Annotated in this window: 196 protein-coding genes, 2 tRNA genes and 1 riboswitch (2 of these 199 cut by a window edge); of the genes, 79 read left to right on the top strand and 119 right to left on the bottom strand. The window is 48.7% G+C overall.

Going from position 1 to position 230,686, the window contains the following annotated elements; genetic code table 11:
- The 4 genes from E5354_RS00540 to E5354_RS00555 all read left to right on the top strand — a co-directional run.
- Positions 1 to 819: the 3' portion of a glycoside hydrolase family 43 protein gene (locus E5354_RS00540; protein ID WP_370455923.1), read on the top strand. Its footprint begins 132 nt before the window's first position; the window shows 819 of its 951 coding nt (coding positions 133–951); its start codon lies beyond the left edge, outside the window; it ends in the stop codon at positions 817 to 819.
- 114 nt (positions 820 to 933) lie between these two features.
- The gene (locus tag E5354_RS00545) at positions 934 to 1,707 is read left to right on the top strand and encodes a patatin-like phospholipase family protein (protein ID WP_168353786.1); all 774 of its coding nucleotides are present in this window, start codon (positions 934 to 936) and stop codon (positions 1,705 to 1,707) included.
- Positions 1,708 to 1,749: 42 nt separating this feature from the next.
- The gene (locus tag E5354_RS00550; RefSeq protein WP_135946053.1) at positions 1,750 to 3,498 is read left to right on the top strand and encodes an alpha-amylase family glycosyl hydrolase; all 1,749 of its coding nucleotides are present in this window, start codon (positions 1,750 to 1,752) and stop codon (positions 3,496 to 3,498) included.
- Positions 3,499 to 3,537: 39 nt separating this feature from the next.
- Positions 3,538 to 4,470 (top strand): ribose-phosphate pyrophosphokinase, encoded by a 933-nt coding sequence (locus tag E5354_RS00555; RefSeq protein WP_123395947.1) that lies wholly within the window; start codon positions 3,538 to 3,540, stop codon positions 4,468 to 4,470.
- An 83-nt stretch (positions 4,471 to 4,553) separates the two neighbouring features.
- On the opposite strand, the gene E5354_RS00560 is transcribed toward E5354_RS00555, so the two are convergent.
- Complete coding sequence (locus tag E5354_RS00560; RefSeq protein WP_135946054.1) at positions 4,554 to 5,498, bottom strand: DUF362 domain-containing protein; 945 nt, start codon at positions 5,496 to 5,498, stop codon at positions 4,554 to 4,556.
- 374 nt (positions 5,499 to 5,872) lie between these two features.
- Between E5354_RS00560 and E5354_RS00565 the strand changes: the two genes are divergently transcribed.
- Both E5354_RS00565 and E5354_RS00570 read left to right on the top strand, forming a co-directional pair.
- Positions 5,873 to 7,387, top strand: a complete 1,515-nt coding sequence (locus tag E5354_RS00565; RefSeq protein WP_246863701.1) for a Do family serine endopeptidase — start codon at positions 5,873 to 5,875, stop codon at positions 7,385 to 7,387.
- Between the two features lie 239 nt (positions 7,388 to 7,626).
- Positions 7,627 to 8,487, top strand: a complete 861-nt coding sequence (locus E5354_RS00570) for an RNA polymerase sigma factor RpoD/SigA (RefSeq protein WP_123395945.1) — start codon at positions 7,627 to 7,629, stop codon at positions 8,485 to 8,487.
- A 105-nt stretch (positions 8,488 to 8,592) separates the two neighbouring features.
- On the opposite strand, the gene nhaA is transcribed toward E5354_RS00570, so the two are convergent.
- From nhaA to dnaB, 4 genes are all read right to left on the bottom strand, one after another.
- Positions 8,593 to 9,993 carry a Na+/H+ antiporter NhaA gene (gene nhaA, locus E5354_RS00575; protein WP_135946056.1) on the bottom strand — a complete coding sequence of 467 codons (1,401 nt, stop codon included), beginning with the start codon at positions 9,991 to 9,993 and terminating at the stop codon, positions 8,593 to 8,595.
- A gap of 55 nt (positions 9,994 to 10,048) precedes the next feature.
- Positions 10,049 to 11,836, bottom strand: a complete 1,788-nt coding sequence (gene lepA, locus E5354_RS00580; RefSeq protein ID WP_135946057.1) for a translation elongation factor 4 — start codon at positions 11,834 to 11,836, stop codon at positions 10,049 to 10,051.
- 124 nt (positions 11,837 to 11,960) lie between these two features.
- The gene (locus tag E5354_RS00585) at positions 11,961 to 13,013 is read right to left on the bottom strand and encodes a leucine-rich repeat domain-containing protein (protein ID WP_123395942.1); all 1,053 of its coding nucleotides are present in this window, start codon (positions 13,011 to 13,013) and stop codon (positions 11,961 to 11,963) included.
- Between the two features lie 103 nt (positions 13,014 to 13,116).
- A complete protein-coding gene (gene dnaB, locus E5354_RS00590) occupies positions 13,117 to 14,673 on the bottom strand; it encodes a replicative DNA helicase (protein WP_135946058.1) in 1,557 nt (518 codons plus the stop codon).
- A 203-nt stretch (positions 14,674 to 14,876) separates the two neighbouring features.
- Between dnaB and E5354_RS00595 the strand changes: the two genes are divergently transcribed.
- The 3 genes from E5354_RS00595 to E5354_RS00605 all read left to right on the top strand — a co-directional run bounded on the left by E5354_RS00595 (position 14,877) and on the right by E5354_RS00605 (position 19,575).
- The gene (locus E5354_RS00595) at positions 14,877 to 16,964 is read left to right on the top strand and encodes a S9 family peptidase (RefSeq protein ID WP_135946059.1); all 2,088 of its coding nucleotides are present in this window, start codon (positions 14,877 to 14,879) and stop codon (positions 16,962 to 16,964) included.
- Positions 16,965 to 17,131: 167 nt separating this feature from the next.
- Positions 17,132 to 18,613 carry a proline--tRNA ligase gene (gene proS / locus E5354_RS00600; protein ID WP_135946060.1) on the top strand — a complete coding sequence of 494 codons (1,482 nt, stop codon included), beginning with the start codon at positions 17,132 to 17,134 and terminating at the stop codon, positions 18,611 to 18,613.
- Positions 18,614 to 18,624: 11 nt separating this feature from the next.
- Complete coding sequence (locus tag E5354_RS00605; RefSeq protein ID WP_123395938.1) at positions 18,625 to 19,575, top strand: glycosyltransferase family 2 protein; 951 nt, start codon at positions 18,625 to 18,627, stop codon at positions 19,573 to 19,575.
- A 24-nt stretch (positions 19,576 to 19,599) separates the two neighbouring features.
- Here the strand turns inward: E5354_RS00605 and rimM are convergent, their stop codons facing one another.
- The 7 genes from rimM to E5354_RS00640 form a co-directional block, all read right to left on the bottom strand.
- Positions 19,600 to 20,130: a ribosome maturation factor RimM gene (rimM, locus tag E5354_RS00610; RefSeq protein WP_135946061.1), complete on the bottom strand. Its 531-nt coding sequence runs from the start codon at positions 20,128 to 20,130 to the stop codon at positions 19,600 to 19,602.
- An 8-nt stretch (positions 20,131 to 20,138) separates the two neighbouring features.
- Positions 20,139 to 21,449, bottom strand: coding sequence for a UDP-N-acetylglucosamine 1-carboxyvinyltransferase (murA, locus tag E5354_RS00615; RefSeq protein ID WP_123395936.1), 1,311 nt, complete (start codon positions 21,447 to 21,449; stop codon positions 20,139 to 20,141).
- Between the two features lie 14 nt (positions 21,450 to 21,463).
- The gene (locus E5354_RS00620) at positions 21,464 to 22,054 is read right to left on the bottom strand and encodes a DUF4290 domain-containing protein (RefSeq protein WP_135946062.1); all 591 of its coding nucleotides are present in this window, start codon (positions 22,052 to 22,054) and stop codon (positions 21,464 to 21,466) included.
- 146 nt (positions 22,055 to 22,200) lie between these two features.
- Positions 22,201 to 22,947: a 3-oxoacyl-[acyl-carrier-protein] reductase gene (gene fabG, locus E5354_RS00625; protein WP_135946063.1), complete on the bottom strand. Its 747-nt coding sequence runs from the start codon at positions 22,945 to 22,947 to the stop codon at positions 22,201 to 22,203.
- Between the two features lie 78 nt (positions 22,948 to 23,025).
- Positions 23,026 to 23,208: a hypothetical protein gene (locus E5354_RS00630; RefSeq protein ID WP_135946064.1), complete on the bottom strand. Its 183-nt coding sequence runs from the start codon at positions 23,206 to 23,208 to the stop codon at positions 23,026 to 23,028.
- A gap of 183 nt (positions 23,209 to 23,391) precedes the next feature.
- Positions 23,392 to 24,336, bottom strand: a complete 945-nt coding sequence (locus E5354_RS00635; RefSeq protein ID WP_135946065.1) for a 3-oxoacyl-ACP synthase III family protein — start codon at positions 24,334 to 24,336, stop codon at positions 23,392 to 23,394.
- A gap of 12 nt (positions 24,337 to 24,348) precedes the next feature.
- Positions 24,349 to 24,939 carry a TetR/AcrR family transcriptional regulator gene (locus tag E5354_RS00640; protein ID WP_168184294.1) on the bottom strand — a complete coding sequence of 197 codons (591 nt, stop codon included), beginning with the start codon at positions 24,937 to 24,939 and terminating at the stop codon, positions 24,349 to 24,351.
- Positions 24,940 to 25,165: 226 nt separating this feature from the next.
- On the opposite strand from E5354_RS00640, the gene dacB reads away from it, so the two are divergent.
- The 5 genes from dacB (at position 25,166) to E5354_RS00665 (ending at position 32,370) form a co-directional block, all read left to right on the top strand.
- Positions 25,166 to 26,518 carry a D-alanyl-D-alanine carboxypeptidase/D-alanyl-D-alanine-endopeptidase gene (gene dacB, locus E5354_RS00645; RefSeq protein WP_135946066.1) on the top strand — a complete coding sequence of 451 codons (1,353 nt, stop codon included), beginning with the start codon at positions 25,166 to 25,168 and terminating at the stop codon, positions 26,516 to 26,518.
- Positions 26,519 to 26,674: 156 nt separating this feature from the next.
- Positions 26,675 to 28,153, top strand: a complete 1,479-nt coding sequence (gene guaB / locus E5354_RS00650; RefSeq protein ID WP_123395930.1) for an IMP dehydrogenase — start codon at positions 26,675 to 26,677, stop codon at positions 28,151 to 28,153.
- A gap of 185 nt (positions 28,154 to 28,338) precedes the next feature.
- Positions 28,339 to 29,223, top strand: a complete 885-nt coding sequence (locus tag E5354_RS00655) for a peptidylprolyl isomerase (RefSeq protein ID WP_135946067.1) — start codon at positions 28,339 to 28,341, stop codon at positions 29,221 to 29,223.
- 43 nt (positions 29,224 to 29,266) lie between these two features.
- Positions 29,267 to 30,640 (top strand): peptidylprolyl isomerase, encoded by a 1,374-nt coding sequence (locus E5354_RS00660; RefSeq protein ID WP_246863702.1) that lies wholly within the window; start codon positions 29,267 to 29,269, stop codon positions 30,638 to 30,640.
- Between the two features lie 5 nt (positions 30,641 to 30,645).
- On the top strand, positions 30,646 to 32,370 hold the full coding sequence (locus E5354_RS00665; RefSeq protein WP_135946068.1) for an OstA-like protein: 1,725 nt from the start codon (positions 30,646 to 30,648) through the stop codon (positions 32,368 to 32,370).
- On the opposite strand, the gene E5354_RS00670 is transcribed toward E5354_RS00665, so the two are convergent.
- Positions 32,367 to 32,738 carry a YraN family protein gene (locus E5354_RS00670; RefSeq protein ID WP_135946069.1) on the bottom strand — a complete coding sequence of 124 codons (372 nt, stop codon included), beginning with the start codon at positions 32,736 to 32,738 and terminating at the stop codon, positions 32,367 to 32,369. The genes E5354_RS00665 and E5354_RS00670 overlap by 4 nt on opposite strands.
- A gap of 150 nt (positions 32,739 to 32,888) precedes the next feature.
- On the opposite strand from E5354_RS00670, the gene E5354_RS00675 reads away from it, so the two are divergent.
- The 4 genes from E5354_RS00675 to E5354_RS00690 all read left to right on the top strand — a co-directional run bounded on the left by E5354_RS00675 (position 32,889) and on the right by E5354_RS00690 (position 37,304).
- On the top strand, positions 32,889 to 33,824 hold the full coding sequence (locus E5354_RS00675; RefSeq protein ID WP_135946070.1) for a glycosyltransferase family 2 protein: 936 nt from the start codon (positions 32,889 to 32,891) through the stop codon (positions 33,822 to 33,824).
- Complete coding sequence (locus E5354_RS00680) at positions 33,821 to 34,618, top strand: glycosyltransferase family 2 protein (RefSeq protein WP_238337326.1); 798 nt, start codon at positions 33,821 to 33,823, stop codon at positions 34,616 to 34,618. Before E5354_RS00675 ends, E5354_RS00680 begins: the two co-directional genes overlap by 4 nt.
- Before the next feature lie 68 nt (positions 34,619 to 34,686).
- Entirely contained in the window at positions 34,687 to 36,591 is a 1,905-nt protein-coding gene (gene mutL / locus E5354_RS00685) for a DNA mismatch repair endonuclease MutL (RefSeq protein ID WP_135946071.1), read from the top strand.
- Between the two features lie 95 nt (positions 36,592 to 36,686).
- The gene (locus E5354_RS00690) at positions 36,687 to 37,304 is read left to right on the top strand and encodes a porin family protein (protein WP_123395923.1); all 618 of its coding nucleotides are present in this window, start codon (positions 36,687 to 36,689) and stop codon (positions 37,302 to 37,304) included.
- 17 nt (positions 37,305 to 37,321) lie between these two features.
- Here the strand turns inward: E5354_RS00690 and E5354_RS00695 are convergent, their stop codons facing one another.
- Positions 37,322 to 37,783 (bottom strand): type I restriction enzyme HsdR N-terminal domain-containing protein, encoded by a 462-nt coding sequence (locus E5354_RS00695; RefSeq protein WP_123395922.1) that lies wholly within the window; start codon positions 37,781 to 37,783, stop codon positions 37,322 to 37,324.
- Between the two features lie 68 nt (positions 37,784 to 37,851).
- On the opposite strand from E5354_RS00695, the gene holA reads away from it, so the two are divergent.
- On the top strand, positions 37,852 to 38,889 hold the full coding sequence (gene holA, locus E5354_RS00700) for a DNA polymerase III subunit delta (protein ID WP_123395921.1): 1,038 nt from the start codon (positions 37,852 to 37,854) through the stop codon (positions 38,887 to 38,889).
- A 42-nt stretch (positions 38,890 to 38,931) separates the two neighbouring features.
- On the opposite strand, the gene E5354_RS00705 is transcribed toward holA, so the two are convergent.
- From E5354_RS00705 to E5354_RS00720, 4 genes are all read right to left on the bottom strand, one after another.
- Positions 38,932 to 39,618, bottom strand: coding sequence for a porin family protein (locus tag E5354_RS00705; protein WP_123395920.1), 687 nt, complete (start codon positions 39,616 to 39,618; stop codon positions 38,932 to 38,934).
- Positions 39,619 to 41,472: a LysM peptidoglycan-binding domain-containing protein gene (locus tag E5354_RS00710; protein ID WP_135946072.1), complete on the bottom strand. Its 1,854-nt coding sequence runs from the start codon at positions 41,470 to 41,472 to the stop codon at positions 39,619 to 39,621.
- Positions 41,473 to 41,613: 141 nt separating this feature from the next.
- Positions 41,614 to 42,126, bottom strand: a complete 513-nt coding sequence (locus tag E5354_RS00715) for an ECF transporter S component (RefSeq protein WP_135946073.1) — start codon at positions 42,124 to 42,126, stop codon at positions 41,614 to 41,616.
- A gap of 144 nt (positions 42,127 to 42,270) precedes the next feature.
- Positions 42,271 to 42,969, bottom strand: coding sequence for an OmpA family protein (locus E5354_RS00720; RefSeq protein ID WP_123395917.1), 699 nt, complete (start codon positions 42,967 to 42,969; stop codon positions 42,271 to 42,273).
- A 179-nt stretch (positions 42,970 to 43,148) separates the two neighbouring features.
- Between E5354_RS00720 and E5354_RS00725 the strand changes: the two genes are divergently transcribed.
- Positions 43,149 to 44,057, top strand: a complete 909-nt coding sequence (locus E5354_RS00725) for a DMT family transporter (protein ID WP_123395916.1) — start codon at positions 43,149 to 43,151, stop codon at positions 44,055 to 44,057.
- Here E5354_RS00725 and E5354_RS00730 read toward each other — a convergent pair whose 3' ends face one another.
- From E5354_RS00730 to E5354_RS00785, 12 genes are all read right to left on the bottom strand, one after another.
- Positions 44,058 to 44,606, bottom strand: coding sequence for a DNA alkylation repair protein (locus E5354_RS00730; protein WP_123395915.1), 549 nt, complete (start codon positions 44,604 to 44,606; stop codon positions 44,058 to 44,060).
- 69 nt (positions 44,607 to 44,675) lie between these two features.
- Positions 44,676 to 45,785 (bottom strand): 2-iminoacetate synthase ThiH, encoded by a 1,110-nt coding sequence (gene thiH / locus E5354_RS00735; RefSeq protein WP_123395914.1) that lies wholly within the window; start codon positions 45,783 to 45,785, stop codon positions 44,676 to 44,678.
- A gap of 13 nt (positions 45,786 to 45,798) precedes the next feature.
- A complete protein-coding gene (thiC, locus tag E5354_RS00740; protein ID WP_135946074.1) occupies positions 45,799 to 47,499 on the bottom strand; it encodes a phosphomethylpyrimidine synthase ThiC in 1,701 nt (566 codons plus the stop codon).
- A gap of 33 nt (positions 47,500 to 47,532) precedes the next feature.
- Positions 47,533 to 48,303 carry a thiazole synthase gene (locus E5354_RS00745; protein WP_135946075.1) on the bottom strand — a complete coding sequence of 257 codons (771 nt, stop codon included), beginning with the start codon at positions 48,301 to 48,303 and terminating at the stop codon, positions 47,533 to 47,535.
- 27 nt (positions 48,304 to 48,330) lie between these two features.
- A complete protein-coding gene (locus E5354_RS00750; RefSeq protein ID WP_123395911.1) occupies positions 48,331 to 48,960 on the bottom strand; it encodes a thiamine phosphate synthase in 630 nt (209 codons plus the stop codon).
- Positions 48,961 to 48,981: 21 nt separating this feature from the next.
- On the bottom strand, positions 48,982 to 49,557 hold the full coding sequence (locus E5354_RS00755; protein ID WP_135946076.1) for a thiamine phosphate synthase: 576 nt from the start codon (positions 49,555 to 49,557) through the stop codon (positions 48,982 to 48,984).
- Positions 49,547 to 49,747: a sulfur carrier protein ThiS gene (gene thiS / locus E5354_RS00760; protein WP_123395909.1), complete on the bottom strand. Its 201-nt coding sequence runs from the start codon at positions 49,745 to 49,747 to the stop codon at positions 49,547 to 49,549. The genes E5354_RS00755 and thiS overlap by 11 nt, the downstream gene beginning before the upstream one ends.
- Before the next feature lie 2 nt (positions 49,748 to 49,749).
- The gene (gene thiD / locus E5354_RS00765) at positions 49,750 to 50,571 is read right to left on the bottom strand and encodes a bifunctional hydroxymethylpyrimidine kinase/phosphomethylpyrimidine kinase (protein WP_135946309.1); all 822 of its coding nucleotides are present in this window, start codon (positions 50,569 to 50,571) and stop codon (positions 49,750 to 49,752) included.
- A 47-nt stretch (positions 50,572 to 50,618) separates the two neighbouring features.
- Positions 50,619 to 50,716: riboswitch (TPP riboswitch) on the bottom strand.
- A 70-nt stretch (positions 50,717 to 50,786) separates the two neighbouring features.
- Entirely contained in the window at positions 50,787 to 51,575 is a 789-nt protein-coding gene (locus tag E5354_RS00770) for a nitrilase-related carbon-nitrogen hydrolase (protein WP_246863703.1), read from the bottom strand.
- Positions 51,568 to 52,119, bottom strand: a complete 552-nt coding sequence (locus E5354_RS00775) for a 1-acyl-sn-glycerol-3-phosphate acyltransferase (RefSeq protein ID WP_135946077.1) — start codon at positions 52,117 to 52,119, stop codon at positions 51,568 to 51,570. Before E5354_RS00775 ends, E5354_RS00770 begins: the two co-directional genes overlap by 8 nt.
- 33 nt (positions 52,120 to 52,152) lie before the next feature.
- The gene (locus E5354_RS00780; RefSeq protein ID WP_123395907.1) at positions 52,153 to 52,515 is read right to left on the bottom strand and encodes a hypothetical protein; all 363 of its coding nucleotides are present in this window, start codon (positions 52,513 to 52,515) and stop codon (positions 52,153 to 52,155) included.
- 105 nt (positions 52,516 to 52,620) lie between these two features.
- Entirely contained in the window at positions 52,621 to 53,097 is a 477-nt protein-coding gene (locus tag E5354_RS00785) for an energy transducer TonB (protein ID WP_168353787.1), read from the bottom strand.
- Between the two features lie 161 nt (positions 53,098 to 53,258).
- On the opposite strand from E5354_RS00785, the gene porQ reads away from it, so the two are divergent.
- From porQ to E5354_RS00820, 7 genes are all read left to right on the top strand, one after another.
- Complete coding sequence (gene porQ, locus E5354_RS00790; protein ID WP_135946078.1) at positions 53,259 to 54,263, top strand: type IX secretion system protein PorQ; 1,005 nt, start codon at positions 53,259 to 53,261, stop codon at positions 54,261 to 54,263.
- Between the two features lie 82 nt (positions 54,264 to 54,345).
- Positions 54,346 to 55,044 carry a (d)CMP kinase gene (gene cmk, locus E5354_RS00795; protein WP_123395905.1) on the top strand — a complete coding sequence of 233 codons (699 nt, stop codon included), beginning with the start codon at positions 54,346 to 54,348 and terminating at the stop codon, positions 55,042 to 55,044.
- A gap of 4 nt (positions 55,045 to 55,048) precedes the next feature.
- On the top strand, positions 55,049 to 55,915 hold the full coding sequence (locus E5354_RS00800) for a 4-hydroxy-3-methylbut-2-enyl diphosphate reductase (protein WP_135946079.1): 867 nt from the start codon (positions 55,049 to 55,051) through the stop codon (positions 55,913 to 55,915).
- On the top strand, positions 55,908 to 56,426 hold the full coding sequence (locus E5354_RS00805) for a 3'-5' exonuclease (RefSeq protein ID WP_135946080.1): 519 nt from the start codon (positions 55,908 to 55,910) through the stop codon (positions 56,424 to 56,426). The genes E5354_RS00800 and E5354_RS00805 overlap by 8 nt, the downstream gene beginning before the upstream one ends.
- Positions 56,423 to 56,728 (top strand): hypothetical protein, encoded by a 306-nt coding sequence (locus E5354_RS00810; protein WP_135946081.1) that lies wholly within the window; start codon positions 56,423 to 56,425, stop codon positions 56,726 to 56,728. Before E5354_RS00805 ends, E5354_RS00810 begins: the two co-directional genes overlap by 4 nt.
- A 22-nt stretch (positions 56,729 to 56,750) precedes the next feature.
- Positions 56,751 to 57,716, top strand: coding sequence for a polyprenyl synthetase family protein (locus E5354_RS00815; RefSeq protein WP_246863704.1), 966 nt, complete (start codon positions 56,751 to 56,753; stop codon positions 57,714 to 57,716).
- Positions 57,713 to 58,483 (top strand): TatD family hydrolase, encoded by a 771-nt coding sequence (locus tag E5354_RS00820; protein WP_246863705.1) that lies wholly within the window; start codon positions 57,713 to 57,715, stop codon positions 58,481 to 58,483. The genes E5354_RS00815 and E5354_RS00820 overlap by 4 nt, the downstream gene beginning before the upstream one ends.
- 75 nt (positions 58,484 to 58,558) lie before the next feature.
- On the opposite strand, the gene dnaJ is transcribed toward E5354_RS00820, so the two are convergent.
- The 5 genes from dnaJ to E5354_RS00845 all read right to left on the bottom strand — a co-directional run bounded on the left by dnaJ (position 58,559) and on the right by E5354_RS00845 (position 64,333).
- The gene (dnaJ, locus tag E5354_RS00825; protein WP_135946083.1) at positions 58,559 to 59,725 is read right to left on the bottom strand and encodes a molecular chaperone DnaJ; all 1,167 of its coding nucleotides are present in this window, start codon (positions 59,723 to 59,725) and stop codon (positions 58,559 to 58,561) included.
- Positions 59,726 to 59,744: 19 nt separating this feature from the next.
- Positions 59,745 to 60,350 carry a nucleotide exchange factor GrpE gene (gene grpE / locus E5354_RS00830; RefSeq protein ID WP_135946084.1) on the bottom strand — a complete coding sequence of 202 codons (606 nt, stop codon included), beginning with the start codon at positions 60,348 to 60,350 and terminating at the stop codon, positions 59,745 to 59,747.
- 133 nt (positions 60,351 to 60,483) lie between these two features.
- Positions 60,484 to 61,317 carry a 4-(cytidine 5'-diphospho)-2-C-methyl-D-erythritol kinase gene (gene ispE / locus E5354_RS00835; protein ID WP_135946085.1) on the bottom strand — a complete coding sequence of 278 codons (834 nt, stop codon included), beginning with the start codon at positions 61,315 to 61,317 and terminating at the stop codon, positions 60,484 to 60,486.
- Positions 61,318 to 61,328: 11 nt separating this feature from the next.
- Entirely contained in the window at positions 61,329 to 61,898 is a 570-nt protein-coding gene (locus E5354_RS00840) for a hypothetical protein (RefSeq protein WP_135946086.1), read from the bottom strand.
- A complete protein-coding gene (locus tag E5354_RS00845; RefSeq protein ID WP_135946087.1) occupies positions 61,895 to 64,333 on the bottom strand; it encodes a thiol protease/hemagglutinin PrtT in 2,439 nt (812 codons plus the stop codon). The genes E5354_RS00840 and E5354_RS00845 overlap by 4 nt, the downstream gene beginning before the upstream one ends.
- 206 nt (positions 64,334 to 64,539) lie before the next feature.
- Between E5354_RS00845 and E5354_RS00850 the strand changes: the two genes are divergently transcribed.
- Both E5354_RS00850 and E5354_RS00855 read left to right on the top strand, forming a co-directional pair.
- Positions 64,540 to 66,615, top strand: coding sequence for a glycoside hydrolase 43 family protein (locus tag E5354_RS00850; RefSeq protein WP_135946088.1), 2,076 nt, complete (start codon positions 64,540 to 64,542; stop codon positions 66,613 to 66,615).
- Between the two features lie 964 nt (positions 66,616 to 67,579).
- Positions 67,580 to 69,763, top strand: coding sequence for an outer membrane beta-barrel protein (locus E5354_RS00855; RefSeq protein ID WP_135946089.1), 2,184 nt, complete (start codon positions 67,580 to 67,582; stop codon positions 69,761 to 69,763).
- Positions 69,764 to 69,923: 160 nt separating this feature from the next.
- On the opposite strand, the gene E5354_RS00860 is transcribed toward E5354_RS00855, so the two are convergent.
- The 3 genes from E5354_RS00860 to tsaD form a co-directional block, all read right to left on the bottom strand.
- Positions 69,924 to 69,994 (bottom strand) — tRNA-Cys (locus tag E5354_RS00860).
- An 85-nt stretch (positions 69,995 to 70,079) separates the two neighbouring features.
- Positions 70,080 to 71,360, bottom strand: a complete 1,281-nt coding sequence (locus E5354_RS00865; protein WP_246863706.1) for a CinA family nicotinamide mononucleotide deamidase-related protein — start codon at positions 71,358 to 71,360, stop codon at positions 70,080 to 70,082.
- Positions 71,361 to 71,376: 16 nt separating this feature from the next.
- Positions 71,377 to 72,393 (bottom strand): tRNA (adenosine(37)-N6)-threonylcarbamoyltransferase complex transferase subunit TsaD, encoded by a 1,017-nt coding sequence (tsaD, locus tag E5354_RS00870; protein WP_135946090.1) that lies wholly within the window; start codon positions 72,391 to 72,393, stop codon positions 71,377 to 71,379.
- 180 nt (positions 72,394 to 72,573) lie between these two features.
- Here tsaD and E5354_RS00875 point away from each other — a divergent pair, with 180 nt between their 5' ends.
- Both E5354_RS00875 and E5354_RS00880 read left to right on the top strand, forming a co-directional pair.
- Positions 72,574 to 77,211, top strand: a complete 4,638-nt coding sequence (locus E5354_RS00875; RefSeq protein WP_135946091.1) for a translocation/assembly module TamB — start codon at positions 72,574 to 72,576, stop codon at positions 77,209 to 77,211.
- A gap of 43 nt (positions 77,212 to 77,254) precedes the next feature.
- Positions 77,255 to 78,658 carry an alanine/glycine:cation symporter family protein gene (locus E5354_RS00880; RefSeq protein ID WP_123395892.1) on the top strand — a complete coding sequence of 468 codons (1,404 nt, stop codon included), beginning with the start codon at positions 77,255 to 77,257 and terminating at the stop codon, positions 78,656 to 78,658.
- A gap of 10 nt (positions 78,659 to 78,668) precedes the next feature.
- On the opposite strand, the gene E5354_RS00885 is transcribed toward E5354_RS00880, so the two are convergent.
- Positions 78,669 to 80,609: an NAD(+) synthase gene (locus tag E5354_RS00885; RefSeq protein ID WP_288316925.1), complete on the bottom strand. Its 1,941-nt coding sequence runs from the start codon at positions 80,607 to 80,609 to the stop codon at positions 78,669 to 78,671.
- A gap of 118 nt (positions 80,610 to 80,727) precedes the next feature.
- Between E5354_RS00885 and menD the strand changes: the two genes are divergently transcribed.
- The 7 genes from menD to E5354_RS00920 all read left to right on the top strand — a co-directional run bounded on the left by menD (position 80,728) and on the right by E5354_RS00920 (position 86,508).
- Complete coding sequence (menD, locus tag E5354_RS00890; protein WP_123395890.1) at positions 80,728 to 82,425, top strand: 2-succinyl-5-enolpyruvyl-6-hydroxy-3-cyclohexene-1-carboxylic-acid synthase; 1,698 nt, start codon at positions 80,728 to 80,730, stop codon at positions 82,423 to 82,425.
- A gap of 186 nt (positions 82,426 to 82,611) precedes the next feature.
- Positions 82,612 to 82,875 carry a 50S ribosomal protein L28 gene (rpmB, locus tag E5354_RS00895; RefSeq protein WP_123395889.1) on the top strand — a complete coding sequence of 88 codons (264 nt, stop codon included), beginning with the start codon at positions 82,612 to 82,614 and terminating at the stop codon, positions 82,873 to 82,875.
- A 6-nt stretch (positions 82,876 to 82,881) separates the two neighbouring features.
- Positions 82,882 to 83,070, top strand: coding sequence for a 50S ribosomal protein L33 (gene rpmG, locus E5354_RS00900; protein ID WP_123395888.1), 189 nt, complete (start codon positions 82,882 to 82,884; stop codon positions 83,068 to 83,070).
- Between the two features lie 16 nt (positions 83,071 to 83,086).
- Positions 83,087 to 83,236: a DUF4295 domain-containing protein gene (locus E5354_RS00905; RefSeq protein ID WP_123395887.1), complete on the top strand. Its 150-nt coding sequence runs from the start codon at positions 83,087 to 83,089 to the stop codon at positions 83,234 to 83,236.
- A 112-nt stretch (positions 83,237 to 83,348) separates the two neighbouring features.
- On the top strand, positions 83,349 to 84,563 hold the full coding sequence (locus tag E5354_RS00910) for an MFS transporter (RefSeq protein WP_123395886.1): 1,215 nt from the start codon (positions 83,349 to 83,351) through the stop codon (positions 84,561 to 84,563).
- A 73-nt stretch (positions 84,564 to 84,636) separates the two neighbouring features.
- Positions 84,637 to 85,062 (top strand): hypothetical protein, encoded by a 426-nt coding sequence (locus E5354_RS00915; RefSeq protein WP_135946093.1) that lies wholly within the window; start codon positions 84,637 to 84,639, stop codon positions 85,060 to 85,062.
- Positions 85,063 to 85,323: 261 nt separating this feature from the next.
- On the top strand, positions 85,324 to 86,508 hold the full coding sequence (locus tag E5354_RS00920; RefSeq protein ID WP_246863707.1) for a site-specific integrase: 1,185 nt from the start codon (positions 85,324 to 85,326) through the stop codon (positions 86,506 to 86,508).
- Between the two features lie 98 nt (positions 86,509 to 86,606).
- On the opposite strand, the gene E5354_RS00925 is transcribed toward E5354_RS00920, so the two are convergent.
- The 26 genes from E5354_RS00925 to E5354_RS01050 all read right to left on the bottom strand — a co-directional run bounded on the left by E5354_RS00925 (position 86,607) and on the right by E5354_RS01050 (position 112,215).
- On the bottom strand, positions 86,607 to 87,083 hold the full coding sequence (locus tag E5354_RS00925; protein ID WP_135946095.1) for a PH domain-containing protein: 477 nt from the start codon (positions 87,081 to 87,083) through the stop codon (positions 86,607 to 86,609).
- Between the two features lie 20 nt (positions 87,084 to 87,103).
- On the bottom strand, positions 87,104 to 87,304 hold the full coding sequence (locus tag E5354_RS00930; protein ID WP_123395882.1) for a helix-turn-helix transcriptional regulator: 201 nt from the start codon (positions 87,302 to 87,304) through the stop codon (positions 87,104 to 87,106).
- Positions 87,288 to 87,701, bottom strand: a complete 414-nt coding sequence (locus E5354_RS00935; protein WP_135946096.1) for a hypothetical protein — start codon at positions 87,699 to 87,701, stop codon at positions 87,288 to 87,290. Before E5354_RS00935 ends, E5354_RS00930 begins: the two co-directional genes overlap by 17 nt.
- 178 nt (positions 87,702 to 87,879) lie before the next feature.
- Positions 87,880 to 88,434 (bottom strand): DUF6291 domain-containing protein, encoded by a 555-nt coding sequence (locus E5354_RS00940; protein ID WP_135946097.1) that lies wholly within the window; start codon positions 88,432 to 88,434, stop codon positions 87,880 to 87,882.
- A 160-nt stretch (positions 88,435 to 88,594) separates the two neighbouring features.
- On the bottom strand, positions 88,595 to 90,904 hold the full coding sequence (locus E5354_RS00945; RefSeq protein ID WP_135946098.1) for a S9 family peptidase: 2,310 nt from the start codon (positions 90,902 to 90,904) through the stop codon (positions 88,595 to 88,597).
- Positions 90,905 to 90,970: 66 nt separating this feature from the next.
- A complete protein-coding gene (locus E5354_RS00950; protein ID WP_123395878.1) occupies positions 90,971 to 92,431 on the bottom strand; it encodes a DUF1846 domain-containing protein in 1,461 nt (486 codons plus the stop codon).
- Positions 92,432 to 92,598: 167 nt separating this feature from the next.
- Positions 92,599 to 92,997: a WbuC family cupin fold metalloprotein gene (locus E5354_RS00955; RefSeq protein ID WP_123395877.1), complete on the bottom strand. Its 399-nt coding sequence runs from the start codon at positions 92,995 to 92,997 to the stop codon at positions 92,599 to 92,601.
- On the bottom strand, positions 92,994 to 93,965 hold the full coding sequence (locus E5354_RS00960) for an MraY family glycosyltransferase (RefSeq protein ID WP_135946099.1): 972 nt from the start codon (positions 93,963 to 93,965) through the stop codon (positions 92,994 to 92,996). Before E5354_RS00960 ends, E5354_RS00955 begins: the two co-directional genes overlap by 4 nt.
- Before the next feature lie 16 nt (positions 93,966 to 93,981).
- Positions 93,982 to 94,941 carry an NAD-dependent epimerase/dehydratase family protein gene (locus E5354_RS00965; RefSeq protein WP_135946100.1) on the bottom strand — a complete coding sequence of 320 codons (960 nt, stop codon included), beginning with the start codon at positions 94,939 to 94,941 and terminating at the stop codon, positions 93,982 to 93,984.
- Positions 94,938 to 96,143, bottom strand: coding sequence for a glycosyltransferase family 4 protein (locus E5354_RS00970; RefSeq protein WP_135946101.1), 1,206 nt, complete (start codon positions 96,141 to 96,143; stop codon positions 94,938 to 94,940). The genes E5354_RS00965 and E5354_RS00970 overlap by 4 nt, the downstream gene beginning before the upstream one ends.
- 5 nt (positions 96,144 to 96,148) lie before the next feature.
- Positions 96,149 to 97,273 carry a non-hydrolyzing UDP-N-acetylglucosamine 2-epimerase gene (gene wecB, locus E5354_RS00975; protein WP_123395873.1) on the bottom strand — a complete coding sequence of 375 codons (1,125 nt, stop codon included), beginning with the start codon at positions 97,271 to 97,273 and terminating at the stop codon, positions 96,149 to 96,151.
- 1 nt (position 97,274) lies between these two features.
- Positions 97,275 to 98,132: an SDR family oxidoreductase gene (locus E5354_RS00980; RefSeq protein WP_123395872.1), complete on the bottom strand. Its 858-nt coding sequence runs from the start codon at positions 98,130 to 98,132 to the stop codon at positions 97,275 to 97,277.
- A gap of 3 nt (positions 98,133 to 98,135) precedes the next feature.
- Positions 98,136 to 99,209, bottom strand: coding sequence for a polysaccharide biosynthesis protein (locus tag E5354_RS00985; RefSeq protein WP_123395871.1), 1,074 nt, complete (start codon positions 99,207 to 99,209; stop codon positions 98,136 to 98,138).
- 12 nt (positions 99,210 to 99,221) lie between these two features.
- Positions 99,222 to 100,409: a CDP-glycerol glycerophosphotransferase family protein gene (locus E5354_RS00990; protein ID WP_135946102.1), complete on the bottom strand. Its 1,188-nt coding sequence runs from the start codon at positions 100,407 to 100,409 to the stop codon at positions 99,222 to 99,224.
- On the bottom strand, positions 100,409 to 101,461 hold the full coding sequence (locus tag E5354_RS00995; RefSeq protein ID WP_135946103.1) for an NAD-dependent epimerase/dehydratase family protein: 1,053 nt from the start codon (positions 101,459 to 101,461) through the stop codon (positions 100,409 to 100,411). The genes E5354_RS00990 and E5354_RS00995 overlap by 1 nt, the downstream gene beginning before the upstream one ends.
- 1 nt (position 101,462) lies before the next feature.
- Entirely contained in the window at positions 101,463 to 102,212 is a 750-nt protein-coding gene (locus E5354_RS01000) for a 2-C-methyl-D-erythritol 4-phosphate cytidylyltransferase (RefSeq protein WP_135946104.1), read from the bottom strand.
- A 28-nt stretch (positions 102,213 to 102,240) separates the two neighbouring features.
- The gene (locus tag E5354_RS01005; protein ID WP_135946105.1) at positions 102,241 to 103,125 is read right to left on the bottom strand and encodes a glycosyltransferase family 2 protein; all 885 of its coding nucleotides are present in this window, start codon (positions 103,123 to 103,125) and stop codon (positions 102,241 to 102,243) included.
- A 3-nt stretch (positions 103,126 to 103,128) separates the two neighbouring features.
- A complete protein-coding gene (locus tag E5354_RS01010) occupies positions 103,129 to 104,229 on the bottom strand; it encodes an EpsG family protein (protein ID WP_123395867.1) in 1,101 nt (366 codons plus the stop codon).
- Positions 104,230 to 104,252: 23 nt separating this feature from the next.
- Entirely contained in the window at positions 104,253 to 104,927 is a 675-nt protein-coding gene (locus E5354_RS01015) for an acyltransferase (protein WP_123395866.1), read from the bottom strand.
- Positions 104,928 to 104,939: 12 nt separating this feature from the next.
- A complete protein-coding gene (locus E5354_RS01020; RefSeq protein ID WP_123395865.1) occupies positions 104,940 to 105,905 on the bottom strand; it encodes a glycosyltransferase family 2 protein in 966 nt (321 codons plus the stop codon).
- A 6-nt stretch (positions 105,906 to 105,911) separates the two neighbouring features.
- Entirely contained in the window at positions 105,912 to 106,922 is a 1,011-nt protein-coding gene (locus tag E5354_RS01025; RefSeq protein WP_123395864.1) for an NAD-dependent epimerase/dehydratase family protein, read from the bottom strand.
- Positions 106,922 to 108,136 (bottom strand): ATP-grasp domain-containing protein, encoded by a 1,215-nt coding sequence (locus E5354_RS01030; protein ID WP_123395863.1) that lies wholly within the window; start codon positions 108,134 to 108,136, stop codon positions 106,922 to 106,924. The genes E5354_RS01025 and E5354_RS01030 overlap by 1 nt, the downstream gene beginning before the upstream one ends.
- Positions 108,133 to 109,245 (bottom strand): DegT/DnrJ/EryC1/StrS family aminotransferase, encoded by a 1,113-nt coding sequence (locus E5354_RS01035; RefSeq protein WP_135946106.1) that lies wholly within the window; start codon positions 109,243 to 109,245, stop codon positions 108,133 to 108,135. Before E5354_RS01035 ends, E5354_RS01030 begins: the two co-directional genes overlap by 4 nt.
- A 27-nt stretch (positions 109,246 to 109,272) precedes the next feature.
- Complete coding sequence (locus tag E5354_RS01040; protein WP_135946107.1) at positions 109,273 to 110,709, bottom strand: lipopolysaccharide biosynthesis protein; 1,437 nt, start codon at positions 110,707 to 110,709, stop codon at positions 109,273 to 109,275.
- 65 nt (positions 110,710 to 110,774) lie between these two features.
- The gene (locus E5354_RS01045; protein ID WP_135946108.1) at positions 110,775 to 111,605 is read right to left on the bottom strand and encodes a hypothetical protein; all 831 of its coding nucleotides are present in this window, start codon (positions 111,603 to 111,605) and stop codon (positions 110,775 to 110,777) included.
- Entirely contained in the window at positions 111,598 to 112,215 is a 618-nt protein-coding gene (locus tag E5354_RS01050) for a UpxY family transcription antiterminator (protein WP_135946109.1), read from the bottom strand. The genes E5354_RS01045 and E5354_RS01050 overlap by 8 nt, the downstream gene beginning before the upstream one ends.
- A 423-nt stretch (positions 112,216 to 112,638) precedes the next feature.
- On the opposite strand from E5354_RS01050, the gene E5354_RS01055 reads away from it, so the two are divergent.
- From E5354_RS01055 to lpdA, 6 genes are read left to right on the top strand one after another with little or no spacing between them, the layout of a single operon-like run.
- Positions 112,639 to 113,610 carry a lipoate--protein ligase gene (locus tag E5354_RS01055; RefSeq protein WP_135946110.1) on the top strand — a complete coding sequence of 324 codons (972 nt, stop codon included), beginning with the start codon at positions 112,639 to 112,641 and terminating at the stop codon, positions 113,608 to 113,610.
- 1 nt (position 113,611) lies between these two features.
- Complete coding sequence (gene gcvT, locus E5354_RS01060) at positions 113,612 to 114,709, top strand: glycine cleavage system aminomethyltransferase GcvT (protein WP_135946111.1); 1,098 nt, start codon at positions 113,612 to 113,614, stop codon at positions 114,707 to 114,709.
- 12 nt (positions 114,710 to 114,721) lie between these two features.
- Positions 114,722 to 115,087 carry a glycine cleavage system protein GcvH gene (gcvH, locus tag E5354_RS01065; RefSeq protein WP_135946112.1) on the top strand — a complete coding sequence of 122 codons (366 nt, stop codon included), beginning with the start codon at positions 114,722 to 114,724 and terminating at the stop codon, positions 115,085 to 115,087.
- 14 nt (positions 115,088 to 115,101) lie between these two features.
- Complete coding sequence (gcvPA, locus tag E5354_RS01070) at positions 115,102 to 116,427, top strand: aminomethyl-transferring glycine dehydrogenase subunit GcvPA (RefSeq protein WP_135946113.1); 1,326 nt, start codon at positions 115,102 to 115,104, stop codon at positions 116,425 to 116,427.
- Positions 116,428 to 116,442: 15 nt separating this feature from the next.
- Positions 116,443 to 117,909, top strand: a complete 1,467-nt coding sequence (gcvPB, locus tag E5354_RS01075; RefSeq protein WP_135946114.1) for an aminomethyl-transferring glycine dehydrogenase subunit GcvPB — start codon at positions 116,443 to 116,445, stop codon at positions 117,907 to 117,909.
- Positions 117,906 to 119,216 carry a dihydrolipoyl dehydrogenase gene (lpdA, locus tag E5354_RS01080; RefSeq protein WP_135946115.1) on the top strand — a complete coding sequence of 437 codons (1,311 nt, stop codon included), beginning with the start codon at positions 117,906 to 117,908 and terminating at the stop codon, positions 119,214 to 119,216. The genes gcvPB and lpdA overlap by 4 nt, the downstream gene beginning before the upstream one ends.
- A 115-nt stretch (positions 119,217 to 119,331) precedes the next feature.
- On the opposite strand, the gene E5354_RS01085 is transcribed toward lpdA, so the two are convergent.
- From E5354_RS01085 to E5354_RS01135, 11 genes are all read right to left on the bottom strand, one after another.
- Entirely contained in the window at positions 119,332 to 121,353 is a 2,022-nt protein-coding gene (locus E5354_RS01085) for an alpha-glucuronidase (RefSeq protein WP_135946116.1), read from the bottom strand.
- Positions 121,346 to 122,329: a glycoside hydrolase family 43 protein gene (locus E5354_RS01090; protein ID WP_370455922.1), complete on the bottom strand. Its 984-nt coding sequence runs from the start codon at positions 122,327 to 122,329 to the stop codon at positions 121,346 to 121,348. Before E5354_RS01090 ends, E5354_RS01085 begins: the two co-directional genes overlap by 8 nt.
- Positions 122,330 to 122,358: 29 nt before the next feature.
- The gene (locus E5354_RS01095) at positions 122,359 to 123,519 is read right to left on the bottom strand and encodes an endo-1,4-beta-xylanase (RefSeq protein ID WP_135946118.1); all 1,161 of its coding nucleotides are present in this window, start codon (positions 123,517 to 123,519) and stop codon (positions 122,359 to 122,361) included.
- 29 nt (positions 123,520 to 123,548) lie between these two features.
- Positions 123,549 to 124,973 (bottom strand): MFS transporter, encoded by a 1,425-nt coding sequence (locus tag E5354_RS01100; RefSeq protein ID WP_135946119.1) that lies wholly within the window; start codon positions 124,971 to 124,973, stop codon positions 123,549 to 123,551.
- Positions 124,974 to 124,995: 22 nt separating this feature from the next.
- The gene (locus E5354_RS01105) at positions 124,996 to 126,711 is read right to left on the bottom strand and encodes a sialate O-acetylesterase (protein ID WP_135946120.1); all 1,716 of its coding nucleotides are present in this window, start codon (positions 126,709 to 126,711) and stop codon (positions 124,996 to 124,998) included.
- A gap of 3 nt (positions 126,712 to 126,714) precedes the next feature.
- The gene (locus tag E5354_RS01110; protein ID WP_135946121.1) at positions 126,715 to 128,412 is read right to left on the bottom strand and encodes a DUF5597 domain-containing protein; all 1,698 of its coding nucleotides are present in this window, start codon (positions 128,410 to 128,412) and stop codon (positions 126,715 to 126,717) included.
- A 168-nt stretch (positions 128,413 to 128,580) separates the two neighbouring features.
- The gene (locus tag E5354_RS01115) at positions 128,581 to 129,330 is read right to left on the bottom strand and encodes a YaaA family protein (protein WP_135946122.1); all 750 of its coding nucleotides are present in this window, start codon (positions 129,328 to 129,330) and stop codon (positions 128,581 to 128,583) included.
- Between the two features lie 88 nt (positions 129,331 to 129,418).
- The gene (locus E5354_RS01120) at positions 129,419 to 132,043 is read right to left on the bottom strand and encodes a valine--tRNA ligase (protein ID WP_135946123.1); all 2,625 of its coding nucleotides are present in this window, start codon (positions 132,041 to 132,043) and stop codon (positions 129,419 to 129,421) included.
- A gap of 73 nt (positions 132,044 to 132,116) precedes the next feature.
- Positions 132,117 to 133,997: a YgiQ family radical SAM protein gene (locus tag E5354_RS01125; protein WP_135946124.1), complete on the bottom strand. Its 1,881-nt coding sequence runs from the start codon at positions 133,995 to 133,997 to the stop codon at positions 132,117 to 132,119.
- The gene (gene uvrB, locus E5354_RS01130; RefSeq protein WP_135946125.1) at positions 133,997 to 136,075 is read right to left on the bottom strand and encodes an excinuclease ABC subunit UvrB; all 2,079 of its coding nucleotides are present in this window, start codon (positions 136,073 to 136,075) and stop codon (positions 133,997 to 133,999) included. Before uvrB ends, E5354_RS01125 begins: the two co-directional genes overlap by 1 nt.
- A gap of 62 nt (positions 136,076 to 136,137) precedes the next feature.
- On the bottom strand, positions 136,138 to 138,585 hold the full coding sequence (locus E5354_RS01135) for an endonuclease MutS2 (RefSeq protein ID WP_135946126.1): 2,448 nt from the start codon (positions 138,583 to 138,585) through the stop codon (positions 136,138 to 136,140).
- Between the two features lie 184 nt (positions 138,586 to 138,769).
- On the opposite strand from E5354_RS01135, the gene E5354_RS01140 reads away from it, so the two are divergent.
- The 9 genes from E5354_RS01140 to E5354_RS01180 all read left to right on the top strand — a co-directional run bounded on the left by E5354_RS01140 (position 138,770) and on the right by E5354_RS01180 (position 149,084).
- Complete coding sequence (locus E5354_RS01140) at positions 138,770 to 139,534, top strand: alpha/beta fold hydrolase (RefSeq protein ID WP_135946311.1); 765 nt, start codon at positions 138,770 to 138,772, stop codon at positions 139,532 to 139,534.
- 7 nt (positions 139,535 to 139,541) lie between these two features.
- Positions 139,542 to 141,125: a UDP-N-acetylmuramoyl-tripeptide--D-alanyl-D-alanine ligase gene (locus tag E5354_RS01145; RefSeq protein WP_135946127.1), complete on the top strand. Its 1,584-nt coding sequence runs from the start codon at positions 139,542 to 139,544 to the stop codon at positions 141,123 to 141,125.
- Positions 141,126 to 141,157: 32 nt separating this feature from the next.
- Complete coding sequence (locus tag E5354_RS01150) at positions 141,158 to 142,345, top strand: D-alanine--D-alanine ligase family protein (RefSeq protein ID WP_123395840.1); 1,188 nt, start codon at positions 141,158 to 141,160, stop codon at positions 142,343 to 142,345.
- A 112-nt stretch (positions 142,346 to 142,457) separates the two neighbouring features.
- A complete protein-coding gene (rpmH, locus tag E5354_RS01155) occupies positions 142,458 to 142,613 on the top strand; it encodes a 50S ribosomal protein L34 (RefSeq protein ID WP_121698333.1) in 156 nt (51 codons plus the stop codon).
- Between the two features lie 122 nt (positions 142,614 to 142,735).
- Complete coding sequence (locus tag E5354_RS01160; protein ID WP_123395839.1) at positions 142,736 to 143,935, top strand: pyridoxal phosphate-dependent aminotransferase; 1,200 nt, start codon at positions 142,736 to 142,738, stop codon at positions 143,933 to 143,935.
- Positions 143,932 to 145,185: an ABC transporter permease gene (locus tag E5354_RS01165; protein WP_135946128.1), complete on the top strand. Its 1,254-nt coding sequence runs from the start codon at positions 143,932 to 143,934 to the stop codon at positions 145,183 to 145,185. Before E5354_RS01160 ends, E5354_RS01165 begins: the two co-directional genes overlap by 4 nt.
- A 108-nt stretch (positions 145,186 to 145,293) precedes the next feature.
- Entirely contained in the window at positions 145,294 to 145,653 is a 360-nt protein-coding gene (gene rsfS, locus E5354_RS01170; protein WP_135946129.1) for a ribosome silencing factor, read from the top strand.
- A gap of 46 nt (positions 145,654 to 145,699) precedes the next feature.
- Positions 145,700 to 147,778, top strand: a complete 2,079-nt coding sequence (gene ftsH, locus E5354_RS01175) for an ATP-dependent zinc metalloprotease FtsH (protein ID WP_123395836.1) — start codon at positions 145,700 to 145,702, stop codon at positions 147,776 to 147,778.
- A 97-nt stretch (positions 147,779 to 147,875) separates the two neighbouring features.
- Positions 147,876 to 149,084, top strand: a complete 1,209-nt coding sequence (locus tag E5354_RS01180; RefSeq protein WP_123395835.1) for a BamA/TamA family outer membrane protein — start codon at positions 147,876 to 147,878, stop codon at positions 149,082 to 149,084.
- A 40-nt stretch (positions 149,085 to 149,124) separates the two neighbouring features.
- On the opposite strand, the gene E5354_RS01185 is transcribed toward E5354_RS01180, so the two are convergent.
- From E5354_RS01185 to rmuC, 5 genes are all read right to left on the bottom strand, one after another.
- Positions 149,125 to 149,661 (bottom strand): TlpA family protein disulfide reductase, encoded by a 537-nt coding sequence (locus E5354_RS01185; protein ID WP_123395834.1) that lies wholly within the window; start codon positions 149,659 to 149,661, stop codon positions 149,125 to 149,127.
- Complete coding sequence (locus E5354_RS01190) at positions 149,592 to 149,903, bottom strand: hypothetical protein (protein ID WP_135946130.1); 312 nt, start codon at positions 149,901 to 149,903, stop codon at positions 149,592 to 149,594. Before E5354_RS01190 ends, E5354_RS01185 begins: the two co-directional genes overlap by 70 nt.
- A gap of 103 nt (positions 149,904 to 150,006) precedes the next feature.
- Entirely contained in the window at positions 150,007 to 152,565 is a 2,559-nt protein-coding gene (glgP, locus tag E5354_RS01195; protein WP_135946131.1) for an alpha-glucan family phosphorylase, read from the bottom strand.
- Between the two features lie 42 nt (positions 152,566 to 152,607).
- A complete protein-coding gene (locus E5354_RS01200) occupies positions 152,608 to 154,260 on the bottom strand; it encodes a glycosyltransferase (protein WP_135946132.1) in 1,653 nt (550 codons plus the stop codon).
- Positions 154,261 to 154,452: 192 nt separating this feature from the next.
- Entirely contained in the window at positions 154,453 to 155,811 is a 1,359-nt protein-coding gene (rmuC, locus tag E5354_RS01205; RefSeq protein WP_135946133.1) for a DNA recombination protein RmuC, read from the bottom strand.
- A 419-nt stretch (positions 155,812 to 156,230) separates the two neighbouring features.
- Between rmuC and E5354_RS01210 the strand changes: the two genes are divergently transcribed.
- Complete coding sequence (locus E5354_RS01210) at positions 156,231 to 158,438, top strand: anaerobic ribonucleoside triphosphate reductase (protein ID WP_135946134.1); 2,208 nt, start codon at positions 156,231 to 156,233, stop codon at positions 158,436 to 158,438.
- A 6-nt stretch (positions 158,439 to 158,444) separates the two neighbouring features.
- Positions 158,445 to 158,930 carry an anaerobic ribonucleoside-triphosphate reductase activating protein gene (gene nrdG, locus E5354_RS01215; protein WP_135946135.1) on the top strand — a complete coding sequence of 162 codons (486 nt, stop codon included), beginning with the start codon at positions 158,445 to 158,447 and terminating at the stop codon, positions 158,928 to 158,930.
- 1 nt (position 158,931) lies between these two features.
- Here the strand turns inward: nrdG and E5354_RS01220 are convergent, their stop codons facing one another.
- The 10 genes from E5354_RS01220 to E5354_RS01265 all read right to left on the bottom strand — a co-directional run bounded on the left by E5354_RS01220 (position 158,932) and on the right by E5354_RS01265 (position 170,437).
- Positions 158,932 to 160,503, bottom strand: a complete 1,572-nt coding sequence (locus E5354_RS01220; protein ID WP_135946136.1) for an MBOAT family O-acyltransferase — start codon at positions 160,501 to 160,503, stop codon at positions 158,932 to 158,934.
- Positions 160,500 to 161,798 carry a GDSL-type esterase/lipase family protein gene (locus E5354_RS01225; protein ID WP_135946137.1) on the bottom strand — a complete coding sequence of 433 codons (1,299 nt, stop codon included), beginning with the start codon at positions 161,796 to 161,798 and terminating at the stop codon, positions 160,500 to 160,502. The genes E5354_RS01220 and E5354_RS01225 overlap by 4 nt, the downstream gene beginning before the upstream one ends.
- A complete protein-coding gene (locus E5354_RS01230; RefSeq protein WP_135946138.1) occupies positions 161,782 to 163,287 on the bottom strand; it encodes a hypothetical protein in 1,506 nt (501 codons plus the stop codon). The genes E5354_RS01225 and E5354_RS01230 overlap by 17 nt, the downstream gene beginning before the upstream one ends.
- A complete protein-coding gene (locus E5354_RS01235) occupies positions 163,284 to 164,330 on the bottom strand; it encodes a chorismate-binding protein (RefSeq protein WP_168353788.1) in 1,047 nt (348 codons plus the stop codon). The genes E5354_RS01230 and E5354_RS01235 overlap by 4 nt, the downstream gene beginning before the upstream one ends.
- Positions 164,331 to 164,339: 9 nt before the next feature.
- A complete protein-coding gene (gene rimO / locus E5354_RS01240) occupies positions 164,340 to 165,641 on the bottom strand; it encodes a 30S ribosomal protein S12 methylthiotransferase RimO (RefSeq protein WP_135946140.1) in 1,302 nt (433 codons plus the stop codon).
- Between the two features lie 5 nt (positions 165,642 to 165,646).
- Positions 165,647 to 166,606, bottom strand: coding sequence for a signal recognition particle-docking protein FtsY (ftsY, locus tag E5354_RS01245; RefSeq protein ID WP_123395822.1), 960 nt, complete (start codon positions 166,604 to 166,606; stop codon positions 165,647 to 165,649).
- Positions 166,607 to 166,771: 165 nt separating this feature from the next.
- On the bottom strand, positions 166,772 to 167,629 hold the full coding sequence (locus E5354_RS01250) for a hypothetical protein (RefSeq protein ID WP_135946141.1): 858 nt from the start codon (positions 167,627 to 167,629) through the stop codon (positions 166,772 to 166,774).
- Positions 167,630 to 167,664: 35 nt separating this feature from the next.
- A complete protein-coding gene (rsmI, locus tag E5354_RS01255; protein WP_135946142.1) occupies positions 167,665 to 168,402 on the bottom strand; it encodes a 16S rRNA (cytidine(1402)-2'-O)-methyltransferase in 738 nt (245 codons plus the stop codon).
- The gene (locus tag E5354_RS01260; RefSeq protein ID WP_135946143.1) at positions 168,399 to 169,337 is read right to left on the bottom strand and encodes a hypothetical protein; all 939 of its coding nucleotides are present in this window, start codon (positions 169,335 to 169,337) and stop codon (positions 168,399 to 168,401) included. Before E5354_RS01260 ends, rsmI begins: the two co-directional genes overlap by 4 nt.
- Positions 169,338 to 169,465: 128 nt before the next feature.
- Positions 169,466 to 170,437: a calcium/sodium antiporter gene (locus tag E5354_RS01265; RefSeq protein ID WP_286525812.1), complete on the bottom strand. Its 972-nt coding sequence runs from the start codon at positions 170,435 to 170,437 to the stop codon at positions 169,466 to 169,468.
- A 311-nt stretch (positions 170,438 to 170,748) separates the two neighbouring features.
- Between E5354_RS01265 and E5354_RS01270 the strand changes: the two genes are divergently transcribed.
- The 3 genes from E5354_RS01270 to E5354_RS01280 all read left to right on the top strand — a co-directional run bounded on the left by E5354_RS01270 (position 170,749) and on the right by E5354_RS01280 (position 174,134).
- Entirely contained in the window at positions 170,749 to 172,254 is a 1,506-nt protein-coding gene (locus E5354_RS01270) for a catalase (RefSeq protein ID WP_135946145.1), read from the top strand.
- A gap of 285 nt (positions 172,255 to 172,539) precedes the next feature.
- Positions 172,540 to 173,343 (top strand): type IV toxin-antitoxin system AbiEi family antitoxin, encoded by an 804-nt coding sequence (locus E5354_RS01275; RefSeq protein WP_123395816.1) that lies wholly within the window; start codon positions 172,540 to 172,542, stop codon positions 173,341 to 173,343.
- Entirely contained in the window at positions 173,340 to 174,134 is a 795-nt protein-coding gene (locus tag E5354_RS01280; RefSeq protein WP_135946146.1) for a nucleotidyl transferase AbiEii/AbiGii toxin family protein, read from the top strand. Before E5354_RS01275 ends, E5354_RS01280 begins: the two co-directional genes overlap by 4 nt.
- 219 nt (positions 174,135 to 174,353) lie before the next feature.
- Here E5354_RS01280 and E5354_RS01285 read toward each other — a convergent pair.
- Positions 174,354 to 174,426: transfer RNA gene (locus E5354_RS01285), tRNA-Glu, on the bottom strand.
- Positions 174,427 to 174,569: 143 nt separating this feature from the next.
- Between E5354_RS01285 and E5354_RS01290 the strand changes: the two genes are divergently transcribed.
- Positions 174,570 to 175,769: a DUF418 domain-containing protein gene (locus E5354_RS01290; RefSeq protein ID WP_123396535.1), complete on the top strand. Its 1,200-nt coding sequence runs from the start codon at positions 174,570 to 174,572 to the stop codon at positions 175,767 to 175,769.
- On the opposite strand, the gene coaE is transcribed toward E5354_RS01290, so the two are convergent.
- The 9 genes from coaE to E5354_RS01335 form a co-directional block, all read right to left on the bottom strand.
- The gene (coaE, locus tag E5354_RS01295) at positions 175,764 to 176,339 is read right to left on the bottom strand and encodes a dephospho-CoA kinase (protein WP_123396536.1); all 576 of its coding nucleotides are present in this window, start codon (positions 176,337 to 176,339) and stop codon (positions 175,764 to 175,766) included. The genes E5354_RS01290 and coaE overlap by 6 nt on opposite strands.
- Before the next feature lie 13 nt (positions 176,340 to 176,352).
- On the bottom strand, positions 176,353 to 177,351 hold the full coding sequence (locus E5354_RS01300; RefSeq protein WP_123396537.1) for a hypothetical protein: 999 nt from the start codon (positions 177,349 to 177,351) through the stop codon (positions 176,353 to 176,355).
- A gap of 94 nt (positions 177,352 to 177,445) precedes the next feature.
- Positions 177,446 to 177,781 carry a preprotein translocase subunit YajC gene (yajC, locus tag E5354_RS01305; RefSeq protein WP_123396538.1) on the bottom strand — a complete coding sequence of 112 codons (336 nt, stop codon included), beginning with the start codon at positions 177,779 to 177,781 and terminating at the stop codon, positions 177,446 to 177,448.
- A gap of 65 nt (positions 177,782 to 177,846) precedes the next feature.
- Positions 177,847 to 179,256: a transcription antitermination protein NusB gene (locus E5354_RS01310; RefSeq protein WP_168353789.1), complete on the bottom strand. Its 1,410-nt coding sequence runs from the start codon at positions 179,254 to 179,256 to the stop codon at positions 177,847 to 177,849.
- A 166-nt stretch (positions 179,257 to 179,422) separates the two neighbouring features.
- A complete protein-coding gene (gene thiL / locus E5354_RS01315) occupies positions 179,423 to 180,463 on the bottom strand; it encodes a thiamine-phosphate kinase (protein ID WP_123396540.1) in 1,041 nt (346 codons plus the stop codon).
- Entirely contained in the window at positions 180,460 to 181,278 is an 819-nt protein-coding gene (locus E5354_RS01320) for a purine-nucleoside phosphorylase (protein ID WP_123396541.1), read from the bottom strand. Before E5354_RS01320 ends, thiL begins: the two co-directional genes overlap by 4 nt.
- Before the next feature lie 77 nt (positions 181,279 to 181,355).
- A complete protein-coding gene (gene lpxK, locus E5354_RS01325) occupies positions 181,356 to 182,456 on the bottom strand; it encodes a tetraacyldisaccharide 4'-kinase (protein ID WP_123396542.1) in 1,101 nt (366 codons plus the stop codon).
- Positions 182,457 to 182,476: 20 nt separating this feature from the next.
- Entirely contained in the window at positions 182,477 to 184,228 is a 1,752-nt protein-coding gene (gene sppA / locus E5354_RS01330) for a signal peptide peptidase SppA (RefSeq protein ID WP_135946147.1), read from the bottom strand.
- A 315-nt stretch (positions 184,229 to 184,543) separates the two neighbouring features.
- Positions 184,544 to 186,142 (bottom strand): DUF4925 domain-containing protein, encoded by a 1,599-nt coding sequence (locus tag E5354_RS01335; protein ID WP_135946148.1) that lies wholly within the window; start codon positions 186,140 to 186,142, stop codon positions 184,544 to 184,546.
- Positions 186,143 to 186,321: 179 nt separating this feature from the next.
- On the opposite strand from E5354_RS01335, the gene E5354_RS01340 reads away from it, so the two are divergent.
- The 3 genes from E5354_RS01340 (at position 186,322) to E5354_RS01350 (ending at position 189,250) form a co-directional block, all read left to right on the top strand.
- Positions 186,322 to 187,233 (top strand): alpha/beta hydrolase, encoded by a 912-nt coding sequence (locus tag E5354_RS01340; RefSeq protein ID WP_135946149.1) that lies wholly within the window; start codon positions 186,322 to 186,324, stop codon positions 187,231 to 187,233.
- An 87-nt stretch (positions 187,234 to 187,320) separates the two neighbouring features.
- On the top strand, positions 187,321 to 188,448 hold the full coding sequence (locus tag E5354_RS01345; RefSeq protein WP_135946150.1) for a PCMD domain-containing protein: 1,128 nt from the start codon (positions 187,321 to 187,323) through the stop codon (positions 188,446 to 188,448).
- A 22-nt stretch (positions 188,449 to 188,470) separates the two neighbouring features.
- The gene (locus tag E5354_RS01350) at positions 188,471 to 189,250 is read left to right on the top strand and encodes a porin family protein (protein WP_135946151.1); all 780 of its coding nucleotides are present in this window, start codon (positions 188,471 to 188,473) and stop codon (positions 189,248 to 189,250) included.
- Between the two features lie 36 nt (positions 189,251 to 189,286).
- Here the strand turns inward: E5354_RS01350 and radC are convergent, their stop codons facing one another.
- From radC to E5354_RS01370, 4 genes are read right to left on the bottom strand one after another with little or no spacing between them, the layout of a single operon-like run.
- Positions 189,287 to 190,006 carry a RadC family protein gene (radC, locus tag E5354_RS01355; protein WP_135946152.1) on the bottom strand — a complete coding sequence of 240 codons (720 nt, stop codon included), beginning with the start codon at positions 190,004 to 190,006 and terminating at the stop codon, positions 189,287 to 189,289.
- A gap of 24 nt (positions 190,007 to 190,030) precedes the next feature.
- Complete coding sequence (locus E5354_RS01360; RefSeq protein WP_135946153.1) at positions 190,031 to 191,029, bottom strand: glycosyltransferase; 999 nt, start codon at positions 191,027 to 191,029, stop codon at positions 190,031 to 190,033.
- Between the two features lie 11 nt (positions 191,030 to 191,040).
- Positions 191,041 to 192,192 (bottom strand): carboxynorspermidine decarboxylase, encoded by a 1,152-nt coding sequence (nspC, locus tag E5354_RS01365; RefSeq protein ID WP_135946154.1) that lies wholly within the window; start codon positions 192,190 to 192,192, stop codon positions 191,041 to 191,043.
- A complete protein-coding gene (locus E5354_RS01370; protein ID WP_135946155.1) occupies positions 192,189 to 194,498 on the bottom strand; it encodes an ATP-dependent helicase in 2,310 nt (769 codons plus the stop codon). Before E5354_RS01370 ends, nspC begins: the two co-directional genes overlap by 4 nt.
- A gap of 91 nt (positions 194,499 to 194,589) precedes the next feature.
- On the opposite strand from E5354_RS01370, the gene E5354_RS01375 reads away from it, so the two are divergent.
- The 5 genes from E5354_RS01375 to E5354_RS01395 all read left to right on the top strand — a co-directional run bounded on the left by E5354_RS01375 (position 194,590) and on the right by E5354_RS01395 (position 201,303).
- Positions 194,590 to 195,855 (top strand): putative DNA modification/repair radical SAM protein, encoded by a 1,266-nt coding sequence (locus E5354_RS01375; RefSeq protein ID WP_135946156.1) that lies wholly within the window; start codon positions 194,590 to 194,592, stop codon positions 195,853 to 195,855.
- A 4-nt stretch (positions 195,856 to 195,859) separates the two neighbouring features.
- Positions 195,860 to 196,627 (top strand): TIGR03915 family putative DNA repair protein, encoded by a 768-nt coding sequence (locus tag E5354_RS01380; RefSeq protein ID WP_135946157.1) that lies wholly within the window; start codon positions 195,860 to 195,862, stop codon positions 196,625 to 196,627.
- A gap of 111 nt (positions 196,628 to 196,738) precedes the next feature.
- Positions 196,739 to 199,150: a ferrous iron transport protein B gene (gene feoB, locus E5354_RS01385; protein WP_135946158.1), complete on the top strand. Its 2,412-nt coding sequence runs from the start codon at positions 196,739 to 196,741 to the stop codon at positions 199,148 to 199,150.
- A gap of 82 nt (positions 199,151 to 199,232) precedes the next feature.
- Positions 199,233 to 200,321 (top strand): GDP-mannose 4,6-dehydratase, encoded by a 1,089-nt coding sequence (gene gmd, locus E5354_RS01390; protein WP_135946159.1) that lies wholly within the window; start codon positions 199,233 to 199,235, stop codon positions 200,319 to 200,321.
- A 37-nt stretch (positions 200,322 to 200,358) separates the two neighbouring features.
- Positions 200,359 to 201,303, top strand: a complete 945-nt coding sequence (locus E5354_RS01395; protein WP_289860137.1) for a GDP-L-fucose synthase family protein — start codon at positions 200,359 to 200,361, stop codon at positions 201,301 to 201,303.
- Positions 201,304 to 201,378: 75 nt separating this feature from the next.
- On the opposite strand, the gene E5354_RS01400 is transcribed toward E5354_RS01395, so the two are convergent.
- The 5 genes from E5354_RS01400 to E5354_RS01420 form a co-directional block, all read right to left on the bottom strand.
- Entirely contained in the window at positions 201,379 to 203,535 is a 2,157-nt protein-coding gene (locus tag E5354_RS01400) for an elongation factor G (RefSeq protein ID WP_123396557.1), read from the bottom strand.
- Between the two features lie 165 nt (positions 203,536 to 203,700).
- The gene (locus E5354_RS01405) at positions 203,701 to 204,048 is read right to left on the bottom strand and encodes a hypothetical protein (RefSeq protein ID WP_135946160.1); all 348 of its coding nucleotides are present in this window, start codon (positions 204,046 to 204,048) and stop codon (positions 203,701 to 203,703) included.
- 23 nt (positions 204,049 to 204,071) lie between these two features.
- Positions 204,072 to 204,593 (bottom strand): RNA polymerase sigma factor, encoded by a 522-nt coding sequence (locus tag E5354_RS01410; RefSeq protein ID WP_238337335.1) that lies wholly within the window; start codon positions 204,591 to 204,593, stop codon positions 204,072 to 204,074.
- Positions 204,583 to 205,257, bottom strand: a complete 675-nt coding sequence (locus E5354_RS01415; RefSeq protein ID WP_135946161.1) for a DUF6249 domain-containing protein — start codon at positions 205,255 to 205,257, stop codon at positions 204,583 to 204,585. The genes E5354_RS01410 and E5354_RS01415 overlap by 11 nt, the downstream gene beginning before the upstream one ends.
- A gap of 143 nt (positions 205,258 to 205,400) precedes the next feature.
- A complete protein-coding gene (locus E5354_RS01420) occupies positions 205,401 to 205,901 on the bottom strand; it encodes a hypothetical protein (protein WP_135946162.1) in 501 nt (166 codons plus the stop codon).
- Between the two features lie 281 nt (positions 205,902 to 206,182).
- On the opposite strand from E5354_RS01420, the gene E5354_RS01425 reads away from it, so the two are divergent.
- From E5354_RS01425 to E5354_RS01455, 7 genes are all read left to right on the top strand, one after another.
- Positions 206,183 to 207,643: a capsule assembly Wzi family protein gene (locus E5354_RS01425; RefSeq protein ID WP_135946163.1), complete on the top strand. Its 1,461-nt coding sequence runs from the start codon at positions 206,183 to 206,185 to the stop codon at positions 207,641 to 207,643.
- The gene (locus tag E5354_RS01430; RefSeq protein WP_135946164.1) at positions 207,640 to 208,032 is read left to right on the top strand and encodes a lipocalin-like domain-containing protein; all 393 of its coding nucleotides are present in this window, start codon (positions 207,640 to 207,642) and stop codon (positions 208,030 to 208,032) included. The genes E5354_RS01425 and E5354_RS01430 overlap by 4 nt, the downstream gene beginning before the upstream one ends.
- Positions 208,033 to 208,183: 151 nt before the next feature.
- A complete protein-coding gene (thrA, locus tag E5354_RS01435) occupies positions 208,184 to 210,619 on the top strand; it encodes a bifunctional aspartate kinase/homoserine dehydrogenase I (RefSeq protein ID WP_123396561.1) in 2,436 nt (811 codons plus the stop codon).
- Positions 210,620 to 210,643: 24 nt separating this feature from the next.
- Positions 210,644 to 211,852: a cofactor-independent phosphoglycerate mutase gene (locus E5354_RS01440; protein WP_135946165.1), complete on the top strand. Its 1,209-nt coding sequence runs from the start codon at positions 210,644 to 210,646 to the stop codon at positions 211,850 to 211,852.
- Between the two features lie 26 nt (positions 211,853 to 211,878).
- Positions 211,879 to 213,183 carry a threonine synthase gene (gene thrC / locus E5354_RS01445; protein WP_135946166.1) on the top strand — a complete coding sequence of 435 codons (1,305 nt, stop codon included), beginning with the start codon at positions 211,879 to 211,881 and terminating at the stop codon, positions 213,181 to 213,183.
- A gap of 131 nt (positions 213,184 to 213,314) precedes the next feature.
- Entirely contained in the window at positions 213,315 to 215,744 is a 2,430-nt protein-coding gene (gene lon / locus E5354_RS01450) for an endopeptidase La (protein WP_123396564.1), read from the top strand.
- Between the two features lie 64 nt (positions 215,745 to 215,808).
- Positions 215,809 to 216,015, top strand: a complete 207-nt coding sequence (locus E5354_RS01455; RefSeq protein ID WP_123396565.1) for a hypothetical protein — start codon at positions 215,809 to 215,811, stop codon at positions 216,013 to 216,015.
- Between the two features lie 68 nt (positions 216,016 to 216,083).
- Here the strand turns inward: E5354_RS01455 and E5354_RS01460 are convergent, their stop codons facing one another.
- The gene (locus tag E5354_RS01460) at positions 216,084 to 216,512 is read right to left on the bottom strand and encodes a DUF5606 domain-containing protein (protein WP_123396566.1); all 429 of its coding nucleotides are present in this window, start codon (positions 216,510 to 216,512) and stop codon (positions 216,084 to 216,086) included.
- A gap of 122 nt (positions 216,513 to 216,634) precedes the next feature.
- Between E5354_RS01460 and E5354_RS01465 the strand changes: the two genes are divergently transcribed.
- Both E5354_RS01465 and smpB read left to right on the top strand, forming a co-directional pair.
- Entirely contained in the window at positions 216,635 to 217,174 is a 540-nt protein-coding gene (locus tag E5354_RS01465) for a hypothetical protein (protein ID WP_135946167.1), read from the top strand.
- The gene (gene smpB, locus E5354_RS01470; protein WP_123396568.1) at positions 217,171 to 217,635 is read left to right on the top strand and encodes an SsrA-binding protein SmpB; all 465 of its coding nucleotides are present in this window, start codon (positions 217,171 to 217,173) and stop codon (positions 217,633 to 217,635) included. The genes E5354_RS01465 and smpB overlap by 4 nt, the downstream gene beginning before the upstream one ends.
- Positions 217,636 to 217,654: 19 nt before the next feature.
- Here smpB and E5354_RS01475 read toward each other — a convergent pair whose 3' ends face one another.
- On the bottom strand, positions 217,655 to 218,839 hold the full coding sequence (locus E5354_RS01475; RefSeq protein ID WP_135946168.1) for a THUMP-like domain-containing protein: 1,185 nt from the start codon (positions 218,837 to 218,839) through the stop codon (positions 217,655 to 217,657).
- 111 nt (positions 218,840 to 218,950) lie between these two features.
- On the opposite strand from E5354_RS01475, the gene E5354_RS01480 reads away from it, so the two are divergent.
- Entirely contained in the window at positions 218,951 to 219,874 is a 924-nt protein-coding gene (locus tag E5354_RS01480; RefSeq protein ID WP_168353791.1) for a tyrosine-type recombinase/integrase, read from the top strand.
- A 74-nt stretch (positions 219,875 to 219,948) separates the two neighbouring features.
- Here the strand turns inward: E5354_RS01480 and E5354_RS01485 are convergent, their stop codons facing one another.
- Genes E5354_RS01485 through E5354_RS01515 form a run of 7 tightly spaced genes read right to left on the bottom strand, consistent with a single transcriptional unit; the run spans position 219,949 to position 227,483 of the window.
- Positions 219,949 to 221,442 (bottom strand): UxaA family hydrolase, encoded by a 1,494-nt coding sequence (locus E5354_RS01485; protein ID WP_135946170.1) that lies wholly within the window; start codon positions 221,440 to 221,442, stop codon positions 219,949 to 219,951.
- A complete protein-coding gene (locus E5354_RS01490) occupies positions 221,435 to 222,892 on the bottom strand; it encodes a tagaturonate reductase (protein ID WP_123396571.1) in 1,458 nt (485 codons plus the stop codon). Before E5354_RS01490 ends, E5354_RS01485 begins: the two co-directional genes overlap by 8 nt.
- 15 nt (positions 222,893 to 222,907) lie before the next feature.
- Complete coding sequence (locus E5354_RS01495; RefSeq protein ID WP_123396572.1) at positions 222,908 to 223,294, bottom strand: L-rhamnose mutarotase; 387 nt, start codon at positions 223,292 to 223,294, stop codon at positions 222,908 to 222,910.
- A 9-nt stretch (positions 223,295 to 223,303) separates the two neighbouring features.
- Positions 223,304 to 224,323 carry a zinc-binding alcohol dehydrogenase family protein gene (locus E5354_RS01500; RefSeq protein WP_123396573.1) on the bottom strand — a complete coding sequence of 340 codons (1,020 nt, stop codon included), beginning with the start codon at positions 224,321 to 224,323 and terminating at the stop codon, positions 223,304 to 223,306.
- Positions 224,324 to 224,368: 45 nt separating this feature from the next.
- Positions 224,369 to 225,619, bottom strand: a complete 1,251-nt coding sequence (fucP, locus tag E5354_RS01505; protein ID WP_123396574.1) for an L-fucose:H+ symporter permease — start codon at positions 225,617 to 225,619, stop codon at positions 224,369 to 224,371.
- Positions 225,616 to 226,539: an amidohydrolase family protein gene (locus E5354_RS01510; RefSeq protein ID WP_135946171.1), complete on the bottom strand. Its 924-nt coding sequence runs from the start codon at positions 226,537 to 226,539 to the stop codon at positions 225,616 to 225,618. The genes fucP and E5354_RS01510 overlap by 4 nt, the downstream gene beginning before the upstream one ends.
- Positions 226,540 to 226,550: 11 nt before the next feature.
- The gene (locus tag E5354_RS01515) at positions 226,551 to 227,483 is read right to left on the bottom strand and encodes an aldo/keto reductase (RefSeq protein WP_123396575.1); all 933 of its coding nucleotides are present in this window, start codon (positions 227,481 to 227,483) and stop codon (positions 226,551 to 226,553) included.
- A gap of 255 nt (positions 227,484 to 227,738) precedes the next feature.
- Here E5354_RS01515 and E5354_RS01520 point away from each other — a divergent pair, with 255 nt between their 5' ends.
- Positions 227,739 to 230,174 (top strand): glycoside hydrolase family 2 TIM barrel-domain containing protein, encoded by a 2,436-nt coding sequence (locus tag E5354_RS01520; protein ID WP_135946172.1) that lies wholly within the window; start codon positions 227,739 to 227,741, stop codon positions 230,172 to 230,174.
- 21 nt (positions 230,175 to 230,195) lie between these two features.
- Positions 230,196 to 230,686 carry the 5' portion of an aldo/keto reductase gene (locus E5354_RS01525; protein WP_135946173.1) on the top strand. Its footprint extends 466 nt past the window's final position, so 491 of the gene's 957 nt are visible here — the first part of the coding sequence; the start codon lies at positions 230,196 to 230,198; the stop codon falls past the right edge of the window.

Consider the following 230,686-nt stretch of genomic DNA (forward strand, 5'->3'; position numbering starts at 1 on the left):
CTGTTATGGAAAAGTCGCGACTTGAAGCTTTGGGACGGTCCATACAATGTAGCCGAAACCGACGATGAGTCGTGGATGGGGCCCAACCCCATGATTTGGGCTGCCGAGCTTCACAAGTACAAAGGAAAATATTACTACTTCGCGACATTTACCAACAGCAAGAACATACTCGGAGAATATCGTGGCAACAAGCTTGAACGTCGTGCGAGCCACGTATTGGTAAGCGACAAAGCCGAAGGCCCTTATCGTCCGATGGCCGATGACACATATCTGCCTGCTGACAAACTGACTCTCGACGGCACATTCTGGGTCGACACCGACGGCAAGCCTTACATGGTCTATTGCTGGGAGTGGCTGCAGAATTGGGACGGTACGGTAGAAAGTATTGAGTTGAAGCCCGATCTTAGCGGAAGTGTGGGAGATGGACGGATACTGTTCCGTGCAAGTGATTCGCCTTGGAGCCGCGAGAAAATCGACGGCAAGGAGCGTCCAAATCGAGTGACCGACGGGCCTTACCTGTTTCGCACCGCTACCGGACGGCTCGGCATGATATGGACAAGCTGGATATATGATGTCTACACTCAAGGCGTGGCTTATTCCAAGTCGGGAACTCTTGAGGGACCGTGGATTCAGGAGAAGGAGCCGATTACGCCTCCCGATTTCGGTCATGGAATGCTCTTCCGCACATTTGACGGCCGGTTGCTTATGTCGGTTCACAGCCATAAGTCGATCAATGGTCACTATCATCGTGTCCCGCATCTTTTCAATGTGGACGACAGTGGCGACAAGCTCGTGATTGGCGATGAATATCGCCCATGACCCGGGGCGCGGGGTGCGATGAATTGGGCTGTCGTGTTAAATTCTTACAACAAATCGATGGTTGAATGATATAAAACCATTAATTTTGTGTTTAGATAAGAAAGTATTTACATTTTGTCTGAAAAGAAACCATATAAGATAGGTCTGGCACTTAGTGGTGGAGGAGCACGTGGGTTTGCCCATGTGGGTGCTTTATACGCCATGGATGAATTGGGCATCAAGCCTGATATAATTGCAGGGGTGAGCGCGGGTTCGATTGCCGGCTCGATGTATAGCGCAGGTCTTAAGCCGCTTGAGATCATGAAGCTGTTCATGAAGGCCAAGTTCACCGATTTCTGTGAAATAAGCGTCCCCAAGGACGGCTTTTTCCGCATGAACGGATTTCGGTCGTTCTTAACCAAGTCACTTGGAGTGGAGCTGATTGAGCAATGCAGTACTCCGCTTGTAGTGTGTGCCACCGATCTTGACAACTGCTGCCCCGTGCAGTGGCGTGAAGGTGCTATAGCTGAGCGTGTGATGGCGTCGTGTTCGATTCCCATCGTGTTTCAGCCGGTAAAAATCGACGGATTAAACTATGTTGACGGTGGTGTGCTTCACAACCTTCCGGCGTGGGCGATACGTGATGACTGCGACTATCTGATAGGCATAAACTGCAGCCCCATGGTGAAGAAAAATACCTATAAGGGTACTTTGCTTGATGTGGCTCAACGCTCCTACATGCTGATGGCCAAGACAAACGCCATTGCCGACATGCACCTATGTGACCTTGTCATCGAAACAAAGTCCATAGCCGACATGCATGTGTTCAATATGCATCAGAAGGAACTTGTTTTCCGAAGCGGCTACAAAGCGGCTCGCGATGCCATAAAGAAGGCCGGCCTCGCTTAACCGTGATTGCATTTAGTTGACTAAATCTATATAACAGAAGAAATGAGTAAGGAAAAACCGGTAATTTATCAAATGCTTCCTCGTTTGTTTGCCAATTGCAATGAGCATTGCATACCTAACGGTACGATTGAGCAAAACGGCTCAGGCAAGATGAACGACATCACCACCAAGGTGCTAAGAAGCATTAAGGATTTGGGAATCACGCATGTGTGGTATACAGGGATTATCGAACACTCCAATCAGACCGACTATTCGCGCTATGGAATAAGTAGAGATAATCCACACGTAGTCAAAGGCAAAGCCGGATCGCCCTATGCGATAAAGGACTACTACGATGTGGATCCTGACATAGCTGTGGATGTGAACAATCGAATAGGGGAGTTTGAGGCGTTGTTGATGCGCACTCATGATACCGGTATGGGCGTGATCATTGACTTCGTTCCCAATCATGTGTCGCGACAATATGTTTCTGACGCTAAGCCAGCCGAGGTTGTGGATTTCGGTGTGGGCGACGACAAGAATCGATTCTTTGAGCGCAACAATAATTTCTATTACATACCTCATCAGCTCTTTGCTCCGAGCATCGACCTTGGTGACGGAGATGATGCTTACGTGGAGTTTCCGGCAAAAGCGTCGGGCAACGACTGCTTCACGGCCTTTCCGTCGCAGTTTGACTGGTATGAAACGGTAAAGCTGAATTACGGTATCGATTACGGTGACGGTTCCCATCACTTCTATCCGATTCCGCGCACATGGTTCCAAATGCTTGACATCCTGCGCTATTGGGCGTCAAAGGGTGTCGACGGATTCAGGTGTGACATGGCTCACATGGTGCCTATTGAGTTCTGGCAATGGGCTATCGCCAATGTCAAGGAGCGTTATCCCCATGTCATATTCATTGCCGAGATATATGATGTGTCGCTTTACCGTGACTTCATAAAGTACGGCGGATTTGACTACCTCTATGACAAGGTTAACCTCTACGACACGCTTCGCGGCATACAATGTTCCAACATCTCGGCTGCACAGATAACCAATTGCTGGCAGACGGTTGACGGAATCTCCGACAATATGCTGAACTTCCTCGAGAATCACGATGAACAGCGATTCGGCTCAAAATACTATGCCGGCGACCCGTCGCTGGTCATCCCCTCGATGATTGTAAGCGCCATGATGGGACGCGGCCCGTTTATGATATATGCCGGTCAGGAGCTTGGCGAGCAGGCTCTGGATGCCGAAGGTTTCAGCGGCTACGACGGTCGTACAACAATATTTGACTACTGGAGCATTCCCACGGTGCGTCGTTGGCTCAACGGAGGAAAGTGCAACAATGACCGATTGACAGGTCAGGAGCGATGGCTGCGTGACAAATATCGCACCATACTGCGCCTTTGCAATAGCGAGAAGGCTATTTCAAGCGGCCGTTTCTTTGACTTGATGTATGTAAACTACGACAATCCCACATTGAATCCTCATCGCCAATATGCGTTCTTGCGCAGCTGTGATGATGAAACGTTGTTGATTGCCGTTAACTTTGGTGGCTATCCCTGCAACTTGAAGATAAACATTCCGCAGCATGCATTTGAGGTGTTGAGCATGCCTCAGGGCGATTGCGTTGCCAAGGAACTCCTGTCAAAGGACATGATGCGTAAATCCATGTCGTCAGACAAGCCCTTTGAAACTGAAATAGGTCCCTACGATGCCGTCATTTGGAAGATAAAGCATAAAAATGTACTCCCTGATGATAAAAAAAGAGCTGACGATAGGCGAAATAATATCAAAAAACAATAAATTTGCACAAAAATTCCAACATACTAAATATATTGTGTAATGTTACCACCATTTAAGATTTTTGCCGGAACCAAGTCCGAGTACATGGCCAAAGAGATATGTGCCTCACTCGGTGTCGAGCTTGGCAAGATGAACATCCAGCATTTTGCTGACGGTGAATTTGAAGTTTCTTTTGAAGAATCAATTCGCGGATGCGAAGTTTATCTTGTGCAGTCGACATTTCCCAACAGCGACAATCTCATGGAATTGTTACTGATGATTGACGCTGCCAAGAGAGCTTCGGCACAATCAATTATAGCTGTGATGCCTTACTTCGGCTGGGCTCGTCAGGACCGTAAGGACAAGCCTCGTGTGTCGATTGCCGCAAAGCTTGTAGCCGACTTGCTGAGCACGGCCGGCGTCGATAGAGTAATCTGTATGGACTTGCACGCCGACCAGATTCAGGGATTCTTCAACGTTCCTGTCGACCACCTCTATGCATCATCGGTGTTTATACCTTATATAGAGTCGCTTCATCTTGATAACATGGCTATTGCCACTCCCGATGTGGGTGGTGCCAAGCGTGCCAATAATTACGCCAAATATTTCAATGTGCCTCTTATCCTGTGTCATAAGCAGCGTGCCAAGGCCAATGTTGTGGCAACGATGACCGTTATCGGCGATGTTCAGGACAAGAACATCATTCTGATTGATGACATGGTCGACACTGCCGGTACTATCACCAAAGCTGCCGACCTCATGATGGAGAAGGGAGCCAAGAGTGTGCGTGCATTGTGCTCTCACGCTATCATGAGCGATCCTGCGAGCGATCGTGTAAACGAAAGCGGCATAACCGAGATGATCTTCACCAACAGTATTCCCTATAAGGGCAACTGCCACAAGTGTACGATATTGTCGGTGGCACACCTGATTGCCGACACTATTCGTCGCGTGCATGAAAATCAGTCAATTTCATCGCAATATCTGATTTAGTAAAAATTGAATGGACATAAAATAGTGAAGGCCGGTAACTCGAAAGAGAAGCCGGCCTTCACTATTTTGTGTTGACTGGAATGTCAGTCAATCATCACAATCTTGTACTCCTTTGAGCCAAGGCCGATTTTCTCGGCATGGTCTATGGTGTGGTTGCCGTGACGGCTTTGGATGCGTTCTATCAACGGACGGTTGTCGTTGCCTTCGGTGGGCTTTACGCCATACACCAGTTCAAGGTAGGCTTCATCGAGAGCCACCGGATCGGTTGAAGCGAGGATACCTATGTCCTTCATCTCGGGATCATGGGGATGTGAATCGCAGTCACAGTCGACCGAAAGATTATTCATTACATCGATATAGAGGATGTTGTCGCCGAAGTGTTCGGCCACGCTTTGGGCTGCGGCAGCCATCGATTCAAGGAATCCGTCCTGATCGCCGGTGTGCGACCACATGCCTTTGAGCTTGTCGGTGTATCCTGCTGTGTGTATGTAGGCTTTTCCGTTGGCCGATGCTATGCCTATCGACTGATTTTTCAGTACTCCGCCCAGTCCTGCCATGGCATGACCCTTGAAGTGTGCGAGGTTGATCAGGAAGTCATAGTTGGCGAGGTTGGCGCCTACGAGATTATACTTTATGTGGGTGGTGTCGCGCACGGGCAATTTTATCTCTCCGGCTCCGTCCATTATGTCGACATCGGCAATATCGAAAAATCCGTGTTCGCGAGCCGCTTTTAGATGCTCTTCGGTATTTGAGCGGCGGCCTCCGTAGGCAGTGTTGCACTCAACGATTGTGCCGTTGACTTTCTGTACGAGGCCCTTGATTAGTTCGGGTTTCAGGTAGTTGTGGCCTCCGGGTTCGCCCGTGCTGATTTTTACCGCTACCTTTCCGTGAGCTTTGCGTCCTACTGCCTCGTATATTTTCACGAGTGATTCGGGCGTTATGTCACGTGTCATGTATACGGTCGACTGTGCCACTCCCGTGCAGCTTATTGCTGCTATGGCAATTGCTGTAATTAATTGTTTAATCATAATGTGTATTGTGATTTGGTTGTTATTGCAAAGATAGATAAATGAGCCGACAATACGGGTATATGTCATTGCATTATTTCATGACAAATATTAAATTTCAGGTGGTATATTGCCATAACTGTGTGTATTATTGCATAAATCACATAGTTATTCAATCAATTTCACATTTTTATAGTCAATATAGTTTAAAATGAGATGCGCCTTTATTAAATAGGTTTAAGTATACATTTTTTAATATACTACAATTAAAATAATGCGTTATTTTTGCGTCTAAATCACAAGAGTTAAAATTTAACACTGGAAAATTTAAAAATTAACATACCAATCTAAGAGTTATGAATTTGTATAGTAAAATTGCATTATTGGCTTGTGGAGTGGCTATTGCCAGTTCGGCTGTTACGGTATTTGCCGTAGATGTACTCAACGGTAATGACATGCCGTCGTCATCATCCTATACTTTTACCGAGTCGGGATATGACGGAGGCGGTATCTACAAGGTGTCGCAGAATGGTGTAACACCTCCTACCGACTTCACTCATGCCGCCGAAAGCACAATCAACGGCGTTGTGAGCATAAAGAGTTATGCGACTCCTCGCGGATATAACGCTTACGGCAACGGTGGAGGTGCATCGCCTTTCAATGATCCGTTCCTGGAGTTCTTCTTCGGTTCGCCCAATGGAGGAAATCGCCGTCAGCAGCCTCAGCAGAAGCAGGATAAGCCTGAGCAGCAGCTCGGACTCGGTTCGGGTGTCATCATAAGCCCCGACGGATATATCGTTACAAACAATCATGTCATTGACGGTGCCGAGCGACTTGAAATAACGCTTAACGACAACCGCACCTTTAACGCTAAGGTCATAGGCTCGGATGCATCGACCGACATCGCTTTGCTGAAGATAGAGGCCGAGGGGCTTCCCGTAATTCCTATCGGTGACAGTGATGCGCTGAAGGTGGGTGAGTGGGTGCTTGCCGTGGGTAATCCTTTCGGATTCACCTCGACAGTGACTACCGGTATCGTCAGCGCCAAGGCCCGCAGTATAGGTAGCGCCACACAGGGTCGTCCTATGGGTATCGAGAGCTACATACAGACTGATGCCGCTGTCAATCCCGGAAACTCGGGAGGCGCTCTTGTCAACATCAATGGTGAACTTGTGGGAATCAACACCGCAATATATTCACAGACAGGTAACTATGCCGGATATTCATTTGCTGTGCCCACATCGATTGTAAAGAAGATCATCACCGACATCAAGCAGTATGGAACCGTTCAGCGTGCCGTGCTCGGAGTCGCTTACAGGGAGCTTACCCCCCAGCTTGTAAAGGACATGGAGATTACTGCCGTAAATGACGGTATACTCATCGACGAAGTGGTTGAACGTAGTGCCGCAATGGAGGCCGGATTGCAGAAGAACGATATAATAATAGGTATAAACGGAGTTGGAATTCACAATAGCGCACAGCTTCAGGAGCAGCTCAACAAGTATCGTCCCGGCGACAAGATTGTAGTGAAATACATTCGCGACAACAAGGAGAAGTCGACCAACGTTACATTGCGTAACAATCAGGGTAATGTCAACATCACGGTTGCCAACGACTACACCGCACTCGGTTGCGCCTTCAAGAAGTTGTCGGCCGAGCAGCTCCGCCAGTATCAGCTTACCTCCGGATTGCAGGTTGTAGGCCTTAAGGACGGCAAGTTCAAGAGTGCCGGTATAAAGGACGGATTCATTATCCTTGACATAAACAACATGCGTGTCAAGAGTCAGGATGATGTAGAGAAAATCTATGATGCCATAATGAAGAGCGACGAGGCAGATAAGGTTATGTTCATAACCGGAATCTATCCAACCGGTCGTAAGGTTTATTATGCAGTTGATTTAGCCGATTAATTTGAGCGTAACATAATTGGATGAGCGTGCCATGCCGGGCAAATCGGCGTGGCACGTTTTTTATGTGTTAAAATACTTAAGTTTACCTATTAAATCTTGAAAATAGCTAATTGGGATGACTTAACATGACTTGAAAATGTTATAATACTAAATCCTTTATCCATAAATCTTACATTTAACGTGCGAAATTTGGATAGAATTTTGTATCTTTGTACGTTTAATATCTTGTGTATATACAGATGAGACAATTAAAAATTACTAAGTCAATCACCAATCGAGAGAGCGCATCACTCGATAAGTATCTGCAAGAAATTGGCCGTGAGGATCTTATAACTGTAGAAGAGGAGGTTGAACTTGCTCAAAAAATCAGGCAGGGTGATCAGGCCGCTCTTGAAAAGCTGACCCGTGCCAATTTGCGTTTCGTCGTTTCTGTAGCAAAACAGTATCAGAATCAGGGATTATCGCTTCCTGACTTGATTAATGAAGGTAACCTTGGCCTAATCAAGGCAGCACAGAAATTTGATGAAACACGAGGATTCAAGTTCATTTCCTATGCGGTTTGGTGGATTCGTCAGTCCATTTTGCAAGCATTGGCCGAACAATCAAGAATCGTGCGTCTGCCCTTGAATCAGGTGGGCTCGCTCAACAAAATCAGTAAGGCACTGTCAAAGTTTGAGCAGGAAAATGAACGCCGTCCTTCAGCCGAAGAGCTTGCCGAGGCACTTGATGTGCCCGTGGAGAAGATTGCCGACACGCTTAAGGTTCAGGGCCGTCACATTTCGGTTGACGCACCGTTTGTTGAAGGTGAGGACAACAGCCTTCTTGATGTGCTGACCAATGACGATTCGCCCATGGCTGATGCCACCTTGACCCAGGAGTCGCTTTCCAAGGAGGTGGAGCGAGCACTTCGCCAATTGCATGAGCGTGAGCGCGAAATTCTGAAGATGTTCTTCGGTATAGGATGCCAGGAGATGACTCTTGAAGAGATTGGTGCTAAGTTTGACTTGACCCGTGAGCGTGTACGCCAGATAAAGGAGAAAGCGATACGACGCTTGAAGGGGCAGAAGAGCAAGCTGCTCAAGACATATCTGGGACAATAATTGCCGTGTTTTTTAGATAGCGATTAATCGTTCCTTATAGTAAATGCGGGATGTCCGATACCGGGCATCCCGCATTTGCTTATTTGTTGATGATTGTTTGTGCTGTTAACATTCGCCCGAGTCTTCACACGGTGTCTTGGGCAGGAAGTGATGCAGCATCATGAAGCCGAGCACTCCGGCGAGAAGCGAACCCACTACGATGCCGAGCTTGGCGTTGTTGAGAAGTTCAAGCCCGTGTGCGCCCATCGAGCCAAACGACAGGTTGGCGATGAACAGTGAAACGGTGAATCCGATACCTCCGAGCATTGAGATCGATGCCATCATCTTCCAGTTGCAATATTGAGGCATTGGTGCGAGATGCAGCTTCACGGTAAGCCATGAGAACACGAATATTCCGAGGAATTTTCCCAATACGAGTCCGCATATAATGGCAAGGCCGATGCCCCCTACGAGGGCCGATGCGTCCATGTGCCATAATGTAATGCCCGCATTGGCAAATGCGAAGATGGGTATTATAAGGTAGTTGACCACCGGATGGAGTGAGTCCTCAAGCTCCTGAAGAGGAGAGATCACCTTATCCGATGCCGACTCTATCTGTTTAAGCCAGTCCATCTGGTCTTTGTTCAATATCGAGCGGCGATTGAGCAGTTCGTCGTCTTCGGCGTTGAAATAGGCTATAGAACGACGTATTGTCTGGATATATTTCTTTGGCGGGAACACGGGTGTTGCCGGGATACAGAATGCCACAAGCACGCCGGCGATGGTGGGATGAATTCCTGAGTTTAGGAAGAGGTACCACACGATTGTTCCTATCAACAGGTAGAAAATCTTACTTTGTATCTTGAACACCGAGCCGAGAAACAACACTCCGAGAAGTATGAGAGCATATACAATAAGCATAGCTTCGATGTGGGTCGAGTAAAATGCCGCAATGACTATGATGCCGCCTATATCGTCGACTACGGCGAGGGTTGTAAGGAATATCTTAAGCGATATGGGCACTCGGCTTCCGAGCATTGCAAGCACTCCGAGCGAAAAGGCTATATCGGTTGCCATGGGGATGGCTGCGCCGCTGCTGAAATCGGTTCCCGCGCTTAACATCAGGTATATTCCCACGGGCACCACCATGCCGCCTATTGCAGCGATGATAGGCAGAAGCGCTTGTTTGAATGAGCTCAATTCGCCCACAAGTACTTCACGCTTTATTTCCAGTCCTATTGTGAAGAAAAATATCGCCATGAGAGCATCGTTTATGAACTGAAGCATGCTCATCGGATGGCCTGCGTGACTGAAAATGTTGAACGAGCCTACCTGAAGGCGTATCTCTTGCTCCCAGAAATCATTGTACATCTGGTTGATTCCCGGAATATTGGCAACAACAAGGGCGAGAATGGTAGCTACAATGAGCACATTTCCTCCCGAAGCATGACTCTTTACCGCACGTTTGGCCGAGTAATAGACCCTGTGGGTGAAGGTGTCGTGCTCTTCAATATGTGTCGAATCCATAATAAAAAATGTAAATTGAAAAAAATATGATGCTGTAAATATGACAACTTATGTCCTAATCGAGTTTCAGTACTGCAAGGAAAGCTTTTTGTGGAACTTCAACCGAGCCTATCTGTTTCATTCTTTTCTTTCCTTTCTTTTGCTTTTCAAGCAATTTGCGTTTACGTGAAATGTCGCCGCCGTAGCACTTTGCCGTTACATCCTTTCGCACGGCCTTTATGGTTTCGCGGGCTATTATCTTCGCTCCTATTGCTGCTTGGATGGCTATGTCAAATTGTTGACGCGGAATGAGCTCTTTCAGCTTTTCACACATCCGTCGGCCGAATGTCACGGCGTTGTCGGCGTGGGTTAAGGTGCTTAGGGCGTCGACGCTCTCGCCGTTGAGCAGGATGTCGAGCTTTACGAGTTTTGACTCACGGAAATCGTGGATGTGGTAGTCAAATGATGCGTATCCTTTGGATATCGACTTCAGCTTGTCGTAGAAGTCGATTACTATTTCACCAAGGGGCATGTCGAATGTAAGTTCTATGCGGTTGCCCGAAATGTACTCTTGCTTTACAAGCTCACCTCGCTTGCCGAGGCAAAGGGTCATTATGGGGCCTATATAGTCGGCTGCGGTTATGACCGACGACCTTATGTAGGGCTCTTCGATGTGGTCGATGAGCGTGATGTCGGGTAGGCCGGAGGGGTTGTGCACCTCGGTCATGACACCTTTTTTGTCATATACGCGGTAGGACACATTGGGCACGGTTGTGATGACATCCATGTCAAACTCTCGACCGAGGCGTTCCTGAATGATTTCCATGTGAAGTAATCCCAGGAAGCCGCAACGGAATCCGAATCCGAGAGCGGCCGATGACTCGGGTGTGAAGGTGAGCGATGCGTCATTGAGCTGCAGCTTTTCGAGCGATGAGCGCAGGTTTTCGAAATCTTCGGTTTCAATTGGGTAAACTCCGGCAAACACCATCGGCTTGACCTCTTCAAATCCGTCGATGGCCTCTTTGCACGGGCGGTCGACATGGGTTATGGTGTCGCCGACCCTGACCTCCTTGGAGGTCTTGATACCTGAGATTATGTATCCCACATTGCCGGCCGACAGCTCCTCGCGAGGTGACATGTCGAGCTTCAGCACGCCTATTTCGTCGGCATGGTACTCCTTGCCTGTCGATACGAATTTCACGAAGTCGTTTTTGCGTATTGTGCCGTTGACTATCTTGTAGTAGGCGATAATGCCTCGGAACGGATTGAACACCGAGTCAAATATCAATGCCTGCAACGGAGCTTCGGGGTCGCCGGTGGGAGCGGGTATGCGCTCGATTATGGCTTTAAGTATTTCGGGTATTCCTATACCTGTCTTTCCTGATGCACGTATTATTTCTTCGCGTTTACATCCGAGAAGTTCTACAATCTGGTCTTCTACTTCGTCGGGCTTTGCACTGTCAAGGTCGACCTTGTTGATAACCGGGATTATTTCGAGGTCATTGTCGATGGCCATGTAGAGGTTGGATATTGTCTGGGCCTGGATGCCCTGCGATGCGTCGACAATGAGTAGTGCGCCTTCACAGGCGGCTATTGAGCGTGACACTTCGTAGGAGAAGTCAACGTGTCCCGGAGTGTCGATGAGATTGATCGTGTACTCTTCGCTGTCGAGAGTGTAGTTCATCTGTATGGCATGGCTCTTGATGGTTATTCCACGTTCTCGCTCAAGATCCATGTCGTCGAGCACCTGTGCCTGTAGGTCCTTTGCGGCAATAGTGTTGGTGTACTCAAGAAGTCGATCGGCAAGAGTGCTCTTGCCGTGGTCGATATGGGCTATTATGCAGAAATTTCTAATACGTTTCATAGGACTGCAAAATTAGTGAAAAAAACCAACATGGGCAAATAAAGGAAAGGAGCGTAAGACCTTTCGATCTTACGCTCCCATCTAATGTTTAGTCATCGGTCAAGCCGACTTGAAAAAGCTGTCATTAATAGTTCCACTGGCATGCAACCATTGATAGGCTGCTACATCCGATTGTACGGAAGTCGGTAATGTAGTTGTAACGGCAGTTGATGTAGGTAAGAGCCTGGTCAAATGATACATCAAGCAATGTCAACTGGTTGTTGTTACAGATAAGACGCTGCAGGAATGTCTGGTTGCTCAATGTCAAGCTGGTAAGGTCGTTGTAAGAGCAGTCAACATATTGGAGGTTGGGGCAGTTGTCAACGGTGAAGCTTGTCAAGTCGTTGTAAGAGCAAACTACATCGATAAGTGCGCTACAGTCGCGGAGTGCGAGAGTTGCCATGCGGTTGTCACTGCAGATGAAGGTGCTCAACGAGGGCAGACCTGAAATAATCATGTTGGAGATTTCGTTGTCGTCGATGTTGAAGTTGGTAAGGTTTTCAACGCCGAAGAGGTTGATTGAGGTCAGCTTGTTGTAACCGCAGTAGAGATTCTTAAGAGCGGTACAGCCTTGTACGTTCAATGCCTCGATGTGGCAACCCTGACAGTTGAGAGTCTTAAGGTTGGTGGCGTTGGCTACACTTAATTCGACAAACAAGTTGTTAGAGCAGTTCAGGTTCTCAAGAAGCGGAGTTCCTGCAATATCAAGGTCGGTCAGACGATTGCGGTAAACTGTAAGCTTTGTAAGGGCGGCATTACCGTCAAGCGTAAGAGTCGAGAGCTTATTGCGTGAAGCGTTGAGTTCTACGAGAGCTGCGTCACCTGCTACTGAGATTGAAGTAATGGCGTTACGCGATACATCCACCTTAGTAAGAGCTGTGAAGCCCGACAGGTCAAGAGTTCCGGCAAGGTGCTTGTCTTTCCATTCGATAGCGGTTACTCGTCCGTTAGCTACGGTGACACCTTCCCATGTTGCCGGTGATTTAATGTCAGTGATCTTTAATGCAGTTGCATTTGTTCCACCTTTTTCAGCTGGCTGAGATAAGAAAGCCTGAAGCTGTTTCACCTCGTTCTTGTTCTGAGCGAAAGCGGTCACGCTACCTAGCATGAGGGCAATCATTAATAAAGCTTTTTTCATAAACATTGAAATAGTTGAGTTATAAAATGTTCTTTTTATACCTCTAAAACAATGCCTGTGAGAAAAAGTTTAAAATGCTCCGACTTATTGTGAAAAAAATGTTTTAAAACGGAGGTGGGGTATCTTCGGGTCCTCTCATGATGTCGGCGTCGCCGCCGCTTAGAGCGCTCGTCGAGGCTATGGGGTCGTTGTCAAATGTATTTAGCCTTGAACCAACGGTGCTTGTTGACGAAAGTGCATCGTTGTCCTCCTCGTCCCAGTTCTCAAAACGGGCGAATCGGGCCTTGAACCTAAGCTTTATGTCGTCGACCGAACCCGAACGGTGTTTTGCCACGATGAACTCGGCAAGTCCGCGAATGTCATTTCCTGCCGCATCCTGGTCGGAGCGGGTGTAATACTCGGGACGGTGAATGAAGCACACAATGTCGGCATCCTGCTCGATCGCTCCCGATTCACGGAGGTCGCTGAGCTGAGGACGCTTTCCTTCATTGCCGGGGCGTGATTCAACCGAGCGGTTGAGCTGCGACAAGGCGACGATGGGAATGTTCAACTCCTTGGCAAGCTGCTTCAAGGAGCGTGATATCATACTCACCTCCTGCTCGCGGCTGCCAAACTTCATTCCCGAGGCGTTCATCAGCTGCAGGTAGTCGATGATTATGAATTTCACCTGATGCTCTCTTACGAGTCGGCGAGCTTTGGTACGTAACTCGAATATCGACAGTGACGGCGTGTCATCGATGTACATCGGTGCGCTGTAGAGGTGCTTTACGCGTGACATCAGCTGATCCCATTCGATGGGGGTAAGCTGTCCCGACTTTATCTTTTGGCTCTCCAGCTCGCACACATTGCTTATCAGACGGTTTACCAACTGGAGATTGGACATTTCAAGTGAGAATATGGCCACCGGAATGTTGAAGTTGACCGCCATGTTCTTGGCCATCGAGAGCACGAATGCGGTCTTACCCATGGCCGGTCGTGCGGCTATGATTATAAGGTCGGAGTTCTGCCATCCCGAAGTCAACTGGTCGAGCTTGTGATAGCCCGATTCAAGTCCGCTGAGTCCCGATGTACGGTTGGCCGCCGACTGTATCTGCTCGATGGCCTGTCCTATCACGGGGTCGATTTGCGTGACATCCTTCTTTACATTGCGTTGCGAAATCTCAAAGAGCTTTCCTTCGGCTTCCTGAAGCAGGTCGTCGACATCGTTGCTCTCGTCAAATGCTTTTCCCTCGATTGATGAAGCAAAGGTTATGAGCTCGCGTGCAAGGTATTTCTGCGCCACGATTCGGGCGTGAAATTCAACGTGGGCTCCCGAGGCCACTCGTGAAGTAAGCTCCGATATGACTACGGGGCCGCCAACTTCGTCGAGAGTGTTGTTGAGGCGAAGCTGCTCTACCACAGTGAGCATGTCGATGGGTTTCTGCGCCGCGCCGAGGCTCTGGATGGCTTCGTAGATGCGCTGGTGGGCCGGTTCGTAAAAACTTTCGGGTTTCAGGATGTCACACACCGTTGTGTAGGCATCCTTTTCCAGCATGAGGGCTCCGAGTACTGCCTCTTCCACCTCCTTGTCGCGTGGCATCATGCGCCCTCCGGTGTCGTAGAGCGATGGGTGCTGAGGCTTTTGGCGTCGTGAGCTATTTGATTGATTGTTTTCGGGCATATCAATTGATTATATGTTGCAAAGGTACGATTTTTAAATGTTCAAATTAGCTTATCGAATGTTGTTATATGTTAAATGACTGACGGGCCTTATCATTGCTAAATCAGGATTAAAATAATTTTGTACCTTTGTATATTGTGTTAAAAATTGCAATACATCATTAATTATCTTACAATATGTACAATTATTTTAAACCAGTCATTATGTCAACAGCTTTACTCATTGCTGCCGCATCGTGTGCGACTCAACAAGCCGATGATAAAGTTATCGACAAGCCCGACTTGAAAATAACCGACGGTATTTTTTCAGTAGAGGCTCTTGAGGCGATAGGTCGAGTAACCGAGCCGGTTGTGTCGCCCGATGAAACCAAAATCCTTTATGGTGTTTCCTACGAAAGCATTGAAGAAAATGCCTCAAACCGCGACCTCTATGTAATGAATGTCGACGGCAGCGATGTCAAGCGCCTGACACGTACACCTAAGTCGGAAAACAATGCCGTGTGGATTAACGGCGGTGCTCAGATTGCATTCCTCTATCCTGATAACGGTATCAACCAGGTGTGGGTTATGGATGCCGACGGCAACAATCGTAAGTGTGTCAGCAATGTCGAGAACGGAGTCAACGGCTTCCTAATCTCTCCCGATGAAAAGCACGTAGTGATGATTGCCAATGTTAAATATACGAAGACAGCCCAGGATGTATATCCCGACCTCCCCAAGGCTTCGGGTCGAATAATTGACGACCTGATGTACAAGCATTGGGACGAGTGGGTGACCGAGATTCCTCATCCCTTCCTCGGCGACTTTGACGGAAACAGCGTCACCAATGTCTACGACATAATGCAGGACGAACCTTACGAGGCTCCCATGAAGCCGTTTGGCGGCGTTGAGTCGTTTGCCTGGTCGCCCGACAGCAAGCAGCTTATATATGTGTCACGCAAGAAGGTCGGAATGGAGTATGCATTGTCGACCAATTCCGACTTGTATCTCTATGACCTCGACTCGAAGACTACCAAGAACATCACCGAGGGCATGATGGGTTACGATACCAATCCTGTGTACTCGCCCGACGGAAAGTATGTGGCATGGCTGAGCATGGAGCATGACGGATATGAGAGCGACAAAAACCGCATTTTTGTCATGGATTGCGCTACCGGTGAAAAGACCGACCTTACAGCTAATTGGGATTACACTGTCGATGCCATATCGTGGGCTCCCGATAGCCGCTTCCTATATTTCCTCGCTTGCCGTGACGGCGTTAAGCCCATGTTCTCTATAGGACTTGACGGCACAGTGAGCGTGGTAGCTCAAGGTACTTGCGACTATGACTGCATAGCACCTCTATCCGACGGCCGTGTCATCACAATGCATCACTCAATGATAGCTCCCAATGAAATCTATTCGGTTAAGGACGGTGAAGTGACCCAGCTTACCGAAGTCAACAAGGAGCTCCTCGATCAAGTGACCATGCCTACAGTTAAACAGGAAATGGTGCCCACGACCGATGGCAAGGAGATGCTCACATGGGTTATCCTGCCTCCCAACTTCGATGAGAGCAAGAAGTATCCCGCAGTGCTTTATTGCCAGGGCGGTCCCCAGCAGGCCGTAAGCCAGTTCTGGAGCTATCGTTGGAACTTTGCAGTGATGGCGTCGCACGGTTATGTCATCATCGCTCCCAACCGTCGCGGACTTCCCGGCTTCGGTACTGAGTGGAACGCACAAATATCGGGCGATTACGGCGGCCAGAATATGCGTGACTACTTGAGCGCAGTCGACTACATGAAGGAGAAGCCCTATATCGATGGTGAACACATCGGTGCCGCCGGTGCAAGTTATGGCGGATTCTCGGTATATTGGCTTGCCGGAAATCATGACAAGCGATTTGCCTGTCTTATCGCTCATGCCGGTATATTCAACACCGAATCACAGTATCTCGAAACTGAGGAGATGTGGTTTGCCAACTGGGACCTCGGCGGCCCGTTCTGGGATAAGTCAAATGCCGTTGCACAGCGCAGCTTTGCCAATTCGCCCCATAAATTTGTCGACAAGTGGGATACTCCTATTCTCATAACTCACGGAGAGTATGACTTCCGCATCCTTGCATCACAGGGCATGATGGCATTCAATGCGGCTCGCCTGCGTGGTGTTCCGGCTGAAATGCTCATATTCCCCGATGAGAACCACTGGATTTTGAAACCCCAGAATGCAGTGCTTTGGCAGCGTGTATTCTTCCGTTGGCTCGACCATTGGCTGAAGCCTGAAGCTGCAGTTGAAGTTGAAGAGGTTAAGTAAATAGCTGAAAACCGACATATATGGCGGGACATATCGCAACGGCGGTGTGTCCCGTTTTTTATTGCTCAAAAAACTTGGCTCTATATGCCTAAAATATGGGCGTTTTTAGCTAATTTTGCACATTAAATAAAAGTAATCAACCCAATAAGTAAAAATTTCATTTTACGATGGCAAAAGAATTAAAGGACCTCACCAAACGCAGTGAAGATTATTCAAAATGGTATAACGAACTTGTCACCAAGGCCGATCTCGCCGAGCAGAGCGCAGTGCGCGGATGTATGGTAATCAAGCCTTATGGTTACGCGATATGGGAAAAAATGCAGCAGACACTCGACCGCATGTTTAAGGAAACCGGTGTGCAGAATGCCTATTTCCCTCTATTGATTCCCAAATCATTCCTATGCCGTGAGGCTGAGCACGTTGAAGGTTTCGCCAAGGAGTGTGCTGTTGTCACTCACTATCGACTGAAGAACGACCCTAACGGCAACGGCGTGGTAGTGGATCCTGATGCCCGTCTTGAGGAGGAGCTTATCGTGCGTCCCACTTCCGAAACCATTATATGGGGAACTTATAAGAACTGGATTCACAGCTACCGTGATCTGCCCGTGCTGTGCAACCAGTGGGCCAACGTTATGCGCTGGGAAATGCGTACACGCATGTTCCTTCGCACTGCCGAGTTCCTGTGGCAGGAAGGCCACTGTGCCCATGCTACAGCCGAGGAATCGGAAGCTCGCACCGTACAGATGATTAATCTCTATGCCGATTTTGCTGAAAAGTATATGGCAATGCCCGTTATCAAGGGTGTCAAATCGGCTAACGAACGTTTCGCCGGAGCACTCAACACCTATACAATCGAGGCGATGATGCAGGATGGCAAGGCTTTGCAGTCGGGAACATCGCATAACCTCGGTCAGAATTTCGCAAAGGCATTCGATGTGACATTCATCAATAAGGACAATCAGCCCGAATATGTATGGGCTAACTCATGGGGAGTTTCCACCCGACTTATGGGTGCGCTGATCATGACCCACTCCGACGATAACGGTCTTGTGCTTCCTCCTCATTTGGCTCCTATTCAGGTTGTCATAATCCCCATCTACAAGAACTCCGAGCAGCTTGCCGAGATAAGCAAGACTGTAGAGCCTATTGTCGAGCAACTTCGCGCTCTCGGCATCAGTGTCAAGTATGATGACGCTGAAAATCGCCGTCCCGGATTCAAGTTTGCCGACTATGAGCTGAAGGGTGTTCCCGTGCGTCTTGCAATAGGTGCGCGTGACATTGAGAACGGAACTGTTGAGGTGATGCGTCGTGACACCCTCGAGAAGCAGGTTGAGCCGCTGGAAGGCATAGCAGCCCGCGTGCAGGCATTGCTTGAGGAGATACAGACCAACATTTACCAAAAGGCTCTCAAGCATCGTGAGGAGATGACTCGCGAGGTCGACACTTACGAAGAGTTCAAGAAGGAGATCGAGAAGGGCGGATTTATTCTCGCTCACTGGGACGGTACGGTTGAAACCGAGGAGAAAATCAAGGCCGAAACAAAGGCTACGATACGTTGCATACCCTTGGAAGGCGACAAGACTCCAGGTGTGTGCATGGTTACCGGAAAGCCCTCGGCACAGCGCGTAATCTTTGCTCGTAACTATTAATAGATTTTAGTATGTCACTTCCCGTAATCGCAATTGTCATTCCTTGTTACAACGAGGAGGAGGCGCTGCCCATTTCGGTGGCACGACTCACCGAGTTGCTTGACCGTATGGCCACCGACGAGCTCGCATCGCCTGAGAGCTATATAATGTGCAGCAATGACGGCAGCCGTGACCGCACTTGGAATGTTATTACCGAGCTGCATGCAGCCGACAAGCGAGTAAAGGGAATTTCGCTTGCTCACAATCGCGGTCATCAGTACGCGCTGCTTGCCGGACTGATGGCTGTGCGTGACCGCTGCGATGCTGCTATATCGATCGATGCCGATTTGCAGGACGATCCCGAGGCTATCGTAAAGATGGTGCAGGAATTCCGCAAAGGGAAGGAGATTGTCTACGGTGTGCGTTCAAGTCGTGCGTCCGACACGTGGTTCAAGCGCACTACGGCACACGGATTCTACAGCTTTCAGAAGATGATGGGGCTGAACACGATCTACGACCATGCCGACTATAGGCTTATGAGCAACCGGGCGCTCGACATGCTTAGCGATTACGGCGAGAGCAACTTGTTTCTTCGCGGCATAATACCGCAGATAGGGCTCGACACCGCCGTTGTCACCTACGAGCGTCACGAGCGAGTGGCAGGTGAGTCAAAGTACCCGCTTGCAAAAATGCTTAGCTTCTCCATCGACGGCATAACCTCGTTCTCGTCAAAGCCTATACGCATCATATTCATGGTGGGACTGATACTGCTCCTTATAGACATAGGTGTGGCCGTGTACGTGTTGTCGGCTTACTTTGCGCATAAGACAATATCGGGCTGGACCTCTATAATGATGTCGGTGTGGTTCCTGGGCAGCATCATATTGATGAGCATAGGAATCGTGGGTGAATATATAGGCAAGATATTCATCGAAGTCAAGCATAGACCTCGATTTGCAGTGCGTGACGCTCTTTGGGATTGACCGGGAGCGGGCGAAACAGGAATTTTATAGATCAAGTATACCCTCGGGGAGCGTCATTACGATGTATCGCTCCTCGGGGTTTATTTCATCTATAAGCTCATCGGCTATGGGGATGTATGCAGGCTGTCCGTCGGGGCGGTTGATGACAAACAGTGCATTTTCGGTCGAGTCCTCTATGTCGGTTATCGTTCCCACGGGCTCACCGTTGGCATGTACGATTGTATAGCCTATCAGGTCCGATGCATAGAAGCCGTCGTCGTCATGGTCGGGAGCAACCTTCACATCATCCTTTTTCAGCGCATATATAATGCGGTTGGTGAGTCGGGCTGCATGGCGCTCGTCGTCTATTCCGTCAATTTTAATCAGCACCGTTTCAGTGCGTTTCGGGCGTAGTGAGTCGATGAAAAACGGCACGTATATACCGTCGACATCCATCACTATTCGGTTTATGGCCTCAATGTCGACATCGTCGTCAATGAATGCCGATATCTCCCCGTTTATGCCGTGGGGCTTGCCAAACTTGCCTATTTCGATGATTTGCTCCGAAGTTATCATTCTGTCGATTAGTTGGAAACTCTCATGATGTTTGCGCCTATGGCATTCAATCGCTTGTCGATGTTTTCATAGCCGCGGTCAATCTGGTCGATGTTATGTATGTGGCTTGTGCCTCGTGCGCTCATTGCCGCGATAAGCATTGCTATACCGGCGCGAATGTCGGGCGAAACCATGTTGGTGGCTCTTAGTGAGTTCAATCGTCCCGAGCCTATGACTGCGGCACGGTGAGGATCACACAATATAATCTGTGCTCCCATGTCGATGAGCTTGTCTACGAAGAAGAGTCGGCTTTCAAACATTTTCTGGTGTATAAGCACACTGCCTCGAGCCTGGGTGGCCACTACGAGAAACACGCTGAGAAGGTCGGGGGAGAGTCCGGGCCACGGGGCGTCGGCAAATGTCATTATCGAGCCGTCCATGAAGGTGTCGATTTCATATCCGTCATGTTGAGGTATTACGATGTCGTCGCCTTTGACCTGAAGTTCTATGCCGATGCGCTTGAAGCTGTCGGGCATTATTCCGAGATCGTTGTAGCTTACGTTCTTCAGTGTGATGTGACTTCCCGTCATTGCGGCCATGCCTATGAAGCTGCCTATCTCAATCATGTCGGGGAGTATGCGGTGGGTTGTGCCGTGAAGCGATTCCACGCCGTGAATTGTCAGCAGATTGGAGCCGATGCCCTCTATTTTTGCTCCCATTCGGCACAACATTCGGCACAGCTGCTGTATATAGGGCTCACAAGCCGCATTGTATATGGTCGTGGTGCCTTTGGCAAGAATTGCGGCCATGATTATGTTGGCTGTTCCGGTCACCGAAGCCTCGTCGAGAAGCATGTAGGTGCCGCGCAGTTCGTTGGCTCTGATTTCGTAGGCGTGTTGCTCGGTGTTGTATTCAAATTCGGCTCCGAGTTTGTTTATACCGATGAAGTGGGTGTCGAGGCGTCGGCGGCCTATCTTGTCGCCTCCGGGCTTAGGGAGTACGGCATAGCCGAAACGTGCCACCATGGGGCCCACAAACATTACCGAACCGCGCAGCGATGCCGATTTCTTGATGTATTCGGGCGTGGTGATGTAATCGAGGTTTATGTCGGAGGCCTGAAACGAGTAGGTGTTGGGCGAAATTTTCTCGACTTTCACTCCCATCTCGCAAAGCATTGATATGAGATTGTTTATGTCGAGAATATCGGGAATGTTCTCGACTGTTACCTTGTCGGGGGTCAACAAGGTGGCACAAAGTATCTGCAACGCTTCGTTCTTGGCTCCTTGCGGGGTGATTTCTCCATCAAGGCGGTGTCCGCCTTCGACAATGAATGTACTCATGGTATAAAGGAATTTTATTTTTTCTTTTTCTTCTTGGAAGTTGTAGGAGCGGGAGCTGCCTTGAATTCATGTAGATGATAGGTTGCCGGATCAAGGCGTATGGCTCCGTGACTGTACATGGCCAGATCCTTGAATATCTTTGCGTCGTCGACTCCGTCGGGATTCACGGCGAGCATGAGTTTCTTCATGTGGTTGGCGATAAGCCTTATCAGTGCGTCACGCTCCTCGTTGTCCTCCATCGTAGCCGCCTTGGCTATCATCAGTTCGATGCTTTTGCCGTAATGGCGCATCTTTATCGGTGACAGTTGATAGTCTATTCGATCGGGACGAGTTCCCAGATTCTCAGGGCGTATAATGTCGCACGGATAGTCTATGTCAAGTTTGAAGTCGCTCATTATTGCGAGATGATCCCACAGCTTGTGCTTGAAATCGTCGACATCGCGCAGCTGCGGAAACAGATTGCCCATCGAGTTGATAATCGAGTAGGCACAGGCGGTGCGTTCTTCCCTGTCCTCGATTGTGAGGCAATGGTCTACCATCTGCTGTATGTTGCGTCCGTATTCGGGCAATATGAGTTTTTTTAGTTGTGTATTGTATGTAAGCATTTCTATCGATTTTGCTAATGTGTCCAAAGTTACCATAAAATAAGCAAATTGGCAACTATTTTTGTTCACTACGTTAAAAAATGGACATCCGCACTGTCGTTAACGGGCAGCGCGGATGTCCTGTATAGCGTTTGTGTAAATGTGTGTTACATGTTCATTCCGCCGTCAACCTGAATTACCTGACCGGTAACATAGCTTGACATGTCGGAAGCGAGGAATACGGCTACATCGGCGATGTCGCCAACCTGGCCGCCACGGCGCAAGGGGATTTTCTTAACCCATTCGGCACGAATGTCATCGGGTAGGGCGGCAGTCATGGCGGTTTCGATAAATCCGGGAGCTATGGCGTTGGCGCGTATGCCGCGTGAGCCTACTTCCTGAGCTATCGACTTGGCGAGGGCAATAAGTCCTGCCTTTGAAGCAGCATAGTTGGCCTGTCCGGCGTTTCCGTGTACACCTACTACCGATGCCATGTTGATTATTGAGCCGGCGCGCTGACGCATCATTATGGGGAGAACGGCGTTGATGAAGTTGAAGGCACTCTTAAGGTTCACTGCTATCACGGCGTCCCATTGAGCCTCGGTCATGCGCATCATGAGGCCGTCCTTGGTTATACCTGCGTTGTTTACAAGGATATCTATCGAACCGAAATCCTTGTGTACTTCGGCTACAACTTCCTTGGTTTGGTTGAAATCGGCTGCATTTGAAGCGTAACCCTTTACCTTTACGCCGAGAGCTTCGATTTCCTTTTCAGTGGCTTTGCCGTTTTCATCGATGGCTAGGTCGGTGAATGCAATGTTGGCTCCTTCCTGAGCGAAACGCAAGGCGAGAGCTTTACCGATACCACGTGCGGCACCTGTGATAAGTGCTGTCTTTCCTTCGAGTAATTTCATCTGTTATCGAGTTTTTGGTTATTGTATATTTAATCTAATCAGGTGCAAAAGTAACGAAATAATGTCGTATATCCAAAATTATCGCTTCCCGAGCGAGAATGACACGTAGCCTATGTCGCTGAGATAGCTCAGGATTTTGCCTATAAGCAGCGTGAGTTCGGTGTCGCGTCGTGCCGAGCCTGTCGGCATCGTTGCGCGAAGCGCTTGTGCCAGCGACTCCAGATGCTCGGGGCCGAAGCCCTTGACAGCCGTAAGATACATCAGCGGATTGTCATCGACAAGCAGTTTGTCAAGATCGATGTTGAGTCCGTCGGAAAGGTCTTTGTGGCAGCAATCGTATGCATTTTCGACTGTATTGCCGCTTTTGCCTATGCCGAGTTTGATGAGGAGTGCGCCTATTACAGTCGCAATCTTTTCTACTTCACGCTTGATGTAGTCAGGCCATTACACTTCAAGAAGGAATGCTCCACATGAATATCCTCCGCCGAATACGGTGAGTCCCACTTTGTCGCCCTTCTTGAACTTGTCGCGGTTTTGAGCGAATACAAGTGCGCAGCTTGCCGAGCCGGTGTTGCCGAGCTCCTCGATGTTGTTGAGGAAGTGTTCGTCCGACAGGTTGAGCTGATGTGCTACCTGCGCCACGATTCGCTTGTTGGCCTGATGGGTTATTATGTAGTCGAGATCGGCGGGTGTCAGGTTGTGGGGTGCTGTGGCGTTTTCAAGCGCTACAAGCATCTGGTGACATGCGTTAACGAATACATCGCGTCCGTCGGGCATCTCGATGCCGCCTTCTTTCGGTCGGAGCACCACGCCTTCGGGACCTTTGCCTATGTTGCCGAGTCCGCGGGTGAATACCTCCTTGACGGCAATGTCGCTGTCGGCGGTCTTGTCCTTCGACAGGAAGTAGGCTACTGCTGCATCACCCCAGAGATGCCCCGATTTCGGGTCGCTTTCATTGGAGTAATATGTATTGTGCTCCGAGCACACGAGAAGTGCCTTTTTTGCCTTTCCGGCTGCGAAGTATGTTTCTATGATTTCAAGACCGTTGACAAATGATGAGCATGCGGCCGATACATATATGGCGCGAGCGTTGGTTATGCCGTATTCGCGTTGCGCTATGTGAGCGAGGGTAGCCACGGTGTCGTAGGGAGAGTAAGAGGCTGAAACTATCAGGTCAACATCCTTTATGTCGTAGGGCAGATGCTTTACTGCATCGGCTATGGCTGCCAGACCCATCGAGTTGTGTCCTTCGCCTTCTCCTGCTTTGGAGCGGGTCTTTATTCCTGTGCGTTTATATATCCAGTCGCTTGTTAATCCGTTGACTTCAAGGAAGTGATCGTTGTCGACGCGTCCCTCGGGTACGTAATATCCTGTGGCGTTTATATACATAATCGTTTGAGTTTATTTCTTTATACCGTTTATTATGAATTGCTTGATTTGATTGCGAAGTTTCGATGCATCTACTCCCATTTGCTCGAAGTTGGCTCGCATATACGACAGCTCTATGCCCTGAAACAGCATTATCATCGTCGAATATACTCCGTCGACTTTCTCCGGGTCAAATTCTCCTGTCTTCAAGCCGTCGCGTATTATCTGTCGTAGCATCTCCATCTCTTTTTCGACAGCGAGATTACGGATGCGCTCGACGCGCTTTACTTCGCGTATGAAAAGAGTGCGCAACATGGCGTTGTCCTGATGGTGGTGGACGGTTTCAACTACAATGTCAAATCGCTTGTCGATGTAGCTCATCAGTTTTTCAGTCGGCTTCAGGTCGGTTGCCAACACTTCGCGCAGTCGAGTTACAAGTTGTTCGCTCTCTTTCTCTACAACTGCATTGTAGATTTCTCGTTTATTCTTGAAATAGGTGTATATGGTGCGGCGACCCTTCTCCGAAGCGTTGGCAATGTCGTTCATAGTGGTATTTTCGATACCCTTACGAGCGAACAGCTGTCTTGCTACTTCAATGAGCTTTTCACGAGTCTTGATTGCCATAAATATTGCACAAATTAGAATAAACTGTGCGAAATTAAACATTTTTCGTCACATACGAGCAATTTTCATAGCTAAAACTAATGAATTTTGTAAAAATATATAAAAATAGCAACGATTATTTAGCCTCTGGAGTTAACGGATATTGGGAAATCGGGTCTAAGTCTGTTTGTAAGGTTAAAATGTACCGTGGAGCCGCTGTTTCGGGGAATTTGTGTAATTTTGAAGCATGAAACATTTGATTGCTTATCTATTTTTGTGTTTTGCGTTATGTGCCGGTGCGGCGTCGCCCATAGTGTTCAAGGGCGATGAGGCTGCGTTTGAGGGCATATACGTTATGGAGCTTGCCTCCGGGAAATGCCTGAAGTCCTATAATGCCGAGAAAGCGTTTACCCCGGCGTCGGTTACAAAGTGCCTCACCGCAGCGTCGGCTGTTAGGATGTTGGGTAAGGATAGTCCGTTCACTACTGTCGTCACATTGCACGGCGAGATTGCCGACGGAGTGTTGTCAGGAAATGTCGTGGTGCATGGATGCGGTGATCCCACGTTGGAGTCGGGAAGCTTTCCCTCTAACAAGGGTTTTGTAAATGACATTGTGGCCTGGGTGCGTCAACAGGGCATTGACTCGATAGCCGGGGAGGTTTTGGTCGACAACGGCGGATTTCCCGAAATAGGCGTGTCGCCCTATTGGCTGCTTGAGGACATTGCCTGGGAATATGGTGCGGGACTTTATGGCTTGAACTATAAGGACAACAGTTTTTCGATGCGTTTGTATCCCGGCGACGGGTCGACGGGTGTCGACACTACACCGGCCGTTCCGGGACTTGAGGTGGTCAACTCACTGCGCAGCGGCTCAAAGGGCGATGTCATGGCAATGCGCGGCGAGGGTTCCTATATACTAAATGTGTATGGCACCGTCAGGGGCGAGAGCTATGCGTCACGCTATTCGATGCCCTATCCTGACTTTGTGTTGCGTGACGAAATTGTCGATGCGCTGGGTAAAGCCGGCATCGGGTGTGGCAACGAGTTCATGGAGGTCAAGGTTAATGGCATTACTCCGTTAAGGCACAAGTCGCCGTTGCGCGACGAGATATTGCGCGTAATGATGCTTAAGAGCAACAACCTTTTTGCTGAAGGGATGTTGCGCGCGCTTTCGTCGGCCAAGGGATTGCACACTGCCGATGCCGCTCTTGAAGTCCAGAGTGATTATTGGAAGGGTGAGGGAGTCGACTTTTCTTCGATAAAGGTGTGTGACGGTAGCGGACTTGCGCGCACCAACCGTTTCACACCTAAGTTTCTTGGTGACATATTGGCTAAGATGTCGTCTGACAATGATTATGTGTCATTGTTCCCGTTGGCGGGAAAGGAGGGCACTGTAAGGGCGCTTCTCGCCGACACGAGGCTTGCCGGACGGTTGGCATTGAAGTCGGGCAGCATGAACGGCGTGCTGTGTTATGCCGGTTACAAGCTTGACGCCTCACGCCGTCCAACCCATGTGGTGGTCATAATGGTGAACGGATTTAATTGTCGTGCGGCTGATGTGCGTGTCGCTATACGCAAGTATCTGCTCACTCTGTTTTGACGCGGTGATGCACGCTCGTGCGGCTGAAACCGGCAAAACAGCCCAGAATGCTTAAAATATATTAAAAAAAGCGGCTAAATCAGGAATGATTTTGGCCGCCGATTTTTTAATATGTGAAAAAATCATTAACTTTGTGCGCAATAAATTCTACACAGTATGTCATTTATTGCAGATAGAGTAAAAATGGACGGTCTTACATTTGACGATGTCCTATTGATTCCGGCCTATTCGGAAGTCTTACCGCGGTGTGTTGACCTTACCACCAAGTTTTCACGAAACATAACATTGAATGTACCACTGGTTTCGGCCGCTATGGACACGGTGACCGAGGCTCGTCTTGCCATTGCCATTGCTCGCGAGGGCGGTATCGGTGTTATCCACAAAAACATGTCGATTGCCGAGCAGGCTCGTCAGGTACATGCCGTTAAGCGTGCCGAAAACGGTATGATATATGATCCTGTCACCATCAAGCGCGGAAGTACCGTAAGGGATGCTTTGGCCATGATGGAGGAATTCCATATCGGTGGTATTCCCGTTGTCGATGACGACCGTAAGCTTGTTGGTATCGTTACCAATCGTGATTTGCGTTTTGAGCAGAACCTCAACCGTCTTATCGATGAGGTGATGACATCAAAGAATCTTGTCACGACTTCACAGACCACCAATCTTGAAGAGGCTGCAAGCATACTCCAACAGCATAAGATAGAGAAATTGCCCGTAGTTGACAATGAAGGTCGACTTGTGGGCCTCGTTACATATAAGGACATAACCAAGGCTAAGGACAAGCCCAATGCCTGCAAGGACGCTCTTGGCCGTCTTCGCGTAGCCGCCGGCGTGGGTGTGACTCCCGATGTCATGGACCGCGTTGATGCACTTGTGGCTGCAGGTGTCGATGCAATCGTTATTGACACGGCTCACGGTCACAGCGCAGGTGTGGTCGGTGTGCTCCGCAGCGTTAAGGAGAAGTATCCCAACATCGACGTGGTTGTCGGCAACATTGCAACAGGCGAAGCTGCCAAGTTCCTTGTCGAGAACGGCGCCGACGGCGTTAAGGTGGGCATAGGTCCGGGGTCTATATGCACTACTCGAGTTATTGCCGGTGTGGGAGTTCCTCAGTTGTCGGCTGTCTACGATGTAGCCAAGGCTCTTGAGGGAACCGATGTCCCGTTGATCGCCGATGGTGGTATACGTTACTCGGGTGACATTGTAAAGGCTCTTGCCGCAGGCGCTTATTCGGTTATGCTCGGAGGTATGCTTGCCGGTGTAGAGGAGTCGCCCGGCGACACTATCATCTACAACGGCCGTAAGTATAAGGCTTATCGTGGCATGGGTTCGCTTGAGGCTATGGAGAAGGGTTCAAAGGACCGCTATTTCCAGGCCGGTGAAACCGATACCCGCAAGCTTGTCCCCGAAGGAATTGCCGCACGTGTTCCGTTTAAGGGCTCGCTCTATGAAGTTACCTATCAGATGCTCGGCGGCTTGAGAGCCGGTATGGGCTACTGTGGAGCCAAGAACATCGATAAGCTGCATAGTGCCAAGTTTACACGCATCACCAATGCCGGAGTGGCCGAGAGCCATCCTCACGATGTGGCTATCACCAGCGAGGCACCCAACTACAGTGCGTCACATCAGTAATTCATTGCTTTAACATAAATGAGAGAGGCATGTCACGGTAAACCGCCGCAGCATGCCTCTCTCGATTTTGAATCGATAGTTCAAAAAAGCTTAAATATCTCATAAAAGTCAATAAAAATCCAATAAAGGAGTTGCCTTATTTGAATTTTTAGTAAATTTGAAGCTTGATTGCCATACACATTAAGATGAATGTAATACGTTACATAGCTTTCATGCCTCTCATTATCGCTTTCGCCGCCTGCAGTGGTACCGAATCCGATTCGGTGGAGGATGATGTATTGGTGAGGGTAGGCGCATCGACGCTTACAGCCGATGATTTGGCATCGAATATTCCTTATGGATTGTCGCCCGACGACAGCGTGAAGTTTACACGAGCCTACATACGCACGTGGATTGACAATAAGCTGGTAGGGGAGATTGCCGCACGCAACATTTCCGATACAAAGCGCATCGACAAGCTTGTCGAAGATTATCGAAACGAGTTGCTGATGTGGGAATATCGCCGTCAGATGTATGCCGAGCATGCCGCCGAAAGCATTCCGGTTGACACTTTGAGAGCATTCTATGAAGCCAATAAATCGGATTTCAAGCTGAAGAGTCCGCTTGTAAAAGGCATCTACATTAAGGTCCCCAAGGATGCGGCAGGACTGTCGGATGTGCGTAAATGGTATCGCTCCGACAAGGCCGCCGACATCGACAATCTTGAGAAATACGGATTGAGCGAAGCGATTCATTACGACTATTTTCGTGACCGATGGATTGCATGGGAAGAGGTCGAAGCCAAAATCCCCTTTGACTTCGGCGGTTCGCCCGACGCCTTTCTGAGTCGTAACAAGACATTTGAAACCACGCGTGACGGATATGTGTATCTGCTGAGCGTGAGTGAATATATGCCGTCGGGTTCCGTTTCCCCCTTTGAGGCGGCTGCCGAGAGCATAAGGGAACTGCTTATGAGCCGTACACGTGTTGACTATGACCGTGAACTGCGACAGCAACTTTATGACCAGGGGCTGAAGGACGGTGACATCGAGGTGCATGTCGACCTGGGGTTGAACGATGCCAAGCAATGATAGTTAACTTAATACTGCTAACCAAGAATAGAAATTATATAAAGTGAAACTAAACAAAGCAATCACATTATTTGCAGCCGCCGGGGTGGCGATCGCTGCTATAGCGCAAAACAACAATGTCATTGAAGAAGTGGCATGGTGGATAGGCGATCAGCCCATCTATAAGTCGGAAGTCGAGGAGATGTATCAGACCATGCTCTATGAGCGTGCCAACATAGACGGTGATCCCTATTGCGTGATTCCCGAACAACTCGCTATCGAGAAGCTTTTCTTGCATCAGGCCGAACTTGATACGGTCGAGGTTTCCGAGGGTGCAGTTTCACAGCGTGTTGAAATGCAGATCAACTATCTTATCAATGAGCTTGGAACTCAGGAGAAGGTTGAGCAGTTCTATCGTCGTCCGTTGCCTCAGATACGTGAAACGATGATGGAGTCTATGCGTAATCGATATAAGGTGCAGGAGGTGCAGGCCAATCTCACCAAGGACATCAAGACCACACCCTCCGATGTCCGCAAATATTTCTCGGGACTTCCTCAGGACAGTATTCCTTTCGTGCCCATGCAGGTGGAGGTGCAGATTCTCACTATAAATCCCGTGATTCCGCGAGAGGAAATCGAGGAGGTCAAGTCGCGACTGCGTGACTATGCCGATAAGGTCAATAAGGGCGAAGCCGATTTCTCGACTCTTGCCATTCTCCACTCCGAGGCACAGGACGGTTCGGGTATGCGAGGCGGTGAAACCGGATTCCTCGGTCGCGGTCATCTCGAGCCTGAATATGCCGCTGCCGCTTTTAACCTGAATGACACCAAGAAGGTGTCCAAGATAGTTGAAACAACCTATGGCTACCACATAATTCAGCTTATCGAGAAGCGCGGCGACCGCATCAACACCCGACACATCCTGCTGCGCCCGAAGGTTGCTGAAAAGGATCTTACCGACGCTATAAACCGACTCGATTCAGTGCGCTCCGACATTCTTGCCGAGAAGTTCACCTTTGAGGATGCTGTAGCGGGTTTGTCGCAGGATAAGAATACACGATTCAATCGCGGATTGATAGTGAATGGCGAAACCGGTACTACTCGATTCCAGATGGGAGAGCTGCCGCAGGAGGTGAGCCGCGCAGTAAACACCATGTCGATAGGCGAGGTGTCGAAGCCGTTCATCATGTCGGATCCCACCAACAACCGTGAGATAGTGGTTATCGTGAAACTGGCCGACCGCATCGATGGACATCGCGCGACATTGAGCGACGACTACCAGATGATAAAGAACATGTACGAAAACTCGTTGCGCAATAAGATAATTGCCGAGTGGATCGACAAGAAAATCAAGGATACCTACGTGCGCATCGAGGATGGATGGCGCGACTGTGATTTCCAGCACGATGGCTGGTTGAAGCGAAACAAAAATCAGTGATTTAGATGAATCGTAATAACGACCGACATAATTTATACTCAGGGCATAGAAGGAATCTTATCCTTCTATGCCTTTTGGGTATTCTTGTCCCGTCGATAGTTTTTGGCAGTCAAGGTTTGCAGCGGCAGGGACAGTCGCCTCTTGCGACCAATGATACTTTGGCGATAAAGCCTACCATTCCATCGGCTAATCGACACACCGAAGGTCGTGTGTTTCTTGAACGTGCCGACAAGCTGTTGATGGATGAGAAGGTCAGCACCGAATATCAGGTGTTGATAGGTAACGTGCAGTTCCGCAAGGGCGATATGTTCATGTTCTGTGACAGCGCTCATTTCTACGAAGCGTCAAGCTCGTTGAACGCTTTTGGAAATGTGAGGATGGAGCAGGGCGACACCCTGTTTGTATATGCTGACGAGCTTGACTATAACGGTGCCGATGAACTTGCCACTTTCTACGGCGATGACATAAATCCGGTGCGACTTATTAATAAGGATGTCGAATTGGAAACTTATACTTTCTATTACGACATTGCGTCGAATATCGGTTACTATGACAACGAGGGCAAGATTACCGATGCCGAGAATCAGTTGACTTCGGGTTACGGACAATACAGCCCCGATACCAAGGATGCCGAGTTCCGCGAGCATGTGGTGCTGAACGACATTGAGGATAAGGACTTCCGCATGACTACCGAAACTCTGCTTTACAATACCGGCACCCACATAGCACGCATCGTTAGCCCCACGACTATTGTCACCGACAGTGCAACCGTCTACTCAAGTAACGGTATCTATAATACCGACATGGGCTTCTCGGAACTCTTTGACCGGTCGCTTATCGTCACCGAGGGAGGCAGCACATTGACAGGCGACACCATATACTACGACCAGAAAGCCGGTTTTGGCGAGGCTTTCGGCAACATGGTGCTTACCGACTCGGTTAGGCAGACAATGCTTGAGGGCAACTACGGCTGTTACTTTGAGAAACAGGACAGCGCATTTGCCACCAATCGTGCCCGAATCCTTGAATACAGCAAGGGCGACACTCTCTATATGCATGGCGACACGATACGTTCCTATGTGTTGCACGACGACTCCACCCATGTCATGACGGCCTATCCGCGTGTGCGTTTTTGGCGAGTCGACATCCAGGGACTTTGCGATTCGTTAAGCTTCATGGAGCGTGACTCCACCCTCTATATGCACCGTCATCCCATTGTGTGGAATGAGGCGCGTCAGATATTCGGAAATGTGATATATGTGCATTTCAATGACTCCACGGTCGACTGGGCCAAGTTGCCCGAGTTCGGTTTTACGGCCGAGCATGTAGGCGAGGAGTTTTACAATCAGCTTAGCGGAAAGGAGATGCTGGCGACATTTGTCGACGGCAATATGCGCAGGCTCGATGTAAGCGGCAATGTCGAGGTGGTGATGTTGCCAGAGGAGAGCGACTCTACCATAAACAAGATAGTGAATTCCGAGAGTAGCTTCCTTACAGCCGATTTCTCTGCCGGGCCAATGCAGGTAGAGCGTATAAAGATGTGGCCTGAAGTCACGGGAACGGCTACACCTCTTTATTTGGCCAAGAAGTCGATATTCTATCTCTCCAATTTCCAATGGTATGAAGCGTTGCGTCCAAAGGATAAGGATGACATATTCAACATTCCTCCCGAAATGGAGGCATTGTTGAACGAGCCCGATCCATCGGTTAGAAAACGACGGGTCGATTAGCGGTATCCGCGCATCGGCGCAATGAATGCGTCGGGAATGTGTTCAATCGTATAGTTGTCGGGATTTCCGATGACAATGACAATATCAAACTGCACCTCATGGGGCAGTTTGTGTTGTTTTACATAGCTGTTGGCGGCGGCGCATATTCGTCCTATCTTGCGTGAGTTTATCGATTGAACGGGATCGACCTTGAGGTCGGAACGCGTCTTGACCTCGATGAATATGATGCGGTTGCCCTTGGTGGCTATAAGGTCGATTTCAAAATGCCCTTGCCGGGTGTCACGCTCAACCATCGTGTAACCTTGCACGAGAAGATACTCGTAGGCCACCTGTTCGCCCCATTTCCCAAGTTCGTTATGTTGTGCCATGTCATGTTGATGTTGATTAAGGGCAAACATAGGAATAATTATCCGATAATTTGTGCGTTTTCAATCGATTTAATTGAAGCGTAAACGTTATGCAATATTTTTGACACAGCAATGACGCTACATTTGTCGTGATGTGCTAACTTTGTCTATGTGAATCATATCCCTTTAATATCGGTAATAGTTCCGGTCTACAACACGGCTCCCTTTCTTGACGAATGTCTTGAGAGCATTGCCTTGCAGTCGTGCGACAATATGGAGGTGATTCTTATTGATGACGGTTCGACCGACGGAAGTAACGCTATATGTCGCCGGCGTGTTGAACGTGACGGTCGATTCCGCTTGGTTGAATGTGACAATTGCGGCCCTTCGGTTGCACGTAACGCCGGAATCGATGTGTCGCGGGGCGAGTATGTCACGTTTGTCGACAGTGACGATGTAATAGCCCGTGATTATGTCACGCGGTTATATGCGATGATGGCCGATGCTGATATGGCGGTGACGCGTGTAGGTGGCAAGATGCGTCACTGTGATTCAGAACCTCTGATTATGTCACGTGACGATGCCATGAAGTCGTTGCTTTATCAGGACGGTATCGATTCATCGGTATCGGGAAAGATGTTTGCGCGTCACCTGTTTGACGAGGAGCGTTTCACCCCCGGAATCATGTATGAGGACCTCGACATAATGCCGCGTATAATAGGAAAGGCCCGCAGGATTGTATTCCGTGATGAGGTGTTATATTTCTACCGCAAGCGCGCCGGAAGCCGGTTGTCGGTTTTCACCCGTGACAGGCTTGATGTACTCGATGTCGTCGGACGAATAGGGGAGTATGTCGCTCTCAATTGCCCCGCTGCGTCGGCTGCCGCTAAAAGCCGCATGCTGAGTGCACACTTCAATATGTTTGTCCTGCTTGTGCGTAACGGTTTGGGTGACTCTAAGGAAGCCGATGCTTGTTGGGATGCCATATCGAAGTTGCGCATGGATTGCCTGCGTGACAAGCGGGTAAGGGCAAAGAATAAGCTCGGTATAATCGCTTCGTTGCCGGGACGGAGTTTCTTCAAATTATTGTCACGCCTGTCGAAATGATGAATGTAGCGGTTTCCATAGTAACGTATCACACCGATTGTGACGAGTTGCGCCGTTGTCTTGCGTCACTCTCTTCGCCTGTCGTGAGCAAGGTGTATGTGGTGGATAATGCCCGTGACATCGCCGTCAAGGAGCTTTGCGGCCGATACCCCGTCGTTGAGTACATGGCTAATGACAATGTGGGTTACGGTGCGGGGCACAATGTGGCGTTACGTAAGAGCATTGAAGCGGGCGTGCGTTACCATCTTGTGCTGAACAGCGATGTGGAATTTCTCCCGGAGTCGGTTGAGATAGCCGTGCGTTACATGGAGCAGAATGAGAATGTGGCTTTGCTGCATCCGCGCATTGTCGATTCAACAGGTGCGTTACAATACACGAGCCGCATGCTTCCCACGCCGTGGAATGTATTTGCCCGGCGTTTCATGCCGTCATTTATCTCACGATTGTCCGATGAGCGTTATCTGCTTAAATCCATGTCACACGATGCAATATTCGATGCTCCCTATCATCAGGGTAGCTTTATGCTGCTGCGCGTGTCGGCACTGAAAAGAGTAGGATTGTTTGACGAGCGGTTCTTCATGTATCCCGAGGACATCGACCTTTCACGCCGATTGTACAGGATGTATCGCACAATATACTATCCGGGAATAACGGTGGTCCACCATCACCGTGCAGCTTCCTATCACAACAGCAGGATGTTGTGGATTCACATCGTGAACATGATGAAATATTTTAACAAGTGGGGTTGGTTTTTCGACCGGGAGCGCAAGGAGTTTAATGCACGATTGCGTTGAAAAGTGGGTAAAATATCGTAGTTTTTCACTATTTTTGCAGTGAATTAAATCAAGGAAAACTATATAAAATGAGCGATATAATAAAGCTGTTGCCCGATTCGGTGGCTAACCAGATAGCGGCCGGAGAGGTGATTCAGCGTCCCGCATCGGTGATAAAGGAGTTGGTCGAAAATGCTATAGATGCGGGAGCTACAATCGTAAAAATAATACTTAAAGACGCCGGACGCACTTTGATACAGGTTGTCGACAACGGTTGCGGAATGTCGCCTACCGATGCACGACTGGCATTTGAGCGTCACTCTACATCCAAAATATCACAGGCCTCCGATCTGTTCTCGCTTCACACAATGGGATTCCGTGGCGAGGCTCTTGCTTCGATATGCGCCATATCGCAAGTCGAATTGCGCACTATGCGTAAGGACGACAACATAGGCACACGCATCGTCATCAGCGGCTCGACTGTTGAAAGCCAGGAGCCCGATGTGTGTACGCCGGGAAGCAACATGATGGTCAAGAATCTATTCTTCAATGTGCCCGCAAGGCGAAAGTTCCTTAAAAGCGATCACGTTGAGATGAGCAACATACTCCGTGAGTTTGAGCGCCTTGCATTGGTCAATCCCAATGTGGAGTTTCTGTTGGTACATAACGACACGACTGTCCATCAATTGATGAAATGCTCGTTTAAGCAGCGTATAATCGACCTTTTCGGCAAGGCTCTTGACAAGCAGCTTGTCCCGGTTGAAACCGACACTTCGCTCGTGCGCATATCGGGATTTGTCAGCCGACCGGAAAATGCGCGTAAGAGGGGAGCCTTGCAATATCTGATGGTCAACGGGCGCAATATGCGTCACCCCTATTTCCACAAGGCGGTGATGCAGTGTTACGACCAGTTGATTCCAGCCGATGAGCAACCGTGCTACTTCCTGAACTTCACGGTTGACCCCGATACGATAGATGTCAACATACATCCCACCAAGAACGAGATAAAGTTTGAGAACGAGCAGCCTATATGGCAGATTCTCACGGCTGTCATAAAGGAGGGTCTGGGTAAGTTCAACGCCGTGCCGTCGATTGAATTTGATGTCACCGATGCTCCCGATATTCCCGTGTTCAATCCCAATGCCAATGCCAGCCATGAGGTGAAAATCGACAAGTCATACAACCCCTTCAACACCTCCACGCGTGATTCATCGCCGTCGACATCGGGCGGTTCGTGGCGAAGCGGATTGAATGACGCAACGCAGGATTGGGAGAAGCTTTATGAAGACTTTGCACGTAACCGTGATGAGTCCTACGAAACAATGCGCGGAAGTGCATTGAACGACATGACCGATGATGTCGACCTGTCGGCCGTATCGTCGACCATGAATGATGAGGCAGCCGGTGAACTGGACTTTGGAGCCGTGACCGACAGTCAGAGCGCAATGCAACTCAAGAACCGTTACATATTGTCGCCCTCCAAATCGGGGCTCATGGTCATCGATCAGCATCGCGCTCATGTGAGGATACTCTATGACCGTTACATCGACCTTGCAAATCTCGATGCGTTGAGCACTCAGCGTGTTATATTTCCCGAAGTCGTCGACCTTACCGCCGCGCAAAATGCCGTTATGGAGGGCATAGTCGATGAGGCCAACGCTCTCGGCTTCGACATATCATGTCTGGGCGACAATTCCTGGACGCTTAACGGTATGCCTTCGGTCATGAACGATGTCAATCCGAGGGAACTGATGCTGTCGATGATTGACACGGTTGTCGACGGAAGCGGAAAGATAGCCGATGACCTTCGTCACAACATTGCTTTGTCGATGGCGAGAGCCGCGGCGATAAAGCCGGGGCGTCAGCTTACATCGGCCGAAATGGAGCATCTGCTTGGCGATTTGTTTAAACTTACTACGCCCAACTATACTCCCGACGGGAAAATTATAATAACCATCATAGCAATCGATGACATAGCGCGACTTTTTGCATGATTTTGCGCTTTTCGTCGATATTTCACGATTTTTACACTTCGTTATTGCGTAAATACGTTGACTATCGTTAACTTTGTGCTAAAATAACATTATAAATGAGAAAGTATATTCTATGTCTTGCCCTCGTGGCTTCAATGATAGGCGCATTCAGCGCATCGGCTCAATTCCGTTACGGCCCTATGCTGGGAATCGATATCACCAATCTTAAATTCCGTCAGGACTTGATTACAGTCGACAAGAGTGTGGGATTCTCAACCGGTATAGCCACCGAGATGATGTTTCCCGGCATCGGTTTCGGTGTAAGTTCGGGAATTTTCTATGAGCAGCGCGGTGCCACATTGAATCTCGGTGAAAAGCTCGTGTGGGCTTCGCAGGGTTACGGCAAGGAGCGCAGCTATCTTCATTACATAGAGATACCTATACATCTTCGATTCAAATATACCCGCCTTAACGGAATGGAGGACTATGTCGCTCCCTTTGTGTTCGGTGGCCCGTCATTCAGCATCCTTGCCGCTCACAGTAATGTGAAGGCCTTGAAGTATGCCGGAGGTGAAATGGGACTTACCGTGGGATTGGGTGTCGAGATTTTCAAGAACTGGCAGGTACAGGCAAGCCGCACATGGGGTATGGTCTACGCCGTCAAGACCAAGTTGCTCGATGATTTCAGTGCCAAGAACCGCACTTGGGACATTAGAGTGGTCTACCTATTCTAAGACCCTGCCGTTAATATTTATTGTCGAATCGGCTCTAAATCGGCGTAATCGGGAACTTCTTTCAAAAAATCATAGGACATGTTGTCGTAGTCAATGCGGCAGCAATAGTGGTTCATGCCGTTTGACACGATGAGATAACGTGCATGGAGCACCATGTTGTAACGCACTATCTGGTCAAATGTCGACTGCGAAATCACTATTGACGACGCTTTATACTCGACAATCACCATTGGGGAGCCGTGCTTGTCAAATACCACTGTGTCACAACGGCGACGCGTGCCGTTGAGTGTTATCCCTATTTCGTTGGCCATTAGCGATTCGGGGAATCCCTTATGATTTATAAGATAGTTCACGAAGTGTTGTCTTACCCACTCCTCGGGGGTGAGTATGATGAACTTCTTGCGCAATCGGTCGAAGATTTTTACACCTTCGTCGTCACGTTGCAGTCTTATGTCAAACGATGGCAGGTTCAGCTCCATTCAATATTCTTGTTTGCGTCACTTATTTTCTGTAAATTTACAAAAAAAATTTATTACCGTTATAAGTTATGGCTCAGGCATCGTTGGCAGTTACATTTGAAGGATTGAAATCGCAGCTCGCATCACGCAAATATGCTCCCGTATATTTGCTGCATGGCGAGGAGGGCTACTATATCGACGAGTTGCTGTCGATGTTTGAGAATATAATTCCCGAAGCCGACCGTGACTTTAATCTCTATACATTCTATGCTCCTGAAACAGGGCCTGACACGATAATGGACGCATGTCGCCGTTATCCTATGATGTCGGATTATCAGGTGGTGATAGTGAAGGAAGCACAGGCCATAAGGGCCGACCAGCTTAACCGCTTTCATCTCTATGCTTCACAGCCCACGATGTCGACGATATTGGTGATCAGCTGCCGAGGCGCGCAAGCCAAGGCCAAGGACCTGATAAAGCAGATAAACACGCATGGCGGGGTGGTATTTGAGTCGCAGAAGGTGACCGACCGCAATGCAGGGCCCATAATAAGCGGATTCATAAAGCAGAAGGGTCTTAACATCGAAACCAAGGGACTCGCCATGTTGCGCGACTATGTGGGCACCGACCTTTCGCGACTGTATAATGAAATCGACAAGCTCACGGTGGCTCTTGCACCCGGTTCAACTATAACTCCCGAGGTGATTGAACGCCACATAGGCATGAGCAAGGATTACAATAACTTTGAGCTTGTGAACGCTCTTGCCGTGAAGGATTTCAACCGTGCCTTCAGGATTGTCGACTATTTCCGCCGCAATCCCAAGAATAATCCTGTCGTGGTGACTATAGGCACTATATGGAACTATTTCTCCAATCTGTTGCTTGTAACCTACTGTCGCGACAGAAGCGAGAGTGCGTTATGTGCCGAGATAGGAATACGCCGTTCATGGCTGCCCGACGATTACAAGCAGGGAATGCGCAATTACAATGCGTGGAAGTTGATTGAGATTCTGCACGAGATTCGTGTAGCCGATTGTCGCAGCAAGGGTGTGGGGTCGCGTATGGATTCCTACGACATCCTCAATGACCTCGTGTTTCACATCCTCACTGCTCCCGGCAAGATTTAAAGCCGTTGACATTTATTGTCGAACCGGCTCTTAAAAAGCTTATTATTTCAGTCGATAGCTATAGCCCAGAGTGACGAGTATCGACATTCCTCGTGAAGCCGAGAATGTGTCACGACGCTCATCGGGGAATATGTTGCCGATTCCGAAGTAGTAACGTGCTTCGAGATTTATGAGGTGCTTGCGCTTGATTGTAAATTCAATGCCCGCGCCTCCCGATATTCCGTAGTCAAACTTATTGGTGGGTTCCAATACCATCTGGTCGGTTTCGCGGTTTGGCGGAAAGTCGGGTATGTTGGCTATGTTGTGGACATCGAAGTTGGATGAATAGCTTGTGCTGATCATGTATCCCACCTCGGGACCGAGATTGAAGAACCCTTTTACGGTGCGTCCTCCAAAGAATATGTGGGTGAGAAGAGGCAGCTGTATATAGTTGAGTTTGCGTTCAAAGCTGAACGGCGCACCCTCGAAATTCTCCTTCCATCCGCGTTGCTCCAGGTTTAATTCGGCTATCAGTCCGAAGTGACGCTCCTCCCAATAGCGCACTGTTATACCCATCGTTTCACCCACTACAAATGATTGCTTGGTACTGGGTGCGAACGACATTTTGGAGAGTGTGACACCGGCTTTACCGCCTATCGCTACTTTTGAGGTATAGTGAGCCTGTGCCGATGCGGTCAAGCCAACGACCGACAGCAGCAGAGCCAATGCTATATTGCGAATCATGTTCATTTACAGTGGAAGTTTTTCGATTACTCCTGACGGACGGAAATTGATGAAGTACAATCGGTCGTTTATTACACCTTCCGATTCGGCGGGCTTTGAGAAGTGGTAGCCGCTTTGGATTCCGTCGTAAGAGTAATGTGAATTGTTCAACCCGTTGTTGTCACGGTGTATCGCATTGATTATATAGAATCCGGTGTCGAATCCGAGGATGCCCTGTACGGGAATCGCGCTCATCATGGGTGAGCCGTACCAGCGCTTGTAGAGTTCGGCGAAGTCACGCGAGCGGTAGCTTGAGTCGTCGTTGAAGAAGCGTGAGTAGATAGTTGAGTTCATCGTGTGCAGATTTTCGAGCATGTCGCTGCGGAAAGTAATCCATTCGGGATATCCGAAGAGGCGCACATTGTTGTAGTCCAGAAGATTTTCGCGATAGGTCTTCAGAGCTCCTATGATGTGAGAGAACTCGGTCTGTGTTCCCGAAGCGGGTACGAATATGTAACGGTTGTCATGCTCAAGCTGTGCAAGGTCGCTCTCCTTCAGATAGCCCGAATAGTGTATCTCGGTGAATGGGAGGTTGCGTGACGACAGCTCGGAGCGGAGCTTGTTGACAAATTCAATCTTATCGGTCTTGCCTTCGTTGGGGATAAGCAGCACGGGCATGTAGTCCATGTAGGAGCCGAGCAATGCGGTGACGGCTTCGTCATACATGTCGGAGTGGGGGATGTTGGCCTGCATTACAGCCTTGTTGTTTTTGTACAACTCGCTCTTTACGGCAAAGATGTTCATTACATTCATGTCATGCTGTAGCGCGAAGTCCGAGATGGCATTGAGCTGAGCCTCGTCGTCGGGAGCGATTATGATGTCATATACACCGAAGTCGGGCGAAGTCATGAGGTTGCGCACGGTGTCGATGCTTGCCGCCGTGTCAAATGCGCGGATGTTGATTTTGCTGCCTATGTTGCGCAGGCTGTCGACTGCGATGAGGAATCCTTTGTAGAACTCGGTGTATAGCTGAGTCTGCTTGTCGGGTTTCTCCTGATCGAGCATGAAGGGAAGCATCACGGCTATGTCGACTGAGTTGTCGACAATTGTAGAGTCGCTCTCCTCCGATTGTTCTTCGGTTGCTTCATCCCCCGACAGCTCTTCGGCATCGGTGTCCTCCTCGTTATAATAGTCGTTGACGGTAGTCGCGGGTATGGCCGGCACTACAGGTTCCCGTTTTAGTTCAGGTGCTGCCTCTTGCTCGGTTCCCGTTTCTTCAGCCACGACGGTGGTTTCGGTTTCGGGCTCTTGTTCCGGCTGGGTTGCAGGTTCTTCGTCCCTTATATAGTTGTCGGCTTCGGCAACATCAGCTTCCGATGATGTCGATGTCACATGATTTCCGCTTTTGGGGATATTGAGCACCACTCCCTGTTTTAGACCGTGGGCTATCGATGGATTTGCCGCAATCAGCTCCTCTTCGGTTATTCCGTAGTGTTTGCTGATTCCGTAGATGGTTTCACCTTTCTCCACGAAATGGGTTGACTCTACCGATGCTACATCGATGGTTTTTGGCTTGGACTTTTCTTGGGGAGCTTCCTTTTCCGCTGTAATCTGGTCCATTTCGTCGACAGGGAAATAGAGAATCTGGTTGGCGCGCAGTCCGTCGGCCACAACGGGGTTGTATTTTATAAGTTCTGCTTTGGTCAGTCCGAATTGTTTGCACAAACTGTAGATTGTTTCTTTCGGCTTAACCTGGTAATAGTAGTATTCTTTACCGTTTATTTTCTTTATGAGAAGCTCGATTGCCTGCATTGCTCCTGCCGTGAGAATCAGCATCAAAGCGGAGGCTGTAAGCTTTATGAACGGGTTGCGAAATTTCATAATTCAAAACTGCGTTATTATCAACACAAAGGTAAGAAACATTTTTCGTTATCTCAAAACATTATGTTTAAAACCATAAAAAATGAAAGGACAGGAGAATATTTTCCTTCCTGTCCTTTCATTATGAATTATAAGTGTGACTTACTTGTTGAGGATGTAGCGTATTGTGAGGTAGCCGCCTATTACCTGGAAAGCCAGTCCGGGAAGTCCGGTGGTAAGGTCGGAGAGTGCGGCTGAGAATGAGTTTATCATGAGTGCCTCGACAGCGGTTCCTATCAGCTGATAGCTGATGACTATGCCAAGAATCACGATGATTGATAGTCGGTTGAATTTATGAGCGAAGCATGATGCTGTTGCTGCAAGGATGAGGCTCTTCATTGTGATGATCGGGAGCATCGCTACGGGAGGCATACCAAACATCATGGAGTTGATGAGCGGCGACATAAGCGCGGTGATGACTCCGACGCGCCATCCGAATTTGTAGGCTCCAACAAGAGTAAAGAAGTATATCGGTAACCAGGTGAGGCCGCCTCCGGGCACGAGGTGACATATCTGGGGCAAAACTACATTGCCTACGACAAAAAGTGCTGCGATGATGTAGGTGCGTACATCGCGGTATTCAAGCGAATGAAGACGGATGGATTGTGCGGTCATGATTTTTGATGCTGTTAAATGTTTATGTTGCAAAATTAACATTATTCTTCAATGTGGACAATCACAATGTCTTAAAAATGAAAAAAATCGGGATGCACTATATCAGTTAGTGCACCCCGATGTGTTATGTCGCAATATTGTATATTACAATGTTCCGTTCTCGGCGTCCTGAATCATTTGCGGACTTGCGGTGATGTAGATCTCTACACGACGGTTCTGAGCACGTCCTTCAGGAGTATCATTTGAAGCTACATAGTCGGCCATGGGCACACCCTGAGCTGAAAGACGGGTAGGCTGGATGCCCGAGTTGACGAGATAGGAGAGCACTGCATCGGCACGGCCGGTTGATACTCTTTCATTTACAGCGTAGCCACCGGTGTTGTCGGTGAATCCGAAGATCTGTACATCGGTGAGGGGATTTTCACGCAATGACACGACAAACTTGGAGAGATCCTGCTTTGCCGACGGGCTGAGTGTAGTTCCGTTGGTGGGGAAGAGGATTCCGCCGGGGAATGTCACCTTGATTGCCTGTAATCCGTTTTGGTCGGTTGTCTGTTCAACCTTTGTATCCTCGGGCAGAGCAGCCTGAAGTTCCTGCTGCTGCTTGTCCATCTTCTTTCCGATAAGGGCACCTGCTCCGGCACCTACTGCAGCACCGATTGCACTACCGATACCGGCACCTTTACCGCCACCGATAAGAGCGCCTATGCCGGCACCTAAGGCACCGCCGCCACCGCCACCGATAAGAGCTCCCTTTCCGGTGTTGGTCATTGAACTACATCCCGATGAAACAAGAATGCACACGGCTAATAATGCCGCACCTGTAAGCTTAATAAGTTTCATAGTTTCTAATTTTACATTTTAACTTAATTCGAGATGGCAAAGTTAACATTTTATTTTACTCGCACGCTATCTCGAAGTGATTTTATTTACTTATAAATACAAGAGAAAAGGTTGAATTGTTTGCCGTTTGTGCGAAATTTTGAGTAAGTTTGCACAAAAGTTTTTAATAGGGCGTTTATATGAGCGTTAATTTAAGAGCAAATCAGTCAAAGGCATTGTGGTATCATCTTGGAGCACTGCTCACTGTCACGGCATGGGGCGTTTCGTTTGTGTCGACCAAGGTTCTTCTGGAGCACGGGATTAACCCGACTGAAGTATATGTGGTGAGAACCCTTCTTGCCTATTTGCTTGTGCTGTGTGTGTGTCATAAGCGTATATTTTCCAACTCGCTTCGCGATGAATTGCTCTTTGTTTCATGCGGTCTTTGCGCCGGATCACTCTATTTCATAGCTGAAAACACGGCGCTTGAATATACGCTTGTATCTAATGTATCGCTCATTGTAACCCTTTCACCGCTCATTACTACACTCTTGGTGGGAGCCATCTACAAGAATGAACGCCCGGGCAAGGGCGTGCTGATGGGCTCGCTTATCGCATTCCTTGGCGTGGGATGCGTCATTTTCAACAGTAGTTTTGTGCTGGATGTGAAGCCGCTGGGTGACTTGTTGTCGCTTTCGGCCGCAGTGTGTTGGTCGGTCTACAGTCTTGTGCTCAGGAAACTGAGTGCATTTTACACCGTGATGTTCATCTCGCGCAAGACATTCTTTTACGGAATGGTGACAGCCATTCCTTTTCTGATTGCCATTCCCGAACACACTCCGCTTGACGTGTACCTGCAGTTTGATGTATGGAGCAATTTCTTGTTCCTTGGCGTGTTCTGTTCGATGATAGCTTTCATTATATGGGCTTTCACCGTAAAGGGATTGGGTGCAATAAAAGCCAACAACTATCTTTATGTACAACCGATAATAACGCTGATAGCGTCAGCGTTGCTATTGAGTGAAAAGGTGTCGATTGTCGGCTATGTAGGCTGTTCGCTGATACTGTTGGGTGTGTGGATCAGCGATCGCATGAGTCGATGCCGTTAGTCAATTGTCTTCTTCCAGAAAACTGATTTCATCGAGCAACGGGCGGCACACCGATGCCGTAAGGTTGCAACCGTGCTGCATTTCGCTTTCGGCGTAGGCTTTCACTTCGGTTATGCGATTGGGGAGCAGGTTGAACATCAACCGCAATGCCGTGTATCGCACCATGTCGTTTTCCGACAATATAAGCTCATCGGCAAGTTGTGATGCGAAGTCCATGTGTCGCAGCAGTTTCATGCACAGAATGTCGGCTACTTCGGGAGTGGTTATGCTGTTGCACCATCGGCGTGCGGTGGCGATGTCGTATTGCTCGTGCGGATATATCATTGGTGCGAGCAACATGCTTTCGCGTGTCGAGGTATTGTTCCAGAGTGCTTCGGCCATTTCCGCTGACTTGGCTGTGTTGCGTGCTATCTCGTTGAGCTGTGGGAGGTTGACTCCGAATATTATGCGGTAGGGCGCTCCTTGCCGACGCATGTTGTCGGCTATCGCGCCGTTGCGCATTGCATAGAATTGATGCTTTATCTGCTGCATCGGATTGAATTCGGCCATAGCGTGGTGATGATTGTTTTGTTAAGCTGTGGCGGAAATATCGTCCGCCACAGCTGTTGATTGTGATGTTCAGTCAAAGATTTTGTCCCAGTCCTTCCACACGACTTCGTAACCGAGTTCGTGTATGCGTCGGGCTACGTTCACGGGCGAGCGGTCGTCGCTCACCTCAAATTGCTCCAGAGAGTCGGGTTCGACTGAATAGCCTCCCGGATCGGTCTTGCTTCCGGCACTCATCGAAGTCACTCCCAGTTTCATCATGTTGTCGCGGAATGCAGGATTCTCGCGTGTGGAGTAGCTTATGTCGACATCATGGTCGAAGATGCGGAATGCGAATGTGACTTGCGCAAGTTCGCGGTCCGACATTATCACATTGGGTTGGAAATGTCCTTCCGACGGACGCATTCTCGGGAAATTGACCGAGTATTTCGTCATCCAGTAATTTTTGCGCAGGTAACGCAGATGACGCGCCATCATGGTTATGTCGGTGCGCCAGTCCTCAAGTCCGATGAGAACACCCATGCCTATCTTGTGTACGCCGGCCTGTCCCATTCGGTCATATCCGTTGAGTCGCCAATCGTATATAGACTTCATTCCTGCCGGATGATACTTTTTGTAATTGGCCTCGTTGTAGGTTTCCTGGAAGCATACCACGCCGTTGAGTCCCGATTTTGTAAGCCGATAGTAGTCGTCGGATTTCATTGGCTGAACCTCGATTGTGAGGTTGTTGAAATAGGGACGGCATGTCTGTAACGCCTTCTCAAGATAATCGACACCCGCCTTGGCAGGATTTTCCCCGGTGACAATCAGCAGGTTCTCAAATGGACCGAGGTTGCGTATGGCCTTGCATTCCTGCTCGATTTGCTCCATAGTGAGAATTGTGCGCTTAAACGGATTGTTGTGATTGAATCCGCAATAAACGCATGAGTTGGTGCATGAATTTGTGATGTAGAGCGGAATGTACATGCTGATAGTCTTGCCGAATCGTTCCTGAGTGTAACGCTGGCTCAATTGTGCCATAGGCTCGATGTAGGCGGCTCCGGCAGGTGATATCAAAGCCATGAAATCGTCGATGCTCAGGTGTTCCTTGCCGAGGGCTATCTCGACATCACGCGCTGTTTTGGCTGCTATGCAGCGCGTGGTGTCGTTCCAGTCATATTTTTTTATTTCGTCATAAAACATTTTAGTAACTGATTTATTTTACACAATTGTCGGCTACGGCCTGCGATATTCGCATTGCACAGAAGTTGGGGCCGCACATTGTGCAGAAGTGGTCGTCGTCCTTGTGGCTCTCGACATAGTATTGACGGGCGCGTGCCGGGTCGAGCGACAGGTTGAACTGATCCTTCCATCGGAAGTCATAGCGGGCCTTGCTCATGGCGTTGTCACGCACCTGTGCTCCCGGATGTCCCTTGGCAAGGTCGGCGGCATGGGCGGCAATCTTGTAGGTTATCACGCCGTTGCGCACATCCTCAAGATTGGGAAGCGCAAGGTGTTCCTTGGGTGTAACGTAGCATATCATTGCCGTGCCGAGCCATGCAATCTGCGCTGCTCCTATGGCCGATGTTATGTGGTCGTAACCCGGTGCTATGTCGGTAGTGAGCGGGCCGAGCGTGTAGAAGGGTGCTTCGTGACATGCCGACATCTGACGCTCCATGTTCTCCTTTATTTTGTTCATGGGCACGTGGCCGGGGCCTTCGATTAGCACCTGCACGTTGTGACGCCATGCGATTTCCGTGAGTTGGCCGAGTACATCGAGTTCGAGGAACTGCGAGCGGTCGTTGGCATCGTGGATGCTTCCGGGCCGCATTCCGTCGCCAAGTGACACGGCGACATCATATTGGGCGAGAATTTCGCATATTTCCTCAAAGTGGGTGTACAGGAAGTTTTCGCTGTCGTGTAATGCGGCCCATTGGGTCATTATAGAACCGCCACGCGATACGATTCCGGTGAGTCGCTCGCCTATTAGGTCGGCGTGAGCTCGAAGCACTCCGGCGTGTATGGTGAAGTAGTCGACTCCCTGTTCGGCTTGTTCGATGAGTGTGTCACGATATATTTCCCATGTGAGATCCTTGACATTGCCGTTGACTTTCTCCAATGCCTGGTACACGGGCACGGTGCCCATTGGCACGGGACAGTTGCGTATTATCCATTCACGGGTTTCGTGAATGTTGTCGCCTGTTGAAAGGTCCATCAGTGTGTCACCTCCCCAATAGCAGCTCCACACGGCTTTATTGACTTCCTCCTCGATGCCCGACGATAGGGCCGAGTTGCCGATATTGGTGTTAAGCTTGACGAGAAATTTGCTTCCGATTATCATCGGTTCGCTTTCGGGATGGTTTATGTTGGCAGGAAGCACCGCACGGCCGGCTGCTATTTCGTCACGCACGAGTTGGGGCGTGATGTGACTCTTTATGCCAAGCTTGTCGTTGTTCATGTTCTCGCGTATGGCCACATACTCCATTTCGGGAGTTATGATGCCTTGCTTGGCAAGTGCCATTTGTGTTATCGCACAACCTTTTTTTGCACGGCGAGGTGCGTAACGGTTGGCAAATCGGATTGAATCAAGGCCCTTGTCGGCTTCACGCTGTCGGCCATATTCCGAAGTTATGCCCGGCAACTGCTCCAGGTCGTCACGTTGCGATAGCCACTTTTCACGTGTTCGGGGAAGTCCTTTGTTTATGTCGATCGTTATATCGGGGTCAGTGTATGCACCGCTTGTGTCGTAGACATAAACAGGGGCGTTTTCATGCATCATCTTTTCGCCGTTTATGATTTTCACTGTGGGCGTTAGGTCGATGCGGCGCATGGGTACGCGTATGTCGTGGAGTTTCCCTTCTATGTATGTCTTTGTCGAACCGGGATAGTTGCGGACATCTATATTGTTTATTTCCATAATTGAGTGTGATGTGATTGAAGTTGGGCGTTCCTAATCGAGAAACGAGGTGAGGGGAGAGGTTGCTTGCGCGAATGTGCTTTGTCTGCCGAGTCCTGCGAGATAAGCTTTGCGCCCGGCTTCGACTGCGAGCTTGAACGCTACGGCCATCTCCACCGGATTGCCGGCAACGGCTATTGCGGTGTTCACAAGTACGGCATCGGCACCCATCTCCATTGCGTCGGCGGCATGTGACGGGGCTCCGAGTCCGGCATCGATTACTACGGGAACGCGGCTCTCGGCTATTATTATCTCAAGAAGGTCGCGGGTTTTCAGTCCTTTGTTGGTGCCTATGGGTGCGCCGAGCGGCATTACGGCTGCTGAACCTACCTCTTCAAGGCGTTTGCACAGCACTGGATCGGCCTGGATGTAGGGCAGAACCACAAATCCTTCGCGGGCAAGCACCTCGGTAGCTTTCAGCGTTTCGATGGGGTCGGGGAGCAGATATTTCGGGTCGGGATGGATTTCAAGCTTGATGAAGTCGGTCCCGAAACAGTCGCGTGACAATTTTGCGGCAAGAATAGCTTCTTCGGCGTTGCGCACTCCCGATGTGTTGGGAAGAAATTGCACTTTGTCGCGATTGATGTGACGCATCATGTCATCGTCCTCTTCATGCTGCATGTCGATGCGTTTCATCGCTACGGTAATCATTTCGGATCCTGATACGATTATGGATTCAAGCATAAGCTTGTTGGAGGGAAACTTTCCCGTGCCTACGAAAAGGCGTGAACTGAAGTCGCGTCCTCCGATTTTAAGTAAGTCCATTTTGTGATAATGATATGTTATTTGTTATTATTGTTGTTGTCCTTTTTTAAGACGCGATATGACCTCTTCGGTGTATTTCACCGGGTCGTCGGCGTTGATTATTGAGCCTGCCATGGCTATGCCCTGGACTCCTGTCGACATTATGTCGTCGATGTCGTCGAGTGTTATGCCTCCTATGGCTACGATGGGAAGCTCATTGCCGGCTTTGCGTACTTCATCAACTATCTTGCGATAGCCGTCGATGCCGAGCACGGGCGACAGCTTTTTCTTTGTAGTGGTGTAGCGGAACGGGCCAAGTCCTATGTAGTCTACATCAATGCCCTTGAACGCCAGGATGTCGTCGGCCGTATTTGCCGTGACTCCTATTATTGCATGAGGCCCGAGGTATTCACGGGCTTCGGCCGCAGGCATGTCCTCCTTTCCGAGATGAACGCCGTGAACGTGCAGTTCCTTCACGAGTTCCACATTGTCGTCAATTACGAGAATCACATCGTTTTCGCGACAGACGGGAATTATTTCCAGCGCGGTTTCACGCTGTTGCTCGTAGGATGCATCTTTCATGCGCAACTGTATCCATTTGCAGCCGCCTTCAATGGCCATCTGCACCTCTTCGGCTATGGAATATTTGTCGGATGCGTTTGTTATAAATTGTAGCATTGCTGATTTATGTTATAATGTTTACTTGAATTCTTTGAGCTTTTGTCGCAATTCATCGATGCTGTTGGAATTGAACAGATAGCCGAGCACGGCATATCCGATGAAAGGATATTGATTGACGGCATCGATGCGTAATGGCGTTACCCCGCCAAGGGCTACGGCATTGCGGCATTTCATGGCCGACAATTGGTCGGATGAAAACGCCGATGTATAGCCTGGCTTTGATATGCTGTCGAAAATTGGGCTTAATGTGACATATTCCATCTCGATGAAACGCTCGGCCTTGTCGATAGCGTGACATGTGCGGCTAATATTGCCGCTATAGAGCCGTGGTGCTTCGGGACAACGTGAATTAAGATGTATTCCACCGAGGTTGAATTCATTCAGCAGCTCAAAATGGCCGTGTAGCTTCAACCGGTTGTGGAATCGCTGTGGAATCGCCTCGATCAGGCGGCGCATATCATGGGTTGTTGCCGACGGATGTCGCAGATGCACGTAATCCCACCCGTCCTCAAGTATCGCGACGATGTATTCATGCTCGTCAGCAATGGGAACGGGTGGAGTTATAGCGATTTTCATCATGGGCTTATCCGCCATAGAAAGGCTTTATGATGATGATTGAGTCGCCTTCGTGGAGCTCGGTTGTGTCACGCTCTATCATGGGAATTACATTGCCGTTGAGGCCTGTCGCGATTCCGTCGGGAGCGATTCCGCTCAAGTTCAATGCACCCTGAAGCGTTGTTCCTTCGGGTACAGTCACCGATTTGTCATTAATTTTTATTTCCATAACTATATAGGGTTAGTTGGTTCTAATCGATGGGGCGCAAACAGGTGGTTGACCGGTCCGTGTCCGTGGCCTATTGTCACATCGGCACCGTTGCGCAAAGCTGCCGAGATGTAGTCTTTGGCGGTTGTTACGCTGTCGTGCATCGACATTCCGAGAGCCAGGCAGCTTGCTATGGCCGATGAAAGTGTGCATCCGGTGCCGTGGGTGTTGGGGGTGTTGATGCGTTCATGTGAAAGGCACAGGATTTTGTCGCACCCTTCAAGTGACAGGTAGTCGGTCGAGGTGCCTGAGTCCGACGATTTGTCGCCGCCTTTCAGCAGAATGTCGTGGGCTCCGAGTGTCCTCAATGCTTCAATCTGAAGTACTATATCGTCGGTGCCGCTAAGTGCCCGGGCTTCATTTGCATTTGGAGTTATGATGCGTGACATTGGCATGAGGCGATTCTTTATCAGCTCGATTGCTTCGTCGTCAATCAGCGGGTCGCCCGAAGTGGCAATCATCACCGGGTCGAGTACAATGTTGTCGGCTTTGTTGCGTTCAAGGGCATCGGCTACCGATGCAACGATGTCGGGCGAGAAGAGCATGCCTATTTTCACCGCATCGGGACGGATGTCGCGGTAAACGGCATCAATCTGCCCGGCAACTATGTCGGGCCTTATCCCTTGTACATCGGTGACGCCGAGAGTGTTTTGCACCGTTATAGCGGTTATCGCAGTCATGGCGTAAACACCAAATGCCGACATTGTCTTGATGTCGGCTTGTATTCCTGCGCCTCCCGAACAATCGGAGCCCGCTATCGAAAGTGCTGTGCGGTAAGTCTTCATTTTGCTCATAAGTTCTCATAAAGGCAAAAAGGGTCGACTCACTAATGGATGAATTGTCCGACAATCCCTGCGCCGGTGTTGTCCGTTTCAGGTTCGGAGGGTATGATCTCAGCTCACATCGTCAGTGGCACCCCTTTGTCTGTGATGCAAAATTATATAGTTCTTGCATCATAACCAAATGTTAGCCCCACTTTTTGTCTTATATCTATAACGATTCAGAGCAACTCAAAGTTGTCACCTTCAAGATAAACGGGAAATTTATTGCGGAATCCGACGAGCGATTCCATTGACAGCTGTGCCTCAACGGCTACAGGAGTGACATCAGTTTCAATGTTACGGCCTTTCGGTTCGATTATGTGAGATGTGCCGGAGTAGACTCCGAATTTGTCGGAACCCGAGCGGTTGCATCCTATGACATAGGCTTGATTTTCGATGGCCCTTGCTATGAGCAGCTGCTCCCAGGCGTAGGCGCGCGAGTCGGGCCAGTTGGCCATTACGATAAGGAGGTCGTAGGCTTTGCCCCGGTTGCGGAGCCACACCGGGAAGCGGAGGTCGAAGCAAACGGCAAAGGCCACATTCCATCCTCTGAAGGTCACTACGGGCATCGCGCTTGAGCCTCGCGTGTAGACAGAGTCCTCGCCACTCATGGTGAACAGATGGTGCTTGTCGTAGAATGTTTCCTCGCCTGACGGAGTGATGAAGAATGCACGGTTGAATATACGGTCGTTGTCGCGGGCGATGAAGCTTCCGCATATCGCGGCATCATATTGGCGTGACCATTTGCGCACCATCTCCATTGTCGTGCCGTCCATGGGCTCGGCCAAGCGACAGGCCGCATCCTTGTCGCATAAGAATCCGGTGGAGAACATCTCGGGCAGCACGATGATGTCGACATCGCCCGGCAGTGCCGACAGTTCCTTGTCGACAGCCTTGAGGTTGCTTGCGGGATCGCCCCACACAATGTCGTGTTGCAGTGCTGATGCTTTCAGTGACTCCTTAATCATTTTCGTCGGCGGTTATGAATTTCTCGGGATATTTGGCGTGAAATTTACTGTAGAACTTTTTTATGGCTTTCATGTCGTTGTCGACATTGCCGGTGGGAGTGAATTCGGTTGTTATTTCAATTTTTTTCAATTTGTAATCGATGGCTCCGAGAAGTAATGGCACTTTCGCGTCGTGGGCTATGTAGAGGAATCCTTTTCTCCATTTGGCCGTTCCTTTGCGGGTGCCTTCGGGCGTTATGGCTATGGCCATTCGCTGTGAGGCGTTGAATTTTTCGACAATTGATTCGGTGAGCGCACTTCCTCGTTTGCGAGGTACGGCGATGCCTCCTATAGCTCGGAAAAAGTAGCCGAGAGACCATTTGAACCATTGTTCCTTCATCAGGAATCCGGCTCGTCGGCCTACCGACAGATAGGCGAGTTCACCGAGTATGAAGTCCCAGTTGCTTGTGTGCGGAGCTACACATATTAAGCACTTGGGGTAGTCGGGTGTGGTGATTTCCACCTTCCACCCGAATACCTTAAGCAGCCATTTCGACAGATTCATTGTCGAGATAATTTGTGAGTTGAAGTTGATGCGTTATTTTTCAGCGCGAGCCTTATTGGCGGCTTTCTGCTGCTCGCCAAGCGATGAGTTCATGCGGGCAATGATGTCGTCTACGCCCTTCTTGAAGTCGTCGTTAAGTTTCTTGTAGGCTGTCTTGTAATATTTTGCGCGGGCTTTCTTGTATTCGTGACGCGAATCGAAGCTCTTTTCGGTTTTGTCAAATGAGAAGCTTACATTGTCAATTGACACATACTGAAGGTCGGCTATGTCAAAGAATATATCGGTCATTTTCTTGCGGTCGATTCCGGGTACAAGATCACGAGCTATAAGACATTCTCCGGCCAAGTCGCCGCATGCGGCTTTGATGGCTTTTTTCAAATTGCGTTTGTTTGCCATGTCATTTTTAGGTTTGAGTGAATAATATTCCGCTAATATAGCAATAATTTGAATTTATTGCGGCATATTGTTGAAATAAAAAATCACAAATATTGTGCGACAGGCTTATAGCCTGAATGTTATTGGCATTATGCAGTAAACGGGCACGGGGGTTCCGTCGACGCGTCCGGCATTCCATTTGGGCATTGAGTTCAGTACTCTCACAGCTTCGCGGTCAAGCGACGGCTCGATGCTTTTCAATACGTTGATGTGGGTTATTTCACCATCGGGCTGGACTATGAATGAGCACAAAACACGTCCGTGTATGCCGTTGTTGAATGCTTCGGTGGGATATTTGCGTGATGAATTTATAAAGTGTACAAGCGCATTTGTTCCGCCGGGAAATGTGGGCTGTTCGTCGACCCATTCGCAACTCCAGGCCTCGACGACTTCGCTGCTTATGACCATGTCGGGACGCATTTCCGTTATGGCAAGTGACTGCTCGGTGGTATGCACAACCATTCGTAACATCTGAGCCTGAAGCGGAACTATCGAGATGATGAATATTATCAGTGGTATGATTCTTTTCAGGTTGAATTTCATATATGTGATTGAATTGTGTATGCAAATATATGCAGGTGTCATCATAATTGCAAATGGCATTACAATAATTAGCATTTGTTTAGCTATGTTTCAGTTTTGTTTGCAATTTAAATGTAAGGGTGGGCAATATGGCGTTATGGGGTTACGTTAATATTAACGTTATGAAGCGTAACGTGATTGCATTTATCGTAGCGATACTTTCGGCTGTCAACGCATCGGCATTTGACGATGTGTCAACGGCCTACAGCTTTCTTGACATAACATCGTCGAGCCATGTCTACGGACTTGGCGGCGTGAATGTATCGCTTATCGATGACGATATAAACATCGTGGAGCAGAATCCCGCTTTGCTTGGCCCTGAACTGGGAAGCCAGCTTGGAGTCAACTATATGCGTTATATAGGGTCGTCCAACTTTGCAGGGGTGAAGTACGGACATTCGGCCGGAACTCATGGCGCATGGGCGGCGTCAATGCAATATTTCGGCTACGGCGAGATGAAATCGACCGATGTCACGGGCAGCGTCACAGGCACGTTCAACCCCAAGGATATATGCTTTTCGGTGACCTACAGCCACGACATAACGACCGCTTTGCGAGGCGGCGTAACGCTTAAAGGCGTATATTCTGACTATGAAGCATATTCGGCCTTTGCACTTGCCGTCGACCTCGGACTGAACTACTATGACGGCGACAATGACATGTCGCTGTCGCTTGTCGTCACCAATCTCGGCGGACAGCTGAAGCGTTTCAACGAGGTTTACGAGCGGCTTCCTGTAGATGTGAGAATAGGCTGGAGCCAGGGGTTGCACGGCCTGCCATTCAGGCTGTCGGTAACGGCCTGGAATCTTACGCGATGGCATCTCCCTTACTATGACACAGGCGACGGCACAGGCCACGATAGCGTTGAACTCAAGGACTCGTTCATGTCCAATCTTTTGCGTCACCTCGTCTTTGCCGGAGAGTATGAACCTAACGAGAACTTCTACATAGGCATCGGCTACAACTATAAGACGCGCACCGACATGAACACCTATTCGCGCAATTTCTTTTCGGGATTTTCAATAGGCTTGGGAATCCGCGTGCGTCAGTTCGGCATAGGTGCCGCTCTGGCTCAGCCCCATGTGGGAGCGATGACATTCATGTTCAACCTTGCCATGCGCCTGTAGACGATTGCATGACCGTTCACTTTTTTTGAATCTTACAGCTTTTTATCTTATCTTTGTCACATATAACAAAATATGCAGATATATGTCCAATGACAAAATTATAATTGCCATCGACGGATACTCTTCGTCGGGCAAAAGTTCCATGGCACGTGCGCTTGCCTCGGCTATAGGTTATCGTTACATCGATTCGGGAGCCATGTACAGGGCTGTGACATTATGGGCCATGCGTCATGGAATGGTCAATGACGGCACTGTCGATGTCGACAATCTTGTAGCAGCCCTTCCTGAAATAAAAATAGACTTCAAGCCGATGCCCGACGGGTCGCAGCGTACCATGCTGTGCGGTGAGGATGTAGAGGATGAGATAAGGCGGTTGAACGTTTCAAACAATGTGTCGCAGGTGTCGGTGATTCCGGCTGTGCGTCACAGTCTTGTCGCCATGCAGCAGGCTCTCGGTGAAGGCAAGGGAATAGTCATGGACGGACGTGACATAGGAACTACGGTGTTTCCCGATGCCGAGATGAAGGTGTTTGTCGACGCATCGGCCCAGACTCGTGCCCAGCGTCGCTTCTCCGAGTTGGTAGAAAAAGGCTTGCAGGTATCCTATGAGGAGGTGCTTGCCAATGTGGTGCATCGTGATCACATTGACGAAACCCGTGAGGAGAGTCCGCTACGCAAGGCCGATGATGCAGTTTCGCTCGATAACTCCGAGATGACCATAGAGCAGCAGAACAAGTGGCTGCTCGACCTGTATAATCGCATACTTGCTCAAAAAGGCTGATAGAATGCGAATCGAGATAGACCGTGATTCGGGATTCTGTAACGGTGTGGTCAGCGCCATCCGTAAAGCCGAGGATGAGCTTGACGGAGCCGGAAAGCTCTATTGTCTTGGCGACATTGTGCACAACAGTGACGAGGTGGAGCGATTGCGGAAGCGCGGACTTGTCACGATAACTCACGATGACCTGAAGTCGCTTCACGGAGTGAAGGTGTTGCTGAGGGCCCACGGTGAACCTCCGTCGACCTACAAGCTCGCCCAGGGCAACGACATAAACATAATCGACGCAACCTGTCCGGTGGTGCTTCACCTGCAGCGCCGCATAAAGGCTTCCTACGACAATCGCAAGCCGGGTGAGCAGATTGTGATATACGGCAAGAGAGGTCATGCCGAGGTGAACGGACTTGTGGGACAGACTAACGGCGAGGCTATCGTGGTGGAGGATCTTGACGGCCTTGACCGGCTTGACTATACCAAGGATATAATATTGTATTCGCAGACCACCAAGTCGCTTCATGGCCTGTCGGACATGATTGCCGAGATTGAGCGACGCAAGAGCCCTGAAACTTCATTCAGATATTACGACACGATATGCCGACAGGTGGCCAACCGTGTTCCGCAGTTGCGCAAATTTGCCTCGGAACATGAGGTGATCCTGTTTGTTACCGGCAAGAAGAGTAGCAACGGACGCATACTTTACGGTGAATGTCATGATGTCAACCCCCGCACTTATGCCATAACCAATCCCGATGAGATAGATGCCCGATGGCTTGACGGCATCGAGTCGATAGGTATATGCGGAGCCACTTCGACTCCGCGATGGCTCATGGAAACCGTAAAGGAACGTGTAAAGGAGTTGTGCCCCAATGGATAATTTCATCGCCATAGATGTGGAAACGGCCAACAATCAGCCGTCGAGCATTTGTGCCATCGGGGCTGTAAAGGTTGTCGACGGTGTTATAGCCGATCGGTTCTATCAGCTTGTAAAGCCTGAACCTGAGTGGTATATACGACATTTCTCGGAAGAGATTCACGGGATATTTCCCGAGGACACACGCGATGCTCCCACATTTGACCGAGTGTGGATGTCGATGCTCGAGCATTTCGGCATTGCGGGTAATTGGGACAATGCCGTGTTTGTGGCGCATAACAAGGCTTTTGACGAGCGCTGTCTTAGAGCCGCATTCAAGGTCTATGGCATGACATGGCCTGACAATCCTTTCGGATGCACTCTGCAGAAAGCCCGCCGCACGATACCGCGACAACTTGTGGGGAGCTATTCGCTTCCTTACGTGTGTGAATTTATGGGAATACCTTTTTATAACCATCACAACGCTTTGGCCGACGCCGAGGCTTGTGCTAAAATAGCTATGACATTGTTATGAGGATTTTACTGTTTGCATCATTGACTGTGGCGATGACTCTTGCAGCATGCTCATCGGAGGAGTCGCGAATAAAGGAGGCTGCCCGGCAGCTTGGGAAAAACGATGCCCGAGAACTTGTCGATGACGCTTCGTCGTTGTCCAATATGGAATTAGAAGGGCGTGTGCTTGAAATAAGAGCCAAAGAGTCGACCTATCGTGAGGATGGCTATGAAAAGGCGGCCGATGCCTATGTCGACGCATTTGAGGACGGTATGTTGGAATACAGCGACTCGCTTGCACGAGTAATGATGATTAAACGTTGAAAACGACAATAAAACGATGCTTATGAAGACTTCAGCTGAGTATATCGATAGCATAAACAGGCTTATCGCCGGGATTCCTTATCCTGAAGAGCCCCACGGCTTGTATGAACCTATAGCTTACACTCTTGATTGCGGAGGCAAGCGGTTGCGCCCGATGTTGCTGCTTGCTTCATGTGACGCGGTGGGCGGCAAAATGGAGCGAGCCGTTAACCAGGCGTTGGGAATCGAGATGTTTCACAACTTCACCTTGCTTCATGACGATGTGATGGACCGTGCCGACAAGCGTCGTGGAAAGCCTACCGTGCATTGTAAATGGAACGAGGCCACTGCAATACTGTCGGGCGACGCAATGTTGACCATGGCGTCGCAGCTTATGGGGTCGGGTTGTAACGACAAGCTGAGCGAAGTGCTTGACTTGTTTCACGGAACGGCCATGGAGATTTACGAGGGACAGCAGGATGACATGGACTTTGAAAGCCGCGACGATGTCACGGTGGCCGAATACATCGAGATGATAAGACTCAAGACCTCGGTGCTGCTCGGATGCGCCTGCAGACTCGGAGCATTGATGGGAGGAGCCGACATTGAGGTTCAGGAGGCTCTTTACCGTTATGGAATATCACTTGGCCTCGCTTTCCAGTTGCAGGACGACTGGCTTGACACCTACGGCGACCCCGAGGTATTCGGCAAGAATATAGGCGGCGACATAATGAACGACAAAAAGACATTCCTGCTGATAACGGCCATCAACAAGTCGGATGGCGCCCGTCGTGAGGAGTTGCTGTCGATGCTGGGTAGTCGCAGTGACGACAAGGTGGAGCGTGTAAAGGCCATCTACGATGCCTTGAACGTGGGCGATGAGTGCCGTGAGCTGATTGAACGTTATGCCGCCGATGCCGTGTCGGAGCTTGACAAGGCAGGTCTTGACGGTGATGCCCGTGAATTTTTCGTCAACATAGCCAAAGCATCGCTTACACGCCGTTCATGATAGTAGACACTCACACACATCTGTATCTTTCCGAATTTGAGCATCCCGACGATGCAGTGACGCGTGCGCTCGAAGCCGGAGTGGAGCACATGTTGTTTCCTAATGTCGATGTAGGCACGATTGAGCCTATGAAGAGTCTTCATGCGCGATTTCCCCGTGTCACCTCAATGGCCATGGGACTGCATCCCACCGAGGTGAACGAAAATTGGCGGGAGGCTCTCGACCTTGTTGAGCGTGAGCTTGACTCGGGTACGCCTTATGTAGCCGTAGGAGAGGTGGGGATGGATCTCTACTGGGACAAGACATTCCGGGCCGAGCAGCGGGAGGTGTTTGCCCGTCAGGTCGATTGGGCTGCGAGCCGCGACTTGCCGGTGATAATACATTGCCGTGACGGACTGGACGATACGCTCGATGTGCTTGCTTCGGCCAAGCAATTGCCCAAGGCGGTGTTTCACAGCTTTGGCGGAACCGCTGAGGATGTCGAGCGAATAAGGGAAATAGGCGATTTCTATTTCGGAATAAACGGTATTGTAACGTTTAAGAATTCCAAGCTGCGTGATGTGTTGCCTGTTATCGGCCTTGATAGGACAGTGCTTGAAACTGATGCTCCTTATCTCGCTCCGGTGCCTCACCGTGGAAAGCGTAACGAGTCGGCATTTATAATCCATACCGCCGCCCATGTGGCATCGGCGCTTCAATTGTCGATTGAAGAGGTGTCGGATGTGACAAGCAACAACGCAAAGACAATTTTCAATCTTGACATCTGACTGTCACGACTACATGAAATAACAAAGCTCCGCACCAATTACGATGCGGAGCTTTGTCGTTTATTTAGAGTGTTTTTATTCAAATATGTGGCGCAATTTGCTGAATATGCGTTTCTTTACCGAGTCGGTGGGCTTGATGTTGGCCGAATCGCGCAGGCTTTCTATAGCTGCTTTCTCCTTGTCGTTGAGGTTTTCAGGTATATATACCATTATGTTGACAAGCAGGTCGCCTGTGCCGTAGCCTTCGGTCGAAGGAAGTCCCTTGCCGCGTAGTCGCAATACCTTTCCGGGCTGTGTGCCGGCCGGAATTTTCACTCTTGCTCGGCCCGTTATTGTAGGTATCTCTACTGCACCACCGAGAGCTGCGGTGGGTATGTCGAGCATGAGATTGTATATAAGGTCGTTTCCGTCACGAATCAAGTCAGGATGCGGTTCCTCTTCAATTACTACAAGCAGGTCGCCGTTTATGCCTCCGTTGCGTGCCGCATTTCCTTTTCCCTTGAGCGAAAGAGTCATTCCGTCGGTTACGCCTGCGGGTATGCTGAACGAAACGACTTCCTCCTGACGCACAATGCCCTCGCCGTTGCAATATTGACACTTCTGGGTGATTGTCTTGCCCTCGCCGTTACATTCGGGACAGGTGGCTGTCGACTGCATTGGGCCGAGGAATGTCTGTTGCACGTGGTCGATTACTCCTGAACCGTGGCAGCGTGTACATGTCTGGAATGCGGTGCCGTCCTTGGCTCCTGTTCCGGAGCAGTGCTGACATTGTACATAACGGGGAATTTTCAGTTTCTTGGTCACTCCTTCCGATATCTCCTGAAGGGTCAGCTTCACCTTTATGCGCAGGTCGCTGCCCTTAGGCTGACGACGGCGGCGAGCTCCGCCGGTAGCCGATCCGAATCCACCGAATCCACCAAATCCGCCACCTCCGAATATGTCGCCGAAGTTGGCGAAAATATCCTCCATCGACATTCCGCCGGCGTGGAATCCTCCACCACCTCCGCCGAATCCCGAAGGCCCCATGTTGTGTCCCCACTGGTCATATTTTGCACGCTTGTCGGGATCGCTCAATACATCGTAGGCTTCGGCAGCTTCCTTGAATTTCTCCTCGGCTTCCTTGTCGCCGGGATTCTTGTCGGGGTGATACTTCAGCGCCAGCTTACGGTAAGCTTTTTTAAGCTCATCGGCGGTGGCGTTTTTCTGTACACCGAGTATTTCGTAATAATCTCGTTTTTCCATAAGTCAGGTAGCTTTAATGTTATTGTCCTACGACTACTTTAGCATGACGAAGCACCTTTCCGTTGAGGGTGTAGCCCTTCTGGATGGTGTCTATTACTTTGCCTTTCTGCGACTCATCGTCGGTGGGGAATGTTGTTACCGCTTCGTGAATTTCAGTGTCGAATTCATTACCGGCATCTGAAGCAATGGGCTTTACGCCGTTCTGGTCAAGATATTTTACAAATTTATTGTAGATAAGCTCGATGCCGTCCTTAATGGCTTCGGCGTCGGAGGTTTCCTTCATGGCCTGAATCGAACGCTCAAGGTCGTCAACAACGGGGAGTATTCCACGCATTGCATTTTCGCCTCCGTTCTTTATGAGCTCGCTCTTCTCCTTGAGAGTGCGCTTGCGGAAGTTGTCAAATTCAGCCATCAGGAAGAGATACTCCTTTTTCTCCTTTTCGAGCTGAGCCTTTGTGTCGGCAAGCTCTTTTTCAAGAGCTTCTTCCTTGGTGAGTTCTTCCTGAGCCATCTCCTTGGCGGCTTCGGCGTCGACCTCTTCGGGGGTAGCTTCTACATCGTTTATTTCGATATCGTCATTCCTGACTTCCTCAGGATGGTTGACCTTGTTATGATTTTTGCTCATATCTCGTAATGATTTTATTGATTTCAGTTAGCTGTAATGTTGAGTGCAAAAACATTGCCAAAAATGCACGTTTTTGCACATTATCTATAAAATCATAACAACTTTAGGCTTGGAACGTTCATTTTAAAGGCTGTTAAACGAGTGGCGAACAATGTATGTCACATCCTGTGAAGAGTCGGTTGAGTTCATCTGCCAATATGTCACCACGTGATGCAGGAAACAGGCCGAACACCGAGGCTCCAGAGCCGCTCATCGACGCATAGACGGCACCGAGGTCGTATAGCATCGATTTTACCTCGCTTATTTCGGGGTGGGAGGGGAATATCGACTCCTCAAAGTCGTTGGCAACGTTGTCGCGCCACGATTCAACGGGCATGGCCAGCGCCATGTCGAGTGGCATCGACGGCAGTCGCGGAGTGACTCCCGAGTAGGCCTCGCGTGTCGACACTGAAGTATGAGGCTTGACAATTGCGATGCAATAGTCGCTCAGATCGATGTCGGCGGGAGTGAATATGTCGCCTATGCCGGCTGCGAGCATCGGTGTGTTGTAGATGAAGAAGGGACAATCGGCTCCTACGGTCGACGCTATGGCGGCAAGACGCTCCTTGGGCAGCTTGAGTTGCAGCAGCTCGTTGAGGCCGAGCAGGGTGAACGCCGCATCGGCACTACCGCCGCCAAGTCCGGCTCCGTCGGGAATCACCTTGTGCAGATAGATGTCGACCGGCGGGAGAGGGATAACGCTGTCGAGCGCCCTGTAGGCTTTCATCACAAGGTTCTTTTCGGGCTCACATTCTACTTTTCGGCCTGTCACGGTCAGAGTGATGGTGTCGCCGTGAGCGGGCACGATTTCGAGTATGTCACGCCACTTTACCGGATAAAAGCAAGTCGACAGGTCGTGATAGCCGTCGTCGCGGCGACGCGTTATGTACAGACCCAGATTGATCTTGGCATTGGGAAACAGTATCATGTCGCAGTGTATTATTCTTGCAGGTGATATACTTGCGGGGCCATGAGGACTTTGCAGCCGGGAAGGCCTTCGCGTATGAGGTTGTTGCAACGGGCGGTGTCGGAGGCAGTCTGCGATGTCGTCATCGGAAGCTCCACTATCTCGGTCACCTTGGCTCCGGGTATTATCGACTTTATGAGCTGTGACGCATCGGGGGCTGTTGATAGTGCCGAGTATCGGCTGTAGGTGTAGGAGGTGAATGCCGTAGTGGGGCTTATCCCCCGGCGGTCGAGGAGATAGCCATCAGCAAGGGGCAGGGGAGCTGATGCATTGCTGATGTCGCTCGGGGCGGGATAGGATATGAGTTGACTGCCGTCGGCGTTCATCGTCACGGGTACATTGTCGTTGTAATTGCCATTGGTCTTGTAGATGTGGGCTTTGGGCATAACGCCCGCCTGAGAGGGTGATGACATTGCGTTTTTGTGTTGGGCTGAAACTGAGGGGATGGGCGCGTTGTCGCGTCCATCCCTTTTTGTTGTCGAGCAGTTGACGGTCAGTAATGCCAATGCTATTACTACCGACTTGACTGTAAGATGTTTCATTGCTTTATAAGCCGTTTGGTGATTGTCTTGTTGCCGGCGACTATTCTCACTATGTAGATGCCCTGGGGCAGTGACGATACATTGAGATCGATTGATGTCGACGAGCCGTGGACCGCCTGATTCATTGTCTGTGAGCCGTTGAGTGTGAAGAGTTCTACCGAGGTTATGGGGCTGTCGGCGCTTATTATAACATTGTCGACGGCCGGGTTGGGGTAGAGGGTGCATCCTCCGTCATCGGTTATGTCGTCGATGCCGAGAGGCTTGGCAAGGGTGAATGACACCTTTGTGCGTGTGAGCTGGGTGCTGTTCTGGAACAGATAGGCCAGATAGGTCGAGCCTACGGTTCCGTTGAGGAATGAACCTGTGGCTGTGAATGTCACGGTTTCACCCGCCTTGGCTGTGATGGGGTCGGTGTTGAATGCCGCTACCGAAGAGTTGCTGCCGCTTGCAAATAGGGCCACTGTGAGTACATTGTTGAAAAAACCTGATTTGCAGGTCAATGAACCGGTGAATCGAATGTCGTTCATCGGCACTGAACTTGCGTTTTCATTGGCAAGCTTGAAGTCATTGATGGTTATTTCAGTTGATGCGGTGCTGAACTCTACCTGAAGTCGGTCGCTTATTATTTCGCCGTCCGATGACATGAGTACAAGGTCGTAAGTTCCGGCCATGATTTTGTCGGTAAATTTTGACGTATAGTTCAGCTTCATCGTTTCGTTGGCGGGAACATCGAGCAGCATGCTCTCAGCTTGGGCGAGAACGTTATTGGTTCCGGTGCGCAGAAGCGCTGCCGATATGAAGTCGTAATATTCGCGTCCGCGGTTTTCGACATTGGCTGTGATTGTGAATGTGGTGTTATAGAACAACGGCGTTTCGAGCTTCATGTCGCTGATCGTGAAGTCGCTTGCGATGTCAGGCTCCGAGAACGAGAGGGTGGCCGGTGTTGCCGTGAGGTTGAGATAGGGGGTGTTGTATATCGGCATCAACACATCGTGCCATGTCTTGGTTTCTTCTATATATACGGCAGGATAAACTTTATAGGATCCGGTGACGGTTATCTGGTTGGAATTTATCTCGTAAGTGGAGTAACCGTAACCTGCTTCCATGGAGTTTTTATAATTGTTCGATTTTATATATGAGGCATTGCCTGATGCATTGACCAGCTTGAGGCCGTATACCACGTTATAGGTTTCGGTGCTGTAGTTGTAGAATCCGGTGAAGGTGAGAGCGGTGTTGGTGTTTCGTGACGATGAAACAGGAGTCACAGCCCAGTTTTCGGACATGTAAAATATTACAGGAGCCTTTGAGCCTTCCTCGGCTTTCTTTATCCCTATTATGGCACCTTGCATGTAGTTGAATCCGCTTACTCCACCGCCTGTGCCCTGGCTGCCCGGGTCGAGAGCCGTGAGCTTGAAATATCCGTCGCTCATGCCGCTCCATCCCCAGTTGATGTGGAAATATCCGTCGCGGTATCCGTCACACACAAATTCGTGTCCCACCTGGTCGTCTTGACCTAAATTGGATACACCGTCGTAGAGAATCGGGCGGGCGGCTGCGAGTTCATTGTACATAAGTTCTTCCCATTGGTTGATGCCGTAGCAATCGCGATGCAGATAAGCAATGCCCTTGTCATAACCGAAATAGGTTGTAAGAGCCAATGGAATCTTTGATGACTGCGCTCCGCTGGCACCGGTGCCGTAGCCCATGTCGACGCTAACGCCGCAGTGATACATCAGTTTTGCTACAGCGTCATTTTGGGCGGTAGTGCTTGTCGAAGTGTACTCGTCGAGCATGTTGGCCCAGTCGTAGGTAGTGTTGAAACTTGCCGAAAGAGTTTTCTTTTCGCCCGATTCGGTAGTCCAGGTGTAGGAGTGCGAGCCGGTGCCTCTTGTAGGCCATTCATGGTACTTCATCACCTGGGCCATGGCAGTTGCCACGCAGCCGGTATAAGTGCGGGTCGACCCAACGAGTGGACATTTGTTATTGTAAGGCGCTCCTTGATCCCACTTTGTCTTCACGAGCGGAGCCACTTCGGCGCGCGACGACGATGAGCCTGCCTCGTAGCGGATTCCGCGTGCCGAAGCCCAAGCTATCTGTCGCTGGTAGCCTTCAATCCATGCCTTGAGGTTGTCGGGCATGTTGCGTGGATCGAAATCTCCCTTGTCGGTATATCCAAGCAATGGAGCTGCGCAGTCGTCGGCCGACACTATCATATATCCGTCGCCGGCCGATGCGTTGAATATGTACAGGTCGGCATTGTCGTCGGTCTTGGCCGTGTAGACCAAATTTGACATCCGCGTCATGTCGACGGCTCTTGATTGAGGTCCTGCGGCCGTCCTGACACGGGCGAGCGCCTGCTCGGGGGTTAATTGCTCGGCTTGACAGTAGCCGGCAGTGATGATTGCGGAGAATAGAAGGAGTAAAGATTTCTTCATACGGTGGCTTTAATTGTTATTCTGCAAAAATAGTTAAATTATGATATTTTTGCTAATCATATTCTATAAATATTAATGATAAATGAAGATGGTGGCATAATTATATAATTTTACTTAATATATTGGACTCATTTGGCGATTAGTGACTATATTTGCACATAATACCTATTTACGAAGAAGACAGTTCTAATATCCTTATTTATTTTATGAAGAAGACAGTTCTAATTATTGCACTCCTGATTTCGGCTATCGGTGCATTCGCCCAGACCAAATCATGGACGGCCGACAATGGCAACGGCACATTTACCAATCCTTTGATGTACGATGAATTTTCCGACCCTGACATATTGCGCGTGGGCGATGACTACTACCTTGTAGGCACTACGATGCACACTGTTCCCGGACTTGTGATACTTCACTCGCGCGACCTTGTAAACTGGGAGAATGTGGCTTACTGCTTCGACCGGTTTGACTTTGACGACGATGCATTTTCGCTTAAGAATGGAAAAGAGATTTACGGACAGGGTATATGGGCGCCTTGCATCCGCTATCATGACGGCAAGTTCTACATCTACTCCAATGTCAACGGCAAGGGGCTTCAGTGCTTTGTCAGCGACAAGATCGAGGGTCCGTGGAAGCACATTAACATGAACGGTCGCATCTACGACCTCAGCGTCCTCTTTGACGATGACGGCAAGATATATGCTATACACGGCTACGGTGAGGTGAAGTGCACCGAGCTGAAGCCCGACATGAGCGGCCCGATTGAAGAAACCGAGCGCGTAATCATCCCCGAAGGCAGTGCTGTGGGCGAAGGCCATCATATTTACAAGATTGACGGAATGTACTATCTTATATCAACCGACTATGTTCCCAACGGACGCACACTCTGTTCGCGCTCCAAGAACATCTGGGGACCCTATGAAACCTGTGTGATAACGGCCGATGAAACATTCGGTTACCACGCTTCGCCCATGACCGAGATTAAGGGTCGCATCATGCCCGACGGATATCCCGTGAGCATCACGCCTCCCGATCCCGACAAGGTGAGGGCTTCCAACATTCATCAGGGCGGCATCGTGTCGACTCCCGACGGTCAGTGGTGGGCACTGCTCATGATGGACTTCCACTCGCTGGGACGCACCGTGACTTTGGCTCCTATCACCTGGAAGGACGGATGGCCTATGCTTGGCCTTGAGGGAAATCTCGGTCGCTCGCCCCGCACATGGCTGAAGCCCAACACTCCCTATCGCGACACCGAAGTGCCTCATGCTCCCTACGAGCGCAGCGACAACTTTGATGGAAAGACCCTTGCCCGTGTGTGGCAGTGGAATCACAATCCCGATGACAAGATGTGGAGCCTCACCGGCGGTAAGCTCCGATTGCGCACAATGCCTGCCGACCAGCTGATGTGGGCCCGCAACACTCTCACCCAGCGTGCAATAGGCCCCGAGTCAATAACCACTGTAGAACTTGATGTGAAGAATCTTAAGGACGGTGATGTGTGCGGACTCGGCAACATAAACGTTCCATGCTCATGGGCCGGAATTGTCAAGGATGGCAAGACGCTCACATTGCGTTGGTTTGAGCAGCTCGACAACGACACTATCGACACTCCAGTCGTGCTTCCCGACAACCGTATATGGTTGCGATTTGTAGGTGATTTCGACAACGATAAGGGACACTATGCCTACTCACTTGACGGAAAAGAGTTTCATCAGCTTGGACGCGAAATGACTTTGAGCTATCAGCTTATCACATTCCAGGGCGCACGCCTGTCGCTGTTTGCATTCAATAAGCTTGGAAAGAACGGTGGATATGCCGAGTTTGACAACTTTACCGTGGAGGAACCCAAGGCCGACCGCACCGGTTACATCCCGTTTGGCAAGACCTTCCGCATAATAAACGTGGCCACCGGTCTTCCGATGCACGCCACACCCCACGGACTCATGTATGACACGGCTGCCGACAATGATTCGCCGCAGACCCGCTTCCGTGTCATCGACCGTGGAAACGGAAAGGTGATTCTGCAGTGTGCCGATGGTCGTTACGTGTTCTCCTCCGGATTCGGTTTGCCGGGTGATGTTCGTTTGACCAACGATATAAATCTTGCCGAAGAGTTCATGTGGCAGGACTATCTCAACCGTGAATTCATGCTCATGTCGATGCGCAATCACCGTTATATAGGCAAGAGCCCCACAACCGGAAGCCCCTATTCGATGGACTACACCGGAGCCGATCCAGCCCGCCGCAACGGTGCTGTTCTTCGCTGGGAAGAATAAACGATAGAATTTTAACCTGATATGAAAGACTGCCGATGAGGATTCCCTTCGCCGGCAGTCTTTTGTTTATATATGCACTCTCCACCATGACCTCACGCTACACGCACCTAAAGGCGCGTTTGCATGAGGCTAACCCTATTGAGCAGCTACGCAGCTCTCGCGCTAACGCGGGGATTTGCTGATGAAGATAAGGGGGTGGAGGGCAATATTACATCCTGCTCATTTGTTACATACGAAACATAACGCTCCATCCCCACTCCGATATAACACGCAGTCAACAAGCCCATTGTCGCGACATTGTGAAATATTTGCGAAATGCGATTTGTAACATTTTTCGATTGCGAAATATTTGCGCAATCGAAAATTTGGATATTAAAGCTAATTTAACTCTCTTTGCAAAAACAAAAAAATCACCCACGTATATGAAAAATTGCAAGCACGATTATCATTCTGTCAAGGATTTGTCAAGACCCCAAAAGCGCCTGTCAAGGATTTGTCAAGGAAAAAACTTGCTCAGATAATCGCATTTAACTTCATTTGCGGAGAAAACTAAAAACAAATGAAGCAACCCGATAACATAAAGCGCTCGATAAACCGCGCTGCAAGCTGATCCGCTAACATCAAGCAAGTTACGACGATTTTTGCGAATTTTTGCGAAATTCACAATTGTTAAAAATCCGATTTTGCGAATTTTTGCGAAATTGAAAACTTGCAAACGCAAACAACAATTCATTCCTTTGTACAAAAACAGAACGACAATGAAACCATTCATTACATTTTCAACACCCCGAAGCCTGACATTGAATTATATGATTTATCATCAGCGCAATAGCTGTCAGATTGCACACTATTTGCACACTGCCGGAATAGACTTTGTGCAAAATGCACACTTTTTGCACACTGAAAAATTTTGATTGATAAACTAATTTTACTCCCTTTGCAGCAATAAAAAACTTCAACCTGTATGAAAAATTCATCACTATTATTGATTATAGGATTTTCATTCATCATGTCGTGCCTGCTGATGTGCGACCTCCATGCCTCGGGCAACGCCTCGGCCCGACAAATTAGCCTTGCTCCTGCCGACACAGTGAATGTTGACAGCATAAAGCCCGCCGTGTCGCTCGATGAGGTAACGGTCGAGGCGAGCACGATAAGCCACCGCGGGACTCGCGACTCCTATATGATAACACAGGATATGAAGCGGGGACTCAGGACGGCCGGCGAGCTACTGATGCGGGTCAACGGAGCTTTCTACAACCCGGTGAGCCATGATCTCACCTATCTCGGGTCGAGCAACATTGTGCTCCTCGTCGACAGCATGGAGCGCGGAGCCGACTACATAAAGCGACAGTCGCCCAACCGCTTCGACCGCATCGATGTGGTGCACCAGCCCACGGGAAAGTACTCGGGCTACGACGCGCTCATCAACTTCCACACGCGCCCCACCTACCGTGGCTCCGAGTTCAACATCGGTGGCAACACGTGGATACGCCCCGACGGTGTAAACGGGCGGGGAAGGGACTTCAACAAGACGAGTCCGTGGGCCGACTTCACCTACACCGAGGATAAGTGGAACGTGCAGGCCGACGCCTCATGGCAATGGGAGCAGTCGGGAATGTCGACCTACACCACCAGGACATTCCCGCTCAACAACTACGAGGAGCGCATGCTTGAGCAGGACCCCAGGGATCCCACCGACTTGATGCGCCGCCGCAGTCTGGCTCTCGAAACTGCTGTCGACTACCGCATAAACGACAGGCACATAGTGTCGGCGCTGGTTGGCGTAAGCACCACCGGTTTCGACCGCACGCTTAAAAGCCGAATGGTCACCGGCAACATCAACTCGGTGCTGCGCGACACTATCGGACACATGTCGCGGTTGATTGAGAACAACTACCTCGGATGGGCGTTCGGAATATATCACCGTGGACTTGTGGGCAAGTGGAACATAAACACCTCGCTCACCTACAACACATCGGCATGGGACTACAAGCGCAACGTGTCGCGCACGAGCGGATACTCGGTCGACGACCTGCGCCGCAAAAGCTCCGACTACTTTTGGGGCAACTTCAGCGCCTACCGGACGCTCTTTGGCGGCAAGGCGGGACTCGACCTGTCGGAAACATTGCTTTCGATGGACTACAAGGAGAAGCGCCTCGGCACCGACATCGTGCTCAGCAATAACTCGGTGATAAGCAGCACAACCTACGCATCGCTGCAGTACTTTCCGTCAAACAAGCTGTCGCTGACCGCCAATGTCGGAGTGTTTGTGTACCACAACAGCGAGGGCGACACCCACACAACGAGCGTAAAGCCGCGACTTCAGGCCAACGCATTCTGGCGCCCGAGCAAAAAGTTTGTGACACAGCTGGTGTATAGTGCAAGCTCGTCAAGCCCCAACCTCATACAGATGTCGGGCTACGGGCAGTTCACCGACTCGCTGGAGTACCAGTCGGGCAATCCGTCGCTGAAGGCCACCACCACCCACAGCGTCATGCTCAACCTCACGTTCTTCAGCTCGCTCACGCTGTCGACTACATTCACCCACGGCGACGGCTCCATCTACGACATCACCGAGGCTGCCTACATGAACGGAACTTCCGGCGAGCGCATTCCCTATGCCGTCACCATTCCCGAAAACGGACATTTCAACCAGTGGAAGTTCCGCATCAACTACAACAAGAGGTTCTCCGACAGGCTGGAGAGTGCACTGGCGGGGTCGCTCACCGGAACCACGGCGCGTTACATGAACTACCGACGCGAGAAGTGGATTCCCACAGCCGACTGGTACATGATCTACCGCGTGGCCCCTATAGCTATGGACTGCGTACTCAGCTACGGAATAATCGGAAGCAGCTCTATCACTCCTCAGTCGCGCTATTGGGAGTTGCGCGACGGATTCGGATTAGCCCTGCAGAAGAACTTCCTGAACAACCGACTACAGCTATCGGTACTGTGGAGCCCCGACATACACTTCATGCCGGGCAAGACGCACACCTACCGCTACTCGCCCGCGCTCAACACCGTGGGATGGAGCGATGCGAATTTCCGCTCCAACAACATGATAAACTTCTACATCGCCTACCGGCTTGCCCGGGGCAAAAAGGTGCGCAACTACAAACATCAGACACATACTGTTGAGTAATGTTGTTGTCGATGCAATCAATCATGGTTGCATCGACAATTTTTTATGCTGCTCCGAAATTTTGGGGTGCATGAAATGAAAGGGTGACTGTTGATGTGGACGCGATGTATCGCGTCCCTACCGGGGGAAAATAAAAAAGGCTCGCGAAAGCGAGCCTTTGAGGTTCCTAGCAGATTCGAACTGCTGTAAACGGTTTTGCAGACCGGCGCCTAACCACTCGGCCAAGGAACCTTGTTGCGGTTAGCGAGTGCAAATTTACAACCAATTTTTCAGATGTGCAAATGCGCGATGTAAAAAATTGAGATAAAAAATATCCTTATTCCTCTACTGTGCTTGAATTCTGGCGTTTGGGCAACGTGCGAATCTGCTCTATTGCAAGAATCAATGCGGTCATTGATGCCCTTACTATCACTCGTTGGCGGTTGCCGGGGAAGTGATGGCTCATGCTGATTATGCCTGCCGGAGTCTTTACGGCTATGCACACGGTGCCTACGGGCTTTTTATCGCTGCCTCCCGACGGTCCGGCTATTCCGGAAGTCGCAATGGCGCAATCCGACTTCATTGCCTGGCAGGCACCTATCACCATCTGCTCGACAACTTCGCGGCTCACAGCTCCGCATTCCTCAAGGGTTTGTGCCGATACTCCGAGTATGTTGCGCTTCACATCGTTGCTGTAGGCGACCACACCACCGTTGAAGACTGCCGAACTTCCCGGAACCGAGGTGAGCAGGTGGGCAATGTTGCCACCCGTACAGCTTTCGGCGGTTGACAGTGTGAGGCCGTGCGCTTTGAGCTCGAGCAGCAGTATTTCCTCGACTGGTACATCGTCGTCAAATAGTACGTTGTCGCCCAGCATTTTCACGAGATGGTTGTGATAATGGTTGATTTCGCTTATCAGCAGAGCCTTGTCCTGATGCTGTCCGTCGATGCGCAGCCTTACAAGGCCGGGCTTGGGGAGATATGCGAGGTGAAGGAACGGAGGCAGCGACTCCTCCCAGTCGGCAATTTTCATGGCAAGCAGCGACTCGCTGTAGCCTACCACCATTAGCGTGCGATGTTCGATGGCCGTATTGGTCGGGAACTTCTCAATCAACATTGGCAGAACCGCAGCGTCGAGCATCTCGCGTGTTTCAAAGGGCACTCCCGGCATCGACACGAGAACCTTTCCGTTGCGCTCCCACCACATTATGGGTGCTGTGCCCACGATGTTTTGGATGACATTGCACGATGACGGAACGATGGCCTGACGCGCTGTAAGGTCGTTGAGCACCAGGCCGCGGTTGGCGATAACCTGCTTTACGTTTTCAAGCACATCGGGATTCTCAACCATCTCGCCTCCGAAGTATTGGCACAGCGTGGTTTTGGTTATGTCGTCCTTTGTCGGGCCGAGGCCGCCGGTGGTTATTACGATGTCGCTTGTTTCAAATGCGCGATCGATGGCGCGTTTTATTTCATCGGCATCGTCGGCAACGACCTGCACATCGTTGACTTTCCATCCGAGCGGATTTATGCGTCGTGCAATGTCGCCTGAATTGGTGTCGATAACTTGCCCTATAAGGAGCTCGTCGCCTATGGCTATGATTGAAATGTTCATCATTTATGTCGGTTTTGGTTTATATCTTTACTCGGGCGTAGGGAGCCTCGTCGTAGTTGCAGAAAATTCCGTCAAGATATTTGAAGTGTCCGGCTATGGCCACCATTGCGGCATTGTCGGTGGTGAATGTGCGTTGAGGGATGAATGCGGTCAGGTTACGTGCCTCGCAGTAGTCGGCCACGGCTTTTCGCACTCCTGAATTGGCCGACACGCCTCCACCTATGGCTACGGTCTTCACTCCGGTCATGTCGACTGCCTTGCGCAGCTTGTCGAGAAGAATCTCTATTATTGTCGATTGAAGCGATGCGGACAGGTCGGCTTTATTTTTCTCGATGAAGTCGGGGTCGAGCTTGATGTTGTCGCGCAGTGTGTAGAGAAACGATGTCTTCAGTCCGCTGAAGCTGTAATCGAGGCCTGCGATGTGCGGCTTTGCAAATTTGAATCGCTTGGGGTCGCCTTCGGCTGCAAGGCGGTCGATGTGCGGTCCGCCGGGATAGGGGAGTCCCATGACCTTGGCGCACTTGTCAAATGCTTCACCGGCGGCATCGTCGATTGTCTGTCCGAGCACTTCCATGTCCGACGGACTTTTGACCAGTATTATCTGGGAGTTGCCGCCCGAAATCAACAGGCATATATATGGAAATTCGGGAACTACATCGTCGGGCTCGGTGCGGATGAAGTGTGACAACACATGACCGTGCAGATGATTCACATCGATGATGGGAACTCCGAGTCCGAGCGACAGACCCTTGGCAAATGAAGTACCCACAAGGAGCGAGCCTAACAAACCGGGACCGCGGGTGAACGCAATAGCCGACAGATCGTGCTTGTCGATTCCGGCCCGCTTGATGGCTGTGTCGACTACCGGCACGATGTTCTGCTGGTGGGCGCGGGATGCGAGTTCGGGTACCACGCCTCCATACTCTTCATGTACTTTCTGGCTTGCTATTACGTTGCTTAACAGGATTCCGTCGCGTATTACCGCTGCTGAGGTGTCGTCGCATGACGATTCTATTCCAAGGATGATTATGCTCATGTTATAATAACCAAAATTCAGGATGCAAAGTTATTTATTTGCTCAATTATTTCAAAACAATTGAGTGCAACTATTGCAGGTCGACAAATGTATTTGCCTGTGACTTGTGAATTTGTTGGCCTTTTATTGGCATTTTAGCGCGTTTTTGTGTAAGTTTGCAGTGATTTTCAGTGATTTTTAATGACTCGATTATATAAGGTAATACGTACTATTATCGTAAGCGTTCTGGCGGTAGTCATCCTTGTGCCTGCGATGCTATATTTAGTGCTGTCGTTACCGTCGGTGCAAAAACATATATGTCACATAGGAGAGCGTGAGCTTACGCAGCTTCTCGGAGCCAACGTGAGCATAGGCTCGGTGAATATAAGTCCGTTCAACAAGTTGGCGGCTAATGACGTGACTGTTGAGGTGGCACCCGGCGACACGGCATTGCGAGTAAAGCGGCTTGGTGCAGGTATAATGCTTGGCAAGCTTATTTTTGACGGCAGAGTTGTAATATCTTTTGCCGAGTTGATTGGTGTCGATGCGCGTCTGTCGCGCGACTCGTCAAGCGCTCCGCTTAACATACAGCCGATTATCGACCGACTGAACCCTCCGAAGGATGACGATAACCCTACATTCTACGACTTGCGCATCAATAACATAGTCATACGCCAGGGTGCGGTGTCGTATGATGTCATTAACGCCGAACGGAAACCGGGACGGACTCTCGACTTCAACCATCTGCGGGTCTATGATATAAAGGCCGACATACTGCTTCCTCGAATTAAAAATGACGATTACTCGGTTGACCTCAAGCGTCTTGCCCTTGCCGAGCGTTCGGGGTTGCGTATCGAGTCGCTCAATGGAAAATTTCTTGTGTCGGACTTGGGAATAAAGGTCGATGACTTTGCGCTTGTCATGCCGTCGTCGGAACTCCGGTTGGGGGAGTTTTCGGTGCAATATGACGGATGGCAGGACTTGAAGTCGCGATTGCTCGGCATTCCGTTCAACCTGTCGATCCTGGAAGGTTCGCACATTGCTCCAAAAGACTTTGCTTCGCTTGCCCCGGCACTGGCTCCTCTTGATATGCCGGTGTCAATTTATGCCGACATCGACGGCCCTGTCGATTCCATAGTGGTGAATCGATTCATGCTGAATGCGGCCGACAACAGCTTGAAAGCAAATATAGTGGGCGGTGTAGCCGGGTTGCCCCGTGTCGATTCGCTCACGATCGACTTCCCGGTGTTTGATGTCACGGCCTACGGCGCCGATGTGCTTGATTTGGCAGGTGCATTCAAGCCGTTGAGCCCAAAGCTTGCCGAGATTATACTGAATATCGGTAATTTTAATATGCGCGGAGCATTTAACGGCTATCCCGGATATGCCGCATTTGACGGTACGGCTGCGACATCGCTCGGCACTCTTGACATCAATGCCGATTACGAGCATCTTGACGAACACGGTTCGCCGTGCGTTAACGCAGAGGTGGTCACCGAGAATTTCTCATTGGGCGAGTTGATAGGCAAGCGTGACATAGGCACCATAGGCCTTAACGTTAAGGCTCACGCCGATTTTACCAAAAAGGGTGTTTCAGGCACTCTTGACGGTGTAATAGGACAGTTCATTTACAAAGGCTACACTTACGACGATGTAGAGATGTCGTTGTCGCTTGACAACAAGCTGCTTGGCGGTACATTGATATCACGTGACGAAAACATCGACATGCAGATTGCCGGAAGCATGGATTTCGTAAAGGACAATTACTCCTGCGACCTGCACGCCGATATAAATCGCATCAATCCCCACGCCTTGAATCTTACTCCGGGCTATGACGGATACAACCTTTCATGCGTCGTAACGGCATCGCTGAACGGGGCCGATGTCGAGAGCATGGACGGTGACATAAACTTGCGTGACTTCAGTTTTGTGAACGAGTCGGATAAAGGAATAAGGCTTTCCGGCTTCGCGCTTGAGGCATCGGGCTCCACATCACCGCAATTCATCGACATAAAGTCGGATGTAATTGACGGTCGCATCGAAGGCCACTACAGGTTCAAGGACATAGTGCCGGTGAGCCGAGGTATAATGCGTAATGTGTTCCCTGTGTTTTTTGCCGAGAAATCCACAAAATCGACCAAGCGCACAAAGTCGCGGAAATCTAAAAAAGAAGAGCCCGCGTCACTTGACATGAGGCTCAATCTCGAGTTGAAGGAGAATGAAACCACTGCCGAGTGGCTTAACTTTTTCCGCTCTCCGGTAAGGATATTGCATCCCGTGACTGTTGCGGGAATGATAGATTCGCGTGACACCACCATTACACTTGACATAGACGCGCCTTATCTTATGCAGAAGGATAAATTCATCGACAACACCGCGCTGCGTGTCGATGTAAGAGGTCGTGAACATGACGCCGACTTGTACTTCACAACGTTATATCCCACCAAGAAGGGCAATGCCTCCATAACGCTGGAAGGATCGGCTCATGAGGATCGTGCCGATGTGGCATTGAACTGGAGCATTGACCGCAGCCGTCTGTTCAAGGGTGCCGTAGAGCTGTCGTCGCTATTCACCCGTGACGAGGAGGGTGGACTTGTAACCGACATTGCCATAAATCCCAGCGAGATGGTGTTTAACGACACGATATGGAGCGTGCATCCGTCATCGATCAACGTGCATGACAAGTATGTCGCCGTTAACGGATTTGATGTAAGCCGTGACAAGCAATACATAAAAATCGACGGCGTAGCGTCGGATAACGATGACGACGAGGTGTGTCTTCAGCTGCTCGATGTCAACCTTGACTATATATTTGAAACTCTTGACATAGGAAACGCCATGTTTGGCGGCATTGCTACAGGTAAGTTCTATGCCTCAAATCTTTTCAGCAAGGAGCCGCATCTGCGCACTCCGGGACTGCACGTTGAGCGCATCAGCTACAATCAGGCCATGCTCGGCAATGCCGATATAGTGAGCGAGTGGGACAATGCCACACGCGGTGTGGCTATAAAGGCCGAGATAAAGCAGCCCAACGGACGGAGCTCTTATATCGACGGTGCAATATTCCCGCTGAACGATTCGCTTGACTTCCACTTCTCGGCCGATAAGATAGATGTGAGGTTCATGCGCCCGTTTATGGAAGCGTTTACATCCGATGTAAGCGGTTACGCTTCAGGAAAGGCGCGTCTGTACGGTACATTCAAGTATATCGACATGGTAGGCGAGGTCTATGCCGAGGATCTTAAGCTGAAGCTCGACTTTGTGAATACCTATTACTCATGTACCGATTCAATTCATCTTACTCCCGGACGAATCGACTTCCATGATGTCGTGTTGAAGGACATATTCGGCAATAAGGCGCAGCTTAACGGATGGGTGACACATGAGTGTTTCAAGAAACCGCGCTTTGAGTTCAGGGTTACCGATGCGCGTAACTTCCTGTGCTTTGATGTCACCGAGCGCATAAGTCCCGATTGGTTTGGCCGCATTTTCTGTAACGGAGGAGCATTTGTAAAGGGAATCCCAGGCTTCATTGACATAAACGTGAACATATCGACGGCCCCCAACTCTACGTTTACATTTGTGCTCTCGGATACGGAGGCGGCTGGCGAGTACACATTCCTCACGTTCCGCGACCGCGCCGAACTTGAAGGTGACATAAAGTATGCCGACGAGGATCCGCGCATAGCGGCTGTGAAGCGATTGAAGGACAGGTTGTCGAAGCGTAACGATGAGGAGGAGCAGGCTACTGTGTACCGAATGAATCTTCAGGTTGCCGCCAACCCCGACGGAGAGATGATACTTGTCATGGACCCTATAGGCGGCGACCGGATGCGTGCACGCGGTAACGGAAATCTCAGAATAGAGTATGAATCGGCCAACGACGAGATGAAGATGTTTGGCTCATACGCGCTCACCCAGGGAAGCTATAACTTCACGCTTCAGGATATAATAATAAAGGATTTCACGATAAAGCCGGGCAGCTCGATAGCGTTTCACGGCGACCCGCTTGCAGCCACTCTTGACATTCAGGCGGTCTATTCGGTAAACGCCAACCTCAGCGACCTTGACGAGTCGTTCCTTCAGGACAAGGATCTGAACCGCACAAATGTTCCCGTGCATGCGCTGCTGAAAGTGTCGGGCGACATGCAGCAGCCCGACATAAGCTTCGACCTTGAATTCCCGACATTGACTCAGGACACCTATCGCAAGGTGAGGAGTATCGTGAGCACCGAGGACATGATGAACCGACAGATAATATATCTGTTGGCGCTGAACCGCTTCTATACCCCCGACTATATGGGTGCGACGACCAAGGGTAATGAGCTGGTATCGGTGGCATCGTCGACAATATCGTCGCAATTGAGCTCGATGCTCGGTCAGCTTAGCGACAACTGGAGCATAGCTCCTAACTTCCGAAGCGACAAGGGCGATTTCAGCGATATGGAGGTCGATCTTGCGCTGTCGAGTTACCTGCTCAACAACCGACTGCTCTTCAACGGAAACTTCGGCTATCGCGACAAGGCGCTTAACAACAACTCGTTTATCGGTGACTTTGATATAGAATATCTGCTCAATAAATCGGGAAATATACGCCTTAAAGCCTATAATCGCTACAACGACCAGAACTATTATGTGAAATCAGCGTTAACAACACAAGGCGTAGGCATCATGTTCAAGCGTGATTTCGACAATATATTCTCGTTCCTTCGTCGGCTGAAGAAAAAGGACAACGACAAAGCTGATGACAAGAAGGAGAGCGAGGACGAAAAGAGCAGGAAACTGCTTGAACGTGAAGAGGTGACCGATTCGCTTCTAATGATTGTCCCGCGACAATGATTGATGTCGTGGTGCTTGTTAACCACACTTTTATCCAAGAAATATGATAGATTGGCTTAATAATATATTGTGGAGCTATGTACTGATTGCTCTGCTGCTGTTCACAGGCATATATTTTACATTGCGCAGCCGAGGCGTACAGTTCAGGATGTTTGGAGAGATGATTCGCCTCTTGTGCTCGTCGGGAAAGCGTGAAAGCGATGATTCGTCGGCCGACGGCAACACGCATCACACTGTGAGTTCGTTTCAGGCGTTTGCCGTTTCGATTGCCAGCCGTGTGGGAACCGGAAATCTTGCCGGCGTGGCAACCGCCATCGCCATAGGCGGAGCCGGGTCGATATTCTGGATGTGGATAATAGCGTTGCTTGGTTCGGCCTCGGCTTTTGTAGAGTCGACATTGGCGCAATTGTATAAGGTAAAGGGCAAGGATTCGTTTATGGGCGGTCCGGCTTACTATATACAGAATGGAATAGGGCGGCGATGGTTTGCAATCCTGTTTGCTGTGCTTATAACGTTTACCTTCGGAATCGCCTACAATTCGGTTCAGTCCAATACTATTTCGGCTGCATTGAAGGTGTCGTTCGGCTTTTCGCCGGTTGTCGTGGGAATAATTTTAGCGGTGATGACGCTCCTCATTATTTGCGGAGGCATTCAGCGAATATCCAAGTTCAGCCAGATTGTCGTCCCTATAATGGCACTGCTTTATATTGTGCTTGCCCTGGCTATCGTCGTGATGAATATCGACAGGATTCCCCATGTGCTCGACATGATATTCACCGAAGCGTTTACCGGCAGTGCGGCACTTGGCGGCGGAATGGGAATGGCGTTGATGATGGGAATAAAGCGAGGCTTGTTCAGCAACGAGGCCGGACAGGGCTCGGCTCCTAATGTCGCCGCTACGGCATCGGTCAGCCATCCGGTCAAGCAGGGGCTTATACAATCGTTTGCCGTATTCACCGACACTATTTTGATATGTTCTTGCACCGCATTCATAATCCTGTGCAGCGGGATATTCGAGAACGGAGCATCGGGCATCGAGCTGACGCAGATGGCACTTGAAAGCGAAGTGGGGCAGATAGGCTCGACATTTGTAGCCATAGCCGTATTCTTTTTCGCCTTCACGAGTATCGTGTCAAATTACTATTATGGAGAAACCAATCTGCACTTCATCTACAAGAGCCGCACGTTGATAGTGATATATCGGTTGTGTGTGGGCGCAATGGTGCTTATTGGCGCAGTGTCGCCGCTTGACTTCGTGTGGGCTCTCGCCGATTTGTCGATGGGTCTGATGACACTTGTCAACATTGTGGCGATATTGATTCTCGGAAAGTATGCGATGATACTGCTCAAGGATTACGATTCACAGCGCACAAGAGGATACAATCCGCAATATCATACTTCGACGATACCGCAGATTGCATCGGAAACTCCTTGCTGGCCAAAATAATCGGGGAACGTTAAAGCTCGTCGCACTCGGCAAGCCATAATGCCGAAGATGCATCGGAAGGCATTCGCCAGTCGCCTCGGGGAGAGAGGCACACACTTCCCACCTTGGGCCCGTCGGGCAGACATGAGCGCTTGAACTGCTGGTTGAAGAATCGGCGGCAGAAGGTCTTGAGCCAATGCTTGATTGTCGCGCAATCGTACACTCCGTTAAATGCATGACAAGCCATGAAATAGATGCGGCGCGGCGAGAATCCGTAACGTAACGTGTAGTAGAGGAAGAAATCGTGCAACTCATAGGGGCCTACGAGGTCCTCGGTCTTCTGCTTGATGTTGCCCTTGCTGTCGGCGGGAATCAGTTCGGGGCTTATGGGGGTGTCGATTATGTCGTTCAAGGCGGTGCGCTCGTCATTGTCGGATGTGCGTATGGCAAACCATCTCACAAGGTATTTAACAAGCGTCTTGGGCACACCTGCATTCACTCCGTACATCGACATGTGGTCGCCGTTGTAGGTGGCCCATCCCAATGCAAGTTCCGAAAGGTCGCCCGTGCCGAGTACCATTCCTCCAACCTGGTTGGCAATATCCATGAGCAGCTGGGTGCGTTCGCGTGCCTGCGAATTTTCGTAGGTGACATCGTGTTGTGCCGGGTCGTGGCCTATGTCCTTGAAGTGTTGCTCCACAGCCGGAACGATTGATATCTCACGTATTGTGACACCGAGAGCCTTCATCAGTGTCATGGCGTTGTTGTAGGTTCGTCCGGTGGTGCCGTAGCCCGGCATTGTCACTGCCACCAATCCCTTGCGGTCGAGTTTCAGTCGGTCGAATGTGTGTACGGCAACAAGCAGGGCAAGAGTGGAGTCGAGTCCGCCTGAAATTCCTATCACAAGCTTGCTCGTGTGTGTGGCCGAAAGGCGTCGGGCAAGTCCTGCTACCTGGATGTTGATAATCTCCTCGCAGCGACGGTCGACTATGTGTTCGCTGTCGGGGACGAAGGGGTGGGGATCGATGCTGCGCAACAGGTCGGTGTTGATGCGCTGGTCGATGAGTGAGTCGACAATGCGGTAGCGCGAGGGTTCGCGCATGGCTGTGTCGCCAAACGACATTATGTGAAGACGGTCGCGGTTAAGTGCGTAGATGTCGATGTCGGCAATGACACATGACGGCTCGGTCGACCATCGGGCGTTGGTCTGAAGCAGTGTGCCGTTTTCGGCGATTATGGTCTTTCCGTCAAACACGAGGTCGGTCGACGACTCTCCGAATCCCGCTCCCGAATATACGTAGCCGGCGATGTTGCGTGCCGACTGCTGTTTTATAAGGCTGAGCAGATAGTCATATTTTCCGATGAGGTCGTTGGATGCCGAGAGGTTGAGCAGTATCTGCGCTCCGCTTAGTGCCGCATGTGTTGACGGCGGAATCGGAGTCCACAGGTCCTCGCATATCTCTATGCCCACAAGTGCATCGTCGACGCTCAACACGATGTCGGTGCCGAACGGAATCGGTGCCTCCTGGACGGGAAGTGTGGTTTCTATGGGGCAGTTGACAGCATCGGGCGATGCAAACCAACGCTTTTCATAAAACTCGTTGTAGTTGGGAATATATGTCTTCGGCACAATGGCTCTTATCGTTCCTCCGCTGACGGCCACGGCACAGTTGTAGAGCTGTCCTTCGACACGTAACGGTGCGCCTGCTACAATGAGTGCATCAATGCCTGTCGATGCCTTGGCAATCCGTGACAAGCCGTTAATGGCGGCATTAAGCAGCGGACTTTGATGAAACAGGTCGGCGCAAGTATAGCCGGTTATCGACAGTTCGGGAAACAGGATTATGGACGCGCCCTCATCAGCGGCTTTACGTGCCATGTCGATGATTTGCTCAACGTTGTAGTCCACATCGGCCACATTTACTCTTGGTGCTATTGATGCCACTCTTATATATCCGTTGTTCATTGTCACTTGAATTTTATGTTTTCACTGCAAATATAACGATTTTGTCAGTAGTGAGGTTGATGAACGAGGTGCAAATCCAAAAAATGACTACCTTTGCATGGCTTAAAAAATATTGTCACACGTTATGAAAACTACCGATAAGGATTCTTGTTTGATACTTGTGTCGTTGCTTGTCAAGCACGGTGTGAGGCATGTTGTCATATCGCCGGGTTCGCGTAACGCTCCGCTCGTTGTAGCATTGGCGCAATGTGACGCGATTGAGAAGACGGTTGTAATCGACGAGCGCAGTGCCGCGTTCATCGCACTCGGCAAGGCTTCGATTGTCGACGGTGCCGTAGTGCTTGTGTGTACTTCGGGCACTGCCGTCCTGAATTATGCGCCCGCCATAGCCGAGGCCTACTATCGCAAGCTTCCGCTTGTCGTAGTGTCGGCCGACAGACCAATGGAGTGGATCGACCAGGATGACAGCCAGACTCTTCGCCAGTATGAAGCGTTGTCACACTATGTGAAGCGCAGCTACAACATCCCGTCACGGTGTGACAATGACACTTCGCGATGGTATGTCAACAGGGTGGTTAACGACGCAATGTTGTGTGCATTGAGTGGACGTCGCGCTCCCGTGCACATAAATCTGCAGCTTGACGAGCCTCTTAACGTGAGAAAACCTGCTGAGGCTACGTACTGGACCGAACGGTTCATAGGGCATGTGGCACCCGGACGCATATTGACCGACAGTGAGCTGACGCACCTTGTCGAGCGATTGTCTTCGCCCAATAAGGTTCTTGTCATAGGCGGTTTCCACAAGCCCGACGCTCTTCTCAACGAGTCGCTCGGTCGGCTTGCCATGATGCCCAATGTAACGGTGCTATGCGAAAGCATCGCCAATATACACAACCGACTGTTCATCGACTCGATCGACTCGACCCTGAGCATCCTCGATGACGAGGGCAAGCGCAGCCTTACTCCCGATGTGGTGATAACTTTCGGCGGCGCGCTGGTGTCACGTTTCGTCAAGCAGTATCTTCGCAATTACAGGGTGGGCGAACACTGGCATGTGGGCATGACCGACAATACTATCGACTGCTTTCAGTCGCTCACATTGCGTATCGACATGGAGGCGGGCTCGTTTTTCGCGCAGATTGCCGATGCAATGCGTGAAAGCGTCGATGACAGCGATTACTCGGCGCGATGGCATGAGGTGGCGCGGGAGGCGCGACTTCTCCACGACAAGTATGTATCATCCATTCCTTGGAGCGACATGTCGGCCATGTCTGCAATAATGTCGATGTTGCCCCATGACTGCAACCTACAGCTTTCCAACGGCACCTCGATACGTTACGCTCAACTGTTTTCGTCGCGTGACATTCGCCGCAGCGACTGCAACCGGGGTGTAAGCGGAATTGACGGATGCACATCGACTGCGATAGGTGCGTCGACAGTTTACGACGGCGTTACGGTGCTGATTACCGGTGACATGAGTGCTCAGTATGACATAGGCGCACTGACGGTCGACTGCATACCGCCGCGATTCAAGATGATTGTAATGTGCAACGGCGGCGGAGGAATATTCCGCTTCATCTCGTCGACATCCAATCAGCCCGAGCTTGAGGAGTACTTTGTGGTGAAGCGGCATTTCCCTTTGCGACAGATGGCCGAGGCCTACGGATTCCGATACTTTGAAGCCGACTCGGCTGAGTCGTTGAGGTGTAACTTCCAGAATTTCATGGAGGTTTCCGACCGACCGTCCATAATGGCCGTCCACACACCCGCCGAGGAGAGCGCCGAAGTGTTGCGAGGATACTTCAAACGACATGCCCGATAATAAATTATCAATAAAAAAGCGGGCAAAACTTGCATAGGTGGGAAAAATTTAGTTACTTTGCACCTGTTTTATGGCTCATCCTGTAAAGTTGTTGAGAATGATGCACTTAGCAATGATATGAGAACTGAGATGGCGGCCATATAACCAAAGTTAATTAAATAACGAACTCAAAAGATAAAAACAGCCATGTCAAAGATTTGTCAAATCACAGGCAAGAAAGCAATGGTGGGCAATAATGTGTCGCACTCCAAGCGTCGCACCAAGCGCGCGTTCAATGTCAACCTTTTCGAGAAGAAATTCTTCTGGGTTGAACAGCAGGCGTGGATTCGTCTTACTATTTCAGCTGCCGGTCTTCGCACTATCAACAAGCTCGGTCTTAACGCTGCTATGATGCAAGCTGCCGAGAAGGGTTATTTAACTGGTAAGGACATTAAATTTTTAGAATTCTAAGGTATTATGGCAAAGAAAGCTAAAGGTAATAGAGTACAGGTGATTCTTGAATGCACCGAGCACAAGGCAAGCGGTATGCCCGGCACTTCTCGTTACATTACCACCAAGAACAGAAAGAATACCCCCGACCGCCTGGAGTTGAAGAAATACAACCCCATTCTAAAGCGAGTAACCGTTCACAAAGAAATCAAATAATAACCCCCTCTAAGATATGGCAAAGAAAACCGTAGCATCACTGCAAAAAGGTGAAGGACGTACATACAGCAAGGTTATAAAGATGGAGAAGTCACCTAAGACCGGCGCTTATGTATTCAAGGAAGAGATGGTGCCTAACGATGCTGTTAAGGCTGCTCTGAAGTAAAATAGACAATCTCAACTTTTCTATACGAGGCTGCCGACTGTATTGTCGGTGGCCTCATTTTTAATACAATATTGTGCCGACATGATTGTTGTCGGTTATCATTCTGTGACCTATGAGTGCTTGCGAATCAACCACATCCGACACACTGAAGTCGGAACGACTTTGGAATTCCAATTACCTGAAGGTGATGACCAGCAATTTCCTGCTCTTTTTTGCCTTCTATATCCTTACTCCGCTGCTGCCCATATATCTTGATGCGCAGTTCAAGGCCGACAAGGACATGATAGGGCTTGTGCTGTCGGGTTATGTCGTGGCAACGCTTCTCATCAGGCCTTTCAGCGGATTCATTGTTGACAGCTTCAATCGCAAGAAAGTGCTGATGCTGTGCTTCTTTGCGTTCTTCATCTGTTTTGCGGGATACATTGGGGCCGGCACGTTGTTGATGTTTGCCATAGTGCGTACAATGCACGGCATCCCCTTCGGTGCGGCCACCGTGGCCAACAGCACCGTGGCCATAGATGTGCTTCCGTCGTCGAGGCGCAATGAAGGCATAGGCTTCTACGGATTGAGCAACAATCTCGCCATGGCCGTGGCTCCGTCGATAGGAATATACATATATTCGGCTACCGGAAATTTCTCGCTTCTATTCTGGATTGCATTGGCATTGGCGTTGGCGGGATTTTGCAGCGCATCGTCGGTAAAGATTCCACAGCGTGAAATAGTGCTCAACAAGCCCAAGTTGAGCCTCGACCACTTTTTTCTGGGGCGTGCATGGCTGATGGCTGTAAACATATCATTGTTTGGGTTGTGCTGGGGCATAATGAGCAACTACGTGGCCATATACGGTCAGGAGGAGCTTGGCATAACCGACGGAACGGGCATATTCTTCATGATATTGTCGGGCGGACTGTTTGTGTCGCGACTCTTCGGCTCAAAAGCGTTACGTGCCGGGAAGCTGACGCAGAACTGTGCCCGCGGAGTGTTGTGCTCGCTTGCAGGATTCACTCTCTTCGCACTGTCGCTCGGTGAATGGAGCTACTATCTGTCGGCGTTGCTTGTGGGACTTGGCAACGGACAGATGTATCCCGCCTTTCTTAATATGTTCATAAAAGTGGCGCGGCACGATCAGCGCGGCACTGCCAATTCATCCATCCTGATATCCTGGGATCTCGGAATGGGCATAGGCATCCTTGTGGGCGGATTCATGGCCGAATATATCAGCTATGAAGCTGCTTTCTGGGTCGCAGCCGCTATGCAGGGCACCGGAGCCGTGCTGTTCCTGTTGGTCACCCGCTACTTCTTCCAGAGGCGTCGTCTTGAGCAGTGACAATTTCCAATTGCATATATTTGTGATTACGATTTAAATGCCTACTTTTGTGAAAAAGTAATTTACCGATGCTATGGAACGAAAGTTATATTCATTTGATATGTTGGGGAAGCCGACGCTGTGGATGTCGATTCTCGATGCCCGCATTTCGACATACTGCATGTTGTACATCATGACGATGCTCTCGTTTTCGCCCATGATTGATTTTAACAAAGTCGACTTCGCTACAGTGGCGGTGATAGGTACGGCGACGGCTGTGTTGATTACATGGATTGTGTGGATAGCATTGGTTGTCTTAAAGCATCTGCCCGTGAAGCAATGCTCAGGCACGTGGGACCGATTTGTAAACTATGTAAGCGGACTTATGCTCGGAGCTTGGATGATGGGCGTGATATTTTCATGGATGACTTTAAACATGGTTGTGGCCGCCATTGCCGTTGTTGTGTTATCGGCTTCGTTCTTGCGTTTTGTGTTCATAGACTCATCGAGTGAGTTGTAAGATATGATTTCGATAAAACCATATCTATTTTTTGCCGGATTGAAATAAAACATTTATTTTTGTGACAATATTTAAACCTCTACCGAATGTCTGCTGGTTTATTGACTGAAACATTCATGTTGTAAGTGCTTATACTTCTGCAATTCAATGAATTGTCGGAATTTGCTTTATGTGTGTGTAACTCAACCATTTTAAAATACATAAAGCATTAACTATGGCATCAGTAAAGGTAAATTCAGGTCATCGACAGTCGATGGCAATGTGGGAGCTGTTTACTATCAGATTATTCATGACCGCAAGGTGCGTCGTCTGCCAACCGATTATCGCATATACCCATCGGAATGGAGCGATCGTAGTTCAACAGTTGTGACAACTATTAGGTCGGAGCGATATCCGATAATCATTTCAATCAGAGAGAATATCAACCGTGACATCGAGCAATTATCCAAGATTGTAAAACGATTTGAAACGAAAGGGTTGATGTTCAGTGTGTCCGATATCGTGAATGAGTTTCAGCGATATGAACAGGAGTGTTCGCTGCTCAATTTCATGGGTGAGATAATCCTAAAGCTTAAACAGAACGGAAAGATAAGAACGGCCGAAACCTATGTGTCGGCGCTGAACAGTTTCACTAAGTTCATCGATATCTTTAAAACTAAAGGACATTATTTTCAGGGAAATGAGATTATGCTTTACGGCATAACATCGGAGATAGTCGAGTACTATGAATCATATCTGCATAGCCGTGGCGTTACACCAAACACAATATCGTTTTACATGAGAATATTGCGTGCCGTTTATAATCGTGCAGTCGAGAAGAATCTTATTGAGCAATCGTTTCCGTTTCGTCACGTTTACACCGGAATCGACAAGACCGTTAAGCGAGCTCTTCCGCTTGCGGTGATAAAGAAAATCAAGGCGCTTGACCTGTCGTTGTGTCCGGCCCTTGACTATGCGCGCGACATGTTTTTGATGAGTTTCTATCTGCGCGGAATGAGTTTTATCGACATGGCGTTTTTGCGGAAGAGCGACTTGAAGAACGGTCATGTGCTTTATCGCCGTCGCAAGACGGGGCAGCGCTTGACTATAGAGTGGACTAAGGAGATGCAGGTTGTAATTGACAAATACCCTGAGTCGAGAGCCGGATATCTGTTGCCTATAATTCGCAATAGGGGAATTAATGAGCGTTGTGCCTACCGTAACATGAGTTATAACATAAACCGCAGCCTAAAGAAGATAGCCCAGATGATAAATGCCGACATTCCGTTGACATTATATGTGGCTCGACACAGCTGGGCTTCGGCTGCAAAATCCAAGGGAATACCGATAAGCGTGATAAGTGAGGGGATGGGACATGACAGTGAAACCACTACTCGCATATATCTTGCATCGCTCGACACGGCGGTTGTGGACCGAGCCAATTCAATAATACTGAAGTCGCTTTGACGCCTTACTGTAGTTGGGATTATGAGAATCATCTAATGATTACGGATACAGGTGTCGATGTCCTTGTATCCGTAATCGCGGTTATGCCGTGCCGACGGCTACTTCAGATTATTCATGATGAATTTCACCATTTCTATATGGTTGTCGCAGCTTATGACATATTGCCTATTGTTTTTCAGCTTTATGCAGAAACTTTGGCTGCGGTCGGCATAGTAACCGAAATATTGGCCGATGATGATGTCGCTGAAATATCCCCAATAGCCAAAGAAACCTCCGCTTCCGCACAACCTTAATGCTCCGGGCGAGGGATAGAAGGTGTCGACTGATTCAATGTCGGAATAATTAAATGTCTTGTCGCCCGACAAGAGCCGATGAATCTTGACCGACTTGGAGTCGGCAGTGACGCTTACCGGACAATAGTATAGGCCCGCGAGGGTGGCCAATGCAGTGATTATGGAGAAAATCAGGCACTTTGACGATTCATTGCGGGTTGCTACTATTCCTACAACAAATAGCACGAGTACTGCTATTGTTATTATGGTGCAGTAGGTTGAAAAATGTACTTTGCTTTTCATCGTTGCGGTTATTTAGGTGTTTAATCGTTGTCTTCGAGAATAAATATCGATTCGACGGGCTTGGAGAAGTACCGTGCTATTTTGAGTGCGAGAGGGGTTGAGGGGAGAAACCGGTTTTTCTCAATGGCAACAATCGTCTGTCGGCTTACTCCCACGGCCTCGGCCAACTGTTGCTGAGTGATGTCCTTTTCTGCTCGCTCGACTTTAATCCTGTTCTTCATCGTCGCATATTTTGTTGTAGCGGTACATTTCAAGCCTAAAAATAAGGACATAAATCATCGGGAGCAAAACGAGATTAATGATCGCAAATTCCATGAATGCTATTCCGTTTATAAGCAATGTGCTTGTGATGAGCAGAATCACATAAATGTATAGTGAATTAAGTAGTGCGGCCAACCTGATGGAGCGTGTCATTTCATCCTCGTTGGACTCCTTTGAGCACACAATGAACACGGCACCAAGTGCAATGCCTATTATTACTGCATCGTTGACCACTGTTTCCGCGATTCCTGATAAAGAGCATAGATTCATATAGATGAGTATGCCCATTATGGTTGCAGGGATAAAGAGCAGCCATCCGATTGTGCGGAATCCTTTGGGGAAAAGAATATTTTTCATAATCCGGGGTTATTAGGTTATTTATTCAACGATACAAAAGTAAATAAAACTTTACATTTAGGCAAATAAATTTTACTTTTTGTTGGAAATTGTAGCATTGTCCCCTATGACATCGTTGCATAGAACGGATGAAAGGATGCTTCCGGATTATAGGTTGTGCCGTTATGGGTGGTTGCCATTATTGATGGCGACGGTGTTTCTTGCGGTTGTGACGGGAGCGCTTGTGACGCAGTAGTTTCTCGAGTGTGCTTTTGCCGGGACTGCTTCCGGTTGTTGTCGTGGAGGGGGATGTTGCTGTTTTAGGCTGCTCGCAAGGTGCTGACTTTGGCTGCGGGGCCTGTTGCTTGACTGCTGGAGTGGCTTGGGATTGTTGGGGCTTTGGCTGTCGGTTTGGGGCTTGTTGTGTTGATTTAGACTTCGTTACGTTGTTTTGTCGGGATGCACAGCGGTTTGATGGCGTGGATTTTGCTGCTGCTTTGCGGGCGCGTGCAAGGCGACGCAATTCACGTGCGCGATAGCGGCGGCGGATTGTGGGCATGATGAGCATGAATATGGCTCGTGGCACGCCGGGTGTAACTTCGATTACCGTCAAATCGCGCTGATAGGCTTCGATTGCGGAGCATATTTCGTCGCGGTAGTGTTTGGGCAGACGGTCGACTGCGTTCTTCCATTCCTGATCAAATTTCAGACTTTTGCCTCGGCGGCTCGGTGAGTTAGTTGCTGTATTTTCCATAATTACTTTTTTTCAGCAAATATAATGCGCCGAAATCCCTGATTTCACCCCATAATGTCGCGAAGCACATCTTATACAGCAAAATTTTAAAATCCCGCTCCCCAATATTTGAACTGCACCCCAAAAGTTTTGTGTCTAACTTTTGGGGTGCAGTTTATTTTTATCGGGGCCCTGCCGGGAGATTGTCGAGCCAATATTTTGCCATAGTCTTGCGAAGGTGCAGTGTAGTGCCCGGTCGCTCGTAGATGCCGTGGCTGCGCATGGGATAGCTTACCTGGCTGAAAATCTTGCCGTGGCGTATGAGTTCATTGACAAGCAGCTCGCAGTTCTGGTAGTGAACATTGTCGTCGCCTGTGCCGTGTATCAGCAGCAGATTGCCTTTAAGTCCCTCGACATGGCTTATGGGAGAGCCTTTCACATATCCCTCGGGGTTGTCCTGCGGGGTGTTCATGTAGCGTTCCTGATAGATGGTGTCGTAGGTGCGCTGGTCGGCGACAAAGGCTATCGCTATTCCGGTGTGGAATATGTCGGGGTAACGGAACATGGAGTTTAGTGTCTGGCTGCCGCCTCCGCTCCATCCGGTTATGCCTACTCGCGTCGAGTCGATGAATGAATATTGACGGGCAAGGTCCTGCACTCCGCGGGCCTGATCCTCCGACGCAAATGTGCCCACTTCACCGTAGATGCACTTGCGCCACTCGCGGCCACGCGGCACATTGGCTCCTCGGTTGTCGATGCTTACAACGATATAGCCGAGATTGGCTATGTATTGATTCCACAGGTCGCCTCCTCCCCACACATCCTGTACGGTGGAGCTTGCCGGTTCGCCGTAAACTTCCACAATTACGGGATATTTCTTGGTTGAATCAAAGTCAACGGGCTTTATCATCCATGCGTCAAGCGTGAGATCTCCCGACTTTACTTTGACAAATTCCTTGGGATTTAGTCCCAAAGCCTTATAGCGTTCACGAGCGTCGGCGTTGTCCTCGATGGTTCTGACCGACTGATGTTTCGGGAATGACACCATGTCGATTATCGACGGTGTGGCAGCGTTGCTGAATGTGTGTACCGCCCATTTTCCGGTCGGTGACATGTTGTAGCGGTGTTGTCCCTCCTGATTGGCGGGGCTGAGTCGCTTCACGGTGCCGTCGCCAAACAGCTCGGCGCTGTAGAGGTAGCGTTGGGTGTAGTTGTCGGGCGACGCGATGAAGTAGACGAGTCCCTTTTTAAGGTCGGTTCCTACGGGCGATATGTAGTCGAAGTCGCCTTTGGTTATGGGCACTATCTGATTTCCGTCGCGGCTTATGCGATAGAGATGACGCCAACCGTCACGCTCGCTTTCCCATGTGAACCAGTTATTGTCGTTGAGCCACAGGATGTTGTCGTTGGTGTCGAGCCATGCGGCATCGGTGTCGGTGAATATTTTTCTTGGGGCGTTATCGTCAAGCGACGCAATCCACACGTTGTTGGTGTTCTGCTGGCGGTTCATCTGCTGAATGAACAGCTCATTGCTTTCGGGGATGAACTCCATGCGCGGGATGTAGTTGTTGCGAGGGTCGCCGGGAAGTTCAATCCATGATGTGGGGCCTCCCGTGGCTGAAACGTAACCCACCTTTACGGCCGAGTTGGTGCTTCCGGCCTTGGGGTAGGGGAAGTGCATTATTGTGGGGTAGATTGAGTCGACATTGTTGATGATGTCGAAAGTTCCGGTTCCTTCGGTGTCGCTTTGCCAATAAGCGATGTATTTGCTGTCGGGGCTCCAGCGGAATCCGTCACGGCAGCCGAACTCTTCTTCATACACCCAGTCAAACGTTCCGTTGACTATCGTGTCGCTGCCGTCGTCGGTTATACGCTTGATGTTGCCGGTAGGGAGATTTTCGACATATATGTTGTTTTGCGACACATAGGCCACATTGTTTCCGTCGGGAGAGAATTTGGCGAACATCAGCGACGATTCGGGAAGGCCCTTGCCCAATTGACGGAATGTGCCGTCGTTGAGATCGAGCACCCAATAGTCGCCGCGGGTGTCGTAACGCCATACACGCCGGGTGTTGGTGTAGACAAGCACTTTGTCATTGTCGTTGCTCCAGATTATGCTTCTTATGGGAACGTGGCTTCCTGTCGACTTGTCGATGAACATCGACGACGGTATTATGACTTCACGACGGTTGTCCTTGGCACGATAGGCAACGACATCCATTCCGCCGGTAGCTTCATTGGGCTCAAGACGGCTGTAGCGCTCTCCGTCCTTCATCCAGTCTATTGCTCCGCTGCCACGTGTTGGCACGAGGTTGCCGTTGACGACATCCTCAAGTAGCAGATGTCCTTTACGTACTTCTTGTTTTGCACTCTGTGTGAATGGGTTGTCATCGTTTTCCCTGCGGTTTTCCCAGGGCATGATCTGTGCCATTGCAATGTTTCCGGCAAATGTGATGAATAGGGCCGGGGTGATGAATTTCGTTAGATTCATGGTTATATTAATACGCATATTCCGTTCACCGGCGAACGGAATATGCGTTTTGTTATGGTTGATTATCTATTTGAATACAGGTTCGCAGGTTAGACCTACGCCGAGTTTCTTGAATATCTTGTGGTCGACTTCGCCGAGCATTACGGTGCAGTGAACCTGGCATCCGTTTAGTTCGGGAAGTTTTTCAAGCGCACGGCGACAGTTTTCGTCATGTGTGCTGAGTACCGACAGGGCCACCAATACTTCATCGGTGTGGAGTCGCGGATTACGGCTGCGCAGATAGTTGAGCTTGGTGTGCTGTATCGGTTCTATCATCTGCTGCGGAATCAGCTTTATCGAGTGGTCGATTCCGGCAAGATGCTTTATCGTGTTCAAAATCAGTGCGGCGCTCGGTCCGAGAAGTTCACCCGACTCGGCTGTGATGATGGTGCCGTCGGCAAGCTCGATTGCCGAGCATGGCTTGCCGCTTAGTGCGGCGCGGTCCTTGGCTGCCTTTACAGGACGGCGGTAGGACACATCGATCTTTGCCTGCTTGAAGAGCAATGCGATTTTATTGAGTTCGCTGTCGCTGCCGTCGCCTAATGCCAGTCGGTTTAGGGCGGTGTAGTAGCGACGTATGATTTCGTTTTTGGATGCGTCGCAGCACACTTCGTCGTCGCTGATGCAGAAGCCGACCATGTTTACACCCATGTCGGTGGGCGATTTATATGGATTTTCGCCATATATGCCTTCAAACAAGGCGTTTAACACGGGGAATATCTCTATGTCACGGTTGTAGTTTATGGCAGTCTTCCCATAGGCTTCGAGATGGAAGGGGTCGATCATGTTTACATCGTTTAGGTCGGCCGTAGCAGCTTCGTAGGCTATGTTGACCGGATGCTTCAGGGGAAGATTCCACACGGGGAATGTTTCAAATTTCGCATATCCGGCTTCAATGCCGCGCTTGTGCTCGTTGTAAAGCTGGCTAAGGCATACTGCCATCTTTCCGCTGCCGGGTCCGGGTGCCGTTACAATTACCAACGGACGGGTGGTGACGATGTAGTCATTGTTTCCGAATCCCTCGTCGGAGGCAATAAGACCCACATTGTTGGGATAACCCTCGATTGTGTAGTGATAATAGGTGGTGATGCCCATGCGTTCCAGTCGGCTGCGGAACGAGTCAGCGCTTATCTGGCCGTTGTAATGGGTTATTACCACTGAACTTACCATGAATCCTCGTTGCTGAAATTCATTTCGGAGGCGAAGCACATCCATGTCGTAGGTAATTCCCAGATCCTGACGCACTTTGTTTTTTTCGATGTCGAGTGCGCTGATAACGATTACAATCTCGGCATGGTCGCGCAGCTGGCTCAGCATTCGCAACTTGATGTCGGGTTGAAATCCGGGGAGTACACGACTTGCGTGATGGTCGTCGAATAGTTTACCTCCAAGCTCGAGATAGAGCTTGTTTCCGAACTTGGCGATACGCTCTTTGATGTGTTCGGACTGAATTTTCAGATATTTGTCGTTGTCAAAACCGTATATCATAACGGAATGCAAAGATAAATAAAAAATGGCACAAGACGAAAAGTCAGTATATGATTTTTCATCTTGTGCCTCAATGAATGAATTCATTACACTCTAATGTCGTAACAAAAGAGATTGTATCATGTATTATAATGTGTTATTTAAAATAGAGGATTGATTTTTCTCTGCTAGCGCTTGATGGACATTATGTCGTCGGGTGACAGTGGAGTGTAGGGGCCGTCCTTCACCTCGAATATAACCGACGGCTCGATGACCTCGAGAGTGTGCCATTGGCTAGACGGAATGTGCACTCCGTAGTTGCCCTCCGATGGATTCAATGTGAACCGTTCGGTTTCATTGCCCTCGGAGTCGTAGAACATGACATTGATCAGTCCCCTGAGCAGGATGTAGGTTTCGGCAGTATGACGGTGACGGTGCACCGGTAGCAGAGTCCCCGGTTCGAGTGCGTTGAGAAGGCGTTGTGCCTTTGCATCGAGCGATTCATGAAGGTTGTAGTTCATTCGCAGCCGCTCAGATTTGCGGGCCTGTTGCGAAACTTGATTCAGGAGCTTATCGTCGATAATCATAATTTATTTTTAGATTTCAGATATTCGAGGTGCAGATGGAAATATTTCCGTTGGAAAACTGTGTATCCGGTCGACAGGACTGCAATCACCGAAATGAGGTATACCCATTCGTTGATATGGAGATAGAGAGCCCCAAGTGATATCGTGGTCTGCAATGCGAAGTATATTGTGGACACCAAAGTATGGGGCATGCCAAGCTCATTGGCCATAATCTGATAGGCGTGTTTGCGGTGCGGCTTGAATATGTTCTCATGCAGCATCAGTCGGTGGATTATGGTCAGGACGGAGTCGACTCCGTATACGGCAAAGAAAATGAGATACCAAACCTGCCCGGTGGCCATTATCAGCGCACCCAGCATGAACAGCAGAATGAAGGCTATCGACACCGAACCCACATCGCCAGCGAAGCATCGTGCCCTTTTTCGGAAATTGAATATGCAGAATACGAGCACGCTAATGCCGATTATATAAATCATTGACCGGTCGATGAATCCAATGCGGCTGTTCACGATTGCCAGTGGAATCAATATGGCAATCGAATAGGCTCCCGTTATTCCGTTTATGCCGTCCATGAAGTTGTAGGCGTTTATTATTTCTGTGCACACAATCAATGCCGCAATTGAAATCCACCAGGATTCAAGTGTGAGGAATCCGAGTTGGTGAAACATCAGGAGCATGGCTATGAACTGAACCATCAGCCTGATGCGGTTTGGCATCGAATGCAGGTCGTCGACGAAGCTTACAGCGGCAATCATCGTCAGTCCCAGCATAAACCACGGATAGGCGCCGTGCGACACAATAAAGTAGGCCATAGCACCGAAATAGAAGACTATGCCTCCACCTCTAAGTGTTATTGTGGTGTGTGACGACCTAAGATTCGGCTTGTCTATTATATTGAATCGGTCAGCGAGTTTGAAGTATGCCAATTCGGCCGTCATGAGTATGACGGAGATTATCAGATAAATCATTGTAGATCGGTAGGTGCTATTTTAAAAGGAAGCTCTTAATCGTATGAGTAAGGCCGTCATTGGCTCTCACCGGCATTCGGTCAATGCCTAAGACCTTCTTTATCTTGTTGTTTGACACGACATAGCTTTCGGTCAGCTTGTCAAGTCGGAATGTGTTCAGAGGCAGATGCAGCACATCGCCAATTCGTGCCGATGCATTGATTATTCCGCGCGGGAGTTTTATTATGCGGGCTTTTTTGTCCATGGCTTTGCACATTACCCTGATGAGTTCGTTGGTGGATAGGGCCTCGTCATCGGCCATGTTGTATATGCCGCTTTCCACGTGTGAAGAGAGGATGCGGCCGATTACGAATGTTAGATTGTCGATGGATGTGAATGTCCGTCGATTATCGAATGCCCCCAGAGGCCAGGGAATTCCCTTGCTGATTACACCGTAGAGCAGATTGAGGTTGCCCTTGTTGCCCGGTCCGTGAATCATGCAGGGACGCATGATTATCACATCTCGTTCGTTGTAGGCTGCAGGTTTGTCGTTCAGTTGTTCAAGGATGTATTCCTCGGCGCGCACCTTGCTCTCTCCATAAGGCCCGACGGGACATGGCGTCACATCCTCGGTTAGTATCTCGCCGGGAACCTTGTCAACGGCCGCCTTTACCGAGCTGAAGAAAATGAACCTTTCTATGGATTTATGATTCGTGAAGTAGTCGAATACTTTTTTAGTGAGGTCGGTGTTAACTTTGAAATACACATCGGCCGCCGACTTGTTCTTTGTGTCATGGGCCTTGCCTGCGAGATGGATTATGGCATCGACCTGGGGGATTCTGTTATTTTCAAGGTCGTTCCAAGAGAATGTCCTTATGACGCCGTCCAGCTCGGGGCTTATGATGTCAAGGCCGTAGATGTCGTAATGATCTTTTAGTGCATTGACAAGATTTGTGCCTACAAACCCGTGTATGCCGGTAATAAGAAGCGATTTCATAATCCACTTCCGATTATTTTTTCGAGATGATTGATGCACTTTGTGAAGTCATAGTATTTTCGACTGTATTCTTTGCCGTTAGCTCCCTTCTGCGTTAGTTCATCCTTGTTCAATGTTGAAAGATGCTTGAGAAGAGTGGCAAGTTGCTCTGAATCTCCTGCCGATACACTCCAGCCGCAATTGGCTTCTCGAATAGTATCGGCTCCTTCCCCATTTATCATCGCTACGACAGGCTTTCCCGAGGACATATAAGCTTGTAATCGTGATGGGACTGTCAATGCGAATATAGGAGTGTCCTTCAACGCCATGAATAGTATGTCGGCTTGGGCAAAAAATGCAGGCATGGCTTCAAGGGGATATCTGCCGAGGCAGAATATGTTATTCATAAGGCCATTTTCGCGTGCATAATTTTCGACATATTCTCGTTTTCGGCCATCACCTATGAAATTGAATCTTATGTTACTCCCTTTAAGCATTCGAGCAGTTTCCATTATATGTGGCAAATCCTGAGCGTCACCCATGTTACCGGCGATAACTACGTTGAATCCTTTAGGGAGTTTTGGAACATCAATCATCTTTTGCGACTCCAATGAATCTTCTACCCAATTTGGAAAAAATTCGATTTTGTCCTTAAAGTCACCTTTATTACAGATTGATTTCTCATATCCTTTAGATCCTATCATGAGGGTCGTACAATTATCGTATATCCATTTGGTGAGCTTTTCAAACGGATATATGATATTTTTGTTTGTTATGCCTCCGGCAGCTGTAAGACTTTCGGGCCAAAGGTCGAGCACCCAAAAATGGACAGGTATTTTCTGTAATTTTTTTATTATTACCGCCGGAATCCCAACGAGAATTGGTGATGGCTCATGAACTATTATTGCATCATACTTTTTAGCGATACCAAACCAAAGGCTCTTTAAGGATGCGAAGAATGTGTAGGAAAGATAGTTCATAGCAAGCCAAAAAGAACTGCCTGAATGGCGGGGAATAATTAGCGACCTATGGACTTTCACTCCATTTATTGATTCTCTGCGCTTTTTGAATATTCCGTAACCTTTGTAAAAGCGTCCTTCGGGATAATCGGGAATTGCTGTCATTACACTTACATCATGGCCCCTCTTTTGAAGTTCAAATGCCATGTCGTTGACTTTGAAATTCTCGGGATAAAAATGTGGTGTGACAATGAGGAGCTTCATGATTTTTATTTGCGCCAGATCATGCGATTTACTATGCCTGTGTAGGATTGAATCAGGCGAACTACTTTGTCAGATACGTTTTCGTCAACATAAGCATCAACCGGTGAAGGGATAAAGCCCGACTTTTGCATTTCGACCGCCATGTTGACGGCTTGTATTACAGCGTCGGAAGTTATGGAGCCAATTACGAACACTCCACTGTCAAGAGCTTCGGGACGCTCGGTACTCGTTCTAACCGAAACTGCCGGAAAGTGCAGCGAGGCACTTTCTTCAGGAAGTGTGCCACTATCGCTCACTACGCAGAATGCATTTTCCTGAAGTTTGTTGTAGTCAAAAAATCCGAGTGGTTTATGCTTTATCACTCTGCTGTCAAATTCAAATCCGCGAGCCGAGATGTATTTCTCGGAGCGAGGGTGACATGAATACAGCACGGGCATTTCGTAATGTCGAGCCAATGAGTTTACAGCTTCCATCAGAGAGTAGAAATTAGATTCGATATCTATATTTTCTTCGCGATGTGCTGAAAGGAGAATGTATTGTTTTTCCTTTAATCCGAGTTTGTTTAATATGTCGCTTTCTGAAATTGCATCTTTGTGCATTTTCAAAACTTCTGCCATTGGAGAGCCGACGACATAGGTGTATTCCGGTTTTACACCACTGTCAAGTATGTAGCGCCGTGCATGCTCCGAGTAGCAAAGGTTAATGTCGCTTGTCACATCGACAATGCGACGTATTACTTCTTCCGGCAGGTTTTCATCCTTGCATCGGTTGCCGGCTTCCATGTGAAATACGGGAATTTTAAGCCTTTTGGCTGCAATTACGCTAAGGCATGAGTTGGTGTCGCCCAGAACTATAATGGCATCGGGTTTTACTTCCGTCATAAGTTCATAGGCTTTTGCGATTACGTTACCCATGGTTTGTCCGAGATTCTCTCCTACGACACCGAGGTAGTAATCGGGTTTGCGCAGGCCAAGATCTTTAAAGAAAACCTCGTTAAGCGTGTAATCGTAATTCTGTCCGGTGTGAACAAGAACATGGTCAAAGTATCGGTCGGATTTTTTTATGATTTCCGACATTTTAATGATTTCAGGTCGTGTGCCTAAAATCGTCATTAGCTTCAATTTCTTCATTTTACAGGTTGTAATGAGGATAAAGTGACTTGTGCTTGAAAATCCATTGAGCCGATTCGGCCACCATCTTTTCATAGTCGGGGATTATGTAGCTGAAATCAAATCGCGTACGTTTCAGCGACTTGTCGGCGTTAACACCTTCGACAGGGTGTATTGTCATAGAGTTTCCACGCAGATATTTATTGAATAGTCCCAGTAGATCATATTTTGATATGTGACAGTCGGGAACAGTGTTGTATAGTCCGGTTGCCCTCTCCTTGGCCGCCGCTTCCATCGTTTTAGCGAGTTGAAGCGTAGTCTGTCCTGTCCACAGAGCCCCGGTGAAACCGTTTATTTCGCCGCTTTGTTTCATGAACCAGTTCATGAGTCCGATGCCTCTTTCATTTATGTCGGGACCTACGATTGAATTACGCAATGTTATATTCTTGTCGTCATTAAGCTCTCCAAGAGCTTTGCTTCGGTCGTAGAATGTAGTACCATCAGGAAAATCATCTTCGGTGTATTGACCGCGAGCGCCCGAGAAGACACAGTCGGTGCTCATGTGAATCACTTGCGCGTCAACTGCATTGGCCGATGCGGCCACGAAATGCGGCAGATAACTGTTGAGCAATGCAGCCAAGGCGTGATTGTTTTCAGCAAACTGATTGAGAATTCCGATGCAGTTTATAACCGTGTCATATTTCCCCGTTTTGATTATTGTATTTAGCGAATCGAAGTCGGTTGCATCTCCAGCGATGCTATGATTCAATAGCTTGGACTTTTCGAGGGCAAATCCTGTAACATCGTGACCTTGCTCCTGCAGGTATAGCGATATCTGGTGTCCGGCCATTCCGTTACACCCCAATACAAGAAACTTCATATATTATTCCGAACGTATTTCCTTAGATTCTGCTTTTTCTTCAAGGCCAAGGTCTTCTCTTACAAAACGTAGGCGCATGAGCTCTTTCTTCATGCCTTCGACATCGAGCCTCCTTGTGTTATGGCTGTGGTAGTCCTCAATGGTTGTGAGGCTGCCTTCTCCCTCGGTGAAATACTTGTCATAATTTAGGTCGCGAGAGTCACAGGGTATCCGGTAATAATCGCCCATGTCGATGGCTTTGGCCATTTCTTCACGTGTAACAAGTGTTTCATATAATTTCTCGCCGTGTCGAGTTCCTATGACTTTGACTTCCGTTTGACCATATTTGGGATCTATTTGGGCATAAAGTTCCTTCAACGCTTTGGCCAATGTGTCGAGTGTCGCTGCGGGAGCTTTTTGAACAAACAGGTCGCCGTTATGACCGTGTGTGAAAGCGTATATTACAAGGTCGACAGCATCGTCAAGTGTCATCATGAACCGAGTCATGTCGGGATCGGTGATAGTTATCGGATTGCCGTTTATCATTTGGTCAACCCACAAGGGTATTACAGAACCACGTGATGCCATTACATTTCCGTAACGAGTGCAGCATATTGTCGTGGGAGCCCCTTCGCCGAGTTCTCGGCCTTTGGATATCGCAACTTTTTCCATCAAGGCCTTTGATATTCCCATTGCATTGATTGGATAAGCAGCCTTGTCGGTTGACAGAACGACTACATTCTTGACCCCGTTTTCGATTGCCGATAAAAGCACGTTGTTAGTGCCCTCCACGTTTGTGCGTGTGGCCTCCATGGGGAAGAATTCGCAACTGGGTACTTGTTTTAGTGCTGCAGCCGAGAAAACATAGTCAACTCCGCGCATAGCAATGTCAACCGACTGCTTGTTGCGCACATCGCCAATGAAATATTTCACTTTGGGATTCTGAAGCTTGTGTCGCATATCGTCCTGTTTCTTTTCATCACGACTGAAAATGCGAATCTCCTTGATGTCGGAATCCAGAAAGCGCCTTAATACGGCGTTGCCAAAGGACCCTGTGCCTCCAGTGATTAGTAGAATTTTGTCTTTAAATATTGACATATTGTTAAAATTTTATGATTCTTGTTTTATCAATTCCATTACACACTTTATGGCATTTCCAGTTTCAAAAGACTTAAGTTCTTTTTGGTGAGCCATAATTTTCTGGTGATTATTTTCTTGAGAATATGTTTTGATTGCCATGCATAATTGGTCTATTGTTTCTGCATAATGGTAGGGCCAATCTTCTATCGGAGTATAAAAGCCTCTGTCAGAATTATATTGTTTAAGATCCGGAACAAAGAGGAATCCAGGTTTATTGGTTATGCAGTAATCCCATATTGAAGATGAGTAGTCGGTTACCAGCACATCAGCGAATTCAAGCAGGTCCTGCATATCAGGATAAGATGTCATGTCAATCATTTTCACATTATTATCAAAATGATCCGACATTGAACTATCTTTTGATATGTGACTCCGGAACAGGAATGTCACATCCTTATTGAAACGTTGAACAAACGCTTCTGCAACTTCTTGACTGCACACCTGATTGTCTATATGTTCCTGTTTACGGTGTGTTCCTCTGAATGTTGGTGCATAAAGAATCAATAAATTGTCATTAGGAATGCCGTATTTCTTGCAAAAAGCATTGCGTGCTATTGTACGTTGCTCATCGGTGGTGTTAAAGAACCGGTCGTTTCGCGGAAGGCCCGAAGGTATGAATCGGGCCTTGTCAATATAGAAGTCCTTAGAGGAAACTTCGGTAAAACGTTCACAACTTGACAGAAAATAGTCGGTTCCTTTATGGCGTATGTCGCGCATTTTGTTGATGTAATATTTCTCGGATTTTGAGAACATATTCATGTCAGATGACACTCTTTTATAGGCTCCGCCTCCATGCCAGGTGTTTATAAATTTTTGAGATGCTCTTTTAGGGATTATTGGCTCGATGCCAAGATTACTTATAATTATTCCTGATGTCAGAAGATGATATATGTGCGTGGGTGATAAATACTTTGCTGTTTTTACCGATTTTCTGTATTTCTCTGGAAGGAAATCGGGATTGTTTAGCACCCAAACATATTCATAGCTGCTGTCAAGAGAATCAAAAAGCCCTTCAAACAAGTACTTTGGATTGCAGGTGTACTGCATTCCCTCGTATGATGAGAATATAATCTTATGCTTTTTTACCGGGAAAATGTAACCGAGCTTCAATACTAATCTGGCGAAGCTTACTATATATGCCTTAATGTAGTTTTTCATTACCTTTTTGTGTCAAAACTTTGCATTGTTTGTGTTATGCCTTGATGCAATTTTACCGTAGGATGCCATCCAAGAGCGTTTAATCGGCTACAATCAAGAGGTTTGCGCTTATAATTGCAATATAATGATGCATCGATTTCTCGAGCTTTAACGATGACTTTAATATCGCCTTTAGCCGATGCTATTTTTTCGGCTAATTGAAGGATGCTTATCTCCTCCGTTTCATTTGACAGATTGAATACTGAATTGTCACTTTCATCGGATGCGATGATTAATAATGCCGTTATTACATCAGAGATATAGCAAAATGATCGTAACGCTTTTCCGTCAGAGTTAAGCACTATGTCGTTGCAACTGACTGCATTGTTGATGAAATCGGACATCACTCGTCCATCATTTGCGAGTTTCATTCCCGGACCATAACAGTGGGCTATGCGTGTTACAGCATATTTTATTCTGTATTGGTTATGGTAGGCTTCGAGAATGGTTTCAGCGGCTCTTTTGCTTTCAGGATAGCATGAACGGCGATCAAGCGGATCAAGCGCACCAAAAGAGGTTTCGGTGAGAGATTGGTCTATCTTATTGTCACCGTAAACTTCTCTTGTAGAGGCATATACTATTTTGCAATCGGTATTACGACGAGCCAACTCGCATATATTGAATGTGCCGCTGATGTTAGCTCTAAGAATTCCTACGGGATCATTGGATATATAATAGGGTGATGCGTTTCCTGCAAAGTGAAATATATAATCGATTTTGGAAGAATAGTCGATAGGATTGCTTACATCGCCGACTATGATTGAAAACCATTTTTTTTGTGTCAACGGAGCATAAAGTGACATCAACTTATCATTGTTGCGTGAAACGGCTATGATGTCAGCCGTGATTATACCGCAATCAATTGCATAAGCAAAAGAGTATATAAGATAGGATGCAATGTGACCGTTGGCTCCGGTTATTAGAATTGTCTTGTTGTTGAACCGACTCCAATCAACTTTATGTGATATGTCGGTCAAATCAGCTTTGACTATTGGGTTGTTGTATCCAAACATATCAGAATCCGAATACTTGTTGTACTTCGTGGACTTCAACCATTGCCTTGAAAACAAAGTAGTCCATAGGTGTTGTTATTTTTATGTTTTCTACAGGACCTATTATGGTGTGTAGTTTGTAGCCATAGTGGTTCATTAGCGAGCAACTGTCAATGTAGTCGTGTCGGTTGTTTTGACGGGCGTCTTCATGTACTGTTAGGATGTCCTTCAGTACAAAGCTTTGAGGCGCACGAGCTATTAGCGAATCTTTTCGTTCAGGGATGTCGAAGTGGCCGTCAGCATTTGCTACTACAAATGTTTCTATCGTAGGTACACATGTTATGCATGAACCATATTGCTTTACCGACTTGATGTTGTCGCTGATTGTCTGCGCATTAATGAGCGGACGCACGCCATCGTGAATCAAGACTATGGATTCAGGGGAATATAGCTTTGATGCCGCTTTGATGCCAGAGTATATAGAGTCTTGTCCGGTGGCGCCTCCGGGTACAATGTCGACAACTTTCCGGATGTTGAATTTGTGAAGCAGCTGTTTAAGCTGTTCTATCCAACTTTCAAGACACACAACTACAATTCCGTCGATCTCAGGATGTTGTTCAAATAGTTCAAGGGTATATATTATTATCGGTTTACCCTTAAGTTCAAGAAACTGCTTTGGCTTTCCGTCATTGTTCATTCGGCGTCCGCTGCCTCCGGCAAAAATGATGGCTATATTATTTGCTTTGTTGTTTAAATCTGACTTGTAGGACATTGTGTCAAATGTTAATATTTCGTCAAAATCAACCATATATTGATTTGTGATTTTTTAGTTCAAATATCATGTTTCGGAGTCGATCGTGGTATCCTCGATTATTGTTGTAATAGGTTGTCGCTTCTTTAATCAATGGCCGAAATGATGCGTCTATTCGTCCGATTTTATTCTCAATTGCATCAATCACCTCTTTGCGATTGTTACCGAGGTTTTTCTTTACAATATGCCCAAGTATAGATCTCCAATGGTTTTTGTGAACGTGATTGCCGCTTGCATTATCCCCATGCATACGATACATTGTAATGGGCTTGTCAATGTAAATGAATTCATTCATGGCGCATGCCAGATGGGCAAACCATACATCATGGTACTTTACTGATGAGGGTATTGGCAGGGCGATGTTGAGGAACTCTCTCCGCATCATCATAGAAGCTCCCTGGAATGGATTTTGGTAGTAAGCGATGAATCGGAATATTGATTTGCAGTCATCGCCTTTTTTATTGAAGTTTTTTATTTTACTCAATCGTTGATTAATCCGATTACCTTGTATGTCTATCAACTCTGCGTCACCGCAAGCCAGCAGTCTGTCGCCTATATTGTTATATAGTGTTTCAATATGATTAGGTAGCCATAAATCATCTTGATCGCATAGAGCGATAAAATTGCCTGTGCATAGATTTAATGCTTTCGCGAAATTGGCTTTGAAGCCGAGATTGTCCGTGTTATAATGGACTTTGACACGAGAATCTTTATCAGTATACTCTTTGAGTATCGTTTGGGTTTCGTCGGTCGATGTGTCGTCACAGATTATAAGTTCGTCAAACGGCATGGTTTGAGCCATTAACGATTCAATCTGCTGACGCAAATATCGACCGCCATTGTAAGTTGTCAATGCAATTGAAATCTCCGACATGGATTAATTGATAAAAGAATCTAACACGAATTGGATATCATCAATAAATTTATACGGGATAATCGATCTTATGCCGACAATAGGAAGTAAGTGTAGATAATACAGGTAAACAATGCTTAAAAGTATCAGATAACATGTGATTAATTGTCGACCTAATTTATTGTAATATTGATAAGCGAGAGGAAGAACTAATACTTGTACTATTTGTAATGAAAATACGAGTCTGAACCCATAAACCATCGCTGGGATGAATATGTTGCCAATTATTGTTGCTAATATGAATATGTTATAGTAAAATCCGTATACATTTTTGGCGTCTTTAGAAAAGGGATAGGTTAATATTGCCATTCCGGTTATTGGAACAGTATTGAGTAGCATAGCGTTAGCATTTAGGAATGAGGTGTCGTTGCCATATGATGCATATTTTGCTGCTAATTCAGCCGTTGAATCTGATGAATTGAATTCTGTAATCCCAAGAGCAAATAGCTGTAAGGTATCATTTATTATGTGGGTCATTCCCAAGCCGACTGTAATGATTACTGCGGTGACACAAAGCCAATATGGTAACCTTATATACTTTAATAATAAGAAAGGAAGCGCTATTATCGAGCTTGTATGAAATAAAGTTGCTATTGCAATTGCTATAAAGGTTTCCAGCTTTTTAGAATTTTTCCAACTTATAAAAGCCCATAACATTATTGATGCAGCCAAGGCCTGACGTATAATATTGAATGATTCAGGAAAAAATTTTGTAGTTGAAATCATGTATATCAATATGCCTAAACACATATAAGTTGTTTCCTTTTTTAATTGGAAAAATAAAATCATATATGTGAATGCGGCATATAGAAATAGCCACAACTGAAAATTTGGGATTAAAAAATAAGATGCAATGAATCCATATTCAAAGCTCTCAAAATCATGGGTAGTGAATATTCTTAGATAGTTAATATTGTCTGTTCCACAATTGATGCCTCTTAATCCGCACAATATTAATAATATAGAGATAATTATTGCAGAACATATAATTTCTCTTTTTTTATTGTTCCCTGAATAGATACATCCTAATACAGTTATTAGTAAAAGCAGAATATATAATGCCATTCAGTGGTGTTAATAAATTTATTTTAGAATAATTTTTCGCGTGTCCATGAAAGGTCGGTTTTGACGATCTTTGCCGGTCTTCCAACTGCAAGTGCATTATTCGGTATTTTATGGGAAATGGTGGTATCGCTTCCTATAATTGCTCCATTTCCTATAATTGCTCCTTTCATTATCTTTGAGTTTGGCGCAACCCAAACGTGTTCTCCAATTTCTATGCTTTTTGCATTGTTTATGCGCTGATGAGTTATGTTGTCATAGATTGGATGTGAATCACTAGTCCTGACAATTATATTATTTGAGAACATACAATCACGATTTATAATTATTGATTGATTGTCTTCCTGTACGTTTATATGGCATTTGCATGTCATAGTTGTACTTTCTCCAATCGATATAATGCAATTATTTCCTTCAATCCATAAGCTACACTCATCTCCGATATAGCAATGTGCTCCAATATTTATTCTATTATTGTTACCTCTAACATGTATTGTTAGGGGTTTGATTATGCACTCAGGTTCGATTATCATTAAATTATCATTGCCTATACAATCTTTTTTTATCGAAATAAGAGTTGATTTTGAAATTATTTTAATGTCATTTCTATGTTTGAATCGGATAAATATATTTTTCAGCTTTGTTAAAATGCGATATAAATATATATTACTTTTGCATATAATTTTGAGTGCATCTTTCATTTTGAGGGTTGATTAAATTTTATATCCTTTGAGGATGTATTTAATTTTTAGAAGTATTTTGGTCAGATATGATAGATTCAGTATCATAAATTCTCTGAATCCTTTTGGATTTTTTGAATAAAATTTTTTTGCGCTATCAATGCATTTAGTATCATTTAAAATAAGAGCTAATGGAAGTAATTCAAAATATTTTGCTTTCATAATCCTATTGTATTCTGGCTCATTTAATGTAACTTTTAATTTTTTCATGATTTGATCTTTTATCTGAAAAAAGTTACATCTGAATGTATATGTTTTTATTAATGATTTTGAATGACTTGCCGATTCATTGCAGATTCGATATACTCCTGTTATTTCATCCAGATAATGAATTTTACTTTTAATTGAAAAATATAGCCATATTGGGTAGTCGCCCATGAGCCAATTTTTATTTTCCTTTTTCAATTCTTTTGAGTAAGATGAGTATATATCACTCCTGATAATTGCGGTTAGCGTGGGAACGGTATTTCGCTCTAATAAATCTTCTAGCTTTTCATTTGGGCCTCCCCATTCATCAATGAATTGATTACTTTTTTGGACAAACCTCTTGACCTTGGTATAGCACATTCCGTAATCGGGATGTGATTCAAGGAAGTCTACTTGTTTTTGAAGCTTATATGGATCAATCCAATAGTCATCACCTTCGCAAATTGCAATATATTCCCCTCTCGCTCGAGGTAAATTCCATACAGCTGAGCCGATTGGTTTTCCTAGGCTATATTGGTTCTCTTTTTCAAATAGAGGTTTTATTATGTCGGGATATTGTTTTGCATATTCCTTAATAATTTCCTCTGTCCCATCAGTAGAATGATCATCATGAATTAATACCTCAAAATTAAAATTAGTTTTTTGCATTAAGAATCCATCAATACATTCTTTAATGTATGATGCATGATTGTATGTTATGCAGCTTATTGAAACTAAAGGAAGATTATTCATATATTATTAATATTTGAATTCTTCGGATTTGCCCCATAATAAAGAAAATGGCTCAATTTGCTTTTCTTTTTTCATATCAATGCATGCTGATTTCCAATCATACTTTGGAATCCAACTCATTATTTCCTTGGCTTTAGTGGAATCTAATAGATTTTGTGGGGTATTGGGTTTATCCGGTATATAGATTTTTTCCGATTTACATTTTGGTGAATTGAAAGTTTCAATTATTCCATCGATTTGTTCTTCTAATGTATATGGTCTATCGCCTGACAAATTGAATATGCCTTCGACTCCAGTTTCAAGAGCACATTTGACTGCATTTGTAAAATCTTTTATATATAGCAATTCTTTTTTTCTTGAAGGATCTCCCCATATTTCAACCGGTTGATTTTGTTCGGCTTTATGTTGTATGATTCTCCATGGAAGCATTTTTTTTACACCATTAATATGATAATATGGATTTGGCTGATAACCATAAACTGTCAAATGCCTAAATATACAGCTGGATATACCACATAAATGATTATAGTGCTCTAAAATGTCAACTGCTGCATTTTTTGCTATTGCATAAATAGCATGATCGCCACCATCTTTAGGAAAAGATCTTTGAGCATCGTCCTTAACTGGTTTATCAGTGCCAAAAAATTGGCAAACATCCGAAGGAGTTGTGTTAAATATAACTCGACGACATTTTGTTATTTTCAACCATTCACAAAGATTTACCATGCCAACTACAATGCTATTAATATATGGCATTGGCGATGCATCAGCATGAGCTGGCATTGTGCCGGCAAGGTGTACAACAGCATCGATATCTGTCGGTAATTTTTTAAATGTTTCCTTGTCGGATAAATCGAAACCTCCTATATATTCAATACCTTTGGTTAAAAAAAATCCATTATCAGAATTTCGATGACCAATAGCCACTACATCGTATCCACATTCATTTAAATAAACTGATGAATATGCTCCTAAATGACCAGTAGCACCAAGTACTAATATCTTTTTATGTGTCATTATTTTATTATTATTTTACACCAATCGTTGATTGAAATCATTGCTCGTTCCAATGCTTCCCGTGTTGGGAATCGCAGGACAAGTGTACCGATAGCATTGTTTGCTCCTGTGAATCCGTTTACTTTATCTCCATTTTTGACCCATAAGTCGGTTTCTATGACAAGAGGTCGTTTGTCATCTGCGATTTCAAGACGATCGAATATTCCGTCATTGTCAGCGTGAAGTATTATCTCTGCAATGTGGCCGTCGTATTCAGGCATTGACATTGGGATAATTGAATCACCTACGGCTGCTTTTACTGCATTTTCGATGAGGTGGGCGTTGGCGGCAATGTCGAGCATTTCGGCAAGTCGGTTGCCACCTCCTCGGGGCGTGAACTCCATGATGTATGGCTTACCGTTTTTGCATAGCCGTGTTTCTACATTATATATACCCGTTCCCAATTTCAACAATGTTACAAGCCTTTGCAGTTCCGATCTCAGTTCCTCCTGAATGTTGGCCGGCATTGTGGAAGGCCAGCTGTAGGCGGCCGGTGTGTATGGATTTTCTGCGTTAGGATCGAAGAATTGATTTGAGAATGAGCAAAATGCCAGTTCACCATTGATTGAGAAACAATCGGTATCAGAAGAATTTCCCTCTTTTTCAAGGAAATCCTCTATTATGAAGTGCCCATTGTGAGATTCGGACAATGCATAATCTATGGCATCGATTAATCTTTCCGGAGTGTCGACTTTTGACACTCCTTTGCTGCCTGCCGAGTCAACCGGTTTTACAATTACAGGCCAGTTGAAGATTGCTGTATCAGCCAGGGCATCAGCTTTATTATCGTATCCTTTAGCGGTGGGTACATTAAAGTTGTGCTCCGTCAAGAACTTGCGGAATTTTGCTTTGTCCTGTAATATAGACACGGCTTCGTATGAGCCTTGAAACGGTAGCCCCATCTTTTCGGCTACGTATGCGGCGGTAACAACTCCAGGATCTACGGCAAATGACATTATACCGTCTATATCAAGTTCTTTGGTAAGACTTAACACGGCTTCTTTGTCAAGGATGCTGATGTTGTAATATTCGTCGGAGTATTTATGGGCTATGTTGTCGGGAATATAATCTACTGTAATGACATAATATCCGTTTTTGTGGGCGGCTTTAATTACCGGCAGCAGATAGCGAAGTCCGCCAAGGAGCATTATTTTTTTTTGTCCTGATTGGCTCATCTTTTTATTTGTGCTATTATTTTGTTAACATCGGCATCGGAGAGGGCATGGTGCATGGGTAGGCATATTACTGTGTCGGCCATGCGGTGGGCGTTGGGCAGGTTCTCGGGGGCTGCCGACGGAAGACCGCGGTAGGTTGTGAACTCGCTTATCAGGGGATAGAAGTAGCGACGGCCGAGCACACCGTTGTCACGCATCTTGAAGTAAAGTTCGTCACGTGTCATGCCGAATTTGTCGGCATCGACAAATATCGGGAAGTAGGAGTAGTTGTGTCTTACACCGGGCATGTCGTCGAAGAATGTGATTCCATCCACATCGCGTAATGCTTCACGATAGCGCACTGCTACTTGGTGGCGAGCTTCTATGGCATCATCGACCTGACGCAGGTTGAGCAGACCGTAGGCCGAGCGCATTTCGTCGACCTTTGAGTTTATTCCGGGTGCCACTACTTCGGTTTCTCCTGCAAATCCGAAGTTCTTTAGGTAGTCGATGCGTTTCTTAGTCTTTTCATCATGCATCACCATGGCTCCACCCTCGATTGTGTTATAGACCTTGGTAGCGTGGAACGACAGTGTCGACATGTCGCCGGCGTTTAATATAGACTCTCCGTTCACCTCAACTCCAAAGGCATGGGCGGCGTCATATATCACTTTCAGTCCGTATTTGTCAGCTATCTCCTGAATGCGCTTTGTATCGCACGGTTTTCCGTATACGTGCACAGGCATTATGGCCGTAGTCTTGGGTGTTATGGCCGCTTCAATCTTTTCGGGATCTATGTTGCCTGTTGCCGGATCGATGTCGACAAACACGGGCTTTATGCCGTTCCACCACAATGAGTGGGTCGTAGCCACGAAGCTGTAGGGGGTAGTTATTACCTCGCCGGTTATTCGCAGTGCCTGAAGTGCCGTAATCAGAGGCAGGGTTCCGTTTGTGAAAAGGCTTACATAAGGCACTTTGAGATACTCGGCCAATGCTTTTTCAAGCCGTTGGTGGAATGAGCCGTTGTTGGTTATCCATTTACTGTCCCAAATCTCCTTGAGTAGTTGGTGAAACTCGTCAAGGTCGGGCAGCAAAGGTGAAGTGACCGTAATCTGATGATTATTGTCCATGTTGTATTATGTATATTTTATACTTGATTATTTCCTTTCTTTAATGAAGGCAAGCAGTTCTCGTAGGTCCTGCGACTTGGTAAGCCGTGTTATTATTGCGAAATAGGCTATGCCCGCTGCAATTCCGGCAATGAGCTGGAACCGCTCTCCTGGGATTATATTGACAGTCGCATACACCACAGCACCCATCGACAGAGAGTAGAACAGGGTCGGCATCAGGTCGCGCATTTGCTTGAAGAATCCCACCTGGATTAATTTGCCAGTGTAGTAGGTGTTTATGCCAAGGCATATCAATGATGAGAATATCGAACCCACGCACATGGCTATTAGTCCCATGGGCACGGTCATGCAGAGAATTGCCACGCCGATGCACTTTTTCCAAATCTCCAGCTTCAGGAACAAGTCGGAACGACCCTTGACCTGTAGCAAATTGAGGTTTATAGCATGCACGGGATACCACATCATTGAGAAGCATATTATTGAAAGAAGAGTGGCTGCAAACGCCCACTGCTCCTTTAGTAGCACAATTACCATTGGATGGGCCACTGCTGCAAGGCCTACCATGAGCGGAAACACGATAAATGCCGACAAGCGCAGAAACCGTCGGTAGACCGAGCGAAGCCGAGTGTCATCGTTCTGGATTGTGCATAGCACAGGGAATGTCACACGCTGGATTATGCCGGTGAAGTTGGATGACGGAAACTGTGCAAACTGGTGGGCTCGTGTGTAGTAACCAAGGTCGGCTGTTCGAAACACCTTGCCAATCACTATCAGATAGACATTCTGGTATATCGTATCGATGATTCCGCTTATTGCCAATTTGGATCCGAATCCGAACAACTCGCGGAATGAACTCCAGCTATAAGATAGAGCAGGGTGCCAGTGCGACAACACCCAAAGCAGACCGGTGTTGACAGCGAGGTTGACAATCTGGTGTCCGGCAATGGCCCATACTCCCCATCCGGTATATGCCATGTATATTCCTACGATTCCTGATACTATTGCAGCCGTAAGTGAGGCTTTGGCTTGTGTCTTGAAGTCAATCTTCACCGTTAACAACGCTCTCTGCACCACGACAAGCGAGTTGAGGAGCACGCTAAGTGAGATTACTCTTGTAAGAGGGATTAATATAGGCTCATCATAGAATTGTGCGATAAGCGGAGCGCATAAAAACAGAATCAGGTACAGTATAACACCTACGATTATGTTGAAGTAAAATACCGTTGAATTGTCAATCTCGGAGCGATCTTGTTTTCTTATAAGAGCTTGTGAAAATCCGCTGTCGACGAGTGACTGGGATATTGCTATGAATATGATTATGTCGCCCACAAGACCGTAATCCTCAGGTGTAAGGATTCTTGCCATGACGATCATCACGACAAAAGCCACCCCCTGCACCGAGAATCGCTCAACCGAGCTCCACAGGGTGCCTTTGAGGGTTTTATGTTTCAGTGATTCGGGCATGGCGGTGGCGCCTGATGCGGCCGAGAGTGTGTTGTAAGCCGATGGTTGTGAAATCCTGAGGGGATTTACATTGCTTCGGCGAGATGGGTTTTGAATTGAGCATCGAGGCTGTAGGCAATGCGGTCGAGCTGATGCGTGTCGGCCGATTGTGTAAGAGCTGTCAGTAGATTCTGTTCAATTGTATATGCCTGTCTTATTGAGTTGAATCGTTGGCGATTGCTTCTTAGAAATGCAAGTTTGGCTCTGAGCGTTTCGGCGTTTTCCATGCCGTTGACTGTTAGTGAAGAGAGATAATTGTTGTACAGCATCCGCTTGAACGGTTCCTGATTGCGTCCTGTAAATGCAAATAAATCCTTATCGAGAAGAATGCGTGCTTTGTGTAGCGACTGTTCAAGCGATGAATTGCAGAATTTGCCGGTGGACTTACATTCATTATACCATTCGCTTGATGTCAGGCATTGCCATTGGAGAGGTTTGTCAAAGAACGCTTTGTCACGAAACTGTATTCTGTCGGAAATAGCGCTATAAAGATCTGTATCGCTGATGAGCCTGTTGCCTCGTATGCGCTCATTGAATGATTTCAGGTAACATCCTCCTATAAAGGCTGATGATGCCGGAGTCCTGAACGTTATGCGGTGAATCAAGTCAAATCCGCTTAGCGCAACAATGAGTTCATGGACGGGTGTGGCAGTGATGTTGTTCTCTATCGTTTTGATCCATTCTTTGGATTTCTGCAATAATTGTCGTGATGTTGCAGTTGAAGCCGCTCTGTAATCGAGAAGCTCCGAGTGCTGCATGAGCGATATCAGCAAATGGTTATATGCCGATATTTCGTAGCCATTGGTAAAGTCAATGGCCGAATAATCGAGCAGCTGAATCATGTATGAATCAATCATGCGATGTTGAGTTATTGCTAATCGGCTCGATGTCGATAGGATCGATTGATACTTTGGCGCATCCAAGAATGTCAAGTCTGATCCATAGTTCACTTTTCCCGTCTTGCGATGTGATCACTTCTCCTTCAAGGCCGCAAAGTCCACCTCTTATAACTCTTACTTTGTCACCTTTGGCATACATCCTGTCTACAAATTCAACCGGGCTGTTTGAATTGCCCAACATGAATTTGAGTTGATACATCTGTTTGTCCGGGATGATTGCTACAGGTCGACCGAATTTATTGGGATTTCCGGCTTTGTTGGTGAGAAATCGATATATGTAGGGGAGCGTTACTACGCTTCTGCGTTCGTTTTCGGTACAATGTAAAAATACCATAGACGGTATGACGATACGGTCTATTTTCTTCTTTTTGCCGTTGCGCCAAAGTCGATATTCTTCTTGTGATGCGACATAGGCTTCGTATCCTTCGTTGGATAGCTTTTCGGCCGTGATTTTTTCAGAACGGTTGTTGACGATTGCAACATACCAGTTGGCTTTTTCCACGCCTACGGCGTCGTCAACGCCATCAGGCACTGTCGAGAAGCGATTGTTATTTACTTGGATACTCATCACTTTGAATCCAATTTTGACAAGCATCTCTTGGCAAGAGATTGCGCATATTTGAAACATGTTGGAATACAGTTATATTATATTCCAATGATTATTGCACTTTGAAAACAATCAACGGATTGGGAATACTTTGGGGCAAACGCTTTACTGATTAAATTAATTGATTGACTTGTATATCTCCATGAAAAAGATTAATTTTGTCGGCGAATAAGTATCTCTTGCCAAGAGATTTGTATGCTTATAAATGATGTTTTATATAATAGTGGATTGTTTTGTTTTGGCGGAGGTATTGATGGGATGATCGGTTTTTATTTAGGTATAAATTTTTAGATAAGAAGGGGTGAGTTTGTTTGCAAATCCAAAAACATTTCATAACTTTGGGAACTGACAAAAATCTTCTATCCACGTTAAACACGTTTATTTATGAAGTATGTATCCTTATCGGATTCAACGGTTCGACGCCTCCCGTTCTATTTGGCAATGGAGGAGTATGTCGCTCGTCGTTTCGATGAGGAATTTTTCTTTATGTGGCAGGTTGACCCCACGGTGATATTCGGTCGTAACCAATTGATTGAAAGAGAGGTCAACATTGACTATTGTCGCAACAACGGCATTGCGGTATATCGCCGCAAGAGTGGAGGAGGATGCGTGTTTGCCGACATGAGCAACATCATGTTTTCCTATATCGTCAGTTCCGACGATGTTGTCACAACCTTTTCATCCTATACCGAGCGGGTGGCCGCAATGTTGCGTTCACTGGGGTTGAATGCTGAAAGCACCGGTCGCAATGATGTGCTCATCGACGGGCGCAAGGTGTCGGGAAACGCTTTCTATCACATTCCGGGCCGAAGCATAGTTCACGGAACGATGTTGTATGACACCGATCTGGCACATATCACCCAGGCCATCTCTCCATCCGAAGCCAAGCTTGAGTCAAAGGGCGTCGACTCGGTGCGTAGTCACATAACGACATTGAGCCGGCATATCGACATGGACATCGAGGAGTTTAAGGATTATGCCCGGCGGTATATGAGCGACGGTGAGCTTGTGCTGACAGCCGACGACATTTCGTCCATAGAAGAGATGTCGCAACCTTACTATTCCGATGAATGGATTTTGGGAAAGAATCCGCTTTGCGGAGTGTCGCGTCATTGTCGCATCGAGGGGGTGGGAGAGTTTCAGGTCGACATTGAACTCAAAGGTCGGCGCGTGCATAAAATCAACATTGCAGGCGATTATTTCCTGCTGAGCGACATCGATGCCAAGCTTCTTGACCGCCTGAAGGGCGCTTTTTACACGCGGGAGGCATTGGCCGATGCGATTGGCGACATAGATGTCGGCTCAATTATTTCGGGACTTGATAAATCACAATTACTAAACATATTGATAGAATAATATGCCGGATAACAAGAAAACTTGTCTGTATGACAAGCATGTCGCTCTTGGAGCGCAAATGAGTCCGTTTGGCGGATTTGAGATGCCGATACAATATAGAGGCATTGTAGAGGAGCATGAGGCTGTGCGCAATGCATGTGGCGTGTTTGATGTATCCCACATGGGTGAGGTGACCATTGAGGGCCCGGCGGCCGAGGCCTATGTGAATTACGTGTTCAGCAACGATGTCACCGATGCGCCGGTAGGAAAGTGCTTCTATGGAATGATGCTGAATCCTTCGGGAGGCGTGGTTGACGATCTGCTTGTTTACAAGCGTGCTGCCGACAAGTTCTTCTTCGTCATCAATGCATCCAACATCGACAAGGATGTAGAGTGGATCAAGAGCAATGCTTCAGGATTTGATGTAACGGTCGAAAATGTAAGCGAGAATCTTGGCGAACTTGCCGTACAGGGGCCTGACGCCGAGCGCATAATGAACGAAGTTTTAGGAATCGACTGCAGCCAATTGTCATTCTATACTTTCTTTGAGCCGATGATCGACGGGCAGCCGTCGATAGTGAGCCGTACGGGCTACACCGGTGAGGACGGTTTTGAGATATATGCCTCACATCAGGTTATAATTGACCTGTGGGATCGGTTGGTCGCTTCGGGACAGGTTGAACCGTGCGGCCTCGGTTGTCGTGACACACTGCGCTTTGAAGTGGGATTGCCGCTCTATGGCAACGAACTTGCCGACGACATTTCACCGCTTGAGGCCGGATTGAGCATGTTTGTGCGTATGGAGAAGCCCGATTTTATAGGGCGCGATGCCACGGTGGCATTGAAGGCAAAAGGTGTCGACCGTAAGCTTGTAGGTCTTGAGCTCGCTGACAGAGCCATACCCCGTCATGGCTACGAGGTGCTGAACGATGCCGATGAGGTTGTGGGTCACGTCACTACGGGTTATCACTCCATATCGACCGACAAGAGTGTGGCCAATGCCATGGTCGATGTACGTTACTCGGCATTGGGAACTCCGTTGAAGGTGCGCATACGCCGCAAAACATTCCCTGCTACGGTTGTAAAAAAGAAATATTACAAGAAAAATTATAAAAACTAAACATTAAGTATTATGAGCAAGATTTATTATTCACCTTCCCACGAGTATATTAAAGTAGACGGTAACATAGGCGTGATCGGCATCACCGATTATGCACAGCATCAGCTTGGCAATGTGGTGTATGTCGATCTTCCTGAAGAGGACGATGAGGTGACCGCCGGAGAGGATTTCGGAGCAATCGAGAGCGTTAAGGCTGCGAGCGACCTTATTTCGCCGGTTAGCGGTAAAGTAATAGAGGTAAACTTTGCGCTTGTTGACGAGCCCGGACTTATCAACAAGGAAGCCATGGACACCTGGATTATAAAGGTTGAGCTTTCCGACCCGTCGGAACTTGACTCACTTCTTGACGAAGAGGACTATAAGGCATTGTGCCACTAATTAACTCATTAACCATGATACACCGCTATTTCCCCCATACCGGGGAGGATATAGACGCAATGCTCGCCAAATGCAATGTGGCGAGCATTGACGATTTATACTCCGATGTTCCTCGGGAATTGCTTCTTGGCCGTCATCTGAATCTTCCCGATGAGATGAGCGAGAAGGAAGTGCGTGATTTCTTTGATTCGCTATTTGATCAAAACGTTAACCTGACCTGCTTTGCAGGAGGTGGATACTACGACCACTATGCCCCGGCCGTTATACCGGCTATAATATCGCGGTCAGAATTCCTTACGGCCTATACGCCTTATCAGCCTGAGATATCACAAGGCACGCTTCAATACATATTTGAGTATCAGAGCATGATGTCGCAGCTCACCGGCCTTGAGGTGTCGAATGCTTCGATGTATGACGGAGCCACAGCTACCGCCGAGGCCATGATAATGTCGGTGGCGTCGGCACGCAAGCGCAATCGCGTGCTGGTGTCGGCAACCGTAAATCCGGCCGTGCGTGATGTCATGGCTACCTACGCCCACTATCACGGCATAGTGCTCGACACGATCGAGGAGCATGACGGTGTTACCTCACGTGACGATTTTGAATCAAAGATGGCTGCCGGCGATGTAGCCGGAGTGGTTGTGGCATCGCCCAACTATTATGGAATACTCGAAGATTACACGGGGTGGGCCGATACATGTCACTCCAAAAAGTCATTGTTCATAATGAATTGCGTAGCTTCGGCTCTCGGGGTGATAAAATCGCCGGGAGAGTGGGGCGCCGACATTGCGGCAGGTGACGCACAGTCGCTGGGTATGCCGTTGAACTATGGCGGTCCGTATCTCGGATATCTTTGTGCAACCAAGGATTTGATAAGGAAGATGCCGGGCCGTATCGTAGGCGCTACTACCGACGATGCCGGGCGCAGGGTATTTGTGCTGACGCTTCAGGCTCGTGAACAACACATACGCCGAGAGAAGGCTACAAGCAACATCTGTTCCAATCAAGGCTTGATGGCGCTCTATGTAACGGTGTACATGTCGTTGATGGGCGCATCGGGACTTGATGAGGTCAATCAAATAGGCTGTGCCGGAGCGCATCAGCTTGCCGATGAGCTTGTGAAGACAGGTAAAGTCAATTTGAAATATCCTGAGCATCCATTCCTGAACGAGTTTGTCCTTACCACTGACTTTGATGTCGATGATTTCCTTGCCAAGGGAGTGGAGTGCGGAGTGCTCGGCGGCGTGAAGTTGGGCGATCGTGAATTGATGATTGCCGTGACCGAAATGCAGTCGCGCGATGACTTGACCCGATTGGTCGATATTGTAAAACAAATGTAAGAAAGGAGTTCAACAATGAATCGAGAATATTACGGTAAACTGATATTTGAGTTATCGCGTCACGGCAGAAAAGGATATAAAATGCCCGATAACGGATGCATGCCTTCGATTGACAGGATTCCTGCTGCATTGATGCGTGACAAGGCTCTCGAGCTGCCCGAGGTCGATGAACCCACAGTTGTGCGTCACTACAATAACATGAGCACAAACAATTTCGGTGTCGACACAGGTTTCTATCCGCTCGGCTCCTGCACAATGAAGTATAATCCTAAAATAAATGAGGAGATTGCCGCCGACAGGCGCATGGCACGACTTCATCCTCTCCAGCCCGATTACACAGTGCAGGGTGCGTTGAAATTATATTATACGCTGCAAAGCCTGTTGTCAGAGATAGGCGGCATGAAGGAGTTCACGCTTAATCCCTATGCCGGAGCTCACGGCGAGCTTACAGGATTGATGGTGATCCGAGCCTATCATGAGAGCCGCGGTGATGCAAAGCGCGTAAAGGTAATAGTGCCTGACTCGGCTCATGGAACCAACCCTGCAAGTGCTGCTGTGGCAGGACTTAAGGTTGTTGAGGTCAAAAGCCGTCCCGACGGAACGGTGGATGTCGATGACCTCAGGCCGTTGCTTGACGAAACTGTGGCCGCCGTCATGATGACCAATCCCAACACACTTGGAATCTTTGAACGTAACATCCCCGAGATTGCCCGTCTTGTACATGATGCAGGAGCATTGCTCTATTATGACGGAGCCAATCTTAATCCTCTTGTGGGAGTGGCCCGTCCCGGAGATATGGGATTTGATGTGATGCACATTAATCTGCACAAAACATTTTCCACACCTCATGGCGGAGGCGGTCCCGGTGCCGGACCCGTAGGCGTGCGTGCCGGACTTGAGCAGTTTCTGCCAAATCCACGCGTCGTGAAGCGTGATGACGGTACTTTTGCCGTGGAACACACCGACACGGCGTTAGGTCAGGTTACCGGCACTCTCGGCAACTTTGCAGTGTCGGCTCGTGCGTTGAGTTACATACTTTCGCTCGGACATCAAGGCGCTGCAATGGTAGGCCGACTGGCAACATTGAATGCCAATTATATCAAGGAGTCGTTGCGCGACCTCTATCTGTTGCCTATCGACGGAGTGTGCAAGCATGAATTCGTTTTCGACGGACTTGCCGATAAATCAACCGGCGTGACTACGCTCAACGTGGCAAAGCGTCTGCTCGATCACGGCTATCATGCTCCCACGATATATTTCCCGCTTCTTTTCCATGAATCGCTAATGATAGAGCCTACTGAAACCGAGAGCAAGGAAACACTTGACGATTTCATAGCCGTGATGCGTGACATTGCCCGTGAAGCGGCTGAAACTCCCGAGGTAGTCAAGGGTGCGCCTCACAATACTCCGATAACGCATCCCGATGACACCCAGGCTGCATTGCATCCGGTTGTAACCTACACTCAACTCATCAATTCATGAACAGCTGCGACATAATCATAATAGGCAGCGGCCCCGGTGGTTATGAACTTGCTGCAAATGCCGTCAAGCATAATCTGTCGACTGTAATAATCGAGCGTGACCAACTTGGCGGAACCTGCCTTAATAGAGGCTGCATACCCACCAAGGCCCTGTGTCGCTCGGCCGAGGTCGCCGACCTGGTGCGTAATGCGTCGTCGTTTGGAGTGGAAGTCAATGAGTTTTCGCTCTCTTATTCCAAGGCAGTCAACCGCAAGGACGAAATTGTAGAGCAACTGCGACAAGGCGTGAGTATGCTGCTCAATGGCGCTACAGTGGTAAAAGGCGAGGCCAAGTTTACGGGCGAAAATGTAGTCGAAGTGAACGGCGAGAGTTACACTGCGCCGCGCATCGTCATAGCAACAGGCTCCAAGCCCGCGATGCTTCCGATACCCGGAGCCGAACTGGCGATGACAAGCGATGATGTATTGTCGCTTGAGCAGCTGCCTGAGAGCATCTGTGTGATTGGCGGCGGTGTTATCGGCGTGGAACTTGCCTCGATACTCTCCTCGTTTGGCGTTAAGGTCACGATAGTTGAGTATTGCAGTGAAATCCTGCCTAATTTTGACAAGGAGATTGCCAAACGCCTGCGCACGGCACTGTCACGGCGTGGAATAAAGGTTGTCGTTTCGGCATCAGTGACCGCGATACGCGAAGGCATGGAAGTCGATTACGAAAGCAAAGGAAAGACGGTGACGCTCAATGTCGATGCCGTGTTGATGGCCGTAGGCCGCCGACCGATAATACCTGAAGGGGTAGTTGAACTTGGTGTCAAGACCGGACGCCGCGGCATAGAGGTCAACGAGCGTTATGAAACATCGATTCCGGGCATATATGCCATAGGCGATGTCAACGGAGAGTGCATGCTTGCTCATGCAGCAACTGCACAAGGCGAACGCATTCTCGGTTCGGAGGTCGATGTGACGGTGGTGCCTGCGGCTGTATTCACCGTTCCCGAATGTTCAATGGTAGGACTTACCGAAGAGCAGTGTCGGGAACAGGGCATTGATTACATTGCAAGCAAGGCTATGTTCCGAGCCAATGGCAAGGCGCTTGCCATGGGTGAAGTCGACGGGCTTGTCAAGCTTATTGTCGACAAGGAGTCGCGTAAGATTTTAGGATGTCATATATGCGGCCCTCATGCCGCCGACATCGTGCAAGAGATTGCTTTGGCCATAAGCTCGCAACTGACAGTAGATGCTGTAGCCAATACAATACACGCACATCCCACTCTTGGAGAGGTGGTGCGAGCTGCAGCATCGACCATATAGGCGCAGATATAATCATATAGGCGCAGATATAATTAAGAACCGGCTCTAAAATAGAATGGACAGGATTACGGATGATTCCGTTCCTGTCCATTTTTTATAGAAACGATTGGTGTCGTTATCTTTTTGAATTCAGAAGCTCGGGGGTGGGACATTCATAATTTGAAATGCCGAGCTTAATCCCCTTGAGCTGGTCAAGAGTGTGTACGGGCGGTGTAACATTGTCGGGAATAGGCATTCCTGAAAATTGCTGGAAATAGAGCAGGCAGCCCTCTCTCCACCAGTTGGCGTCACGTGCCTGGGTCATGAGCCGCTCATTTACATCGTTCCACAGTTCAGGATCAATGTAGGGCTTTGCTGCGGTCCATTGGCGTTGCATGGTTTCAACGCTTTCCACACCTGATTGATAGCGGTTGCATAGCTCCTGCCACAATGTAGCACCTGACTTCATCTTGAAATCCCAGGGAACATGGTGAAACCACAGAATGAACTCTTCAGGACATGTGTTGATGTCGTCAAGCTTCTTTGCCAATTGGGCGGGGTATTGAGCTACAGCGTTACTACCCGAAGAACTGCGGTTAAATCCCAGGCCTGCAGAGTCGGCACGATGATAGTAGGGTGGCATCCAGTCGGGACGACCGCCTTTTATGTCACACCACGGTTCGGGACCGTAGTGATGGCCGAATGCAAACAGATGATGAAGGCCGAGAGGCATCATGTAATCGACAACAGCTTCGCGGCTGTCGAGCATCATCTTTTTGAGTCCGTCGGTCACCTCCTTTGGAGTGTTTTCGGGATAGTTCAGCGTCATCGGCATCCACTCGTCGATTATCTCCTCACTGCTGAGCTGCGGATTCCAGGCAAGTCGACCGAAGGCATACCAGTTGGCCTGTGCCATGGGGTGGCCTGTCCAGTTGGTGTCATTGCCCACATTGGCCACTCCTGCAATCGCCTTCAATGACGAAGGTGACACGTAGTCGAAAAATTCGGTCCACATCGGAGCGAGATAAGCTATGTGGTTGGAGTGTCCGAGATACTCTTGAGTGACTTGAAACTCCACCATCTGGTCGGTTTGGGGCATTGCACCGAACAATGGACTGTAGGGCTCTCTCGGCTGAAAGTCGATGGGGCCGTTCTTAATCTGAACAATCACATTGTCGTCAAACTTGCCGTCGAGCGGTTGAAACTCGATGTAGGCTTGCTTTGCACGGTCGGCATCGGCCGGAGAATATACGAAAGCTCTCCACATCACTATGCCTCCGTGGGGTTTCAATGCGCGGGCCATCATGTTGGCTCCTTCGGCATGAGTGCGATCGAAGTCGCATGGACCCGGCTGACCTTCGGAGTTGGCCTTGACAAGGAAACCTCCGAAGTCGGGAATCAACTTGTATATTTCATCGGCTTTGGCTTTCCACCATGCTGCAACCTCGGGCTCCAGAGGGTCGGCGGTCTTCAAGCCGCCAAGCTGCATGGGTGCGGCAAAATTGGCCGACAGATATACTTTTATACCATAGGGACGGAACACATCGGCAATCTTGGCAACCTTGGCAAGGTACTCGGCGCTCAATATCTTGGATGATGCATTGACATTGTTAAGAACAACACCGTTTATGCCCACCGAGGCGTTGGCTCTTGCATACTCACGATAGCGAGGTGACACTACATCGGGCAATTCGTCCCAGTTCCATATACTGTGACCCGAATATCCGCGTTCGATTGTCCCGTCAAGATTGTCCCAATGGTTGAGCACTCTCACATTGTAGGCCGGGGTTTCCTCTCTAAGAGCAATCGCCTTGCCGGCCGCATTGTCGCGAAGCAAGGCATAGCTGCCGTAGAGCAGGCCAAGGTCGTTGTTGGCCGACAGGACAAGTCCTTTCTTGTCGCGGTACACCCGGAATCCTTCATTGCCGAGATGCTTGTCGCGTTTTATTTCAAGGCGCAAAGGTTCGCCATGCCAAGATTTATTCAGCTCCTCGGCCGCAATGGCTACCGTGGGGCTTTTGGATTTTGGCACGGTTATCACGGCCTGATTGTCGTTGTCAGCCCCTGAAAGCCACAAGCATGAGCCGTCATAGGCCCATGCTGCGCTTCCTGTAAGTATCGCCGTAACGGCGAGGATTAAGGATTTCAGTTTATTCATCCCCCGAACCTCCGCCGTCGATGGTTTTGATGCGACCCTCGTCGTCATATTCGAGCTCGGCAACCTTAAGGCTGCGTAACCAGGTCTTTCCACCCGAAGGCACACAGTCGTGGTGGAATATGTACCAACGACCCTTGTGCTCAACAATAGCGTGATGTGTGGTCCAGCCTACAACCGGAGTCATGATGCATCCCTGATAAACGAACGGGCCGTAAGGATTGTCGCCCACTGCATAGCACAAGCGATGGGTGTCGCCGGTTGAATAGGAGAAGTAGTACTTGCCGTTGTACTTATGCATCCATGAGGCTTCAAAGAAGCGACGAGAGTTGTCGCCGGCCTTCAGAGGCTCACCTGTTTCGGGATCGAGAATCACGATAGGACGCGGTTCTTCGGCAAATTGCAGCATGTCGTCAGACAATTTAACGACGCGTGAGGGAATTGCCGGCATTTCGTCGGGTTCGAGATGCGGTTCTTCAAGAGCCTTGTTGTCGCGATAACGCTGGAGCTGACCACCCCAAAGTCCGCCGAAATACATGTAGTAGTCATCGCCTTCGCGGAATATTGCCGGATCGATAGAGTAGCTTCCGCGGATGGGGTCGGGCATGGGTGTGAACGGGCCTTCGGGACGATCGGAAACGGCTACACCGATGTGGAATACATCGTTCTTGTCCTTCAAGGGGAAGTACATGTAGTAACGTCCGTCCTTTTCAGCTACATCGCAGTCCCATAGCTGGCGTCCTGCCCAGGGTATATCGTCGACATCAAGCACCTTGCCGTGGTCAACGACTTTGCCTTCTATTATGTCATCGGTTGAGAAAACGTGATAGTCGCGCATCTCAAAGTGGTCGCCGTTGTCATTCTCTCCGGCACCGCTGTCCCAGTCATGTGAAGGATAGATGTAAACTCGTCCGTTGAAAATGTGTACTGCCGGGTCGGCCATGTAGTCCTCGGGGACCAGATATCTCATTTTAGTCATGATGTTTTAAAATTTTTTATGTTGGTTGATTATTCAGCTGATTCTGCAGGTGCCTCCTCGACATTCTCGACTTCGGGCTCGAGTGAAGCGGCGAGGAACGGTTTTACCTGATAGTTGCGGTCGAAGAGAAGAGGATAGTCGACACGGCCGGGGATGGGCCAATCGTTCTTCCAAGAGTCGCCGTCGGCTACACCCCATGCGTTTACGCGTGAAATGACATCGGAGTGCTTGAGAAGAAGACGCATTACATCCTCCATGCGGTCATTCCACTGGGCTGCTACATCAGCGGGAAGTCCGTCGGCATAGGGATTGATGTTGGCCTTTGCTGCTATTGTGTCGCCTACGTTGGCCGACTGGGTGAGGGTGGGGAGTGCGCTCATGTCCCATTCGGTTATCATGACATTGCAACCTGTTCCGGCAAATGCCATGAGCGATTCCTCAAACTCGTTGAGGTCGGGATAGTCAAGACCCATGTGAGCCTGCATTCCGATACCGTCTACGCGAAGTCCGCGATTCTTCATCTCGTTTACGACACGTACAACTGTGTTGCGACGGCCTTCAACGTTCATGCCGTAGTCATTGTAGTAAAGTTCGGCATCGGGGTCGGCCTCATGTGCATACTGGAATGCAAGAGGAATGAACTCTTCGCCAAGTATTTCATAGAACGGAGTCTTGCGGAATGAGCCGTCCTCGACGATTGCCTCGTTGACAACATCCCAACCCTTTACGCGGCCTTTGTAACGGCCAACTACAGTGTGGATGTGATCGCGCATGCGCTGCTTGAGGGTGGCCGAGTCTACGAGTTCGCCCTTGTCATTTACGCAGAACCAAGGAGCGAGCTGCGAGTGCCATATAAGGCAGTGACCCACGATGAACATATTATTGTCTTCGCCAAACTTAACGAACTGGTCGGCTGCTTCCCAATTGTAACGGCCCTCTTCGGGATGAATTTCGGCCGACTTCATTACATTTTCAGGAACAATGGCGTTGAAGTGTTTTGCAGCTGTGGCGGCTCCCAGTGAATCGAGTCCGCTCGCCTGATTTTCGTTGATGGCAACTCCCATGAGGAACTTGTCCTGGAACATTTCCTTCAATGTGGGTTCGGGGGCTGCTTTTTCAGTGCATGAGCTGAATGCTGCTGATGCTACCACGGCCATTGATGCAAGGCCAAAGATTACTTTGCTCTTCATTGTTGTCTTTTTGTGTTTTTGATGATTGGTTATTGATTATTATGTTTCATTTCGATTTCCTTGTTGATCTGGTCGATGCGCTCGTCGTCAAGGTCATACTTTGAAATAATGAACATGGCGAGCAACAACAGAATGGCCGGGATAACGGCAACCAGCCACAGAATACCCTGCTGTGCGAAGAGAGTCTGCTGAGCTGCATCTTTGTTGAAGTCGACAAATGCCAAAACGAGTCCGGGAACAACGCCTCCAAGAGCCATACCGGCCTTGTAGAAGATACCTGTAAGGGCGTTTACAATACCCGATATGCGGCGACCGTGAGTGTATTCGCCGTAGGATATTACTTCGGGAACCAAAGCCCACATGTAACCTGTGGCTACGATGACACCGGTTGACTTTACAAACTGTGCAATATACACGAGCATCATGTGCTCCTTAAGCGAGTCGACCATTGATATTACATAGAGCATGGCCATGCCGATGATAGCTGTAATAAGGAAGATGTAGAACATTCCCTTCTTGCCGACCTTGCGCTTGATGGCAGGTATCATGGGCATGAAAATGAATGCAGGGATAGAGCCGAGTCCCATGAATATTGAGAGTTCGCCGGCTGTACCGCTGAGATTGTAGTTGATGTAGTAGGCTCCTGCCGAGTTGCCGATTGCCATCATGGCAAATGCCGTGATGAAGAAGAAGGCGAGGATTCGGAGAGGTTTGTTGCGTACAAATTCCAGCCAAAGGTCGGACACCTTAACATTTTCGGTTTCGCTCTTGTCCATTACCACGCGTTCGCGGCACTGGGTGAAGCAGAATATGAGCAGGGCAAGACCAACGAGTCCGTAGATGGTCATAGTGATGAACCATGCAGAGTCGCTTGAAGAGAGGTCGGAAGTTTCCGACGGGTCAAAGAGCTTTACAACGATAGGAAGACCCATACCCACTGCAAGACCGCCGACATTGGCCATGAACATACGCACCGATGTCAATATCGTGATTTCATTGGTGTCGCGGGTGAGTGATGCGTTCAATGCTCCGTAGGGCACGTTGACAAGGGTATAGCACATTGAAAGGCCCACATAAGTTATATAGGCATAAAGCAATGAACCTGAGAATCCGTTCCAGAAGCAGAGGATTGCGAATCCGGTCAACGGCACACCGCCGAGTATCAGATAAGCGCGGTATTTACCGAGCTTGGGATCGTGCTTGTCGACAAATGTGCCCACCAAGGGGTCCCAGATTACATCCACGATTCTTACAATCAGGAACATTATAGCTGCCACACCGGGATCGAGTCCGTAAACATTGGTGTAGAAGAACAGCAAATACATGCTGATAGTTTGGTAGATAAGGTTCTGGGCCAAGTCGCCAGAGCCGAAACCGATACGCTGTGTCCAACTCAGCTTATAGAAGCCTTTGTCAGAAGCCTGCACTGCATCGGATTTGATTGACATTTCCATATCCATGGTTGTTTAGGTTAGTTTATTTTGTTATGTTAATATTGTTGATTACTGCATCGGCTACACGCTTGCCAAGTGTCTTCTTGTCAAGGGGGTGTATATCGTTCCATTCTCCGAGGTCGGAGTTCTTGATGAGGGTCGCACCAGGTACTTCATCGGCCACTTGTGCCTGCACCTTTCGCATCTCGGCCCATGCGTCACGGCCTCTTCGGTCGCTCGGATGGAGGAAGTCGGCGAGCTCGACAATGTAGAAGGGCATGTCGTCATCGTTGAATGCCTCGCGCCAGTCGGCTATCATGGTCTTAAGGAGCTGACAGTATTCATTGCAACGTTCTACATTGGATTCTCCCTGATACCACACTGCGCCTGCTACGGGAAGGTTGATGAGCGGGTTTATCATGCTGTTGTAAAGCACGGTAGGCTTGTAGCAGTAGAATTCCATTGCCGGGCCTGCAGGCATGGGCGTTCCCAAATGATAACGCCATTTGCCTTCAAGGCTAACCTCCTGGCCGCCTGCGATTATTTTGTAGGGCTTCTCAGCCACAAAGTGCGGATTGCCGTTCTGGCTTATGACACGTACGGTAACGTTGTTGACGCCCTCTTTAAGCAATCCTTCGGGGATGTTGTAAATGCGTGGAGGATATTGATAAGATGTGGTGCCTACAAATTTTCCGTTGACATACACCGAGTCGGCATCGACTATGCATCCAAGGCGTATTACGCCGGGCTTTCCGGCCATTGACGCCGGCAGGGTGATATTCTTTCTCAGCCAGTGAGAGCCGTTGACTGGATTGAGGCCGTCGTTGCTCCATTGGTCGTTGCCTTTCCATGCATTGTGGCGGTCGTCGCCGGTTACGGTTCCATCGGTCATTGTTCCCGTGATAAGGTCGGTGGTCACCCATGATGAGTCGTCGTAGTTGGGGTCATACCATTTTACCGGCTCTTGCAGTCCCGGGTCGTTGGCATACATTGTAGCATTCCAGCGAGCATAGTTTTCGCCTTCGAGTCGCTTGATGTGGTCGCGATAGCCGTCATCCTCATATATGCGCTTGATGTTGAGCGCACGAGGGAACTCGGCAAGATTCTTTTCGCTTATCCATGACTCGACAGGAGTTCCGCCCCAGCTTGAGTTTATGATGCCCACAGGCACTCCGGTTCTCTCATACAGATCCTTGGCAAAGAAATATGCGAGAGCCGAGAACGACATTACGTTTTCGGCATTGACAGGCTTCCACTGCGACGGATTTATGTCGTCAAGCGGCTTGTGAAACTCCACAACCTGAGGTATGATTATCTGGCGTATCGACGGATTGTCGTAGGATGCTATTTCATCGGCAAACATGTCGGTGACACGTCCTACCGGAAGTTCCATGTTGGATTGTCCCGAGCAGAGGAATACATCGCCCGACAACACGTCGTTGACCACTTCATCGTTGATGGTTATAGTATAGGGGCCTCCCGCCTTCAATGCAGGATATTCAATTGACCATTTTCCGTCGCTGTCGGCTGTAGTGTCGACTCCTTTGCGGGGACCTGTCGATTTATTCTTGCTATTGGTTACTTTTACGTTTATAGGTTCTCCGGGATCGGCTGTTCCCCATAACTTTACGGGCTGCTCCCGCTGGACAATCATGCCCGACGATATCATTCCCGGCAATTTTACCTTGGCATCGACTGAAAAGCTCAGCGCAGTCAATGTCGCTAATGCGATTGATAGGTATTTCTGCGATTGGTTCATTATCTATTTGTATTGATATAGTTTTATGTGCAATATCTGAAAATCATCGACTCCAATGCGTACGTGGCGTCCCTGATGGGTTTCGTCGCCATTGTATCGTCGAACGTATTTCATTGTTCCGTCGTAATTTATGGCAACTTCATCGACCGATGCAAGGCCGATGCGCTTGGTGCCGCTCCATGTAGCGGGCGATTTGCGGTCGCTGCCGGCGTTTAGAAATCCGTCCTCGCCGAGATTCTGTTTTATGGTCGTTTCATCGTCGTTTTCAAACTTTACGACAACTCCGGTTCCGGCCAACACGTATTCATCGGGGGCAAGACGGATAAGCACCGCTCCCGTTGCAGGCCATTCGCTGCCGTCGGTGGCTCGCGGATCCCATGGGAGGGTGAAGTAGTGGTTGGCCGTTATTTTCATTCCGTCGCGATGAATTATACGCTCAGTTGAGTCGTTGTCGAAGTATAGTCCGTTCATGTTGCCGGTTCCTTGATGCGCTGTGAGTAGGGGCATCAGTTCACGCAGTTTGGCGTATCCTTTAACCGATGGAGCATCGGGAGAGTCGCTGCCGTTTTCGATTGAGAACGGACTGAATCCCAATGCGTCATGCTCGCCGATTACATAGAATGCCTGAGCCGCATTGCCGTCGGCGCGTCTTATTTCGGGAATGAACAGCGTATTGTCGACTGTGCGGTACTGTGCCGTCCAGTCGATGAACCCTTTGTCGTAAAGATCGGGAGCAAGCAGGTCGATTGATGGAGCTGCTGCATGCCAGATGTCCTTGAGATGGGCCAGAGGGCCTGCCGACGGATATTCCCCGGGTTTGCGGCCGCGGCTGTTCATTGCGGCGTTTACATATAGGGGCCTGTCGATGGACTTACGAGCTGTTTCGGCCATGCGTTGAACGTAACGTGCATAGTTCCATGCCATGAAATATTCGTCGCTGTATATGTCGTCGCCGAATACTTCGCGCCAGCTTCCCGAAGCCTTTTCGCCATTCTGTTTCCAGCGTTCAAGCAGTGACGGATGCAGGGTGGAGCGATTTTTGCGGAGGTGTGACATCAGTTGGTCGGGCACGCCTTTTTCATACTCCTTCTGAGCTGCTTTTGAGTAGTCGCGTGCATCCTCAAGCATTCCGATTTCGTTCTCGATTTGAATCATCAGCACAGTGCCGTCGTTGTCGTAGTCGTTAACGTGCTTAAGCCACGACTCAAATGCCTTGCTGTCGGCTTTGAATACGTTTTCGGAGAATGCGCTTGCTATTTCAAGCGGTTTGCCGAGTGATGTATAGGCTCTCGGATATTTTTTATAATCGGCCTTGAACCATGTCGGGGCATAGCAACTCATGGAGTTTTTCCATGCTCCGAACCAGAGGAATATGACTTTCAAATCGTTTTTCCGTGCCTCATCGATCGTCTTGTCGATTAGCGAATAGTCAAATCGTCCTTCTTCGGGTTCGATTAGGTCCCAATACACAGGGACAAGCACGGTGTTGAGATTCATGCGTCGGAGCTTCGGAAATATTCGCTCGATGTCGGCCGGCGATGATGCCGAACTGTTGCCGAGCTCTCCTCCGAGGACAATGAACGGATTCCCGTTTACGGTCAATTGTGTCGCCGTGCCTTTGCTGTGCAGCTTAACATCGGCTGCATTCACCCGGCATAACGAAATCAGAAATACTGACAGAATTATGGCTAATCGATTCATTGCAGAAAGTGATTGATATATTCAATTACAAATTTAATCTTAATGAATCGATTTTAACACTTAATAGTGTATCAAAAGAGGCTTAAATGTGTAACATGGTACTGCAGGTTGTAACAAAATTCTTTGACCGCGTAACATTTATGTTGTACAACATATTCTCAAAAACGCTTATAATGCGTATAATAAGCGAGGTTTGCTCTCGATGAGCCGGAATCCGTCGTAGGTGAACGATGACAGCAAATCTATGTCGGTAATGCGGTTCTTAAGTATGTATCGGCTCATGGCACCGCGACACATTTTGGCATATATTACTATCGTGCGGAGCTTACCGTTTTTGTCGACTTTGAACTCCGGAGATACCACCGTCAGTTCACTGCTCACTTTTTTCCAGTCGAATAGTGATTTCATCTCTTCGCTTGCGAGATTAACGAGAATGCCGTCGTCGGCCTTAACTTTATCGATCAGATATTCGGTCAATATGGGTTGCCAGTAGTCGGTCATGGTTACGCCTCCGTTGTCGGGCAACTCTACATTGCCCTCAAGGCGATATGGGTTTATGTTGTCGAGCGGACGCAAGAGTCCGTAGAGGAAAGAGCAAATATTAAGGTGGTCGTTGGCATATAGCAGTTCCCCCTCGGTAAATGATGCGAGGTCGAGTTTCTTGAACACCATGCCGTCATATATCAGTCCGGCGGGTCGGCGTGTTGATTCTACGATGAAATTCTGATAGCGCAGATGATTCTCCACGGCAATCGCCCGATTCACTTTAAGCATCTGCTGCAGCTCGTCGACACTGTACTGCGACAATTGTGCTGCGTTGTGAAGCGCTTCGCGTTCAAATGTAGGCTTTGTGGCAAATTTCAGTGCAGGGACACCTTTGGTATCCATCAGTTTTGCACAAGCTATGAGTATCTGCATGGTGTTGGTTTTAATTAAAAACACACCCCAAGAGGCGCATGTTCATGCTCTTGGGGTGTAATGGTGTTGTGTATGTATCGGAATACGATTATTTTGAGAGGGCGGCAATGCTCTCTTCAAGATTCTTGATCTTGGTTTCGGCATCGGCCTGTTTGCGGCGCTCGGCTTCCACTACGGCGGCGGGAGCGTTGTTGACAAATCGCTCGTTGCCGAGTTTCTTCATCACTGAAGCGAGGAATCCCTGATAGTAGGTGAGCTCCTTGTTAAGTTTTTCAAGCTCGGCGGCTACATCGATGTTGGCCGACAGCGGAACGTTGAATTCCATAGTTCCTACCATGAAGGTTGCTGCAGCTGCATCCTTTTCGGCATTTGAGTTTATCTCCGAAAGGTTGGCAAGCTTCATTATCACGGGAGTTTCAGCACTCTTCCAGTCGCCTATTACATTCAGCACGAGTGTTTCGCGCGGCGAGATGTTTTTTGCGGCACGCACTCCGCGCACTCCTATTACCACCTCCTTGGCATGCTCCATGGCCTCTACGGCGGCTTTGTCGTACTCCTTTACATCGGGAAGCAGGGCATACATGATCGATTGGCCTGGTGTGCGCTCCTGAAGGTGCTGCCAAAGCTCCTCGGTGATGAAGGGCATGAACGGGTGAAGCAGTCGCAGCAGTACATCGAAGTAGTGCAGCGTAGCATTATAGGTGGTGCGGTCGATGGGCTGTCCATAGGCGGGTTTCACCATTTCAAGGTACCATGACGAGAATTCGTCCCAGAAGAGTCGGTATATCGCCATTAGGGCTTCCGATATGCGGAACTTGTCGAAGAGATCCTTGACTTCGAGCATTGTCGCGTTGAGCTTGGCCTCAAACCAGCGAGTGGCTATGCTTGAACTTTCGGGTTGCTCCATGTCGGCCACTTCCCATCCCTTGACAAGGCGGAAGGCGTTCCATATCTTGTTGCAGAAGTTACGGCCCTGTTCACATAGTTTGTCATCATACAGCACATCGTTTCCGGCGGGAGCGGCGAGCATCAATCCCATGCGTACACCGTCGGCACCGTAGGCGGCTATGAGGTCGAAGGGATCGGGCGAGTTGCCGAATTGCTTCGACATCTTGCGGCCTATCTTGTCGCGCACGATACCTGTGAAATAGACATTCTTGAACGGCATCTCGCCCACGAATTCATATCCGGCGATAATCATTCGAGCCACCCAGAAGAATATGATGTCGGGGGCTGTGACGAGTGTAGTTGTGGGATAGTAGTACTTAATCTCCTCGTTGCCGGGCTCCAGAATGCCGTTGAACAGCGATATGGGCCATAGCCATGATGAGAACCATGTGTCGAGACAATCTTCATCCTGATGCAGGTCGTCGAGCGTGAGTGCAGCGTTGCCTGTTACGCTCATAGCCTCTTCGAGAGCCTTTTCGGGGTTTTCGGCTACTACGAATGTTCCGTCCGACAGATAGTATGCCGGTATTTGGTGACCCCACCAGAGCTGGCGTGATATGCACCAGTCCTTGATTTCGGCCATCCATGTATTATATGTGTTCTTGAACTTCTCGGGAACGAATTTGATTACATCCTCCATCACGGCGCGGTGGGCGGGCTTCGATATTTCGTCCATCTTCAGGAACCACTGGTCCGAGAGTCGGGGTTCGGTGGCGGTGTCGGGGTTGCGCTCCGAATATCCCACCTTGTTTTCGTAATCTTCAATCTTTTCAATCAGGCCGGCGGCTTCAAGGTCTTTGGCGATTTGCTTGCGCACCTCGAAACGGTCCATGCCCACATACATTCCGGCAGCTTCGCTTATCGTTCCGTTGTCGTTGAATATGTCGATGGTTTCAAGATTGTGTTTTGCACCGAGCATGTTGTCGTTCATGTCGTGGGCGGGAGTTACCTTGAGGCAGCCTGTACCGAATTCAATGTCGACATAGTCGTCCTCGATTACCGGTATCTCACGATTTACGAGGGGAACAATCACGCGCTTTCCGCGCAGATGTGCATTTTTCGGGTCGTTGGGGTTGATGCACATAGCGGTGTCGCCCATTATTGTTTCAGGACGAGTGGTGGCTACCACGGCATAACCGTCCTCACCTACGATGTGATAACGCAGGTAGTAGAGCTTGCTGTGCTCCTCCTTATATATTACCTCTATGTCGCTGAGTGCGGTGCATGCTTTGGGGTCCCAGTTCACCATTCGCTTTCCGCGATAGATGAGTCCCTTGCGATAGAGTTCGCAGAAAACCTTGATGACGCTCTTGGAGCGGATGTCGTCCATGGTGAAAGCCGTGCGGCTCCAGTCGCATGACGCACCTATCTTCTTGAGCTGTTCAAGTATTGTGCCTCCGTATTTTTCCTTCCAGTCCCATGCATGGGCGAGGAACTGCTCGCGGGTGAGGTCGCTTTTCTTTATGCCGTCCTTGGCGAGCTTTGCCACCACTTTGGCTTCGGTTGCAATTGCGGCATGGTCGGTGCCGGGAACCCACAGGGCGTTTTTGCCTTCAGTTCTTGCACGGCGTATGAGGATGTCTTGAATCGTGTTGTTAAGCATGTGGCCCATGTGAAGGATTCCGGTAACGTTGGGCGGTGGAATCACTATGGTATAGGGCTCTCTTTCATCGGGTACTGACTTGAACAGATCATGTTCCATCCAATAGCTGTACCATTTGTCCTCTACATCGGCAGGACTATAAGTCTTTGCTAACTCGTTCATCGGGAATATGCTTTTTTAAATTTTGTGCAAAATTACAAATTTCTATCTACATAGCATTATGGGATAGACAATTTTATCGACGCTTCTTGCTTTTGTTGCGGTCGTTTTGGCGTGGGTCGCGGTAGGCGGGAAACAGTTTCCTGATTATATCGGGTCTATGTAATCGCTGGAGTGCCCGCGTTATTTCGGCGCGATAGGCCGGGTCATACCAAAAGAAGAATCTTCGTTGCGACTGTTTCTCTTCGGGGCGGGTGGCGCAATATACTTTCTCTCCCGTATAGGGATGGTAGCCTGTATAGTATATTTCAGTGGCCACGGTCATTGGCGTGGGCGTGAAGTCCTGCACCTGTTCGAGGTGCATGTTGAGGTCGCGTGTTTCGGCAGCGAGTTCGGCCATGTCTATTTCGTGGCATCCGGGATGTGAGGAGATGAAGTAGGGTATAAGTTGCTGCTTGAGGCCTTGTGTGCGGTTTATTCGGTCAAATATTTTCTTGAATTCATAGAACTGCTTGAACGAAGGCTTGCGCATGATGTCGAGCACGTGGTCTATTGTGTGCTCGGGCGCAACTTTGAGCCGTCCTGACACGTGACGGGTTATCAGCTCCTCATTGTAGCGGCGGTTGGTGCGGTCGATCTGCTCATTGCCCGATTCGTGCATCGACAGGTCGTAACGCACTCCGCTGCCGATGAATGATTTCTTTACCTCGGGCAGGGAATCAACGGCTTTGTATATGTCAAGCAGCGGTGCATGGTCGTTGTTGAGGTTGGGGCACGGTTTGGGATGCAGGCATGACGGGCGCATGCACTTTTCACACACCGACAGGTCACGGCCCCCCATGCGGTACATATTGGCCGACGGGCCTCCGAGATCGCTTATGTAGCCTTTGAAGTCGGCCATTCGCGTTACCTGCTTTACTTCACGCAGAATCGACTCCTTGCTTCGTGACGCAATGAATTTGCCTTGATGGGCCGAAATGGTGCAGAACGCGCATCCGCCGAAGCATCCTCTGTGCAGGTTTACTGAGTGCTTTATCATCTCCCATGCCGGAATTGTCTTGTTGCGGTAGCGCGGGTGCGGCAATCTTGTGTATGGCAGGTCGAATGACGCATCAATCTCCTTGGTGCTCATCGGAGGTAGCATGGGGTTTATCTTTACCGTTTTGTTGCCGTGAGGCTGCCAGATGGTAGCTCCGTGCATTCGGTTGGACTGTTGCTCCACATGCTTGAAATTGGTAGCCTGGCTGCGCTTGTCACGCAGGCATGTTTCAAATGAGGCAAGTATGATGTTGTCGTTGTCGGGAGCCGGCGTGACATCGGCGGGAAGCAGTAGAGCTGTTTGCGGAATGTCGGTGAGCGACGACAGTGATTCGCCGGCAGCAAGGCGGTCGGCGATTTGCGTCACGGGTATTTCGCCCATTCCATATACTATCATGTCCACAGGTGCGTCGACAAGTATCGAAGGACGCAGCCTGTCCTGCCAGTAATCGTAGTGTGACACACGGCGAAGTGATGCTTCGATGCCTCCCGCTATCACGGGAACATCGGGATAGAGCTGCTTTAATATCTGTGAATATACGATGGTCGGATAGTCGGGGCGCATTCCGGCACGGCCGTCGGGCGTGTAAGCGTCATCGCTTCTCTTGCGTCGTGCGGCGGTGTAGTGGTTTACCATCGAGTCCATCGCGCCGGCCGACACTCCGAAGAAAAGCCGTGGACGACCCAACTTTTTGAAGTCACGCAGGTCGTCGCGCCAGTTGGGCTGCGGGACTATGGCCACTCTGAGGCCGTGGGCCTGGAGCGTGCGGCCTATTACAGCGGCTCCGAATGACGGATGGTCAACGTAGGCGTCACCTGAGAAAATTATTACATCTATGTAGTCCCATCCGAGAGCTTCCACCTCCTTGGCCGAGGTCGGAAGCCATTCCGATGAGTTTCGGTAAACTGAGTCGTTCATTAATCCATGGATTTAAGTTGTTCCTCCATTTTCATTAACTCGTCACGCATTCGGGCGGCTTCCATGAACTCCATTCGCTTGGCAGCCTCTACCATTTCGCTGCGCAGTCGGGTGATGGCGCGTTGCATCTCCTCCTTGTTCATGTAAGGTATGATCGGGTCGGCCGCGATGTTGACGGTATTGGTGTACTCCTGCAGATAGGGAACGCTTTCGGCCTGATGACGCTTCTTGGGCGCATTCGACGAGGATTGACGATGCGGTGTCGAGCCGTTGTCGTCGATTTCGTCTATGCCGATTATAGCCTGACGGGCCTTGACGATTGCCTGCGGTGTTATTCCGTGCTCCTCGTTGTAGGCGAGCTGCAGTGCGCGTCGGCGTTCGGTTTCTTCGATTGTCTGACGCATGGAGTCGGTTATTTTGTCGGCATACATTATCACGGTTCCGTTCAGGTTACGTGCGGCACGACCCACAGTCTGTGTCAGCGAGCGGTGGCTGCGCAGGAATCCCTCCTTGTCGGCGTCGAGAATCGCTACCAGCGAAACCTCCGGCAAGTCGAGTCCCTCGCGAAGCAGGTTCACACCTATGAGCACATCGTAGTTTCCGGCTCGCAGGTCGTCGAGAATCCTTATGCGGTCGAGTGTGTCGACATCGCTATGTATATAGGCCGCCTTCATTCTTAGTTTGAGCATGTATTCGTTCAGCTCTTCGGCCATTCGCTTTGTGAGCGTGGTGACAAGCACGCGCTCGTTACGCTCGATGCGCAATTGTATCTCTTCGAGCAGGTCGTCGATTTGATTCAGTGACGGACGCACGCTTATCAGCGGGTCGAGAAGTCCGGTAGGGCGTATTATCTGCTCCACGATGACTCCTTCGCTCTTTTCAAGTTCATAGTCGGCCGGTGTTGCGCTGACATATATAGTCTTGTCGGTAAGCTCTTCAAATTCGTTGAATTTCAACGGACGGTTGTCGAGAGCCGATGGAAGTCGGAAGCCATACTCTACAAGGTTCATTTTACGTGACACATCACCGCCGTACATGGCCCTTATCTGAGGTATGGTGACATGGCTCTCGTCGATAATGGTGAGGAAGTCCCTCGGGAAGTAGTCGAGAAGGCAGAACGGGCGCATGCCGGGTTTTCTACCGTCGAAATAACGGCTGTAGTTTTCGATACCCGAGCAGTGGCCTATTTCGCGTATCATCTCTATGTCGTAGGTCGTGCGCTCGTAGAGTCGGCTTGCCTCAAGCTCCTTGGCTTCGCGCTTGAAATAGTTTACTTGCTCTCCGAGGTCAAGCTCCATCTGCGCTATAGCCTGTCCCACGCGCTCTCGTGATGTCACGAAGATATTGGCCGGATAGATGTTGAACCGGTCATGTGTACCGAGCGACACTCCGTCCTCGGGATGTATCGTGCTGATTGATTCGATTTCGTCACCCCAGAATATGACACGCAGCGTTATCTCCTCGTAGGCGAGGCGAATGTCTACAGTGTCACCTTTCACCCTGAAGTTGCCGCGTTGCAGGTCGATTTCGTTACGGCTGTAAAGTGCGTCGACAAGTTTGCGCAGAAACACGTTACGTGCAATCTTGTCGCCCACCTTTATGCTGACGACGCTGCTGTGGAAATCCTCGGGATTACCGATACCGTAGAGGCATGACACCGATGAAACTACTATCACATCACTTCGCCCCGACAGTAACGCCGAAATGGTGGCAAGTCGCAATTTGTCGATTTCGTCGTTTATCATCAAATCCTTCTCGATGTACTTGTCGGTTGTGGGTATGTAGGCCTCGGGCTGGTAGTAGTCGTAGTAGCTAACGAAGTACTCCACGGCGTTGTCGGGGAAAAATTGCTTGAACTCACCGTATAACTGAGCCGCGAGGGTCTTGTTGTGGCTTAATATCAGCGTAGGCTTGTTGATCTGTGCGATGACATTGGCCATCGTGAAGGTCTTTCCCGAACCGGTGACACCTAAAAGTGTCTGCGCCTTGGTGTCAGCTTTTAATCCGTCGACAAGCTCCTTTATGGCTTGGGGCTGATCGCCGGTGGGTGAATATTGTGATTCGAGCCTGAAATTCATTGTCGACTTTGATTGAGAGATTGCTAAATTACAAATTTAATGAAAATAATCGAATATGTAGGTTATTCGAGGTCGACAATGGTTATGCCCGCGCCTCCGAATTGTACATGTTCGTCGTAATAGGACTTAACGCCCGGCACAGTGTCGAGATATTGTCGCAGATATTGACGCAGAGCGCCTGTACCTGTTCCATGCAGTATCCTTACTTTACCGGCGTTGAAGCGTATCGCGTCATCAATGTAGTAGGTGAGTGCCTGGACGGCTTCGTCGACACGCATTCCTCTCACATCGATCTCCTGTTTGAAGTTGAGCTGACGCGCGCGTTGGCTGTCGGATGTCGCTCCGCTTACAATCGAGGCGTTGGCCTTGGCTCCCGATTGAGCCTGAGCAAGGGTGCGTTTCAGTCGGTCGGTCTTAACTCGTGTCTTTATCGCACCGAATGCTACAGTGGCGTTTTTGCCTTCGATTTCAAGTACTTCTCCCACGGTGCCTTGTCCGTCGAGCTTCACGTTGTCGCCCACGGCTATGGGGCGGTCATCGGAATTGCGGTTGGTCTTGACCTTCTCCTTTTTGCTCTTCGGCGCTTTTTTCAGCAGAGGATGTTCGTTGCCGTTATCGTCGAGCAGATGCTCTTTGGCCTCCTGAAGCTTCTTTCGCGCTTCGAGGGTTTTCTCTTTGTCGGCTTGCGCGCGCTTTATGTCATGGATTGTCCGCTCGATTGAAGCGTTACTGCCTTCAAGTATGCGTCGTGCTTCCTCCTTTGCGTCATTGATTATTTCACGGCGTTTTTCACGCAGTTGTGTCGCGTCTTCCTCATATTGAGCCAGTCGCTCGTCGATTTTTTTCTCCTTTTGTCGTATCGACATTCGCTTGTTCTCCCAATATCGCTTGTCGCGTGCTATGTCAAGCAGATATTTGTCCATATTGATGTAGTCGCTTCCCACTATCTGTTCGGCGTCGGTTATGATGACCTCGGGCAGGCCTATCTTGCGCGCTATCTCCACCGCAAATGAACTTCCGGGATTACCTATCGACAGCTTGAACATAGGCTGCATCAGGTGCCGGTCGTAGAGCATAGAGCCGTTTATGAGTCCGTCGGTGTCCTCGGCGAAGTGCTTCAGATTCTGGAAGTGTGTAGTTATCACACCGCGAATGTGCTTGTCGTTGAATTGCTTCAAAATGGCCTGTGCTATGGCTCCACCTATCTGAGGTTCAGTGCCGGCTCCGAACTCATCGATTAGGATGAGAGTGCTTTGTTTTCCCTTGGCAAGGAAATACTTCATGTTGCGCAGGTGGGAGCTGTAGGTACTGAGGTCGTCCTCGATTGACTGGTCGTCGCCTATGTCTACGAATATGTCATCGAATATGCCTACGTGGGAGTTTTCATACAGTGGTGGTAACATTCCGCACTGCGCCATGTACTGCACTATGCCTACGGTCTTAAGGCATACCGACTTGCCTCCGGCATTGGGACCTGAGATAATCAGTATGCGATTAGTGCCCGAGAGCGTTATGTCGAGCGGAACTATCTCTTTGCCTTGACGGCGTAGCGACAGCAGTAGCACCGGGTGAGTGGCGTGATACCATTCGATTTCGGGCTCTTGCTCCAATACGGGAAGATTGGCTTCTATCTCGCGGGCAAACAGAGCCTTGGCGTGGATGAAGTCGATTTCGCCTACGATTGTCAGGCTCGACAATATGTCGTCGGCGTGGGGGCGCAGGTCGTCGGCTATCGACATGAGTATGCGTGTTATCTCGCGACGCTCCTCCATCTGCAACTCGCGTATTCGGTTGTTGGCCTCCACGATTTCAGCCGGTTCGATGTATATCGTCTTGCCTGAAGCCGACTCGTCATGCACAATTCCGTTGATGCGACGCTTGTTCATCGGGGCAACGGGTATTACCAGTCGGCCGTCACGCATCGACGGAGTGGTGTCGGCCTCGATGTAACCCGACTGCACGGCACGGGCAATCACTTTGCGCATCATCGAGTTTATCGCTCCCGATGTTGAGGCAAGTTGCGAGCGAATGTTCCGCAGTTCGGTCGACGCATTGTCCTTGACATTTCCGAATCGGTCGATGACGCGGTCGATGAGCGATATTATTTCGGGAAACGGTTCAAGGCGTGAGGCTACCGAGTCGAGATGCGGGTATTGTGAGCCGTTCTCTCCGCGTTTGCTGCTGAAAAATCGTGACAATTCGGCCACCGTGCCAAGCGATTGGCGCACTTGCAGCAGGTCGGGAGCCGATATGAATGTTCCGGGAATGCGTATCGAAGCTATGTGACGGCTCACATCATGCAGCCCCGACAGCGGAAAATCATCGCCTGAATAGATGATTTCAACCATCTCGGATGTTGAGTTGAGCTTGTGTTTCACGACATCGAAATCGGTCGAAAAGCACATGTCGTCACAGAAAGCAGTGCCGAGAGTCGAAAGACATTTCTCCTTCAACAGCCCGCGCACTGTGTTGAATCCTATTTTGTTCTCAAATGAATCGGGATATATCACTGTACTATACGTATAATTTATGCAAAGTTATGAATTTTACCGCTATTTTCAATGAAGGCTGTTGATGTTGGGTGGAGGTTGAGCGTCATTTAATGTTAGAATTAAGATATTTTCAATTATATGAAATGTTTTGGACATTAAAAGTTTTTTATTCACGATGCCAAATGCTACCTTTGCAGTCAATATGGAAAAGTATGCCGAAATTGATGGCGTGAAAGTACACTACACGGTAGAAGGCGAAGGGAAGCCGCTCATCCTCATGCATGGCTGGGGATGCAACACGACTACACTCGCATCGGTCGAGAAGGTTGCGCTTGAAAGCCACAAAGTATATAATATCGACTTTCCCGGTCATGGCAAGTCGCAGGAGCCCGGTGAGGTGTGGGGCATTGAGCGTTACACCCGGGTTTTGGAAGAGATTATAAACCGCGAGGGCATTGAACGCCCGTCGCTTCTCGGACATTCGTTTGGCGGTCGAGTGGGGATTCTCTATTCATCGCGTCATGACGATGTCGACAAGCTCATTCTTGTAGATGCCGCCGGTGTAAAGCCCCGCCGTTCGATGAAATATTACGTTAAAGTATATTCTTATAAAGCGTGGAAGAGGTTGCTCTACATGTCGCTCGGCCGTGAAAAGGCTGAGAAGAAGCTTGATGCCTATCGCAGCAAGGTGGGTTCAAGCGACTATGCCCAGGCTTCACCGATGATGCGCGCCATACTCAGCAAGGTCGTTAACGAAGACCTCAAGAGCGTGATGCCGTCGATCAAGGCCGAAACATTGCTTGTGTGGGGCGAAAATGACACGGCAACTCCGCTTTCCGACGCCAAGTATATGGAGAAGCACATTCCCAATGCCGGGCTTGTGTCGTTTCCCGGATGCGGACATTACAGTTTCCTTGACAATCCTTATCAATTTGCTGCGGTGTTGCGCAGTTTCCTAAATTCATGATTTTATTATGATAGATTTCAGCATTATATTCGTGATTACGTTGCTGGTCGCAGGCGTGGTCAATCTTTTCTACGAGTTTAAGCGTGACCTCATGATGTATCAGCAAAACAGCTACCGTAACGAGCGTTACATGCGCTGGCTGTCGACAAGCGGTGACACAACTTCGCTTGTGAGGTTGCTGACCTATATCGCCATAATGGTGATGCTTGTGCCGCAGCTGTCGTATATGTTCTGTTGCTGTGTGGCGTTGATTCCGCTGTGCATCAATGTAGGCAAGCTGATAGTGGCGCGTTATAAGAAGCCTCTCGTGTGGACCAACCGCGTAAAGCGCATCTTCGCTGTCGCATCGTTACTGTCGGTAGGCATCTGTGTCGCCGCATGGTTTATATGGAAGAGCTGGTATGTAGTCGATGTGGCTCTCCTGGTTATATTCGCGATGTCGCATGCAATCATTATGCTGTCGGGAATATTGCTCAAGCCTGTTGAGGCGTCGATTAACAGGAAGTATTACAATGAGGCGGCTTCGATTCTGAGATCGATGCCCGACCTGACTGTGATAGGCGTGACCGGAAGTTACGGAAAGACGAGCACCAAGCACTATCTCAACCGAATACTCAGTGAGAAATACGATGTGTTGATGACTCCCGGAAGCTATAACACGACTATGGGAGTGATACGCACAGTGCGTGAGATGATGAAGCCCTACAATGAAATATTTATCTGCGAGATGGGTGCCAAAAACATAGGTGACATAAAGGAGATATGCGACCTCGTGCATCCGACGATAGGTATTGTGACGGCTGTAGGCGAGCAACATCTCGAATCGTTCAAGACCATAGAGAATGTGCAGCGCACCAAGTTTGAGCTTGTCGACTCGTTGCCCGAAAACGGCCTTGCGGTAATAAACGATGATTTCCCCTTTGCCGCATCGCGCAAAGTCGACAATGTAAAGGCTCTACGATATGCAGTGAGGGCAGTAGACAATGCCGATTACCGTGTAACATCGGTGGTGTACGACGAAACCGGCACAAGCTTCTCTATGCAGGGCCCTGAAGGAGAATTTTCATTCCACACAAGACTTGTAGGGGAGTGCAACATCTCCAACCTCATGGGCGCTGTCATTGTGGCCCTCTATCTAAAGGTTCCTGTTGATAAGATACAGTATGCCATATCCAAAATCGAGCAGGTTGAGCATCGACTTAACCTTAAGCGCACCCCCGGTGGAATTACGATCATTGACGATGCGTTTAATTCCAATCCAACCGGCTCAAAAATGGCACTTGATGTGCTTGCCGGAATGACAAAGGGCAAGCGTATAGTAATAACCCCCGGAATGATAGAGCTCGGCGACAAGCAACATGAGTATAATGCCGAACTCGGACGACACATCGCGGCTTCGACCGATGTCGCCATAATTGTTGGCGAGTACAACCGTGACGCTATTCTTGAGGGATTAAAGTCGGCCGATATGCCCGAAGAGAAGGTTAAAGTGGTGGATTCGTTCAAAGAAGCGCAGATTGTGCTCGGCTCGATGGTAAAGCCGGGCGACACGGTGCTGTATGAAAACGATCTTCCCGATACATTCAAATAATAGAACAAACGTAATAAAACATAAAATATAGGATGAAAACAAACATAGGAGTATTTTTTGGCGGACGCTCTACCGAACATGAGATATCGGTTATATCGGCTTCGCAGGCAATGCATGCAATCAACCGTGACAAATATGATGTTACGCCCATATATATAACCAAGCAGGGTCAATGGTACACAGGTGACGCTCTTTTCGATGTCGCCAATTATCGCGATGTACCCGCTTTGTTGAAACAGTGTGAGCCCGTCTACATGGAGCCTGTGTATGGCGACTATAATCTGTATAAGAGAAATCGCAAGATGTTTGGCTCGCCCATTGTTACCAAGCTTGATGTGGTAATACCGGTTCTCCACGGCTCCAATGGCGAGGACGGTATATTTGAGGGCGTGCTTGAGTCGATAGGTATCCCCTTTGCCGGCTGTGACACGTTGTCAAGCGCCAACGGCATGGATAAGATAACCATGAAGATGATAATGCAGGCATGCGACATTCCTGTAGTCGATTACGTGTGGTTTACCGACAAGGAGTGGTTTGGCCGCCGAGATGAACTCATAAAGAAGATTGAGGACAAACTCGGATACCCTGTGATTGTGAAACCCGCCAATCTCGGATCGAGCGTGGGTATAAGCCGCGTGGCCAACCGCGAGGAGCTGATCGAGAAGGTTGATGTAGCTGAAAAATACTCGACCCGCATAATCGTAGAGCACATGGTCGACAACCTTAAGGAGATCAATTGCTCGGTTCTGGGTGACTGTGACGATTATCAGACATCGGTGTGCGAGGAGCCCATCAAGAGCGGTGAGATTCTCTCGTATGAGGACAAATACATGGGCGGTACAAAGAGCGCAAAGGGAATGCAGGCTTCACAGAAGCGAATCCCGGCCGACCTGCCGGTGGAGATGAGCGACCGCATACGCTTCCTTGCCGGTGAAACATTCCGCGTGTTGTCATGTCACGGTGTGAGCCGAGTTGACGTTATTGTCGACGATGACACAAAGGAGATATATGTCAACGAGATAAACACAATTCCCGGTTCGCTGTCATTCTACCTGTGGGAGGCTACGGGAATTCCGTTTGACAAGCTGATGGATCGTCTTGTACAGCTTGCTTTGAAGCGCAAGCGTGAACAAGGCATGAAGACGGTAAGCTACGACCAGAACATTTTCAGTCTTGGAGGCGGCGTGAAAGGCGCAAAAGGAGTCAAGTCAAAAGGTTGATTTTTTGCAGTTGCAAGAAAAAATGTGTGATGAAGTTGCAATAATCAAATGTTTTATGTAATTTTGCACTCGCTTTATGCATCTTGATAACAAATAAAACAATTATAAAACGATGAAAAGAACGTTTCAACCCTCTAACAGAAAAAGAGTTAACAAGCACGGATTCCGTGAACGTATGTCTACACCCGATGGCCGCAAGGTTCTCGCTCGTCGTCGTGCAAAGGGTCGTGCTCATCTTACAGTAAGCGACACTATCGCTCGCAAATAATACTGTAGCCACCTAAACAACACGGGGCCGCATTTAATGCGGCCCCGTGTTGTTTTATGCCTCGTATGAATAAATGTAAAAATATTTTTTGTACTTTTGTGAAGTAAAAAAGATTATCTGTTATGCCACAAGTTTCACAACGAGGAACCATTATGCCGGCATCGCCTATCAGGCGTCTTGTGCCCCTCGCTAATGCTGCAAAGAATCGCGGTGTTAAAGTTTATCATTTGAATATAGGACAGCCCGATGTGCCCACCCCCGAGGAGGGTCTTGAGGCTCTTAAGCATATTGACCGAAAAGTTCTCGAATACAGCCCTTCCGACGGATTGTTGTCGTTGCGTGAAAAGCTGAAGCAATATTACGGAACCTACAACATTGATGTTGAAGTCGACGACATAATAGTCACTACAGGCGGTTCCGAGGCTGTGCTTTTTGCCTTTATGGCCTGTCTTGACCCGGGCGACGAGATAATCGTTCCGGAACCTGCCTATGCCAACTACATGGCGTTTGCAATTTCAGCCGGCGCGAAGATTGTCACTGTGCCGTCTAGCATCGACGAAGGATTTGCATTGCCTCCTGTTGAAAAGTTTGAGGAGCTGATAACTCCCAAGACCAAGGGCATACTTATATGCAACCCCAACAACCCCACGGGCTATCTCTACACGATGAAAGAGATGCTTCAGATAAGGGACCTGGTCAAGAAACACGACTTGTTCCTGTTCTCCGATGAGGTGTATCGCGAGTTCTGCTACACGGGAGCTCCTTACATCTCGGCATTCCATCTGCCCGACATCGAGGAGCAGGTTGTGCTCATCGATTCGGTGTCGAAGCGATATAACGAATGTGGAATACGCATAGGTGCGCTGATTACCAAGCACAAGGAGCTTAAGAAGAATGTGATGAAGTTCTGTCAGGCTCGCCTCAGTCCTCCATTGTTGGGACAGATTGTCGCCGAAGCGTCAATCGACACCCCCAAGTCCTATATGCTCGCCACCTACAATGAGTATGTTGAAAGACGTAAATTCCTCATCGACCAGTTGAACAAGATCCCCGGGTGCTACACCCCCATACCCATGGGTGCATTCTATACGGTGGTCAAGCTTCCGGTTGATGACGCCGACAAATTCTGTGAATGGTGTCTTGAAAGTTTCGATTACGAAGGACAGACGGTATTCATGGCTCCGGCCTCGGGCTTTTATACAACTGAAGGCATGGGGCGCAATGAAGTCCGCATGGCCTACGTGCTTTGCAAGGAAGAGCTTGCCAAGGCCATAAAGGTGCTTGAAGAGGCCCTGAAGGCTTACCCCGGACGCACTATATGAGTTATGAGCTTCTGATAGCACGGCGCTTGCGCTTCAAGGACGACGGCTCGTCGGGAGTGTCGCCGAGTATCGTCATCGCTATTGCCGGCATCGCGTTGTCGCTTGTCATCATGATGACGGCGATGTGTGTCGTGCTCGGATTTAAGAACGAAATACGCAGCAAGGTCATGGGCTTTGACGCCCATGTCATGATATTGCCCGGATTGGCCGACGAATATGAAAGCCAGTCCGGACTGCTTTCTTTTACGCCCGAACTTCGTGAAGTGATAGATGACACCAAGGCTTTTGCCTCGGCGGCTCTTGTGCTTGAACAACCGGGCATATTTAAGACTGATACCGACTATCAGGGTGTTGTCGTAAAGGGTATGCAACCGGGTGCCGCGTGGGATTTTGTCAAGAGCAACCTTGTTGAAGGGTGTGTTCCCGATTACAGTGACGATTCTGATAAAAATCGTGTAGTCATATCACGCAGCATGGCCGATGCTCTGAATCTTGGAGTCGACGACCGCATAAACGCATATTTTTTCACCGGCAACGCCGTGCGTGCGCGACGACTTGACATAGCCGGAATATATGACACGCATTTCAGCGACTACGACAAGCTCTATGTGTTCGGCTCATTGCCTTTGACTCAAGGATTGAACTCGGCCGATGTATCGGCCGGAAGCCGAATCGAACTGCGTGTCAACGATGAGAATAAGATTGACGATGACGCTCTCTTGCTGCAGAATGCAATGATGCGAGCCTCCTACAATGGATTGCTCGACGGAATGTACCGTATAAACAGTGTGCATAACACCGGAATGATGTATTTCAACTGGTTGGAACTGCTAGACACCAATGTGGTTGTGATACTTGTGCTGATGACCCTCGTGTCGGGTTTCACGCTTATATCAAGCCTGTTCATAATAATTCTTGAAAGGGTCAACATGATAGGAATCCTGAAAGCCCTCGGTGCCACCAACGGCGAGGTCAGGCGCATATTCATCTATCTCGTGCAGCGGCTCGTGCTGTGGGGAATGCTTGCCGGAAATGCGGTGGGCATAACTTTCCTGGTGTTGCAGAGGCACTATCATCTGCTCCCCCTGGACCCCGATGCCTACTACCTCAATTATGTGCCTGTTGAAATAAACTGGTGGTATATACTTGCACTGAATGTGGGTGTATTTGTGGTTTCATGGCTTATGGTGTTGGCCCCAAGCCACATGGTGTCGACCATATCGCCATCGCAATCCATCAGATATGAATAAATGATACATTTATATGACCCATTTAATGTTATAAATTGTTGTAAATTTGTTAACATAAGGAATTTTGAAAATTTTACACTATCTTTGTAGATGTATTTAACTTAAAGTATGACGAAACAAATTGATATCGTACCACTTGTAATCGAGGGAATCAGAAACCGAAAAGGTAAGAAGATAACTATTGTGGATATGAGCGAAATAGATGGAGCCTCTACCAATAAATTCATAATCTGTCAAGGTTCATCCATTATGCAGGTCGCATCAATAGCTGACAGCGTGCGCGAATATTTGCAAGAACAGGAAGGCATAAAGCCCTATAACTACGATGGCTATCAGAATGCGCAGTGGATAGTAATCGACTACGGCGATGTATTTGTTCATGTATTTCTTCCCGATGTACGTGAGCACTACAACCTTGAGGAGCTGTGGAGCGATGCCGCAATTACCGAAGTCCCCGATCTGGACTGATACCCCTGATTAATAATTAAAACATCACAAACATCAAGACTTCCGCATGGAACCCAATAACAATAAAAAGAAGACGATAAAGTTCAGCATGTACTGGATGTATGCCTTTGTCGGGCTCTTTCTTGTCGGGATGCTCTACCTTGACGACAATTCAATCACCAAGGATGTAAGCTATTCCGACTTTGAAAAGTATGTCACCGAAGGTGGCGTTGACAAAATTGTGGTATACTCCAATAAAAATGAAGCCGAGGCGTTTCTCACCGATTCGCTTGCATCAAAGATATTCCATAAGTCGCAGTACACTCAGGGCTCCGGTCAGGAGGCCAAGATTGTAACTTCGATTCCGAGTGCCGATAAGCTTCAGGACAAGATTGAGCAGTGGCAGGAGGAGGGCGTGTTTTCGGGCGATGTAAAGTTTGAGAAGAGCAGCGATTTCACATCGCTGATATGGTCATTCGGCCCCATATTGCTGCTTATTGTTTTCTGGTTCTTCATCATGAAGCGCATGTCGGGCAAGGACGGCGGAAGCGGCGGTGTATTCAGCGTGGGCAAGTCAAAGGCTCAGATATTTGACAAAGACGGGCCTATTCAGGTGACATTCAAGGATGTCGCCGGATTGTCGGAGGCAAAGACCGAAGTGGAGGAGATTGTCGAGTTCCTTAAGAATCCTCAGCGTTACACCGATCTGGGAGGAAAAATTCCCAAAGGCGCGTTGCTTGTAGGCCCTCCCGGAACCGGTAAGACCCTTCTTGCCAAGGCTGTGGCCGGAGAGGCCAATGTGCCGTTCTTCTCAATGTCGGGTTCTGACTTCGTGGAGATGTTTGTCGGCGTGGGTGCTTCGCGTGTGCGTGACCTCTTCCGTCAGGCCAAAGAGAAGGCCCCGTGTATCGTGTTTATCGATGAAATCGATGCCGTGGGTCGTGCCCGTGGCCGTAATCCAAATATGGGAGCCAACGACGAGCGTGAGAATACGCTTAACCAGCTGCTCACCGAGATGGACGGATTCGGCTCCAACAGCGGTGTCATAATACTTGCCGCCACCAACCGTGCCGACATTCTCGACAAGGCGTTGATGCGTGCCGGCCGATTTGACCGACAGATTTATGTCGACCTGCCCGACTTGAACGACCGAGTGGCCATATTCAATGTCCACTTGCGTAAAATCAAGACCGACGACTCGCTCGATGTCGAGCTGCTTGCCCGCCAGACTCCCGGATTTTCGGGTGCCGACATAGCCAATGTATGTAACGAGGCTGCCCTTATTGCCGCCCGTCACAACAAGCACTGTGTACAGAAGCAGGATTTCAATGATGCTGTCGACCGTATAATCGGCGGTCTTGAGAAGCGTTCCAAGATCACGACCGATGAAGAGAAACACGCAATTGCTATACACGAAGCAGGTCATGCGACTATATCTTGGCATCTGCGTTATGCAAGTCCGCTCATAAAGGTGACAATCGTGCCTCGCGGCAAGGCTCTCGGAGCTGCCTGGTATCTTCCCGAAGAGCGTCAGATCACACCTTCGGAAGCACTTCTTGATGAAATGTGTTCTACCCTTGGCGGTCGTGCCGCCGAAGAGCTTTTCCTCGGACGCATCTCTACCGGAGCAGCCAACGACCTTGAACGTGTGACTAAGCTCGCCTATGCAATGGTGGCATATTACGGAATGAGCGACAAGCTGCCCAATCTCTGTTACTATGATTCATCGGGTCAGGATTACGGATTCTCCAAGCCTTATAGCGAGGAGCGGGCAAAGAACATTGACGCCGAGGTGTCGCGCATCATAAACGAGCAATATGAGAGAGCCAAGGAGATTCTGCGTCAGCATGCTTCGGGGCATGCCGAGCTGGCCAATGTACTCATAACACGAGAGGTGATATACACCGAGGATGTAGAGCATATATTCGGTAAGCGTCCCTGGGTGTCACGCACCGATGAGATATTTGCTTCGCGACAAATAGCCGAGGGCGATAAAGCGGAGCCGGAGGATGTCAAGCATGACGAGCCGGCAGCAGTTGAGCCGGATAAACAGCCCGATGCCGACAATGCCGACCAAGCATCAGACAGTGGCGAAAATGACAATAAGCCTCTGCCTCCCACGATGCCTCCGGTGCCTAAAAAGTAGCAAAAACTTTCCTTTTGGTATATAACCGCGACAAAAGATTTTGCCGCGGTTTTTTTATCGGTGAATCTTACGTATATTTGTAGTATATTTTCAGTGTATGAAGCGACTTTCTATTCTTTTGCTTTTGTCTGCAAGTATGTTGTGGCTCAATGCTGCTTCAACTGATGTCGTAGCTGACTCCATACCTGGAAATGAAAGGACGGCCTATGCCGATTCGCTAAGCATATTGAACTGGGCGCCGGGCTGGGCTAAGGAATATCTTAACAGCCTTATGCGCGGAAATGTCGACCGCACACATGAGCGAAAACTCGACCTCTCATTTGCCGTCACGCCATCCTATACACGTGAAGCCGGATTCGGTATAGGCGGAGCCGCCACGGGATTGTATCGTGTGAACCGATTGGACTCGGTGATGCCTCCGTCCGATGTTTTCCTCTCGATCAATGCGTCGCTCAACGGTTTTTATGTGCTCACCCTTAAAGGAAATAATCTGTTTGCCGACCAACGGTCACGCCTCTCCTATAAGCTTGAATTGTATCGCAAGGCACTCGACTTTTGGGGAATAACATCGGAAGAAACCGCCAAGAATTCCAAATCCAAGTATGACCGACGACAGATTGACCTCAAGGCCGAGTATGTCTATCGCATGATGCGCAATTTCTACTTTGGCATAGAGGTGCATGCCGATTATACCGACGCGCGTAACATGGCCAATCCCGAGTATCTGCTCGGCGAGCGTCCACAATTCTATGTCACCGGAGTGGGGCTTTCGTTTGAATATGATTCGCGTGACAATCTGATTACTCCCACGCGAGGATTGCACATTGCCTATAAGCCTATGATTTATCCTGTGTGGATGGGAAATGCTCCGACAACGTTCTATAGCCACACAGTTATTATCAACGGCTATGTGGGATTGTGGAAAGGCGCACTGCTTGCCGGTGACTGGTATATGAAGCTAAATAGCTCGAATTCGCCGTGGACTATGCGTGAAATGGTGGCTTCCGACGGCATAAGAATGCGCGGTTACTATATGGGCTCCTACATCGACAATAACCAGATAGCGGCTCAGATAGAGTATCGACAGAATCTGTGGAAACGTATAGGCATAACAATCTGGGGTGGTGGGGCTACAGTGTTTTCATCGTTCCAGGAGTTCAAGGATAAGGACATCCGCCCTGAATGGCTGTATAATTATGGCATAGGTCTGCGATTTGAGTTCAAGCACAATGTCAACGCACGCATCGACTACGGCTTTGGCAAGCACACATCAGGCCTCGTTTTTGCAATCGGCGAAGCATTCTGACCCTCTTCTAAATGTTTGTGGGTAATTAGTTAGCGGCGATTCATAGTCCGCTGATAATTGCATTGCGTAATTCTGACAGCTCTTCTTCAGCTGTAATCTTGCCACTATGAATGTATTTAATAACGCCATCTTTGCCTATTACTATATTCAAAGGCATTATTCCGCTTTTTGCATATTTACTATTTGCAAGCCGATTTGTGTCAAGATATGTCGTTTGTGATAAGTGATGCCATTTGCTGCCATGTGTGCTTTTGAAGAATTTTTCCAATTCCGATTCAGTTGAGTCAATACATATAGGGACAAACTTGAATATTGGAATATCCTTAAACTCATTGGCTATTGACGGTATAAATTCTTCCTTAAGCTCTATTAGGCAATTGCCGCACCAAGTTGCCCAAAATGATAATAGATAGCAATTCCCGGGAACTATAAAGTCGGTAATAACAGAGTTGTCAGCGTATTTTGCAAGATTGATTTGTGGAGCTTTATCATTTATTGAAACGACAGTTACATTTGTCGTGTGATTTTTAATGATATGCCTAACGTTTTTTCTATTGCGCTTATTTCCTCTTCCGATCGTTTCTTTATGATGTAACCACCATTTATCGAATCAAGATAATGAGTCATCGGAAGGTCTGTTTCTATGACGGTCAGGCTGTCATACTCTATTTTTAGGGTGCTATATTTTAGACTGTCAGGAGTTGACATCCATAAACTTTCAGGGACTTCGGTCTTACCTATGAAATATCGTGTCGGAGTAATTGCCATTGATATGTTCCATGACAATGCAATAATGAATGATAGTATAAAATTTTTCATTTAAATGGTGATAACGAGCAAATATACTAATAAATGCTTGGACAATAAAAAAACTGTACCGAATTTTCGGTACAGTTTTTTATTGTAGAATGTGGCCGGAGGATTAGATCCAGCGCACATAAGCGAAGTCCTGACGATGAGGCAGAAGCGCGTTGGTGGGGTAGATGCGGAATGCATAGCGGAACACTCCGGCTTCACGAAGCTTGTTCTTGAGCTCATAAGTCACGATGTTTCCGTCGTGGCCTACAACCTTGAACGGCTCGGTGCCTACCATCTTCTCAATGCCGTCCTCTACCTTGTAAACAACCTGCTCGATGGCGAGGCTTGTGCCAAGGCCGTTGGTGTCGAGCTTGATTTCAGTAGAATAAGCCTCTCCTGTCTTGGGTGAGTTGTGATCGATTGTTTCGTTGATCGACACTACCGATACACCGTCCCAAGCGGCAGCTACCTTCTCTTTCCACTCTACGATTTCCTTTGCTACTGCATAGTCATGGGCTACAAGCTTCTTTGAACGCTTGGCCTCCTTGTCGTAGAAACGCTCGATGTAGTCGTCGATCATGCGTTTCATTGTGAAGTGAGGAGCTATCTTGGCAATTGAGTTCTTGATGTACTGAATCCACTCGGGTGAATATCCCTTGGAGTTCTTTGCAAAGTAAAGGGGAACGATTTCATTCTCAAGCATAGAGTAGATTGTTGCCGCATCAAGCTTATCCTGCTGCGACTGGTCGGTGAATGTACGCTTTTCTGTGAGAGCCCATCCAGCCTGCTTGCAGAACTTGTAACCTTCATACCACCATCCGTCAAGTACCGAGAAGTTAAGCACACCGTTCATCTCGGCCTTTTCGCCTGATGTACCCGATGCCTCAAGGGGACGGGTGGGGGTGTTCAACCAAATGTCGACGCCCGATACGAGGCGCTTGGCAACTATCATGTCGTAGTTTTCAAGGAAGATGATCTTTCCGAGGAACTGAGGCATGCGTGAAATCTCCATGATGCGCTTGATGAGGCCCTGACCTGCACCGTCGGCGGGGTGTGCCTTACCCGAGAAGATGAACTGAACGGGGAACTGGGGATTGTTTACGATGGCCGACAGACGGTCAAGGTCGGAGAACAGAAGGTGAGCACGCTTGTAGGTAGCAAATCGACGGGCAAAACCGATGATGAGCGCATTGGGATTGATCTTGTCGACAATCGACATGATGCGCGAGGGATCGCCCTGGTTCTTAAGCCACTTTTCACGGAAGTCACGACGAACGAAGTTGATGAATTTGTTCTTCATCGTCATGCGCAGGTTCCAGATGTCCTCATCCGATACTGTGTATATCTTTTCCCAGAACTTGGTGTCGCTCTGGTTCAGGAAGAAGTCCTTTCCGAATGTATCCTCGTAGAGAGCCTTCCATTCCGAAGCGGCCCATGTGGGCATGTGTACGCCGTTGGTTACATAACCTACGTGTGACTCTTCCCAGCTGTAGCCCTTCCAGATACCGGCAAACATCTTCTTTGACACTTCGCCGTGGAGCCAGCTTACGCCGTTTGCTTCCTGACAGGTGTTGAGTGCGAATACGCTCATTGAGAAGCGCTCGTCCGAGTTAGGATTCTCGCGACCCATGTTCATGAGGTCGGCCCAGCTTATGCCGAGTTTTGCGGGGAATTCACCCATATATTTGCCGAAGAGGCCTTCGTCGAAGTAGTCGTGTCCGGCGGGAACGGGGGTGTGTACAGTGTAGAGGCTTGATGCGCGTACGATTTCAAGAGCAACGTTGAAGTCGAGCTTGTCCTCCTGAACATAGTCGACAAGACGCTGAAGGTTGAGCAGTGCGGCATGGCCTTCGTTGCAGTGGTAGAGGTCGGTTTTGATGCCAAGCTTTTTCAGCATTAATATACCGCCGATACCGAGCATATACTCCTGCTTGATGCGGTTTTCCCAGTCGCCGCCATAGAGCTGATGGGTAATCTGACGGTCAAACTCGCTGTTCATGTCGAAGTCGGTGTCCATCAGATAGAGGTTCATACGACCTACGTTCACCTTCCAGATGTGAGAGTAGATTACGCGACCGGGATAGGGAACCTCAAGTATTACGGGATTTCCGTTTTCATCAACGACCTGCTCGATGGGGAGCTGGTTGAAGTTCTGAGGCTCGTAGTTGGCTATCTGCTGTCCGTCTACTGAAAGTGTCTGGGTGAAATATCCGTAACGGTATAGGAAACCCACAGCAGTCATGTCGACGCGGCTGTCTGATGCTTCCTTGATATAGTCACCGGCAAGTACGCCAAGACCTCCCGAGTATATCTTTAGTGCATTGCACAATCCATATTCCATGGAGAAGTATGCAACCGAGGGGACATCCTTGCGCATAGGCTCTTTCATATAGGCTTTGAAGTCGGCATATACTTTCTCGATGCGCGACATCATATCCTCATCCTTGATGATTTCTTGTAGACGCTCAAATCCAAGCTTCTGGAGAAGCATTACCGGATTTTCGCCTGTTGCACGCCAAAGGTCATGGTCAAGGTCACGGAAGAGCGACTTTCCTTCGCTGTTCCATACCCACCATAGGTTACGCGACATTACTTCAAGCGGTTTGAGCTTGGAGGGTAGGTCTGATTTCACCATAATGTCACGCCATACGGGTGCATTAGTGTTGCTTACTTGTAATTTCATAATTGTTCTTATGTGAAAAATTAAAGTTCTTATTTATTATTGTTATTTGCCTGTGCGTTGAGCAGCCGCATTGAGTGCGACTTCAAAGGCTTTTACATAATATTCAATGAAGTAGCTCCATGCCGCAAGCGACGCCGTGTTCATAGCCCTTGAGCTTATCATGGCAAGACTTGCCGGATTGGAGTTTACGAGATATTCAAGCGACTTGGCTATGCGGTCGGCTACTTCGTTGTAGTTGAAGTCGCCGCGAGCCACTACGTTGACACCGCATTCGCTGAAGGTGGCGTCTTCAGTCGACAGGATCCATTGGCCGAAGCCCGACAGTGTGGTCGTTATCGTGGGTACGCCGAATGCAATGCTTTCAAGCGGTGTGTAGCCCCAGGGCTCGTAATATGACGGGAATACCGTGGCGTCCATGCCTATGAGCAGGTCGTAGTAGGTCTTGTCAAATATTCCATCAGAGCCGTTGAGGTAGCAAGGCACATATATCACCTTTACGTTGTCGGCTTTGGCGTTGGCAAAACCGATGCCTCTTATGCGGCAGTTTATGGGATCTTGGTCGGGGTTGTTGAGCGTATGGGTCAACACTGAATCGCCTATCGGGCTCTTGCGTTTTGCGGTGAGTGCGGCTTGTAGCTCGGAGCGCGCCTCCTTGGCCCATGCGGGCACCATGACAAATGCAAGCACCGTGCGACTAAGCTTGTTTTCGCGTAGTCGTGCTATTGAATCGAGATATAGGTCGATGCCTTTGTTGTGGTATTCGCAGCGTCCCGATGTGGCGATGATGAATGTGTCATCGGGCATCTTGTAGCCGAGAAGTGATGACGCTACGTTGAGAAGCGTCTTGCGTGCGGCTTCGCGCGACGGAACGAATTTGCCTTTAGTCGGCACGAAGTTCTGCTCAAATCCGTTGGGAGTTACCAACGGACGGCGCTCAAGAAGCTGCTCGCACTCGATGGCGGTTATGTCGCTCACTGTTGTGAAGCAGTCGGCCTGAAGGGCTGCCGCCTTTTCCAGTGAATGTTTTGACTGCATGTTCAGCTCCGATGCCATCTGGTCGCCGTTGTAGCCGCGCAGATAGTCGTAGAGCGGCTTACCGTTGCCGCAGATACTGCGGCCTATGCAGGTGGCATGAGTTGTGAATATAGTGCCAACTTCGGGCATCTTATCCTTTATGTAGAGAAGTCCCATTCCGGTGGTCCATTCATCGAAATGAGCTATTGCTTTCTTGTCGGCTATGCCTGTAAATTGGCAGATGCTTTCGATGACGATGCCTGCGGCATGGGAAAATGCACAAGCTTCATCGTAATCGCCGTAGGCATGGAGTGAATCTACCTTATAAAGATCCCACATGCGACCGTAGAATGCATCCTTTACGGCATACATTCCGTCAAATTTTACCAGCACGACAATAGGGCGGCCGGGAATGTCCCAACGGCCGACTCTCACACTGACTCCCTCGGGAAGCTGTGCCTGAGCTTTCCAATCCTTTAATAATGTACGTGATGGAACAAAATAGGGCGATGGGTTTTCATTGCTCCATACATCCGGGCCTATGAATATTGTCTTGTCTTTATAGAGCTTTTGTAGCGTTTTGGCTTTTGTGGAGAGCACTGTGTAAATGCCTCCAATCTTATTGCAAACCTCCCAACTTGTTTCAAACAGCAGGTCAACGTTTACCGGCGCTTTATCCATATTGTAGATTTAATTGTTTTTTCGGATGCAAAGATAGTAATTATTTTTGAATTTGCATCTCAAATTTAGTGACATTTAATCTGCAAAAAGTTGAGTAAAAGCACTAAAATGAAAAGATTAGCTTATAAAGCTGGCTGTTTACGGTGCTTTTGACAGGTTTGTGCATATTTTGTTACTAAATCGTAATGTTAATTAACTTATGTTGTCTTCTGTGTCGACCGGAATCTCCGGAAGGTCGGGAATGGGGAATTTGTCTTTTTCTTTGAATCCCATTTCTTTAAGTCGTCGTGCCGGACCGAGTATGCTCATCCTTCCTTGAAGTTTCTTCATGGCGTATTCATAGGCCTCGTTTGCTTTGTCGATGCGTTCGCCTACGGCTTCAAAGGCTTTGCAGAATTCGCCCACACGCTCCACCATCGTTGTGGCTTCCTCAAATACCTTTCTCTGGCTCTGTGCCTGTATCTCCTGGGTCCATGCCAGATGTATTATGCGCAGGGCTGCCGTGAGGTTCTGTTCGCCGGTTATGAACACCCCTTCGCGCAACGCGTCGCGCCATAACGAAGGGTCGTTATATAGTGCGAGCTGCAGTGCCGACTCGTTTGGCACAAACATTATCACATAGTCAAGCGATTGTCGTGGATGCACTATGTAACGCTTGTAGTCCTTTGCTACAAGCTCCTTCACGTGATTCCTGATGCTTGTCGTGTGTCGTTTGAGTGCGGCGGTGCGCTCATTGTCATCATCGGCGGCGTTATAGTCGATGAATGCCGACAGTGATGCCTTGGAGTCGATTATTGCGTCTTTGCCGTCGGGATAGTGCAGCACCACATCGGGAATCATACGCTTGTCAGTTCGCTCGTTAAGGATAGGTTTGCCGTTTTTGTCGCGCAATGTCGACTGTACATCGTAGTGGATGCCTTTTTTCAGCCCTTGGCTTTCAAGTAACTCACTGAGCACTATTTCACCCCAATTGCCTTGGGTCTTGTTTTCATGACGCAGGGCTCGTGCCAGTTTGTCGGCTTCATCGCCTATCGAAGCTGTGCGTTTCATTATGTCCTCTATTGCCTGACGCAGTGAAGCTGTTGTTCGTGTATGGGTGTCGCGTGACTGGTCCATGGCGGTTTTCATCTCCTTTATATTCTCCTTCAGCGGGGTGATTATGGAGTCCATCTGTCGGGCGTTGGATTCGTGGAGCTCTTTTGAGCGCTGGTTGAGCATCTCCTGTGTCGCGCTTTTGACCTGCTCCTGCATCAGGCGCAATTGTTCGTTATATTGTTTTGTGCGCGCCTCCTCGTCATGTGCTTTCTGCTGTCGCAGCATCTCTATCTCTTTTGAAAGGGCACTCGATTTGGCGTTGAATTCCGATGACAGTTGCGACAGGCGTTGGTTCTCGTCTTGCAAGTGACGTTCGCGTCGTGATGCTTCATCAAGTCGCGCTTCCATTGAGCGCAGTGATGAATTTAATGTGTCGATCTTGGACTTGCTTGTCAGCAGAGCTATTACAATGCCGGCTGCCAGTCCTGTGAAAATATATATAAGAGGATATAGCATGTTGTAGTGTTTTTGCAAATTTAGATAAAAATCATGGGATTTTCACGTTGGCATAGTGAAGAATTTCATTTGATTTTGTCGTATGTGAGCGTCTTTGACGAGGACAACAATCGAATAAATGTTTAACTGATTGTGTTGGTGGCGAGTTGTCGGTTGAAAATCCAATATTTCAACTGTTGACAACTTTTTGTGCTGTGAAGTTTTCCAAAATATTTTGTAATATACTAATTTTTAAAATTTTATAATTTTGTGAAGGCCAAAAAGTTTTCCAAAATGGAATTTTTGTTGAAAATATTTGATATAAATATTGCACGATAAATAATATCTGTGTAGATTTGCAATGCGAAAGCACAAGGCGTTTTTCTCGTGTCGTCGAATGCTCGTATATAAATACCGATAATCCATTAAAAATACAACAAATGATACAAACCGTAGTTAAGCGTGACGGGCGCGTAGTCGGCTATAATGATGAAAAAATCAAGGCCGCAATCCGTAAAGCGATGCTTCAAACCGAAATGGGTGAAGACGAGGCTTTGATTCATAAGATCACTGACCGCATCAGTATGACCGGTAACGAGCGAATGACCGTGGAGGAGATTCAGGACAAGGTTGAACTTGAACTGATGAAGAGCCCCCGCAAGGAGGTGGCCAAGCGATACATCGCTTATCGTGACCAACGAAACATTGCGCGTCGTGCCAAGACACGGGATATGTTTCTGGAGATTATCGAGGCAAAGAGCAACGACATAACTCGCGAGAACGCCAACATGAACACCGATTCGCCTGCAGGCATGATGATGAAGTTTGCAAGCGAAACCACCAAGCCTTTTGTCGACGACTACCTCTTGTCGCATGAAGCACGTGAGGCTGTGCGTAACGGATACCTTCACATCCATGACAAGGACTACTATCCCACCAAGAGTCTTACCTGTGTGCAGCATCCTCTTGACAACATTCTGAAGCATGGCTTCACTGCCGGACATGGTGAATCGCGTCCGGCCAAGCGCATCGAAACTGCAAGTATCATTGGTTGTATTTCGCTTGAAACGGCACAGAACGAGATGCACGGCGGACAGGCCATTCCGGCCTTTGATTTCTATCTGGCTCCGTTTGTGCGCTCATCCTATGTCGAGGAGGTGAAGAATGTCGAGTCGCTCACCGGCGAGGACTATTCATCGCTTTACGAAGCTCCCATCGACGACTACCTCAAGCGTCCGCTTGACGGGCTTAAGGGAGAGGAACGAGCCAAGCAGCATGCGATAAACAAGACTGTGGGTCGTGTGCATCAGGCAATGGAGGCGTTTATCCATAACATGAATACAATTCATTCGCGTGGCGGAAATCAGGTGGTGTTCAGCTCGATAAACTACGGAACCGACACATCGGCCGAAGGCCGCTGCATAATCCGTGAATTGCTCAACTCTACCTACGAGGGAGTAGGTAACGGTGCCACTGCAATTTTCCCCATACAGATATGGAAGAAGAAGCGCGGCGTTAGTTATCTGCCCGAGGATAGAAATTACGATCTCTATAAACTGGCTTGTAAGGTCACAGCCCGTCGTTTCTTCCCCAATTTCGTGAATCTCGACGCCACTTTCAATTATCATGAAAAATGGGATATAAACGATCCTCACCGTTACCGTTATGAAGTGGCCACGATGGGTTGTCGCACACGAGTTTTTGAGAATCGTTTTGGTGAAAAGACTTCGATTGGTCGAGGTAACTTGAGTTTCTCGACAATCAACATCGTACGTATAGCCATTGAGTGCATGAGCATCGTCGACAAGGAGGAGCGTATACATCGTTTCTTCTCAAAGCTCGATGAAGTTCTTGAAATCGCGGCTCGTCAGCTGTGTGACCGTTATGACTTCCAGAAGACGGCTCTTGCCAAGCAGTTCCCGTTGCTGATGTCACGCCTGTGGAACGGAAGTGAGAACCTGAAGCCCAATGACACCATCGAGTCGGTTATTAATCAGGGTACCCTCGGCATCGGATTCATCGGTCTTGCCGAGTGTCTTGTCGCTCTTGTGGGCAAGCATCACGGCGAAAGCGAGGAGGCGCAGGCCCTTGGATTGCGCATTGTGTCGCACATGCGCAGCCGTGCCAATGAATTCTCTGAAAAGTATCAGCACAACTTTTCGGTTCTTGCCACTCCCGCTGAAGGTCTGTCGGGTAAGTTTACCAAAGCCGATCGCAAGAGTTTCGGCGTGTTGCCCGGCATAACCGACAAGATTTATTACACTAACTCCAACCATGTGCCTGTCTACTATCACTGCTCGCCGCGTCACAAAGCCAAGGTTGAGGCGCCGTATCATGAGTTGACTCGTGGAGGTCACATATTCTATGTGGAAATCGACGGTGACGCAACTCACAATCCCGAGGCGATAAGCGACATTGTCGACCTGATGGATAAGTACAACATCGGTTACGGCTCGGTGAATCACGATCGCAACCGATGCATGACATGCGGATATGAGGATGCGCAGGAGAATCTCAACGAATGTCCTAAATGCGGAAGTCATGACATCGACAAGCTGCAGCGCATAACCGGTTATCTCGTGGGAACGACCGATCGCTGGAACAATGCCAAACTTGCTGAACTTAACGATCGCATAGTACACAAATAGACTGCAATGTCACTACGTGTAATAGATATAGTGGGCGGAACTTCGGTCGACGGACCGGGGCTCCGCACCTCTGTTTATTTTGCCGGTTGCAATCACCACTGTCCGGGATGTCACAATCCGCAGTCATGGGATTTTGAAGGGGGTGAGGCTATGTCGGTTCTTCGCATCAAGGAGATTATCGATGATTGTGACTTCAATGTCACGTTCTCGGGAGGTGACCCGTTGATGCAGCCTGTCGACGAGATGGTCGAATTGGCCCGCTTGCTGAAGGCCGACGGTCGCACTATATGGTGCTACACGGGCTACAGTTATGAATACGTAGCCTCTCGTCCCGAGTATGAGGAGTTACTCGCTTGCATCGATGTGCTTGTCGACGGCCCTTTCGTCGAGTCGCTGCGTGACATCTCACTCCGTTTCCGTGGTTCATCCAATCAGCGTCTTGTCGATGTAGCTCGTTCCACACCCGATTGCGTGGTGGAATGGAAGGGCTGAATCAGTATTGCAGGTAGATGAACGGCACTATGTCGCTTTGTCGCACCTGGATTATAAGCAACAGCACCAATGCAAGCACTACGGCCTGCACAAGACCGCTCTGTGCGTGATATTTCTCTTCAAGCTGCTCGCTCCACTTTTTAGGTGAGAAGTGCATGAAGTAACCGAGTGCCATTGCAAGCACTATCAGTATGTAACCTTCGAGAAATTGCGGCGCTACCGACAGGTGGAAGTTGTAGACTATCTGATGCACCATGTCGCCGACCTGCTCAAGGGAACGGGCCCTGAAAAACATCATGCCCACGGCTATGAGGTTGAATGTTATGAACACATTGGTGGCGACTCGCCACCATTTGCGACGATTCTCCTCCTTTACGCGGGGCGTGACGCTGCGTATCATTTTATGCGCCACGAGCAATCCGCCGTTCCATGCACCCCATATAACGTACATCCACGATGCGCCATGCCACAAGCCGCCTATCAGCATAGTGTTGAACACATTCATGTGAGCACGCGCCTTGGAGCACCGGTTGCCTCCCATAGGAATGTAGAGGTAGTCGCGCAGCCATGAAGAGAGCGATATGTGCCACCGGCGCCAATACTCCGTAGGGCTTTGTGACTTGAACGGCGCATCGAAGTTCATCTTTAGCTTGTAGCCGAGCAGGAGCGCGATTCCTATAGCCATGTCGGAGTAACCAGAGAAGTCGCAATAGAGCTGTATCGTGAAGCCGTAGATGCCCATCAGGTTTTCAAAGCCCGAGTACATTGACGGATTGTCAAATACTCGGTCGACAAAGTTGCCGCTTATATAGTCGGCTACAATCACTTTCTTTATCAGACCCGCCATTATCATGAAAAGTCCGGCACTTACCATGCGTCGTGTAGCTACGGGACTCTCTTCTATCTGATCCATCATGTCACGTGCTCTTACAACAGGGCCGGCAAGTATTGGCGGAAAGAAAGTGAGGAAAAACACGTAGTTCAGGAAATTGGTGGCCGGCTTCATGTCGCCGCGATATATGTCGACGATGTAGCTTATGGAGCGGAATGTGAAAAACGATATTCCGGCAGGAAGTATTATGTCGAACGCATCGAAGTCACGACTTGAAAAATTGGCTATGGTGCTGTAGAGCAGATTGAAATACTTGAAGTAGACAAGCATTCCTACATTGATTACGACATTGAGCGCCACTATGCCTGTACGCACCGATTTGCGATGTGAGTTTCCGAGTATGAGTCCGAGCACATAGTCGCTTACACACACGCCAAGCAGTATGAAGCAGCACTCGGCACTTGACTTGTAATAGAAGTAGAGTGAGAAGAGGATTACGAATATCTTCTTGAGAGTAGGGGAGAAACGCAGTAGCCTATACAGCAGAAGGAATGCCGTGAACAGCAACAGAAACAAGCCGGTGTTGAACAGGAGCGGATTGTTGCTGTCGTATCGGAGTACCGATTCTATGCGGTCGAAGTCAAACCACTGCGCAAATTTGTCCAGGCATTTGCCAAGGAACTCCCTGATATCGTCAAGGTCGGGCAGTACAAATTTGAAGTCGCTGAAGAAATCATTCATAGCTTTGCATTGTTGATTATGGCGTCGTTTATAGCCTCATATAGCAACTGTCCCTGAAGCCTGTAGCCTTCACGGGTGTTGTGGATGCGGTCGCTGCCCATCAGTTTGTCCTTTACCCATTTTCCAGATGCGCCCTGGCCTCCGGCTATGTCATACCAGTCGTAAACCGATATGTTATGCTTGCGGGCGTATTCGAGTATGGCATTCCTTATCGGAAGTATGTTGGCGTTGACGCTGTAGTTGCGTGAGCGTCGACGGCCTTTCTTGGTGCGTATGATTCGGCTTCGCTGGCACTCCATTGGCGTGACAAGCAGAATCGTTGCATCTTTGTTGTGTAGTCGTATGTCGTTAACCAGCAGGTCAATGTTGTCGGTTATGTTGTTTATCGACAGTTTTCCGAACGCTTCGTTGGCTCCGAGGCTTATTATTATGAGGTCAGGATCCAGTCGTGCCACATCGGCACCCATTCCCTCGACTGCGTTATATGTGCTGTAAGTTGCCCCGTTGTTACCTATTGTGTGGTAGTAGACTCCTTCGCTTTTGGTGTTGGCGAGAACGATGCCGAATATCGACAGATAATCCTCTTTGGTCATCTCTACCGTTATTTCGGTTACCTCGCGGGGTATGTTTATTGTGGCGCTTCCGTCGCCGTATTCTATGTCACACTCTATGGGTTGTCCGGCTACCGAAGCGCGGCTTATCTCAAGCTTGCCCGAGTGTAGTATCTTGACGTTGTTAAACGGCTTTTCGGGCTCGTTCTTTGTAAGCGTGGCTATGGTGAGGTCACACTTTTTGCTCTTTGGCGTTATCGAAACTCCCGTGAATCCCATAGGTGACGCCCAAGGTTTTTTAAGCAGTTTTGAGGACAACCAGCGTGACTGTGATGTTATGGCATAGTCGCGAGGCTCGTTGGTGCCTGCCATTTTGAGAGGCGTGATGAGGCCTCGACCGGGGTTGCCGTACAGCTGTTGCAGCATGTCACGTGCATGACCGGTTGCAAAGTCGGCCTGAATGTGTGAGTCGCCTATGTGTACGATGCTTACGGTCGTGTCGGGGGCTACGGTTCTGCGGCTGAATCGGTTCCAGTCGGCACCGTTTGTGATTATGTAATTCTTATTGCGGTTGATGTAGGCCGGTATTTCTATGTCGCAGTCGATGGAGTCGATTTGCGTTATCTCGGGATTTTCGCGTATGTTCTTGTCATCATTGTTTTCATACTGCGACATGGCGAGTCGCGGCACGCTTAGCATGATGAATGTCAGGAGTATAGGGTATAGCTTATTTATTGATGGCATTGTTCAGCGATTTTAAGAATTCTTCGGCAAGTTTGCGTCCGCCGATATGGGTTAGGTGGATGTAGTCTTTATTGGCTTTCGGCGGATTGGCGTTGGCCCATGTCACTATCGCATTTTCACCGCCCATAGCCTCGCGGGTGTCCCAGAACACGCATCCCAAGTGTCGCGCTACATCACGTTGAGCGGCGATCATGTTGTAGGTAGTGGGCATCGTTATTATGTCGGTGCCTCGTTTTGACCCTCTGTCGCCCACGCCCATTATGATTATGTCGGCATTTGGATAGCACTCCTTTATGTGTCCTATTGACTTGATCATTAGTTTGGAGTAGGCCGAGTAGTCGGTCTGGGCTTCCGACATGGCGTTGATTCCGTATTCGATTACAATCAGGTCGTAGTCGATGTAACGGCGCATCGATTGTGACAGGCTACTGCTTACTCGCGACAAGGTGACGCCTGAAAATCCTCGCGACGACATGCAGTCAACCGAGATGCCGTTGTTGCCGTCGAGCCACACTCCTATTCCGGCAAGTGACATGTTGCCGGTTGATACCGAAAATGATTTCATGGGACCGGTGACTTCGATGCATTGTGCTTCGGATGATGCTGATGAGCTGTGGGAGGTCCATTCGCTGTTGTCCTGGCGGGTGTTTATGGTTGCTGCATCGGGCGATATGTATATGAAGCGCGATTTTTCCCAACTGTCGGTGTGTTTCAGGCGCTTGGCACCCTTATAGGTTGCGGTAGCTTTTTCGCTTACCGGCATTGAGTACTGTTGGGTTATCGATATGTAGGCTTTGTTGTGTCCCTTCATGCTCACGTTGTACACTTCCCATCCGCTGCCGCTTTGCGTTATTGAGCGTCGGAATCCGGGAAATTCCGAGTACATGTTGACATATCCAACTCCGCATCCGCCGTATTGGTCCTGCAGCTTTTCGCGCACATCCTGTGTGAATATGTCACCTTCGATGTATGAGTCGCCGAGAAAGGCTATGCGTACAACCCGGTTGCCGGCTTGCGCAAGTGCGCTTTTAAAGCGTTTCAGTCCGTTGCCGTCGGGTGAATAGTCCTCCATTACGATTATCTCCCCGTCGTGAGGATCAATCGGCACAGGTGGCTCGACAGCTTCCGATGTCACAGGCGATTTTTCGGGTTGGACGTTCTCCGATTTCGGCTGCTCAGGCTCTGACTCTGACTCTGACTGCCGTGTAATAGTGTCGCTCTTTTCAATAGCATACTCATCGGCCTGAGCGGGTTGCTCAACATCAATCTCCTCCATTGCGGCTATCAGCTCCGGGTCGATTTGCTGTGTTTCGACTTTCTCGGCATCAAGATCCGATTTTTCGGTTATGTGCATTATGTCGCCTGCGAGATTGAAGTCACGCAGCAACCCACGGCTTATTTTGTTAAGCGGGAGCAGCGACACAGCGGCGACGATGGCCACGGCGGTGAACAGTATTAAAAACGGACTTCCTTTGCTGTTTTTGCTCATGACCGTGACTGATTGATTGCATTGAGGAGCACTTGGGATTTTGCCGATGTTTCATCCCATTCGGTTGCCGATTCCGATTTGGCAGTTATGCCTCCTCCGGCATATATGCAATAGCGTGACTCATCGAAGTGTACACATCGCAGGTTGACGAAGATGTGAGTGCCCCGACTGTCGGTCATTCCCACATAGCCTCCGTAGCATCGGCGTGGATGTCGCTCGTTGAGCGTTATGTCATTCAATGCCTTGTCAAGCGGAGTGCCGGCCAAGGCAGGGGTGGGGCTAAGTGTATCGGCCACAATAAATGGATTTCCGGTATATCGAGCCGTAATGCGGTGACAAAGATGCTCTATGGCTCCGTAACCAACATTCTCGGCGCAACCGACTGTCGCGTTTATGCCAAGTGACGACAGCTTGTCGACGATGTATCGTGTCACATAGTCATGCTCTTCGCGGTTTTTGTCATCCCATGCGGCATTCGATGACTTCATGCGGGTTCCGGCAAGCGACATGGTGCTGAGATTACCTGCGTTGTCACATTCGAGCAGCAGTTCGGGTGAGGCTCCGATCCATGCGCCTGTTGCTGCAGTGTAATAGAGGTAACGGAATGTCGACGGAAAGCAGGTGAAATATTTCTCGGCTACTGAAAGCCAGTCGATATCGGCTGCGTCGCCGCATATCACGCGTGATATTACCGTTTTGCCTCCGCGAAGCTTGAGTCCGTTGACAACCTTGTTCAACGCGTTGTCATATTCGTCACGCGGTGTACTGCAGTCTACCGGTTTTACGGCTGCACTGTCACGCGTAGCAATGGTGTCGGCGTTTTCTATTATCTGCTCGGCAGTGTATCGTGGAGCTATCATGATGCGCCATCCACTTGTGTTGAATTCCGAAATGAAGAATCCATGGTCAACGTCGCTGTTGCACTGCGTCGACTCATCCCCGGCCAGGAATATGACATGATCGCTTCCCTGCATCATGTATATTGCAAACGGCAGTCGCTTTTCAATGCATAGAGATGCCGCTCTTGAAATAGAAGTTGACAACAACATTTTTTATTGTAAGGATGGTTGAGCAATCAGCTCGTAGGGCAGTGCATCGATAATGTCGACATCGTAGAAGTGTCCTTTTTCGAGCTTTTCGGTCTTTTTGACAAGGACTTCAGGGTCCACTTCGGGAGAATCCCATTGGGTGCGACCCACATAGTAGTCATCCTCTTCCTTGTCGATGATTACGCGCAATCTTTTTCCTATTTTTGATTGGTTGCTTTCAAGGGCAATCTCTTCCTGAATCGCCATAAGCTCATTAAGGCGTGACTGCTTGACCTCTTCAGGTATTGAATCCACGAAATTCTTGGCACCGAATGTGTCCTCCTCCTCGCAATAGGCAAAGGCTCCCATGCGCTCAAATCGCTGTTGGCGCACAAATTCCTTAAGCTGATGGAACTCCTCCTCACCTTCGCCTGGGAAGCCTACCATCAGTGTCGTGCGTATGTGTATGCCGGGCACTTTTCGGCGTATCTCGTCGAGCAGGGCTTTCGTTTCGTCGCCGGTTATGTGACGGCGCATGTTTTTTAGAACTTTGTCCGATATGTGCTGAAGCGCTATGTCGAGGTATTTGCACACATTGTCGTGACGGGCCATGACATCGAGTATCTCCATGGGGAACTGAGCGGGGTAGGCGTAGTGGAGCCTTATCCACTCCACACCCTCTATCGAGGACATACGGTCGATGAGCTGCGGAAGTCGCATCTCGTTATACAGATCAAGCCCGTAGCTCGACAAGTCCTGAGCTATTATGTTGAATTCATGGACACCGCGCTTTACGAGTTCAGTCACTTCATCGAGTATCTCCTCGATGGGGCGTGACTTGAATCGCCCTGTAATTAGCGGAATAGCACAGAATGAACAGAAGCGGTTGCATCCTTCGGCTATCTTCACGTAGGCGAAGTGGGAAGGAGTGGTTATGACACGGTCGTAGGATGATGTTGCCGGGAACTTGTTGGTGAGCGCATTCACCAGTTCGGGCCAGTTGAACTTACCGTACCAACCGTCAACTTCTGGTATCTCAGCCACAAGTTCATTGTGATAGCGTTGCGACAGGCATCCCATCACATAGAGTGACTTGATGCGTCCCTCTTTCTTGGCCTCGACCTGCTCGAGGATAGTGTTGACCGACTCCTCCTTGGCATCGCCTATGAATCCGCAGGTATTAACGACAACAATGTCGCCTCCGGGATTTTCAGGCTCGTGCCTTGCTTCAAATCCGGCACGGTCAAACATACTCATGAGCCGTTCGCTGTCGACAAGATTCTTTGAACAGCCAAGTGTTATGACATCGACTTTCTTGCGAGCCATCTATATTAATTGTTGCCGAATAATGATTGTACAAATTCTTTCTTGTGGAACACCTGCAGGTCGTCGATGCCTTCGCCGAGTCCGATGTATTTTACCGGAATGCGGAACTGGTCGCTGATGCCTATTACTACGCCGCCCTTGGCTGTGCCGTCGAGCTTGGTTATGGCGAGTTCATTGACTTTGGTAGCGGCTACAAACTGCTTGGCCTGCTCAAATGCATTCTGTCCCGTAGAGCCGTCAAGCACGAGCAACACTTCGTGGGGTGCGTCGGGAACGACTTTCTGCATCACGTTCTTGATTTTTGTGAGCTCGTCCATAAGACCCTTCTTGTTGTGAAGTCGTCCGGCGGTGTCGATTATCACTACATCGATGTCGTTGGCCTTGGCCGATTGGAGAGTGTCGAATGCCACTGATGCAGGGTCGGCTCCGAGTTTCTGCTTTATTACCGGAACACCGGCGCGTTCGCCCCAGATGTCGAGCTGCTCCACTGCGGCGGCTCGGAATGTGTCGGCGGCACCGAGCATGACTTTGTTGCCGGCTTTCTTGAATTGATAGGCAAGTTTGCCTATGGTGGTTGTTTTGCCTACGCCGTTGACACCCACCACCATTATTACATGTGGTTTGTGATCCTGCGGAACAGTGAAGTCCTCAAGGGCGGAGTCGTTATTGTTTTCGGCGAGAAGTTCGGTGATTTCTTCACATAGCAGATTGTTCAACTCTGATGAATTGACATATTTATCGCGAGAAACTCGATGCTCTATGCGGTCTATGATTTTGAGTGTTGTTTCGACTCCGACATCCGAAGTTATGAATACCTCTTCGAGATTGTCGAGTATTTCATCGTCAATCTTTGACTTGCCGGCAATTGCGCGTGCGATTTTCGAGAATACGCCTTGCTTGGTGCGTTCAAGCCCTTTGTCAAGAGTCTCCTTTTTTTCCTTAGAAAAGAAACTGAATATACCCATTGGTGTAAAATAGAGATTAATAGGCTGCAAAATTACAAAAAAACATTTACATTCAACGTATTCAAAGACCCTTAAAACGGTTTTAGTGGAATATAAAATGAAAAAGTCCGCCGTGCCTTTGTGGTTGTAGGCATGGCGGACTTGTTTATCTAAAAGTATTAAACTTTAGTCTACTTGGATTACGAGATAGTTGGAAAGACTCCAGAATTTCTCAGGATTGGTGACCTTGATTGTCTTCAAGCCGTCATAGTCCTCGATTGTATATGAGTCGGCCGGCATGTTGGTCAGAATCTTGGCTTTCTTGGAGTGGGTGGGTATTGTGGTGAGAGTGCGTTTATCGCTCTGAGTGAAGTAGCTCTGCTGGAAGTCGGCCTGGAGCAGCTTGGTCTTGCGCAGGAATCCGGTTTCGATAATGCGGGCATCCTTTAACTCACCCTTGGTGCCTATTGCATAGTAGCATGAGTTAAGCTCGTTGGTGAGGTTTGCGCTCTCTTCTTGAGCCTTCTCCTTCTCCTCGGTTACAGTGGCTACAGTGGTGCTTAATGAATCCACCTTTGTTCCAAGGTCGGCAATCTGTATCTTTGCGGCTGCAAGGTCGTTACGCAATGTCGAGATTGTAGTTTCCTGGCTGGCTATTTCAGCCTTAAGATTGTCGACAGTCTTTTTCAGGGTACTGCTGTAGCCCTGTGATGACTTCAGTTTCTGCTCAAGGTCGTCAAGGCGCTCGCGGCGCTCCTTGAGAGCCTGCTGTATGGCGACGATGTCGTTGCGTATCTGGTCTTTACGCGATTGTGATTCGGCACCAACATTGGTGGTCGTGAGAATTTTCTCAAGATCCTTGATCTGGTTCATGCCATCGGTGATGTCGTTCAAAAGTGAGAACAGACTGTCCTGGTTGGCGAGAGCAACATGTAATGAATCATCAAGCTGGGCGTTTTGGGCCTGAGCTTCTTTCAGTTTCCCTCCATCGCAAGCTGTGAGGCACACAAGACCTGCGGCAATAATTGAAACTATTTTTTTCATAATCGTATAAAATGATGTTTATATAAGTTTTTATGTCAGGCATCGTTAAAGTCATCGTTGTCGCGATACTTATTGCGATGAGGTTGACGAGCGTTTTTTTCCCTCTTGCCGCTCAGTACAATAACGATTTCACCGCGCGGAATGTTCATTGTGAAGTGTTCGATGAGCTGTTGCAGTGTTCCGGCAATGGTGGAATCATGAAGTTTGGAAATTTCGCGTGACACTGAAGCCTCGCGGTCGTTGCCACAGGCCTGGGCGAGTTGTTGTAATGTTTTTACGAGGCGCAACGCTGACTCATAGAATATTGTCGTGCGAGTTTCTTCGGCAATCTCCGATATGCGCGTAGCGCGTCCTTTTTTCTGAGGCAGAAACCCTTCAAACACGAATCTATCACATGGAAGTCCTGAATTTACGAGTGCAGGGATAAGTGCGGTGGGGCCGGGCAACGTTTCGACTTCGATGTCGTTACGGCGGCATTCGCGCACAAGCATGAATCCGGGATCAGATATGCCCGGAGTGCCCGCATCGCTTATGAGGGCTATGTTTTCGCCTCCTTTCAGCCGGTTTACGACAGGTTCGACCGATGTGTGCTCGTTGAACTTGTGGTGGCTTGCGGTGGGGGTGGTTATGTCGAAGTGCTTGAGCAGGATGCCGCTTGTACGGGTGTCCTCACACAGTACAAGGTCGCACGATTTCAAGATGGCGATTGCTCGCGGAGCCATGTCGCCAAGATTGCCTACCGGAGTAGGTACGATGTAAAGTTTACCGCTCATCGGCCTGAAAAGTGTTTGGCTATTATATCCATGAAATCCTGGACTTCGGGATTGGATGCGTCCCATTCAAGGTCGTTATAGAAGTAGTCGTTGGCTTCCGAGAGCGACGACATGGCCTCGACGAGATTAAGCGTATCGGTCATTTCGGTGGCACTGTTGCCAAACAGTTCGCGACGGAATCGGAACATGTCGTTCAAAGAGAATGCCTTGCGCAGATTGCGCGAATTTTCACGTGCAAGCTTTTCGTCAAGGCGTATAGGCTCTTCGTCATCGGTGTCGGTCGTGTCATCCTGAGGCATCACTATTTCCTCTTCCTCGGGCTCTTCCTGCATCTCTTCGAGTTCAGGCTCTTTTCCTTGTTCCGGTTCTTCCTCCTCTTCTTCGGGTTCCGGCTCTACAGTTTCAATCTCGACTGTAGTTTCCGGAATCGGTTCGGCAATCGGTTCAGGCTCCGTTGCCGGTACTTGTTCAATATCCTGACATGGAGCCTCAGGTTCGGCAAACTCTTCGGCTGATTCGCCTATTATTGTAAGTTGTGGCTGATTGCTTTCAGCGGTATCTTCTTTGAGTTCTTTTTCCTGATTTTCGGTCAGGCTGATTTCAGGTTGTTCCTCAGCTTCAGGCTCTTCCTCTTCTGTCGTCGATTCCTGAATTTCGGGCTCTTCTTTGATTTCGGGCTCTTCTATTTCAGGTTGTTCATAGGCTGTGACATCAGCTTCGTCATTACAGCTGATGATCGCATTGCCGGGCGTATCATCAGTGTCAACATCGTCATTCTCGACAGCGGGCGATATGCCTTCGTTGAGTGACTTGATTTTATCGGAAATCAGCGACCACACTTCCTTGGGCGTGTCGTCGCCTCGATGCATAGCCAAATACAGAAGCCCTTCCAGCTCGTAGTTGATGGTAATCAGTTCTTCGATGTTGACATTCATAAATCGATATTATAATTTTAACACATCACAAAGTTACTCAATCAAAATAATAGTGCAACCAAATTCATAAAAAAAGTTATTGCACATTGTAGGTTTTTATGCGGGGTGCACGTGATGCAGGTGCCTGATCAGGCATTGGCCACAAGATATGCAACGTAGGCCACATAGCATGTCGCGAGTATGATTCCTTCGGCACGGGTGATTGTGCGCTGCTTGAAAAACCATCCGAATATCCAGAACAACAGGCAGGCTCCGGTGAGGACGAGCAGATCGAAATTGCCTATTCCTCCAAACGGGAGGGGACGAATTGTTGCGCTGCATCCAAGCACAAGGAAGATGTTGAAGATGTTGCTTCCTATCACATTGCCGAGAGCTATGCCGGGCTTACCTTTTACAGCTGCAGTTATCGATGTGGCGAGTTCGGGGAGTGATGTGCCGGCGGCTACTATCGTCAAGCCTATTATGGCATCGCTCACGCCGAGTCCCGATGCGATTCCCGATGCCCCGTTGACAAACTGGTCGCCGCCGATAATCAGTCCGGCCAGGCCTATTGCTACCCACAATATCGATTTCCATAACGGCATATCCTTAGTCTTGAATCTTTCTATCTCTTGTGATTCAGCCGGTGTGGCTGACTTTGCCGATGAAAATGTGTGTCGCAGGAATATGGTGAAAAACAGCAGTAGAACTATTCCGTCGACACGGCTTAATATGCGACTGGATGCGCCGTCGAGAAGCGGAGCGTTGCCCATTGCCAGAAGCACTAAAGCCGACAGGAGCACGAGTGGAATGTCCTTGGTCATTATGCTTCGTTCAATCTTTATAGTGGCGAATATCGCCGTTATGCCAATTATGGCAAGGACATTGAAGATGTTGCTTCCGACAACGTTGCCTATAGCCAGCTCGGCACTGCCGTTAATGGCCGATACGATGCTGATGACAAGTTCGGGCGCCGATGTGCCGAAGGCAACCACGGTCAATCCTATGACAAGCTCTGATACGCCCCACCTCTTTGCGATGCTTGAAGCTCCATCGGTCAACATGTTGGCTCCAACCAATATGAACGCCAATCCTGCAATCAGGAATACAATGTTAAGTATCATCTTTAGTTGTTAAATGAAAAGTCCTGCCAATTTAACAAATCGGCATTGCAATTTTGCAACAGCGCAGTTCGATTTAATAAATTTTCACAAATTGACGGGCTGATTAAGGAGGTCAAGACCGGTGATGGTTGACATTTTATGGAGCAAATTTGCGGTGTGGACTTTTTTCTGATACTGATAAATTTTTTTATTGTTCATTAAAAATTGATGTCAACTTAATGGCATGTATAGATTCGGTGGAAAACTTTTTAAGATATTTGAGTGTTTCAAAACTCGAATTGATTCACTGTTAATTTCATTATGATTGTATGGATAAGAAAAGACTTACCGCTGAAAACGGGCGCCCAATCGCCGACAACCAGAATGTTCAAACTGCCGGCCGCCCGGGACCTATGACAATTCAAGATCCGTGGTATCTTGAAAAAATTGCTCATTTTGACCGTGAGGTAATCCCTGAAAGGCGAATGCACGCCAAAGGGTCAGGTGCTTTCGGCACATTTACGGTAACCAATGACATCACCGAATTTACCCGAGCTTCAATATTTTCAGAGGTCGGTAAAAAGACTCCATGTTTGGTGAGATTCTCCACCGTAGCAGGGGAGCGTGGTGCAGCCGATGCCGAGCGCGACATACGCGGTTTTGCAATGAAGTTTTACACCGACCAAGGCAATTGGGATCTTGTGGGTAATAACACTCCGGTGTTTTTTCTGCGTGACCCGTTGAAATTTCCCGATCTCAATCATGCCATAAAGCGAGATCCCCGCACCGGCATGCGCAATCCCACTGCAAACTGGGATTTCTGGACATTGCTTCCTGAAGCATTGCACCAAATCACCATTTCAATGTCGCCTCGGGGCATTCCTGCATCTTTCCGCAATATGCACGGATTTGGAAGTCACACTTACAGTTTCATCAATAAGGACAATAAGCGCACATGGGTGAAGTTTCATTTTATCACGCTTCAGGGTATAAAGAATCTTACCGATAAGGAAGCCGAGGCCATAATAGCCAAAGACCGCGAGTCGCATCAGCGCGATTTGTTTGATGCGATAGAGCGTGGCGATTTTCCTCGCTGGATGCTTCAGGTTCAGTTGATGACCGAGGATGAGGCAAAGAAGTATCACCTTAATCCGTTTGACTTGACAAAGGTGTGGTATCATAAGGATTTCCCGTTACGTGATGTGGGAATTCTTGAACTTAACCGCAATCCCGAAAATTTCTTTGCTGAAATAGAGCAGGCGGCGTTCAATCCTGCCAATATTGTAGATGGAATAGGATTTTCACCTGATAAGATGCTCCAAGGGCGTCTGTTTTCCTACGGTGATGCGCAACGCTATCGACTTGGGGTCAACCACAACCTTATTCCCGTAAACCGTCCGAGATGTCCGTTCCATTCATTTCATCGTGACGGAAAGATGCGCACCGACGACAATTACGGAGCCGCATTATCCTACGAGCCAAACAGCTTTGGCGAATGGCAGGATACTCCGTCAAGGAAAGAGCCGCCTATGGATTTGCATGGCGATGTCTACAACTATGACGAGCGAGAATATGATGAAGATTACTATACTCAGCCGGGTAAGTTGTGGCGGTTGATGAGTGCCGAGGACAAGCAAGCTACTTGTCAAAACACGGCTACTCAAATGGAGGGAATACCCCTGTTTATAAAGCAGCGTCATGTGCGAGCCTGCCATAATGCCGATCCCGAATATGGCCGAATGCTTTCCGAAGCATTGGGAATCGACCTTTCGGAGGCTCTTGTGGCCAAGGATCCCGCTCATCCGTCATGGGATAAGCGCAATAAGGTCAAGTGAATTATGATGGATTAATTATTATATGGATTAGCTTTATCAGATGGTCTGTGTCGAAAATTCCGGCACAGACCATTTTACAATTAGTTGCTGATATATTGAATAGTGATTACGCTTTCAAATACCGAGATAGAGAGGGCAGAATATAATGAGAGTGATGATTAATCCTATAAGGTATCGCGCAAACCGACATAATCGTTGAAAGGTGTAAATATAATCCAAATTTGTGGCTATTTTTAATGCGGAAATAATAATATTTTGATTATCTTTGCAATAAAAAGAGCGAAGATGAAACTTTCAGAATGGATTAGACACCGAGAGATAACAGGCAAACCTTGTTTTTCTTTTTCGGATGTAACAGCAGCTTTTGCAGACATGTCAGAGCAGCCGTTACTTAATTCTTTGAGCCGGTATGTTCGGAGCAAGCGTCTTGCGCTCGTGGCACGAGGATTTTACTGCATTATTCCTCCTCAGTATGCGCTGCAGGGTCTTGTTCCACCGTCATATTATGTAGATCAACTCATGTCGTATATCGGGAAGCTCTATTATGTAGGGCTCCTTAGTGCGGCGGCTTTTTGGGGCGCAGCTCATCAGCGTCCGCAACAGTTTTCTATTATGACAACTTATCCTCGTTATTCACGGTCGAGCGATAGAAATAATATGTTGATATGGTTTTACCGTACAGAAATACCCGAAAAGTTCCTTCTTACTAAAAATACGGAAACCTCTTGTGTTAAATATTCCAATGCTGAGCTGACGGCTATTGACCTCGTTCAGTTTGAGCAACATATAGGAGGATTGTCGCGAGCTGCTACCGTATTGTCAGAACTATTGGAAAATACGAATTTCCGAGGAGCACATGATACACTGTTTAATTTTACAACGGTAGCTACTGTCCAAAGGCTCGGCTACATTGTGGATGAAATTCTTGAAGAGAGGGGGCAGGCGGACATAATATATAATGAATTGAAATTATATAGCAATCATTTCAGATATTGTTGGCTTAGCACGAAGCACGATAAAAAAAAATCTGCAATAAGTGAAAAATGGAAATTATATATTAATACAGAAATTGAGCCAGACGAGATATGATAAACCGCAATGCAATAGATGAATGGAATGAGTTTTTGCCGTGGCAGGACAAGGCTATGGTCGAGCAAGATTTGATAATATCACGTGCTTTGGTCGATATTTTCAGTGATGAGTTTCTCGCCTCGCAACTCGCATTTCGCGGAGGGACGGCACTTCATAAACTCTATCTTTCTCCTCAGCCGAGATATAGCGAGGATATTGATCTTGTGCAAATAAATTCAGGCCCTATAAAACCAATTATGTTTCGTCTTGGGGAGGTTCTCGATTGGTTGCCCGATAGAGTGACGAAGCAAAAGCGATACAACAATACTATGCTTTTCAGATTGGAATCAGAGATTCCTCCGGTAGTGCCTATCCGCTTAAAAATAGAAATCAACTGTTTTGAGCATTTCAACGAATTGGGCCTTGTGAAGATTCCTTTTAGCGTAAGCAATTCATGGTATACAGGGGATTGCGAGATTACTACTTATAGACTTAACGAACTTCTCGGCACGAAGTTACGTGCACTATATCAACGACGCAAGGGACGCGACTTGTTTGATCTTGCAACAGCATTGGCTCATTCGGAGGTCAATGCAGAGGAAATTTTGAGATGCTATTACCGATATATGGATTTCAGTGTTTCTCAACCACCTACCAAAAGACAGTTCGTTATCAATATGGAGGATAAGATGCAGGATCCGGAATTTCTTGGCGACACAACCATGCTTTTGCGACCTGGCATCATCTTCAATCCGGCATATGCATATACCCAAGTATTTGACACATTAATTGATAAAATCAAAAAGTAAATTTCTTACTCAGATAGCTTTTGTTATTCTAAATCTATCTTTTAATGATGCAAAGATGGTAAATTTGTTCATTATATGAAATGTTATGCGATATTTAGCCGTTTTTAGTTGGTGGATTTAATAAACTTTTATCAAATAAATTTTCCATCATATCCTTGTGTTGCCGGCTGTTGGGGGGCATAAAACAAAAAGAGCTGCCCTTGGATGGGCAGCTCTTTGTAGCGAATCTGGGAATCGAACCCAGGTCTCCACCGTGAGAGGGTGGCGTGCTAGGCCACTACACTAAATCGCCGTTAGTATTTGTTTGTCGTTTTCGACACTGCAAAGGTAGTCATATTTTTTTAACTGCCAAAATCTTTTTCAAAAAAAATTGGGCGGTGCCGCATAAAATGAGTAATTTTGAAGAGTAATACCATAACACAGATAAAATTAATTATGCAACCAACATTACAACATCATGCAAGAGTGGATGTAGCCGATGTCCTGAGGGGGCTTGCGGTTATGGGAATAATCTTACTTCACTCGATTGAACATTTCAATTTTTATTCATTTCCCGATACGGCAGGGCAGGGCGCATTGCTCGATTTCACCGACCGTGCGATATGGGACGGTCTTTTCTTCCTGCTTGGAGGTAAGGCTTATGCTATATTCGCATTGCTTTTCGGTTTTAGTTTCTTTATTCAGGACGATAATCAGCGAATGCGGGGCAATGATTTCCGTCGTCGATTCTGCTGGCGATTGCTGCTGCTGTTTATAATCGGTAATTTCAATGCGTGTTTCTTTACCGGCGAGATACTTGTAATGTACTCGTTGATAGGTATTGTGCTTGTACTTACATGCCGATTGTCGACAAAGTGGGTTCTTGCAATAGCTGCATTGTGTATGTTGCAGCCGGTTGCCGTATACAATGTTATAAGGGCATCGCTCGACAGCTCCTACGTGACTCCCACGGTTCCGTCGTCGCATCTTTGGGGCGCAGCATTTGCAATGCAGTCGGGTGGAACGTTCCTTGGCACTGTTGCCGTGAATATATGGGAGGGACAGCTTGCCAGTCTTGCCTGGGCATGGGATCATGGCCGTATCTTCCAGACTGCGTCACTGTTCATGCTCGGAATGGTTATTGGCCGAAACGGACTTTTCCTGAAGGAGCATCTGCCTATGTGGGGCAGGGTACTTGCTATTTCATTGATAGCCTTCTTCCCGCTTCACGGATTGGACCAGATGTTGCCCAATTTCATAGACAATAAAAACATATTGTCGCCGCTGTTGATTATAATCAGTTCGCTTGCCAACCTGTCGTTCATGCTCGTACTCGTTTCGGGTATATTGTTTGCCTTCTATCGCACTAACATGCACGACCTGCTGATGAAGATAACCCCCTATGGCAAGATGAGTATGACCAATTACGTTACTCAGAGCATCGTAGGTTCAATGATATATTATAATTGGGGATTCGGAATGCATGCCCATCTCGGCATTACAGCCAGCTTCCTGTTGGGTATTGTGTTGTTTATGCTTCAATACATGTTCTGCCGCTGGTGGATATCGTCACACAGCCACGGCCCGATGGAATATATGTGGAAGCGTGCGACATGGATTGACAAGTCGCTTCGTCCGACAGTGAAAACGTTATAACAACGATAATATTTGAGGCAGAACCGGCTCGACTCCATCGTTTACAATAGCCTTTGTGAGCGGATGGAGTTGGGCCGCTGTCGTTGATTGCGACGATATTCGTGCAAGCACTTGCTCGCGTGACATTGAGTTGCGTTTCATTACGCGTTGCACGCGCAATTCAGTGGGGGCGGTAACTTCCCACACTTCATCGACCTCGCGGTCGAGTCGGCTTGCATAGAGGATAGCGGTTTCCACCCACACGGTTTTGTCGGACGATGTATCGCGCCAGCGCCGAAGGTCGGCTCTTACCGCCTTGTGTACGATGGAGTTTAGGCGTGACAAGGCGTCGGGATCGTTGAACACGATTTCCGACAATAGTTTGCGGTCGATTGTACGGTCGTTTCTTACGGCATCGATAGAGATGAGATCGATCAGGTCGTTCTTTATTGATTCATCGGTGTCCATCAATGCCTTGGCGCGTGTGTCGCAGTCGTAGACTTTGTGTCCCATTGCCCGCAGGATGTCGGATATTATGCTTTTCCCGCTTCCGATGCCGCCGGTTATCGCTATAAGCCTTGTCGAAGACATGAGTTGATTGTGATTATTGAGCTCGTTTAGGCTCGATTATGTACTCTACACTGTCGGGAGTCATGCTTGCATTTCGGTAAAGCTCGGGCATGAGCGACATTGTGACTTTAAGTTTGCCGTTGCGGGCATGTCGTGCTTCGTTGTAGTCGACATAGGCTTTAAGCACGTAGGGCTCGCTGTTGAATTCGCTCATTGGAACGAGATAGGACACCTCGACTTTTGAGGGGAATGTTATCAATGTATAGTCGTTGGGTACGTTCTTGCCAATAACTGATACGTATTGCTTTCGTGCAATGAGAGGCTCCACGGGTACGGTGAGTATAATCCGGTCGGGAATTATGCGTACACCGGGAATCGGTTCGATGCGGGCATCAAACTTAGTGGTGTCTTTCAATCCGCTCCGCACAATAGGCACGGTTTCAACCGAATTCAGCGAATGGGGGAGATCGTCGACCGAATATAGCCACACTGAATCCACGTTGGCGGTTACTGGCCCGAATACTGTCCATCCGAGTGCGGGGTGTACATCGGCATTTACTTTTACGGCCACCCTTCGTCCGGGACTTGTGGTATAATTGATTCTCATCGAGTCGGGGGTTATCGTGACAATCTGGCTGTTGGCGCCGAAATAGTCACGTAGTCGGGCGTTAAGGTCGGCTGTCCCGAGCAGGAATTTTCCCGATGAGTGGCGATAGTTGTCCCAGTTGATTTTCATTGTCGGCACTTCTCCCCAGCTGTAGCGCACAAGCGACGAGCCTTTGTCGCGCACACTCACTTTCAGCGACGGGGGTACATCGGATATCAATGTCACGCTGTCGGGTACGTTGGTGAGTGTTATAGGCACTTCAAGATCCTCCTGGACTTCATTGTTGAGAGTCAGGAGCAGCCAGAATATGTAGGAGATAAGTAGAAAAACAAGAAACAACAGTATTTCGCGTCCTCGAGTCGATGTTATTAAGTCGTGGACGCGATTTATGAGATCGGATAGTTGCTTCTTGAATGTTGTCGACATTACTTTTGTGTTTGATTGTATAACAATGAAGCCCGTTCATCGCCTATGAAAGGAAATGCACGGGCCCTGTATAGCAATTGAAAATTGTTATTCTTTACTTTGCGCTGTCGCTGTTGGTAGCCGATTCTTGAGCTTGGGCAGCTGACGGATAAACCGAACCCTTGTCGATTGAAATGCGTACATTGTCGGCTATTTCAAGGGTGATTGTGGTGTCTTTCACGGCGCGAATCTTGCCGTAGATGCCTCCTGCTGTTATGACGCGGTCGCCGACATTCAAGCCTTCGCGGAATTTCTTGATTTCCTTCTGCTTTTTCTGCTGCGGGCGAATCATAAAGAAATAGAAAATAGCAATAAGAGCTACAATCATGATCAAGTTCATCATTCCGGCGCTTCCACCTGCTTCCTGTAGGGGTATGAGATTGTTAAGCATGTCTTATTTTATTAAATGTTTTTTGTTTTGTTAATTTTTCAAATGCAAATATAGTGAAAGTAATTCTATTCTTTCACTATTATGCCGTCCTTTTTTAAATTATTAATAATTGCATAGAGAAGTCCTGTGATAAACTGACCGCTCTTGGGTGTAGAGTAATAGTTGGCTATTTCAGTGTACTCGTTTATGGTGACGAGCGTGGGAATCGACTCAAAGTTTATCAGTTCAGCTATGGCAGTTTCAAGGATTACTATATCCATGAACGCGAGGCGGTCGGGATCCCACTTGCTCTCCACGAGGCATGCGTCGATCATTTCGCGGTATTCGACCTGATTGCGTATTGCATCCTCAAAGAGTTTAGGACCGAAGCGTTCATCTTCTATGTCCTTGAACTTGGGGAGAAGTGATATGGGGTTGCCCTCGCTATGGGCGAATTGCTTGATGGTCTTTAGGACGAATGAGCCCATAATGGTAAGGTCGTCGTTCCAGTAGACCGATTGCGATTCAAGCGACTCGGCGAGGTCGTCGCTCTCCACGATTATGTTCTTGAAGAGAGAGTACCATAACTCGCAGTCGGCAGCGAAATCGGTAGCAGGAGCTGCCATGTAATCCTTATAGATGTCGCTCTCAAGAATCTTGTCGAGAATGCGGCGCAGTGTCACATCCTCGTCCTGCCATGAAATGGGTGTCTTGTCGAGATACTCCTTCATGTCGTCATTGTTGCGCAGTGCCTGAATGAACTGATTCTCGACAAATCGCATGTTGGGATTCAGGTCGTCGTGCGACGGCAGGTATTTATGCTTTGCCTCATCAAGGTTCAGTGCACGCAGGTCGGTGAGGTCGATCATCAACTGCAGCAAGCTGTGATATAGTTCGTAGGCCTTGTCGAGCGATGTGGCAAGACCTCTTCGGGCCTCCACAAGCGAGCTGCGCACAGTCGAAAAGTCGTTGAGCGTTTCATCGAGCATCTGGAGAGCCTGCTCGTAACCCACATGGGTGAATCCGGGGTCGGAGTTTATGAGCTCCTTGATGGCGTTGTCACGCAGCAGGATGGTGGTGAATATGGTTTTCCAAAGCTGTACCTCGTCCTGGATTTCAGGCTTGGTCTTCATGCGCGAATAGTCCTTGAACGCGCTTGATTCCTTGATGGCGGCCGACAGGCGCTGATGGTGGGGTAGAAGAGCCTCGGAAAATGAGCGGTGATGCAGCGCAATATCTTTCATGTCATCATTGGCGGCAAGCGCTGCAGCTATGTGAGTCCAGTCGTTTTTGCCGATTTTGTTGGCCGGCTCGATGCGCGGGCGGCCCTCATAGTTGGATATGCGATAGCCCGACTGGTCAAGCAGCAACAGGAGCAAGTCACAATAAAGCGAGTAGGCAAACCGCTTGTCACGTGAATGGGATTCCGGTTCGGGAAGTATCTTAAAATCACTGCGGGTCAACAGATAGGAGTAAAGCATCTGAACGACCTTCATTCTAATCAAGATTCTGTTTATCATAACTCAAAGCTCTTGTAATGTTGTTTTGTGGCTGCAAAATTAGTAAAAAATGTTGGGATATGGTGAAAACGGCTGATAAAATGATGAAAAATAGCGTCGGCAATCAACTCTGCCGACGCTATGTCAAGTATCTTTTTTACGGTCATTCCTGAGCCAGCGGATTCCATCCCTGGGCTTTCAGCTCGATTTCGGTGTTGTCGCGTGTTATCATCGCGCATCCGAGCGACTCGTTTGTTATGTGGCCTATCACTTTCACGCCGGGGAGCTTTGACACCTTTTCGTGGTCGTGAAGAGGCACGGTGAACAGAAGTTCGTAGTCCTCGCCGCCGTTGAGAGCCGCTGTAACGAGATTCATGCCGAGCTCTTCGGCCATGACAGCCGTCTGATAGTCGATGGGGATGCGGTCCTCATAGATGCGGCATCCTGTGTGGCTCTGCTTGCAGATGTGTAGCAGCTCGCTTGAAAGTCCGTCGGATATGTCCATCATCGCTGTCGGCTTTATTCCTGCCCGGTCAAGCTCGGCTATGATGTCCTTGCGTGCCTCGGGCTTAAGCTGACGCTCGATGAGGTACTCCTTGCCTTCAAATTTCGGTATGAAGTCCTTTTGACCCACCGAGGCGATTTTTTCTCGTTCGAGGAGCTGCAATCCCATGTAAGCCGCGCCGAGGTCGCCACTCACGCATATAAGGTCGGTGTCCTTTGCGCCGTCGCGATAGACAATTTTGTCCTTGGGGGCATCGCCTATGCAGGTCACCGAAATTACAAGGCCCTGACGCGACGATGTGGTATCGCCGCCCACGAGGTCGACTCCGTATATCTCGCAGGCATGACGGATGCCCGAGTACAATGCTTCGATGTGCTCAACGGTGAACCGCTTGGATATTCCGAGCGAAACCGTTATCTGCCGTGGTGTACCGTTCATGGCGTAGACATCGCTGAAGTTGACCACAGCGCTTTTGTAGCCGAGGTGCTTCAACGGCACGTAGGTGAGGTCGAAGTGGACGCCTTCAAGCAGGAGGTCGGTAGTGACGAGTACTTCGGTGTCGTGATATTCCAGCACAGCGGCATCGTCGCCCACGCCTTTTAACGACGATTGATTGGCAAGCTCGATGCCGTCGGTCAGTCGGTCGATTAATCCAAATTCGCCCAAAGAGGCTATTTCAGTCATCTTGTCTTCCATCATTCTTCAAATCGGTTGACAAGTTCAGTCATGATTTCCATCATCTTGGGCTGGGCTTTGGCGGCAGCCTTCTGTACTTCCTCGTGCGAAACTTCCTCGACGATGCCTTCGACACCGAGATCGGTAATTACCGATACGCCGAAAACTTCCATGCCTCCGTGACGGGCTACGATTACCTCGGGCACAGTCGACATTCCCACTGCATCGCCGCCGATGATGTGGAAATACTTGTATTCGGCCGGAGTTTCAAATGTAGGACCTTGCGTGCCCACATATACACCGTGCATGACGCGGATGCCCTTCTCCTCGGCAATCTCCATGGCGTGCTTTATCAGTCGCTTTGAATAGGCTTCGCTCATGTCGGGGAAACGTGTGCCGAGTTCGTTGTAGTTCTTTCCGCGCAACGGATGCTCGGGGAATAGGTTGATGTGGTCGGTTATTATCATGATGTCGCCTATCATGAATTCGGGATTCATGCCTCCGGCAGCATTGCTTACAAAGAGAGTCTTTACGCCGAGAGCCTTCATCACGCGCACTGGGAATGTGACTTGCTTCATGTCGTAGCCTTCATAGAAATGGAAGCGTCCCTGCATGGCCATGATGCGTTTGTTGCCGAGGCGGCCGAATATCAGATTGCCTGAATGGCCTTCGACGGTCGATACGGGGAAGTTGGGGATTTCAGTGTAGGGGATATATTGCTTGTCCTCGATGTGGTCGACAAGAGCTCCAAGTCCGGTGCCGAGAATTATTGCGGTTTTAGGCAAATCGGTTACTTTTGAGCGGATGTAGTCGGCGGTCTGGTTAATTTTTTCTAACATGATTTTGGTCTTTATTTGGATTTAAAAAGAGTCATGTATATAACATCGGGCTCCATTGAAATGTTGCGCTTAACGTTCTATTCGCGCGGTGATTTTATTATGGAGCGTATTTCTTTGTCAAATGACGGAGTACCCGACGGCATGGCGTAGGGCAGGAATTCCACTTTTATGGGGATGTAGAATGTGCATGCCTTCAGCTCATGGGGGAAGTAGGGATTGTTGGCTATGCGCACGGCATCCTTTTCAGTCGTGATTATGTATTTGTTGCGACCCGGCATTTTTTCATGCAACTTCTTTATCTCTTCAAAGTTCTTGCGGGTGAAGTTGTGGTGGTCAGCAAATTGCTTCACCGTCACTGATGCCTGATGGCGCTTTATGTAGCGGACAAACGGTTTGGGATTGGCTATGCCTGCGATGACGAGCACCGAATCGTCCTTCGTGAGCCATGACAGGTTGAGCACGTAGGTAGTTTCGTCGGGATACAGGCTTACGGGATTTCCGTAAACGTAATGTGAAAAATAGAGTTTCTGGTAGGCAAAAAGGTTGAGATGCTCATAGATGAGGCGTATGTCCATCGGCCGTATCTCCGAGGGGCATTTTGTCACCACTATCACATCGGCTCGGTTAAGTGCACTCTGCGGTTCGCGCAGACGGCCGAGCGGCAGAAGGTCGTCGTTGTATATCGGGCGGTTCCATTCCATGAGCACAATCGACAACGACGGCCTGACATAACGATGCTGGAATGCGTCGTCAAGCAGGATGAGGTCGATAGTGGGGTCGATGCGCATCATCTCCTCGATTCCCTTGCAGCGGTCCTCACACACGGCAACGCGCACGTGACGGCCATATTTCTGATACATCTGGTAGGGTTCGTCGCCGATATCCGACGGGGTGGAGTGCTTGTTGGCCATGATGAATCCGCGTGTGTTGCGTTTGTATCCTCGGCTTAGCACCCCGATGCGGTAGACTCCGCGGAGAGCGTTGATTACATATTCGGTGTGGGGCGTCTTTCCGGTTCCTCCCACCGAGAGATTTCCGACAACCACTACCGGGATGTCGAATTTGTGCTGCTTCAACAGGTGCCACTCAAACATGCGGTTGCGCACTGCAACCCCCATGCCGTATAACTTCGACATGGGGAGTAGCATTGCTTTTTCTATGAGCTTGTTGCGACCCATCGGGCAGTTATCTCATTATGTTATTCGATTACAATAGGTTCCATGCGGCACTGGATGCGTTCAAGCTGTGTCGCCTTCTTTATGGCATCGTAGAGTTGGCGAGCCTCGCCAAGCTCTTCGTTGAGAATCGATTCCTTGACATTGCCTGATGCCATGAGTATTTCTTCCCACCATTCACCCTTGGGGTCGGGATACTCTACAATCTGGTATTTGTCGTAACCCTGTTCGAGGGCGAGGGCTTCGATGCAGTCGTTGAGGGTGCCGAGTTCATCTACGAGTCCTATGCGCTTTGCGGCCATGCCGTCCCACACGCGACCTTCGGCGATTGCCTTTATTGAATCGACGCTGAGGTTGCGACCCTCGGCGCAGCGGCCTACGAATGTTTCATATCCGCGGTCGATTTGACGCTGCATTGCGGCGCGCTGTATTTCGGTCATGGGTTCGGCAAGACTGAGGTTGGCGTTGGGGTTGGTCGATATAGTCGATATGTTGACTCCGAGTTTATCGGTAAGCAATCCCTTTACACACGGAATTATGCCGAAGATGCCTATGGATCCTGTAAGTGTTACAGGCTGGCAGTAGATTTTGTCGGCTCCGCATGAGATGTAATATCCGCCCGATGCGGCTACATCGCCCATCGACACGTAGAAGGGTTTACCTTTGGCCTTGAACTGCTCGAGAGCTTCCCATATCTGTTCTGAGGCAAATGCGCTTCCGCCTCCTGAGTTTACGCGGAGTACAAGTGCGTCGATGTCGTCGTCTTCAGCCAGGTCGAGAATCATCGGGGCCATCTTGGCTCCTACTATGCCCGAGTTGCCGGTGTCGACAATGTCGCCTACGGCATACAGCACGGCAATCTTGTTGTCCGATTTCTTATCCTTTATAGATGCCGCATAGCTTGTGGGTGACACCAGATTCAGACTTTCATCGGAATCGGTTTCGGTAGCCGTCTTCATCCAATCCTCGGCTTCATGGCGATATAGCAGCGATGAAACTACGTTGCGTGAAGCGAATGTGGAGGGATTCTGGGTGGCTATTATGCTGTCGGCCCATTGGTTTACGGTTTCCGAGTCAACATTGCGGCCGGTTGCGATTCCCTCTCTTATGTAATCCCAGATGGGATTGATGTAGGCTTTTATCTGCTGGATATTGGCTTCGCTGGGGCCAGTCATGATGTAAGGCTCGACAGCGCTTTTATAGGTGCCTACTTTTATCACTTGGGCTTCTACTCCGAGTTTGTCGAGCAATCCCTTGAAGTAGGGCGTGCTTCCTCCAAGTCCGTGGATGTCGATGTTACCTATGGGGTTAAGCCATAAAGAGTCGGCAACCGATGCAAGATAGTAGTTGCCCTGAGAGTAGGCGTCGCCGTAGGCAACAATCCATTTTCCCGATTCCTTGAACTTGGCAAGCTCTTCGGCTACATAGGCCAAAGTAGCTGTGCCGGCGCTTCCGCCGTTACATTCGAGATATATGCCGTCGATTTTTGAGTCGGTGGTAGCATGTCTGATTGATTTTATCAGGTCGTTAAGTGGTATAGAGTTGTTTTGTATCCCTTGCAGCTCGTCGATGAGTGATTTGCCCTGCGCACGTTCTTCGATTGAGCCGTCAAGATTTATGTGGAGTATCGAGTGCTTCGATATCTCCGGACTTGAAGAGCCCGAACCGGCTGCTATCATCATTATCAACATTAAGAATGATCCTAAAATAGAAATCAGGATCGTAATCCAAATACCTGCTATGGTTGCAAGTACATAAATAAAGAATTGTTTCATCTTAGTTTAGAAATTTGTCATACACAGCGTCTTCTACGGCACTATACCCTACAAAGATAATTGATTAAATGCAGTAGTGCAAATATTTATTGTATAAAGTTATTATTTGCGAAAATTGCATGTATTTCGTTCTTGATTTCGACCGTTGTGTTGCTTGAAAAATGCCGACAATTCCGACACAACAGCCGAGGTCGTCAGCCTTTTCGGTAGTATGGTTAAGTCATTTTCGTATAAATATAGGATAGACATACATGTGAAAGCGGCTGTGTCAAAAAAATGGCACAGCCGCTTGTGGGGTCAATGATTGATGAAATGTTATTCAGCTTTCAGGAAATGTATTCCCAGTTCAATCTTGGTTGTGTTGTCGATGATTTGCGGCATGGTGCGCAATGCTCCTCCCATCATAGGTGCCATAGAACCGAATGTGGGATCCTTGGCCATTTCTTCAAGAAGCATATTGATAAAATCCTCATCTTCAAACAGTGGTGATGCACACTTTAATATGGGAACGAGGAATTCGGTTCCGAGATAGATGTCCATCGAGTTGTCTTCGGCATTCTGCGACACCTGAACGGGTACACCGTCGGTAAGCAGAGGCATGGCTATACCCATGAGCTGAGCAATCATTTCGCCCATGTCGACTGCGCGTGAGCGGTTTTCGGGAGCATTGGCCATCGAGTGGTATATGATTGCAGCCGGGTTGAGGAACACCTGTATCGAGTTGTCGTCGTTTACGATGTACTGTGCAATGTTCAACGGTGATGTCGTAGGCTCGGTAGCTCCGTTTTCGATATCGACATATACGGCCGTTATGTTGCCGTCGATGCCGAATGTAATGCTCTTAAGGGCAGTGGGCAGCATGTCGGTAACGCTTACCGATACGGGATTGCCTTCTTCATCGACTTGGTCGGTGGGGATTGTCGGCACTCTCAATGCTATACCTACAATTGAGCTTATAGGTATGCCGTAGCCGGGGAAAAGTTCTACTTCCGTATCAGATTCCCAAACGAAGTGCAACGGATCGAGAGTAAAGTCTTCGTTGGCATAGGGAACGTTCAGCGTCAATCCTGCAAGAGCAGCGTTCTTTAGCTTGACATCGCTTATGGCGAGCTTGAGGGTGCTTTCGGTTATCTTGCCTGAATAGCTGAATGTGCAGTGCTCGGTTTCCGACTTTCCGCTGAAGGAGTTGTCGACCGATATCTTTATCGGAAGGGTGAAGGTGACATTGCCGGGGAATACACCTGTTGTGGGAAGTCCTACTTCGGTCGAAGCGTCGGCTGCAGGTACCAGACCCTCTATGATGGCGCTTATGTCGAGCGGTGCGCCCTGCATTGTGAGTGTTGCCTCTTCGAGATTTTCAAGATTGGGTGTAAATGTGATGGCTTTGCCGAGCATGGGAGCGTCGTTGTACATGAGCTGTAGTCCTGATGCATCGGTGTAGGTTTTAGGCTCGATGATAGGGGCGCCCTTCATGGTCACCTGGTCGATGGCTATTGTCAGTCCGGCGTCGCTTACGGATCCGTTGTAACGGTAAGTACAGAACGGAGTTTCACCGTTTCCGCTGAATAGGGCTTCGTTGGCGTTCTGTATCAATGTCACGGGTATAATGAGTTCATTGGTGCCGGGTACTATGTTGCCGGGTGACAACAATGGAGCGCTTGGTATGTTTTCGCTTCTTTTGCTTCCTATTGTCGACAAGGTGAGAGTAGCCTTTTGAGGGTCAGTTGCATCGGGAGTGTACAATACTGTTACATCGGTGCGATCCGTGCCTCCGTATGTGTACTTAAGTCCGTTGCTTGTGGTGTACATTTCAACCTTTGTGGGAGGAACGTATGGATCGTCGTCGTCACTACAAGCGGTAAAAATGCAAGTGGAGCATAGCACGGCAATTAAATAAAAAAATTGTTTCTTCATAACTTTTTCCTGTATTATTGGTTATTTACATCTCCATTACCGGGAGATTGCAGTTTGAGTTTATACAAATTGTCGCAAAGATAGTGTAAAAATTTGGCAAATTATTACGAAAAATAATAAAAATTGATATTTATTTCTATCTTTGTGGAAATATTATCATTCATTAAAAATAGTTTGCAATGAAAAAACAACTCGCAACATTGTTGTTGCTCGTCGGAGCAATGACAATTCAGGCTCAGCAGCCGGTCGAATCACAATGGCTTGACATTGATTACGTAGGCGACAACATCGAAGGCCACAAACTTGACATATATCTTCCGTCGGTAAAGAAGGATTCTTATCCTGCAGTGGTGTTGATATACGGTAGTGCATGGTTTGCCAACAATGCCAAGAAAATGGCTTTTGACTCCATGGGAAAGCAATTGCTCGATGCCGGATTTGCTGTCGTTTCGATAAACCATCGTGCAAGTGTCGAGGCCAAGTATCCTGCTCAGATTCAGGATGTAAAGGCTGCCGTGCGTTATGTCAGGGCCAATGCAGACAAATATAAGATCGATCCTTCATTTATCGGAATAACCGGATTTTCATCGGGAGGACACCTCTCATCGCTTGCCGGAACCACCAATGGCGTGAAGACAATGACCTCAGGCGATGTCACAGTCGATATCGAGGGCAATCTCGGTGATTACACATCGGCGAGCAGCGATGTAAATGCCGTGGTTGACTGGTTTGGCCCGATCGACATGTCACGCATGGAAAACTGTAACACAACCAAGGGTGCCGATTCTCCCGAAGCGATGTTGATTGGCGGCGCACCTGCCGATAACCTTGATATGATCAAGTTGCTGAACCCAATGACCTACATCGACGCCAACGACCCGAAATTCATTGTGATTCATGGCGATGCCGACCCCGTAGTGCCTTACTGCCAGAGCGAATATTTTGCCGACGCATTGAAGAAAAACGGCAATCTTGTGGAATTCATCACTGTTCCTGAAGGGCAGCACGGCCCTGTGACATTCAATGAGGGAACGTTTAAGAAAATGACTGATTTCTTTGTTGAGCAGGCTCGCAAAGTCACCGGAAAGTAACAAGGCGTGATTCAATATATTGCACATTGACGAAAATGAGTTAACTTTGTAGCCGTATTTTTTAAGGATTTATTAATTAAAGAAAGAATGAAAAAGTGCAAATGGGCACTGTGTGTAGCTCTTGGAATTATTGCCATGTCGTGCATAAGGGAAGAGCCGCTCAATGCCGAAGCCGATATAGAATCGGTGACTCTTTCGGGTGATGTGCTTAATCGAGCTCCCATAATAGAAAACGACAAGGTGATGCTTGTCGTTAAGTTCGGAACCAATGTCACTGAACTTGCTCCCGAGTTCAAGCTGACTCCCGGCGCCACCATTCAGCCACCGAGCGGAACGGTGCGTGACTTTTCATCGCCGCAAAAATATGTAGTAACATCGCAGGACGGGGAGTGGAGCAAACTCTACACCGTAACCGTGACTTATGCCGATTTCAATAATTACCGTTACGACTTCGAGCATGTCAAGATAGGAACGGTAAATCGAAGCAACTACGACATCTTCTATGAGCTTGACCCGGCCGGAAAGGAAACTCTCGTGTGGGCGAGCGGTAACCCCGGATTCGCTATGACGGGTTCTGACCGCAAGCCCGATGAATTCCCCACCTATCAGGTCGACAATGGCAAGTCGGGCAAGGCACTTGCGCTTACTACGCGTCGCACCGGAGGTTTTGGAAGCATGATGAACAAGCCTATTGCGGCGGGTAATCTTTTCCTCGGTACATTTGATTTCAACAGTGCTTTGACCAATGCGCTCAAGGCCACTAAATTCGGCACACCGTTCAATCGCATACCTGTGTATCTTAAAGGATACTACAAGTACACTCCCGGCCCCGTGTTCTATGTGCTCGACAAGGATGCCCCCGACAAGATGCGTCCTGTTGAAGGCAAGGTCGACAAGTTCAACATCTATGCGGTGTTCTTTGAGCCTACTGCCGACATGCTCTATCTTGACGGCGAGAATGTGCTTTCGGAGGATAACCCCAACATCATAGCAGTCGCCGAGATAGCCGATGCCGACCGCGTGAAGAAGACGGAGTGGACTGAGTTCAATCTGCCGTTTGTTCTGCGGCCCGGAAAGGAGATCGACGCCGACAAGCTGGCCGATGGACGCTACAGCATCACCATAGTGTTTGCATCAAGTATCGACGGTGACCTCTTTGAAGGTGCGCCTGAAAGTACTCTGTTGATTGACGAGGTTGAACTTGGTTGTCAATAAACGTGATAAAATTGAATGAATTATGAAAAGTAACCGATACATTATAATTATATTGGCGTTGTTGGCAACTGTGACTGTAAAGGCCCAGGACGACATGACTTCGGGCCTTCGCTGGTCGATGCTGCACAATCTGGAATATGAAATAAATGCCGGAATAAACATCGGTGGTACGGCTCCAATTCCTCTTCCCGGTGAGATACGCAAGATTGATTCCTACGACCCCAATCTTAACCTGCACATAGGTGCTTCGGCCACTAAATGGCTTAGCAACGACAAGCGATGGGGCGTTATGGTGGGATTGCGTTTTGAATCCAAGGGTATGAAGACTAAGGCCACCGTTAAGAACTACGGAATGGAGATAATTCAGGACGGAAGCCGTGTGAAGGGTAACTGGACCGGTAAGGTGCAGACAAAATATCACGGTAACTTCGTCACCCTGCCCATCTCGGCTGTGTATAAGATCAGTCAGCGTGTAAGGGTGAATTTCGGCCCATATATCGGCATAGGCATGAACGGAGAATTTTCGGGCTATGTCTACGACGGCTACCTGCGCGAAGGCGATCCCACGGGCAATAAGGTCACCTTTGAGGGAGAGTCGCAGGCTCCCTACGATTTTTCCGACGAGCTGCGCACATTCCAGTGGGGATTGCAGGGCGGCATTTCATGGCGTGCGTTTAAGCACCTTTCGGTTCAAGGCAATCTGAGCTGGGGATTCAACGACATTTTCAAAAAGTCGTTCAATACCGTAACATTTGATCTCTACCCCATATATCTTAATGTGGGATTCGGATATGCATTCTGATGCAGAATGTGTGTAAATAATTGGTGAAGGGCGATGTTACAATCGCCCTTCGTCATTATATGAGTAATAGGATTCGTGTGTTACGATTATATGGTCGAGCACCTGCAGGTCGAGCAGTTTGCCTCCCTCCTTTATCTTGGCGGTGAGCCGGTCGTCCTCGACGCTCGGCTTTAATGTTCCCGACGGATGGTTGTGTACAAGTACTATTGAAGCTGCTACATCGCCGCATTCGACGACTCTTTTAAACAGAAGTTTTGAGTCGACCACGGTTCCGGCCGTTCCTCCCTGGCTCAGGCGGAACATGTCGAGCACGTGATTGCTGCGGGTGAGCACAATCACCCAGAATTCTTCGTGATTGAGTAACTCAAGCTTGCTGCGGATGAGTGAGTACACACTTTTGCTGCCCGTGATGCGCGGGCGTTCGGTAGGAGATTCGTCACGGCATCTCATTCCGAGCTCTATGGCAGCGGCGAGCGCAATAGCCTTTGCCGGGCCTATGCCGGGATTTTCCTTTACGAGCTCCTTTATCGACTTGCGGGCAAGCGTGCTGAGGCTGCCGCCGTTGCGAGCGAGCAGCTCCTGACTCATGGTGAGTACCGATTTGCCTTTGATGCCGTTGCCGAATATTATTGCTATCAGTTCGGCCTTGCTCAATGTCTTGATGCCGTTGCGCATCGCCTTTTCACGCGGGCGGTCGTCGGCTGCGAGGTCTTGTATAAGCACGTAGTCACGTGCCTGAGGAGAGTCGGGTTGCATGTTATGGTATTTTGTAATTTACGATTACTTGCCTTTGCGCATCATCACCTCTTCTTCGATGTTGCGTCCCTTGCCGAGGATGATTTTGTTGAAGTAGGCTTTAAGGAACCCCGTTCCGTAGCCGCCGAGCTGTATTATGCTGGCCGGCACGGCGAGTGTCGCTATCTTGATGCTGCGTGTCGAGGCGAGGGCCATGATCCATATCGCAAGCAGGTACACCGCAAGCGGCAGCAGGAACCACTGACTCACGAATATCGCAAGCAGAACCAGTGCCGCGGTGCCGAGCACGGCCATGGCAGGCAGCCAGTGCACGAGTTTCAGCGAACCGGGATAGAGCAGGTGAAGGGTGATGCGTGACATTCCGAATACGTGAACCTGCCGGAAGAACTTCTTGAAGTCGACACGGCGTTTATGGTAGACGAATGTGTCGCGTATAAGTCCTATGTTGAAGCCGGCGTTACGTATGCGGGTGCTCATGTCGATGTCCTCCGAGAACATTTCGCGGAACCCGCCCACCTTTTCATAGACATGGCGTGAGAATCCCATGTTGAATGTGCGGGGCGTGAACTTTTCAAGCTGCACCTTGCCGCCGCGTATGCCTCCTGTGGTCAGAAACGATGTCATGGAGTAGTTTATGGCCTTTTGGGTGTCGGAGAACGATTCATGTGCGGCATCAGGCCCGCCGAAGCAGTCGTAGGGCTTCTCGGCAAGAGCCTTGCGTAACCTCTCGAAGTAGAAGGGAGGTATTACGCAGTCGGAGTCGAAGAAGATGAAATATCGTCCCGAAGCGCGCTCCATTCCGTAGTTGCGTGCTATCGAGCGGCCTTCGTTTTCCTTGTAGAAATACTTTACATCGACCTTGTCTTTGTATTTTTCAACCGTTGCGTCACATGGATCGGTTGAGCCGTCCTCGACAATCACGGTTTCAAAGTCCTTGTCGGTTTGACATGACAGGCTTTGAAGCAGGTCGTCCACTTCATCGATTCGGTTATATACCGGTATTATGACTGAATATTCGGGCATAACTTATGGTGTTAGCTCATGCGTGATTTATAGTCGGAGTAGTCAAAGCGGCGCAGATAACGGCAATCGCCTTCTTTGTCACACAACACGATCGACGGGTGCTGGATGCCGTTGAACATTGTTGTCTTTACAGTGGTATAGTGGTTCATGTCCTCCAGTGTCAGTCGGTCGCCGGTCGCCAACGGTTTTTCAAACGACCAGTCGCCTACATAGTCGCCGCTCAGACATGAATTGCCTCCAAGCCGGTAGGTGGGGAGCGACGGGTCGGTTTCAACGCTTTCGGCTATTGCCGGCTTATAGGGCATTTCAAGGCAATCGGGCATGTGACATGCAAATGATGCATCGATTATGGCAGTCTTTACGCCTTGGTTATCGACTACATCAACAACCGAGGTTATCAGGTCGCCCGTGCGCCATGTGAATGCGCTTCCGGGCTCCATTATTATGTTCAGCCAAGGATAGCGTGACTTGAAGTCATGCAACAGCCCTATCAGATGCTGCACATCGTAACTTTCGCGGGTCATCAGGTGTCCGCCTCCCATGTTGACCCATTTAACCTGCGGCAGGAATTTCCCGAACTGCTGCTCAAAGGCTTCGAGCACACGTTGCAGGTCGTAGGAACTTGATTCGCACAATGAGTGGAAATGCAGCCCTTCGATGCCCTCGGGAAGAGTGTTGCCGAGCTGTTCGGCGGTTACGCCGAATCTCGAACCGGGAAGGGCGGGATTGTATATGTCGGTTTCGATTACCGAGCATAGCGGGTTGACCCTTAATCCGGGTGACACATGTTTGTTGCCGGGAGTCGCGTTATGCTTGTCGAGATCGGCTTTGAACCTATTGAACTGATTCACTGAATTGAACGTGATGTGGGAACTTCCGTTCAGGTATTCGTTGATTGTTTCAGGAGTGTAGGCCGGACAATAGGAGTGTACGTTTCCGCCAAGTTCCTCATTGCCGAGATGCATCTCATTGAGCGAACTTGCGGTGGAGTCGGTTACATACTCCTTTATTATAGGAAATGTCTTCCACAGCGCATTGGCCTTGAATGCCATTATTATGTTTACTCCGGCTTCCTGCTTTACTCGGCTTATAAGCTCGAGGTTGCGGCGAAGCTTCTCCTCGTAGACGATATAAAACGGGGTGGGGATCTCTTCTATCTTCATTGGCTTATGATTTTAAATCGTGCAAATTTCAGCAGGAGCTTCTTGACTCCTACTGTGTCAAACTCTACGGTTATGCGCACATCGGCCGCGCTGCGGTCGATTTCGGTTATGTCACCTTTACCGAAGCGGCTGTGCTCGATGCGCATACCTTCGCTCAGTTCCGAAGCCGAGTGCAGGTCTTCATCTCCGGCCGACGAGGACGAAGGTGTCGGCGTGACATTGCCGTGGGCCGAGAATGGCGAGGTGGTGCTGCGTGTCGCGCGCTCGACTCTTGGGCGCATCGACTCGCGATAGTTGTTGATGGGATTTATGAAGCTGTCGGGACGGGCGAAGTCATTGCCAGCCGACAATGCGAGGTAACGCGGATCGATGTCCTTCAGGAAGCGTGACGGCGAGCATGTCTTGGTCTGTCCGTTGCGGAAGCGTGACGAGGCATAGCTTATCATGCAGTGTGACTTGGCTCGCGTTATCGCCACATAGAGCAGTCGGCGCTCCTCCTCGATGGCCGACAGTGTGTCGCAGCTCATTGCCGACGGAAACAGTTCTTCCTCGACTCCTACAATGAACACATTGCTGAACTCAAGACCTTTTGCCGCGTGTACGGTCATCAATGTTATGCGTTCCTCCGACACCTCGTCGGAATCCTGGTCGGTTGCCAGCGACACCTCGCTCAGGAAGTCGACGAGTGACAGGCTTTCGGAACCCTCCTCGGTCTTGTTGGCAATGAACTCCTTTACGCCGGCAAGAAGCTCCTGAAGGTTCTCTTGCTTGGATATGCTTTCGGGTGTTCGGTCGCTTATAAGCGAGCTCAGCAATTGAGTGCGCGTTATGATGGCCCGTGCCACGCTCTCGGCATCGTCGCCCCGCCGGTTCATTTCGATGAACTCGGCAATCATGTCACGGAATGACAGCAGCTTGTTTATAGCCGCCTGACGAAGCCCCGTATCATATTTGTCGATATTGTTGAGAATCGCCCATGCGCTCACTCGGTTGTCCATGGCGCAGCGCATCAGTCGGTTAACCGTAGTTTCACCTATTCCACGCGCGGGATAGTTGATTACGCGTTTCAACGCTTCGTCATCATCGGGGTTGATCGACAGTCGGAAGTAGGCTATGGCATCCTTCACCTCCTTGCGCTGGTAGAACGATAATCCGCCGTAGATGCGATAGGGTATGTTACGCTTTCGCAGCGACTCCTCAAGTATGCGCGATTGCGCGTTGGTGCGATATAGCACGGCATATTCATCGTAGCTGTCGTGATTGCGCATCTTCAATTGCGAAATGCGGTTGGCCACGAGGAATGCTTCTTCGTAGTCGCTGTAGCTTTGCACCACTTCGATGCGCGCACCGATGTCGTTACGTGAGAACACATTCTTTGGAATCTGCTCCTTATTCTTGGCAATCAGCGAGTTTGCCGCATTTATTATGTTTTGGGTCGAACGGTAGTTCTGCTCAAGCTTGAATATGCGCAGGTCGGGATATGACTTTTTCAGATTGAGGATGTTGCGTATGTTGGCTCCTCGGAATGAGTAGATGCTCTGAGCGTCATCGCCCACGACACACAGATTGTGTGCGTCACCGCAAAGTTGCGACACGATGAGATGCTGTGCGAAGTTGGTGTCCTGATACTCGTCGACGAGTATGTAACGGAAATACTCCTGATAGTGGCGGCGTATTTCGGGGTTGTCACGCAACAGCAGATTGGTGTAGTAGAGCAGATCGTCAAAGTCCATTGCTCCGGCCACGAAGCATCGGTTGAAGTAGGCCTGATATATTTCACACAATCGCGGACGCTTTGCGCGGCGGTCGGCCTCCATTATGTCACGCGCTTCGGCATATTGCCGTGGTGATATGAGCGCGTTCTTTGCTGTGGATATTGCCGATGCCACGGTCGAGGGCTTGTATATTTTGTCGTCAAGCCCCATGTCCTTTATTATGGTTTTGATGAGCGACTTTGAGTCGGCGGTGTCATATATCGTGAAGTTGGGCTTGAAACCAATGCGGTCGGCGTGTATGCGCAATATGCGCAGGAATATGGAGTGGAACGTACCCATCCACAGCTTTGAAGCCGTTGCCTGACCCACTATTCCTTCGATTCGCTCGCGCATCTCGCGAGCTGCTTTGTTGGTGAATGTAAGCGCGAGTATTCGCCACGGCTCATAGCCGTGACATAGCAGATGCACTATCTTGTAGGTTAGTACACGAGTCTTTCCCGAACCGGCTCCGGCTATGACAAGCTGGGGTCCTCCGGTGTAGAGCACTGCATCCTGCTGTTGCACATTCAGTTGTTGTATATAGTCTTCCATTACGTATGCAAAAGTACGAATTATTCCTGACATTAGACATTGTATTATATGTTGAAATGCGTTACCTTTGCACTAATATAAATCTACAACTATGACAGAGGGAACACTGGAAAAATTGAGAATATTGGCGGAATCGGCCAAGTACGATGTGTCGTGTTCATCAAGCGGCACTGTTCGTCGCGGAGTAAAGGGCGACGGCATAGGAAACACAGTCGGCGGAATTGGCATTTGTCATAGTTTTGCCGACGATGGGCGTTGCATAGCCCTGCTTAAGGTTATGCTTACGAACTACTGTATGTATGACTGCGCCTACTGCATAAATCGTCGCAGCAACGACATAAAGCGGGCTACAATGTCGGTGAGCGAGGTCGTTGAGGTGACGATGGAGTTTTATCGCCGAAACTATATCGAAGGTCTGTTTCTCAGCTCGGGTGTCGTGCGCAATCCCGACTATACGATGGAGCGGCTTGCAAGGGTGGCTCAGGAGCTGCGCACCGTGCATCGCTTCAACGGTTATATTCACTTGAAGAGCATTCCCGGAGCATCGCGCGAACTTGTCAATCAGGCGGGACTGTATGCCGACCGAATGAGCATAAACATCGAAATACCCAATGAGGGGTCGCTCAAGTACCTCGCTCCCGAAAAGGACTTCAAGAGCGTGTATGAACCGATGGGATATATACGACAAGGCGTACTTGAGAATACGGAGGATCGCAGGAAGTTCCGTAACGCTCCGCGATTTGTCCCGGCGGGACAGAGTACACAGATGATTGTAGGCGCATCGCCCGAGCATGACCGTGACATACTTAAATTGTCGTCGGCCTTGTATGCCACTCCCACCATGCGCAGGGTATATTATTCGGGATACATTCCGGTCAACACCTACGATTCACGCCTGCCTGTCACGAAACAGCCGCCCCTCGTAAGGGAGAACCGGCTTTATCAGGCCGACTGGCTAATGCGATTCTATAAGTTCAGTGCCGATGAGATAGCCGATGACTCGCATCCCGACCTTGAACTTGAAATAGATCCCAAATTGTCATGGGCTTTGCGCCATCCCGAATTTTTCCCGGTCGACGTGAACCGTGCCGACTATGAAATGATACTCCGAATCCCGGGGGTGGGAGTTAAGTCGGCTACGCTGATAGTTAATGCCCGTCGTTTCCGCAGGCTCACTTCCGATCATTTGCGCAAAATCGGGGTGGTGATGAAGCGTGCGCGTTACTTCATAACCTGCGGCGAGCTTGAGGCGTGCTGTGTGGCCGATGTGTCGCCCGAATATGTTCGCCGACAGTTGACGGCCCCTGTCAAAAAAGTTGGCGACAATTCCCTTCAACTCACTCTTGACTTCGGATAACGATATGGTGACTTTTGTTTATGACGGAACATTTGAGGGGCTGCTGACAGCCATTTTCGATGCTTATTTCCGACGCAGTTTCCCCGATGAGCTGGTGAGAATCGGCGAAGTATTGCCCATGTTCTCTGACGAGGTTCACGATGTAGTGACCGACGATGCGAAGTCGTCGAGGGTGTGGAATGCCGTTACGAAGAAACTGTCTAAGGGGGCGGTGTCGGCCGTCACTACGAGTTTCCTTTGCGAGGTAAAGGAGTATGACATCACGCTTTTTCGTTTTCTATGCAAAACTATTAATTCGCCTGCCGGCATCGAAACCGATTTCAGCGACCAAGATGTTATCGAAGTGCTTAAGATGTATCGTCGGGTAAATGGCGAGGCTCACAGGGTGCTTCAGTTCATGCGGCTACAAAAGGCGGCCGACGGTACCTATTTCGGGCTTATGGAGCCGATATACAATGTAATGCCTATGGCAGTCAGTCACTTTGTCGACCGATTTTCGACAATGAGTTTCCTGTTGTATGACAAGAGGCGCGGATTCGGTTTCTATTACGACGGCAACAACGTGACACGTGTCACAATGCCCGATACATTGCAGCACATTGTTACCGGAAAGTTGTCGGAGGAGATGATGGACAGTGACGAAATGTTGTTTCAGAAACTTTGGCGCACCTATTTCAAGGCGATTGCGATAAAGGAGAGAAGCAATCCACGCAAGCAGCGTCAGGACATGCCTGTGAGATTTTGGAAATACATGACGGAGAAGAATGGTTAACGAATGTTATTATTTATATCCAGTATAAATAAAACTTAACGTATCGTTTCTCAGTTTGAGTGGAAATTCAGATATTTGCACTCTAAAATAAATGATACTGTCTATTGCATTATGAGGCTTTCTGACTTAAAGACCGGAGAATCGGGAGTAATTGTCAAGATTCTCGGTCATGGCGCATTTCGTAAAAGAGTGATAGAGATGGGTTTTGTCAAGGGCAAGATTATAAAGGTGGTTCTTAATGCACCCTTGAAGGATCCGATAAAATACAGTCTGATGGGCTACGAGTTGTCGCTTCGCCGCAGCGAGGCCGACCTTGTGGAAGTAATTCCGATAACGGAGGATGACAAACTCACAGATACTGCGCACATAAACACCATTACCGAGTGTGACGACTTCCATCCCGTGCATCGTGATTATACCGGAAGAGTAAAGACCATAAATGTTGCGCTCATCGGAAATCCCAACTGCGGAAAGACCTCGATGTTCAATATCGCCTCGGGAGCCAAGGAGCATGTGGGCAATTACAGCGGAGTGACCGTTGATGCAAAGAACGGTTACTTTGAGCACGGCGGATATCGCTTCAATATTGTGGACCTGCCCGGCACCTACTCCTTGTCGTCATATTCGCCCGAAGAGCTCTATGTGCGGCGATACTTGCGTGACGAGATGCCCGATGTGATAATAAACGTTGTCGTAGCCTCCAATCTTGAACGCAACCTCTATCTGACAACCGAACTAATCGACATGGACCGGTCGATGGTCATAGCCTTGAACATGTATGACGAGCTTAAGGCTTCAGGAGCCGAGGTCGACTACCGCCTGCTCGGAGAGATGATAGGAGTGCCCATAGTCCCTACGGTGTCACGCACCGGAAGCGGCATCGACGAGCTGTTTGACACGGTGATACGTGTATATGAAGGTCACGACAAGGCGGTGCGTCACGTTCATGTGAATCTTGGCAAAGAGGTTGAGAAGGGCGTCACGGTGATAAAGGATGCCTTGAAAAAAGACCCGGCGGTGGGTGTGCACTTCTCGCCGCGTTACCTTGCAATAAAGCTTCTTGAAAAGGACCGTGAGGTTGAGGATATAGTGAAAAACTCGCCCGACCACAAGGCTATATTCATGTTGCGTGACCAGGAACTTGCAAGAATAGAGAATATAACCGGTGAGGACATTACATCGATTATTGCAAGCGAGAAGTATGGATTCATTGCCGGCGCTCTCGCCGAAACGTTTACCGACAGCACCAAGCACGAGGCCAAGACAACCCAGCTGATTGATGCGTTTGTCACCAACAAGCTGTTTGGCTTCCCGATATTCCTGGCAATAATGCTCTTCATATTCTGGTGTACATTTGAAATCGGTTCCTATCCCATGGGGTGGATAGAGAGTCTTGTCGACTGGATTGCCGGCATGGTCAACAGGTTGATGCCCGAGGGGCCGCTTAAGGACCTTATTGCCGACGGTATAATAGGAGGAGTAGGGGGCGTGATAGTGTTCCTGCCCAATATATTGATTCTATACTTCTTCATCTCGTTTATGGAGGATTCGGGTTACATGGCACGTGCCGCATTTATAATGGACAAGCTGATGCATAAGATAGGACTTCACGGCAAATCGTTCATACCGCTTGTCATGGGATTCGGATGTAACGTTCCGGCGATAATGTCGGCTCGCGCAATAGAGAGCAAGAGCAGCCGCATAATAACGATACTGATAAACCCCTTCATGTCGTGTTCGGCACGACTTCCGGTGTACGTGCTGCTCGTAGGCACATTCTTCAGCCGCTATGCCAGTTTCGTGTTCCTGGGACTTTACCTTCTCGGAATAATCGTGGCCGTGATCACTGCCAGGTTGTTGCGCAGGTTCTGGTTCAAGACCGATGAAACTCCATTTGTGATGGAACTTCCTCCTTACCGACTGCCTACGTTTAAGTCGTCGTTGCGTCACATGTGGGGCAAGGGCGAGCAGTATCTCAAGAAGATGGGAGGCATAATATTGGTGGCAAGTATCGTAGTGTGGGCGTTGAACTACTTCCCGCTTAGAAACGAGGAATCGAGCACTCCCGAAGCTGTAGCTGCCATGGACGGTGACGATTCAAAAATCGACATAAAGCATGATTCCTATCTTGAAATGTTAGGAAAGGCTGTTAATCCGGTTATGGAGCCTATCGGATTCCATTGGCGCACCTCGGTGGCGGCAATCGCCGGCGCTCCGGCAAAGGAGATTGTGGTTTCCACTCTCGGAGTGCTTTATACTGGTGACGAGGAGATAGACGATACATCGCTTTCGGCACGACTTACGGCTCCCAATCCCATAACCGGAAAGCCCGACTTCACTCCAGCTTCGGCATTAAGCCTGATGGTGTTTGTTCTGTTGTATTTCCCCTGCATGGCTACCGTTGTAGCAATAGTGCGTGAAACCGGCTCATGGGTTTACGGAGCCTTCTCGGTCGTTTATAACACTGTTGTGGCATGGCTTGTGGCATTTTTGGTCTACAATGTGACAATTCTGGTCATTTGATGCGAATTTGTGAAATTGGACAATATTTCGTAATTTGGCATGAATTTTTTATAAGTGACATAAATTTTAGACAGATATATTTATGAAAAAAGCGTTGATAACAGGCGTTACGGGGCAGGACGGTTCCTACCTGGCTGAATTGCTCCTTGAAAAGGGCTACGATGTACATGGAACAATACGACGCTCGTCGGTGGACTATCGTGAGCGTATCGCCCATCTTGAGGGAAGGGCGCATTTCCATCTTCATTATGCCGATCTTGGCGACTCGATGAGCCTGCTGCAGGTAATTGGCAAGGTACGCCCTGATGAAATATACAATCTTGCGGCACAAAGTCATGTGCAGGTGTCGTTTGACACACCCGAGTACACTGCCAATGTCGACGCTACAGGAGTGTTGCGCATCCTCGAGGCTGTGCGCCAGTGCGGCCTGACCGACACTTGCCGCATATATCAGGCATCGACATCGGAGCTTTACGGCAAGGTTGAGGAGGTGCCTCAGAATGAGTTGACACCGTTTCATCCCTACAGTCCCTATGCGGTTGCCAAGCTGTACGGCTTCTGGATTGTGAAGGAGTATAGAGAGGCTTACGGGATGTACTGTTGCTCGGGAATTCTGTTCAATCATGAGAGTGAACGACGCGGTGAAACATTTGTAACGCGCAAGATCACTCTTGCTGCCGCGCGCATTGCACAGGGCAAGCAGGAAAAGCTTTATCTCGGCAATCTGTCGTCGTTGCGCGACTGGGGTTATGCCCGCGACTATGTAGAGTGCATGTGGCTGATATTGCAGCAGCCGGTGCCTGACGATTATGTGATTGCTACAGGTGAACAGCACTCAGTAAGGGAGTTCTGCGAGCTTGCGTTCAGTCGTGTTGGAATCAATCTTCGTTGGGAAGGTGAAGGTGCCGATGAGAAGGGCATAGACACTAAGACAGGAAAGGTTATCGTGGAGGTGTCGCCCGATTTCTATCGTCCTACCGATGTAGTGAACCTGTGGGGTGACCCGACAAAGGCTCGTAAGATGCTTGGCTGGAATCCTCAGAAGACTTCATTCCAACAGCTTGTCAACTTGATGGTTGATGCCGATATGGCCAAGGTGGCTGTGGAGCGAGCCGGCGAACAGGTGAAGATGAATCTTGAAGAGTATCTGGAAAAAGGAATTGTGAAATAGTTTAAGTTATGACCTGTGGCTTGTGACTTATTTTTAAATCATGGAGCATAATTCAAAGATATATGTTGCCGGACACCGTGGAATGGTGGGATCGGCAATCGTGAGAGAGCTTGAGCGTCAGGGTTATGAAAACATTATAACGCGTACTCACTCCGAGCTTGATCTTGTCAATCAGGCTGATGTGAATGACTTTTTTGCCGCTGAGAAGCCTGAATATGTGTTTCTGGCTGCGGCGAAGGTGGGCGGCATAGAGGCGAATCAGAGTGCGCTTGCCGATTTCATGTATGTCAACATGATGCTTGAGATGAATGTGATAAACGCCGCATGGCGCAACGGGTGCAAGAAGCTTGAATTTCTGGGCTCGTCATGCATATATCCCCGCATGGCACCGCAACCGATGCCCGAAAGCTGCCTGTTGACATCGGCACTGGAGAAGACTAACGAGGCTTATGCCCTTGCCAAGATTTCGGGACTTAAATATTGTGAGTTCCTGAATCGTCAGTACGGCACTGATTACATTTCGGTAATGCCTACCAATCTATATGGTCCAAACGACAACTATCATCCCTCCCACAGTCATGTATTGCCGGCTCTTATCAGGCGATTCCATGAGGCCAAGGAGTCGGGTGCGTCGACAGTGACATGCTGGGGTGACGGGTCGCCATTGCGTGAATTTCTTTATGTCGACGACCTTGCCAACTTGTGTGTGTTCCTGATGAACAACTATAGCGGTAATGAAACCGTGAATGCCGGTACCGGAAAGGAGCTGACGATAAAGCAGCTCACCGAACTGGTGGCAAAGGTGGTTGGCTATGAGGGCGAGATTGAATGGGATGCGACAAAGCCCAACGGAACTCCGCGTAAATTGCTTGATGTAAGCAAGGCTACGGCTCTCGGATGGCGTTACAAGACTGAACTGGAGGACGGTATCAGGCTTGCCTACGATGATTTTCTCTCCAATCCCATAAGAGCAGAACGATAATTGCCGCACAGGCAAACGAAAAATAGGCGATGCCGACCGGCATCGCCTATTTCCATTATGTCAAGATTGGAATTGTTATTCTTCGCTGTTGGACTCGGCGTAGGCCTTAAGCAACTTCTCCTGAACATCGCCGGGAACGAGTTCGTAGGACGAGAACTTCATAGTGAATGAAGAGCGTCCGCCGGTGATTGAGCTGAGTGCGGTAGAGTAGGATGACATCTCCTTTAAGGGAACACGTGCCTGAATCTTCTCAAATCCGTTTTCGCTGGACATACCCATTATTATGGCGCGTCGTCCCTGAAGGTCGCTCATCACGTCGCCCATGACATCGGCAGGAACCATGACATCGACATCGTATACGGGTTCCAGAATCTTGGGATTGGCGTTGCGGAATGCTTCGCTGAATGCGTTACGGCCTGCGAGGCGGAATGAGATTTCATTAGAGTCAACCGGATGCATCTTACCGTCGTAAATGCATACTCTTACATCGCGTGCGTAAGAACCGGTCAGCGGGCCCTGTTCCATGCGGTCCATCAATCCTTTCACGATTGCGGGAATGAATCGGGCATCGATAGCACCACCCACGATACAATTGTGAATGATTAGCTTGCCGCCCCATTCGAGAGGAATCTCCTGAGTGTCGCGCACGTTCATCTTGTACTCCTGATTTCCGAAACGATAGGTGTCGGGAGCCGGCATGCCTTCGGTATAAGGCTCAATGATCAGGTGAACTTCACCAAACTGTCCGGCACCGCCCGATTGCTTCTTGTGGCGATAGTCGGCGCGAGCTGCCTTTGTGATTGTTTCACGATAGGGAATCTTGGGCTCTTCAAACACGATGGGCAGCTTGTCGTTGTTCTCGACACGCCATTTGAGTGTGCGGAGGTGGAATTCGCCCTGTCCTGAAAGTATTGTCTGCTTAAGCTCCTTTGACTGTTCAACCTGCCATGTGGGATCCTCTTCGTGCATACGGGTGAGAATCTCGCTTAGTTTCTCGGCGTCGCTCTCGGTAACGGGGCGAATGGCGCGCTGATACTTGGGCGCGGGATACTTGATGAAATCAAAGCGATATTCGCAACCTTTCTCGTCAAGGGTGTTGCCTGTGCGTGCATCCTTCAACTTAACAGTTGCACCTATGTCACCGGCGCAAAGCTTGTCGACGGGTGTCTTGATTTGTCCGCAAACGCAGAATATCTGAGCTATGCGCTCCTTGGATCCTCGGTCGACATTGTTGAGGTCGACACCCGGAGTGAGTGTTCCGCTCATCACCTTGAAGTAGCTTACTTCACCGATGTGAGGCTCTACGGTGGTCTTGAACATGAACAACGAGAGCGGGCCCTTGCTGTCGGGCTTCACTTCATCGCCTTCAGTGTCGACCGGAGCCGGCATATCTTCTACGAAAGGAACGACATTGCCAAGGAACTCCATCATGCGGCGTACACCCATGTCCTTGAGTGCGCTGACGCAGAATACGGGATATATCGAGCGGTCAACAAGACCCTTGCGAATGCCTTCGCGCATTTCATCTTCGGAAAGATGTCCTTGGTCAAAGAACTTTTCCATCAATGTTTCATCGTTTTCGGCGGCAGCCTCAACGAGTTTCTGGTGGAGTTCCTGAGCTTTTTCCATCTCTTCGGCAGGAATTTCCTCGATTGTGGGTACGCCTCCATCAGGCCCCCATGAATATTTCTTCATCAACAGCACATCGATCATTGCGTTGAAGCCGGGGCCTACCGATAGGGGATATTGGATGGGTGTAACCTTGGGGCCGAAAATTTCGGTCATCTGTTCGATTACATTGTCATAGTCGGCCTTCTCTCCGTCGAGCTGGTTCATAGCGAAAATTACCGGTTTCTTCAGCTGGGCAGTTGTGCGGAAGATGTTCTGTGTTCCCACTTCTACACCATATTGAGTGTCGATGAGGATTACACCGGTATCAGTCACATTTAGAGCTGTAATGGCATTGCCTACGAAGTCATCGCTTCCCGGACAGTCGATTACGTTCAGTTTCTTGTTGAGGAATTCGGCATAAAAAATGGTAGAGAACACAGAGTATCCATACTCCTTCTCCACCGGGAAATAGTCACTGACAGTGTTTTTAGCTTCAATGCTGCCGCGACGTTTTATAACTCCACACTCGTAAAGCATAGCTTCAGCGAGTGTGGTTTTCCCAGAGCCTTTGCTACCAAGCAAAGCAATGTTTTTGATTTCGTTAGTTTCGTAAACCTTCATGTTATTAGAGAATTTTGAATGTAAATATTCGTTTTATTTAGTTACGAGCCGCAAATTATAAAATAATTTTGAAAAAAGCTACAAACATGAATATGTTACAAAACACAAAATAAAAATTACAAGGTGTAATCGGGGGACTTTTAGCCCCCGTACCTCAAGGTCTAATTATGGTTCGGCGAGCCATTGTCGCACCTTCGGAGCGATGAATCCTATGCACAGAACTACGCTTAGAGCGGCCATTACGACATAGGTCTTGATGTCGTCAATAGTCAGTTTGCCCGACTCTTTGATGTCGTTGTAGAAAATGCACCAGAACACTATCAGCGCCACTAATGCAATGGCATAGGCCGTGTACTCTATCCAGGAGTATATGTGAGGATCCTTGGCAGGCAGTCGGTTCATGACCTTGCGGGTGAACCAAGGATTGGCCGGTGCTGCAGGAAGCTTCTCCTTCATCAGCTGACTCAACTGCCGATCGTCAAGCGTATTGTTTTTTGAATTATTGTCAATCATTGTCAGTCATTGTTTTTGTCAAGTTAAAATACTTTTGCCATTTTCGCTTTTGAACGCGAAAGGTGTGATTTAATTGTGCCGGGCGGCAATCCTGTTATCTCGGAGATTTGTTTTATCGGTCGATCCTCCATGTAGAATAACAATACGATGGAGCGTTCGGTTTCGTTGAGGACTTTAAGGCAGCGTTCGACATCCATTTTTGCATCATTGTGTTCGATTGATGAATCCATTATGTCGTGTTGCGTTTCCGATTCGGGATACTCCTCTTTCAGCTTGCGCATATAGGAGTAGTATTCGTTGTAGGCTATTCGATACAGCCATGTCTTGAATCGGGCAAGTCCTTGAAATGAGCGAAGCGACAGATAAGCCTTTAAAAAGGTTTCTTGAGCCAGGTCGTCGGTCAGGCAAGCGTCGCCGAGTGTCAAGTTGAGCAGGAAGCGACGCAATCCGTCGTTATATTCGTCGACCAACCGCTCGAATGCATGGCGGTCGTCACCCGCCACGCATCGAGCAATCAATCGAAGCTCATCCCATTTACTCAACATTGCTCAGTTCGTTGCATTTTGCTTTTTGTCCTTTGTGTTCGTATAAGAAGTAAGCTATAAGCTTTCCGATTCCGATGATGCAGGGTATGATGCATAGCCATGCTATGTCTGAGTCTATGCACATGAAGAATATGAACAGTCCTATACCCCAAGCCATATAGGCCACTCCCGATTGCAACCGACGGTGAGGATTGAACGGAGCATAAAACTCTTTAGGCAATTCATGACCTGTTGTCAGTGAAGTTTCGATCACTCGGTTTCGGTCGCGCTTATTACGATATAGGAAATAGAATACGATGAATACGATTGTCACCGGGCTGAAGAAAGAGAATAGGATTATCAGGAATATGGCGGCAAAAGCATCGGTAAAAGGCGAAGATGTGTCATCTTCTACATTTACATCTATTTTCATGTTGATGTTACCGTTTTCGTCGGCATTTAATCCCGAACGTTTCACGACTACTACTCCATCTCCATCTTCATCGGCGACGATGTTGATGTCGTTGAATGTGGAGTCGTTTATTTCGGTCAGTGCTTCCTGAATGCTTTCGATGATTTCCTTTCCTACCTGTTCATTATAGGAAATGTCGCTCTTTCCTTTACATGATGAGAGGTTAAACAGAAGCATTACTAATGCTGCAGTGAAGATCAGTTTTGTTTTCATTGTAAGTTTTTTTGTTTGTTTTACCTTTAGATGCGGTGCCGGTTAAAAAGGTTGCACTGATTGTAAAAATTTTTGTGATAACGCATGGTTATATAATATGTCACGAGGCCAGCTGTTGACAGCAAGCCTCGTGACATTGGCGGTTATTCATGTAGACCGGGCCCGAATTTTTCGCGGCGATAGAGTCGGCTCTCTTCATCGATGGCGAGTGTCACATCGGAATTTGGTTCGTCGAGAGCATATCGGGTTTCTATTATTAATGTGTCGCCCTTTATGTCGACCCGTTGAAAACGATAGGCCGGAAGTGAGTCGTATTTCTCCTTTGGATATTGTTTCCCGTCGATTATAAAGCAGCTTGCATTGGGAGCAAGAGCGTTGATAACCGATTTCTTTCCGGTTATGATACTCTTGGTTATGGGTAAGGTGAATCCGTCGTAATAGGAGTCAGGTTGGTCGGATTGCGGCAGGTCGCCCATCCAGATGAAGTTGCCTTCAGTTATTGCTTTTGAGTTCATGTCGACACCGCGTACCAAGAACATCTTCAGCTCTTCGTTTTGTATGGAGTCATTGGATGTTGACGATGTCATTTCGGATAATTCAGCTTTTTCGGCGGCATTGTTGGTCGATGGGGTGCATGACATCATGATTGCGCATGCAATTGCTATTGTCGGAATAATTGCGATAATGTGACGCACTTTGTCAGATTGAGTAGAGGTTATCATAATTGATATTATTGTAACTGTGATTATAAAAATTGGCTACGTACAAATATAGAATAAATATTCTAACCCTACAAATAAAGCCGCTGATTAGTGCGTAAATTGCGCTTTTTAGGTGATTAAGATAAACATTTAGGAATATATAGGAGTTGTAAGAGTATTTACAAATGCTTAACTTTGCGTGCAATTTACTATTAGATATTAAAATGAGAAAAAGCTTTCCTATCATTACGCTTGTCGCCGGACTATCAATGCTCATGTCGACATCAGCCTATGCGATAGACGGGCTGCATTACCGTGCCGAGGGGGCGGTAAGTTTCAGCAGCGGGGAAAACACTCCTTTCTGGTTGTTAAACAACAAGCAGGGCTTGTCGTCAATCGAAAAGAACAACGGTTATCTTCGAGCCGGGATTTTTCGCGATATCGACAAGGATCAGAAATTTTCCTATGGCTTCGGTGCCGATTTGGCAGTAGCCTATAATTTCACATCATCGTTTATAATTCAGCAATTGTATGCCGACATAAAGTATCGCTGTCTTGGCCTGAGTGTAGGTAGCAAGGAGCGGGTAGGGGAATTCAACAATCCCAAGCTCAGCAGTGGTAATATGTTATATTCGGGCAATGCCCGTCCAATACCTCAGATACGTGCAGGCATTCCCGACTATACCATAGTTCCGTGGACCAATGACTGGCTTGCCGTAAAAGGATATGTGGCTTACGGAGGATTCACCGATGATGGCTGGCAGCGTGATTTTGCCGCACCGGGTAAAAAACGCACCGAGCATGTATGGTACCACTCTAAGGGTATTTATCTACGATTCGGCGATCTGAACCGCCTTCCGTTCTATATCGAGGGCGGACTTGAGATGGCTGCGCAGTTTGGAGGTCGCTCCATAACCGGCGATCGTGTAATCAATATGCCCAACGGTTTAAAGGATATTATAAAAGTGTTTTTCCCTTCGGGTGGCGATTCGAGCACTCCGATGGGAGAGCAGACTAATGTATATGGAAATCATGTCGGCGAATGGAGCCTTTGCGCTACATGGTATCCCGGTCGCGACTGGGGATTGAAGGCTTATTATGAGCACTTCTTCGAGGATCATTCGCAGATGTTCTTTGAATACACCTGGAAGGATGGGCTATGGGGCCTTGAGGTTGCATTCCCGAAGAATCCTGTAATCAGCACATTTGTTTACGAATATCTTTATACAAAGGACCAGAGTGGGCCGGTGTATTGGGATCACACACCCGAAATACCTGAGCAGGTGAGTGGTGTTGACAATTACTATAATCACGGAATATACACCGGATGGCAGCACTGGGGCATGGGTATAGGAAATCCGCTTATCATTTCACCTATATATAATAGGGACGGCGACATTTCGTTCCGTAGCAATCGTGTTATAGGTCATCATTTCGGTATAGCCGGAAATCCGTTGCCGGAGTTGAGCTACAGGCTCTTATTCTCGTTTACCCGCAATTGGGGTACCTATTCAGTTCCTTTCCACAATGTCGAAAATAATTACAATGGTCTATTGGAACTTACCTATTCGCCTAAATGGCTTGAAGGATTCTCTTCAACATTATCATTCGGCATGGATCGAGGCGCTCTTCTCGGAAACAGTAAGGGAGTTATGTTGACATTAAGAAAAACCGGATGGCTATGAGATATAAATTAATTCAACTGGTCATGGCCATGGTCATGACTGTGGTTCTGTCGGGATGCGCCAAGCGTTCAATCAATGGTGACCTTGACGGACAGTGGCAGATAATGAAGATTGAATACACCGATGGCAGTGTTGCTACACCTGAACGCACCTATTATTGTTTTTTCCTGCACACAATAAATCTGCGCAGTGTCGGGGGGCCTTCTATTGCCGGAAACTTCACATATAAGGGCGACGACATAAAGATAGAGTTCCCCAATGGCAATGTCGAGAATCTGAAATTGTACGGAATCAACGGCACCGCTGTCGACTTCAAAATCAGGGCTCTCTCGTCGTCGAAAATGACGCTGCAGTCGGATTATGCAATAATTGATTTCAGGAAATTCTGATTAATGCATATTTGAAAGCAAAATGCGAAAAAATTGCAATAAATAGCAATTGATTCGCCGTTTTATGCAAAATGTTGCAATCAAATTTTCATAAAACATAGTTTTACCGTAACTTTGCATTCCCCTAAAAATATATTTATTAATTGTAAGAATGAAAGTACTAAAATTTGGTGGAACATCAGTGGGTACTGTTGAAAGCCTGCGCAATGTAAAGTCCATTGTGGAAGGTCAGGAGGAACCTGTAATCGTAGTGGTTTCCGCACTCGGAGGCATTACCGACCAACTGATTAACACTGCGCGACTTGCCGCTCAGGGTGACATATCCTATCTTGACAATTATGCGCGCATTGTTGAACGCCACCATCAAGTAATAGAAGGCATAGTGCCTCAGGCATTACAGCTCGACTTGTTGTCAATGGTCAATCCTTTGCTTGAGGAGCTTGGCAACATCTATCGCGGAATAAGCTTGATTAAGGATTTGAGCGATCGCACGCTTGATATAGTCGTGAGCTATGGCGAAAGATTGTCGTCGGTCATAATATCGAAGATTATCGACGGAGCGATACACCTTGACAGCCGCAACTTCATAAAGACCGAAAAGCAATGGAACAAGCACGTGCTCGACAATGACACGACACAGCGTCTTGTTCACGGCATATTTGATGACCTGAAGTACGATGTGGTCATTGTTCCGGGATTCATAGCAAGTGATAATGCCGGAGATGTCACCAATCTCGGCCGAGGCGGTTCCGACTATACGGCTGCCATTCTTGCTGCTGCGCTTGATGCAAAAGTGCTTGAGATATGGACCGATGTCGACGGATTCATGACTGCCGACCCGAGGGTAATAAGCAACGCCCTTATTATCGACCATCTCTCATTTACCGAGGCGATGGAGTTGTGTAATTTCGGCGCAAAGGTCATCTATCCTCCCACAATATACCCCGTATTCCATAAGAATATACCGATATACATCAAGAATACCTTCAATCCCACGGCTCCCGGCACCTGCATCAGCGAGCAGCATCCGTCGCCCGAAGGAAAGGCCATCAAGGGTATATCGTCAATCAATGATACGTGCCTGATAACCGTTCAGGGTCTTGGTATGGTAGGTGTGATTGGAATTAACTCACGTATATTCAACGCGCTTGCCAAGAACGGCATTTCGGTGTTCCTTGTGAGTCAGGCTGCAAGTGAGAACAACACCTCGTTTGCGGTGCGTAACGGCGATGCCGACCATGCGCTTGAGGTGCTTCGCGAGGAGTTCAATGCCGAATTGCAGTCGGGAACTCTCAGCGAAATCACTGCCGAGCACAATCTTGCCACTGTAGCCATCGTGGGCGAGAACATGAAGCACACCACGGGTATTGCCGGCAAGCTGTTCAATACACTCGGACGTAACGGTATAAGCGTAATAGCCTGCGCGCAGGGTGCATCGGAAACCAACATCTCTTTTGTAATCGAACTTAAGGACCTCAGAAAGGCCTTAAACGTAATTCACGACAGTTTTTTCTTATCTGACACTCAGGTCTTAAACCTGTTTGTTGTCGGAGTAGGACATGTGGGCAGCAATTTGCTCTCACAGATACACGCACAACAGGAAAATCTGTTGGAGAATAAAGCGTTGAGGCTGCGCCTTGTGGGCATTGCCAATTCTCACACATGTGTCTTCGATCGTGAAGGCCTTGATACGGAGAATTATCAGGCCCGATTGGCCGAGTCGGACATCGAGGCGACTCCCGAGAATATACGTAACGGAGTCATTGGCATGAACATATTTAACTCGGTGTTTGTCGATTGTACGGCCAGTCAGGAAATAGCGGCTCTTTATGCCGACCTGCTGAGTCACAATATAAATGTGGTTGCAGCCAATAAGATTGCAGCGTCGTCGGACTATGAGTCATATATCGAGTTGAAGCGTATCGCCAACAAGAAGGATGTCAAGTTTCTCTTTGAAACCAATGTAGGAGCCGGACTTCCTATTATCAACACAATAAACAACCTGATCAATTCGGGTGATAAGATATTGAAAATCGAGGCCGTGCTCAGCGGAACTCTCAACTACATTTTCAATATACTCAGCAGCGACATACCCATGAGCAAGGCCATAATGAAGGCCAAGGAGGCCGGATACAGCGAGCCCGATCCAAGGGTTGATCTTAGCGGAAAGGATGTCATAAGAAAGATTGTGATTCTTGCCCGTGAAGCCGGTTATCGTGTTGAGCAGAGCGATGTCGTGGCCAACCTTTTCATACCCGCGAAATACTTTGAGGGTTCGTTGGACGACTTCTTTGCTACTATTGGCGAGCTTGACGAAGAGTTTGAGGCTTATCGCGCCAAGGCCGAGAAGGAGGGACATCATTTCCGATTTGTCGCTACGCTTGACAACGGAGCGGTAAGTGTGGGATTACAGCGTGTCGACTCGGTGCATCCGTTCTATCATCTCGAAGGAAGCAACAATGTGATACTGCTCACTACCGAGCGTTACAATGAATATCCCATGGCCATAAAGGGGTATGGTGCCGGCGCTGAAGTTACTGCAGCCGGAGTTTTCTCGGATATTATCGGCATTGCCAATATCCGATAGATTTATTCAATCAGCTTGTTTGTTATGAAATATATAGTAGTTCTTGGTGACGGCATGGCCGATGAGCCTATCCCCGAATTGGGCGGCAAGACTCCGCTTGAGGCCGCTGACACTCCGGTTATGGATATGCTTGCACGCAAAGGTCGTGTCGGACAACTTATAACCGTGCCTGAAGGATTTCATCCCGGAAGTGAGATAGCCAATCTTTCGGTACTTGGCTACAATGTGCCGGAGGTGTTTGAGGGCCGAGGTGTCCTTGAGGCCGCCAACATGGGCGTTGACATAAAGCCTGGTGACATGGCTATGCGGTGCAATCTGATTTGTATATCCGACGGGCGCATAAAAAATCATTCGGGAGGACATATTTCCACCGAAGAAGCCCACGAAATAATTGCCACGCTTCAGCATGAACTCGGCGATGACACCGTGCAGTTTTATCCCGGAGTGTCCTATCGTCATCTGTTGATTTTAAAAGGCGGCGACAAGAGAGTGTCGTGCACGCCTCCTCATGATGTGCCGGGTGCGGTGTTCACCGATGTCATGGTGAAAGCCGATGTGCCTGAAGCCGAGGCCACCGCATGCAAGTTAAATGAACTTATATTGCGTTCGCAGAAGATACTTGAGTCACATCTTGTAAATCTACGACGCAAGGCCGAGGGCAAGGATTGTGCCAACAGCATCTGGCCCTGGTCGCCGGGTTATCGTCCGTCGATGCGCCCCATGACCGAGGAGTTCGGCATTAAGTCGGGCGTGGTGATTTCGGCCGTTGACCTGATTTTCGGTATCGGAGTCTATGCCGGTCTGAAACCTGTATATGTGGAGGGTGCCACCGGGCTTTATGACACCAATTACGAGGGAAAGGCTCAGGCGGCAATAGATGCGTTGCGTAACGGCGCTGACTTTGTATTCCTCCATGTGGAGGCAAGTGACGAAGCCGGACATGAAGGCGACTATGAGTTGAAGAAGCGTACCATAGAGTATCTCGACAACCGCATTCTGCGTCCTTTAATGGATGCTGTTTCCGAAATGGATGAACCTGTTGCCGTGGCGGTGTTGCCCGATCATCCCACTCCATGCAGGCTGCGCACCCACACATCGGCTCCTGTGCCGTTCCTTATATACCGACCCGGTGACACTCCCGACGATGTGACGGTCTTTTCCGAAAAGTCGGCAGCGGATGGAGATTACGGATTGTTGACAGGCAGCCAGTTCATTAAATCACTGATAAAATAAACCACAACGACACATAGCTTTTAATTATGAATTACTATAGTACCAACGGACAATCGCCCAAGACATCATTGAAGGATGCCGTCGTGAGGGGACTTGCTCCCGACCGTGGCCTCTATATGCCTGAACGCATTCCCACGATACCTTCGGCATTCTTTCGCCACATAGGCGATATGTCGTTACAGGATGTAGCGTATGTGGCGGCAAACACGCTGTTTGGTGACGATATCGAGTCATCGACCCTTCAGACAATCGTCAACGACACACTTAACTTCGATATACCTCTTGTTGAGGTGGATTCCGACAAGTACGCTCTCGAACTCTTTCATGGCCCGACACTTGCATTTAAGGATGTAGGTGCAAGATTCATGGCCCGTTTGCTCGGATATTTCAACCGTCAGCAGGGCAATGAGGATGTAAATGTGCTTGTGGCTACATCGGGCGACACAGGAAGCGCTGTTGCCAACGGATTCTTGAATGTTCCCGGAGTGAGAGTGTTTGTCCTCTATCCCAAGGGCAAGGTCAGCCGCATCCAGGAAGCACAGTTCACTACTCTTGGATGCAACGTGACGGCTATCGAGGTCGACGGCACATTTGACGACTGTCAGGCTCTCGTTAAGTCGGCATTCATGGACAAGGAGTTGAATGATGCCATGAAACTGACATCGGCTAACTCTATAAATGTAGCCCGATTCCTTCCGCAGATGTTCTACTACTTCCATGCCTATGCTCGTCTTGTAGGTTCAGGCAAGTCGGCCGACAAGGTAGTGTTTGCCGTACCGAGCGGTAACTTCGGCAACATCTGTGCCGGACTGATTGCCAAGCGCATGGGCTTGCCCGTACATCGTTTCATTGCCGCCAACAATCGCAATGATGTATTCTTTGAATATCTGAAGACAGGTAAATATAATCCCCGTCCGTCCATAGCTACGATAGCCAATGCCATGGATGTGGGCGATCCGTCCAACTTTGCACGTATTCTCGACCTTTACGGCAAGTCACACGATGCCATTGTGGGCGATATAAGCGGATGCACCTATACCGACGAGCAGATTGCCGATGCGATGCGTAACGTTTATGCCGAAAAGGGTTATATTCTCGATCCTCACGGAGCTGTGGCCTATAGGGCATTGGATGAGTATCTGCAGCCCGGTGAAACGGGTATATTCCTTGAAACTGCCCATCCTGCCAAATTCAAGGAAACGGTTGATTCAATCATTGACGGCAGTGTCAAGATTCCGGCACGACTTGAGGCGTTCATGCGTGGCGAGAAGTCGACGGTGCGTCTTAACAAGCAATTCCCGGCATTCAAGAAGTATCTGCTCTCATTGTAGCACGACGGCCAATTTCTTGGCGAAAGATAAACATTGGTGGCTTCACATTTCGTGGAGTCACCAATGTTGTGTAACTTTGGCACATAATTTGCTGTAAAGTGATTTCTGTAATAAATTAGCGGTATTTTTAAATGAACAACTCCGATAAAGACAACAATCATAAGATAATTTCATTAGGACAAATCGACATAGATCCTTCAAAGTTCAATGCCGAGCCTGACCTTGATGCGCTGCCACTGCTCGCGACTCAGAATCTTGTCCTGTTTCCGGGTGTTACAATCCCTATTTCACTCGTTAGGATAAGCTCTCAATTCACGGCGCAGTATGCTCTCGATTCCAAGAATCCGATAGGCATTGTGTGTCAGCGCAATCCTGAGGATGATGCTCCGACTATTGAATCTCTATATGATTATGGAACGATTGCCGATGTAATCAAGATTTTTGACCTTCCCGATGGAGGCCACACTGCGATTATACGTGCACGCGATAAATTCCATATACTTGATAGCGCTGAAAACAATACTGCCGGAGGAAATGCTCTCGCTGCAAAGGTGGAAATTGTAAAGGATGTTAAGCCGCGCCGTAATGACAAGGATTTTGTCGCCGTTGTTCAGGCCATAAAGAATCTTACATTGCGATTGCTCAAGGACATGGACGGAATGCAGGAATTTTTCCTGAATGTTCAGAATTTCCCTGACCCTATCGGTCTTGTCAACATGATCTGTACGCAATCGCCGTTCCCCACCGACCAAAAGATGGCCCTTCTGCTTGAGGACAACGTGAAGGAGCGAGCCAAAGAGTTGCTTGCGCAGCTTACGCGTCAGGAGCAGATGCTGCTTGTGGCCGAAGAAATTCAGTCAAGTGCCCGTCAAAGTTTTGACCAGCAGCAGCGTCACGCTTTCCTGCAACAGCAGATGGAAGCTATACGCCAAGAGCTATACGGTGATAACGATGACGATCTGACTGCTTTCCGTCGTAAGGCTGATGAGATTGATTTTCCGGCCAATGTAGCTGCCGTGTTTGACAAGGAGCTTGACAAACTGGGACGATTGAATCCGCAAAGCCCCGACTATTCGGTTCAATATTCCTATATAGAAACCCTGCTTGAATTGCCGTGGAACAAGTATTCTGACTTGAATACCGATCTCAATCTGGCAAAGGATATCCTTGATGCCGACCATTATGGACTTCCCAAGATCAAGGAGCGTATCCTTGAGCAGATAGCCGTGCTGCTTAACAACCCTGAGGGCAAGGCTCCGATTCTCTGCCTTGTAGGACCTCCCGGAGTGGGAAAGACCTCGTTGGGCCAATCGGTGGCGCGCTCGCTCGGACGCAAATATCAGCGTGTATCGTTGGGCGGCCTTCATGACGAAGCTGAAATACGCGGACACCGTCGCACTTATATAGGAGCGATGCCGGGCCGTATAATCGATGCCGTAAAGCGTGCCGGTACTTCCAATCCCGTATTGCTGCTCGACGAAATCGACAAGATAGGCAGCGACTTCAAGGGCGATCCTTCGGCTGCGCTGCTTGAGGTGCTCGACCCTGAACAGAATTGCCGATTCCACGACAACTATGTCGACATCGATTACGACTTATCGAAGGTGCTGTTCATTGCCACTGCCAATACATTGACGACATTGTCGCAGCCGCTTCTCGACCGAATGGAGATTATCGACCTTTCGGGTTATCTGCTTGAAGAGAAGATTGAGATAGCCAATCGTCACATAATACCCCGGCTTTTGAAGGAGTTCAAGCTTAAGAAGTCGCAATTATCGTTCACTCCCGAGGCCATAGCACATATAATCGAGAACTATACCTCGGAGAGCGGTGTGCGACAGCTTGAAAAGCAGATTTCCAAGATTATACGCAAGATTGTGCTCGCGTTGATGCTTAAGGAGAAATATCCTCACAAGATACAACCCAAGCATCTTAAGGGTTATCTCGGGCTTGAACGCTATAGCAAGGATCTCTATGAGGGCAATGAGTTTGCCGGTGTTGTCACAGGACTGGCCTGGACGGCTGTAGGCGGTGAGATTCTCTTCATCGAGTCGTCATTGTCACGAGCCAAAGGCGACAAGTTGACATTGACCGGTAATCTCGGCAACGTAATGAAGGAGTCGGCTGCGATAGCCTTACAGTATGTAAAGAGCCATTCACTTGAGCTGGGTATAGACGACGAGCTGTTTGAGAAATATCAGCTTCACGTGCATGTCCCTGAAGGAGCTATCCCCAAGGACGGACCGTCGGCCGGCATAACTATGGCAACATCCATTGTTTCGGCCTTCACGCAGCGCAAGGTGCGTTCATGCCTTGCCATGACAGGCGAAATTACTCTGCGAGGCAAAGTGTTGCCTGTGGGCGGTATAAAGGAGAAGATTCTTGCCGCCAAGCGTGCCGGAATAACCGACATAATCCTTTCGGTTGAAAATCGTAAGGATGTGGAGGACATTGATGCCATGTACATATCGGGCCTTACGTTCCACTACGTGAAAACAGTGATGGAGGTTATCGATAAGGCGTTGCTGGATGAAAAAGTAGCACATTGTCGCGAGTTATAGCATCAATGATAAACATTTTGTAGTGTTTAAATGTATTTAAGTTAAACACTACATTTTATCAAAGATGAAGAAGAAATATGTGATATGGCTTATAATAGCCATCCTTGGATTGGGATCGACATCGCTTACTTCGTGTGGCTCCATGCGCAGCTATTGGGGCGTTGAGGGAGATTATGACTTTGATGATGGATATTATTACAAGCATAAGAAACACAAGAAGCATAAGAAGCCGAAAAAGCATCATCATCACCATCACGACCATGATGATTGATCAATAAAAAATCGGCAGAGTGATCATTGATACATCACTCTGCCGATTGGTATTTTCTAAAGACTGCTTTATTCGCCTTTCTCTTCAGTAGCGTTTTCTTCCTCTTCCGGCGATACAAATTCGGTTATTCCGGCAGCGAGGAGCTGATTGTACCAGTTTAACACTTTCTTTATGTCGTTGGTATAAACGCGGTCCTCGTCAAAGTCGGGAAGCACTTCCTTGAAGTAGGCGCGTATGTCGGCATCGTCACCTATGGCTTTTACATCCACGGGCTTTCCGTCGGCTTTTGTTTTCAGTGATTCAAGCACTTTCGACAACGGAACATCTTCCTCTACGGTATATATGGCTATGTCACCGAGCGATATCACTTTGTCGTGGGCGTAGGCAGGAGTGCGTTTGCCGGTCGAAAGTGACTCTACGATGAGCATATTCTTTCCTTGATTCACTAATTTGAACAGTCCGGGTTTTCCCGATATTGCTAAAATTGTCTTTAACATATCTAAATGGCGTTTTTATGTGTATTGTAAAAATTTCGTATATGCAAAATTACTCTTTTTTGGCGATATATTGTTAACTTTGCCATTCCAAAATAATGACGATGCTAAAGTTTTTAGGCTATTTGCTACAATTAATAATCTCACCGGCCCGTGGCTGGGAGGATATAGCCGCCCGTGGCGAGGAGCCGCGTGCCATTGCATCGAGCGGCTTCTATCCCTTGATAGGCATAACGGCTTGCACGGTGTTCATTCAGCGTTTCTACGTGTCCTCCCTTTCATTGGTGACGATGATTCAGAATGCGGTAGTTACTTTTGTACAATATTTCGTGACATTTTTCTTTGCGGTGTTCCTGTTCTCATTTTTCCTTAAGCGAATGGTCGACGGTGAGCCCAATGAAAAGAAGTACACCACTTTCATATTGTATAATCTGGGACTGCTTGCTGTTATAAACATAATAGGCAATTGCCTGCCGCCCATCGATCTGTCGATAGTGCAGTTTCTCCCGGTGGTGGTGGTGCTTGTTATGTGGATGGGAATGCGTTATTTGGCCGTCAGGGCGACATCTTCGTTTGCCTTCACGGCGCTGAGTGTAGTGAGCATCCTGTTGCCTCCCTATATACTCGGCTGTTTGTTTCATTTTATAATGCAGCAATTATCATGAATTTGAAGAATAGTAAGGATATAAATATAAAAAACAAGCGTGCGACATTTGACTACGCCATATCCGACACATTTACGGCGGGCATCGTGCTTACCGGTACCGAAATCAAGTCGATACGCCTCGGCAAGGCGAGTCTTGCCGATTCATTCTGTTATGTGACCAATGGCGAGGTGTGGCTTAAGAATATGTATATAGCCGAATACTTCTACGGTACATATAACAATCATGCCGAGCGTCGCGACCGCAAGCTGCTCCTTAATAAAAAGGAGATTGCCAAGTTGGAGAAGAACGGCAAAGAGGCAGGATTTACCATCATACCTATGCGATTGTTCATCAACGACCGCGGGCTTGCCAAGGTGGTTATAGGCATCGGTCGGGGTAAGAAGGAATATGACAAACGACAGTCCATCAAGGAGCGTGAGGATAAGCGCTCGATGGCACGATTGTTTGAAAAACGATAAAGTGGAGAATTTTTGATTACTAATGCTCGTCCTTGCACAGAACGAGCATTATTTTTATGTCGCCTGTAATGGTTGCTCCTATAAGTCGCTTGTCGCCTCCGTCTTTGACTTTCAGCTTGGCTTTCAGCTTATCGGCCGACCATCCGAAATTTCTAACCGCTACGTTTATTTGTGGATATTTACGAGAGAATCGCTTCAGCTCACTTGACGCGAAGGGGATGACGCGCTCGATTTTCCATCGCTCGCCGGGGAACATGTCGACAGGTGACGACGATGTGTACAGATGTGTGTTGGGATGGAGTTTCTTTACTCCGAACCGAGAGGACAGCAGTTTGTAGGGGGCGCATTTCATGATCGCAGGGTAGGGCTCGTAGAGATACCATCCATCCTCGGGAACTCCGAACTCTACAGCGGCTTCGCTCTCCTGTGAAGGGGTGTAACTGAAGTCGTCGCCCGAGGTCCATGCATGTATTGTGACATCGTTGGTGTCGTTGGTGAAGTCGACAACGCTTACGAGTTCTTTACATTCACGGGTGTTGCCCACGATGTATATGTCGCGTGTCATTGGCAATTCTCTCAAAGTGTGTGTGACATCGAGCATCGGCGATGCCTTTACAATCAATTTGCGACAATGTGCCGATATGTCGGGTAGAAGTGCCGTTACATCGGGTCGGCAGTCGCTCAACGCAAAAAGTCGTTGGCCGGCGTCGCCTCGCCGCGCGGGATCGATGAATATAGTGTCGAATCTTTTGTCACACTCCTTTAAATAGGAAGTTGAGTCGCCATGTAATATCGTAACATTGGATAATGACAGAGCCTTGGCGTTATGTGCTGCTGCTTCAGCTGTGTCGGAGTTAAGCTCTACGGCAGTGACCGATGACGCTTTTCGGGCAATGTGGAATGTGTCTATGCCAAGACCGCATGTCATGTCAAGCACATTCGCGCAATCGTCGACCAATCCCGCATGGAAATCGGCCAAAATGTCGCTCGTACACTGTTCGGCCGATAATGTCGACGGGAAGACGAAGTGCCGGCATTTCAATGTATCTGTCAGTTTGCTATTGCATCGCCTGCGGCATTCTATCTGTGTTATTGCCGCATCAATCCACTCATCTTTGCCGTGATTGCGAAGTCGAAGGCTTAGGACATCATCATTGATGTTACGGTACACCCATTCCCAAAATTCGTCATTGTCATGTATCATAGTGCAAAATTAACAATTTATCTCCACAAATTGCTCACACATAATTTTGGATTAACTCATCAATTAACTTTGCCGAATTATTCAACAGAGATAATTTTAAAAGTATTTAACATGACAAATGAATCAAGGCATTTAAGGCAAGAGCCGCTATTCTGTGAATTTATGGTGGATGTGCTGCAAGGAATGATTGCAGCTGACAAAAGACGTTGTTATGAAACCTATCTTACCACGCTTAACAATTTCAAGCGTTTTTTGCAAGGGGGAGATATTGAATTTGAGCGATTCGACAGCATGCGCTTGTTGTCCTATCAGGCATGGTTGATACGCTCGGGATTGACTTTGAACACTGTGTCGTTTTACATGCGCATTCTGAGGGCTGTTTATAATCGGGCGGTTGATAGAAACATTACCGTTCAGACATTCCCTTTCAAGCATGTATATACGGGAATCGAGAAGACGGTGAAACGAGCGGTGTCGTTGAACAAGATCAGGGAGATATATTCGCTTGACCTGTCGCACGATCCGAAACTTGAATATGCCCGTGACATGTTTATTCTTAGTTTTTTCTTACGGGGTATGTCGTTTATCGACATGGCATTCTTGAAAAAGAGCGATCTGGTGGGTGGAAGGCTCACCTATCGTCGACGGAAAACCAATCGGTTGCTCGTGATAAAATGGGAACCTGTGATGCAACGTATCGTGCAGCGTTACGGCAATCCGACATCAATCTATTTGCTCCCGATCATTGATGATTCAACCGTGAATGTCAGGAGCAAGTATAAAAATGTTCTGTATAAGATAAACTACAATTTGAAGCGGGTAGGGCGCAGGGTGCATCTTTCGTTGCCGCTTACCATGTATGTTGCGCGTCATTCATGGGCTTCTATCGCACGCTCGCGCAACATACCGTTGTCGGTGATAAGCCAGGGTATGGGACATGATTCCGAATCAACGACCAAGATATATCTGGCTTCACTTGAAACCAATGTAATCGATCGTGCCAATCAGACTTTGATTAAGCTTCTTGAGGCATAGACATAAATGGGGACCGACACGGGTGTTGATAGTTGACAAAACTATTCCCATGTCGGTCCTTTGCAATTACAATTCTATAGTGTCACTCCTGTTTTGAATATCGCGATCTCCTTGGCTCCGGTAAATTCATGCTCCAACAACTTTCCGTTGGCCGTGTCTATGATTTTGTCGAGCATTCGTTTGGAAGCGTTATTTATGGATTCGCCCTCTATTATCGTTCCTGCATTGAAGTCAATCCAGTGCTTCTTTTTCTCATAAAGAGCGGTGTTGGTCGATATTTTCATTGTGGGTACAAATGTCCCGAATGGAGTTCCTCGTCCGGTAGTGAAGAGGACAATGTGACATCCCGCTAATGCGAGTGCAGTCGAAGCCACGAGGTCATTGCCCGGAGCGTTTAGCAGGTTTAGCCCGGACTTTGTTGCTTGGCGGGCATAGCCGATGACATCGACAACCGGTTTTGTGCCACCTTTCTGCACGCAGCCGAGCGACTTTTCTTCAAGAGTCGTTATCCCTCCGGCTTTGTTGCCGGGTGACGGATTCTCATATATCGGTTGGCCGTAGGAGCGGAAATAGTCCTTGAAGTCGTTTATGAGCGATGTAATCTTATTGAATATCTTTCGGTCTACAGCCCGGTTCATCAATATCGTTTCGGCACCGAACATTTCAGGAACTTCGGTCATTATGGTTGTCGCTCCGCAGTCAATCAGCATGTCCGATACCATTCCCACAAGCGGATTGGCAGTTATTCCCGACAGCCCGTCGGAGCCTCCGCATTTCAATCCCACTTTCAGTCGTGACATCGGCAGGGGCTGCCTGCGGTCGCTCTTCATCGTTTCAATCAATTGCTTGCCTATTGCGACTCCCTCTTCAATTTCGTCGTCCACTTCTTGCGCCACAAGGAACTTTATGCGTGACGGGTCGTAGTCGCCCAATGTATCACGCAACGTTGCCAATTGGTTGTTCTCGCATCCGAGGCCGAGTACAAGTACACCCCCGGTATTGGGATGCTTTATGAGTGCAGCCAAAGCTGAGCGGGTGTTTTCATGGTCAGAGCCGAGTTGAGAACATCCGTAATTGTGGGTGAACGCACGCACATCGTCTATATGGCTTGTGTCACACTCTTCAGTCAGCCGTTTGACGATTGCCTGAGCTTGTCCGTTGACACATCCCACTGTAGGCACTATCCACAATTCATTGCGAATACCCATCTCTCCGTTGGCTCGTAGATAACCGTTGATTGTGGGTGGATTGCATGATGGTTTGGCTTCGGTTGTCACAGGACTGTAGGTGTACTCCAAGTCAAGATCGAGCGATGTCGCGAGATTATGAGAATGCACATGTTCACCGGCCGTTATGTGTCTTGTCGCATGACCTATGGGATAGCCGTATTTTACGACATCGCATCCTTGGGCAATGTCGGTCAGCGCCACTTTGTGGCCTCGAATCAGGTCATCCTTCAACGTTACCGTTACGCCTCCTTCGGTCAATGTTTCGCCGGCCTTTATCTCGTCGGCTAAAACTACGGCTACATTGTCGGCTTGGTTTATCCTTATGATGCGTTTAGCCATTCTTGTGCGATTCAATGAATTGTTTTAATGCCACTGACATGCCGTTCCGTCTGATTTCACTCAGATATCTTGCCGTGTCATCTATAAAGCCGGGAATATGCTCTTCAAAATTTTCTGTGAAGATGTTGCTGTTGACAATGGCGGCAACAGTAGAACGATAGTCGTTGTCATTCCACACTTGATTTATCAATTCAAGATGCTCTTGGGTGTCTTGGGCGTTGAATTCCGAGCCGGGGCCGTACAGTGAGAGCAATGCGGCGAATGTGAACAGTTCAAAATCCGCTCTTTTGCCGTTACGTGAATAGTAGTCCTTTGCCGTGGGATAGTTACGTGCCTCCCACTTCGACAACGAGTTTAACGCTATTGACTTGAGCTGATGCTTAATATAAGGATTGTAGAAACGTTCAAGTATTCCCGCCGAGAATCGTTCAAGCTTTTCGCGCTCTTCATCGATCATGGACAACACTTCGCGCTCGACCATTGTGTTGATGAATTCGTTGACATCACGGTTGTCGAATGCGTCCATAACCGTTTCGCATCCAAGCTGTAGAGCAATCGGAACCATTCCGGTGTGAGAGCCGTTGAGTATTCTCACCTTCTTGTCGCGGAACTTCTTAATCGAGGGCATGAACTCCACATTGAGTCCCGCCTTGTCGAGTGGCAGCTCACGTTGTGCCTTCAGATAGCCGTCGCCTCCTATGGCCCATATATGGTAAAGTTCACCCTTGACTATGAGATTGTCATCATAACCGAGCTCCTCCTTAAGCTCGTCAATAGTGTCGTGAGGGAATCCCGACACTATGCGGTCGACAAGTGTGTCACAGAATATGCAGCTGTTTTTAACCCAGTCGATGAAATCGTTGCCAAGACCTCCTTCAGCGGCATGACGCAGTACGAAGTCACGTAGGGTGCTTCCATTGTCCTCGATCAGCTCGCAGCACAGGAATATCAATCCCTTGTCGTCGGCTCCGTTGAAACGGGTGAAGCGTTTGTGCAGCATCTTGGTTACTTTGCCGGGAAATGTTGCCTGATTGTCGCCTGACATGTCTTCGGGCTCGTAACGTATGCCCGCTTCGGTGGTATTTGATATTACAAATCTTAAATCGGGCGATGTTATGTAGCTCTCGTAACGCTCCATGTCGGCTGACGGTGAAAAAGCGTCGGCAATCGAGGTCACCAACCGTGACTCCTTACCGGGTTTGCCATCCTTTACACCTTCAAGGTACACATGATAGAGCCCATCTTGCTTCTGCAATGTTTCCAAGGCTGGAGTGATGCGGAAACGCGGCGTTACTATGGCTATGTCGCTATCGGTAACGCCTTTTTCGTTGGCAATGTCAATCATCCAGTCGACAAATGCCCTCAGGAAGTTGCCTTCGCCGAATTGAAGTATTTTTACAGGATGGGTGGTTGTCGCCACCGTTTCCCTGTTTAATGGTCGTTGGTTCATTGTACGGTAGTGTTGTTAGTTTTCGTAAAGATAGAACATGCGTTCCATCAGCGTCCATTTTTCGGCCGATGTGCTGTCAGGATTGCATCCTTGAAATGTTGCCACGAAATTTTCCCATTCGGCTTGGCGAGGTAACGTGGCAAGTCGCTTCATTGCCGTGTCCCAGTCGAAGTCAAGGGGAGTTTCCACAATCATGAATACGCGATTGCCGGTTATGTACATCTCCATTTCAAGGATTCCAACTTCGCGTATCCCTTCACGAATCTCAGGCCAGGCATTCGCTTTGCTGTGACACTCCTTGTAGCGTTCTATCAGCTCCGGATTGTCTGACAGGTCGATTGTCTGGCAATAGCGTTTTACCGGCTGGTCGTAACGTTTTACTCTGTATCCGTTGACTGGCATTGAATCGCTTTAAAATTTGACTAATATTCTGAATACCTTTCCGGGATTATCCGACCAGCGCTGAAGCGCCTCTTGCGCTTTGTCGGGCATCACTATTTCGCTGACAAGCAGGTCTACGGGACAGTTGTCGTGTTGCGTGTAACGTATCACGGCGTTGAAGTCGGCCGGCAACGCATTGCGTGAACCGCGTATGTCGAGCTCTTTCTGCACAAACAGCTTTGTCTGGAACGTGACATCCGACTTTGAATAGCCAATGCAAACAACTCGTCCGGCAAATGCCACTTCCTCCACTGCCGTTACATAGGTCACGGGTGATCCTACAGCTTCGACAACTACATCGGGACCATATCCTGCCGTTATGTCACACAGTTTTTCGTGTATATTCTCCTTGGCCGAGTTTATGGTGTAGGTAGCTCCGAGTCGCTTTGCGAGTTCAAGCTTGTCGTCGTCAAGGTCGGTAGCTATGACAGTGGCGCCTCTCATGGCGGCTCGCACAATTGCACCGAGTCCGATCATGCCGCATCCTATCACCATTACGGTGTCTATGTCGGTGACTGCACCTCGGTCAACGGCATGGAAGCCTACACTCATCGGTTCGATTAATGCGCAGTCGCGCGAGGAGATGCCGGGAGCCGGTATGACTTTCTCCCAAGGTATGGCGATGTATTCGCGCATAGCTCCGTGACGCTGCACACCGAGTGTTTCGTTGTGCTCGCACGCGTTGGGGCGGCTTTTACGACATGAAGAGCATTTGCCGCATGCCGTATATGGATTTACCGTAACGTTCATACCCTTGGTGAACATGCCTTCAGGCACGTTGTCACCGACGGCCTCGATGGTTCCTCCTATCTCATGTCCCGGAATGACGGGTGATATTGCCATGAGATTTTTTCCGCGGAATGTATTGAGGTCGGAGCCGCAGAATCCCACGTAGTCAATCTTGATTAATACTTCTCCGGGACGAAGTTGAGGCATGTCGAGATCGATTACTTCGACATTGCCGGGCGATTTTATTTGAATTGCAAGCATAGTTCTATTCAGTTACTTGTTGGTTATATTTTGAATGAATGGTTGTCAGTTGATTATTTTGTGCCCTCGAAATCCGTAATAGGCGCACACCATGAAGCATATCATGGGAACAACATAGGCGATGTGATACCACACCGGATCGAGCATCATGATGAATGCGGTGAGCTGCGGCAGACAGGCGTTACCCACAATGGCCATGACCAGGAATGCCGAACCGCTCTTTGTGTCATCGCCAAGATCGGTTATTGCGAGTGAAAATTGGGTGGGGTAGATGATCGACATGAAGAACGACACTGCGATCATGGCATATAGTCCCACCATGCCTCCAAACAGCGTTATCACAATACACAGCACAACATTGGCGAGGGAGTAGACGGTGAGCATGTTGCTCGCTTTGAACTTGCTCATCAACATGGTTCCCACCCATCGGCCAAGCAGGAATGCAAGCATGTAGATGCCGAAGAATGTAGTCGCGGTGGATTCGCTTATGCCTGCATAGGAGCAGCAGTAGACAAGGAAGAGGCTGTTGATTGCCGTTTGTCCTCCGTTATAGAAGAACTGGGCCACTACGCCTTTGGAGAGGTGAGAGCGTTTGAATACACCGAAATTAATAAGCTTTCCCGAAGTGCTGTGACCTTCGTTTATTTTGGGTAGTTTTGAGAAGATGAATATCACGGCTATTATTACAAGCATAAGGGCGAGAGCCGCATAGGGGCCTTTCATAGCGTTGGTTTCAGCCTCGATATATGCTTCCCATCCGCCGGTGAAGTCGGCCGGCAGTGTGTCACGTGTATATGAGTCGCCGCTGAGTATTATTTTGCTGATGAACATTGCCGATATGAAAGCGCCGAGTCCGTTGAACGACTGGGCGAGATTGAGTCGGCGATGAGCCGATTCAGGTGCGCCGAGAACCGTTACGTAAGGATTGGCGGCTGTTTCAAGGAAGCACATTCCGGTAGCGATGACAAAGAATACGCACAAGTAGAACCAATACTCTTTTATCACAGCCGCAGGGAAAAACAGCAATGCACCGGCTGCCGCCATGAGCAGGCCGAATATTATGCCGGCCTTATAGGTGTAACGCTTCATGAACATCGCAATCGGTATGGGACAGATGAAGTAGGCGAGCCAATAGGCGGTTTCGGTAAATGACGCTTCAAAGGGTGTCAGTTCGCAAGTCTTCATCAGCTGCCTTATCATGGTTGGCAGCAGGTTGGCGCTGATTGCCCAGACGAAGAAGAGGCATATCACGAGCGATAGCGGTACAATGTATCGATTTTTGGTTGTAGGATTCATTCCGACATGTTTTTGATGTAAGGTAACTCTATAAGATTCTTAAAACCGTAAAAATGTCTTGCATTTTCACCAAGGAATGCACGTTTCTCATCGGTAGTCATGAGGGGTGACTTTATAATGAAGTCGTAGGACATGCGGTAGGTTATGGCCGTTATAGTGCGAGGGTAATCAGATCCCCACATGAGTTTATCCATACCAACTGCATCGGCTGCTTCGCGTATGGCGCGCACGGCTCCGTCAAAGGGATAGAATTCAGAATTGAAGAGCCAAGTTATACCTCCTGATTCAATCATGACATTTTTATGTCGTGCCAGCTTTATCTGTTCCATCCAGTCGGGCATGGTCACCATTCCGAAATGTCCTATCGCTATTTTAAGATCGGGACATTCGCTGATGACCTCTTCCATTTCGGGCACTTGCAATGCTCCGTCGGCCAGTGTTATCGACAATATCATGCCGTGCTTCTCCATGTACTTGAACATCTCCATCATTTCGGGAGAGTTGAGCCAAACCCGGTCGTCGCCGAGCGGAAGTCGGTGAGCAGGTATGGCCAATCCGCGGAATCCGTGTGCTATCAGTTCTTTTGCATCGGGGAGAAAACCCGGTTTGCGAAATTCACACATGCCGAAAACGAAAAACCTGTCGGGGTATCGCTTTACTACATCGGCGAGATACTCATTCTGATTTCCGTCGATGAATTCCTGTGTGACCACGGCTGCCGAAACTTGTGCATAATCCATGTTTGACAGGAATACTTCGGCCGAGTTGCGTCCGTCGATCATGAACGGCGGTAGCATTTGCCTCTCTTCGCCTAGGAATATCGAGCGTCCGCGGTCGATGGTGCGTACCGGCAAACCGTTGACGATTGTGTCTTGATTAAGCCACAAGTGTGAGTGTGCATCGATTATTGTGTAATCCATGTCGGCGGTCATTAAGAGTTGGCCCAGCTTACTCGCTGCTGATTTCCGATTATGTCACGCACCTCCTTAACGAGCGTCATGTCGATGGGCTCGTCGACGAATGCTAAGTTGTTTGCTACATTGTCGGGATTGGCCGAGCTGAACAGCGTAGTCGCTATCCTCGGATTTCCGGTGGAGAATTGTATTGCGAGTTTCTCAATCGGGTATCCCTTGGCGTTGCAATGCTCCACGGCCTTGCGGCAGGCATCGACAAGCGACTTGGGCGCTGGATGCCAGTCGGGCACGCCTCTATTGGACAACAGTCCCATCGAGAGTGGCGAAGCGTTGATGACACCGATGCCGTGCTGCTCGAAATAGTCGAGGAAATCGAGCAACTTGTCGTCGTTGAGTGTATAGTGACAGAAATTGAGCACGCTTTCGACTGTGCCTTCGGGAACGCGGTCGATTACCCATTTGAGATTTTCCAACTGGAGGTCGGTTATGCCCACATGTCCCACAACACCTTTTTCGCGAAGCTCCACAAGTGCCGGCAGTGTTTCATTGACAACCTGATTAAGGTCGGCAAATTCGATGTCGTGTACGTTTATCAAATCGATATAGTCGACACCGATGCGTTCCATGCTTTCAAATACACTCTCAGTGGCGCGTTTTGCCGAGTAGTCCCATGTGTTGACACCGTCCTTGCCGTAGCGGCCTACCTTGGTCGAGAGATAATATTTGTTTCGATCGATGCCCTTTAAAGCTTTGCCGAGCACTGTTTCGGCTTTGTAATGACCGTAGTAGGGCGATACATCGATGAAATTCATGCCGCCTTCTATGGCTGTTTCCACTGCCTTGATTGCTGATGTCTGATTTATGTCGCGGAACACTCCGCCGAGCGACGAAGCTCCAAAACTGAGCGACGACACTACCATTCCGGTTTTCCCGATTTCGTTGTATTTCATGTAATGATTTATAATTACTATTTCATGCAAAATAAAGAAATAATTTCCGTTCGCAATAGGAATATTTCGCGATAAAGTAGGACAAAATCGAGATTTTTCTCTTACCGAGATTTTAAGATATATTATGTAGTATGTTTCATGCCTATTGGATTATTTTTTGTATTTTTGTATATACAATGTAATGACTCAATGTCATCGATTTACCATGACCCGAATTTTAAGTATTACCAATAACTAAATTCCATCCATAATTAAATGAACAAGCACTATTTCCCCCGGATTGCCATGATGGTAATGACCGGTGTGATTGCGGTCGGTCTTAATGCGGAGCGTCACACGACGACGCTGAATGAGGGCTGGCAGTTTACAAAGGGTGTCCCTTCGGCCGATACGCAGTGGCAGAATGTAAGAATACCTCATGATTGGGCCATATACGGGCCTTTTGACCGAAATAACGACCTTCAGGTTGTTGCCGTAGAGCAAAACGGTGAAACAGAAAAGACAGAAAAAACAGGCCGTACCGGCGGATTGCCTTTTATAGGAAAAGGTTCCTACCGCACGGTTATTGATGTTCCCGACACTACAGGCAGGGCATTGACCCTTGTATTTGACGGAGCGATGAGCAATGCGCATGTCAAAGTCAACGGCAAGGAACTTGCATATTGGCCCTATGGCTACAACTCATTCTATGCCGACATTACCGATGCGGTACATCCAGGCAAGAACGATGTCGAGGTCGATCTTGAAAACTTTGAGAGGGCATCGCGCTGGTATCCCGGTGCCGGACTTTACCGTAACGTGCATCTTGTAAATACCGACAAAGTACATATCCCCGTTTGGGGTACATACGTCACGACACCCAAGGTGACCAAGGATTATGCATCGGTGCGCCTTGAGGTGAAGATAGCCGGCCTTAATGACGGACAAAAGGCTATGGTCGCTACCGAAATCCTGTCGCCTGCAGGCGATGTGGTTGCAAAGAATTCATCGGAATTTGTGTATCACGGACAGAAGGATTTCCAGAATTTCCTTGTAAACCGACCTGAATTGTGGTCGCCGAAGTCGCCCAAGCTGTATACGGCACGCACTACTGTCAGTGTCGATGGCAAGGTTGTCGACAGTTATGACACCCGATTCGGCATACGCAGTATCGAGTATGTTCCCGAAAAGGGATTTTTCCTTAACGGGGAGCTTACCAAGTTCCGCGGAGTGTGCAATCATCATGACCTGGGTCCGTTGGGCGCGGCAGTCAACCGCTCGGCGTTGCGTCACCAGATAGAGCTGCTCAAGGATATGGGCGTAAATGCCATACGTACATCTCATAACATGCCGGCTCCAGAGCTTGTAGAGTTGTGCGACGAAATGGGCGTGATGTTGATGATTGAGCCCTTTGACGATTGGAGCTTCCGTCCGAAGTCGCCTAACGGTTACGGCTCATACTTCAATGAGTGGGCCGAGCGTGACATCACCAACATGGTTGAGCACTACCGCAACAGCCCGTCGGTGGTCATGTGGTCTATAGGCAACGAGGTGCCGAGCCAGTGGGGTCCCGGTGGAGTAAAGGAGCTTACAATGCTTCAGGATCTTGTGCACAAGCTTGACCCGACCCGTCCCGTGACATGCGGAATGGATCAGATAAGGGCGGTGCTTGACAATGGCTTTGCTGCCGCGCTCGACATTCCCGGATTCAATTACAAGCCTCAGTTCTATGAAGAAGCTTATGAAAAGCTTCCGCAGAAACTGATTCTCGGTTCGGAAACCGCATCGACCGTTTCATCGCGTGGAGTTTATCATTTCCCTATCGAATTTAAGGAACACAATCACGTGACGCACCCCGACCATCAGTCGTCGAGCTATGACAATGAGTCATGTATATGGTCCAACACTCCCGATATAGACTTTGCTATGGACGATGACAAGGATTATGTAATAGGTCAGTTTGTGTGGACCGGATTTGACTATCTTGGCGAGCCTTCGCCTTACGATACCGATGCATGGCCCAACCATAGCTCTGTGTTCGGTATCATCGACCTTGCGTCACTTCCCAAGGACCGCTATTACCTCTATCGCTCAAAGTGGAACGAGGAGTCGCCTACGCTTCACATTCTGCCTCACTGGAACTGGAAAGGCCGTGAAGGCAAGGTGACGCCGATATTTGTCTACACCAGCTATCCTAAAGCCGAGTTGTTTATAAACGGAAAGAGTCAGGGCGTTCGCGAGAAGAACGACTCCACCTATCAGAACCGCTACAGGCTGATGTGGAACGAAACCGTGTATGAACCGGGTGAAGTAAAAGTAGTAGCTTACGATGACAATGGCAATGCCGTTGCCGAGGAGTCGATAAAAACCGCAGGCAAGCCGCATCATCTTGTTGTCACTCCCAACCGTGAATCGTTGAAGGCCGATGGTGACGATCTTGTCTATTTCACAGTACAAGTCGCCGACAAGAATGGCAATATCGTGCCTACCGATGATCGTCTTGTCAAATTTAAGGTAGACGGAGCCGGTGCATTTGAGGCTACTGCAAATGGTGACCCGACATGCCTGTTGCCGTTCCAGAACCCTGAGATGAAGCTATTCAGCGGTGCTGCCACAGCGATAGCCCGCAGCGGCAAGACTCCGGGAACTCTTCGTTTCCGGGTAACGGCCAAAGGCGTTGCTCCTGCCGAAGTTGAAATTCCCGTTCGTTGACAGTTATAACATTAGAGAGATATGAAATACCGATTCTGTGGCAACAGTGGATTGCAACTACCGATGATATCACTCGGCTTGTGGCATAATTTCGGATATGTCGACAATTATGCCACGGCTCGTGACATTGTATTCCACGCATTTGACAAGGGCATAACCCACTTCGATATCGCTAATAATTACGGACCGCCTCCCGGAAGCGCCGAGGCTAATTTCGGAAGGATGTTGAGCGAGGGTCTTAAGAATCATCGCGATGAAATCATCGTCACTTCCAAAGCCGGTCACCTCATGTGGGACGGCCCCTATGGCGATGGAGGTTCGCGCAAATATATAATGGCAAGCATAAATCAGAGCCTTAAGCGCACCGGTCTTGAATACTTCGACATCTTTTACAGCCATCGTTATTGTAGCGAAACACCGCTTGGAGAAACGGTTCAGGCTCTTATCGACATCGTGAAGCAGGGCAAGGCCCTCTATGTGGGATTGTCAAAGTATCCTGTGGATAAAGCCGC

It is taken from the genome of Muribaculum sp. NM65_B17, assembly GCF_004793735.1.
GTDB lineage: Bacteria > Bacteroidota > Bacteroidia > Bacteroidales > Muribaculaceae > Muribaculum > Muribaculum gordoncarteri.

Coding starts and splice junctions, on each gene's coding strand:
- E5354_RS00550 (WP_135946053.1), top strand. CDS start 1,750: ATGAGTAAGGAAAAACCGGTAATTTATCAAATGCTTCCTCGTTTGTTT.
- E5354_RS00555 (WP_123395947.1), top strand. CDS start 3,538: ATGTTACCACCATTTAAGATTTTTGCCGGAACCAAGTCCGAGTACATG.
- E5354_RS00560 (WP_135946054.1), bottom strand. CDS start 5,498: ATGATTAAACAATTAATTACAGCAATTGCCATAGCAGCAATAAGCTGC.
- E5354_RS00570 (WP_123395945.1), top strand. CDS start 7,627: ATGAGACAATTAAAAATTACTAAGTCAATCACCAATCGAGAGAGCGCA.
- nhaA (WP_135946056.1), bottom strand. CDS start 9,993: ATGGATTCGACACATATTGAAGAGCACGACACCTTCACCCACAGGGTC.
- lepA (WP_135946057.1), bottom strand. CDS start 11,836: ATGAAACGTATTAGAAATTTCTGCATAATAGCCCATATCGACCACGGC.
- E5354_RS00585 (WP_123395942.1), bottom strand. CDS start 13,013: ATGAAAAAAGCTTTATTAATGATTGCCCTCATGCTAGGTAGCGTGACC.
- dnaB (WP_135946058.1), bottom strand. CDS start 14,673: ATGCCCGAAAACAATCAATCAAATAGCTCACGACGCCAAAAGCCTCAG.
- E5354_RS00595 (WP_135946059.1), top strand. CDS start 14,877: ATGTCAACAGCTTTACTCATTGCTGCCGCATCGTGTGCGACTCAACAA.
- proS (WP_135946060.1), top strand. CDS start 17,132: ATGGCAAAAGAATTAAAGGACCTCACCAAACGCAGTGAAGATTATTCA.
- E5354_RS00605 (WP_123395938.1), top strand. CDS start 18,625: ATGTCACTTCCCGTAATCGCAATTGTCATTCCTTGTTACAACGAGGAG.
- rimM (WP_135946061.1), bottom strand. CDS start 20,130: ATGATAACTTCGGAGCAAATCATCGAAATAGGCAAGTTTGGCAAGCCC.
- murA (WP_123395936.1), bottom strand. CDS start 21,449: ATGAGTACATTCATTGTCGAAGGCGGACACCGCCTTGATGGAGAAATC.
- E5354_RS00620 (WP_135946062.1), bottom strand. CDS start 22,054: ATGCTTACATACAATACACAACTAAAAAAACTCATATTGCCCGAATAC.
- fabG (WP_135946063.1), bottom strand. CDS start 22,947: ATGAAATTACTCGAAGGAAAGACAGCACTTATCACAGGTGCCGCACGT.
- E5354_RS00630 (WP_135946064.1), bottom strand. CDS start 23,208: ATGTATCTTACGGCTGTCAAGGGCTTCGGCCCCGAGCATCTGGAGTCG.
- E5354_RS00635 (WP_135946065.1), bottom strand. CDS start 24,336: ATGTATATAAACGCCACAGGATATTACGTACCCGAGGGACGCGTCGAC.
- E5354_RS00640 (WP_168184294.1), bottom strand. CDS start 24,939: ATGGCAATCAAGACTCGTGAAAAGCTCATTGAAGTAGCAAGACAGCTG.
- dacB (WP_135946066.1), top strand. CDS start 25,166: ATGAAACATTTGATTGCTTATCTATTTTTGTGTTTTGCGTTATGTGCC.
- guaB (WP_123395930.1), top strand. CDS start 26,675: ATGTCATTTATTGCAGATAGAGTAAAAATGGACGGTCTTACATTTGAC.
- E5354_RS00655 (WP_135946067.1), top strand. CDS start 28,339: ATGAATGTAATACGTTACATAGCTTTCATGCCTCTCATTATCGCTTTC.
- E5354_RS00665 (WP_135946068.1), top strand. CDS start 30,646: ATGAATCGTAATAACGACCGACATAATTTATACTCAGGGCATAGAAGG.
- E5354_RS00670 (WP_135946069.1), bottom strand. CDS start 32,738: ATGGCACAACATAACGAACTTGGGAAATGGGGCGAACAGGTGGCCTAC.
- E5354_RS00680 (WP_238337326.1), top strand. CDS start 33,821: ATGATGAATGTAGCGGTTTCCATAGTAACGTATCACACCGATTGTGAC.
- mutL (WP_135946071.1), top strand. CDS start 34,687: ATGAGCGATATAATAAAGCTGTTGCCCGATTCGGTGGCTAACCAGATA.
- E5354_RS00690 (WP_123395923.1), top strand. CDS start 36,687: ATGAGAAAGTATATTCTATGTCTTGCCCTCGTGGCTTCAATGATAGGC.
- E5354_RS00695 (WP_123395922.1), bottom strand. CDS start 37,783: ATGGAGCTGAACCTGCCATCGTTTGACATAAGACTGCAACGTGACGAC.
- holA (WP_123395921.1), top strand. CDS start 37,852: ATGGCTCAGGCATCGTTGGCAGTTACATTTGAAGGATTGAAATCGCAG.
- E5354_RS00705 (WP_123395920.1), bottom strand. CDS start 39,618: ATGAACATGATTCGCAATATAGCATTGGCTCTGCTGCTGTCGGTCGTT.
- E5354_RS00710 (WP_135946072.1), bottom strand. CDS start 41,472: ATGAAATTTCGCAACCCGTTCATAAAGCTTACAGCCTCCGCTTTGATG.
- E5354_RS00715 (WP_135946073.1), bottom strand. CDS start 42,126: ATGACCGCACAATCCATCCGTCTTCATTCGCTTGAATACCGCGATGTA.
- E5354_RS00720 (WP_123395917.1), bottom strand. CDS start 42,969: ATGAAACTTATTAAGCTTACAGGTGCGGCATTATTAGCCGTGTGCATT.
- E5354_RS00725 (WP_123395916.1), top strand. CDS start 43,149: ATGAGCGTTAATTTAAGAGCAAATCAGTCAAAGGCATTGTGGTATCAT.
- E5354_RS00730 (WP_123395915.1), bottom strand. CDS start 44,606: ATGGCCGAATTCAATCCGATGCAGCAGATAAAGCATCAATTCTATGCA.
- thiH (WP_123395914.1), bottom strand. CDS start 45,785: ATGTTTTATGACGAAATAAAAAAATATGACTGGAACGACACCACGCGC.
- thiC (WP_135946074.1), bottom strand. CDS start 47,499: ATGGAAATAAACAATATAGATGTCCGCAACTATCCCGGTTCGACAAAG.
- E5354_RS00745 (WP_135946075.1), bottom strand. CDS start 48,303: ATGGACTTACTTAAAATCGGAGGACGCGACTTCAGTTCACGCCTTTTC.
- E5354_RS00750 (WP_123395911.1), bottom strand. CDS start 48,960: ATGCTACAATTTATAACAAACGCATCCGACAAATATTCCATAGCCGAA.
- E5354_RS00755 (WP_135946076.1), bottom strand. CDS start 49,557: ATGGCGGATAAGCCCATGATGAAAATCGCTATAACTCCACCCGTTCCC.
- thiS (WP_123395909.1), bottom strand. CDS start 49,747: ATGGAAATAAAAATTAATGACAAATCGGTGACTGTACCCGAAGGAACA.
- thiD (WP_135946309.1), bottom strand. CDS start 50,571: ATGAAGACTTACCGCACAGCACTTTCGATAGCGGGCTCCGATTGTTCG.
- E5354_RS00770 (WP_246863703.1), bottom strand. CDS start 51,575: ATGATTAAGGAGTCACTGAAAGCATCAGCACTGCAACACGACATTGTG.
- E5354_RS00775 (WP_135946077.1), bottom strand. CDS start 52,119: ATGAATCTGTCGAAATGGCTGCTTAAGGTATTCGGGTGGAAGGTGGAA.
- E5354_RS00780 (WP_123395907.1), bottom strand. CDS start 52,515: ATGGCAAACAAACGCAATTTGAAAAAAGCCATCAAAGCCGCATGCGGC.
- E5354_RS00785 (WP_168353787.1), bottom strand. CDS start 53,097: ATGAAATTCAACCTGAAAAGAATCATACCACTGATAATATTCATCATC.
- porQ (WP_135946078.1), top strand. CDS start 53,259: ATGAAGCGTAACGTGATTGCATTTATCGTAGCGATACTTTCGGCTGTC.
- cmk (WP_123395905.1), top strand. CDS start 54,346: ATGTCCAATGACAAAATTATAATTGCCATCGACGGATACTCTTCGTCG.
- E5354_RS00800 (WP_135946079.1), top strand. CDS start 55,049: ATGCGAATCGAGATAGACCGTGATTCGGGATTCTGTAACGGTGTGGTC.
- E5354_RS00805 (WP_135946080.1), top strand. CDS start 55,908: ATGGATAATTTCATCGCCATAGATGTGGAAACGGCCAACAATCAGCCG.
- E5354_RS00810 (WP_135946081.1), top strand. CDS start 56,423: ATGAGGATTTTACTGTTTGCATCATTGACTGTGGCGATGACTCTTGCA.
- E5354_RS00815 (WP_246863704.1), top strand. CDS start 56,751: ATGAAGACTTCAGCTGAGTATATCGATAGCATAAACAGGCTTATCGCC.
- E5354_RS00820 (WP_246863705.1), top strand. CDS start 57,713: ATGATAGTAGACACTCACACACATCTGTATCTTTCCGAATTTGAGCAT.
- dnaJ (WP_135946083.1), bottom strand. CDS start 59,725: ATGGAAAAACGAGATTATTACGAAATACTCGGTGTACAGAAAAACGCC.
- grpE (WP_135946084.1), bottom strand. CDS start 60,350: ATGAGCAAAAATCATAACAAGGTCAACCATCCTGAGGAAGTCAGGAAT.
- ispE (WP_135946085.1), bottom strand. CDS start 61,317: ATGATACTGTTTCCCAATGCCAAGATCAATCTGGGTCTGTACATAACG.
- E5354_RS00840 (WP_135946086.1), bottom strand. CDS start 61,898: ATGAAACATCTTACAGTCAAGTCGGTAGTAATAGCATTGGCATTACTG.
- E5354_RS00845 (WP_135946087.1), bottom strand. CDS start 64,333: ATGAAGAAATCTTTACTCCTTCTATTCTCCGCAATCATCACTGCCGGC.
- E5354_RS00850 (WP_135946088.1), top strand. CDS start 64,540: ATGAAGAAGACAGTTCTAATTATTGCACTCCTGATTTCGGCTATCGGT.
- E5354_RS00855 (WP_135946089.1), top strand. CDS start 67,580: ATGAAAAATTCATCACTATTATTGATTATAGGATTTTCATTCATCATG.
- E5354_RS00865 (WP_246863706.1), bottom strand. CDS start 71,360: ATGATGAACATTTCAATCATAGCCATAGGCGACGAGCTCCTTATAGGG.
- tsaD (WP_135946090.1), bottom strand. CDS start 72,393: ATGAGCATAATCATCCTTGGAATAGAATCGTCATGCGACGACACCTCA.
- E5354_RS00875 (WP_135946091.1), top strand. CDS start 72,574: ATGACTCGATTATATAAGGTAATACGTACTATTATCGTAAGCGTTCTG.
- E5354_RS00880 (WP_123395892.1), top strand. CDS start 77,255: ATGATAGATTGGCTTAATAATATATTGTGGAGCTATGTACTGATTGCT.
- menD (WP_123395890.1), top strand. CDS start 80,728: ATGAAAACTACCGATAAGGATTCTTGTTTGATACTTGTGTCGTTGCTT.
- rpmB (WP_123395889.1), top strand. CDS start 82,612: ATGTCAAAGATTTGTCAAATCACAGGCAAGAAAGCAATGGTGGGCAAT.
- rpmG (WP_123395888.1), top strand. CDS start 82,882: ATGGCAAAGAAAGCTAAAGGTAATAGAGTACAGGTGATTCTTGAATGC.
- E5354_RS00905 (WP_123395887.1), top strand. CDS start 83,087: ATGGCAAAGAAAACCGTAGCATCACTGCAAAAAGGTGAAGGACGTACA.
- E5354_RS00910 (WP_123395886.1), top strand. CDS start 83,349: ATGAGTGCTTGCGAATCAACCACATCCGACACACTGAAGTCGGAACGA.
- E5354_RS00915 (WP_135946093.1), top strand. CDS start 84,637: ATGGAACGAAAGTTATATTCATTTGATATGTTGGGGAAGCCGACGCTG.
- E5354_RS00925 (WP_135946095.1), bottom strand. CDS start 87,083: ATGAAAAGCAAAGTACATTTTTCAACCTACTGCACCATAATAACAATA.
- E5354_RS00930 (WP_123395882.1), bottom strand. CDS start 87,304: ATGAAGAACAGGATTAAAGTCGAGCGAGCAGAAAAGGACATCACTCAG.
- E5354_RS00935 (WP_135946096.1), bottom strand. CDS start 87,701: ATGAAAAATATTCTTTTCCCCAAAGGATTCCGCACAATCGGATGGCTG.
- E5354_RS00940 (WP_135946097.1), bottom strand. CDS start 88,434: ATGGAAAATACAGCAACTAACTCACCGAGCCGCCGAGGCAAAAGTCTG.
- E5354_RS00945 (WP_135946098.1), bottom strand. CDS start 90,904: ATGAATCTAACGAAATTCATCACCCCGGCCCTATTCATCACATTTGCC.
- E5354_RS00950 (WP_123395878.1), bottom strand. CDS start 92,431: ATGATATACGGTTTTGACAACGACAAATATCTGAAAATTCAGTCCGAA.
- E5354_RS00955 (WP_123395877.1), bottom strand. CDS start 92,997: ATGATTATCGACGATAAGCTCCTGAATCAAGTTTCGCAACAGGCCCGC.
- E5354_RS00960 (WP_135946099.1), bottom strand. CDS start 93,965: ATGATTTATCTGATAATCTCCGTCATACTCATGACGGCCGAATTGGCA.
- E5354_RS00965 (WP_135946100.1), bottom strand. CDS start 94,941: ATGAAATCGCTTCTTATTACCGGCATACACGGGTTTGTAGGCACAAAT.
- E5354_RS00970 (WP_135946101.1), bottom strand. CDS start 96,143: ATGAAGCTCCTCATTGTCACACCACATTTTTATCCCGAGAATTTCAAA.
- wecB (WP_123395873.1), bottom strand. CDS start 97,273: ATGAAGAAATTGAAGCTAATGACGATTTTAGGCACACGACCTGAAATC.
- E5354_RS00980 (WP_123395872.1), bottom strand. CDS start 98,132: ATGAAGTTTCTTGTATTGGGGTGTAACGGAATGGCCGGACACCAGATA.
- E5354_RS00985 (WP_123395871.1), bottom strand. CDS start 99,209: ATGTCAATATTTAAAGACAAAATTCTACTAATCACTGGAGGCACAGGG.
- E5354_RS00990 (WP_135946102.1), bottom strand. CDS start 100,409: ATGAAAAACTACATTAAGGCATATATAGTAAGCTTCGCCAGATTAGTA.
- E5354_RS00995 (WP_135946103.1), bottom strand. CDS start 101,461: ATGTTTGGATACAACAACCCAATAGTCAAAGCTGATTTGACCGACATA.
- E5354_RS01000 (WP_135946104.1), bottom strand. CDS start 102,212: ATGTCCTACAAGTCAGATTTAAACAACAAAGCAAATAATATAGCCATC.
- E5354_RS01005 (WP_135946105.1), bottom strand. CDS start 103,125: ATGTCGGAGATTTCAATTGCATTGACAACTTACAATGGCGGTCGATAT.
- E5354_RS01010 (WP_123395867.1), bottom strand. CDS start 104,229: ATGGCATTATATATTCTGCTTTTACTAATAACTGTATTAGGATGTATC.
- E5354_RS01015 (WP_123395866.1), bottom strand. CDS start 104,927: ATGAAAGATGCACTCAAAATTATATGCAAAAGTAATATATATTTATAT.
- E5354_RS01020 (WP_123395865.1), bottom strand. CDS start 105,905: ATGAATAATCTTCCTTTAGTTTCAATAAGCTGCATAACATACAATCAT.
- E5354_RS01025 (WP_123395864.1), bottom strand. CDS start 106,922: ATGACACATAAAAAGATATTAGTACTTGGTGCTACTGGTCATTTAGGA.
- E5354_RS01030 (WP_123395863.1), bottom strand. CDS start 108,136: ATGAGCCAATCAGGACAAAAAAAAATAATGCTCCTTGGCGGACTTCGC.
- E5354_RS01035 (WP_135946106.1), bottom strand. CDS start 109,245: ATGGACAATAATCATCAGATTACGGTCACTTCACCTTTGCTGCCCGAC.
- E5354_RS01040 (WP_135946107.1), bottom strand. CDS start 110,709: ATGCCCGAATCACTGAAACATAAAACCCTCAAAGGCACCCTGTGGAGC.
- E5354_RS01045 (WP_135946108.1), bottom strand. CDS start 111,605: ATGATTGATTCATACATGATTCAGCTGCTCGATTATTCGGCCATTGAC.
- E5354_RS01050 (WP_135946109.1), bottom strand. CDS start 112,215: ATGAGTATCCAAGTAAATAACAATCGCTTCTCGACAGTGCCTGATGGC.
- E5354_RS01055 (WP_135946110.1), top strand. CDS start 112,639: ATGAAGTATGTATCCTTATCGGATTCAACGGTTCGACGCCTCCCGTTC.
- gcvT (WP_135946111.1), top strand. CDS start 113,612: ATGCCGGATAACAAGAAAACTTGTCTGTATGACAAGCATGTCGCTCTT.
- gcvH (WP_135946112.1), top strand. CDS start 114,722: ATGAGCAAGATTTATTATTCACCTTCCCACGAGTATATTAAAGTAGAC.
- gcvPA (WP_135946113.1), top strand. CDS start 115,102: ATGATACACCGCTATTTCCCCCATACCGGGGAGGATATAGACGCAATG.
- gcvPB (WP_135946114.1), top strand. CDS start 116,443: ATGAATCGAGAATATTACGGTAAACTGATATTTGAGTTATCGCGTCAC.
- lpdA (WP_135946115.1), top strand. CDS start 117,906: ATGAACAGCTGCGACATAATCATAATAGGCAGCGGCCCCGGTGGTTAT.
- E5354_RS01085 (WP_135946116.1), bottom strand. CDS start 121,353: ATGAATAAACTGAAATCCTTAATCCTCGCCGTTACGGCGATACTTACA.
- E5354_RS01090 (WP_370455922.1), bottom strand. CDS start 122,329: ATGACTAAAATGAGATATCTGGTCCCCGAGGACTACATGGCCGACCCG.
- E5354_RS01095 (WP_135946118.1), bottom strand. CDS start 123,519: ATGAAGAGCAAAGTAATCTTTGGCCTTGCATCAATGGCCGTGGTAGCA.
- E5354_RS01100 (WP_135946119.1), bottom strand. CDS start 124,973: ATGGAAATGTCAATCAAATCCGATGCAGTGCAGGCTTCTGACAAAGGC.
- E5354_RS01105 (WP_135946120.1), bottom strand. CDS start 126,711: ATGAACCAATCGCAGAAATACCTATCAATCGCATTAGCGACATTGACT.
- E5354_RS01110 (WP_135946121.1), bottom strand. CDS start 128,412: ATGAATCGATTAGCCATAATTCTGTCAGTATTTCTGATTTCGTTATGC.
- E5354_RS01115 (WP_135946122.1), bottom strand. CDS start 129,330: ATGCAGATACTCATAGCTTGTGCAAAACTGATGGATACCAAAGGTGTC.
- E5354_RS01120 (WP_135946123.1), bottom strand. CDS start 132,043: ATGAACGAGTTAGCAAAGACTTATAGTCCTGCCGATGTAGAGGACAAA.
- E5354_RS01125 (WP_135946124.1), bottom strand. CDS start 133,997: ATGAACGACTCAGTTTACCGAAACTCATCGGAATGGCTTCCGACCTCG.
- uvrB (WP_135946125.1), bottom strand. CDS start 136,075: ATGAATTTCAGGCTCGAATCACAATATTCACCCACCGGCGATCAGCCC.
- E5354_RS01140 (WP_135946311.1), top strand. CDS start 138,770: ATGGAAAAGTATGCCGAAATTGATGGCGTGAAAGTACACTACACGGTA.
- E5354_RS01145 (WP_135946127.1), top strand. CDS start 139,542: ATGATAGATTTCAGCATTATATTCGTGATTACGTTGCTGGTCGCAGGC.
- E5354_RS01150 (WP_123395840.1), top strand. CDS start 141,158: ATGAAAACAAACATAGGAGTATTTTTTGGCGGACGCTCTACCGAACAT.
- rpmH (WP_121698333.1), top strand. CDS start 142,458: ATGAAAAGAACGTTTCAACCCTCTAACAGAAAAAGAGTTAACAAGCAC.
- E5354_RS01160 (WP_123395839.1), top strand. CDS start 142,736: ATGCCACAAGTTTCACAACGAGGAACCATTATGCCGGCATCGCCTATC.
- E5354_RS01165 (WP_135946128.1), top strand. CDS start 143,932: ATGAGTTATGAGCTTCTGATAGCACGGCGCTTGCGCTTCAAGGACGAC.
- rsfS (WP_135946129.1), top strand. CDS start 145,294: ATGACGAAACAAATTGATATCGTACCACTTGTAATCGAGGGAATCAGA.
- ftsH (WP_123395836.1), top strand. CDS start 145,700: ATGGAACCCAATAACAATAAAAAGAAGACGATAAAGTTCAGCATGTAC.
- E5354_RS01180 (WP_123395835.1), top strand. CDS start 147,876: ATGAAGCGACTTTCTATTCTTTTGCTTTTGTCTGCAAGTATGTTGTGG.
- E5354_RS01190 (WP_135946130.1), bottom strand. CDS start 149,903: ATGAAAAATTTTATACTATCATTCATTATTGCATTGTCATGGAACATA.
- glgP (WP_135946131.1), bottom strand. CDS start 152,565: ATGAAATTACAAGTAAGCAACACTAATGCACCCGTATGGCGTGACATT.
- E5354_RS01200 (WP_135946132.1), bottom strand. CDS start 154,260: ATGGATAAAGCGCCGGTAAACGTTGACCTGCTGTTTGAAACAAGTTGG.
- rmuC (WP_135946133.1), bottom strand. CDS start 155,811: ATGCTATATCCTCTTATATATATTTTCACAGGACTGGCAGCCGGCATT.
- E5354_RS01210 (WP_135946134.1), top strand. CDS start 156,231: ATGATACAAACCGTAGTTAAGCGTGACGGGCGCGTAGTCGGCTATAAT.
- nrdG (WP_135946135.1), top strand. CDS start 158,445: ATGTCACTACGTGTAATAGATATAGTGGGCGGAACTTCGGTCGACGGA.
- E5354_RS01220 (WP_135946136.1), bottom strand. CDS start 160,503: ATGAATGATTTCTTCAGCGACTTCAAATTTGTACTGCCCGACCTTGAC.
- E5354_RS01225 (WP_135946137.1), bottom strand. CDS start 161,798: ATGCCATCAATAAATAAGCTATACCCTATACTCCTGACATTCATCATG.
- E5354_RS01230 (WP_135946138.1), bottom strand. CDS start 163,287: ATGAGCAAAAACAGCAAAGGAAGTCCGTTTTTAATACTGTTCACCGCC.
- rimO (WP_135946140.1), bottom strand. CDS start 165,641: ATGGCTCGCAAGAAAGTCGATGTCATAACACTTGGCTGTTCAAAGAAT.
- ftsY (WP_123395822.1), bottom strand. CDS start 166,606: ATGGGTATATTCAGTTTCTTTTCTAAGGAAAAAAAGGAGACTCTTGAC.
- E5354_RS01250 (WP_135946141.1), bottom strand. CDS start 167,629: ATGAAAAAAATAGTTTCAATTATTGCCGCAGGTCTTGTGTGCCTCACA.
- rsmI (WP_135946142.1), bottom strand. CDS start 168,402: ATGAGCGGTAAACTTTACATCGTACCTACTCCGGTAGGCAATCTTGGC.
- E5354_RS01260 (WP_135946143.1), bottom strand. CDS start 169,337: ATGAATGTCAACATCGAAGAACTGATTACCATCAACTACGAGCTGGAA.
- E5354_RS01270 (WP_135946145.1), top strand. CDS start 170,749: ATGGATAAGAAAAGACTTACCGCTGAAAACGGGCGCCCAATCGCCGAC.
- E5354_RS01275 (WP_123395816.1), top strand. CDS start 172,540: ATGAAACTTTCAGAATGGATTAGACACCGAGAGATAACAGGCAAACCT.
- E5354_RS01280 (WP_135946146.1), top strand. CDS start 173,340: ATGATAAACCGCAATGCAATAGATGAATGGAATGAGTTTTTGCCGTGG.
- E5354_RS01290 (WP_123396535.1), top strand. CDS start 174,570: ATGCAACCAACATTACAACATCATGCAAGAGTGGATGTAGCCGATGTC.
- coaE (WP_123396536.1), bottom strand. CDS start 176,339: ATGTCTTCGACAAGGCTTATAGCGATAACCGGCGGCATCGGAAGCGGG.
- E5354_RS01300 (WP_123396537.1), bottom strand. CDS start 177,351: ATGTCGACAACATTCAAGAAGCAACTATCCGATCTCATAAATCGCGTC.
- yajC (WP_123396538.1), bottom strand. CDS start 177,781: ATGCTTAACAATCTCATACCCCTACAGGAAGCAGGTGGAAGCGCCGGA.
- E5354_RS01310 (WP_168353789.1), bottom strand. CDS start 179,256: ATGAAGGTCGTTCAGATGCTTTACTCCTATCTGTTGACCCGCAGTGAT.
- thiL (WP_123396540.1), bottom strand. CDS start 180,463: ATGATGGAAGACAAGATGACTGAAATAGCCTCTTTGGGCGAATTTGGA.
- E5354_RS01320 (WP_123396541.1), bottom strand. CDS start 181,278: ATGTTAGAAAAAATTAACCAGACCGCCGACTACATCCGCTCAAAAGTA.
- lpxK (WP_123396542.1), bottom strand. CDS start 182,456: ATGGGTCGCAACAAGCTCATAGAAAAAGCAATGCTACTCCCCATGTCG.
- sppA (WP_135946147.1), bottom strand. CDS start 184,228: ATGAAACAATTCTTTATTTATGTACTTGCAACCATAGCAGGTATTTGG.
- E5354_RS01335 (WP_135946148.1), bottom strand. CDS start 186,142: ATGAAGAAACAATTTTTTTATTTAATTGCCGTGCTATGCTCCACTTGC.
- E5354_RS01340 (WP_135946149.1), top strand. CDS start 186,322: ATGAAAAAACAACTCGCAACATTGTTGTTGCTCGTCGGAGCAATGACA.
- E5354_RS01345 (WP_135946150.1), top strand. CDS start 187,321: ATGAAAAAGTGCAAATGGGCACTGTGTGTAGCTCTTGGAATTATTGCC.
- E5354_RS01350 (WP_135946151.1), top strand. CDS start 188,471: ATGAAAAGTAACCGATACATTATAATTATATTGGCGTTGTTGGCAACT.
- radC (WP_135946152.1), bottom strand. CDS start 190,006: ATGCAACCCGACTCTCCTCAGGCACGTGACTACGTGCTTATACAAGAC.
- E5354_RS01360 (WP_135946153.1), bottom strand. CDS start 191,029: ATGCCCGAATATTCAGTCATAATACCGGTATATAACCGAATCGATGAA.
- nspC (WP_135946154.1), bottom strand. CDS start 192,192: ATGAAGATAGAAGAGATCCCCACCCCGTTTTATATCGTCTACGAGGAG.
- E5354_RS01370 (WP_135946155.1), bottom strand. CDS start 194,498: ATGGAAGACTATATACAACAACTGAATGTGCAACAGCAGGATGCAGTG.
- E5354_RS01375 (WP_135946156.1), top strand. CDS start 194,590: ATGACAGAGGGAACACTGGAAAAATTGAGAATATTGGCGGAATCGGCC.
- E5354_RS01380 (WP_135946157.1), top strand. CDS start 195,860: ATGGTGACTTTTGTTTATGACGGAACATTTGAGGGGCTGCTGACAGCC.
- feoB (WP_135946158.1), top strand. CDS start 196,739: ATGAGGCTTTCTGACTTAAAGACCGGAGAATCGGGAGTAATTGTCAAG.
- gmd (WP_135946159.1), top strand. CDS start 199,233: ATGAAAAAAGCGTTGATAACAGGCGTTACGGGGCAGGACGGTTCCTAC.
- E5354_RS01400 (WP_123396557.1), bottom strand. CDS start 203,535: ATGAAGGTTTACGAAACTAACGAAATCAAAAACATTGCTTTGCTTGGT.
- E5354_RS01405 (WP_135946160.1), bottom strand. CDS start 204,048: ATGATTGACAATAATTCAAAAAACAATACGCTTGACGATCGGCAGTTG.
- E5354_RS01410 (WP_238337335.1), bottom strand. CDS start 204,593: ATGTTGAGTAAATGGGATGAGCTTCGATTGATTGCTCGATGCGTGGCG.
- E5354_RS01415 (WP_135946161.1), bottom strand. CDS start 205,257: ATGAAAACAAAACTGATCTTCACTGCAGCATTAGTAATGCTTCTGTTT.
- E5354_RS01420 (WP_135946162.1), bottom strand. CDS start 205,901: ATGATGTCATGCACCCCATCGACCAACAATGCCGCCGAAAAAGCTGAA.
- E5354_RS01425 (WP_135946163.1), top strand. CDS start 206,183: ATGAGAAAAAGCTTTCCTATCATTACGCTTGTCGCCGGACTATCAATG.
- E5354_RS01430 (WP_135946164.1), top strand. CDS start 207,640: ATGAGATATAAATTAATTCAACTGGTCATGGCCATGGTCATGACTGTG.
- thrA (WP_123396561.1), top strand. CDS start 208,184: ATGAAAGTACTAAAATTTGGTGGAACATCAGTGGGTACTGTTGAAAGC.
- E5354_RS01440 (WP_135946165.1), top strand. CDS start 210,644: ATGAAATATATAGTAGTTCTTGGTGACGGCATGGCCGATGAGCCTATC.
- thrC (WP_135946166.1), top strand. CDS start 211,879: ATGAATTACTATAGTACCAACGGACAATCGCCCAAGACATCATTGAAG.
- lon (WP_123396564.1), top strand. CDS start 213,315: ATGAACAACTCCGATAAAGACAACAATCATAAGATAATTTCATTAGGA.
- E5354_RS01455 (WP_123396565.1), top strand. CDS start 215,809: ATGAAGAAGAAATATGTGATATGGCTTATAATAGCCATCCTTGGATTG.
- E5354_RS01460 (WP_123396566.1), bottom strand. CDS start 216,512: ATGTTAAAGACAATTTTAGCAATATCGGGAAAACCCGGACTGTTCAAA.
- smpB (WP_123396568.1), top strand. CDS start 217,171: ATGAATTTGAAGAATAGTAAGGATATAAATATAAAAAACAAGCGTGCG.
- E5354_RS01475 (WP_135946168.1), bottom strand. CDS start 218,839: ATGATACATGACAATGACGAATTTTGGGAATGGGTGTACCGTAACATC.
- E5354_RS01480 (WP_168353791.1), top strand. CDS start 218,951: ATGACAAATGAATCAAGGCATTTAAGGCAAGAGCCGCTATTCTGTGAA.
- E5354_RS01485 (WP_135946170.1), bottom strand. CDS start 221,442: ATGGCTAAACGCATCATAAGGATAAACCAAGCCGACAATGTAGCCGTA.
- E5354_RS01490 (WP_123396571.1), bottom strand. CDS start 222,892: ATGAACCAACGACCATTAAACAGGGAAACGGTGGCGACAACCACCCAT.
- E5354_RS01495 (WP_123396572.1), bottom strand. CDS start 223,294: ATGCCAGTCAACGGATACAGAGTAAAACGTTACGACCAGCCGGTAAAA.
- E5354_RS01500 (WP_123396573.1), bottom strand. CDS start 224,323: ATGCTTGCAATTCAAATAAAATCGCCCGGCAATGTCGAAGTAATCGAT.
- fucP (WP_123396574.1), bottom strand. CDS start 225,619: ATGAATCCTACAACCAAAAATCGATACATTGTACCGCTATCGCTCGTG.
- E5354_RS01510 (WP_135946171.1), bottom strand. CDS start 226,539: ATGGATTACACAATAATCGATGCACACTCACACTTGTGGCTTAATCAA.
- E5354_RS01515 (WP_123396575.1), bottom strand. CDS start 227,483: ATGAAATACAACGAAATCGGGAAAACCGGAATGGTAGTGTCGTCGCTC.
- E5354_RS01520 (WP_135946172.1), top strand. CDS start 227,739: ATGAACAAGCACTATTTCCCCCGGATTGCCATGATGGTAATGACCGGT.